The 227742-nt window shown below is 66.4% G+C and carries 195 protein-coding genes, 2 other RNA genes and 4 pseudogenes (1 of these 201 cut by a window edge); 69 read left to right on the top strand and 132 right to left on the bottom strand.

Features of this window, described 5'->3' with window-relative positions; translation table 11 throughout:
- Positions 1–593: the 5' portion of a YgfZ/GcvT domain-containing protein gene (locus C0541_RS05370; protein ID WP_115046448.1), read on the bottom strand. The gene continues 298 nt to the left of window position 1, outside the view; the window shows 593 of its 891 coding nt (coding positions 1–593); it begins with the start codon at positions 591–593; its stop codon lies beyond the left edge, outside the window.
- On the opposite strand from C0541_RS05370, the gene C0541_RS21540 reads away from it, so the two are divergent.
- The 10 genes from C0541_RS21540 (at position 495) to lolD (ending at position 7247) form a co-directional block, all read left to right on the top strand.
- A complete protein-coding gene (locus C0541_RS21540) occupies positions 495–803 on the top strand; it encodes a DUF1674 domain-containing protein (RefSeq protein WP_338016123.1) in 309 nt (102 codons plus the stop codon). The genes C0541_RS05370 and C0541_RS21540 overlap by 99 nt on opposite strands.
- A gap of 55 nt (positions 804–858) precedes the next feature.
- A complete protein-coding gene (gene sdhC, locus C0541_RS05360) occupies positions 859–1251 on the top strand; it encodes a succinate dehydrogenase, cytochrome b556 subunit (RefSeq protein ID WP_115046444.1) in 393 nt (130 codons plus the stop codon).
- Positions 1248–1634 (top strand): succinate dehydrogenase, hydrophobic membrane anchor protein, encoded by a 387-nt coding sequence (sdhD, locus tag C0541_RS05355; RefSeq protein ID WP_115046442.1) that lies wholly within the window; start codon positions 1248–1250, stop codon positions 1632–1634. The genes sdhC and sdhD overlap by 4 nt, the downstream gene beginning before the upstream one ends.
- A gap of 34 nt (positions 1635–1668) precedes the next feature.
- Complete coding sequence (gene sdhA / locus C0541_RS05350; RefSeq protein ID WP_104650447.1) at positions 1669–3459, top strand: succinate dehydrogenase flavoprotein subunit; 1791 nt, start codon at positions 1669–1671, stop codon at positions 3457–3459.
- A 9-nt stretch (positions 3460–3468) separates the two neighbouring features.
- Positions 3469–3672, top strand: coding sequence for a hypothetical protein (locus C0541_RS05345; RefSeq protein WP_429001332.1), 204 nt, complete (start codon positions 3469–3471; stop codon positions 3670–3672).
- 16 nt (positions 3673–3688) lie between these two features.
- Positions 3689–4471 carry a succinate dehydrogenase iron-sulfur subunit gene (locus C0541_RS05340; protein WP_115046436.1) on the top strand — a complete coding sequence of 261 codons (783 nt, stop codon included), beginning with the start codon at positions 3689–3691 and terminating at the stop codon, positions 4469–4471.
- Positions 4472–4582: 111 nt separating this feature from the next.
- Positions 4583–4831, top strand: coding sequence for a succinate dehydrogenase assembly factor 2 (locus C0541_RS05335; protein ID WP_039815824.1), 249 nt, complete (start codon positions 4583–4585; stop codon positions 4829–4831).
- Positions 4782–5234, top strand: coding sequence for a hypothetical protein (locus C0541_RS05330; RefSeq protein ID WP_115046434.1), 453 nt, complete (start codon positions 4782–4784; stop codon positions 5232–5234). Before C0541_RS05335 ends, C0541_RS05330 begins: the two co-directional genes overlap by 50 nt.
- A 23-nt stretch (positions 5235–5257) precedes the next feature.
- On the top strand, positions 5258–6499 hold the full coding sequence (locus tag C0541_RS05325; RefSeq protein ID WP_104596009.1) for a lipoprotein-releasing ABC transporter permease subunit: 1242 nt from the start codon (positions 5258–5260) through the stop codon (positions 6497–6499).
- Positions 6492–7247, top strand: coding sequence for a lipoprotein-releasing ABC transporter ATP-binding protein LolD (gene lolD, locus C0541_RS05320; protein ID WP_161959895.1), 756 nt, complete (start codon positions 6492–6494; stop codon positions 7245–7247). The genes C0541_RS05325 and lolD overlap by 8 nt, the downstream gene beginning before the upstream one ends.
- Positions 7248–7469: 222 nt before the next feature.
- Here lolD and C0541_RS05315 read toward each other — a convergent pair whose 3' ends face one another.
- Positions 7470–8534: an SDR family oxidoreductase gene (locus C0541_RS05315; protein WP_115046430.1), complete on the bottom strand. Its 1065-nt coding sequence runs from the start codon at positions 8532–8534 to the stop codon at positions 7470–7472.
- Between the two features lie 257 nt (positions 8535–8791).
- On the opposite strand from C0541_RS05315, the gene C0541_RS05310 reads away from it, so the two are divergent.
- The 6 genes from C0541_RS05310 (at position 8792) to C0541_RS05280 (ending at position 16742) form a co-directional block, all read left to right on the top strand.
- A complete protein-coding gene (locus tag C0541_RS05310; protein WP_115046428.1) occupies positions 8792–11377 on the top strand; it encodes a DNA internalization-related competence protein ComEC/Rec2 in 2586 nt (861 codons plus the stop codon).
- Positions 11265–11894 carry a MotA/TolQ/ExbB proton channel family protein gene (locus C0541_RS05305; protein ID WP_115046425.1) on the top strand — a complete coding sequence of 210 codons (630 nt, stop codon included), beginning with the start codon at positions 11265–11267 and terminating at the stop codon, positions 11892–11894. The genes C0541_RS05310 and C0541_RS05305 overlap by 113 nt, the downstream gene beginning before the upstream one ends.
- A gap of 3 nt (positions 11895–11897) precedes the next feature.
- Complete coding sequence (locus tag C0541_RS05300) at positions 11898–12362, top strand: ExbD/TolR family protein (RefSeq protein ID WP_115046423.1); 465 nt, start codon at positions 11898–11900, stop codon at positions 12360–12362.
- Positions 12359–14128: a lipid A export permease/ATP-binding protein MsbA gene (gene msbA, locus C0541_RS05295; RefSeq protein ID WP_115046421.1), complete on the top strand. Its 1770-nt coding sequence runs from the start codon at positions 12359–12361 to the stop codon at positions 14126–14128. Before C0541_RS05300 ends, msbA begins: the two co-directional genes overlap by 4 nt.
- Positions 14125–15168 (top strand): tetraacyldisaccharide 4'-kinase, encoded by a 1044-nt coding sequence (gene lpxK, locus C0541_RS05290; protein ID WP_115046419.1) that lies wholly within the window; start codon positions 14125–14127, stop codon positions 15166–15168. The genes msbA and lpxK overlap by 4 nt, the downstream gene beginning before the upstream one ends.
- A gap of 845 nt (positions 15169–16013) precedes the next feature.
- Positions 16014–16742, top strand: coding sequence for a hypothetical protein (locus C0541_RS05280; protein ID WP_238601285.1), 729 nt, complete (start codon positions 16014–16016; stop codon positions 16740–16742).
- A 125-nt stretch (positions 16743–16867) separates the two neighbouring features.
- Here the strand turns inward: C0541_RS05280 and C0541_RS05275 are convergent, their stop codons facing one another.
- Positions 16868–18985 carry a methyl-accepting chemotaxis protein gene (locus C0541_RS05275; RefSeq protein WP_161959894.1) on the bottom strand — a complete coding sequence of 706 codons (2118 nt, stop codon included), beginning with the start codon at positions 18983–18985 and terminating at the stop codon, positions 16868–16870.
- A gap of 183 nt (positions 18986–19168) precedes the next feature.
- Between C0541_RS05275 and hrpB the strand changes: the two genes are divergently transcribed.
- Together hrpB and C0541_RS05265 are read left to right on the top strand one after the other, a co-directional pair.
- Positions 19169–21670 carry an ATP-dependent helicase HrpB gene (hrpB, locus tag C0541_RS05270; protein ID WP_115046416.1) on the top strand — a complete coding sequence of 834 codons (2502 nt, stop codon included), beginning with the start codon at positions 19169–19171 and terminating at the stop codon, positions 21668–21670.
- Positions 21671–21970: 300 nt separating this feature from the next.
- Complete coding sequence (locus C0541_RS05265) at positions 21971–22402, top strand: hypothetical protein (RefSeq protein WP_115046412.1); 432 nt, start codon at positions 21971–21973, stop codon at positions 22400–22402.
- 274 nt (positions 22403–22676) lie between these two features.
- Here C0541_RS05265 and C0541_RS20995 read toward each other — a convergent pair whose 3' ends face one another.
- From C0541_RS20995 to C0541_RS05250, 3 genes are all read right to left on the bottom strand, one after another.
- On the bottom strand, positions 22677–22856 hold the full coding sequence (locus C0541_RS20995; RefSeq protein ID WP_153064959.1) for a hypothetical protein: 180 nt from the start codon (positions 22854–22856) through the stop codon (positions 22677–22679).
- A 109-nt stretch (positions 22857–22965) separates the two neighbouring features.
- The gene (locus tag C0541_RS05255; protein ID WP_115046407.1) at positions 22966–23544 is read right to left on the bottom strand and encodes a pseudouridine synthase; all 579 of its coding nucleotides are present in this window, start codon (positions 23542–23544) and stop codon (positions 22966–22968) included.
- Positions 23545–23902: 358 nt separating this feature from the next.
- On the bottom strand, positions 23903–24757 hold the full coding sequence (locus C0541_RS05250) for a class I SAM-dependent methyltransferase (protein WP_115046405.1): 855 nt from the start codon (positions 24755–24757) through the stop codon (positions 23903–23905).
- A 232-nt stretch (positions 24758–24989) separates the two neighbouring features.
- Here C0541_RS05250 and C0541_RS05245 point away from each other — a divergent pair, with 232 nt between their 5' ends.
- The 4 genes from C0541_RS05245 (at position 24990) to C0541_RS05230 (ending at position 28427) form a co-directional block, all read left to right on the top strand.
- Positions 24990–25961: an aldo/keto reductase gene (locus C0541_RS05245; RefSeq protein WP_115046402.1), complete on the top strand. Its 972-nt coding sequence runs from the start codon at positions 24990–24992 to the stop codon at positions 25959–25961.
- A gap of 117 nt (positions 25962–26078) precedes the next feature.
- Positions 26079–27107, top strand: a complete 1029-nt coding sequence (locus C0541_RS05240; protein WP_115046400.1) for an NADP-dependent oxidoreductase — start codon at positions 26079–26081, stop codon at positions 27105–27107.
- 69 nt (positions 27108–27176) lie between these two features.
- The gene (dkgB, locus tag C0541_RS05235; RefSeq protein ID WP_115046398.1) at positions 27177–27980 is read left to right on the top strand and encodes a 2,5-didehydrogluconate reductase DkgB; all 804 of its coding nucleotides are present in this window, start codon (positions 27177–27179) and stop codon (positions 27978–27980) included.
- Positions 27981–28124: 144 nt separating this feature from the next.
- Complete coding sequence (locus C0541_RS05230) at positions 28125–28427, top strand: hypothetical protein (RefSeq protein WP_115046396.1); 303 nt, start codon at positions 28125–28127, stop codon at positions 28425–28427.
- Positions 28428–28497: 70 nt separating this feature from the next.
- On the opposite strand, the gene C0541_RS05225 is transcribed toward C0541_RS05230, so the two are convergent.
- From C0541_RS05225 to C0541_RS05190, 6 genes are all read right to left on the bottom strand, one after another.
- Complete coding sequence (locus C0541_RS05225) at positions 28498–28908, bottom strand: hypothetical protein (protein ID WP_161959893.1); 411 nt, start codon at positions 28906–28908, stop codon at positions 28498–28500.
- A 551-nt stretch (positions 28909–29459) separates the two neighbouring features.
- Complete coding sequence (locus C0541_RS05215; protein WP_115046390.1) at positions 29460–30161, bottom strand: alpha/beta fold hydrolase; 702 nt, start codon at positions 30159–30161, stop codon at positions 29460–29462.
- Positions 30162–30442: 281 nt separating this feature from the next.
- Positions 30443–30871, bottom strand: coding sequence for an organic hydroperoxide resistance protein (locus tag C0541_RS05205; protein ID WP_115046388.1), 429 nt, complete (start codon positions 30869–30871; stop codon positions 30443–30445).
- A gap of 105 nt (positions 30872–30976) precedes the next feature.
- Positions 30977–31438, bottom strand: a complete 462-nt coding sequence (locus C0541_RS05200; RefSeq protein ID WP_115046385.1) for a MarR family winged helix-turn-helix transcriptional regulator — start codon at positions 31436–31438, stop codon at positions 30977–30979.
- Between the two features lie 232 nt (positions 31439–31670).
- Positions 31671–32765, bottom strand: coding sequence for a cell division protein ZapE (zapE, locus tag C0541_RS05195; protein ID WP_115046383.1), 1095 nt, complete (start codon positions 32763–32765; stop codon positions 31671–31673).
- A 79-nt stretch (positions 32766–32844) separates the two neighbouring features.
- Positions 32845–33507: an alpha/beta hydrolase gene (locus C0541_RS05190; protein ID WP_115047300.1), complete on the bottom strand. Its 663-nt coding sequence runs from the start codon at positions 33505–33507 to the stop codon at positions 32845–32847.
- A 66-nt stretch (positions 33508–33573) separates the two neighbouring features.
- Here C0541_RS05190 and C0541_RS05185 point away from each other — a divergent pair, with 66 nt between their 5' ends.
- Together C0541_RS05185 and xopR are read left to right on the top strand one after the other, a co-directional pair.
- Positions 33574–34449, top strand: coding sequence for an EamA family transporter (locus C0541_RS05185; protein ID WP_161959892.1), 876 nt, complete (start codon positions 33574–33576; stop codon positions 34447–34449).
- A gap of 64 nt (positions 34450–34513) precedes the next feature.
- Positions 34514–35785 carry a type III secretion system effector protein XopR gene (gene xopR / locus C0541_RS21470; RefSeq protein ID WP_338016121.1) on the top strand — a complete coding sequence of 424 codons (1272 nt, stop codon included), beginning with the start codon at positions 34514–34516 and terminating at the stop codon, positions 35783–35785.
- Between the two features lie 171 nt (positions 35786–35956).
- On the opposite strand, the gene C0541_RS05175 is transcribed toward xopR, so the two are convergent.
- Complete coding sequence (locus tag C0541_RS05175) at positions 35957–37282, bottom strand: GTP-binding protein (RefSeq protein ID WP_115046379.1); 1326 nt, start codon at positions 37280–37282, stop codon at positions 35957–35959.
- Positions 37283–37343: 61 nt separating this feature from the next.
- Between C0541_RS05175 and C0541_RS05170 the strand changes: the two genes are divergently transcribed.
- Complete coding sequence (locus C0541_RS05170; protein WP_115046376.1) at positions 37344–37730, top strand: MerC family mercury resistance protein; 387 nt, start codon at positions 37344–37346, stop codon at positions 37728–37730.
- A gap of 115 nt (positions 37731–37845) precedes the next feature.
- Here C0541_RS05170 and C0541_RS05165 read toward each other — a convergent pair whose 3' ends face one another.
- Positions 37846–39564, bottom strand: a complete 1719-nt coding sequence (locus tag C0541_RS05165) for an ExeM/NucH family extracellular endonuclease (RefSeq protein ID WP_115046374.1) — start codon at positions 39562–39564, stop codon at positions 37846–37848.
- 425 nt (positions 39565–39989) lie between these two features.
- Positions 39990–40508 carry a c-type cytochrome gene (locus C0541_RS05160; protein ID WP_115046373.1) on the bottom strand — a complete coding sequence of 173 codons (519 nt, stop codon included), beginning with the start codon at positions 40506–40508 and terminating at the stop codon, positions 39990–39992.
- 348 nt (positions 40509–40856) lie between these two features.
- On the opposite strand from C0541_RS05160, the gene C0541_RS05155 reads away from it, so the two are divergent.
- The 4 genes from C0541_RS05155 to C0541_RS05140 are packed head-to-tail and all read left to right on the top strand — an operon-like array spanning position 40857 to position 43783.
- Positions 40857–41501: a DUF4198 domain-containing protein gene (locus tag C0541_RS05155; RefSeq protein ID WP_115046372.1), complete on the top strand. Its 645-nt coding sequence runs from the start codon at positions 40857–40859 to the stop codon at positions 41499–41501.
- A 25-nt stretch (positions 41502–41526) separates the two neighbouring features.
- Positions 41527–41838 (top strand): DUF3649 domain-containing protein, encoded by a 312-nt coding sequence (locus tag C0541_RS05150; protein ID WP_115046371.1) that lies wholly within the window; start codon positions 41527–41529, stop codon positions 41836–41838.
- On the top strand, positions 41835–43451 hold the full coding sequence (locus C0541_RS05145; protein ID WP_115046370.1) for a PepSY-associated TM helix domain-containing protein: 1617 nt from the start codon (positions 41835–41837) through the stop codon (positions 43449–43451). The genes C0541_RS05150 and C0541_RS05145 overlap by 4 nt, the downstream gene beginning before the upstream one ends.
- Positions 43448–43783 carry a DUF3325 domain-containing protein gene (locus tag C0541_RS05140; RefSeq protein ID WP_115047298.1) on the top strand — a complete coding sequence of 112 codons (336 nt, stop codon included), beginning with the start codon at positions 43448–43450 and terminating at the stop codon, positions 43781–43783. The genes C0541_RS05145 and C0541_RS05140 overlap by 4 nt, the downstream gene beginning before the upstream one ends.
- A 9-nt stretch (positions 43784–43792) precedes the next feature.
- Here C0541_RS05140 and C0541_RS05135 read toward each other — a convergent pair whose 3' ends face one another.
- The 3 genes from C0541_RS05135 to C0541_RS05125 form a co-directional block, all read right to left on the bottom strand.
- Complete coding sequence (locus C0541_RS05135) at positions 43793–44320, bottom strand: RES family NAD+ phosphorylase (protein WP_115046369.1); 528 nt, start codon at positions 44318–44320, stop codon at positions 43793–43795.
- Entirely contained in the window at positions 44317–44691 is a 375-nt protein-coding gene (locus C0541_RS05130; protein ID WP_010370465.1) for a hypothetical protein, read from the bottom strand. Before C0541_RS05130 ends, C0541_RS05135 begins: the two co-directional genes overlap by 4 nt.
- Positions 44692–44777: 86 nt before the next feature.
- Complete coding sequence (locus C0541_RS05125; RefSeq protein ID WP_115046366.1) at positions 44778–45398, bottom strand: TetR/AcrR family transcriptional regulator; 621 nt, start codon at positions 45396–45398, stop codon at positions 44778–44780.
- A gap of 128 nt (positions 45399–45526) precedes the next feature.
- Here C0541_RS05125 and C0541_RS05120 point away from each other — a divergent pair, with 128 nt between their 5' ends.
- The 4 genes from C0541_RS05120 to C0541_RS05105 all read left to right on the top strand — a co-directional run bounded on the left by C0541_RS05120 (position 45527) and on the right by C0541_RS05105 (position 52774).
- Positions 45527–46690 carry an isovaleryl-CoA dehydrogenase gene (locus C0541_RS05120; protein WP_115046353.1) on the top strand — a complete coding sequence of 388 codons (1164 nt, stop codon included), beginning with the start codon at positions 45527–45529 and terminating at the stop codon, positions 46688–46690.
- A gap of 10 nt (positions 46691–46700) precedes the next feature.
- Positions 46701–48311: a carboxyl transferase domain-containing protein gene (locus C0541_RS05115; protein ID WP_115046351.1), complete on the top strand. Its 1611-nt coding sequence runs from the start codon at positions 46701–46703 to the stop codon at positions 48309–48311.
- Positions 48312–48559: 248 nt separating this feature from the next.
- Entirely contained in the window at positions 48560–50587 is a 2028-nt protein-coding gene (locus C0541_RS05110) for an acetyl/propionyl/methylcrotonyl-CoA carboxylase subunit alpha (RefSeq protein ID WP_115046349.1), read from the top strand.
- Positions 50588–50689: 102 nt separating this feature from the next.
- Positions 50690–52774, top strand: coding sequence for a S9 family peptidase (locus tag C0541_RS05105; protein ID WP_115046347.1), 2085 nt, complete (start codon positions 50690–50692; stop codon positions 52772–52774).
- Positions 52775–53015: 241 nt separating this feature from the next.
- Here the strand turns inward: C0541_RS05105 and C0541_RS05100 are convergent, their stop codons facing one another.
- Positions 53016–54194, bottom strand: a complete 1179-nt coding sequence (locus C0541_RS05100) for a putative peptide maturation dehydrogenase (RefSeq protein ID WP_115046345.1) — start codon at positions 54192–54194, stop codon at positions 53016–53018.
- A gap of 52 nt (positions 54195–54246) precedes the next feature.
- On the opposite strand from C0541_RS05100, the gene C0541_RS05095 reads away from it, so the two are divergent.
- Positions 54247–54585, top strand: coding sequence for an NHLP-related RiPP peptide (locus tag C0541_RS05095; RefSeq protein ID WP_153064958.1), 339 nt, complete (start codon positions 54247–54249; stop codon positions 54583–54585).
- A gap of 28 nt (positions 54586–54613) precedes the next feature.
- Here the strand turns inward: C0541_RS05095 and C0541_RS05090 are convergent, their stop codons facing one another.
- The 4 genes from C0541_RS05090 to aceB form a co-directional block, all read right to left on the bottom strand.
- The gene (locus C0541_RS05090) at positions 54614–57106 is read right to left on the bottom strand and encodes a putative peptide modification system cyclase (RefSeq protein WP_115046341.1); all 2493 of its coding nucleotides are present in this window, start codon (positions 57104–57106) and stop codon (positions 54614–54616) included.
- A gap of 3 nt (positions 57107–57109) precedes the next feature.
- A complete protein-coding gene (locus C0541_RS05085) occupies positions 57110–58186 on the bottom strand; it encodes a GGDEF domain-containing protein (protein WP_115046339.1) in 1077 nt (358 codons plus the stop codon).
- Positions 58187–58486: 300 nt separating this feature from the next.
- On the bottom strand, positions 58487–59782 hold the full coding sequence (gene aceA, locus C0541_RS05080) for an isocitrate lyase (RefSeq protein ID WP_115046337.1): 1296 nt from the start codon (positions 59780–59782) through the stop codon (positions 58487–58489).
- Positions 59783–59960: 178 nt separating this feature from the next.
- The gene (gene aceB, locus C0541_RS05075; RefSeq protein WP_115046335.1) at positions 59961–61577 is read right to left on the bottom strand and encodes a malate synthase A; all 1617 of its coding nucleotides are present in this window, start codon (positions 61575–61577) and stop codon (positions 59961–59963) included.
- Positions 61578–61696: 119 nt separating this feature from the next.
- Here aceB and C0541_RS05070 point away from each other — a divergent pair, with 119 nt between their 5' ends.
- Together C0541_RS05070 and C0541_RS05065 are read left to right on the top strand one after the other, a co-directional pair.
- A complete protein-coding gene (locus C0541_RS05070) occupies positions 61697–62653 on the top strand; it encodes a LysR family transcriptional regulator (RefSeq protein WP_115046332.1) in 957 nt (318 codons plus the stop codon).
- A 71-nt stretch (positions 62654–62724) separates the two neighbouring features.
- Positions 62725–62953, top strand: a pseudogene (locus tag C0541_RS05065) (cation:proton antiporter); the annotation flags it as partial.
- Between the two features lie 75 nt (positions 62954–63028).
- Here the strand turns inward: C0541_RS05065 and C0541_RS05060 are convergent.
- A complete protein-coding gene (locus C0541_RS05060) occupies positions 63029–63661 on the bottom strand; it encodes a TetR/AcrR family transcriptional regulator (RefSeq protein WP_115046330.1) in 633 nt (210 codons plus the stop codon).
- Between the two features lie 100 nt (positions 63662–63761).
- On the opposite strand from C0541_RS05060, the gene C0541_RS05055 reads away from it, so the two are divergent.
- Positions 63762–64829, top strand: a complete 1068-nt coding sequence (locus C0541_RS05055) for an MBL fold metallo-hydrolase (protein WP_115046328.1) — start codon at positions 63762–63764, stop codon at positions 64827–64829.
- Between the two features lie 179 nt (positions 64830–65008).
- Here the strand turns inward: C0541_RS05055 and lepB are convergent, their stop codons facing one another.
- The 5 genes from lepB to arfB all read right to left on the bottom strand — a co-directional run bounded on the left by lepB (position 65009) and on the right by arfB (position 70703).
- On the bottom strand, positions 65009–65635 hold the full coding sequence (gene lepB, locus C0541_RS05050; RefSeq protein ID WP_115046327.1) for a signal peptidase I: 627 nt from the start codon (positions 65633–65635) through the stop codon (positions 65009–65011).
- Between the two features lie 336 nt (positions 65636–65971).
- Positions 65972–68140 (bottom strand): peptidyl-dipeptidase Dcp, encoded by a 2169-nt coding sequence (gene dcp, locus C0541_RS05045; protein WP_161959890.1) that lies wholly within the window; start codon positions 68138–68140, stop codon positions 65972–65974.
- A 259-nt stretch (positions 68141–68399) separates the two neighbouring features.
- Positions 68400–69416 (bottom strand): isoaspartyl peptidase/L-asparaginase family protein, encoded by a 1017-nt coding sequence (locus tag C0541_RS05040; protein ID WP_161959889.1) that lies wholly within the window; start codon positions 69414–69416, stop codon positions 68400–68402.
- Between the two features lie 223 nt (positions 69417–69639).
- Positions 69640–70269 (bottom strand): lysophosphatidylcholine acyltransferase, encoded by a 630-nt coding sequence (locus C0541_RS05035; RefSeq protein WP_115046323.1) that lies wholly within the window; start codon positions 70267–70269, stop codon positions 69640–69642.
- Positions 70270–70271: 2 nt separating this feature from the next.
- Positions 70272–70703 (bottom strand): alternative ribosome rescue aminoacyl-tRNA hydrolase ArfB, encoded by a 432-nt coding sequence (gene arfB / locus C0541_RS05030; protein WP_115046321.1) that lies wholly within the window; start codon positions 70701–70703, stop codon positions 70272–70274.
- Between the two features lie 93 nt (positions 70704–70796).
- Between arfB and C0541_RS05025 the strand changes: the two genes are divergently transcribed.
- Positions 70797–71342, top strand: a complete 546-nt coding sequence (locus tag C0541_RS05025) for a DUF2059 domain-containing protein (protein ID WP_115046319.1) — start codon at positions 70797–70799, stop codon at positions 71340–71342.
- Between the two features lie 499 nt (positions 71343–71841).
- Here the strand turns inward: C0541_RS05025 and C0541_RS05020 are convergent, their stop codons facing one another.
- The 4 genes from C0541_RS05020 to C0541_RS05005 all read right to left on the bottom strand — a co-directional run bounded on the left by C0541_RS05020 (position 71842) and on the right by C0541_RS05005 (position 75716).
- Positions 71842–72663 carry a pseudouridine synthase gene (locus C0541_RS05020; RefSeq protein ID WP_238601268.1) on the bottom strand — a complete coding sequence of 274 codons (822 nt, stop codon included), beginning with the start codon at positions 72661–72663 and terminating at the stop codon, positions 71842–71844.
- Between the two features lie 60 nt (positions 72664–72723).
- Entirely contained in the window at positions 72724–73311 is a 588-nt protein-coding gene (locus C0541_RS05015) for an O-methyltransferase (protein ID WP_115046316.1), read from the bottom strand.
- Between the two features lie 90 nt (positions 73312–73401).
- Positions 73402–75075 (bottom strand): ubiquinone biosynthesis regulatory protein kinase UbiB, encoded by a 1674-nt coding sequence (gene ubiB / locus C0541_RS05010; RefSeq protein ID WP_115046314.1) that lies wholly within the window; start codon positions 75073–75075, stop codon positions 73402–73404.
- Positions 75072–75716, bottom strand: coding sequence for a ubiquinone biosynthesis accessory factor UbiJ (locus tag C0541_RS05005; protein ID WP_115046312.1), 645 nt, complete (start codon positions 75714–75716; stop codon positions 75072–75074). The genes ubiB and C0541_RS05005 overlap by 4 nt, the downstream gene beginning before the upstream one ends.
- A gap of 269 nt (positions 75717–75985) precedes the next feature.
- Between C0541_RS05005 and ddlA the strand changes: the two genes are divergently transcribed.
- Both ddlA and C0541_RS04995 read left to right on the top strand, forming a co-directional pair.
- Complete coding sequence (ddlA, locus tag C0541_RS05000; RefSeq protein WP_115046309.1) at positions 75986–77092, top strand: D-alanine--D-alanine ligase; 1107 nt, start codon at positions 75986–75988, stop codon at positions 77090–77092.
- Complete coding sequence (locus C0541_RS04995; protein WP_115046307.1) at positions 77089–77571, top strand: GNAT family N-acetyltransferase; 483 nt, start codon at positions 77089–77091, stop codon at positions 77569–77571. Before ddlA ends, C0541_RS04995 begins: the two co-directional genes overlap by 4 nt.
- 118 nt (positions 77572–77689) lie before the next feature.
- On the opposite strand, the gene C0541_RS04990 is transcribed toward C0541_RS04995, so the two are convergent.
- The 3 genes from C0541_RS04990 to oleC form a co-directional block, all read right to left on the bottom strand.
- A complete protein-coding gene (locus tag C0541_RS04990; RefSeq protein ID WP_003468167.1) occupies positions 77690–77848 on the bottom strand; it encodes a DUF1328 domain-containing protein in 159 nt (52 codons plus the stop codon).
- Between the two features lie 64 nt (positions 77849–77912).
- On the bottom strand, positions 77913–78923 hold the full coding sequence (gene oleD / locus C0541_RS04985; RefSeq protein WP_115046305.1) for a 2-alkyl-3-oxoalkanoate reductase: 1011 nt from the start codon (positions 78921–78923) through the stop codon (positions 77913–77915).
- Between the two features lie 90 nt (positions 78924–79013).
- On the bottom strand, positions 79014–80666 hold the full coding sequence (gene oleC, locus C0541_RS04980) for an olefin beta-lactone synthetase (protein ID WP_115046302.1): 1653 nt from the start codon (positions 80664–80666) through the stop codon (positions 79014–79016).
- A gap of 462 nt (positions 80667–81128) precedes the next feature.
- Between oleC and C0541_RS04975 the strand changes: the two genes are divergently transcribed.
- Positions 81129–81512, top strand: coding sequence for a YkgJ family cysteine cluster protein (locus C0541_RS04975; RefSeq protein WP_024939040.1), 384 nt, complete (start codon positions 81129–81131; stop codon positions 81510–81512).
- Positions 81513–81668: 156 nt separating this feature from the next.
- Here the strand turns inward: C0541_RS04975 and C0541_RS04970 are convergent, their stop codons facing one another.
- The 5 genes from C0541_RS04970 to C0541_RS04955 form a co-directional block, all read right to left on the bottom strand.
- A complete protein-coding gene (locus C0541_RS04970; RefSeq protein WP_115046300.1) occupies positions 81669–82571 on the bottom strand; it encodes an alpha/beta fold hydrolase in 903 nt (300 codons plus the stop codon).
- A gap of 124 nt (positions 82572–82695) precedes the next feature.
- Entirely contained in the window at positions 82696–83130 is a 435-nt protein-coding gene (locus tag C0541_RS21650) for a hypothetical protein (RefSeq protein WP_238601267.1), read from the bottom strand.
- Positions 83051–83449: a Fic/DOC family N-terminal domain-containing protein gene (locus tag C0541_RS21645; RefSeq protein ID WP_238601266.1), complete on the bottom strand. Its 399-nt coding sequence runs from the start codon at positions 83447–83449 to the stop codon at positions 83051–83053. Before C0541_RS21645 ends, C0541_RS21650 begins: the two co-directional genes overlap by 80 nt.
- Before the next feature lie 115 nt (positions 83450–83564).
- Positions 83565–84581, bottom strand: coding sequence for a 3-oxoacyl-ACP synthase III (locus C0541_RS04960; RefSeq protein WP_016903994.1), 1017 nt, complete (start codon positions 84579–84581; stop codon positions 83565–83567).
- A 101-nt stretch (positions 84582–84682) separates the two neighbouring features.
- Positions 84683–85003, bottom strand: a complete 321-nt coding sequence (locus C0541_RS04955) for a DUF4156 domain-containing protein (RefSeq protein WP_104649618.1) — start codon at positions 85001–85003, stop codon at positions 84683–84685.
- Between the two features lie 397 nt (positions 85004–85400).
- On the opposite strand from C0541_RS04955, the gene C0541_RS04950 reads away from it, so the two are divergent.
- On the top strand, positions 85401–85862 hold the full coding sequence (locus C0541_RS04950) for a hypothetical protein (protein WP_115046298.1): 462 nt from the start codon (positions 85401–85403) through the stop codon (positions 85860–85862).
- Between the two features lie 25 nt (positions 85863–85887).
- The gene (locus C0541_RS04945) at positions 85888–86364 is read left to right on the top strand and encodes a tRNA (cytidine(34)-2'-O)-methyltransferase (RefSeq protein WP_115046296.1); all 477 of its coding nucleotides are present in this window, start codon (positions 85888–85890) and stop codon (positions 86362–86364) included.
- Positions 86365–86532: 168 nt separating this feature from the next.
- Here the strand turns inward: C0541_RS04945 and C0541_RS04940 are convergent, their stop codons facing one another.
- The 6 genes from C0541_RS04940 to poxB form a co-directional block, all read right to left on the bottom strand.
- On the bottom strand, positions 86533–87747 hold the full coding sequence (locus C0541_RS04940; protein WP_115046294.1) for an MFS transporter: 1215 nt from the start codon (positions 87745–87747) through the stop codon (positions 86533–86535).
- Positions 87748–87850: 103 nt separating this feature from the next.
- Positions 87851–88465 carry a hypothetical protein gene (locus tag C0541_RS04935; protein ID WP_115046291.1) on the bottom strand — a complete coding sequence of 205 codons (615 nt, stop codon included), beginning with the start codon at positions 88463–88465 and terminating at the stop codon, positions 87851–87853.
- Positions 88466–88601: 136 nt separating this feature from the next.
- Positions 88602–89399, bottom strand: coding sequence for a hypothetical protein (locus tag C0541_RS04930; protein ID WP_115046288.1), 798 nt, complete (start codon positions 89397–89399; stop codon positions 88602–88604).
- A gap of 458 nt (positions 89400–89857) precedes the next feature.
- Entirely contained in the window at positions 89858–91192 is a 1335-nt protein-coding gene (locus tag C0541_RS04925) for a sigma-54-dependent transcriptional regulator (protein WP_115046284.1), read from the bottom strand.
- Complete coding sequence (locus tag C0541_RS04920; RefSeq protein ID WP_115046281.1) at positions 91177–92619, bottom strand: sensor histidine kinase; 1443 nt, start codon at positions 92617–92619, stop codon at positions 91177–91179. Before C0541_RS04920 ends, C0541_RS04925 begins: the two co-directional genes overlap by 16 nt.
- A gap of 46 nt (positions 92620–92665) precedes the next feature.
- Entirely contained in the window at positions 92666–94375 is a 1710-nt protein-coding gene (poxB, locus tag C0541_RS04915) for a ubiquinone-dependent pyruvate dehydrogenase (RefSeq protein WP_193725887.1), read from the bottom strand.
- 363 nt (positions 94376–94738) lie between these two features.
- Between poxB and C0541_RS04910 the strand changes: the two genes are divergently transcribed.
- The gene (locus C0541_RS04910) at positions 94739–95335 is read left to right on the top strand and encodes a diffusible signal factor-reguated Ax21 faimly virulence factor (protein ID WP_016904049.1); all 597 of its coding nucleotides are present in this window, start codon (positions 94739–94741) and stop codon (positions 95333–95335) included.
- Between the two features lie 282 nt (positions 95336–95617).
- On the opposite strand, the gene C0541_RS04905 is transcribed toward C0541_RS04910, so the two are convergent.
- The 6 genes from C0541_RS04905 to C0541_RS04880 form a co-directional block, all read right to left on the bottom strand.
- Positions 95618–96643, bottom strand: coding sequence for an NAD(P)H-dependent glycerol-3-phosphate dehydrogenase (locus C0541_RS04905; protein ID WP_115047296.1), 1026 nt, complete (start codon positions 96641–96643; stop codon positions 95618–95620).
- 15 nt (positions 96644–96658) lie between these two features.
- On the bottom strand, positions 96659–97174 hold the full coding sequence (gene secB / locus C0541_RS04900) for a protein-export chaperone SecB (RefSeq protein ID WP_006451124.1): 516 nt from the start codon (positions 97172–97174) through the stop codon (positions 96659–96661).
- 111 nt (positions 97175–97285) lie between these two features.
- The gene (locus C0541_RS04895) at positions 97286–97723 is read right to left on the bottom strand and encodes a rhodanese-like domain-containing protein (protein ID WP_115046275.1); all 438 of its coding nucleotides are present in this window, start codon (positions 97721–97723) and stop codon (positions 97286–97288) included.
- A 75-nt stretch (positions 97724–97798) separates the two neighbouring features.
- Positions 97799–98221: a hypothetical protein gene (locus C0541_RS04890; RefSeq protein ID WP_115047295.1), complete on the bottom strand. Its 423-nt coding sequence runs from the start codon at positions 98219–98221 to the stop codon at positions 97799–97801.
- A 28-nt stretch (positions 98222–98249) separates the two neighbouring features.
- Positions 98250–98720 (bottom strand): YiiD C-terminal domain-containing protein, encoded by a 471-nt coding sequence (locus tag C0541_RS04885; RefSeq protein ID WP_115047294.1) that lies wholly within the window; start codon positions 98718–98720, stop codon positions 98250–98252.
- A 139-nt stretch (positions 98721–98859) separates the two neighbouring features.
- On the bottom strand, positions 98860–99669 hold the full coding sequence (locus C0541_RS04880) for a glycosyltransferase family 25 protein (protein WP_115046272.1): 810 nt from the start codon (positions 99667–99669) through the stop codon (positions 98860–98862).
- Between the two features lie 156 nt (positions 99670–99825).
- Here C0541_RS04880 and C0541_RS04875 point away from each other — a divergent pair, with 156 nt between their 5' ends.
- From C0541_RS04875 to C0541_RS04865, 3 genes are all read left to right on the top strand, one after another.
- On the top strand, positions 99826–100656 hold the full coding sequence (locus C0541_RS04875; RefSeq protein ID WP_274519093.1) for a uroporphyrinogen-III synthase: 831 nt from the start codon (positions 99826–99828) through the stop codon (positions 100654–100656).
- A gap of 103 nt (positions 100657–100759) precedes the next feature.
- Positions 100760–101737 carry a uroporphyrinogen-III C-methyltransferase gene (locus C0541_RS04870; RefSeq protein WP_115046270.1) on the top strand — a complete coding sequence of 326 codons (978 nt, stop codon included), beginning with the start codon at positions 100760–100762 and terminating at the stop codon, positions 101735–101737.
- Positions 101734–102999 (top strand): heme biosynthesis protein HemY, encoded by a 1266-nt coding sequence (locus tag C0541_RS04865; protein WP_115046268.1) that lies wholly within the window; start codon positions 101734–101736, stop codon positions 102997–102999. The genes C0541_RS04870 and C0541_RS04865 overlap by 4 nt, the downstream gene beginning before the upstream one ends.
- A 186-nt stretch (positions 103000–103185) precedes the next feature.
- On the opposite strand, the pseudogene C0541_RS04860 reads toward C0541_RS04865, so the two are convergent.
- Positions 103186–103727, bottom strand: a pseudogene (locus C0541_RS04860) (hypothetical protein).
- A gap of 123 nt (positions 103728–103850) precedes the next feature.
- Entirely contained in the window at positions 103851–105146 is a 1296-nt protein-coding gene (locus C0541_RS04855; RefSeq protein ID WP_115046266.1) for an acetyl-CoA C-acetyltransferase, read from the bottom strand.
- 88 nt (positions 105147–105234) lie between these two features.
- On the opposite strand from C0541_RS04855, the gene C0541_RS04850 reads away from it, so the two are divergent.
- Positions 105235–106119 carry a hypothetical protein gene (locus C0541_RS04850; protein WP_161959887.1) on the top strand — a complete coding sequence of 295 codons (885 nt, stop codon included), beginning with the start codon at positions 105235–105237 and terminating at the stop codon, positions 106117–106119.
- A 1104-nt stretch (positions 106120–107223) separates the two neighbouring features.
- Here C0541_RS04850 and C0541_RS04845 read toward each other — a convergent pair.
- The 7 genes from C0541_RS04845 to glnA form a co-directional block, all read right to left on the bottom strand.
- Positions 107224–107871, bottom strand: coding sequence for a superoxide dismutase family protein (locus C0541_RS04845; protein WP_115046260.1), 648 nt, complete (start codon positions 107869–107871; stop codon positions 107224–107226).
- 49 nt (positions 107872–107920) lie between these two features.
- Positions 107921–108520, bottom strand: coding sequence for a superoxide dismutase family protein (locus tag C0541_RS04840; protein WP_161959886.1), 600 nt, complete (start codon positions 108518–108520; stop codon positions 107921–107923).
- 468 nt (positions 108521–108988) lie between these two features.
- On the bottom strand, positions 108989–110419 hold the full coding sequence (gene ntrC / locus C0541_RS04835; protein WP_115046254.1) for a nitrogen regulation protein NR(I): 1431 nt from the start codon (positions 110417–110419) through the stop codon (positions 108989–108991).
- Positions 110412–111467, bottom strand: coding sequence for a two-component system sensor histidine kinase NtrB (locus tag C0541_RS04830; RefSeq protein WP_161959885.1), 1056 nt, complete (start codon positions 111465–111467; stop codon positions 110412–110414). The genes ntrC and C0541_RS04830 overlap by 8 nt, the downstream gene beginning before the upstream one ends.
- Before the next feature lie 265 nt (positions 111468–111732).
- Entirely contained in the window at positions 111733–113175 is a 1443-nt protein-coding gene (locus tag C0541_RS04825; protein WP_115046252.1) for an ammonium transporter, read from the bottom strand.
- A 22-nt stretch (positions 113176–113197) separates the two neighbouring features.
- Positions 113198–113536, bottom strand: a complete 339-nt coding sequence (locus tag C0541_RS04820; protein ID WP_002808480.1) for a P-II family nitrogen regulator — start codon at positions 113534–113536, stop codon at positions 113198–113200.
- Positions 113537–113812: 276 nt separating this feature from the next.
- Positions 113813–115222 carry a type I glutamate--ammonia ligase gene (gene glnA / locus C0541_RS04815; protein ID WP_006449210.1) on the bottom strand — a complete coding sequence of 470 codons (1410 nt, stop codon included), beginning with the start codon at positions 115220–115222 and terminating at the stop codon, positions 113813–113815.
- 222 nt (positions 115223–115444) lie between these two features.
- Between glnA and C0541_RS04810 the strand changes: the two genes are divergently transcribed.
- Entirely contained in the window at positions 115445–116239 is a 795-nt protein-coding gene (locus C0541_RS04810) for an undecaprenyl-diphosphate phosphatase (protein WP_115046249.1), read from the top strand.
- 145 nt (positions 116240–116384) lie between these two features.
- Positions 116385–117188, top strand: coding sequence for an META domain-containing protein (locus C0541_RS04805; RefSeq protein WP_115046247.1), 804 nt, complete (start codon positions 116385–116387; stop codon positions 117186–117188).
- Positions 117189–117472: 284 nt separating this feature from the next.
- On the opposite strand, the gene C0541_RS04795 is transcribed toward C0541_RS04805, so the two are convergent.
- The 13 genes from C0541_RS04795 to C0541_RS04730 all read right to left on the bottom strand — a co-directional run bounded on the left by C0541_RS04795 (position 117473) and on the right by C0541_RS04730 (position 131456).
- A complete protein-coding gene (locus C0541_RS04795) occupies positions 117473–118084 on the bottom strand; it encodes a YbhB/YbcL family Raf kinase inhibitor-like protein (RefSeq protein WP_115046244.1) in 612 nt (203 codons plus the stop codon).
- Between the two features lie 976 nt (positions 118085–119060).
- A complete protein-coding gene (locus C0541_RS04785; protein WP_115046240.1) occupies positions 119061–121133 on the bottom strand; it encodes a tetratricopeptide repeat protein in 2073 nt (690 codons plus the stop codon).
- Positions 121134–121332: 199 nt separating this feature from the next.
- Positions 121333–122319, bottom strand: a complete 987-nt coding sequence (locus C0541_RS04780; protein WP_115046238.1) for a YheT family hydrolase — start codon at positions 122317–122319, stop codon at positions 121333–121335.
- Positions 122320–122382: 63 nt separating this feature from the next.
- Positions 122383–123282, bottom strand: a complete 900-nt coding sequence (locus C0541_RS04775) for a lysophospholipid acyltransferase family protein (RefSeq protein ID WP_193725866.1) — start codon at positions 123280–123282, stop codon at positions 122383–122385.
- 21 nt (positions 123283–123303) lie between these two features.
- Positions 123304–123732 (bottom strand): hotdog fold thioesterase, encoded by a 429-nt coding sequence (locus C0541_RS04770; RefSeq protein ID WP_115046233.1) that lies wholly within the window; start codon positions 123730–123732, stop codon positions 123304–123306.
- Between the two features lie 310 nt (positions 123733–124042).
- A complete protein-coding gene (locus tag C0541_RS04760; protein WP_115046231.1) occupies positions 124043–126073 on the bottom strand; it encodes a phospholipase D family protein in 2031 nt (676 codons plus the stop codon).
- Entirely contained in the window at positions 126070–126642 is a 573-nt protein-coding gene (locus C0541_RS04755) for a YceI family protein (protein WP_115046229.1), read from the bottom strand. Before C0541_RS04755 ends, C0541_RS04760 begins: the two co-directional genes overlap by 4 nt.
- Before the next feature lie 3 nt (positions 126643–126645).
- Positions 126646–127122 (bottom strand): SixA phosphatase family protein, encoded by a 477-nt coding sequence (locus C0541_RS04750; protein ID WP_115046227.1) that lies wholly within the window; start codon positions 127120–127122, stop codon positions 126646–126648.
- 14 nt (positions 127123–127136) lie between these two features.
- A complete protein-coding gene (locus C0541_RS04745) occupies positions 127137–127769 on the bottom strand; it encodes a ParA family protein (RefSeq protein ID WP_115046224.1) in 633 nt (210 codons plus the stop codon).
- Between the two features lie 148 nt (positions 127770–127917).
- The gene (locus C0541_RS04740) at positions 127918–128991 is read right to left on the bottom strand and encodes a hypothetical protein (protein ID WP_115046222.1); all 1074 of its coding nucleotides are present in this window, start codon (positions 128989–128991) and stop codon (positions 127918–127920) included.
- Between the two features lie 66 nt (positions 128992–129057).
- Positions 129058–129975, bottom strand: a complete 918-nt coding sequence (locus C0541_RS04735; protein WP_115046219.1) for an AEC family transporter — start codon at positions 129973–129975, stop codon at positions 129058–129060.
- 7 nt (positions 129976–129982) lie between these two features.
- Positions 129983–130129, bottom strand: a complete 147-nt coding sequence (locus C0541_RS20865; RefSeq protein WP_161959884.1) for a hypothetical protein — start codon at positions 130127–130129, stop codon at positions 129983–129985.
- 688 nt (positions 130130–130817) lie between these two features.
- Positions 130818–131456 (bottom strand): tetratricopeptide repeat protein, encoded by a 639-nt coding sequence (locus C0541_RS04730; RefSeq protein WP_115046217.1) that lies wholly within the window; start codon positions 131454–131456, stop codon positions 130818–130820.
- Between the two features lie 195 nt (positions 131457–131651).
- On the opposite strand from C0541_RS04730, the gene C0541_RS04725 reads away from it, so the two are divergent.
- Entirely contained in the window at positions 131652–135359 is a 3708-nt protein-coding gene (locus C0541_RS04725; protein ID WP_115046214.1) for an indolepyruvate ferredoxin oxidoreductase family protein, read from the top strand.
- A 249-nt stretch (positions 135360–135608) separates the two neighbouring features.
- Here the strand turns inward: C0541_RS04725 and C0541_RS04720 are convergent, their stop codons facing one another.
- Genes C0541_RS04720 through egtB form a run of 3 tightly spaced genes read right to left on the bottom strand, consistent with a single transcriptional unit; the run spans position 135609 to position 138166 of the window.
- Positions 135609–135878 carry a DUF3253 domain-containing protein gene (locus C0541_RS04720; protein WP_115046212.1) on the bottom strand — a complete coding sequence of 90 codons (270 nt, stop codon included), beginning with the start codon at positions 135876–135878 and terminating at the stop codon, positions 135609–135611.
- A 15-nt stretch (positions 135879–135893) separates the two neighbouring features.
- Complete coding sequence (gene egtD, locus C0541_RS04715) at positions 135894–136880, bottom strand: L-histidine N(alpha)-methyltransferase (RefSeq protein ID WP_115046209.1); 987 nt, start codon at positions 136878–136880, stop codon at positions 135894–135896.
- Positions 136877–138166: an ergothioneine biosynthesis protein EgtB gene (egtB, locus tag C0541_RS04710; protein ID WP_161959883.1), complete on the bottom strand. Its 1290-nt coding sequence runs from the start codon at positions 138164–138166 to the stop codon at positions 136877–136879. Before egtB ends, egtD begins: the two co-directional genes overlap by 4 nt.
- 65 nt (positions 138167–138231) lie before the next feature.
- On the opposite strand from egtB, the gene C0541_RS04705 reads away from it, so the two are divergent.
- Complete coding sequence (locus C0541_RS04705) at positions 138232–139410, top strand: aminotransferase class V-fold PLP-dependent enzyme (RefSeq protein WP_115046207.1); 1179 nt, start codon at positions 138232–138234, stop codon at positions 139408–139410.
- Positions 139411–139526: 116 nt separating this feature from the next.
- Here the strand turns inward: C0541_RS04705 and C0541_RS04700 are convergent, their stop codons facing one another.
- The 5 genes from C0541_RS04700 to C0541_RS04680 form a co-directional block, all read right to left on the bottom strand.
- A complete protein-coding gene (locus C0541_RS04700) occupies positions 139527–140999 on the bottom strand; it encodes a glycine betaine ABC transporter substrate-binding protein (protein ID WP_161959882.1) in 1473 nt (490 codons plus the stop codon).
- Positions 140996–141733, bottom strand: coding sequence for an ATP-binding cassette domain-containing protein (locus C0541_RS04695; protein WP_115046205.1), 738 nt, complete (start codon positions 141731–141733; stop codon positions 140996–140998). The genes C0541_RS04700 and C0541_RS04695 overlap by 4 nt, the downstream gene beginning before the upstream one ends.
- 48 nt (positions 141734–141781) lie before the next feature.
- On the bottom strand, positions 141782–142099 hold the full coding sequence (locus C0541_RS04690) for an EF-hand domain-containing protein (RefSeq protein ID WP_115047289.1): 318 nt from the start codon (positions 142097–142099) through the stop codon (positions 141782–141784).
- 75 nt (positions 142100–142174) lie between these two features.
- A non-coding RNA gene (locus C0541_RS04685) (sX9 sRNA) lies at positions 142175–142250 on the bottom strand.
- Between the two features lie 63 nt (positions 142251–142313).
- The gene (locus tag C0541_RS04680; protein WP_115047288.1) at positions 142314–143519 is read right to left on the bottom strand and encodes a DesA family fatty acid desaturase; all 1206 of its coding nucleotides are present in this window, start codon (positions 143517–143519) and stop codon (positions 142314–142316) included.
- Positions 143520–143671: 152 nt separating this feature from the next.
- Here C0541_RS04680 and C0541_RS04675 point away from each other — a divergent pair, with 152 nt between their 5' ends.
- The 3 genes from C0541_RS04675 (at position 143672) to C0541_RS04665 (ending at position 147204) form a co-directional block, all read left to right on the top strand.
- A complete protein-coding gene (locus C0541_RS04675; RefSeq protein WP_115046203.1) occupies positions 143672–144517 on the top strand; it encodes an ABC transporter ATP-binding protein in 846 nt (281 codons plus the stop codon).
- Between the two features lie 250 nt (positions 144518–144767).
- Positions 144768–145778, top strand: coding sequence for a TIGR00266 family protein (locus tag C0541_RS04670; RefSeq protein ID WP_104585787.1), 1011 nt, complete (start codon positions 144768–144770; stop codon positions 145776–145778).
- Between the two features lie 388 nt (positions 145779–146166).
- Complete coding sequence (locus C0541_RS04665; RefSeq protein WP_115046201.1) at positions 146167–147204, top strand: patatin-like phospholipase family protein; 1038 nt, start codon at positions 146167–146169, stop codon at positions 147202–147204.
- Between the two features lie 511 nt (positions 147205–147715).
- Here C0541_RS04665 and C0541_RS04660 read toward each other — a convergent pair.
- Both C0541_RS04660 and C0541_RS04655 read right to left on the bottom strand, forming a co-directional pair.
- Positions 147716–149929: a TonB-dependent siderophore receptor gene (locus C0541_RS04660; protein WP_115046199.1), complete on the bottom strand. Its 2214-nt coding sequence runs from the start codon at positions 149927–149929 to the stop codon at positions 147716–147718.
- A 224-nt stretch (positions 149930–150153) separates the two neighbouring features.
- Complete coding sequence (locus C0541_RS04655) at positions 150154–150636, bottom strand: Lrp/AsnC family transcriptional regulator (protein WP_115046197.1); 483 nt, start codon at positions 150634–150636, stop codon at positions 150154–150156.
- A gap of 127 nt (positions 150637–150763) precedes the next feature.
- Between C0541_RS04655 and phhA the strand changes: the two genes are divergently transcribed.
- Together phhA and C0541_RS04645 are read left to right on the top strand one after the other, a co-directional pair.
- Positions 150764–151654 (top strand): phenylalanine 4-monooxygenase, encoded by an 891-nt coding sequence (phhA, locus tag C0541_RS04650; RefSeq protein WP_115047287.1) that lies wholly within the window; start codon positions 150764–150766, stop codon positions 151652–151654.
- 347 nt (positions 151655–152001) lie between these two features.
- Complete coding sequence (locus C0541_RS04645; RefSeq protein ID WP_115046196.1) at positions 152002–152646, top strand: DMP19 family protein; 645 nt, start codon at positions 152002–152004, stop codon at positions 152644–152646.
- Positions 152647–152852: 206 nt separating this feature from the next.
- Here C0541_RS04645 and C0541_RS04640 read toward each other — a convergent pair whose 3' ends face one another.
- The 10 genes from C0541_RS04640 to C0541_RS04590 form a co-directional block, all read right to left on the bottom strand.
- Positions 152853–153971: a GDSL-type esterase/lipase family protein gene (locus C0541_RS04640; RefSeq protein ID WP_161959881.1), complete on the bottom strand. Its 1119-nt coding sequence runs from the start codon at positions 153969–153971 to the stop codon at positions 152853–152855.
- 221 nt (positions 153972–154192) lie between these two features.
- Complete coding sequence (locus tag C0541_RS04635) at positions 154193–154855, bottom strand: RpiB/LacA/LacB family sugar-phosphate isomerase (protein ID WP_115046193.1); 663 nt, start codon at positions 154853–154855, stop codon at positions 154193–154195.
- Positions 154856–155096: 241 nt separating this feature from the next.
- On the bottom strand, positions 155097–155852 hold the full coding sequence (gene kduD / locus C0541_RS04630) for a 2-dehydro-3-deoxy-D-gluconate 5-dehydrogenase KduD (protein ID WP_115046191.1): 756 nt from the start codon (positions 155850–155852) through the stop codon (positions 155097–155099).
- Positions 155853–156033: 181 nt separating this feature from the next.
- Complete coding sequence (gene kduI, locus C0541_RS04625) at positions 156034–156888, bottom strand: 5-dehydro-4-deoxy-D-glucuronate isomerase (RefSeq protein WP_115046189.1); 855 nt, start codon at positions 156886–156888, stop codon at positions 156034–156036.
- Between the two features lie 689 nt (positions 156889–157577).
- Complete coding sequence (locus tag C0541_RS04615) at positions 157578–158636, bottom strand: LacI family DNA-binding transcriptional regulator (protein ID WP_024939515.1); 1059 nt, start codon at positions 158634–158636, stop codon at positions 157578–157580.
- A gap of 142 nt (positions 158637–158778) precedes the next feature.
- Positions 158779–160362: a family 43 glycosylhydrolase gene (locus C0541_RS04610; protein ID WP_115046184.1), complete on the bottom strand. Its 1584-nt coding sequence runs from the start codon at positions 160360–160362 to the stop codon at positions 158779–158781.
- Between the two features lie 216 nt (positions 160363–160578).
- Positions 160579–161970 (bottom strand): TRAP transporter large permease, encoded by a 1392-nt coding sequence (locus C0541_RS04605; RefSeq protein WP_115046181.1) that lies wholly within the window; start codon positions 161968–161970, stop codon positions 160579–160581.
- The gene (locus C0541_RS04600; protein ID WP_161959880.1) at positions 161970–162491 is read right to left on the bottom strand and encodes a TRAP transporter small permease; all 522 of its coding nucleotides are present in this window, start codon (positions 162489–162491) and stop codon (positions 161970–161972) included. The genes C0541_RS04605 and C0541_RS04600 overlap by 1 nt, the downstream gene beginning before the upstream one ends.
- A 10-nt stretch (positions 162492–162501) precedes the next feature.
- Positions 162502–163500 (bottom strand): TRAP transporter substrate-binding protein, encoded by a 999-nt coding sequence (locus C0541_RS04595; protein ID WP_115046179.1) that lies wholly within the window; start codon positions 163498–163500, stop codon positions 162502–162504.
- Between the two features lie 37 nt (positions 163501–163537).
- On the bottom strand, positions 163538–164359 hold the full coding sequence (locus C0541_RS04590) for a 2-keto-4-pentenoate hydratase (protein WP_115046176.1): 822 nt from the start codon (positions 164357–164359) through the stop codon (positions 163538–163540).
- Positions 164360–164498: 139 nt separating this feature from the next.
- Here C0541_RS04590 and C0541_RS04585 point away from each other — a divergent pair, with 139 nt between their 5' ends.
- The 3 genes from C0541_RS04585 to C0541_RS04575 all read left to right on the top strand — a co-directional run bounded on the left by C0541_RS04585 (position 164499) and on the right by C0541_RS04575 (position 168384).
- The gene (locus C0541_RS04585; protein ID WP_115046174.1) at positions 164499–165596 is read left to right on the top strand and encodes an alpha/beta hydrolase; all 1098 of its coding nucleotides are present in this window, start codon (positions 164499–164501) and stop codon (positions 165594–165596) included.
- The gene (locus C0541_RS04580; protein WP_161959879.1) at positions 165593–167191 is read left to right on the top strand and encodes a carboxylesterase/lipase family protein; all 1599 of its coding nucleotides are present in this window, start codon (positions 165593–165595) and stop codon (positions 167189–167191) included. The genes C0541_RS04585 and C0541_RS04580 overlap by 4 nt, the downstream gene beginning before the upstream one ends.
- A gap of 230 nt (positions 167192–167421) precedes the next feature.
- The gene (locus C0541_RS04575) at positions 167422–168384 is read left to right on the top strand and encodes a rhamnogalacturonan acetylesterase (protein ID WP_238601264.1); all 963 of its coding nucleotides are present in this window, start codon (positions 167422–167424) and stop codon (positions 168382–168384) included.
- Between the two features lie 375 nt (positions 168385–168759).
- Here C0541_RS04575 and C0541_RS04570 read toward each other — a convergent pair whose 3' ends face one another.
- From C0541_RS04570 to C0541_RS04525, 12 genes are all read right to left on the bottom strand, one after another.
- Complete coding sequence (locus C0541_RS04570) at positions 168760–169902, bottom strand: aldo/keto reductase (RefSeq protein ID WP_115046172.1); 1143 nt, start codon at positions 169900–169902, stop codon at positions 168760–168762.
- 221 nt (positions 169903–170123) lie between these two features.
- Positions 170124–170198: non-coding RNA, sX9 sRNA (locus C0541_RS04565), on the bottom strand.
- Positions 170199–170303: 105 nt separating this feature from the next.
- Positions 170304–170771, bottom strand: coding sequence for a metallophosphoesterase family protein (locus C0541_RS04560; RefSeq protein WP_115046169.1), 468 nt, complete (start codon positions 170769–170771; stop codon positions 170304–170306).
- Positions 170772–170940: 169 nt separating this feature from the next.
- On the bottom strand, positions 170941–172494 hold the full coding sequence (locus C0541_RS04555) for a PepSY-associated TM helix domain-containing protein (protein ID WP_115046167.1): 1554 nt from the start codon (positions 172492–172494) through the stop codon (positions 170941–170943).
- On the bottom strand, positions 172491–172763 hold the full coding sequence (locus tag C0541_RS04550) for a hypothetical protein (protein WP_115046164.1): 273 nt from the start codon (positions 172761–172763) through the stop codon (positions 172491–172493). Before C0541_RS04550 ends, C0541_RS04555 begins: the two co-directional genes overlap by 4 nt.
- Positions 172753–173052: a hypothetical protein gene (locus C0541_RS04545; RefSeq protein ID WP_115046162.1), complete on the bottom strand. Its 300-nt coding sequence runs from the start codon at positions 173050–173052 to the stop codon at positions 172753–172755. Before C0541_RS04545 ends, C0541_RS04550 begins: the two co-directional genes overlap by 11 nt.
- Positions 173049–173273: a hypothetical protein gene (locus tag C0541_RS20670; RefSeq protein ID WP_153064957.1), complete on the bottom strand. Its 225-nt coding sequence runs from the start codon at positions 173271–173273 to the stop codon at positions 173049–173051. Before C0541_RS20670 ends, C0541_RS04545 begins: the two co-directional genes overlap by 4 nt.
- A 164-nt stretch (positions 173274–173437) precedes the next feature.
- A complete protein-coding gene (gene glgB, locus C0541_RS04540; RefSeq protein ID WP_115047280.1) occupies positions 173438–175621 on the bottom strand; it encodes a 1,4-alpha-glucan branching protein GlgB in 2184 nt (727 codons plus the stop codon).
- 11 nt (positions 175622–175632) lie between these two features.
- Complete coding sequence (treS, locus tag C0541_RS04535) at positions 175633–178932, bottom strand: maltose alpha-D-glucosyltransferase (RefSeq protein WP_115046160.1); 3300 nt, start codon at positions 178930–178932, stop codon at positions 175633–175635.
- Positions 178929–182045, bottom strand: a complete 3117-nt coding sequence (locus C0541_RS04530) for a maltotransferase domain-containing protein (protein ID WP_115046158.1) — start codon at positions 182043–182045, stop codon at positions 178929–178931. Before C0541_RS04530 ends, treS begins: the two co-directional genes overlap by 4 nt.
- 328 nt (positions 182046–182373) lie before the next feature.
- Complete coding sequence (locus tag C0541_RS20665) at positions 182374–182643, bottom strand: hypothetical protein (protein WP_153064956.1); 270 nt, start codon at positions 182641–182643, stop codon at positions 182374–182376.
- Between the two features lie 122 nt (positions 182644–182765).
- A complete protein-coding gene (locus C0541_RS04525; protein ID WP_115046156.1) occupies positions 182766–183086 on the bottom strand; it encodes a hypothetical protein in 321 nt (106 codons plus the stop codon).
- 630 nt (positions 183087–183716) lie between these two features.
- On the opposite strand from C0541_RS04525, the gene C0541_RS04520 reads away from it, so the two are divergent.
- The gene (locus C0541_RS04520; RefSeq protein ID WP_115046154.1) at positions 183717–184016 is read left to right on the top strand and encodes a hypothetical protein; all 300 of its coding nucleotides are present in this window, start codon (positions 183717–183719) and stop codon (positions 184014–184016) included.
- 77 nt (positions 184017–184093) lie between these two features.
- Here the strand turns inward: C0541_RS04520 and C0541_RS04515 are convergent, their stop codons facing one another.
- Positions 184094–184774 (bottom strand): DUF4142 domain-containing protein, encoded by a 681-nt coding sequence (locus C0541_RS04515; RefSeq protein WP_238601263.1) that lies wholly within the window; start codon positions 184772–184774, stop codon positions 184094–184096.
- Positions 184775–184983: 209 nt separating this feature from the next.
- Between C0541_RS04515 and C0541_RS04510 the strand changes: the two genes are divergently transcribed.
- The 3 genes from C0541_RS04510 to C0541_RS04500 all read left to right on the top strand — a co-directional run bounded on the left by C0541_RS04510 (position 184984) and on the right by C0541_RS04500 (position 188215).
- Entirely contained in the window at positions 184984–185652 is a 669-nt protein-coding gene (locus tag C0541_RS04510) for a hypothetical protein (RefSeq protein ID WP_115046149.1), read from the top strand.
- Between the two features lie 335 nt (positions 185653–185987).
- Entirely contained in the window at positions 185988–187247 is a 1260-nt protein-coding gene (locus C0541_RS04505) for a hypothetical protein (protein ID WP_238601262.1), read from the top strand.
- A gap of 236 nt (positions 187248–187483) precedes the next feature.
- Entirely contained in the window at positions 187484–188215 is a 732-nt protein-coding gene (locus C0541_RS04500) for a carbon-nitrogen hydrolase family protein (RefSeq protein WP_193725864.1), read from the top strand.
- A 245-nt stretch (positions 188216–188460) separates the two neighbouring features.
- Here C0541_RS04500 and C0541_RS04495 read toward each other — a convergent pair whose 3' ends face one another.
- From C0541_RS04495 to C0541_RS04475, 6 genes and pseudogenes are all read right to left on the bottom strand, one after another.
- On the bottom strand, positions 188461–188850 hold the full coding sequence (locus C0541_RS04495) for a DUF6869 domain-containing protein (RefSeq protein WP_115046145.1): 390 nt from the start codon (positions 188848–188850) through the stop codon (positions 188461–188463).
- A gap of 433 nt (positions 188851–189283) precedes the next feature.
- Positions 189284–189559, bottom strand: coding sequence for a hypothetical protein (locus tag C0541_RS21260; RefSeq protein WP_153064955.1), 276 nt, complete (start codon positions 189557–189559; stop codon positions 189284–189286).
- A 388-nt stretch (positions 189560–189947) separates the two neighbouring features.
- Positions 189948–190457 (bottom strand): hypothetical protein, encoded by a 510-nt coding sequence (locus tag C0541_RS04485; RefSeq protein WP_115046143.1) that lies wholly within the window; start codon positions 190455–190457, stop codon positions 189948–189950.
- A 529-nt stretch (positions 190458–190986) separates the two neighbouring features.
- Entirely contained in the window at positions 190987–191187 is a 201-nt protein-coding gene (locus C0541_RS04480) for a hypothetical protein (protein WP_238601261.1), read from the bottom strand.
- Positions 191188–191887: 700 nt separating this feature from the next.
- Positions 191888–192238: a hypothetical protein gene (locus C0541_RS20655; protein ID WP_238601260.1), complete on the bottom strand. Its 351-nt coding sequence runs from the start codon at positions 192236–192238 to the stop codon at positions 191888–191890.
- Positions 192238–193779 (bottom strand): annotated as a pseudogene (locus tag C0541_RS04475) (RHS repeat domain-containing protein); the annotation flags it as partial. The pseudogene C0541_RS04475 and the gene C0541_RS20655, both read right to left, overlap by 1 nt.
- Before the next feature lie 808 nt (positions 193780–194587).
- On the opposite strand from C0541_RS04475, the gene C0541_RS20650 reads away from it, so the two are divergent.
- Positions 194588–195139, top strand: a complete 552-nt coding sequence (locus C0541_RS20650; RefSeq protein WP_153064953.1) for a hypothetical protein — start codon at positions 194588–194590, stop codon at positions 195137–195139.
- Between the two features lie 323 nt (positions 195140–195462).
- On the opposite strand, the gene C0541_RS21170 is transcribed toward C0541_RS20650, so the two are convergent.
- The 9 genes from C0541_RS21170 to C0541_RS04435 all read right to left on the bottom strand — a co-directional run bounded on the left by C0541_RS21170 (position 195463) and on the right by C0541_RS04435 (position 211508).
- Positions 195463–196140 carry a hypothetical protein gene (locus C0541_RS21170; RefSeq protein WP_238601259.1) on the bottom strand — a complete coding sequence of 226 codons (678 nt, stop codon included), beginning with the start codon at positions 196138–196140 and terminating at the stop codon, positions 195463–195465.
- A gap of 492 nt (positions 196141–196632) precedes the next feature.
- Positions 196633–196917 (bottom strand): hypothetical protein, encoded by a 285-nt coding sequence (locus C0541_RS04465; RefSeq protein WP_153064952.1) that lies wholly within the window; start codon positions 196915–196917, stop codon positions 196633–196635.
- 655 nt (positions 196918–197572) lie between these two features.
- Positions 197573–198217 (bottom strand): hypothetical protein, encoded by a 645-nt coding sequence (locus tag C0541_RS04460; RefSeq protein ID WP_115046138.1) that lies wholly within the window; start codon positions 198215–198217, stop codon positions 197573–197575.
- 381 nt (positions 198218–198598) lie between these two features.
- The gene (locus C0541_RS20645) at positions 198599–198859 is read right to left on the bottom strand and encodes a hypothetical protein (protein ID WP_153064951.1); all 261 of its coding nucleotides are present in this window, start codon (positions 198857–198859) and stop codon (positions 198599–198601) included.
- Between the two features lie 347 nt (positions 198860–199206).
- Positions 199207–203055, bottom strand: a complete 3849-nt coding sequence (locus C0541_RS04455; RefSeq protein WP_115046136.1) for a LamG-like jellyroll fold domain-containing protein — start codon at positions 203053–203055, stop codon at positions 199207–199209.
- A 200-nt stretch (positions 203056–203255) separates the two neighbouring features.
- Positions 203256–204284: a pectate lyase gene (pelA, locus tag C0541_RS04450; protein WP_115046134.1), complete on the bottom strand. Its 1029-nt coding sequence runs from the start codon at positions 204282–204284 to the stop codon at positions 203256–203258.
- Positions 204284–205261 carry a pectinesterase family protein gene (locus C0541_RS04445; RefSeq protein WP_115046132.1) on the bottom strand — a complete coding sequence of 326 codons (978 nt, stop codon included), beginning with the start codon at positions 205259–205261 and terminating at the stop codon, positions 204284–204286. Before C0541_RS04445 ends, pelA begins: the two co-directional genes overlap by 1 nt.
- A gap of 13 nt (positions 205262–205274) precedes the next feature.
- On the bottom strand, positions 205275–208484 hold the full coding sequence (locus C0541_RS04440) for a TonB-dependent receptor (RefSeq protein WP_115046129.1): 3210 nt from the start codon (positions 208482–208484) through the stop codon (positions 205275–205277).
- Between the two features lie 243 nt (positions 208485–208727).
- Positions 208728–211508: a TonB-dependent receptor gene (locus C0541_RS04435; RefSeq protein ID WP_115046127.1), complete on the bottom strand. Its 2781-nt coding sequence runs from the start codon at positions 211506–211508 to the stop codon at positions 208728–208730.
- Between the two features lie 285 nt (positions 211509–211793).
- Between C0541_RS04435 and C0541_RS04430 the strand changes: the two genes are divergently transcribed.
- Positions 211794–212816, top strand: coding sequence for a sugar kinase (locus C0541_RS04430; protein ID WP_115046125.1), 1023 nt, complete (start codon positions 211794–211796; stop codon positions 212814–212816).
- Between the two features lie 164 nt (positions 212817–212980).
- Here the strand turns inward: C0541_RS04430 and fabV are convergent, their stop codons facing one another.
- On the bottom strand, positions 212981–214189 hold the full coding sequence (gene fabV / locus C0541_RS04425; RefSeq protein ID WP_115046123.1) for an enoyl-ACP reductase FabV: 1209 nt from the start codon (positions 214187–214189) through the stop codon (positions 212981–212983).
- Positions 214190–214809: 620 nt separating this feature from the next.
- Between fabV and lldD the strand changes: the two genes are divergently transcribed.
- Positions 214810–215970, top strand: a complete 1161-nt coding sequence (gene lldD / locus C0541_RS04420) for an FMN-dependent L-lactate dehydrogenase LldD (RefSeq protein ID WP_115046121.1) — start codon at positions 214810–214812, stop codon at positions 215968–215970.
- Positions 215971–216338: 368 nt separating this feature from the next.
- Here lldD and ligD read toward each other — a convergent pair whose 3' ends face one another.
- Together ligD and C0541_RS04410 are read right to left on the bottom strand one after the other, a co-directional pair.
- Positions 216339–219149 (bottom strand): non-homologous end-joining DNA ligase, encoded by a 2811-nt coding sequence (ligD, locus tag C0541_RS04415; RefSeq protein WP_115046119.1) that lies wholly within the window; start codon positions 219147–219149, stop codon positions 216339–216341.
- 9 nt (positions 219150–219158) lie between these two features.
- Complete coding sequence (locus tag C0541_RS04410; RefSeq protein ID WP_115046117.1) at positions 219159–220118, bottom strand: Ku protein; 960 nt, start codon at positions 220116–220118, stop codon at positions 219159–219161.
- A gap of 154 nt (positions 220119–220272) precedes the next feature.
- Between C0541_RS04410 and C0541_RS04405 the strand changes: the two genes are divergently transcribed.
- Positions 220273–220452 (top strand): hypothetical protein, encoded by a 180-nt coding sequence (locus C0541_RS04405; protein ID WP_115046115.1) that lies wholly within the window; start codon positions 220273–220275, stop codon positions 220450–220452.
- A 51-nt stretch (positions 220453–220503) separates the two neighbouring features.
- On the opposite strand, the gene C0541_RS04400 is transcribed toward C0541_RS04405, so the two are convergent.
- The 3 genes from C0541_RS04400 to adh form a co-directional block, all read right to left on the bottom strand.
- Positions 220504–220899 carry a DUF779 domain-containing protein gene (locus C0541_RS04400; protein ID WP_115046113.1) on the bottom strand — a complete coding sequence of 132 codons (396 nt, stop codon included), beginning with the start codon at positions 220897–220899 and terminating at the stop codon, positions 220504–220506.
- Between the two features lie 21 nt (positions 220900–220920).
- Positions 220921–221949, bottom strand: coding sequence for an alcohol dehydrogenase AdhP (gene adhP / locus C0541_RS04395; protein WP_115046110.1), 1029 nt, complete (start codon positions 221947–221949; stop codon positions 220921–220923).
- A 136-nt stretch (positions 221950–222085) separates the two neighbouring features.
- Positions 222086–223615 (bottom strand): aldehyde dehydrogenase, encoded by a 1530-nt coding sequence (gene adh / locus C0541_RS04390; RefSeq protein WP_115046108.1) that lies wholly within the window; start codon positions 223613–223615, stop codon positions 222086–222088.
- Between the two features lie 239 nt (positions 223616–223854).
- On the opposite strand from adh, the gene C0541_RS04385 reads away from it, so the two are divergent.
- Complete coding sequence (locus C0541_RS04385) at positions 223855–225744, top strand: sigma-54-dependent Fis family transcriptional regulator (RefSeq protein WP_115046105.1); 1890 nt, start codon at positions 223855–223857, stop codon at positions 225742–225744.
- A 360-nt stretch (positions 225745–226104) separates the two neighbouring features.
- On the opposite strand, the gene C0541_RS04380 is transcribed toward C0541_RS04385, so the two are convergent.
- The 3 genes and pseudogenes from C0541_RS04380 to C0541_RS21530 all read right to left on the bottom strand — a co-directional run.
- Positions 226105–226596 carry a hypothetical protein gene (locus C0541_RS04380; protein ID WP_238601258.1) on the bottom strand — a complete coding sequence of 164 codons (492 nt, stop codon included), beginning with the start codon at positions 226594–226596 and terminating at the stop codon, positions 226105–226107.
- 187 nt (positions 226597–226783) lie between these two features.
- Positions 226784–227164, bottom strand: a complete 381-nt coding sequence (locus tag C0541_RS04375) for a cupin domain-containing protein (protein WP_115046103.1) — start codon at positions 227162–227164, stop codon at positions 226784–226786.
- A gap of 129 nt (positions 227165–227293) precedes the next feature.
- Positions 227294–227588, bottom strand: a pseudogene (locus C0541_RS21530) (hypothetical protein); the annotation flags it as partial.
- Positions 227589–227742 lie beyond the last annotated feature (154 nt).

Genomic DNA, 227742 nt, shown 5'->3' with positions numbered 1-227742 from the left:
AAGGCCTGCAGGCGATCCAGTGCCAGCTGTTGCGGCGTCCACTGCTCGCGTTGCGCATCGGGCAGGCGTGCCAGCCCCAGTTGCAGGTCGGTACGGCGCCAGTCGGCATCCATGCGTGCAGGTTCGATAGGCGCGGCCAATGCTTCCGCGTCCGCAAGCAACAACAACGTGCGCGGCAGGGCAGGGCTGCCCATATCCAATTCGATACGCTGCGTTCCGATATCGGCCTGCGCGCCCCGTGCGCGCGCAGGCGCGGCAAAGCCGGCATGCGCCGAAAGCGCCGCCACGCCGATGCTGAGCTTGCGTCGAAACACGAAACGCCCGAGTTGCGCTGCGATCTCGGCCGCATTGCCGTCGGGCAGCAGCATCAATACGTCGGTGTCGTTTTCGCGCAGGAGTGCGAAGATGGCGATCACGCGCCCCTTTGCCGTCAGCCACGCATTCCATTGCCACTGCCCGATCGCCAGCGCCTGTACGTCGTTGGCAAATTGCGCATGCGCGAACGCCACTGCATCCGTCCCGAGCAAGCGGACGTATTGCATGTCGTGCAGGGAGCCAAAACCCTGCGGAATAAGATTCAGGTTGTCAGCCACGGAAGGGGAGGACTAAAATCGCAATGTTGTGAGACCACTATGATAGGCCATCCAACCCCCACGCCATCGCAGGATTCCGAGACGCAGCCTTCCTCTCAGGAGCACATTCCCGAGAAGCAGCCCCTGCCCAAGGAGATCGGTGGGCGCGACGGCCCTGAGCCAACGCGCTACGGCGACTGGGAAAAAAATGGACGCTGCATCGATTTTTGAGCAGCTTTTAGCCACAGCGGCCTAGTGCCGCCCAGCCGAGATACGAGCCCAGCGAATGGCGATCCGCGAACGTCCCACTTCCCCACATCTGCAGGTATATCGCTGGCAGATCCAGATGGCGACCTCGATCCTGCATCGAGCCACCGGCGTCATTCTTTCCGGAGGGGCGCTGGTCATTGCCGTCTCCCTGCTGGTGTTGATGCTCGGGCAGGACCACTGGTCGTGCCTCACCCAGCATCTCGGCGCCTGGTACGGCCAGGTGTTCCTGTTTGCATGGTCATGGGCGTTTGCCTATCACCTGTCCAACGGCATCCGCCACATCGTGCAGGACTTCGGCTACGGCTTCAGCATCCCGTCCTTCGTGCGTAGCAGCTGGACGTCGGTGGTTGCCAGCCTGGTGATCACCGCCGCGATCTGGGCCTATGTCCTGACCGGAGTCGCCGCATGAGCCGTTACCGCACCCCGTTGAAGACCGTGCGCGGCCTGGGCGCCGCCAAGACCGGGACCGAGCATTTCGTGCTGCAGCGCCTGACCGCCACGGCGCTGGTGGTGTTGGCGATCTGGTTCTTGGTGTTCGTGCTGAGCCTGCTCGGTTCCGACTACCCGACCGCGGTCGCGGCCGTGTCCAGGCCCTGGAATGCAGTCCTGCTGGTCGGTTTCCTGGTGGCAATGTTCTGGCACGCGCAGCTTGGCCTGCAGGTCGTGCTCGAGGACTACATCCACAATTCGCTGCTGGCACTGGCGTTGCAGACGACGGTGAAGTTCATCGCCGTGCTTGGCGCGATCGTCAGCATTTTCGCAGTGGCGCGCATCGCGCTGGGCGGTGCCTGAGTCATCGGGCACACAGAACAGGAATCCAGATTAGATGTCCGCTTACAAGATTACCGAACACAAGTACGACATGGTCGTGGTGGGAGCCGGCGGCGCCGGCCTGCGCGCGACCTTCGGCCTGGCCCAGAAGGGCCTGCAGACCGTCTGCCTGACCAAGGTGTTCCCGACCCGCTCGCACACCGTGGCAGCGCAGGGCGGCATCTCGGCCGCGCTCGGCAACATGGGCGAAGACGACTGGCGCTACCACTTCTACGACACCATCAAGGGCTCGGACTGGCTGGGCGACCAGGACGCGATCGAGTACATGTGCCGCGAGGCAATCCCGGCGATCATCGAGCTCGAGCATTACGGCGTGCCGTTCTCGCGTACCGAAGATGGCAAGATCTACCAGCGCCCGTTTGGCGGCATGACCACCAAGTACGGCGAAGGTCCGTCCGCGCAGCGCACCTGCGCGGCGGCCGACCGGACCGGCCACGCGATGCTGCACACGCTGTACCAGCAGTCCCTGGCGCACAACGCGCGCTTCATGATCGAGTACTTCGCGCTCGACCTGATCTTCGACGAAGAGGGTGTCTGCCGCGGCGTGCTGGCGCTGGACATGGCCGATGGCAGCCTGCATCTGTTCCGCGCCCATGGCGTGGTGCTGGCCACCGGCGGCTATGGCCGTGCCTACTTCAGCGCCACCTCCGCGCACACCTGTACCGGTGACGGCGGCGGCCTGGTGATGCGTGCCGGCCTGCCGGTGCAGGACATGGAGTTCGTGCAGTTCCATCCCACCGGCATCTACGGTGCGGGCTGCCTGATCACCGAGGGCGTCCGTGGCGAAGGCGGCATCCTGCGCAACAGCAACGGCGAGCGCTTCATGGAGCGCTACGCACCGCATTACAAGGACCTGGCCTCGCGCGACGTGGTCTCGCGCTCGATGACCGTGGAGATCCGCGAAGGCCGCGGCGTCGGCGAGCACAAGGACCACATCCTGCTCGACCTGACCCATCTCGGCCCGGAAGTCATCAACGAAAAGCTGCCCGGCATCGCCGAGAGCGCGCACATCTTTGCCGGTGTGGACGTGACCAAGCAGCCGATCCCGGTGCTGCCGACCGTGCACTACAACATGGGCGGCATTCCGACCAACTTCTACGGCGAAGTCGTGCGCAAGCAGGGCGACAACCCGGATGCGGTGGTGCCGGGCCTGTATGCGATCGGCGAAGCGGCCTGTGTGTCGGTGCATGGCGCCAACCGCCTTGGCTCCAACTCGCTGCTGGATCTGGTGGTGTTCGGCCGTGCGGTGGCCAACCGCTGCGCCGAGACGGTCAAGCCCAACCAGCCGCACAAGACGCTGCCGTCCGATGTCTGCGACAAGGCGCTGGGCCTGCTGGACAAGCTGCGCTACGCCAACGGCTCCACGCCGACCTCGGTGATCCGCGACAACATGCAGCGCACCATGCAGTCCGATGCGGCCGTGTTCCGTACCAGCAAGACGCTGAAGGAAGGCGTCGACAAGATGGCCGAAATCTTCGCCAGCTTCGAGGACGTCAAGGTGTCGGACCGCTCGCTGGTGTGGAACTCGGACCTGATCGAGACCTACGAGTTGAACAACCTGCTGCTCAATGCGGTGGCGACGATCAACTCGGCCGAGCAGCGCCACGAAAGCCGCGGCGCGCACTCGCACGAAGACTTCCCGGACCGCGACGACGTCAACTGGCAGAAGCACACCCTGGTCACCGTCGACGACAAGGGCAAGTGCGAGTTCGAATACCGTCCGGTGCACATGTACACGCTGAGCAAGGACGTGGACGTGGTCCCGCCGAAGCCGCGCGTTTACTGATCGATGCGCATGGTTCGATCCGCTTCCGCGTTGCTCCTGCCAGCCGGCCTGTCCGGGCATGGCAGCTGTGCAACGTCGCAGCCGGATCGCGTCGTGACGCAGGGGCAACGCCGGCACGCCGCCGGACGTTGCGCCACCGCTTCGGTGGTGGCATCCGTCATCTTTACCTTCATGCGCACGGTGCGGTTGTCGTCCGCACCGCGCATCGCCTGAGCCAACGAGAGCAGCTATGGCAGAGTTCACCCTCCCCAAGAATTCAAAGATCGGCAAGGGCAAGCATTACCCTGCACAGGGCGCCAAGAACACGCGCACCTTCAAGGTCTACCGCTGGGATCCGGATGGCGAGGCCAACCCGCGCACCGACAGCTACGAGATCGATCTCGACAAGTGCGGCCCGATGGTGTTGGACGCGCTGATCAAGATCAAGAACGAGATCGACCCGACGCTGGCGTTCCGTCGCTCCTGCCGCGAAGGCATCTGCGGTTCGTGCGCGATGAACATCGACGGCACCAACACGCTGGCCTGCACCAAGGCGATTGCCGCCTGCGGCAAGGCCGAGGTGCCGATCTATCCGCTGCCGCACATGGATGTGATCAAGGACCTGGTGCCGGACCTGACGCATTTTTACGCGCAGTACGCATCGATCAAGCCGTGGATCCGCACCCAGACCCCGCCGCCGCCGGACCGCGAGCGCCTGCAGTCGCCGGAAGACCGCCGCAAGCTCGACGGCCTGTACGAATGCATCCTGTGCGCGTGCTGCTCGACCAGCTGCCCGAGCTACTGGTGGAATGGCGAGCGCTACCTGGGCCCGGCGATCCTGCTGCAGGCGTATCGCTGGATCATCGATTCGCGCGACGAGGATACCGGTGCGCGCCTGGACGACCTGGAAGATCCGTTCAAGCTGTATCGCTGCCACACCATCATGAACTGCGCGCGGACCTGTCCGAAGGGCCTGAATCCGGCGCTGGCGATTGCCGAGATCAAGAAGCTGATGATGGCGCGCCGCGCCTGATCGCAGCGCAATTCGCCCCCGCCCCGGCGGGGAGGTGGTTCACAGCGGCACCGGCCCTTGGTCTGGTGCCGCTGTCGTTTTCGGCGCCGGCAAGGCGAGGTGGAGAGTGAGATGGACGAACAGACCCTGCTGAAGAAACTGCGCTGGCGTTGCCGGCGTGGCATGCGCGAACTCGACCAGTTGTTCGGGCGCTACCTGGATCAACGCTGGGCGCAGGCTTCCGAGTCAGAGCGCGCGGTTTTCCTACAGCTGCTGGATTGCGAAGACGATAAGTTGTGGCGCTGGTTCATGGGATACGAGGCCTGCCCCGATGCCGCCAACGCCGCACTCATCGCCGATATTCGCGCCATGCCGGCTTGAATGGCGGCCCTCGCGCGGGCTGGTCTGCGCACTGGCTGTGCTGAGCGTGCTCGCGTTGTGGGCGCTGTGGCGTAGCGGGGTGCCGCCGTGGCTGGCCGTATTGCTGTCGGTCCATGCGGTGTCTGCAGGTGGCCGCTGCTTGCGCGTGCTGTTGCGTTCGCCGGCACGGGAGGTGATCGTGCCCTGGGGCGATACGCCCGCCAGCGTTGACGGCGCGCAGGTGCACGCCCTGCAGGTGGCATGGCGCGGACCGATCGCGGTGGTGTCGTGGACTGGTCCGGATGCACGTCGCCAACGCCTGCATTTCTGGCCGGATACCTTGCCGGCGGCGCAGCGACGTGAACTGCGTCTGGCCGCTCAGGCACACGCCATTTCGTCCGGGCGGCCGCAAGTGGCACCATAGCGTCCCTTTCCCGGTTGAACCGCATGTTCAAACCTATCCCGGTCGCCATCGGCTTGCGCTACCTGCGTGCCAAGCGGCGCAATGGCTTCATCTCGTTTATCTCGATGGCATCGATCCTGGGCATCGCCCTGGGCGTGACCGTGCTGATCACCACGCTGGCGGTGATGAGCGGTTTCCAGAAGGAGATCCGCGACCGTCTGCTGCAGATGGCCGCGCATGCCACGGTCAGTGCCGACGGCGCGCCGATGCACGATTGGCAGCACGCGGTCGAGGTCGCCATGGCCGATCCGCGCATCGCCGGTGCCGCGCCGTATATCGAAACCGAATCGCTGCTGCAGGGTCCGCGCAAGCAGCCGGCGATCGTGCGTGGCATCGTTCCTGCCGAAGAAGGCAAGGTGTCGGTGCTGGCCAAGAAGATGCAGCAGGGGTCGGTCGACAGCCTCACCCCGGGCTCCTACAACATCGTCATCGGCAAGGAGCTGGCGATCTGGCTGGGCGTGGACGTGGGCGACAGCATCGTCGTGCTGCTCAGCGACACCCAGGCCACGCCGCTGGGTGCGATGCCGCGGCTCAAGCGCTTCACCGTCAGCGGGATCTTCGAGGCGGGCTACAACGAGATCGACCGCGGCCTGGCCGTGGTCAACATGCAGGACCTGGCGCGCGTGCTGCGCATGGACGGCGTCACCGGCGTACGGCTGCGCCTGCACGACATGGACCAGGCCTGGCCGGTCGCGCGCGATCTGGCGGTGAAGTTGCATGGTCCGTACCGGGTCAGCGACTGGACCCAGGAGAACGCCAATCTCTACCACTCGTTGAAGATGGAAAAGACCGTGATGGGCATCCTGCTGTCGCTGATCGTGGCGATGGGCGCGTTCAACCTGGTGTCCTCGCAGGTGATGCTGGTCACCGACAAGCAGGCCGATATTGCCATCCTGCGCACCCTGGGCCTGTCGCCTGCGGGCGTGATGCAGGTGTTCATGGTGCAGGGTTCGTTGATCGGCTTCATGGGCACGATCATGGGGGTGATCGGCGGCATCGTGCTGACGCTCAACCTGGAACGCATCCTCGGGGTGATCGAGACGATCTTCAGCGTCAAGCTGCTGCCCGAAGACGTGTATTACATCACTGGCTTGCCGACCGACATGCAGACCCAGGACGTGGTGGTGATCACCGTCGTCGCGCTGGTGATGAGCTTCCTGGCGACCTTGTATCCGGCATGGCGCGCGTCGCGGACCCAACCGGCGGAGGCGCTGCGTTATGAATGAGATCAGCGAATCGGGAATCGGGAATGGGGAATCGGCCGTGCAGACGTCAAGCCACGCAGAAGCAGTGATTCGGGCCGAGGGTCTGGGCAAGACCTATGCCGAAGGCAAGATGCGTACACCGGTGTTCGATCGACTGGATCTGACCGTGGCGACCGGCGAAACCGTAGCCATTGTCGGCGCCTCCGGTGCGGGCAAGAGCACGCTGCTGCACCTGCTCGGCGGGCTGGATATTCCGACCTCGGGCGAGGTGTATGTGGCCGGCCGGCGCATGTCGGCGTTGTCCGATGGCGAGCGCGGCAAGCTGCGCAATCAGGCCTTGGGCTTCGTGTACCAGTTCCATCACCTGCTGCCGGAATTCACCGCGCTGGAGAACGTGATGATGCCGGTGCTGTTGTCCGGAAAAGAGGTCGCGCTGGCCCGGGCGCAGGCCTTGCAACTGCTGGAATCGGTCGGGCTCGGACATCGCATCGAACACAAGCCCAGCGAGTTGTCCGGTGGCGAGCGCCAGCGCGCGGCCGTGGCGCGTGCGCTGGTGAACAAACCGGGCTGCGTGCTGGGCGACGAGCCGACCGGCAACCTGGACGACAAGACCGCAGAGACCGTGTTCGAGCTGATGCTGGAACTCAATCGTGCACAGCGCACCAGCCTGGTCCTGGTGACCCACGATCGCAGCCTGGCGCGGCGTCTGGACCGCGTGCTCGAACTGCACCAGGGCAAGTTGCGCGAACTGGCGCCGTCTGCGGTGTAGGCAGTACCTTGCCGTCGGAATTCCTGACGGCAAGGCAGTGGTGAACCACGGGTGTCAGAGCGAAGATCCCGTATCCGGTTGCCGATGCATCCGCGTGATGGGCGACCGGATGCTGCGACACCCTGATTGCTGTGCATGCAGCGCCCGCGAGCATCATCGCATCGATGCTCGCGTCGACAGCAACCGGTCGCCGTCACGTCGGTGACGCCGACCGGTGGCGCATCAGGGAATGATGCGCTGCGCGCGCAGGCGCGTGAACAATTCCAGGAACGATGCGCGGCTGTCGTAGAAATCCACAAAGCCCAGCTCGCGGCTCTTGGTCATGTCGTTGACGCACTCGATCTCTCGGCCCAGGTCGGCATCGGTGTGCCACCAGGATGCCAGCCGGTTGACGTCGGCTTCCACCAGGCCATGCTGCCTGGCGATCTCGCTCCATACCGCCGGGGCGGTCTCGCTCAGGCGTGCCTCCAGCGGCTGCGGGGTCTCGGGGCAGGGCGCCGCTTCGAGCCCGAAGAAGTCGGCAATCTGGCCCCACATCCAGCGCCAGCGGAACACATCGCCGTTGACGGTGTTGAAGGCCTGATTGCGCGCGGCCGGGCTCAGGCCGGCCCAGGCCAGCTGCTTGCCGAGCAGGCCGGCATCGGTCAGATCGGTGAGGCTGTTCCACTGCGCCTGCGAGCCGGGAAACACGAACGGCTGGCCGGTGTGCTTGCACAGCGACGCATACACCGCCAGCGTCACGCCCATGTTCATCGCGTTGCTGCCGTTGGCCATGCCGATCATGGTGTGCGAGCGATGCACGCTCCAGCCGAAGCCATGCTGCTCGGCATGCGCGAACAACAGGTCTTCCAGGGTGTAGTAGAAATTGTCGCCGGGCTGGCGCGGTTCGCTTTCGCGGAACGGGGTTTCGGCCTTGCCGCTCCCGTAGTTCTCGAACGCGCCCAGGTAGTGCTTGGTGCCGGTGACCAGCGCCATGTGCTGCAGCGGCGCATCGCTCAGCGCTTCGCACAGATGTCGCATCATCGCGCCGTTGGCTTCGACGTTTTCGCGCTCGGTGTCGCGCCGGGTCCAGGTGCAGAAGAACACGTGGGTGATCGGCAGGCCACGCAACGCCTTGCCGGTGCTTTCGGCATCCAGCAGGTCGGCAGCAAGCGGGATCACGCCATCCTGAGGCAGCGGGCGCCGTGCCAGGCCGTAGACGGTCCAGCCGTCTGCCACCAGGACATTGGCGAGGTTGTAACCGGAAATGCCGGTGACGCCGACAATCAGTGCAGTGCCTTTACGCATGGGGGAAACTCCTCGAAAACAGTGGCGAACATAGCGCGGCGGCCATGAAATCGAGGCGAATGCAGGCCGGTACGGTCGATGTGCGACCCGTACACACTGTCCTGCCCAGCGTGTTGCGCGGCCGATAGGAGGACGTTCCCGCGGCCTGATGCACCACGGCAGGCGCCGCCGTTTTCCTACCAGGCACTGCACCGATCGCCGCTGTGCCGGACGCCGGCGCGGGTCTAACCTGAGTCGGTGGATGGACCACGGCCAGGATGGCGACCGACAGCATGCATGCGTCAGCACAGGCATCGCCTTCGCCGCAGCGCGTATCGACGATGACGATCGCAGCGGCATTGTTGCTGGGCATCGTGGTGTGCGCATGGTCGCCTGCGCTGCTGCCGCGTGCGGTCTATGCGGCCTGCCTTGGTGCAGCGGCGCTGGGCATCGGCGTCAGCACATGGCTGCGTCCGCGGCCAAGCGTGCTGGCGTGGGCACTGGCCACCGCCGTTTTCGGTTTCGGCCTGATGGGCTGGCAGGTCGCCGGTGTCCTGCAGGCACAACTGCGCCCGCAAGATGAAGCGCGAGAACTGACGGTGCGCGGTCAGATCGTCGAATTGCCGGTCGCCGAGCCACGACGCACGCGCTTTCAACTGCGCGTGGACGACGATCCCGCACAGCCTGGCGCACTGCGCGGCAAGCTGCTGCAGCTGGCTTGGTATGACGATTTCGGTGCCGAGCGCGTGGGGCCGCGTGGCGCGCTGCGCGCAGGCGCGGGTTGGCAACTACGGCTCAAGCTGCGTGCGCCGCGTGGTTTGCGCAATCCCGGTGGGTTCGATGCCGAGCGGCAGGCGCTGGCACTTCGGATTGCCGCGACCGGCTATGTACGGGTGCCGGCCGCTGCGCGGCAGGTCGCGGCACCGCGTGGCGTGGATGCCTGGCGCGAAGGGATGTCGCAGCGCATTGCCGAGCGCGTGCCCGGGCCGTCGGCGCCCTACCTGCGCGCGCTTGCGCTGGGCGACACGCGCGGGCTGGACGACGCTGCCTGGGCCACGCTGCGGGCGACCGGGCTCAGCCATCTGATTGCGATCTCGGGATTCCATGTGGGGCTGGTCGCTGCAGTCGTCGCCGTGCTGGTCGCCGGGCTCTGGCGTTGCTGGCCGGCGCTTGCAATGCGGATCCCGCGCGTCCACGCGGCAGCAGTCGCCGCCTTGCTCGGTGCGGCGGGTTATGCGGTGCTGGCGGGTCTGGCGCTGCCCACGGTGCGCACCGTGCTGATGATTGCCGTAATCGCGTTGGCGCGGGTGCTACGGCGCCGTGCCACCACCGCGCAGATCCTCGCGCTGGCGATGTTGGCAGTGCTGCTGTGGGATCCGCTGAGCGTGCTGGTGGCCGGCTTCTGGCTCAGCTTTGCCGGGGTGGCCTGGCTGGTGTGGTGCCTGCCAGCGGACGATCGCGCGATCGTGCGGGGCTTCCTGTCCGCCCAGACCGTGGCCACCGTCGGCCTGCTGCCGTTGACCGTCAGCCTGTTCGGGCAGGCGTCGCTGGTGGGGCCATTGGCCAATCTGGTCGCCATTCCCTGGTGGACCTTCGTGGTGGTGCCACTTGCCTTGCTGGGGACTGCGCTGGAAGCGCTTCATCCGGGCCTGGGCGTGTGGGCATGGCGATGGGCGGGCTGGTGCTTCGAGCTGTCCTGGCCGGGCCTGGTCTGGCTCGGGCAGACATCGGTGGCGTTGTGGTGGGTACCCGAGTCCGATGCGATCGCCTTGCTCATGGCCTTGCTGGGCGCGTTCTGGTTGTTGCTGCCGCGCGGCACGCCCGGCAAAGCCCTGGCGGTGCTGCTCTGGCTGCCACTGCTGTGGCCGGACCGCGAACTGCCTGGCGCCGGCGAGGCGGATGTGCAGGTGCTGGACGTGGGGCAGGGCCTGGCGGTGCTGGTGCGCACGCAACGGCATGCGCTGCTGTTCGACACCGGCCCGGCGGTGCGCGATGGTTTCGATGCCGGCGAGCGGGTGGTGTTGCCGGCATTGCGCGCGCTCGGCCTGCGCCGCCTGGATGCCATCGTGCTCAGTCATGCCGACGCCGACCACGCTGGCGGCTATGCAGCGGTGCGTGCGGAATTGCCCGTTGCAATGACCACTGCGCCGCCACAGGCGCCGCTGGACGTCAGCACGCGCTGTCGTGCCGGACAGCAGTGGGTATGGGACGGTGTGCGCTTTCGCTTCCTGCATCCCGGCGCCGGCTTTCCGTATCTGCGCAATCAATCCAGTTGCGTGCTGCGTGTCGAGACACGCCATGCGAGCGCGCTGTTGCCGGGCGATATCGGCGAGATCGTCGAGCGGCGCCTGTTGCGGGAGCATGCCCCGGAGTTGCGTGCCGACCTGGTGGTGGTCCCGCACCATGGCAGCGCCGACGGATCGCATGCCGGCTTCATTGCCGCCACCGGCGCGCGACTGGCGCTGGTGTCCTCCGGGCACGGCAATCGCTTCGGCCACCCGCGGGCCGCGGTGGTGCAGCGCTGGCAGGGCAGTGGCGCCGAGCTGCTCGACACGGCCCAGGCCGGGGCGATCCGGGTCTGGCTGGGCGTTCACGGCCTGCAAGTACGTGAGCGGCGACGCTGGCAGCCACGGCTGTGGGATGCTGCGGAACGGCGGCGGTCGGCTGCTATCCTATCGACCAGCGAACAGGCGGCCGCGTCGCCGGAGGAATCGAATCGTGTTGGAGCTGGTCAAGGCAGGCGGTTGGCCGATGGTGCCATTGCTGTTGCTGGGCGTGATCGCCCTGGCGATCGTGCTGGAGCGTCTGTGGAGCCTGCGCCGCAACGAGGTGGCCCCTCCAGGTCTGGGCGAAGAGGTCCGTAACTGGGCTGCACGCGGCAGGCTGGATCCAGGCCACATCGAATCGCTGCGGCGCAATTCGCCGCTGGGCGCCTTGCTTGCCGCTGCGCTGGACCTACGTGGTCGTCCGCGTGAGTTGATTCGCGAGCGCGTCGAGGACACCGGCCGGCACGTGGTGCACCGCATGGAGCGCTATCTGAATGCCCTGGGCACGATCGCCTCGGCCGGGCCGTTGCTGGGACTGCTGGGCACCGTGGTCGGCATGATCCAGATGTTCCTGGGCATCCTCGATCACGGGGTGGGCGATGTGAACCAGCTGGCGGGCGGCATCGGCAAGGCGCTGGTGTGCACGGCCACCGGCATGATCATTGCGGTACCGGCATTGATGGCGCATCGCTTCTTCAAGGGCCGCATCGCCGGCTACATCATCGAGATGGAGCAGGAAGCCGGCTTGCTGCTGGACACGATGGACGGCCGCGCTGTGCCAGCCGCTGCGGCAGCGCTCGCGGCAGCTGGCAAACCCGTCATGGCAAAGGGCTGACGGATGCGCATCGGCAGTGACCGAAGCCAGGACGAGCCGCATATCGATCTGGTGCCATTGATTGACGTGATCCTTGTCCTCATCATCTTTTTCGTGGTGACCACGACCTTCGACGCACGCTCCACGCTGCAATTGCAGCTGCCGACCGCCAGCGACCAACACACCAGCGCGCCGCCGCGTTCATTGAGCGTGCTGGTCAATGCCGACGGGCGTTATTTCATCAACGATCAGGAAGTGCTGCGTTCGGATGTGGATTCGCTCAAGCAGACCATTGCCCAGATCGCCGGTGACGACCGCGAGCAGACGGTGTTGATGCGCGCGGACGCACGCACGCCGTATCAGGCGGTGGTGACCGCGCAGGATGCGCTGGGGCAGCTCGGCTTCCGCCGCATCGCAATCGCCACGGCGCCGCAGGCCGGCACCACACCCACACCCGGCCACACACGCAACAACGGAACCCGCCAGTGACCACCTCCAACGACCGCCCGGCGCCAGTCTCGTCCTGGCGCACGTACCGTCGCCTGCTGGCGTTTGCCAAGCCGTACCGCCTGTTGCTGGTCGCCGCGCTGATTGCCGCGCTGGTCGAGGCGGCAGGCACGACCGGCTTCCTGGCGTTGATGAAGCCAATCACCGACGAAACCTTCATCTACAAGAACGCCGAAGTCAGTCGCTGGCTGCCGGTGCAGATCATCCTGTTGTTCGTGGTGCGCGGGGTCGCCGGCTACATCACCGACATGGCGATGGGCAAATCCGCACGCAGCATCGCGCGCGACCTGCGCGTCAAGGTGATGTCCAAATACCTGCGCCTGCCGGGTTCGCGCTTCGATTCCGAGCCGGTGCCGTCGATGCTGATCCGCCTGGGTTCGGACTCGGACCAGGTGGCGCAGGCGGCGGTGGATGCGGTCAAGGTGATGATCCAGCAGTCGCTGCAGGTGATCGGCGCGCTGGCGCTGATGCTCTGGCATAGCTGGCAGGTCACTCTGACCATCCTGGTGCTGGCGCCGGTGCTGGCCTGGGTGATGGACAAGGTGGCGCGGCGCTATCGCCGCATCAGCCACAGCATCCAGGAAAGCGGCGCGCATCTGTTGCAGGCGGCCGACCAGACCTTGTCCAGCCATCAGGAGGTCAAGATCTACGGCGCCCAGCAGACCGAGATGGAGCGCTATGGTGCGCTGGCCGACCGCAACCTGCGGCTGGCGATGAAGGTCGAATCCACCCGCGGCATTTCCACCGCCACGGTGCAGATGATCGGTGCGATCGGCCTGTCGGCGCTGCTGTTCGTCGCTGGTGCGCAGGCATTGGCCGGGCGGCTGACCGCAGGTGATTTCGTGGTGCTGATGACCTCGATGCTGACGATCATTCCGGGCCTCAAGCAGCTCACCAATGTGCAGAACATGGTGCAGCGTGGCCTGGCCTCGGCCGAGCGCCTGTTCTCGGTGCTCGACAGTCCCGATGAGCCGGACCAGGGCACGGTGCCGCTGACGCGTGCCAGGGGCCTGATCGAATTCCGCAATGTCACTGCGCGTTATCCGGGGCAGGTGAATCCGGCCCTGGCCGAGGTCAGTTTCGTGGCGCAGCCGGGCACGGTGACGGCGATCGTCGGGCGTTCCGGCAGCGGCAAGTCCAGCCTGATCAAGTTGATCCCGCGCTTCTACGAGGCAGAGTCCGGGCAGATCCTGCTCGACGGGCACCCGGTGCAGGCGTACGCACTGGCCGATCTGCGTCGACAGATTGCCCTGGTCGGCCAGCAGGTGATGCTGTTCGACGGCAGCATCGCCGACAACGTCGCCTATGGCGAAATGCGCAGTGCCGACGCCGGCCAGCTGGAACGCGCCATCCTGGGCGCCAATGCGATGGAGTTCGTCGCGCAACTGCCCGAAGGCCTGCAGTCGCATGTGGGCACCAAGGGCGGACGCCTGTCCGGCGGCCAGCGCCAGCGTCTGGCGATTGCGCGCGCGATGCTCAAGGACGCGCCGATCCTGATCCTGGACGAAGCCACCGCAGCGCTGGACAACGAATCCGAACGCCTGGTGCAGGACGCCCTGCATAAATTGATGCCGGACCGTACCACCCTGGTGATCGCTCACCGCCTGTCCACGATCGAACATGCCGACCAGGTACTGGTGATGGACCAGGGCCGCATCGTCGAGCGCGGCACCCATCATCAATTGCTGGAGCAGGGTGGCTTGTACTCGCACCTGCACGGCATGCAGTTTCGCGAACGTCAGGCATGAGCAAGCGCGGCACCCGCACGCCGGGCTACTGGTACGACAATGCGCCGATCCCGCTGCCGGCGCGCCTGCTGGCGCCGGTCTATGGTGCTGCCATCGCGCTGCGTCGCGCCCTGTATCGTCGCGGCTGGCGCAAGCGCCATGGGGTGCCGGTGCCGGTGATCGTGGTGGGCAACGTGACCGCTGGCGGCACCGGCAAGACCCCGTTGACGATTGCCCTGGTCACCAGGTTGCAGGAAGCCGGCTGGACGCCCGGTGTCGCCAGCCGCGGTTATGGCCGCGAGGCGTCGGAGACCGCACGCTGGGTCGAAGCGGACACGCCGGTGGCGCTCGGCGGCGACGAGCCGGTACTGATCGCCTGGAAAACCGGCGCCCGCGTGCGCGTGGACCGCGATCGCCTGGCCGCGGCGCGCGCCCTGGTCGAAGCCGGCTGCGACATCGTCGTCTGCGATGACGGGCTGCAGCACTACCGGCTCGCCCGCGATGTGGAGATCGAAGTGGTCGATGGCCAGCGCCGCTACGGTAACGGGCGCCTGTTGCCGGCCGGGCCGTTGCGCGAACCGGCGGCGCGTGCGCGCGACTGCGATTTCCGCGTGGTCAACCTGGGCCAGGCCAGCGCAGCGACGACGACACCCACGCCCGCGCCCGATGACGCCGGATTCGGCGAGTGGCAGATGCGCCTGAGCATCGACAGCGTGCAACCGATGGATGGCAAGCGCACCCAGCCATTGAGCAGGCTGGCCGGCCAGCGCGTGCATGCAGTGGCCGGGATCGCGCATCCGGAACGCTTCTTTGCGATGCTGCGCGCGCGCGGCATTGGCGTGGTCCCGCATGCCTTTCCCGATCACCACGTCTATCGCGCCGCCGACTTCAGTTTCGGCAGCCGCCTGCCGGTGCTGATGACGGAAAAAGACGCGGTCAAATGCCGGCCGTTCGCCGATGAGTGGCTGTACAGCGTGCCGCTCAAGGCGGAGTTGCCGGCAGCGTTCTGGGTGAGTCTGCTGGATCGGCTGGACAAGTTGGCAAGTCGGCAGGGCGTTTGATCGCTGCGCCGCTAGTGGTGATCCGCGGCTTGGTTGCAGGGCCCTTGCCCACCCACCATCGCGGGACACGCGGTGAATCCATCATCGTCGGGACCGTGCCTGGCCGTTATGTCTTCACCACGCCGACCAGCGACATCCGCAGACCGGCGACCGACCACCATCTCGTAGGAGCGCACCCGGGCGCGACCGGGCTGCCCCGGGAACGCCCCATCGCGCCCAGGTGCGCTCCTACGACACGCCGCGCCGCCCCTGTAGGAGCGCCCTCGGCGCGACAGGCTTTACCGAGACGCCCCATCGCGCCCAAGGGCGCTCCTACGGAATCGTCGGGGCCCTGCCTGGCCGTTATGTCTCCACCACGCCGACCGGCGACACCCGCAGACAGGAAGGCTCTGACGCGGCATCCATGCCGCGTCAGGTCCCGCGACGGCGGGCGGGCAAGGACCTGTCGAGATGGTCGGTGTGCACGGTGCAAGCACTGCACGAGGTACCGTTAATGCGCTTGACTGTCCTGCAGTTGCGGCCCGCATCAGCAAGCCACTGCAACCAGCGAGATAGCCCACTTTTGAAAAAACCATCGACCCACTCTCTGGTGCGGTGTCCTCGCCGCTTGCGGGACCGTGTGGCGGCATGGATGCCGCCACCGAGCCTTCAGGGACGGGTTCACGGCATGTCCCGCGAGCGGTGAGGGCACCGCGCACTCGACCGACCCGGCTCCTGACCGAAGCCAAACGCCGCTGCGAGACCAGTCGATCGCAGGTAACGCATGTCTGCTAGCAACTAGCGCCAAACGCAAATCCAACGCCACTGCCGATATGCTCGCGTCCTGCACACACGGACGTGATCGGATGGACCCTGCGACACAGCGCCGTGCTGACGACCGGCAACTCGAGCGCGTCTTGGCCATCGTGGCGGTGCTTGCCCTGCATGGCCTGTTCGCGCTGTGGCTAGTCCGCACACTGCCGATCGTCGCAACGGATCGGGAACGCGCCAATACGCCGCGAATGAGGTTGATAGTTGTGCCGCGCCCGCTGCAGACAACCAGTCCGCAGACACCACCGTCCAGCATGCTCCCCCGGTCAACCTCGCCGCTACGCGCGGCAAGCGCTGGGATAAACGCGGCGATGACTCGCAGCACGCAAGCAATGCCAGAGGCAGACATGCAGCAGCCATCAGCACGCCCATCCGACAGCACCGCTGCCACCTCCGGCACTCACTCGCAGTCGTTGAATCTTTCACTGCCGGCCACTGTCGTCGGCACGGCAGCTTCCGCACGCAATCCCATGCAACACACAGCACCGGTGGATTATCAGACAACGCGCTTTGCCAACGCCTGGACCCCGGATGGCGGCGAGATCCAGCAGACCTGGGCATTTCGTTCCAAGCTTGCTGGCGCGGCACTGTCGATGACCGGCGCACTGCGCCAACCGTGTACGCAACGCGAGCGCGATCAGCGTTTGCAGAAGTGCTTCGGCAAGCAGTATCAGGGCGACGTCGATCCGCCGGCCGCACCAACCGGACCTACCGGACCAACCGGACCAACCGGGCCAACCGGGCCAACCGGGCCAACCGATTGAAGCTGCACCAGCGTGTGCGGCTTGCGCATCTGGCTATTGGTGGCTTTTCGCGTAGACCAGCAGCAGGCGCGTTGCGCCCGCATCAGAAATACCGCGCCTGGCCACCACTACAACGACCGACCAAATCAAGCCGCAGCCGCCAACCGCGGCCGGCGTGCATCCAGGCGGAATACCGATACCGCTTCGCTCAGGTCCACCGCCTGCTCTTCCATCGCCCGTGCCGCGGCCGAGGCTTCTTCCACCAGTGCGGCGTTGCGCTGGGTGGTTTCGTCCATGTCGTTGACGGTGCGGGCGACCTGCTCGATGCCGGACGACTGTTCGCGCGATGCGGCGGAAATTTCCGCGATCAAGGTGGTGACCTGCTGCACCGACTGCACGATCTGCTGCATCGTCTGCCCGGCCTGATCCACGCGCGCGCTGCCACGCTCCACGCTGTCCACCGAAGCATCGATCAGCTGCTTGATCTCCTTGGCCGCGCCGGCCGAACGCTGCGCCAGTGCACGTACCTCCGTGGCGACCACGGCGAAACCACGGCCCTGTTCGCCCGCCCGTGCGGCTTCCACAGCCGCGTTCAAGGCCAGGATATTGGTCTGGAACGCGATGCCGTCGATGACGCTGATGATCTCGGCGATCTTCTTCGACGAGACCTCGATCTCGCCCATGGTGTCGACCACGCTGGCCACCATCTCGCCACCGCGGCCGGCGATCTCCGCGGCCGCCTGCGCGCCGCGGCTGGCCTGCTGCGCGGTGTCGGCGTTCTGGCGCACGGTGGAGGTGAGCTCTTCCATCGAGGCGGCGGTTTCTTCCAGGTTGGCGGCCTGCTGTTCGGTGCGCTGCGCCAGGTCGTTGTTGCCGGCGGCAATTTCCGCCGAGGCGGTGCGGATGGTCTGCGCGGCCAGGGTGATGTCGCCGACGATATCGGTCAGGCGCTGCACGGTGGCGTTGGCATCGTCGCGCATGCGCGCAAACACGCCTTGCTGGTTGCCGTGCATGCGCGCGGTCAGGTCGCCATCGGCGATCGCCTTGAGCAGCTGCGACAGCTCGGCCAGGTTCTGGTCCACGTTCTGCATCAGGCCGTTGACGCCGCTGACCATGGCGCGGAATTCGAACTGGTAGGCCTCTGCATTGCCGCGCGTGGCGAAGTCGCCGGCCGCAGCCGCGTCGACCAGGCCACGGATTTCGCCGTTGATCGCCGCCAGGTTGCGCTTGGTGGTGTCCATCGCCTCGGTGATCTGCGCCTTCTCGCCCGGCAGGCGCGGCATGTCCACCGACATGTCGCCGACCGCGTAATGCTGCATCACCTGCAGCATGTCGCCGATCAGACCGACCTGCGCGCCGATCAGGCCATTGGTGTCGTCGACCATGCGGCCGTACGCGCCCGGGAAGGCCTGCGCGTCCATGCGGAAACTCATCTGCCCGGCTTCGTGGCGCTGTGCCATGTCGGCCTGCGCGGTGGAGACATCCGTGAGCGTGTTGACCACCTGGCCCATGGCCTGGCCGAGCAGGCCGATTTCATCGCGATTGCTGACCGCTGCGCGCGCCGACAGATCGCCGGCCGCCACCTGGCGTGCCGCACGTGCGACGTGTTCGATCGGGCGCACGATCGAGCGACGGATCCACCAGCCCAGCACCGCCACCAGGCACAGCGCCGCCACGATGGTGGCCACCGCCGACAGCACCAGCTTGTGCTGCGCCGATTGCGAACCGGCCAGCACCGCGGCATCGGCCAGGGTCTTGCTGCGCGTCACCAGCGCGTCCAGCGTCTGGCTGGGCGCGCGGTCCTGGCCCTTGACCAGTTGGTCGCCCAGCTGGGTGTCGTAACCGGACTCGGCGAACTGGCCCAGTGCCGCTTCGTAACTGCTCTGCAAACCCAGATGCGCCCTGGCAAAGTCCTGTGCCAGCTTGCGCGCCTGCGGGTCCCGGGTGGCCTTGGCCAGCGCGGCGGTGCCTGCCTGCACCTTCCGGCCCTGCTCGCGGAAGGCGCCCAGGTGCCTGTCCAGCTGCGCCGGATCGCGCCCGCGGATCAGGACATTTTTCCATTCCTGCACCTGCAGGCGGAAATCGCGGGTGATCTCCTCGCTGCTGGAGGCCTGCGCCACCTCCGGCGGCACCTTGCCCGACAGGCTCAGCCACGCCGTACCCAACCCACCAAGGGCACACAGCAGGATGATCGACAGGCCCAGCGCGAGTGCGCCGAGCAGCTTGCTTTGCAAGCTGACGAATTTCGGGGTGGCAGCAGACATGGTGCATCCAAAGTGGGGATTGCACTGGTTATCGACTTGCGTCTGACCGATCTGAAGCGGCGCTGGCCGGCAGAATCATCGCTTGCGTGCCAGAAAGGCGGAGCACTTCCGGATTCCCTGACAGGCTTCACCCAACCGCCTGACCATCGCGCCATCCGTGGCAGCCCCGTATCCTCCCCGCGCATGACCGAGCCTGCCTTTCCGATCTCCCCCCTGCTGCCGCAGCTGCGCGACAGCCTGGCCGCCCACCCGCGGCTGGTGCTGGAAGCCCCGCCCGGCGCCGGCAAGACCAGCCAGGTGCCGCTGGCCTTGCTGGACGCGCCGTGGCTGGCCGGGCGCAGCATCGTGATGCTCGAACCGCGGCGCGTGGCTGCCCGCAGCGCCGCGGTGTTCATGGCACGCCAGCTGGGCGAGCCGGTCGGCGAGACCGTGGGCTACCGCATCCGCTTCGAGAACAAGACCTCCGCGCGCACCCGCATCGAGGTCGTCACCGAGGGCATCCTGACCCGCTTGATCCAGGACGACCCGATGCTGGAGCAGGTCGGCGCGCTGCTGTTCGACGAATTCCACGAACGCCATCTGGCCGGCGACCTCGGCCTGGCGCTGGCGCTGGACGTGCAGGCGCAGGTGCGCGAAGACCTGCGCATCGTGGCGATGTCGGCCACGCTCGATGGCGAGCGCCTGGCCGGCTTTCTCGACGCGCCGCGCCTGAGCAGCGCCGGGCGCAGCTTCCCGGTGGAGATCGCGCACTTTCCCGCGCGCCGCGACGAAGCACTGGAGCCGCAGACCCGGCGTGCGGTGGAACACGCCCTGGCCACCCATCCGGGCGATGTGCTGGTGTTCCTGCCTGGCCAACGCGAGATCGCACGTGTGCACGGTGCCCTGCAGGATGTGCTGGACCCGGCCGTGCAGGTGCTCCCGCTGCATGGCGAGCTGTCGGTGGAAGCGCAAAGCCAGGTGCTGCAGCCGGACCGGTCGGGGCGCCGCCGCGTGGTGCTGGCGACCAATGTGGCCGAGTCCTCGGTGACCCTGCCCGGCGTGCGCGTGGTCATCGACAGCGGGCTGGCGCGCGAGCCGCACTACGACCCCAACAGCGGTTTCTCGCGGCTGGACGTCACCACCATTGCGCAGGCCTCGGCCGACCAGCGTGCCGGCCGCGCCGGACGCGTGGCCAGCGGCTGGGCGTACCGGCTGTGGCCGCAATCGCAACGGCTGGAACCGCAGCGGCGCGCCGAGATCACCCAGGTGGAGCTGGCCGGCCTGGCGCTGGAGCTCGCCGCCTGGGGCAGCGCCGCGCTGCGCTTCGTCGATGCACCGCCGGCCGGCGCGCTGGCCGCCGCACACGAATTGCTGCAGCGGCTGGGCGCGCTCACCGGCAGCGGCGGCATCACCGCGCTGGGCCGGCGCATGCTCGCGCTGGGCACCCATCCGCGCCTGGCCGCGATGCTGGCGCAGGCCGGCGATGCGACCCGCGTGGCGCTGGCCTGCGACCTGGCGGCCTTGCTGGAAGCACGCGACCCGCTGCGTCAGGGCGGTGATGGGCTGGCTGCGCGCTGGCGCGCACTGGCCGCCTTCCGGCAGGGTCGCAGCGCGCACGATGCCAACCGCGGCGGCCTGGCCGCGATCGACAGCGCCGCCAGGCAATGGCGACGCCGGCTGCGCTGCGACAGCGCCCCGCCGGCCAGCGTGGAAGCGCATGCACTGGGCGACCTGCTCTCGCACGCCTTCCCCGACCGCATTGCCACACGCCACCCCAACGACCCGCTGCGCTACCTGCTCGCCAACGGCCGCAGCGCGCGCCTGTTCGACCACAGCGACCTGCGCGGCGAGCCGTGGCTGGTCGCCAGCGAACTGCGTTACGAAGCCAAGGACGCGCTGCTGCTACGCGCCGCGCCGGTGGACGAAGGCTATCTGCGCCGCAGCGTGCCGGAGCGCTTCGTGCAGCAGGACCTGGTGCAATGGGATGCGGACAAGCGCGCCCTGGTCGCACGCCGGCAATCCAGCTTCGACCGCATCGTGCTCGACAGCCGCCCGGCCGGCCGCGTCGATCCGGCGCAAGCGGCCGGCGCGCTGACCGAGGCTGTGCGTCAACTGGGCCTGGATGCCTTGCCCTGGACCGACGGCCTGCGCCAATGGCGGGCACGCCTGCAGTCGTTGCGCGCCTGGATGCCCGAGCTGGCGCTGCCCGATCTGTCCGATACGGCGCTGCTGGACACGCTGGACACCTGGCTGCGCCCGGCCTTCGCCGGCAAGACCCGCCTGGATGCGCTGGAGGAGGCCACGCTGGGCGAAGCGCTCAAGGCCGCCCTGCCGTGGGACCGCCGCCAGCTGCTCGACCGCCACGCGCCCAACCGCATCAGCGTGCCCTCGGGCATGGAGCGGCAGATCGTCTACGCCCTCGACCACGCCGGGCAGCCGTTGCCGCCGGTGCTGGCGGTCAAGTTGCAGGAACTGTTCGGCCTGGCCGAAACCCCGCGCATTGCCGACGGCCGCATCCCGCTGACCCTGCATCTGCTCTCGCCCGGCGGGCGGCCGTTGCAGGTCACCCAGGATCTGAAGAGCTTCTGGGTCACGACCTATCCGGATGTCAGGAAGGAGATGAAGGGGCGGTATCCGCGCCATCCGTGGCCCGACGATCCTTGGACTGCGACTGCAACGCACAGGGCGAAACCGCGTGGCACTTAAGGCCCTCTCACCGCGGGAGAGGGGTCGGGGCGAGGGTAAGAGCGAAGCCACGTGCGGTTGAACAACGCGAGGGCTTCGCACGTACCCGCATCCGCCCTTCGGGTCCCTTCTCCCGGTGGGAGAAGGGAAGCGACGCGCATGCGCATCGATGTGTCGTTTACCGCTGCTCAGACTCCCGCGCCCAACGCGCACCGCAGCGTTACTTAACCGCAAGCCAAACAAGCTCCACCACCGCTAACACGGTCTATACGCATCAGCCCACACACTGCGGCCCACGTACTCAGAAAGGAAACGCCTCCAATGAGCAAGCTGACTGTGATCACCGAACGCGCCCTGGAGCGTGCCCTGGAACTGGCTGGCAATGCTGGCGACCACCTGCGTCACGCCGCCTCCAATGCCGGCGACCAGGCCCGTCATGCAGGCAGCAGCCTGCGTCATTTCGGCCCGGGCGCCAGCGAATGGTTGAAGACCGGCGCAGCGCTGGGTGCCGTACGCACCGGCGGCAAGGTTGTCGGCAAAGTGGTCAAGCGCAACCCGGCCGTGACCGTGGCTGCTGCCGTCGCCGGCCTGGGCCTGATCGGCTACGCCGTGTATCGCAAGCGCCAGCGCGACCAGCAGCTCCCCGGCGGTAACGTGCACCGCCTGGATCGCGAAAACGCCGGCAATGCCAGCGCACGTCGCGCGGCCTACCAGCGTCGCGGCGCAGTGACGCCGAGCGACGGGATCGAATAAGCCCTCACGTCCAGGCAAGAATCGACAACGCCATGGCCCCGCGCCATGGCGTTGTCGTTTGTGGACGACGATGCGATCGGTGCCGGCATGCAATCAGCCAGGCATCGGCGCGAACATGCCTGAGGTCCAGGCAGAAACCGACAACACCATCGCCCCGCGCCGTGGCGTTGTCGTTTGTGGACGACGATGCGATCGGTGCCGGCACGCAATCAGCCAGGCATCGGCGCGTACGCGCGTGGTGGAGGGATGCGACGGTGCATGGACGCGTCCGTGGTCATTGCCGGCCATCCGTGATCGCTTGCCTGTCCCCGCTCGCGCCGCTGCGATCGTCATGCCTGGCGTGACGCACGACGGATCGGTGCAGCGCCGGCGTGTCGAGCGGCTCGATACGGCCATGGTCGAGGGTGGCGACCCGAACGGCCAGCTTCAGCGTCTCCTCCCGGTCATGGAACACCCGGCGGATCGTCCATCCCGGGCATGCCACCCTGCATCGCTCCGCGTTATCGATGCTGCCGAAGATGGTGCACGCGCCGTGCGCCAGGGCGACCGCTGCAGCGCCTGCATCAGGCGCCGCGCCGCGTCCTGCCCGGCCGCACGGCATGCGTCTGTTCGACGCGCCACTGTCCGGGTGCAAGCGCATCCAGCGTCCAGTCGCCGATCGCCACGCGGATCAGACGCAGGGTCGGAAGGCCCACCGAGGCGGTCATGCGCCGCACCTGGCGATTGCGGCCTTCGGTGATCTGCAGCTCCAGCCAGGCATCGGGCACGGTCTTGCGCACTCGCACCGGCGGATCGCGCGGCCACAGGTCCGGTGCCGGCTCGAGCCTGCGCACCTTGGCCGGACGGGTCGGGCCGTCGTTGAGCAGCACGCCATCGCGCAAGGCCTGCAGGTGTGCCGGCGCCGGGTCGCCTTCCACCTGCACCCAGTACGTCTTGGGCTGCTTGTGGCGCGGGTCGGTCAGGCGATGCGCCAAGGCACCATCGTCGGTCAGCAACAACAGGCCTTCGCTGTCGTGATCCAGACGGCCCGCCGCGTACACATCGGCCGGCAGGCCGAACTCGGCCAGCGTGCGTTTGGGCGGCTGCGAGCGGTCGCTGAATTGCGACAGCACGCCATAGGGTTTGTTCAACAACACCAACATGCCAATCCTGTTGCGCAAGGTCGTTGCAGGACACACGCGTGGCGTGTGAGGTCGTGCATCAAGTTGACGAGGTCGCGCCACGCACGACAGGTGGTGCACGGCACCTGCCGGCAACGGCATTGAACGCTGCTGCAGCGAGCGGCGCGACGCGGGCGGTTCTACGTCATTGGCCGATTGCGTGCGAACCCCGCAGCGTCGGCCTGGCTGGCCATCATTACGTTGCCCGCGCCATCCATGCGGTCGTGCGCCTGGCCGTGCCGTCATCGGATGCCGTGCGTCATCCCGGCAGCGACGCGCCGCAGCGGAAAGCCAAAGACCTGCAGGCCGACGCGCGATGCGTCGGCCTGCAGGCGGTGCCTCACTGCTTGACGAACTTCAAGGTCATGCGGTCGCTCTCGCCGATTGCCTTGTACTTGGCAGCGTCGGCCTTGTCGTGGCTGTTGCTCGGCGGCAACGTCCACACGCCACCGGGATAGTCCTTGGTGTCGCGCGGATTGGCGTTGACCTCGCTCTTGCCGGCCAGCTTGAACCCGGCTGCCTCGGCCATCGCGATCAACTGCGCCTGGCCGACATAGCCGCTCTTGTCGTCGGCCGGCACGTCGGCCTTGGCACGGTGCTCGACCACGCCGAGCACGCCGCCGGGCTTGAGCACCTTGTAGAAGCCGGCAAACATCGCCTCGGCATTGCCGCCCATGCGCCAGTTGTGCACGTTGCGGAAGGTCAGCACCAGATCGGCCGAATTGTCCACGCCGAACGAGGGCGTCTTGGGCACATAGGAGACGAACGACGGCTTGCCGTACACCTCCGGCCTGGCGGCGAATTTCTTCTCCAGCTCGTCGCGTCCGCGCTGCGCCGAATCACGCCCGCGGCCCTCCGGCACGGCGGCCGGGTCCACCACCGCGGCAACATACTTGCCCTTGTCGCGCAGGTACGGCGCCAGGATCTCGGAGTACCAGCCGCCGCCCGGGGTGATTTCGATGACGGTCTGGGTCGGCTTGATGCCGAAGAATGCCAGCGTCTGGCCCGGATGACGATAGACATCGCGCTGCACGTAGACGCGATCGCGCCAGTTGCCGTCGATGGCTTTCTGCAGCGCCGCATCGGGCGCCGGCAGGCTGGCGCTATCGGCCGGTTTCATTGCCATTGCCAGTGGCGCGCTCATCGCCACTGCCATCCCCACCACACATGCACACACCAGCTTGTTGCGGATCATCGCAGCGCCCTTTACGGGAAAAAGTAGCGCGAGCCTAGCACGCGGCCCGACGCCTGCCATGTACAGGGAGACGTACGCTGCGCCACGCTTCGCATCGGGCGCAGCGGGCGACATGTTCAAACGACGTGAGCCGATGAGCGCGATCTGCGGAACGCTGAATCCACGCAGGTGTCACACGCAACTTCGACACGCATGACTATGCTGTCGGCAGTTCGAAACAGGAGCCTTCGTGATGACCCACTCCCGCGCGCTGGGCCGCTCCGGCCTGCAGGTTCAACCGATCGTGTTCGGTGGCAATGTGTTTGGCTGGAGCGCCGACGAGGCGACCTCGTTTGCGTTGCTCGATGCCTTCGTCGATGCCGGTTTCAATCTGGTCGACACCGCCGATGCCTACTCCGGCTGGGTGCCGGGCAATCGCGGTGGCGAGTCGGAAACCATCATCGGGCGCTGGCTCGCGCGCAGCGGCAAACGCGACAAGGTGTTGATCGCCACCAAGGTGGGCAAATGGAGCGAGCATCCGGGCCTGTCGCCTGAGAACATCGCCGCTGCGGTGGACGACTCGCTGCGCCGTCTGCAGACCGATGTGATCGATCTGTACCAGGCGCACGAAGATGACGCATCGATTCCGCTGGAAGCCACGCTGGCCGCATTCGGCCGCTTGATCGAGCAGGGCAAGGTGCGCGCAATCGGCGCCTCCAACTACAGCGCCGCCCGCCTGCGCGATGCGCTGGATGTTTCCGAGCAGTACGCCCTGCCGCGTTACGAAAGCCTGCAGCCGGAATACAACCTCTACGACCGCGCCGGCTACGAGGCAGAGCTGGAGCCGCTGGTGCGCGAACACGCGCTCGGCGTGATCAGCTACTACTCGCTGGCCAGCGGCTTTCTGACCGGCAAGTACCGCAGCGCCGACGACGCCGGCAAGAGCAGCGCGCGCGGTGCCTCGGTGGTCAAGCAATACGTCAATCCGCGCGGCCTGCGCATCCTGCAGGCGCTGGACGACCTGGCTGCCACGCACAGCGCCACGCCGGCCCAGATCGCGCTGGCCTGGCTGATCGCGCGCCCGGGCCTGACCGCACCGATCGTCAGCGCCACCAGCGTGACCCAGTTGCACGATGTGCTGGCCGCTGCGCGGCTGTCGCTGAGCGCCGATCAGATTGCGCAGCTCGATGCCGCGAGCGCTGCCGAGCCGGCCGACGCCGCCTGACGCATCCGGTCGCACCTCGCACGCACCGCAAGGACGGACAAACGTCTTCCCACGCGCAGCCGCCAGCGTGGCTGTGCCCCCGGCCGCCTGTGCGCGGCCCTTTCCGCAAGGACTCCCATGACATCGATCACCAACCGCCGCATCGTGCTGGCCTCACGCCCGCACGGCGAGCCGAGCGCCGACAATTTCCGCAGCGAAGAGGTCGCCCTGCCACCCACCGGGCACGACCAGATCCTGGTGCGCAACCGCTTCCTGTCGCTGGACCCGTACATGCGCGGACGCATGGACGACGGCCCGTCCTACGCCGCACCGGTGGAGATCGACGCGGTGATGGAAGGCGGCACCGTCGGCGAAGTACTGGAATCGCACCATGCCGACTACCAGCCCGGCGACCTGCTGGTGCTGCCCGGCGGTTGGCAGAGCCACAGTCTGCTCACGCCCACCACGCCGCTGCGCAAGCTGCCCAAGGACGATGCCCTGCCGCTCAGTACCGCGCTCGGCGTGTACGGCATGCCGGGCTTCACCGCCTATGCCGGCCTGCACGAAATCGGCAAGCCGCAGGCCGGCGAAACCCTGGTGGTGGCGGCGGCCAGCGGCCCGGTCGGTGCCACCGTGGCCCAGCTGGCGCGTCTGCAGGGCTTGCGCGTGGTGGCCATCGCCGGTGGCGAGGAAAAGGTGCGGTATCTGCGCGAGGTATTGCGCGTGGATGTGGCGCTGGACCATCGCGCCGACGACTTTGCCGAGCAACTGCGCGCAGCCACCCCGGACGGCATCGACATCTACTTCGAGAACGTCGGCGGCAAGGTCTTCGACGCGGTACTGCCGCAATTGAACGACTTCGCACGCATCCCGGTCTGCGGCGTGATCGCCACCTACAACAGCCGCGGCCAGGCCTCGCCGGGGCCGGATCGGCTGCCGGAGTTCATGGGCCAGGTACTGCGCAAGCGGCTGACCGTGCGCGGCTTCATCCAGCATGACTTCATCCGCCTGATGCCGGCCTTCCTGCGTGAGATGGGCCAGTGGCTGCGCGATGGCCAGATCCACTATCGCGAGCACGTCCTGCACGGCCTGGACAGCGCCCCGCAGGGCCTGATCAGCCTGCTGCGCGGCGAAAACTTCGGCAAGGCCGTCGTCGCCCTCGACTAGCTCGACTCGCAGCGCCGGAGACGCTCCCCGCTTTTACGATTCCCCATTCCCGATGACCCAAGGAACACAATGACAGTCCCCGCATTCGGCCTCGGCACCTTTCGCCTCAAGGACCAGGTCGTCATCGACTCGGTGCGCAACGCACTGGCGTTGGGCTACCGCGCCATCGATACCGCGCAGATCTACGACAACGAAGAACAGGTCGGCCAGGCCATCGCCGCCTCCGGGTTGCCGCGCGACCAGCTGTACCTGACCACCAAGATCTGGGTCGACAAGTTCGAACGCAGCGCCTTGCTGCCCAGCCTGCAGGACAGCCTGCGCAAACTGGGCACCGACCATGTCGACCTGACCCTGATCCACTGGCCTTCGCCAAGGGATCAGGTACCGATGCGCGAGTACCTGGAAGCCTTGAACGAGGCTCGGCAGCAGGGCCTGAGCCGTGTGATCGGTGTGTCCAACTTCACCATCGCGCTGATCAGGCAGGCCATCGAGATCCTGGGGGCCGATGCCATCGCCACCAACCAGATCGAAGTGCATCCCTACCTGCAGAACCGCGCCCTGATCGCGTTCTTGCGCGAGCAGGGCATCCATGTCACCTCCTACATGACACTGGCCGTGGGCGAGGTGCTGAAGGATCCGGTAATCCAGGCAATCGCTGCGCGCCACGACGCCACGCCGGCGCAGGTCACCCTGGCCTGGGCCTTGCAGCAGGGGTATTCGGTGATTCCGTCCTCGACCAAACGCGACAATCTCGAAAGCAACCTCAAGGCGCAGGCACTGCGGTTGAGCGAGCAGGACATGGCCGAGATCGCCGCACTGGACCGCGGCCAGCGCCTGGCCAATCCGAAGGCGATCGCTCCCGACTGGGATTGAAGTCCCGGTGTTGCCGCGGATCGGCGTTGCCCGGTCCGTGGCGCCGCCCGCGGCGACCGCTCGTCGTCGCGTGCTGGTTGCCGGCGGCAGGCGCTGCTACGGTGCCAGGCACAGGGGGGTAGCCTCGGCAACGGAGTCCTACCCATGCACAGCGCATCCGTCTTGACCCGCCGCACCGTCAACCTCGACACGGAAATCGCCTACTGGCGCGATGTCCACGCCGAAGGCCATCTGGGCGGTTACGCCTTTGCCGATTACGCCCGGCTACTGACGCTCGGCTACGACATCTATCTGGCCTATCCGCGCGCGACCGAGGCGCAGCTGTACCGGGTGCTGCAGGATGGCTACTACCACTATCGACCGATGCTGTCGGTGCCCTGGGACCAGGCACGCTGGATCGTACGGCATGCCTGGCGGCATCTGGAAGAAGCCGCCATCCGGCATTGAAACGCGCGTTCTGGCCTGATGCGACCACTGCGACGGCTGCGCAGCCGGTGCGGCCGCGCCGCGCTTCGGCTTACTGCCCCAGCGCCATCGCCTGGCGATCGATGCGGTGCTTGTCGGCCAATGCCTGCATGCCCTGCAGCGTGGCGGCGATCAGGCTGGCGTAACGCAGCCGCCACAGCGTGGCGCGGTCGTTGTCGTCGTGGGCACTACCCAGGCCATCGAGCACCTGCGGCAGACGGCGGTCGGCCAGTGCGGAGGCGGCCAGGTACGGCTTCTCCGGGGCAATCACATCCACCGGTGCGCGCCAGTCGTTGGCCACCTGCTGGGAAATGCCGGCCAGGTGCGAGAGCTGGTGCATGCCGATCAGCGTCTCGTGCAGCATCTCGCGGCACGCCCACTGCCACAGCGCCACCTTCTCCGATGGGTCCTTGGCAATCTCGGTGAGTGCCAGATCAACCTTGTCGATGCGTGAGTCGCGCATTGCTGAGCTCCGATGCTGCTGTGCAACATAATTCACACCATACACCGTGAGCATCAAGTGAGCCAAACGTTTGCACGATGTCGGCGCGCCGATGCTCGACCCCGCTCACGCTTTGCGCTGCCGGAGCCGGGCGCCGCCGCGGCCCCTGACTTCCTGCCCATGGCCAGGCGCACCGCGGCGCGCCATGCTGGCGCATCCCCGCTCCCAGGCACCCGTCATGCGCTTGCACCTCGTCCTGGGCTCGTTGCTGCTGGCGGCCTGCAACGCACAGGCCAGCGCCAGGCCGCAGGTAGCGGCATGGGCGGATCTGCAAATCGGTTCGCGCAGCACACTGGCTCGCGTCGGCTGCATGGCTGCATGGCTGCATGGCTGCGCTGACTGCGCACGACATGGTGCGTGCATGCATTGATCACGTATCAGCCAATGGCACGGCGATCGTCTTGCCAGTCCCGCTGGCCTGGAAATCGCTCACTCCGCGCTGATTGATGCCCTCTGCCGCATGGCGATCGCACCGCGACTGGCGCGGTTGCGTGAGTTCGGCTGTCGCAGCGTCAGGCGAGCAACCATTGCCGCAGCGCATCCGATACCGCCTGCGGCTGCTCCAGTGGCGACAGATGCCCGCAGGCAGGCACTGTTACCAGCCGCGCCTGCGCTGCCAGCGCGGCCATTTCCTCGTGCAATGCAGGCGGAGTGATCGCATCGTCCTCACCGCACAGCACCAGCAGCGGGCCGGCATAGGCGCGCAGCAGTGCGCGGCCGTCCTCCCGCTCCAGCCGGTTCTGACGCAGGAACACCTCCACGCCCAGACGCTGGGTCATGCCGCGCACCCGTTCCAGCAAGGCCTCGTCCTGCCAGCGCGCGGGATGCACATAGTGCCGCAGCAGCCGTTCGCCGAATCCGTGGAAGGCACTGGCGCCACGCACGCTCGCCTCCTGCGCGCGCCGTTGCGCCGCACGCTCGGGCGAATCGGCACGTGCGGAGGTATCCAGCAAGGCCAGCCGCTCGACGCGCTCGGGAGCAACACGCAGGAGTTCCTGCGCGACGTAGCCACCCAGCGAAAATCCTGCCAGCGCAAAACGTGGCGGCATCTGCGCCAGCAGCTGTGTCGCCAGCGCACGCATGCTCTCGCCCCGGGTGAGGTCGCCGACCACGCAGTGGGCAACGTCGGCCAGTGCCACGCGCTGGGCGTGCCACAGCTGCGCATCGTTGAGCAGACCGGGGAGCAGCAACAAGGTGGGACGCGTTGCGCTCATGCGCGGGAGTGTCCGATCGGGGGCGCAGAAGCAGGCACTGTCATCGCAACAGTGTGCCGCGCGGTGACGCCCATCGCCAGCGCGCGCATGCGCACCCGGGGGTGACTTGCATCGGCCCGCCTGCGCGCCCAGCAGCCGTGCCGGATGCGCAAGCAGCGCAGTGCCGCTCGGGCATGTTTCTCAGGGCAGCGCGCCTGCCTCCTGCAGCAGAACGGCCCGACGCATGCGCCGGGCCGTTCTGCTGACTCACCACGGATTGCCCGTGGCGATGCTGGCGTGGATCAGGCCAGGGTCAGGGTGACGTCGATGTTGCCGCGGGTCGCGTTGGAGTACGGGCAGACCTGATGGGCCTTGTCCACCAGCGCCTGCAGTTCGGCCTGGTCCATGCCCGGTACCGCGATGCGCAGTTCCACGGCGATGCCGAAGCCGCCCGGAATCTGGCCGATGCCGACACTGCTGTCGATGCTCACTTCGCCCGGCAGCTTGAGCTTGTCTTGCGCTGCGACAGCCTTCATCGCGCCGATGAAGCAGGCAGCGTAGCCGGCAGCGAACAGCTGTTCCGGGTTGGTGCCGTCGCCGCCGGCGCCGCCCAGCTCGCGTGGAGTGGACAGCTTGACGTCCAGCGCCTTGTCGGACGACACGGCGCGGCCTTCGCGGCCACCGGTGGCAGTGGCGTGGCCGGTGTAGAGGACTTTTTCGGGTGAGGCCATGGTGGTTCTCCAGGTAAGCGCTGTCAGCGCGTGATGTAAAAAGATTAGTTGGCGATTAAATAGCGCGCGATACGTTGCGTGTGGCGCGGGCGATGCTGGATTGCCTCACCCGGCGCCGAGGTTGGTGCGCAGTGTCTCCAGCTGCTGCTTGAGGCGACGCAATTCGTCCAGGGAGCATGCCGAGGCACACAGGACCTGTTCGGGTACCGCGCCGGCCTTGGCGCGCAGCGCACGGCCGCTATCGGTCAGCGCAATGATCACCTGGCGCTCGTCGCTGGCAGCGCGCGTGCGGGTGACCAGTCCGGCGGCCTGCAGCCGCTTGAGCAGCGGGGTCAGCGTGGCCGAGTCCAGGAACAGGCGCTCGCCGATCTCCGACACGCTGCGGCCGTCGGTTTCCCACAGCACCAGCAGCACCAGATATTGCGGATAGGTCAGGTCCAGCGTCTTCAGCAGCCCGCGGTAGAGCTTGTGCATCGCCAGGTTGGCCGAATACAGCGCAAAGCACAGCTGGTTGTCGAGCTGCAGCAGCGCGTCGGTCCGGGCGGTGGGGGCTGTGGCGGTGTCCATGTCCGCAATTTACATCGCACGCTATTTAATAGCAAGCGATATTTTCGTTGCATTTTTGCATGGCACGACGCGGTGGGCATGACGATGGGCAGCATCGGCTGACCGGTCGCTGGATCCGTTGGCCATTGCGCTGCATCGTGCAACCAGGCACCGCCACCGAATTGGCCCAGGCCGCGGTTTTCGTCGGCAACGACGGTCTTGTGCAGTCCGGGACCGGGATGCGCCTGCATGTCTATGCGCGATGCGCGGTGGCCAGATAGTCGGCGCTCTGCATCTCGATCAGGCGCGAGGCGGTGCGCTCGAAGGCGCCGGCCAGACGCTGGCCGCTGTACAACGCCGGCGGGGCGTCCTGCGCGGTGCAGACCAGGTTGACATGGCGGTCGTACAGCTCGTCGATCAGGTTGACAAAGCGACGCGCGGCGTCCTCGTTCATGCGGTCGAAGTGCGGAATGCCGCCCAGCAACACCGTGGTGAACTCCCGCGCGATCTCGATGTAGTCGCCGGGCCCGCGCGGGCCCTCGCACAGCGCGGCAAAGTCGAACCAGGCGATGCTCTTGCCGCGCGCACGCACGGCGATCTTGCGCGCCTCGATTTCGATGTTGCCGCTGCGCGCCTCGGAATTTCCGCTCAGTTCGCCCCAGCGTTGCGTCAGCCATGCATCGGCCTGCGCATCCAGCGGCGCGCGATACACCGGCGAGCGCGTCAGCGCGCGCATGCGGTAATCCTCGGTGCCTTCGGCATACAGTTCCACGCAGAACTTCTGCAGCAGGCCGATCGCCGGCATGAAGCTGTCGCGTTGCAGGCCGTTGGCGTAGAGGTTTTCCGGCGCGGTGTTGGAGGTGGTCACCAGGGTCACGCCTTCGGCGAACAGGCGTTCCAGCAGGCGCGCCAGCAGCATCGCATCGCCGATGTCGGTGACGAAGAATTCGTCCAGCACCAGCACGCGCAGATTCTCGCGCCACTGCTGCGCGATCTTGGCCAGCGGATCGCTCTGCCCGGCGTGCTCGCGCAGTTGCTCGTGCACCCCGCGCATGAAGCGATGGAAATGCGTGCGGTACTTCTGCTTGATCGGCAGGCCGTCGTAGAACAGGTCGACCAGGAAGGTCTTGCCGCGCCCTACCCCACCCCAGAAATACAGGCCGCGCACCGGCTCGGGCTTCTTCCAGAACGCCGACAGCCGGTCCAGCCAGCCATCCTGCGCGCTATCCACCAGTGCCTCGTGGATGCGGTCCAGTTCCGCCAGGGCCGCCTGCTGCGCGGGGTCGGCGCGCCAGTCGCCGCGTTGTACGCCGGCGGCGTAGCGCTGCGACGGGGTCATCTCACTCATCGTGCTTCTCCGCGGGCCGGCTGCTGCCTTGCCCGCTCAACGGCGCATCGCCGGGCGATACGCATGGGTCCTGCCGCAGTCAGACGGCGGCCGGCAACCAGCGCCGGACACCATGCTGGATCGCACCGCGCAGGTCGATCAACTTGCGGTGGAAAAAATGGCTGGTGTCGGGCATGCGGACCAGTTCGGGCTGCTGCTCCAGGGTTTCCAGCCAGTCGTACACCGCCTGCGGGTCGACGATTTCATCGGCATCGCCCTGGATCACCAGCCATTGCGCCGGCGGCTGCAGGTCGCTGAAATCCCAGCGCCCGGCCGGCGGCGCGATCGAGATCAGCACCTGCGGCTCGAGCGAGCCGGCAGCCCGCAACGACACATACGCACCGAAGCTGAAACCGGCCAGCCACAGCGTGTCGCCCGGGCGCTGGCTGCGCACCCATGCAGCCACCGCACGCAGGTCGTCCTGCTCGCCATCGCCATGATCAAATGCACCGGCCGAGTTGCCGACACTGCGGAAATTGAAGCGCACCACGGTGATGCCCAGCTCGCGCAGCGCGCGCGCAGCCATGGTGACGACCTTGTTGTGCATGCTGCCGCCCTCGGTGGAGAGCGGGTGGCAGACGATGGCGATGACCGGTTGCACGGCGACATCCGGCTCGGGCAGATCGACCGCGACATCCAGCGGGCCGACCGGCCCATCCAGCGTCAATGCAGCCGATTCGGTGGGGAATAAGGGATTGGACATACCGTCATAATAGCCGCCCCGCCGGCCGCGTTCATCGCCCTGCCTGCACACTTCGTTGCGTTGCCCATGCATTTTCTGTTGTTTGCCGTCGTTTGCAGTGTCCTGGTGTCGGTGGTCCTCAAGCTGCTGCCGCGCCATCGCCTGGACGCTGCGCAGGCGATCACCTGGAACTACGCCACTGCCGCGCTGCTGGCGTGGCTGACCCTGCATCCGTCACTGGACACGCTGCGCGCGCCGGCCACGCCCTGGCTGGCACTGTTCGCATTGGCGGTGGCGCTGCCTGCGATCTTCATGCTGCTGGCACGTGCGGTCGCCACCGCCGGCATCGTACGCACCGACATTGCCCAACGGCTCTCGCTCCTGCTCTCGCTGGCGGCGGCCTTCACGCTCTTCGGTGAACCGGTCAATGCCTGGAAACTGGCGGGACTGGGTCTGGGCCTGCTGGCCATGGTCTGCATCCTGCACCGGCCACGTCACCGCGCCGGAGCGGATGCAACGTCGGCCTCCGTCGGCTGGCCATGGCTGGCAGGCGTGTGGATGGGCTTTGCCTCGATCGACCTGTTGCTCAAGCACATCGCACAGGCCGGTACGCCCTCGTTGACGTCATTGACGCTGTGCTTTGCCCTGGCGTGGGTACTGATGCTTGGCGTGCTAGGCATCCGTCCGGGCGGTGTTGCAGGTCTGAGCGTTCGCAACCTGCTCGCCGGCGTACTGCTCGGTGCGCTCAACTTCGGCAACATCCTGTGTTACGTGCGTGCCCATCAGCTGCTGCCGCATAGCCCGGCCACCGTCTTCGCCAGCATGAACCTGGGCGTGGTCGTCCTGGGAGCGCTGGTCGGCAAACTGGGATTCGGCGAACACATCGGCCGCCGTGGATGGGTGGGGCTGTTGCTGGCGGCACCGGCAATTGCGGCGATCGCCTGGGGGATGCGGTTGGGCTGAGGCAGGCATTCGGCTGGCGCGACTGCGGTTCGCACCTCGCATCGAGAGCGCGGCAGCGCTGGCTATGATGCAGGCAAATGACCCGAAGGAGTGTGTGATGCGCCTGAGTCAGTTATTTAGCAGCCGTTCTCATGTCGCGCCGGAACCGCACAGCCCAAACTCGACCGAAACGAGGTCGGTGACTGCAGGCGCCTCGCCCCAGCACCCGCTGTCTCAGGCCCCCAAGTCCGCAGCAGCACAGGGCACACCGAACTCTCATCGCCGCATGTTCGCCTCCGCGCGTCAATCGCTGGAAACGTTGCGCAAGAAGCTGCCTTTGACGTGCATGGGCTCCCCGACGTTTGAAGCAGTGACCAGAAATAGCCCAGCTGCACGCACGCCACCGGTGACGCCCGGTCGCACGCAGCAGATGCACGGGAAGCAAACCCGCGTCGATGAGCGTCGGCAGCCACCCACGCCCAATAGAACCGATCATCAGCGGGTGCAGCGACCGCAACCGCAACAGGCACCGCCCACCAGGCCGTCCGTTTCGATTCCGTCTAAGCCATCGCGTGCGCAGCAGCTGCACGGGCAGCAACGTCCCATCGATCCGAGAATGCAGGCGCCTGTCCCCCAAAGAATGCGCCGTGACGAGCGGCCATCGCCGCAGCACGGCATCTCCGCGTCGGATTCGGTGCCGATCACGCCCAAGCCCTCGCGATCGTCGGTGCCCTCTCCACGCCCCCAGCCCGGGCGGCACCCGTCCTTGCGCAGCCTGGATCGGGAATTGGCCGAGATAACCAAGCGGTGCAGCGACATTCAAAAACAGCTGTTCATCGAGGACCGCGAGGCCACTCCGGAGGAGCAACAACTGCTCGAGACGCGTGCGGTGCTGATCGCCCAGCGCAATGAGGTCCGCGATAGTCAGCTCGATGCACTATTGGTCGCGCTTGCACCGATGGAAGACATCCGTGCACCACGGACCACGGCCAGCGGCCTGGCCATGGTCCAGACGGACGTCATGCAGCACAATCGCCGCGAACTCCTCAAGGCACGGCGCAAATCCGTCGACAGAACTGCCCTGGCCAAAAACTACGCCCGCGCGGAACGACGCCTGGAGTCCCTGAAGAAAGGCGACGCACCCGACGACCAGATACAGCGCCTGCAACGCATGATGCAGGGCTACCGAAACATGCTCGCGTTGGAACAGATCGTCAAAGACACCGACGACCAGTTGGAAAGGCTGGGAGCGCCACGCCTGATGGCCGGCATCCCCACCACCGCCGAAGAGCGCCAGCAGTCCGTCAGGAAAGAAAGAGATGCCCATCAGGAGGGCATCGACAACGGCTACTACTGAGGATCCGGACAGCGCTGCTTGCACGTGCGCGCTGCCTGGCTGCCACCGGTGAGGCATGCGACGCGTCGCCACGTCGCGGCGCATCTGCACGCCGCAGCGGAGATGCAAGCCCGCAGCCGTTCGCATCCAGACAACGAACGACGGATGTCGACAGCGTAATCCAGCCCGCCATTAACGCTCCCAGTGCGGAAACGGATCGTCCAGCAGTTGCCACTGCGCCGGGCCCTGCCGCAGTTCATGGTCGCTGAGCAGGCAGGCATCCAGCGCAGCGCGCGTGCGCGGTGCATCCATGTCCACGCCGATCACCGCCAGCTCCTGGCGGCGGTCGCCCCATAGCGGGTGCCAGAGCCGCTGCATCGCGGCATATTCGCCGGCATCGCCGACCTCATGCAGTTGCGGCAGCGGCGCGGTCCAGCATTGCGTCTGCTGACGCTGCCAGCCGATATCGGTATACGGCAGTGGCGTGATGCTGGTCTGTAGCGGCTCGCCGATCGCATGCGCATCCACGCGATGGCGTGCGGCAAACCAGAAGCCCGCCGCACTGGTCTGGGTCGCGCCGCCGACGCTGGACAATTCGCCGACCCAATCCATGCGGCTGGCCAGCCAGAAAAAACCCTTGCTGCGAATCACCTGCGGCAGACCGCCTTGCACCATGCGCGCAAAGCGCTGCGGATGGAACGGCCGGCGTGCCCGATAGACGAAACTGCTGATGCCGTATTCCTCGGTCTCCGGCGCGTGCTGGCCGCGCAGTTCCTGCATCCAGCCCGGCGCCAGCTGCGCACGGGTGAAATCGAAGCGGCCGGTGTCGAGCAACTGATCCAGCGGCACCTCGCCATGCGCCGCATCCACGATCGCCGCCTCGCGATTGAGCGCACGCAATACCGCGCGCAGGCGTTGCAGCTGCTGCGCGTCGATCTGGTCGCACTTGCTGATCACCAGCACGTCGGCGAATTCCACCTGTTCGCCCAGCAACTGCACCAGCCCGCGGGTATCGTCCGGGCCGGCCTGCTGGCCGAGCTCGGCCAGCGTGGCGGCCGAGCCGAAGTCGTGCAGGAAGCGGCTGCCGTCCACCACCGTCACCATGGTGTCGAGCCGGGCAATGTCGGCCAGGCTGAAGCCGTCGGCATCGCGCACCGCGAAGGTGGCCGCCACCGGCATCGGTTCGGCGATGCCGGTCGATTCGATCAGCAGATAGTCATAGCGCTTCTGCTCGGCCAGCCGCCGCACTTCCTGCAGCAGATCGTCGCGCAACGTGCAGCAGATGCAGCCATTGCTGAACTCCACCAGCGTCTCTTCGGTGCGTCGCAAGGCCGCACCGCCATCGCGCAGCAGCTGCGCGTCGATATTGATCTCGCTCATGTCGTTGACGATCACCGCCACGCGCAGGCCGTCGCGGTTGTGCAGGATGCGGTTGAGCAAGGTGGTCTTGCCCGCGCCGAGGAAGCCGGACAACACGGTGACGGGGAGGCGTGGATCGCGCTTGGGGGACAGGGACATCCTGGGAGCCTGGCTGGAATGAAGTGTTACTATATAACACTTATTCGACAGGACCCGCCCCATGCGCGTGACCGCTTCTGTGCTGGACAACTCGGCCATCGCTCTCTCCAGCCTGTGCCTGCTGCACTGCCTTGCCTTGCCACTGCTGGCTGCCGCGCTGCCGCTGCTGGGCGCCTGGAGCCGGGCCGAATGGGTGCATATGGTGTTCGCCGCAGCAGCCGTGCCGCTGAGCGGCTATGCGCTGTGGAGCAGCCATCGGCGACGCGCATTGCCCGCACCGGTGTGGGCATTGGCGGTCTGCGGACTGGCCGGCCTGGTGCTGGGCGCAAGCGGCGTGGCCGGCGGCGCGCTGGAGACCCCGGTCACGGTGATGGGCAGCCTGCTGCTGGCCAGCACGCACCTGATCAATCTGCGGCTACGTCGCCGCGAGGGGCGTTGCAGGAGCTAGGTGGGGAGTTACCACGCGGGCGGAGTGCCGTTTTCCGGGCAGCACGTCAGCGCGCGCAAGCGATGCAGGCAGCACGCATGGCGCGTGTGCATCGGCATTCGGCTACCGGTCTGCGCTACAGCGAAAAGCCCAGCAACACCGGGTCGTGGTCGGAACTGCGCCACGGGCCAGGCAGGTTGCGCTTGGCATAGCCGGCGTCGTCGCTGGCATCGGCGTTGATATGCCATTCCACCGCGCCGCGTAGCTGCTTGGCCATCGCCGGGCTCAACAACGCATGATCCAGCCGTCCGCTCATGCCGTCGTAGACGTAGCTGTAGGGCTGCTTCACGCCAGCCACCGCAAAGGCGTCCTGCCAGCCACTGGCGCGCAGGCTGCGCATCGGGGTTTCCATGGCGTAGGCGTTGAAGTCGCCCAGCAGCACGGCCAGTCTGGTCTGCGCGCCGGTGGGGTCGGTCTGCAGCCACTGGTGCAGGCGCTTGGCCGCTTCGGTGCGGGTGGCGTTCCAGCAGGCCTGGCCATCGCCCTGGTCGGCATCGGCGCCGCTGGCGCTGCCGCAGCCCTTGGACTTGAAGTGGTTGGCGACCACCACGAAGGTCGCCCCGCGCGTGCTGCGAAAGGCTTGCGCCAGCGGCACCCGGCTATGGCCGTCGAACGGGCCGCCGGTCAGCGTGGCCGGCTTGCCGACCGGGGTGACCTGCGAACTGCGGTACACGATGCCGACCCGGATCGCATCGTCGCCCGGGCCGCTGCCGGTGTCGACGAACTGCCAGTCCTTGTCGGTGCCGGCCGCATTGAGCGCGGCCACCAGTTGCGCCACGGCCGCATCGGCGCCGTTGCCATCGTTTTCCAGCTCCATCAACGCGGCCACATCGGCGCGCAACGGCACGATGGTGGACACCAGCTTGCTCAGCTGTGCCTGGAACTGCTCATGCGTACGCGCACCGCGCTTGGTCGGAAAGCCGCCGCCGCGGCCATTGCCGTTGAAGAAGTTCTCCAGGTTGAACGAGGCGATGCGCAGATCGCCACCCACCTGCGGCGCCACCGCGGTCGGCATGGCCGGCAGCGTCAACGGGGTCAGCACCTGGATGCGGTAGTTGCCGTCGTAGCGCTGGTCGACGATGCCATCGACCGACCTGAGCAGGCTGCCGGTGCGCAGCGCCGGATCGGCCGGCAGATAGGCCACCGTCTTGGGGCTGCGGCCATTGCGTGCATCGTCCAGCAACACCCGGCGGCGGGTATTGTCGGCCTCCACCTGCGCGAAGGCCGGGGTGCCGGCGGCGGCCACTTCGCTGGGCTGCCACAGGCGTCCGCCGAACGCGGCGACCAGCTCGCCGTCGGCGTCCAGGCGATCGCTGCCGTTGAGGGTGAGCGCGGCGATGCGCACGTGCTCGCCTTCCAGTGCTTCCCAGCTGGCCGGCGGTCCGCTGAGCATGCGCACCGGTACCGGCTGGCCGCTGGCGAGTCGCTTGATGCTGCTGGCCTCCAGCGTGGTCAGACTCGCCTCGCCACCTGCCGATACCTCGCGCACCGTGCCGGCGATGCGCACGCGGTCGCCCACCGCCACCTCGGCATTGCCGGCGCCGGTGACGAACAGGCCATGCGAGCGCCGCGGCTCGAAGCCGGGCTGCTGCACGAACAGCCCGGCCAGGCCGGCACGCGTATCGGCAGTGACGATGCCCTCCACCTCGACCACACGGCCGTCGTGGGGGCTACGGCTGTCTTCGCCCTGGACGTCGGCGATGGACAGGCGTTGCGGCGCGCCCTCGGCGGCACTGCCCAGCAGTGGCGCCAACAGACCGATCACAGCGAGCACAACCAGCGAGCAACGCGACATCGACACACTCCGGAAAGATCTGGACCACCTGCAGGCGCCGCACCGACGGCAGCGCGCGAACCGCGACAGGCTAGCAAACCACTGCGAGCGGCGACCAGCTGCTGCGTGGATGAGGTGGCCGATCGGCAAGCGTCGGGGTAATTGCGGGCACTCCCCCAGAGAATGGCGCTGACCCAGTTGGCCACGGCGGACGGTGTCCGGGACGCGGCCGTGCAGCGGCACCGCGAACGCGCGCGACGCCTGCCACCTGATGACACCCGACGCATGCGCAGCGTGCGCCGGACTCAGGCTCGACCAGATCAACGCAGCCAGGCATGCCGGACGTCGCCGCCCGGCAGCACGCACGCAGATCACTTGTGTCAGCTACTTGTGTCAGGTGCTTGTGTCAGGCGCTTTTTTCAGGGGCGTGCTGCTGCTTCGGGCACTTACTTCAGATTGCTCAACATCCAGTCCACCGTGGCCCGCACCTGTTCTTCGGTCAGCGCCGGGTTGCCGCCCTTGGGCGGCATGATGCCGCCATCCGGGCCGGTGTAGCCCTCGATCGCATGCTTGTACAAGGTGTCCTTGCCCTGGGCGATGCGTGCGTCCCAGTGCGCATGGTCCAGCGTCGGCGCCTTGCCCACGCCGGTGGTGTGGCAGGCGGTGCACAGGCTGTCGAAGATGGTCTTGCCGTCGGTGCTGCCGCCGTAGGCGGACTGCGAGGCGGCCTTGGCCAGCGCTGCGGCCTGGGCCGCGGCCTGTGCGGACGCACCGGTGGTGCCGGCATAGACCGCGCCGGCCGGAGCGATGCGTTGCTGCACGCGTTTGGCCGCGGTGGGCGAGACTTCGTCGGGAATGGCGCGTTGCAAATAGGCTGCCAGGGCAATCAGGCCCAGGGTGATCACCACCAGTAGTCCGATCACCATCGAGAATTTCTTCAGGAACTCGAGGTCGTAATTCCGCACGCGCTCACCCCTGGCTGTTGGTCGAAGACCTCTGCTAGCGCCGGAGTATAGAGCACAGTTCGCGCCAGTCTGGCCACTGTGCATGACAGTGATTGAAGCGATGCGTCCTGCGGCTTGGCGGGCTGCAGGTCTTGCGCGCACGCACCGCGCGTGCCGCTGGCAAATTGCCGCGATGCCGCATGACCGGCGCCGAACCTGCCTGCTCGAGGGCACGGCCGGGCGCGACTCCACCCCCCGAAAGTCCCGGATGACGCGTTGGTCTCGTTTCGTGGAATTGCGTATCATTCCCATCAATCCACGGTGACGCGGTTCTCGCCTCGCCCGGTCCGCTTACGAGGAGTCGCCGCGATGAAGTCCTTCCTGCTGTCCTGCCTGGCCTTGGCCAGCATCAGCCTGTCTGCCCAGGCCCACGAGATCTGGATCGAGCGCGACGGCAGCGGCCCGGTGCGCATCTACTTCGGCGAGCCGGCGCAGGAAACCCTCGACCACGGCGAAGACGAGATCAAGCGCGTGGTCAAGCCGACCGTGTTCGGCACGGCCGGCAAGGCCGGCGCCCTGCAGCGCGGCAGCGAGTTCCTCACCGCGCCGCTGTCCGGCAGCGGCGATGCCTGGCTGAGCGACGACAGCGTGTTCGAGCCGTGGAAGGGCGAAGCCGGCGGCTTCGAGACGGTGAGCTACTACGCACGCGCCGGTCGCGCCACGCCGTCGGCCAAGCTCGATTTCGAGCTGGTGCCCACCGCCGCCAACGGCAATACGCTGACCGTGCTCTATCGCAACAAGCCGCTGCCCAAGGTCGAGGTGACGGTGATCGACCCGCAGAAGTGGCAGAAGACGCTGACCTCCGATGCCAAGGGCCAGGTGACCCTGCCCAAGTTGCGCGCCGGCCGGCACATCCTGGTCGCCACCAACAAGGAGCCGGTGAAGCGCGAGATCGCCGGCAAGCAGGTGGCGATGATCCACCACATCAGCACGCTGACCTTCCTGGCCGAGTAAGCCGGCCACACGCGCCGCCGATCCGATGTCCAGCGTACCGTCCCTGCCGCTTCCCTGGTTCAGGCGTCCCTGGCTGGGCGTGCTTGCACGCACGCTCGCGGCGATGTTGGGCGGCTATGCGCTCGCCAGCGCCACCAACCTGCTGCTGGCGCTGGTCTTGCCGATGCCACGCAGCGAAGCGGTGCTGACCAGCATGCTGGTCGGCATCGTGGTATGCGCCTGCGCCCCGCTGTGGGCCTTTGCCACGGCCAGCGTATGGCGGGCGTGGGCAGGCATCGCGCTTCCGGCGGCGCTGATGTTCGCGCTGGCCGCATGGCTGCAACGGGGCGTGGCATGAAGCAGGGATTCCGCCAGTCGATGGCGTGGCTGCACACCTGGACCGGGCTGCTGGTCGGCTGGGTGTTGCTGCTGATCTTCATGGGCGGCACGGCGAGTTATTACCGCGACGAAATCAGCCGCTGGATGCGCCCGGAACTGCCTACCACCCCGGTGAGCAACGCAACCGCGCTGCGCAGTGCCGAGCAGTATCTGCAGACACATGCCGCCGATGCGCAGAGCTGGAACATCACCTTGCCGGACACGCGCAATCCGGTGGTCAGCATGTACTGGCAAACCCCTGCGCCAGCCGACGGCAAACCGGCCAGCCGCGGTCAGATGTACGGCAACGCCATCATCGACCCGGCCACCGGCAAGGAGATCGCCGCACGCGACACCCTGGGCGGCGAATTCTTCTACCGGCTGCACTTCGACCTGCATTATCTGCCGGTGATGTGGTCGCGCTATATCGTCGGTTTCTGCGCGATGTTCATGCTGGTGGCGATCATCAGCGGCGTGATCACGCACAAGAAGATCTTCAAGGATTTCTTCACCTTCCGCCCGGGCAAGGGCCTGCGCTCGTGGCTGGATTTCCACAACGTCAGCGCGGTGACCGCGTTGCCGTACCACGCGATGATCACCTATACCGGCATCGTGACCTTGATGTTCATGTACCTGCCGTGGGGCATCAAGGCGCAATACCCCGATAACGAAATGCGGTTCTACGAGGAGTCCGCCAACCGGGTTGCCGATACGCGACAAGCATCCGGTACCCCGGCACGCATGCTGCCGCTGGAGCAATTGGTGGCGCGTGCGCGCAGCGACTGGCGCGGCGGCGAGGTCGGCAACGTGGCGGTGTCGCTACCCAACGATGCGCACGCTGCGGTCGGCGTGACCCAGGTGTCCGGTCGTCTGTCCACCGATGCGCCGTCCATCCTGTTCGATGCGGTCAGCGGCCGGCGCCTGCAGCGCAGCGGGCCGCCGGGCGGTGCCAGCCAGACGCGCGGGGTGATGGTGGGCCTGCATATCGCCCACTTCGCCGGGCCATGGATGCGTGCGCTGTTCTTCGGCTCCGGCTTGCTCGGTTGCCTGATGGTGGCCAGCGGCGTGGTGATGTGGGCGGTGAAAGAACGCCCCAAACACCTGAAGGCCGGACGCATCGGCTTCGGGCTGCGGCTGGTGGATGCACTCAACATCGGCACGGTCGCCGGCTTGCCGATCGCCTTTGCCAGTTTCTTCTGGGCCAACCGGGTAGTACCGGTGGGCCTGGAGGGGCGCGCGGCGATGGAGGCCAACCTGTTCTTTGCCGCCTGGGCCACTGCATTGCTGGCCGCATTCGTGTGGCCACGGCGCGCGATGTGGAGCTGGCAGCTGTATCTGGGCGCGGCCCTGTTCGCCTTGGTGCCGGTGGTCAATGCGGTCACCACCGATGTGCATCTGGGCGTGACCTTGCCGGCCGCGCAATGGACGCTGGCGGGGGTCGATCTGGTCTGCCTGGTGCTGGGGGTGTCCCTGGGGATCGCGGGATGGCGCCTGCAACAGTGGAAGGCACCGCAGCCGGCATCGGCGCGCCGCGCGCGCGCCACGGCCGCCGCACCTGCGCCCGGCAGCGTGCCGATGCAGGAAAGCGCATGAGCGTGTGGCTGCTGCTGGCGCTGAACTTTTCCGGATTCGCCGCGTTGTGCCTGGCGGTGGACAAGCATCAGCAGGAAGTTCGGGGCCGCACGCTGGGCGCGGCGCGTTCGCGGCAACTGCGCGTGCTGGGCTGGCTGCTGTTGCTACTCACCTTCGGCCTGGCGGTACACGCACAGGGCTGGGGCATCGGCCCGGTGCTGTGGCTGGGCACATTGACCGGCGCAGCCGCAGTGCTGTCGCTGTGGTTGCTGCCGTACCGGCGTGGACTGATCCTGCCGACGGCCGTGGCCGCGCCGGTGCTGGCGGGTGCGCTGCAGCTGTTGGCGGGGTGAAGGACGGCGCTACGCCACGACCGGCGGGTCGCCCCAACTGCGCCCGTCGCGCGGCAGGCGGCCATCGTCGAGCACGCGCAGCACGTGGTCGGGCTGCAGCATGTCCAGAAACACCACCACGTTGGTGCCGTCGGGCAGCGCCATGCTGGGAAAGATCACGCCGGGGATCTGCGCCTCGCGCAGCAGGTCGCCGAGCACCCAGCTCACCGGTTCGATCTTGTTGACCAGGGCCTTGCGCCAGTCCTCGGTCCAGTCGGCCCAGAGCGGATCCCAGCTCGCATCGAGCAGGCGCAGATCGGCCAGCGCCGGCAGGTCGGCGGCATAACTGACCAGGGTCAATGGCGGCAGGAACAACGCCGCCTGCGCGTATTCGGCCGCAGCGGTCTCCAGTTGCAGCGAGAGATACAGGGCTGGCTGGCCGAAACGATTGAAGCGCCCGCCCGAGCGCGCCGCACCGGCGCCGCTCAGTGGTTCGGCAGCCCAGCGCGGGGTGAAGGCGCGATACAGCGTGCAGTGCGCCGGGGCGCTCAGCTTCAACCGGCTGCCCCCGCAGCGACGGTGCGCAGGTAAGTCAACGCATCGTCGGTGCGGCCCTGTTTGACCACTTCCAGCAAGGTGGCGAATTCAAACGCCGGAATCGGGGTGTTCTTGAGATGGAACACCACCTGGCGTTCGTCCGGCTGGACTTGCGTCATCGCCACCAGCAGGCGCGACAGGTTGCGCAGCAGGTCCTGCACGCGCGGGCTTTCCGGATGCACGCGCAGGCTGTTGCGGTGCACGCCGGCCAGCTCGGCAAGCTCCTGTTGCGACAGGTCCAGCAGGCCGGCCATGGCCGAGGGCGACAGGATGGTGCGATCCGGCACGCGCAGGCGTTCGGTCAGGGCCAGGGGGTTGAGAACGGCGACCATCGCACGACTCCAGCAGGACGAGTGCACAGTATATGCACAGCAAGGCGCATTGCGACAGCCCAGCTGGACGCCCGGTCAGTGCATCGTCAGCCCGCGGGCTGGCGCGCACCGACCGCGCGCAGGCAGAACCCGCAGATTGCCTCGGCCAGCTGCTCGCCCTGCTGCGGGTCGCTGCGACTGGGGGCGATCGGTCCCACCAGGGCCTCGGTGAAGGCGCCGACGATGCAGGCGGCCGCTGCATCCAGCGGCTGCTCGGGGAACTCGCCGGCCGCCACGCCTTCGGCGAGCAATTGGCGGAACACCTCGCCAAACAGGCGTCGGCCGCGGATGCGCTCGGCATCCACCTCGCTCTCCACCGGTTCGGCGATGAAGGCGTATGCCAGTGCGGGGCCAGCCAGTGCACGCCGCACGAAGGTGGCGATCGCGTTGCGCAGGCGCTCGGCAGCGCTGGCCTGGGTGGTGGCGATGGCGCGCAGGATGGTCATCTCGCGCTGCACGGCCTCGTTGAGAACTTCCACGAAAAGCTCGGCCTTGGACGGGAAATGTCGGTAAATCTGCCCGGTCGATACGCCGGCGGCAGCAGCGACGGCGGTCACCGGGGCGTTGCGGTAGCCGCCTTCGGCAATCAGCGCGCGCGCGGCGTGCAGGATGCGTTCGCGGTTGCCGGCCAGGCGTTCTTCCATCAGGGCGGAGCGTCGATAAGCCATGGTGTGATTCTTGGTTCAATAGTTGAATTTTAGTTCACTTTTTTACTGCGGACCGCTAGGCTGCGCACAAGCGCCGTGCGGCCAGCCCGCTCCCACCCGGCACATCCCGATCCCTGCGGAGTCGCTCCATGCACGTGCCGTCCCTGAATTTCGCGCTTGGCGAAGAGATCGATCTGCTGCGCGAGAGCGTGGCGGCCTTTGCCAGCCACCATATTGCCCCGCTCGCGGCCGCAGCCGACCAGGACAATGTCTTTCCCGCGCAACTGTGGCGCCTGTTCGGCGAACAAGGCCTGCTCGGGCTGACCGTGGAAGAAGACTACGGCGGCAGCGGCATGGGCTACCTGGCGCATGTGGTGGCGATGGAGGAAATCTCGCGGGCCGGCGGGGCCATCGGCCTGTCGTACGGCGCGCATTCCAACCTGTGCCTCAACCAGCTGCGCAAGAACGCCACGCCCGAGCAGAAGCAGCGCTACCTGCCCAGGCTGTGCACTGGCGAGCACGTCGGCGCGCTGGCGATGAGCGAGGCCGGCGCCGGCTCGGATGTGGTGTCGATGACGCTGCGCGCCGATGCGCGCGGCGACGGCTACGTGCTCAACGGCAGCAAGATGTGGATCACCAACGGCCCGGACGCCGATGTGCTGGTGGTGTACGCCAAGACCGACCCGGCCGCCGGCGCACGCGGCATCACCGCCTTCATCGTCGAGAAGGGCATGAAGGGATTTTCCACCGCGCAGAAACTCGACAAGCTGGGCATGCGCGGCTCCAACACCTGCGAGCTGGTATTCAACGATTGCGAAGTGCCGGCCGAGAACGTGCTGGGCACACTCAACGGCGGCGTGCGCGTGCTGATGTCGGGCCTGGACTTCGAGCGTGTGGTGCTGGCCGGCGGCCCGCTGGGCCTGATGGCCGCCGCGATGGATGTGGTGCTGCCGTATGTGCACGAGCGCAAGCAGTTCGGCGCGCCGATCGGCACCTTCCAGTTGATGCAGGCGAAGCTGGCCGACATGTACGTCGGGCTCAATGCCTGCCGCGCCTATGTGTATGCGGTGGCGCGTGCCTGCGATGCGGGGCTGACCACGCGCCAGGATGCGGCCGGGGCGATTCTCTACGCCGCCGAAAAGGCCACCTGGCTCACCGGCCAGGCGATCCAGGTGCTGGGCGGCAACGGCTACATCAACGACTACCCCACCGGGCGCCTGTGGCGCGATGCCAAGCTGTACGAGATCGGTGCGGGCACCTCGGAGATCCGACGCATGCTGATCGGCCGCGAGCTGTTCGAACGCACCGCCTGACGGAGCCACCATGAGCGTGATCACCAGCCAGCTGCAGGTCAGCGGCGAAAGCTTCCAACACAACGCTGCGGCCATGCGCACGGTGATCGAGGATCTGCGCCGCACGCTGGCGCACACCGCGCTGGGCGGCAGCGATGCCGCGCGTGCCAAGCACACCGCACGCGGCAAGCTGCTGGTGCGCGAGCGCATCGATGCCTTGCTGGATCCGGGCAGCGCCTTGCTGGAAATCGCGCCACTGGCCGCGCACGGCATGTACGACGACCAGGTGCCCTGCGCCGGCGTGGTGGCCGGCATCGGACGGGTGTCCGGGGTGGAATGCGTGATCGTGGCCAACGATGCCACCGTCAAGGGCGGCACTTATTACCCGATGACGGTGAAGAAGCATCTGCGCGCGCAGGAGATCGCGCAGCAGAACCGATTGCCGTGCATCTACCTGGTCGATTCCGGCGGCGCGTTCCTGCCGTTGCAGGATGAAGTGTTTCCCGACCGCGACCACTTCGGGCGCATCTTCTACAACCAGGCCAACCTCTCGGCCAGCGGCATTCCGCAGATTGCCTGCGTGATGGGCTCGTGCACCGCTGGCGGTGCGTACGTGCCGGCGATGAGCGATGAAACGGTGATCGTGCGCGAGCAAGGCACCATCTTCCTCGGCGGTCCGCCACTGGTCAAGGCGGCCACCGGCGAAGAAGTCAGTGCCGAAGAACTCGGCGGTGCGGATGTGCATACGCGCATCTCCGGCGTGGCCGATCATTTTGCCGACAACGACCTGCAGGCGCTGGCACGCGTGCGCGCCATCATCGCCCAACTCAACTGGCGCAAGCCGGCAGCATCGCTGGCCCTGCAGGCACCGCTGCCGCCGCGCTATGCCGCCGACGAACTGTATGGCGTGATTCCCGCCGATACGCGCAAGCCCTTCGATGTGCGCGAGGTGATCGCCCGTATCGTCGACGACTCGCAGCTGGACGAATTCAAGCCGCGTTATGGCAGCACCCTGGTCACCGGCTTTGCGCATCTGCATGGCTACCCGGTGGGCATCATCGCCAACAACGGCATCCTGTTTTCCGAGTCCGCACTCAAGGGGGCGCACTTCATCGAGCTGTGCACGCAGCGCGGCATTCCGCTGGTGTTCCTGCAGAACATCACCGGCTTCATGGTCGGGCGCAAATACGAACATGGCGGCATCGCCAAGGACGGCGCCAAGCTGGTGATGGCGGTGGCCTGTGCCAAGGTGCCCAAGTTCACCGTGGTGATCGGCGGCTCGTTCGGTGCCGGCAATTACGGCATGTGCGGCCGCGCGTACTCGCCGAACTTCCTGTGGATGTGGCCGAATGCGCGCATCGGCGTGATGGGCGGGGAACAGGCCGCCAGCGTATTGGCCACGGTGCGCCGCGACGGCATCGAAGCCAAGGGTGGCGCCTGGTCGGGCGAAGAGGAAGATGCGTTCAAGGCACCGATCCGTGCGCAGTTCGAGCAGCAGGGACATCCGTATTACGCCAGCGCACGCCTGTGGGACGACGGCATCATCGACCCGGCCGATACCCGTCGCGTGCTGGGGCTGGGGCTGTCGGCCGCGTTGAATGCGCCGATCGAGCCGACACGCTTCGGCGTGTTCCGGATGTGAGCTGATGATGCCCGCTTGCACGTGCGCCTCTTCACTGCCCGGCACTGCCCATGCAGGTGCACGTGCACACGCCGTGCCGCGTATTGCCTGGAGCATTCCATGAGTGCGCGCACGTTGCCTGCTTCAAGCAGCGAGTTGCGTTGGGGCACCGCGGCGGCGTCGGCCATCGCACCATGCCCTGCGCACTCCATGCAACCGTCTTTCCATCGCAGTGCACTCCGCCATGGCGGAGTGCAGAGAATCTTGCCATGACCCAGCGCGACTCCACCGCCGCAGCGAGACAGCCCTCTTTCGACAAGATCCTGATCGCCAATCGCGGCGAGATCGCCTGCCGGGTCATCGCTACCTGTCGCAAGCTCGGCATCGCGACGGTGGCCGTGTACTCGGACGCCGACCGCGACGCACGGCATGTGCGGCTGGCCGATGAAGCGATCCATATCGGCGCCGCACCGGCGCAGCAGAGTTATCTGCGTGGCGATGCGATCCTGGATGCCGCGCGCAGGAGTGGCGCGCAGGCGATCCATCCCGGCTATGGCTTTCTGTCGGAAAACGCGGCGTTTGCCGATGCCTGTGCGCAGGCCGGCATCGTGTTTATCGGCCCGCCGGCGGCAGCCATCCGCGCAATGGGCGACAAGAGCGCGGCCAAGGCGCTGATGCAACGCGCCGGCGTGCCGTTGACGCCGGGCTACCACGGCGACGAACAGGCGCCGGCCTTCCTGCGTGCGCAGGCCGATGCGATCGGCTATCCGGTACTGATCAAGGCCAGCGCCGGCGGCGGCGGCAAGGGCATGCGCCGGGTGGATGCCAGCGCGGCATTCGAAGAGGCCCTGGCCAGCTGCCAGCGCGAGGCGCAGTCGGCATTCGGCAATGCGCAGGTGCTGGTGGAGAAGTACGTCGAGCGGCCGCGCCATATCGAGATTCAGGTCTTTGGCGACACCCGGGGCGAGGTCGTCTATCTGTTCGAACGCGATTGCTCGGTGCAACGCCGGCACCAGAAAGTGCTGGAAGAAGCGCCCGCTCCCGGCATGAGCGAACAACGCCGCGCTGCCATGGGCCAGGCCGCGGTGGATGCCGCGCGCGCCGTGGGCTATGTCGGCGCCGGCACGGTGGAGTTCATTGCCGGCCCGGATGGCGATTTCTATTTCATGGAAATGAATACCCGGCTGCAGGTCGAGCACCCGGTGACCGAGTTGATCACCGGCACCGATCTGGTCGAGTGGCAATTGCGTGTTGCCGCGGGCGAACCGCTGCCGCTGCGTCAACAGGAACTGCATATCCATGGACATGCGCTGGAAGCGCGCCTGTATGCCGAAGATGCCGACCGCGGCTTCCTGCCCTCCACCGGCACGCTGCGCCAGCTGCAGTTTCCCGCAGCGAGCGCGCATGTACGTATCGATGCCGGGGTGGAGCAAGGTGACAGCATCGGCCCGTATTACGACCCGATGATTGCCAAGCTGATCGTGTGGGATGTGGACCGCCCCGCCGCGTTGTCGCGCATGCGCCAGGCGCTGGCGCAGTTCCATGCGGTGGGCGTCACCACCAACAGCGCGTTTCTTGCGCGCCTGATCGACACGGCGTCGTTTGCGTCGGCCGATCTGGATACCGCGCTGATCGAACGCGAGCAGGCAGCGCTGTTTGCCGATGCGGCCAGTCCGGTCGACGCCTGGTGGTGCCTGGCGGCAGCATTGATCGCAGACGCGTTGCCGAAAGCCGCTGCCGACCCAGCCGACCCGTTCTCGCCCTGGCAGCACACCGACGGCTGGCGCGTCGGCGCGCATGCGGCACACACCGTGACGCTGGAAGCCGCAGGCGAGCGCCGCCAGCTCGGCGTGCGCCCGCTCGGCGATGGTTGGCAGGTCACCTGCGCGGGCGACATCCGCACGCTGCGCTACCACCTGCAGGGCGATGCACTGCGCGTGGACATGGATGGCCGGCAATGGCGCATGCAGGCGCTGCGCGACGGCAACGCACTGACATTACGCGATGCCACGCAGCGGGCGAGCTTCCGCCACCATGACGCGCTGCTCGAGGCCGATCAGCCCGCGCACGACGCCGGCGGCCTGACCGCACCGATGCCGGGCCGCATCGTGTCGCTGGTCGCCCCGGCAGGGCAGCCGGTCACCCGCGGACAGGCCCTGGTGGTGCTCGAAGCGATGAAGATGGAGCACACCTTGCACGCGCCCAGCGACGGCACCGTGGCGGCGTATCTGGTGGCGGAAGGCGAACTGGTCGCCGAGGGTGTCGCGCTGGTGGAATTCGTGTCCGCGTCTGCGTAGCGGCGCAGCGCGGCGTGACCAACGGCACGTTCGCAGGGACGGACCTTGGCCCTAGCGTGGACCAAGCGGCTGGACTGGCCGCACCCCAGACCGGAGACCTCCATGAAACGCCTGCTTGTTGTTTCCAGCATGCTGCTCGCGCTGTCCGCCTGCAGCGACAAAGCCGCGCCTGCCAGCGACAAGGCCGCCGCACCGGCCCCGGCTGCTGCGGCACCCGCGGCGCCACCCGGACTGATCACCCGCGATGCGCTGTTCGGCAACCCGGAGCGGGCGAACGTGAGCATCAGCCCGGGCGGCAAGTACCTCAGCTGGGTCGCGCCGCTGGACGGTGTGCTCAATGTCTGGGTCGCCCCGGTGGATGCGCCGGACCAGGCACGCGCGATCACCAAGGACACCGCACGCGGCATCCGCACTTATTTCTGGACCTATCAACCCAACACGCTGCTGTACCTGCGCGACAACGGGGGCGATGAAGACTTCCATCTGTTCTCGGTGAATCTGGGCGATGGCAGCAGCAAGGACCTCACCCCGTTCAAGAAGACCAACGCCGAGGTGTATCGCGTCAGCGCGCAGCACCCCGACTCGATCATGGTCGGCATGAACGACCGCGACCCCAAATGGCATGACCTGTATCGGGTGGACCTGGCCTCGGGCAAGCGCAGCCTGGTGCAGCAGAACACCGACAGCCTGGATTCCTACCTGCTCGATGGCAACTACCAGCTGCGCTATGCCACGCGCGCCACCGACGATGCGGGCAGGGAGCTGCTGGTGCCGGACGGCAAGCGCTGGAAGAGCGTGGACCGCATCCCGTTCGAGGATGTCAGCAACACCTCGCCCGACGGCCTGACCGACGACGGCAAGACGCTCTACATGCAGGATTCGCGCAATCGCGACACCGCAGCGCTGTATGCCATCGACACTGCCAGCAACGCCCGCACGCTGCTGTTCGAAAACCCGCGCACCGATGTCGGCGCCACCTTGAACGACCCCAGGACCGGCGTGGTGCAGGCGGTGTCCAGCGACTACCTGCGCGAGGAGTGGACGGCGCTGGACACCGGCATTGCCGGCGACCTGCACAAGCTCAGGTCGCTCGGCAGCGGCGATGCCAGCGTTGCCGCACGCACGCTCGACGATCGCATCTGGATCGTGGGGTATTCGGCGGCGGAAACACCGCTGACCTACTACCGCTACGACCGTGCAGACGGCGGCAAGCTGACCAAGTTGTTCTCCGCCCGCCCCGCGCTCGACGGCAAGCCGCTGGTGCCGATGTGGCCGCAGGAACTGACCGCCCGCGACGGCCTCAAGCTGGTCAGCTATCTCACCCTGCCCGCCGAGGCCGATGCCAATCACGACGGCAAGGCCGACAAGCCGGTGCCGCTGGTGCTGTTCGTGCATGGCGGCCCGTGGGCGCGCGACAGCTACGGCTACGGGCCGTATGAGCAATGGCTGGCCAATCGCGGCTATGCGGTGCTGGCGGTGAACTTCCGCGGCTCCACCGGCTTCGGCAAGGCCTTCACCAATGCCGGCAACGGCGAGTGGGCCGCCAAGATGCACGACGACCTGCTCGACGCGGTGCAATGGGCGGTCAAGCAGGGAGTGACCAGGCCCGAGGACGTGGCGATCATGGGCGGCAGCTACGGCGGCTACGCCACGCTGGTCGGCCTGACCTTTACCCCCGACGCGTTCAAGTGCGGCGTGGACATCGTCGGCCCGGCCAACCTCAATACCCTGCTCGGCACCGTGCCGCCCTACTGGGCCAGCTTCTACAAGCAGCTGACCAAGCGCATGGGCGACCCGGCCACCGAGGCCGGCAAGCAGTGGCTGGCCGAACGCTCACCGCTCACCCATGTCGACAAGATCAGCAAGCCGCTGCTGATCGGCCAGGGCGCCAACGACCCACGCGTCAAACAGGCCGAGAGCGACCAGATCGTCAACGCGATGAAGGCCAAGAACATTCCAGTCACCTACGTGCTGTTCCCGGACGAAGGCCACGGCTTCCGGCGCCCGGAAAACAGCAAGGCCTTCAACGCCGTGACCGAGGGGTTCCTGGGCCAGTGCCTGGGCGGCCGCGTGCAACCGATCGGCAACGACCTGGCCGGCTCCAGCATCACCGTGCCGGAAGGCGCCGACAAGGTGAACGGCCTGAGCGAAGCGTTGAAGACGCATACGCAGGCGATTCGGCGGTAGGTCTGCGGACGTAGCGCCACCCACCAAGGATGCGTTGGCGTCGCATTGGCATCTGCAGGTATTGTCGGGGGGACCGGCGGCTTGGCCGCCGGTCCTGCCTAGACAGGTATTGCCTCCTCGCCATCTGTCAATGCGTGCTGAGCATTGATCGATACAGAACGATCAGATCTACCAGTCCTGTTTGAGTCCGGAGTACTAGCGCGATGCCGACGACCTTGTGCGGCCGCCACCACACTGCATTTCAATTATCTGCGAAAAACTGGTTGCAGGCCCACACCTCGTTGTTTGGATCCAGTTCCATCGTCTCCATGACGTCACCGCGCATACCGAACCCACAAATTGCCAGGACACCTTCCATGATCGGTTCAAGTCCAAGCAGTGCTTCGACCTGGATTTCGTTGATCGCACAGGTGACGAAAGCCCCCAATCCCAGATCTGTCGCTGCGATGTAAAGCGTTTGGGAAAAATGGCCCGCTTCCAAGGCAAGTGCCCGGTACGCTTTAGCATGCATGCGGTACTTCCAGAAGTTGCGGTAGTAGCGCGGGCATAGCGCAACGATCACGTGCGCGTTGGCGAACCAATCCTGCCCAGCCAGAATGCCTAGCGCCACACCCTGCAGATCCGGCACATCGACGTTCAGCGGCTCAAGGGCGTGATTGATCGGGAGATAGTGATAGATCCCGTCTGCAAGGCCCGACACATTTCTGATGAAGAGATACGCATCCAACGGATGCAGCCCGCCTCCCGATGGACTTGAGCGCTTCAGGAAAACGGTCTCTGCATCTGCTTCAAGCAGAGCATTTGCCGCAAAGGTCCGCTCCATGATTTTTGCGAAAACTGCATGCTCCATGCGTGCGTCGGCATCAAAGTTCCTGCACGTCGTCCGCCGACGTAACACGGTATCCAGATAGCCGTCGACGGCACGCGGAAGGCAGATCTGCTCGGCCGTACCACGCAGGATCTGCTCGGGAGGTGGTGGTCCGAAGGTCTTGAGCAATGCGGCTGCTGTTTCGGCTCCAGCATCCTTTGCGGCCTGCGCAGAGTCAACATCGTTCCAGCGCGTGAACGCATGATAGGTGGCTGCAAGCGGATGCCACTGGCTCTTGCGCTGCACGGCATCACGCTGCTGTGCCAGATGAGCGCTCGAATCATCCGTCAACAGCAAACCCTTTTCCGCCAGTGCTTTGACAGTCGCAACCTCTCCGGCCGTGTCCCCCTCCTGCCATTGGCTCGGACTGAGGCGGCCCAGTACCAGTATCTCTGCCTCGGTCACCACACATTCCGAGTCCAGATGCGGAGCGAGCGCAACCCAACGCTGCATTCGCGAAGCGCCCGAGCCTCCGGCACAAAGATCGGCAAGGTCAATCTCTATGGATTCTCTCGGCTCAAGATAGACAACCGCACAGCGCCTCACCCGCATGCTTCAACACTCATCTTTAGATTGATCTTCTAACGGTCAGGAATTAGATTTCTTGAAGACTTCCTCACCGTTGACGAGCATGACCGAGACAGACAAGCGCCCTACCCCACTGAAGCCGGAGGTTGCGCATAGGCTATTGGATCTACTGGCAACTGATGATCAGTTCCGCGAGCTATTCAAAAACGATCCCAAAGCCGCCCTCTTACAGGTAGGCCACTTAGCAGAAGACATCGACCAGCTTGCGTCGCAGCTCAAAGTAGAAAAGCTGGCAGACAAGGCCACCATTGCGCAGGCACGTGATGACATCTACGCCAGCCTGACCTCCGCGGCCAACATGCAACCAATTCGGCTGAATGTTCCATCGGGATCCTCCCCACAACTCAAGAAATGATGGCGCGTGGTGGCAGGTAAGCATTGTTTTACTTGCCGCCAGCCATTGCTGCGTCAAATACGTTCATTGGCTGTTGACACCATCCGCACCCACCAAACTCCGCATACGCTCTGCCATGGGCATTTTTTAGCCATCTAGTTTCGGTGGATGCGGCGTTCTTGTCATCCAGGGCCAGATAAGCTTCCTTTAGAACGACGTGGTACTGGTAGGCTTCGGTTCCATCAAGATGAGGCATCAGCAGCTGCACGGCCTCATTGGCATGACCTTCGAGAAGAGCCGCCCGTGCGCGCAGTAACAGTATCTGTTCGGCCACCGAGGGCATCTTCGCCAGCTCCGGCCTGGCCGTTAGGGCCTGGAGGACTGTGTTGGCTGCAACGGTATGTCCCAATCGCTGGCTCAGCAGCGCTAGAGATGCCGCAACCACTGCATCGGAGCGCTGTGTGACACCAGCTCCGCTCGTTGCAATACTCGACAAGGCTGCAGGAAATGTTTCATTGATGGTCGCCAGCGCCGCTGCGTGGTCTCCCTGTGCATACTGCGTAGCAGCTTTTGCAACCAGTGATTGCCGGTATCGCGTCGATGTATGATCAATCGCACCGGAAAGGCGCTCTATCTCTGAAAGTGCTTTTCCGCTGCGTTTTTCGTCAAGATAAATTGAAACCTGATCGAAATACGCCACATCCAGGCGATCTTCTGCAGGCCAGATGGCATGCGCGCCCTGGAAGTCACCCATCACCGCCAGGGTGACTGCTTCCCATACCGCTGCTGAAGCTAGACCTGAGGATCTGGCGGAGCGGAACGTCGCCAATGCTTCTCTGGTTTTCCCCAAAGCCAACTGCATCCGACCGACAAGTTCCAGGGAAAGCGGATCAAAATCGTAGCGTGACGATGCCGCGCGCTTGGCATACACAAGCGCCTCGTTGTAGCGATTGCGTACCTCCAACGCGTATGCCGTGTTTTCGGCTGCGGCAAAATCGTCGGGATACAGATTGGCCATCTGCATCCATTTCTCGTAGGCGTTTGCCGGGTCCTTGATCTGCGCATACCACGCGTCGAGGTACACCTGCTCGCGCGGTGGAAGTTTGGCGCGAAAGCTGATGGCCCGTTCGAGATACGGCAACCCGACCGGGGTGTCCTCCAGATAGAAGTAACAACGCGCAACGCCTACATTGGCCAATGCAAACGTCGGGTCAAGTTCCACGGCCCGCAGGTAGTAGTCGCGTGCGCGCAGATAATGCCCGACACCAAACTCGCGCTGTCCAAGCGCATATGCGTTCAACGCATTCATATTTGCGGTTGATACGCTTGGAAGAGGGGCGGAGTTTGCCTTGATGGAAGCGAGTGTTTCGCCGAGTCCCTCACGTAGATTGGAACTGACGATGTCGATGGATGAAAGCAGCGTGCGCTGGCCGCGCCCTTCGGATTTGTACATGTATACCGTTGCCTGTGTCGCCGGATCGATCACCTCCACCGTGAATCGGAGGTTTCCGCCAACATCGGCCACGCTTGGCAGTATCAATGCCTTTGCTCCCGAGCGCATTGCTATCTGTGCACCGAGTGCACGATCGACCTTGGCGAGGTCACTCTGCCTCATCAGTTCCAGCATGTCGTGCGCGCGTTTCTCCGAGATCAGATTGACGTGCTTGGATTGCTGGAGACTGAGCCGCAATGCTTGCTGCAACGGCTCATCCAGCATCGGGGTATCGGTAAGATTATGTAGATCGCCAACCACCACCCAGTCGCGCTCGGCAAATGCGATTGCAGGTTCCGGACGTCCGAAGAACCAGAGCACGCCGGCCGTGACCAGAATCAATACGACCTCTGTCGCCAACGCCGCAGGCCGCCGCCACAGCGGAACATCGCGCCAGGCCTTCGCCGAATTCTTCGGCGTGCGCAATGGCGTCAGGCCGACTTCGCCGACTTCATAAATCTCCATTGGCGTGGGGACGCCCTTGAAGCGCCAGCGGCCGTGGGATTTCCACAGGATGCGTTCGCCGCGGTCGCCCAGTTCGCGTGCGGCGCGGTGGGTCAATGACTCGGCCACCGCCGACAACAGGATCTGCCCGGGCCGCGCCATCGACATCAGGCGTGCGGCGGTGGGCTTGGCCAGGCCTTCGACTTCCAGCGGTTTGGCACCGATGCTCACCGCTTCGTCGCTGTTGCGCCAGGTCAGCACTTCGCCGACGTGCAGGCCCTGGCGGGCGCACAGCGTCAGCGCGCGGGCATCGCCCATCGCCTTGAGGCCGCGTGCGTAGTCCAGCGCAAAGCCCAGGCCGTCGATGGGGCGATCAAACAGCAACAGCAATCCGTCCGAACGGTCGATCAGCCGGCCGCGCCACTGCTGCTGCAGTTTGACCACCAGCCGATCGTGCTCGCGAAACAACGCGGCCGCAGCGTTGTCACCGATGCGTTCGACCAGCGCGGTCGAGTCGCACAGGTCGGTCAGCAACAAGGTGCGCAAGCGCGGCGCCTGGATCGCTTCCGACGACGCATCCTTGCGTGCGTGGGTGCGGGGGCTCATTGCTCAGCGATTGTCCGACGTGGTGGCGTTGCCGGATGGCGGCATGAGGCCCGACGCCAGCGCTTCATGCATGCACAGCACGTTGCCGCCCTGTCGCTTGGCCTCGTACAACGCGCTGTCGGCCAGCGTGTACCAGTCGTTCCATGCCGCGTCGGGGTCGATCATGCACAAACCCAGGCTGACCGAGCAGCCCTGCTCGCTCTGGCCGTTGCACAGGCGCGCTTCCACCGCGCGCACGATGCATTCGCCGATGTGGTGCAGCAGCTCCCGGGTGCCTTGCGCGACCAGCACGCAGAATTCGTCGCCACCCAGTCTGCAGGCGAGGTCGCCATCGGCGATCACCGAGCGCAGCGCGTGGGCGATGTTCTGCAGCACGCGGTCGCCAGCCAGATGGCCGAATTCGTCGTTGATGCGCTTGAAACGGTCGCAGTCGATCAGGATCAGGCCCACGCCGGGCACGCGGCCGACGCGTCGGCATTCCTGCAGATGCAGGGCGAGCCCGCGGCGGTTATGCAGGCCGGTGAGCTCGTCGGTACGGCTGAGTTCTTCGGTATGGTTAAGCTGGTGCGAAGTGACGTAGAGGTTGTCCAGCGCCGCTTCCAGATCGTGGTTGCGGCGGCGTAACTGGCGGATCAGCAACTGCTCGTTGTTGACCACACGCACGATGGAGCGGCGCAGGAAATGCGCCACCATCGCTGGGTCGTGATCGACCAGGCGCTGGAAGTCCTCGTGCGCCAGCTCGATCAGGCGGGTATCGGTGGATGCACTGGCGCCCGCGCTGCGCGCGTGGTCGCCGATCAGCAGGCCAAGTTCGCCGAAGAATTCGCCCGGCCCCAGGTGCTTGAGCATCAGGTCTTCGCCGAAATCCAGATCGATCTGGCCGCTGACCACGATGAACATCTGCGTGCCCACCGCACCGCGCTCGAACAACGCCTGACCGGCAGTCAACTCGCGGGCGCGGCCAAAGCGGGCGAAAAACGCCAGTTCTTCGGCAGTCATCAGCGCATGCAGACCGTCCGACAGCGTCTTTGCAACGCTCCCCGTCGGCTCCACTGCGCCGGCAGTGTTATGGCACGTCATCCAAATCCCTAAGACCGACCTGCAGCGCCGGCCTGCCTTGGCATCGTACAGCAGGGCTTTGTTCAGCACCAGGTCACACTCATTCTCATTCCCTAAGAGACATCGCAGCGGAGCCAGAAAAATGGGCCCGGTTGCCCGGGCCCATCTCCCTCACCAGCAGTGGCGTGCCGGCAGCCTGCACGGAGCACCAGCGCTGCGAACGCCTTCTACGCTGCGCGCATCGTTGCTACGGGCTGGCCAGGAGCAAGGGCCGCGCACTCCGACCGATGCCGCAGCCAGCCGGCAAGCGCCTGCGCCGCGTCACGCTGCCTTTTCGCCGTGGAACTGCGCTTCCTCGGTCGAGCCACGCAGCGCGGTGGTGGACGACTGGCCCTGCTGGATCGCCTGCGTGACCGCGTCGAAATAGCCGGTGCCCACCTCGCGCTGATGCTTGACCGCAGTGAAGCCCATCTCGGCCGCCGCGAACTCGGCCTGCTGCAACTCGACGAAGGCGCTCATCTGGCGGCGTGCGTAGCCATGCGCCAGGTTGAACATGCCGTAGTTCAGCGCATGGAAACCGGCCAGGGTGATGAACTGGAATTTGTAGCCATAGCTCGCCAGCTCGGTCTGGAATTTGGCGATGGTGGCGTCATCCAGGTTCTTCTTCCAGTTGAAGCTCGGCGAGCAGTTGTAGGCCAGCAACTTGCCGGGGAACCTGGCGTGGATGGCTTGCGCAAAGGCGCGCGCAAATTCCAGGTCCGGCTTGCCGGTCTCGCACCAGATCAGGTCCGCGTACGGCGCATAGGCCAGCCCGCGGCTGATCGCCTGATCCAGCCCGTTGCGGGTCTTGAAGAAGCCTTCCACGGTGCGCTGGCCGGTGGTGAAGGGCTGGTCGTTGGCATCCACGTCGCTGGTGATCAGATCGGCGGCTTCGGCATCGGTGCGCGCGATCAGCAGCGTGGGCACGCCCAGCACATCGGCCGCCAGACGCGCGGCATTCAACTTTTCGATCGCCTCGCGGGTGGGCACCAGCACCTTGCCGCCCATGTGGCCGCACTTCTTCACCGATGCCAGCTGATCTTCGAAGTGCACGCCGGCCGCGCCGGCTTCGATCATCGCCTTCATCAGCTCGAAGGCGTTGAGCACGCCGCCGAAGCCGGCTTCGGCATCGGCCACGATCGGCTGCAGGAAGTCGATGGCGTCGTTGCCTTCGGCGTGATGCAGTTGATCGGCCCGCAACAAGGTGTTGTTGATGCGCTTGACCACCGCCGGCACCGAGTCGGCCGGATACAGCGACTGGTCCGGGTACATCTGCCCGGCCAGGTTCGCATCGGCGGCGACCTGCCAGCCCGACAGGTAGATCGCCTTCAAACCGGCCTTGACCTGCTGCATCGCCTGGTTGCCGGTCAATGCGCCCAGTGCATTGACGAACGGCGTGGCGTGCAAGGCGTTCCACAACTTGTCCGCGCCCAGCCGCGCCAGCGAATGCTCGACATGCACGGTGCCGCGCAAACGCACTACATCGGCGGCGGTGTAGTTGCGGGTGATGCCGGCCCAGCGCGGATTGCTGTCCCAGTCGTGCTGGATCTGTTCGGCGGTCTGCAGTGTGCTGCTCATGATGCGTTCTCCTGGCAGGGATACGACGGATGCAACGAGGAAGGATGGCGCGTCACGGCGTGCGTGACGCATGGCAAGGCCGTCGTTGCGCGCATCGGCGCAACGGGCGGTGTGGTGCATGACCTTGATGGATTGCAGCGACAGCGCGCGGACGCCGGCGGGTCGCTGCAGCGTTGGCTCAGTCGATCAGGCGATATGCCGGCACGGTGAGGAAATCGGCCAGCGCATCGGCGCGGCTGAGGGTGTCCAGCAATGCAATGGCCTCGTCGATGCGCGCGGCGCCCGGCAGTGCATCGGTCGCGCCCAGGCGTGCCGGCAACGTACGCAAGGTGGCCTGCAACAAGGGCTGATCGATCGCGGTGCCATCGTCCAGGTGCTGGCCGTGATGCAACCATTGCCACAGCTGCGCGCGGCTGATCTCGGCAGTGGCGGCGTCTTCCATCAGGTTGTGGATCGGCACGCACCCATTGCCGTCCAGCCAGGCGGCCAGGTAACGCACGCAGACTTCGACATTGCCTTCGAAACCGGCGCGGGTGACGGTGCCCGGCGACGGCGCGATCAGCATGTCGCGCGTCACCTGCACGTCGTTGCGCAGGACATGCTGCTGATGCGCGGTGGGCATGTGCTCGTCGAAGATCTTCATCGCCACCGGAATCAAGGCCGGATGCGCCACCCAGGTGCCGTCGTGCCCGGCGCTGACCTCGCGCAGCTTGTCGGCACGCACCCGCGCCATTGCCTGCTCGTTGGCGGCCTCGTCGTGATTGATCGGAATCTGCGCGGCCATGCCGCCCATCGCATGCGCGCCGCGGCGATGGCAGGTCTTGATCAACAGTTCCGAATACGCCTTCAGGAACGGCTGGGTCATGGTGACCTGGCCACGTTCGGGCAGCACGCGATCGCGATGCGCACGAAAGGTTTTCAGGTACGAAAAGATGTAGTCCCAGCGGCCGCAATTGAGCCCGACGATACGCTCGCGCAATGCGTGCAGGATCTCGTCCATCTCGAACACCGCCGGCAGCGTCTCGATCAGCACGGTCACCTTGATCTGGCCATGCGGCAGGCCGAGCATCGCTTCGATATGCGCCAGCGCGGTCTCCCACAGCGCGGCTTCTTCCATGCTCTGCAACTTGGGCAGATACAGGTACGGGCCACGGTCCTTGGCCAGCAGCGCGCGGCCGTTATGGAAGGCGAACACCGCCGCGTCGAACAGTCCCCCGGCCAGCGGCTGGCCGTCGATGAGCACGTGCTTCTCATCCAGATGCCAGCCACGTGGACGCACGATCAGCACTGCGCGCTCGGCTTCCGGGCGCAACGCGTAATGCTTGCCGTTGGGCGCATCGAAGCTGAGATCGCCGCGCACCGCGGCAGCCAGCGTGCGCTGGCCGGCCAGCAGGTTGCGCCAGGTCGGCGCGGTGGAATCCTCGAAGTCGGCCATGAACACCTTGGCGCCGGAATTGAGCGCGTTGATGACCATCTTCGGATCGGTGGGGCCGGTGATCTCCACCCGGCGGTCCTGCAGCGCCGCCGGCAATGCGGCCACGCGCCAGTCGCCAGCGCGGATGGCCTGGGTGTCGGGGCGGAAGTCCGGCAGCTGGCCGGCGTCGAATTCGGCCTGGCGGGCGCGCCGCCGGGCCAGGCGCTGCTGGCGGCCGGGCTCGATCGCGCGGTGCAGCGAGACCAGCAAGGCCAGCAAGGCGGCCGGCAGCAGTTCCGCCTGGCCTGCGACCTGGGTGGTCAGCGCCAGGCCGGGCGTGGCGCGTTCGGTGGGACGTGGGGCAAATGCGGTGGCAGACATGTCGATGAGTCCTTGTGCGTCCGGACCTGCACCGTGCGCCGCATATAACTATTTGACAAAGCAGTTTTATCAATGCAGTAAATAAGCAGTGCTTATACAGTTCGATCGAACTCCCGAAAATGGCGCCAACCCCTCGATTTTCCTACAAATCCGATCGCCTCAAGCCCTTGCGCGCGTTCTGCCAGACCGTGCGACTGGGCTCTGTCTCACGGGCGGCTGAGGCGCTGTATGTCAGCCAGCCGGCCGTGACCCTGCAGTTGCAGGCGTTGGAACGCGACCTGGGCGTGGCGCTGTTCGAGCGCTCGGGGCGGCGCATGGCGCCCAGCCGCGAGGGCCAGCTGCTCTACGACATGGCATTGCCGCTGGTGGAAAGCCTGGACGGGCTGGAGGCCAGCTTTCGCGAAAAGGTACGCGGCCTGGATGCCGGCGAGCTCAATATCGCCGCCAATAGCTCCACCATCCTGTACCTGCTGCCGCGCATCGTGGCGAACTTCCGCGCGCGCCACCCGGACGTGCGCCTGACCCTGCACAACGCCATCAGCGCCGACGGCACCGACCTGCTGCGCGAGGATGCGGTGGACCTGGCGGTCGGCTCGATGCTGGACGTGCCGGCCGACCTCAACTACGCGCCGGTGTATCGCTTCGAACAACTGCTGATCACCCCACCCGACCATCCATTGGCCAGCAAGTCCACGGTCACGCTGCAGGACCTGTCGCCGTATCCGCTGATCCTGCCGCCACGCCGGCAGGTGACCTATCGGCTGGTGGACCTGATCTTCCAGCAGGCGCGCGTGCCCTACACCGTGGCGCTGGAAGTGGGCGGCTGGGAAGTGATCAAGCAATACGTGGCGATGGGCATGGGCATCTCCATCGTCACCGCAATCTGCGTCACCGAGGCCGACCGCGACACACTCGCCACCCGCTCGCTGAAGGACTATTTTCCCACCCGCAGTTATGGCGTGGTGGTGCGCAAGGGCAAGTATCTCTCGCCACAGGCGCGCGCATTTATCGAGCTGATCCAGCCGGACCTGTTCAGCCCGCGCGGGTATGACGAGAGTGGCGATTCGGAGCGATGAGCCCTTCGCCTGCGGTGTGCGCGTGAGTGCGCGTCGCGGCTGAGCTTGCGTTTCCGCTGCTTGCGCGCATCCGCGACAGCCTGAGCGTGGGTTCGCTGATGAACGCACGCGGGCTGATGGGAACTGGTGGTGATCACGATCGGCCTGGACAGCGGCGCGATCGGCCCGGACCTGTTCACGTTGCTGTTCGGCGTGACGCTGGTGACCACGGTGATGGCCTCGCCGATGGTGGCCTGGTGCCAACGCGGCCAGCCGGCCGCCACTGCCGCCGGGCTGGGTGCGGGCCCGTCGCCGCAGTGACAAGGCAGCGCTGAAACACGGCGCGGCGTCGTTGCGCGAGGTGGCGCGTCACGTCTGCACGCGCCTTGCAGGCAATCACGCGCGCCCGTACAGGCCCAGGAACATCGCCACCGTCGATTCGGCCACCTGCGTGCGTTGCTGTGGCGACAGCGGCGGCTGGCCCATGGCGATCTGCGGCCAGAACGCGAAGCCCTTGATCAATGCCTGCAGTTGCTGCGCGCCGACCTCCGGCTCCACGCCTGCCAGCCGGCCGTCGGCCAGTGCGGCACGCACCCAGGTGGTGGTGCCTTCTTCCTTGCTGCCCAACTGCGCGATCAGTTCGCGCGCACGCTCGGGCGAGTGGATGCCTTCGGCAATGGCGACACGCGACAGGTCGATGAACGCCGGGTCGTCGAGCAGGTGCAGTTTCTGCTGCAGCAGCTGGATCAGCTGCGCACGCAACGGCTGGTCGGGCCGGTAGACCAGGTTCACTGCATCGGCGCTGCGCCGCCACAGCCCGCGCAGGATCTCGCCAAACAACGCGTCCTTGCTGGGGAAGTGGTTGTAGACAGTGCGCTTGGATACGCCCGCGGTGGCTGCCACGCGGTCCATGCTGGTGGCCTCGAAACCATGCTGGCGGAACTCGGCAATGGCCGCCTCGACGATGGCGAGGCGCTTGCGGTCGGTCAGCCGCCGCGGCGCGGTCGAGGGAGAAGATGCGGTGGACATCGGATCATTTTACACCGGACAGTTTACTTTCAGCCCGACGAAACTACACTGGCCAGTGTAACTTCGCCACTGTCATTTCCCTGCCCGGTCGGACTCCCCCATGGCTTCTCCTCGCCCTTCCCGCTATGCCGCTTCGCCGCAGTTCCGCGATGGCCGGTTCCGCAATGCAGTGCCGCTGCCGACCACCGTGCTCAGCCTGCGCGAGCAGATCGGCCTGATGTGGAGGTTCTTCTTCGACAAGCCCGGCACCACGGTGCCGTCGGCGCCGCTGCCGGTGCAGCCGCTGAGCCGCGCGCAGCTGCTTGCCGCGCCCGACCGCAGCCTGTATCGCCTGGGCCATTCCACCGTGCTGATGAAGCTGGCCGGCGGCTTGTGGCTGACCGACCCGGTGTTCTCCTTGCGCGCCTCGCCGGTGCCGTTCGCCGGGCCGAAGCGCTTTCATGCGCCGCCGATTGCGCTGGACGCGCTGCCGCCGCTGGCCGGGGTGATCCTGTCGCACAACCATTACGACCACCTCGACCGCGCCAGCATCCGTGCCCTGGCCGACCGCGTCGGCGTGTTCGTCGCGCCCCTGGGCGTGGGCGATCTGCTGGTGCGCTGGGGCGTGGACCCGGCCAAGGTGCGCCAGCTGGATTGGTGGGACACGATCAACATCGATGGCCTGCAACTCACCGCCACCCCGTCGCAGCATTTTTCCGGGCGCGGCGTGTTCGACAGCGGGCGTTCGCTGTGGTGTTCCTGGGCGATCCAGGAGCGCGAGCTGCGCCTGTTCTTCAGCGGCGACGGCGGCTATGGCCCGCACTTCAAGACCATCGGCCAACAGCTCGGTCCGTTCGACGTGGCGCTGATCGAAAACGGCGCCTACGATCCGCAGTGGCCGCACGTGCACATGCAACCGGAGCAGAGCCTGCAGGCGTACCTGGACGTGGGCGGGCAAACCCTGCTGCCGATCCACAACGGCACTTTCGACCTGGCGATGCACGCGTGGCAGGAGCCGCTGGACCGGATCGTGGCATTGGCAGACGGCGCCGGCGTTGTGCTGGCGACGCCGCGCATGGGCGAGCGGGTGGATCTGGAAGCGCCCGGCAATCGCCTGCGCTGGTGGCGCCAGGATGCGGCGACGCAGGCCTCGGATGGCCCGGTGGCGACCCGGTCATTGGCCGACTGACGGCGGCAGCGTATGCGCGTGCAGCGTGCGCGACCGATGCATGCGCCAACGACGCCATCGGCGCCTGCATCGCGGCATCGCGTGCCGGGGTGAGCTGCAGAATCAGCTGCGCGGTGCGCATCCAACGCAGCTGGGAATCCAGACGCGCATGGTCGACGTGAAGCAGGCAGCGTCGCCGATCACAGACGCTGCCATTCCAGGCCTTGGCCACGCCGGTAATACACCGCCACCGCCTTGCCATAGACGGCCACTGCATCGACCAGTCCGAAGTAACGCCCGTCCAGGCTGTTGCCGCGGTGATCGCCCAGCATCAGCAGCTTGCCGGGCGGCACCGTCAGCCCGGCGATGTTCGGCCCGCCGCCATTGCCGAGATTCAACTGCGCCAGGTGCGCGCCGAAGCGTTCGGCATCGCCACCCGCAACTCCCAGCGGCTTGCCGTTGATCTGCAGATGGCCGTCGATCAAATCGACCCGGTCGCCTGCCACCGCCACCACACGCTTGATCAGGCGCGTGCCATCGCGCGGCGAATCGAACACCACCACCGCGCCACGTTGTGGCCGATCGCCATCGACGAGGATGCGGTTGCTCAACGGCAATCGCCAGCCGTAGGCATGCATGTCCACCACCACGCGATCGCCCGGCTCCAGGGTGGGCTGCATCGAGCCGCTCGGCACCTGGTAGTGGTTGGCAAACGAGGAACGTGCTGCGGTCATCAGCACCAGCAGCACCAACAAGGGCAGCAACTCCTTGCGCGACCAGTGCGCAGCGCGTTGCAGACGTGAGGCGGTCGGAGTGGCTTGGCTCATGAGGCACCTATTGGTCTGAATGGGGGGGGGCGGGCGATGGCCTGATGAAGATGCGCCTGCGTGCCGGGCCGGTGGAAGTGACGAAAGGCATGGCACCCGCCGGGTCGTTACGTCGCATGCTGCTTCGGCGACTGCTCCGCCATCGCCAGTCGTGCTGCGGGAGTAGCAACCAAAACGGCGAACGACCCAGCACCACAGGCAGTGGCAGCGCGCCGCGATCACCTGATGCACCATCCACAAACAAAAACGGGATGGCGCGTGGCCATCCCGTTGCGATTGCTGGCTGCAGCGACTACACACGCATGCGCCAACGACGCATGCACATTCCCCGGTCACTCACTCCGTCAGACCGCGATTTTCCAGCAGCGCCTTGACGGTGGGGTCCTTGCCGCGGAAATCGCGATACAACGTGGCCAGGTCGACCGTGTTGCCGCGCGAAAGGATCTTGGCGCGGAAGATGTCGCCGTTCTTGCGGGTCAGGCCACCGTGTTCCTTGAACCATTCGAACGCGTCGTCGTCGAGCACTTCCGACCAGAAATACGCGTAATACCCGGCCGAATAACCGCCGCCCCAGATGTGGTCGAAATAGCTGCTGCGGTAGCGCGGCGGCACTTCGGCCAGGTCCACCTTGAAGCGCTTCAACGCGTCGGCTTCAAACTTGCTCACGTCCTGCAACGGCGCGTCGGCCGGCTGGGTGTGCCAGGCCAGGTCGAGCAGCGCGGCCGACAGGTACTCGGTGGTGGCATAGCCGCTGTTGAAGGTTTCGGCCTTCTTGATCTTTTCCACCAGCGCGGCCGGCATCGCTGCGCCGGTCTGGTAGTGCTTGGCGTAGTTGGCGAAGACCTTGGGATCGGAGGCCCAGTGCTCGTTGAACTGCGAGGGAAACTCGACGAAGTCGCGCGAGGTGCTGGTGCCGGCGATCGAGGGGTAGGTCACCTTGGAGAACATGCCGTGCAGGGCGTGGCCGAACTCATGGAATAGCGTGGTGACGTCGTCGAAGCTCAGCAGTGCCGGCTGCCCGGCAGCGGGCTTGGTGAAGTTGCAGACGTTGTAGACCACCGGCTTGGTGCCGGCAAGACCGTCCTGCTCGACGAACACGTCCATCCACGCACCGCCGGACTTGCTGTCGCGCTTGAAGTAGTCGGTGTAGAACAGCGCCATCGAGGTGCCGTCCGCATCGAACACCTCATACACCTTCATGTCGGCGTGGTAGGTCGGGATGTCGGTGCGCTGCTTGAAGGTGATGCCGTACAGCTGCGTGGCGGCGTAGAAGACGCCGTTCTGCAGCACGTTGTCCAGCTCGAAATACGGCTTGATCTGCGCCTCGTCCAGGTCGTACTTGGCCTTGCGCACCTGCTCGGCATAGAAATCCCAATCGGACGCGGCGAGCTTGAAGTCCCCCTTCTGTGCGTCGATCACCTTCTGCATTTCGGCCACTTCGCGGCGTGCCTTGGCGGTGGCGGCCGGCACGGTGTCGGTCAGCAGCTTGAGCGCGGCGTCCGGGGTCTTGGCCATCTGGTCGCCCAGGCTGTAGGCGGCGTAGTTGTCGAAGCCGAGCAGCTTGGCCTTTTGTGCGCGCAGCTGCGCCAGGCGTTGGATGGTTTGGCGGGTGTCGTTGGCATCGCCCTTTTCCGCACGCGTTTCCGACGCCTTGAGCACCTCGGCGCGTAGCTCGCGATTCTTCAGCGAGGCCAGCACCGGCTGCTGGGTGGTGTTCTGCAGGGTCAGCAGGTACTTGCCATCGAGCTTGCGCGCCTTGGCCGCATCGGCGGCGGCGGCGATATCGCCCTCGCTCAGGCCATCGAGCCTGGCCTTGTCGTCCACCACCACCGCGCCGGCGGCCGAGGCGGCAACCAGACGGGTATGGAACTGCGTGGACAACGTGGTTTCTTCCACGTTGAGCTTGCGCAGGCTGGCCTTGTCGGCGTCGGAGAGCTGCGCGCCGGAGCGCACCAGTTCTTCGTAGTCGCGCTCGACCAGACGCTTCTGCTCCGGCTCCAGGCTCAGCGTGTCGCGCTGGTCGTAAATGGTCTTGACCCGCGCAAAGAGCTTCGGGTCGAGATTGATCTCGTCCTGGTGCGCGGCCAGCTTGGGCGCGATCTCTTGCTGGATCTTCTGGCGTGCGTCGCTGGTGTCGGCCTGCACCAGCCCGAAGAAGATGCGCGACACGCGCGTGAGCGTTTCGCCACTGCGCTCCAGCGCTTCGATGGTATTGGCGAAGCTGGGCGGCTCGGGGTTGTCGGCGATCTTGCGGATGTCGGCCAGGTGCAGGCGCATGCCTTCCTCGAAGGCCGGCAGGTAATCGGCGTCCTTGATCTTGTCGAACGGCGGCGCCTGGAACGGCAGCGTGCTGGCGGTCAGCAGCGGGTTCGGCGCGGCATCCGCGGCCGGGGTGGTGGCGGTCTTTTCGGGCACGGTGGTGGATTCCTTACCGGACGGCTCTTTTCCGGAACAAGCGGCCAGTGCCAGGGTGATGGCAGCGGCCAGAACGACGGTACGCGACATGGCGTGTGATTCCTGAGTGGGTAGTGCAGCCGGCCACGCTAGCGGGTTTGCGCAACGCCGGCATGTGCCGTTGGATTGGGAGGATGAATCCGGTCGGGCATGCCGTCGACGCGACCGCATGCCTGGTCGGCGCGCCCGGCACGTCGTGGGCGATGCGGCAAGGCGCCGGGGGTGCAAGGCTCCCCACGGTCAACTGCGCAGGCCGCAATCGGTCGACAGGCGTCGGATAGTGGCCCCGGCACACCGGCAAGCCCACGCGTCAGAGCGTCTCGTCCTTGAAGATGGCAACGTGCGGGGTGCCGTCGGCACCGATCCAGCCGCGGTACATGCCCTCGGTATTGAACGGGAATGCGGCATTGCCCTGCGCATCCAGCGCGATGGCGCCGCCGTCGCCGCCGGCCTCGGGAATCTGCTGGTCGATCACCGCCTCGGCCGCCTGTTGCAGGGACTGCCCGGCGTATTTCATGCGTGCGCAGATGTCGTAGGCCGCCACCGCGCGGATGTAGAACTCGCCCCAGCCGGTGCCGGACACCGCGCACTGGCCGTTGGCGTAGGTGCCGGCACCGATGATCGGCGCATCGCCGACACGGCCGTAGCGCTTGTTGGTCATGCCGCCGGTGGAGGTGCCGGCGGCCAGGTGGCCGTCGCGATCCAGTGCCAGCGCACCCACGGTGCCGAAGTGCTTGGCGGTTTCCAGATCCAGTTCGGCCTGTGCCTGGCGGTCGCCGGCCTCGGCCTTGCGCGCTTTCTGCAGTTGCTGCCAGCGCTTGTCGGTGCGGAAGTAACTCGGGTCGACCAGCGTGACGCCCTGCTCGCGCGCAAACTGTTCGGCGCCATCACCGATCAGCATCACGTGCCTGGAATGGTGCATGACGCTGCGCGCCAGCTGGATCGGGTTCCTGACCGTGTGCACGCCGGCGATTGCGCCGGCCTTGCCGGTGGCGCCATCCATGATCGCGGCATCCAGCTCGTTCTTGCCGTCATGGGTGAACACCGCGCCGCGCCCGGCGTTGAACTGCGGCGCATCCTCCAGCACGGTGATGGTGGCTGCTACCGCGTCCACCGCGGTGCCGCCTCGTTGCAGCACCGCATGCCCGGCGCGCAGCGCGCGTTGCATCGCCTCGCGCGCCTGCGCCTGTTCCTCGCTGGAAAGGCTGGATCTCTCCACCCCGGCGCCGCCGTGGATCACCAGCATCGGCGTGGCTGCCAGTACAGGGCCGGCAGCAAGCAGGAGGGAGAGCGACAGACACACTGCACGTGCGGACAGGCCAATCATGGTGTTCCCTCGATGGAGGTCGTACCGTGCCTGGCGACGCCAGGCATGGATGCAGGCGACCGGGAGCGACAAAAACCCGCGCGGCGGCAGACGGAGGTGGTCCTGGCGATCGGTCATCGGCACTCGGGATCGGCACGCAAGGTCGCGCCTGCCAGCACCTGCACGCGCACGCCCCGCCCTTCGACACCGATGCGTAAGCGACCTGCCGACCGCAGCGGCCTGCTCACAACGTATCGCGATGCTTGCCGCGCCACGGCCGGTACCAGGTGCGGATGGCGGCGATATCGGCGGCCATGTCGGCGCCGGTCCAGAACGGCTCGCCGATGCCCACGGTCTTGCTGGGGTAGTCGAAATACACCGGCAGGATCGGCACCTTGGCATCGGCGGCGATCTTCCAGAAGCCGGCCTTCCAGTGCTCCACCCGCTTGCGGGTACCTTCGGGGGTGATCACGTACCACATCTGCTCGGAATTGCGGATCAGCCGCACCGCCTGGCCGATGGTGCCCTGGGGCGAGCTGCGGTCCAGCGGGATGCCGCCGAGTTTGCGCAGCAGCGGGCCCAGCGGCCACCAGAACAGCTGCGCCTTGCCCAGCACGCGCACATCGAAGCCCAGCGCGAACTTGGCCGCAAAGCCCAGGAAGCCGTCCCAGTTGGACGAATGCGGGGCGACGATCATCACCAGCTTGGGTTCGTCGGGCAGACGTCCGAGCAGGCGCCAGCCGGTCAGGCGCAGTGCCGTGCGCCCCAGCCAGCGGCCGAAGCGGCCGTGGGCACGGGGCATTCTGGGTGGAGAGGGCTGCAGCAGGATGTTGGCCTGTGTTACCGGTGGCAACGACGGGTCGGTGTGACTCACGCTTACTCCCAGTGGGACGCAGAGCGTCCACGCTTGATATGACTGCGCTCACGCTTGGCATCCAGCCGCCGTAGCTTGGCACCATGACTCGGTTTGGTGGCGACCCGGCGCTTGGGCACCGACAGGCAGGCACTGATGATCTCGGCCAGCCGCTCGCGCGCATCCTGGCGGTTGCGGTCCTGGGTGCGGAAGCGCTGCGCGTCGATCACCAGCACGCCCTCGGCGGTCATGCGCCGGTCGCGCCGCGACAGCAGGCGCGCACGCAACGGTTCGGGCAGCGACGGCGACCCGGCCACGTCGAAACGCAGCTCCACCGCGGTGGAGACCTTGTTGACGTTCTGCCCGCCCGCGCCGCTGGCGCGCACGAAGCGCTCGACGATCTCGCTGGGCGGGATCGTCAGGCTGGGGGTGATCTGGATCGGGTCGCTGGCCATTCGGACCGATTGTATCGGCACCGGCATGGACGCGCGCGCGAACGCCGGCTTCCCGTATGCTGCGGCCGGTTCTCCAACCTGCAGGATGCTCCGATGACCCCACCCCGTTCCGTTGCCGCCACCCGCGCCCTGGCGCGCCGCCTGATCGTGCTGGCCGCGCTGGCACTGGCCACGCCCGCCGCGTTTGCGCAGGCGCCCAGCGATGCCGACATCAACCGTCTGCTGGCCGCCTCGCGCGCGCAGACCATGCTGGACACGATGCTGCCGCAGATCGAAGCGATGCAGCAGCAGCAATTCGCCCAGCTCACCGCCCAGCGCCAGCTCGACGCCGACCAGCAGGCCCAGCTGCAGCGCATCCAGGAGCGTACCCGCCAGACCGTGCGCAAGGCGCTGTCGTGGTCGGAGCTGCGCCCGATGTACGTGGACATCTACAAGCGCTCGTTCTCGCGCGAGGACGTGCTGGCCATGGCCGAGTTCTACGAGAGCTCGGCCGGCCAGAGCCTGCTGGACAAGACCCCGGCGCTGACCCAGAACCTGATGGGCGCGATCCAGCAGAAGATGCTGCCGCTGTTTGCCGATTTGCAGAAGGATCTGGAGAAGATCGTCAACGAGCCGGCGGCGGCGGCGCAGAAGCGTTGAAGGGCAGGGAGTCGGGAGTCTGGATTGGGGAAGCGCAACGGCATGTTTGCTGCAGCGGTTGCGGATCCGGGGTGAGTGCGTTGCCGATTGACGCAGTGCCCCCGCTTTTGCGCTGACCAAAGCTGCCCCGCTTCCGTCGGGAGCGCTGTTGGCCTGAGGGCACAGTGGCGGGCCTGCCCCCATCCGCCCTTCGGGCACCTTCCCCCGCAAGCGGGGGAAGGAAGCAACTAGGGAGCAACTAGGGAGCAACTAGGGAGCAACTAGGAAGCGAGCGGGGAACGCGGGAGCGCAGGGAACGCAGGAAAGCTAAGGAAGGTAAGGAAGGTAAAAAAGGAAGGTAAGGAAGGCCAGGAAGGCCAGGAAGCCAGGAAGGCAAGCAGCGAGCGTCGCACCTGAGCCCCTCTCCCGCCTGCGGGAGAGGGGTTGGGGTGAGGGGACGCTTGCACAGCGTTCTTGCAGGCCGAGTGGACGTCCCGATCGCTGCACCAGGCACGCCCCATCACGCCGTCGGCGTGACTCCCAACCCCGCCATCTCCCACCCGAACAATGCGCAGGCTTTCGCAAACTCCACATCCAGCGGCGCAGTGACGCTGATGCGCCGCCCATCGGCCGGATGCGGAAAGCCCAGGCGCTCGGCGTGCAGCAGCATGCGGTGGATGCCGAGCATGCGGAAGCTGCGGTTGTGGCGGCCGTCGCCATGGCTGGTGTCGCCGATCATGTGGTGCGACAGATGCTTCATGTGTCGACGGATCTGCCGGAACCGCCCGGTCTGCGGCTGGCAGCGCAGCAATGCATAGCGCGAGGTGGCAAAGCCGGTGGACGGGATCTCCAGCTCGCCGGTGGCCAGGCGCTGGAAGTGGGTCACCGCCGGCTTCTTGACCGGCTTGCCGGGGCCGCCGTCCAGGTCGTGGTCGACGCTGAAGCGCTCCTCGGCCGGCCAGCCGCGGCACACCGTCAGATAGTCCTTCTCCACTTCACCGGCCATCAAGGCCTTGCCCAGCGCGCTGGCGGCGTCGCGATCGAACGCCAGCAGCAGGCAGCCGCTGGTGGCGCGGTCGAGCCGGTGCACCAGGAAGATCGGCCGGCCCAGCTGTTCGCGCAGGCGGTCGGCCAGGAAGTCGTCCTCCCCACGCGCCAGCTTGCTGTCGTGGACCATCAGGCCGGCGGGTTTGTCGACGACGGCCAGGACCGCGTCCTGGTGGAGAATCTGCAAGTGCTTGGGGGATGTGCTCACCGGCGGATTATCCGCGCCGTGGGCAGCGCATGCCACTGCGCCGCCGCGCCCCTGCGCGATTGACCGCCCCCGGCGCCGGCAGCGCATCTGGCGCGCGCCGGTCCCGCACCTTGAAGACGTGCGTCGTGGCAGGCCAGCGCTGCACGCTCAGGCACCGCCGCACACCGCCAGCAACTCGCCCTTGCCCACCGGCACCACGCTGCAGGTGACTGCCGGATCGTCCGCCAGCAGCGCGCTGAACGGTGCCAGTTCGTCGGCATGCGACAGCGCATTGTCGACCACCAGCAGGCCACCGCTGCGCAGCACGCGGCGCAGTGCCGGCCACCAGCGTACATACTCGCCGCGCGCCGAATCCAGGAAGACCAGATCGATGCTGGCGCTGGCGGCCTGGGCCAGCCACGCGCCGCCATCGCCGTGCACCAGCTCCACCGATGCCGCCAGGCCGCTGCGCGCCAGCGTGGCCTGCGCCAGGGCCACCTTGTCGGCCGCATGTTCCACCGTGGTGACATGCCCACCGATTGCGGCGACCGCTTCGGCCAGCCACAGCGTCGAATACCCGTTGGAGGTGCCGATCTCCAGAACGCGCCGCGCAGCGCTGGCACGCACCAGCACGGCCAGCAACTGCCCGGTGTCGGGCGTGATGTTGAGCATGCGCCGGTCGCGCGCCAGCTGCTGCGCATCGTTGTCGCTACCGAACCGTGCCAGCTCGTCCTTCAACGCCTGCAGATCGATCATCACCACCTCGCCGGGAACGGCTTCGTCATCGTGCTGCTGCAGGCACCGCCGCTACCCCGCCGGATGCAGCAGGCCACCTGCGGCGGTGCTTCAGCGCCGCAGCCAGGCGACCAGCAGGGCCACCGAGCCGGCCGCACCGCTGACCCAGCTCCACACCGGCACCGTGCCCAGGTACCAGCCATTCGGGTGCAGGCCGTACAGCACGGCGGCCACCACCAGCAGGCCGCTGCCGGTGATGGCAGTGACCACGCGCGTCTGCAGCTTGCGCAGGCTCAGGTCCAGCGCGCGCAACTCGGCCGAGCGGATGTCGAGCTGATGGCGGCCTTCCACCTGCTGCTTCAACCAGCTGTGCACCAGGCGCGGCATGTCCGGCGCATGCGTCATGATTTCCGGCAGCCGCTTGCGCAGCTCGCCGAGCACGCGGCGCGGGCTGTAGCGCTCGCGCAGGATGCGTTCGAGCACCGGCCGTGCCACGGCCCAGATATCCAGCCTGGGGTCGAGCTGGCGGCCCACGCCTTCGATGTTGAGCAAGGTTTTCTGCAGCAGGATCAGCTGCGGCTGCAGCGTCAGTTCGTAGCGCTGCGCGACGCGGAACAGCTTGATCAGCACCTGCGCCAGCGAAATCTCCGACAGCGGCCGGGTGAAGTAGGGCTCGCACACCGAGCGCGCGGCCGCTTCCAGTTCGTCGATGCGCACGTTGTCGGGCATCCAGCCCGCTTCCACGTGCAGCTCGGCCATGCGGCGGTAATCCTTGTGGAAGATCGCCATGAAGTTCTCGGCCAGGTAGTACTGATCTTCCTGCGAGAGCTGGCCCATGATGCCGAAATCCAGCGCGATGAAACGCGGATTGAGCCGGCGCTCCGGATCCGAATCGACCCAGATGTTGCCGGCGTGCGCATCGGCGTGGAAGAAGTTGTCGCGGAATACCTGCGTATAGAACACCCGCACGCCCTTGGCCGCCAGCGCCTTGCGGTCGATACCGGCCGCATCGAGCCTGGCGATGTCGTCGGACGGAATGCCGTACACGCGCTCCAGCGTGAGCGCACGCTCGGCGGTGTGCGACCAGATCACCTCCGGCACGTACAGATCGTCCGAGCCTTCCCAGAACCGGCGCAGCACGCTGGCGTTGGCGCCTTCGCGCTGCAGGTCCAGTTCGGCCGACAAGGTACCTTCGATCTCGGCCACCACCTCGCGCGGCCGGATCTTGTCCGCACGCGGGTGGGTGCGCTCGACCAGCGTGGCCAGCGACTGCAGCAAGGCGATATCGGCATCGATCTGGCGCTCGATGTCCGGGCGCAACACCTTGACCACCACTTCGCGGCGCACGCCATTGGCATCCGGCGGCAAGGTCGCCGCGTGCACCTGCGCGATCGAGGCCGAGGCCAGCGGCACGGTGTCGAAGGCGGCAAACGCAACGCTCACCGGCAGGCCCAGCGCGCGCTCGACGATCAGCCGCGCCGCTTCGCCATCGAAGGGCTTGACGCGGTCCTGCAGCAGGGTCAGTTCATCGGCCACGTCGGCCGGAATCAGGTCGCGCCGGGTCGACAGGATCTGCCCGAACTTGACGAAGATCGGCCCCAGTTCCTGCAATGCCAGCCGCAGCCGCGCGCCGCGCGATTGCGCGGCGATCTCGGCACTGGCGCGTGGCACGAACGGCTTGGCCAGGCGCAGCCAGCGCTCGGCCGGGGTGTCCTGCAGCAGGTCGTCCAGGCGATAGCGCAGGATCACCCGGCCGATGCGGCTGGCCCGCAGCAGCGCCTTCATGCCGCACCTCCGGCCGCGCGCAGGCGCGCCACGCGGACGGCCAGGCGTTCGACGTCGTCGCGCAGTTCGTCGACATCGTCGTGGAAGGCCTCCAGCTCGGCGCGCGGTACCACGTCGCGCGATTCCTCGGTCACGAATTCGGCCGCGCTCTGGGCCAGGTCCACCGCGCTTCGGCGCGCCTGCTGCAGCGCTGCACGCAGCGCATTGGCGATCTGCACGCCGAGGATCTGCCCGAACACCGCCACGAACGGCAACTGCCAATCCGGATCGAAGCGCCCGGCCAGTTGCTGCAGCTGGCGCGCCAGTTCGGCATCGCCGGAGACCTTGAGCCGCCCGGCCGGTGCGCCGCTGCGGCGCGCATTGGCCAGGAACGGCAGTTGGCCGAGCAAGCCGGCCAGGCTGCTGCGCACGGCCAGGTCCGGCTCCTGCGCCTGGTCCACCGGGCCGACCAGCAAGCGGCGCTCGTGCACGCGGATCTGCAGGGCCAGCGCGGGCGCCTCCAGCGTCAGTGCGATGCGTTGGCCTTCCAGCGGCAACAGGGCGTCGCGGGTATCGGGGTCCAGCGCCAGCGCGCGGTTGAGCGCAGCTTGCAGGGCCTGGCCGGCGAGCGGCTTGAGTGAGTTGAACAGGGATCCGGGCATGGGCGCATTCTACCGTCCCTGCATGTCGCTACTGCTTGATGGTGTGTGGCAGCTGCAGGCCGCAGACCAGGGTGACGTGCATGGCAGGGCGCCTCGGCGGCCAGGCCGCCGCACTTCCAGCCGCATCCCCACAATAGACAGACCTGGCGGTTGACCGTGCACCTGGCCCGGATCGCCGTACCGCATACGGCGGCGATGCAGGACTTCCGTCGGCGCGCCTGCCGCGGGCATGCTGGCGACCTCATCACACCAGGTGGCAGGAGCAGGCAATGCGCAAGATCCGGGTCGGTCTCATCTTCGGCGGCAAGTCGGCCGAGCACGAGGTCTCGCTGCAGTCGGCGCGCAACATCCTCGATGCGCTGGACCCGCAGCGCTTCGAGCCGGTGCTGATCGGCATCGACAAGCAGGGCCAGTGGCACGTCAACGACCCCGACAGTTTCCTGCTCGATGCCGACGACCCGGCGCGCATCGCCCTGCATCGCAGCGGTCGCGGCGTGGCGGTGCTGCCGGGCGCGCAGCAACAGCAATTGCGCCCGACCCAGCCGGAGCAGGCGCTGGCGCAGATCGATGTGGTGTTTCCGATCGTGCACGGCACGCTCGGCGAGGACGGCTCGTTGCAAGGGCTGCTGCGCATGGCCAACCTGGCCTTCGTCGGCTCCGGCGTACTCGGCTCGGCGCTGGCGATGGACAAGGACCTGGCCAAGCGCGTGCTGCGCGATGCCGGGCTTGAAGTGGCGCCGTTCGCCTGCTTCAACCGCCACACCGCCGCGCATGCCGACGTGGATGCATTGGTCGCGCAGTTGGGTTTGCCGTTGTTCGTCAAGCCGGCCAACCAGGGGTCGTCGGTCGGTGTCAGCCAGGTGCGCAGTGCCGACGCATTTGCCGACGCGCTCGCATTGGCGCTGGCATACGATCACAAGGTATTGGTGGAAGCGGCGATCGCCGGGCGCGAGATCGAATGCGCCGTGCTGGGCAACGCCAGCCCGCAGGCCAGCGTCTGCGGCGAAGTGGTGGTGCACGACGCGTTTTATTCCTACGAGACCAAGTACATCAGCGAACACGGTGCCGACATCGTGATCCCGGCCGACATCGATGCACAGACGCAGCAGCGCATCCAGCACATGGCGCTGCGGGCCTACCAGGCGCTGGACTGCGCCGGCATGGCGCGCGTGGACGTGTTCCTGTGCGCCGATGGCCGCATCGTGATCAACGAGGTCAACACATTGCCGGGCTTCACGCGGATCAGCATGTATCCCAAGCTCTGGCAGGCAAGCGGGCTGGACTACCGCAGCTTGATCACGCAGTTGATCGAGCTGGCGTTGCAGCGGCATGCAGACGATCAACTGCTGCGCAGCGCGCTCGGGCCACGCGCGTGAGCCGGGCCCATCTGCGCGCGGTGCAACCACACGACCACCGCGCACTGCTCGCGCTCAACAACGCGCATGCCACCGAGTTGTCGTTGCTGGATGCGAACGGACTGGCCGCATTGCTGCAACTTGCCTGGCACGCACGCATGGTCGCGCCGGCGGATGGCCTGCTGATCGCGCTGGATCAGAACGCCGCGTACGCCAATCCGAACTTCGCCTGGATGGCGCAACGCTTCGCACGCTTCGTCTACGTCGACCGCATCGTGATCGCCGCGCATGCGCAGGGCCGCGGGCTTGCCAGGCAGTTGTATGACGAACTCATCCATGCCGCACGTGCAGCGGCGCAGCCGCGGCTGGTTTGCGAGGTCAACCTGCTCCCACCCAATCCGGCATCGCTGGCACTGCATCTGCAGCTGGGCTTCCGGCCGATCGGCGATGCGTTGCTGGGCAACGGCAAGCACGTGCAGTATCTGGAAAAACCGCTTTGAAACAGATGCCGCTCGGCTGCGGGGCGTCCATAACGCACATGGCCCGCCTCCTTGCGGAAGCGGGCCATGTGAGCGTCAGCCGGCAGCGCCGCTGCCGTGACGTTTCGCAGCGCAGGCGTTATACCTTGCCGCGGCGGAACATCGAGATCACTGCCAGGATCAGGAACACCACGAACAGGATCCAGGCAATGTTGGTCGCCGCACCGGCGATACCGCTGAAGCCCAGCACGGCGGCGATGATGGCGATGACGAAGAAGATGATGGCGTAATGCAGCATGGCAAGGATTCCAGAAGTTGTCGTGCCGAATCGGCGCAGACGTATCCTGAACGCACGACGGTCTTTATCGAGTGATGGCAATGTCGTTGCAAGATGAGGATCGCAACCGTTGCAGCCCTTCTTCGATGCTGACCTGCGGCACATAGCCGAAATCACGACGTGCCGGTTCCATGCTGTACCAGTGCGGCGTACACAGCTGTTCCACCAGAAAACGCGTCAACGGCACTTCGCCAGGCAGACGCAACAGTGGCCACATGGTCTCGCAGATTGCACCGATCCTGTAGGCGGTCTTGAACGACAGCGAACGCGTCACTGCTGGTGCATCCACCGCGGCCAGCAGGCGATTGAGCAATTCGCGCATCGGCAAGGGCTCGCCGTTGGAGATGAAGTACGCCTTGCCCGCGCATGCGGCGCCGGCAGCGAGATGCGCGAACGCATCGAAATGCGCCTGCGCGGCGTTGTCGATGTAGGTGCTGTCCACCAGGTTGCTGCCGTCGCCGACCATGCGCAAGCGGCCGGCGCGCGCACGCGCGGCCAGGCGCGGCAACAGATGATTGTCGCCCGGCCCCCAGATCAGGCGCGGACGCAAGGCCACCGTCGCCAGTTGCGCATCGTTGGCCGCCAGCACTGCGCGCTCGGCGATCGCCTTGGTCGCCGCATACGCCGCGCGCAGATCCTCGCCATACGGCACTTCGTCGGCGCCCAGGCCTTCCACCGGATTGGTGGCGCGATGGGTCACGCTCGGTGTGGAGGTATAGATCAGGCGCGGCACACCGTTGGCCCGACACGCGTCGAGCACGTTCTGCGTGCCCACCACATTGGCCTGGTGATAGCTGTCGTAGCTGCCCCATGCACCGGCCTTGGCGGCGTTGTGGAAGACCGCATCGATACCGGCGAAGGCGTGCCGCACCGCTTGCGGGTCGGCCAGGTCGCCACGGATCTGGCCCACGCCCAGGGTCTGCAGCACCGGATAATCGCCGCGCTGGAAACTCACCACCTCATGCCCGCGCGCGCGCAGGCCGCGGCACAACGCCTGGCCAAGAAAGCCACCACCACCGGTTACCAGAATCCGCACGCATCACCTCCATTGCAAGGACGCACACGATAGCGGGCGCAGCCGCGATTGGCGATGCGGCGAGGTGCGGGCGCGAGACGCATCGACAGCTCAGTCACGTTGCTGCGCGGCCCAGATCGCCAGCGTTTCGCGGCCGATCTTGGCGTTGTGGCGGATGTCCACCGGAAATCCGGAATGGCGCAGGAAACGCGTGATTCCGGCCGTGTGCGGATGTGCAGCACCTAATGCGCGCAGTGCGGTTTCCACTTGCGCAAATGCCGATGCCGCCACGCCAGGCTGCAATTCCACGCACAGCACCGGCTGCTGCTGTCCGGGTGCGCCGACGCCGACCAGGGCAGTGCGCCGCACCTGCGGATGCACGTTGAAGACCGGCTCCACCTGCTCGGTGTAGAGCGGGCCGCTGGCGGTTTCCACGCGGTGGGTCTTGCGCCCGCAGAACCACAGGCGCCCTTCGGCATCGAAGTAGCCCACATCACCCATGCGATGCACGATGCGTTCGCTGCCGTCCGCAGTGCGCTCGCGGATCTTGGCAATCCGCGTGGCCGCGTCGCGGTTGAAGTAGGTGTCGGTGGTGGTGGGGCCGGCGACGGTGATCTCGCCCACCTCGCCCACCGCCAGCACGCGCGCGCCGCTCCATTCGGGAATGGCCGCATCGTCGATGGCGATGATGCGCACCTCGTTCGGCGGCACCACCTGCCCTACGCAGGTGCCGGCTCCGGCCTCGGTGGCCGCGCGGGTGGCGTCCAGCGTACGCCCTTCGATGGCTGCCACCGGCAGGCATTCGGTGGCGCCATACGGCGTCCAGAATTGCGCATCTGCCGGCAACAGCGCGCGGATCCTGGCCACCACATCCGGCGGCACCGGCGCGCCGGCCGAGGTGGCCAGGCGCACGTTGGGCAGGGGCTGTCCATGATCAGCCAATACGCGCATCAACGCCGGCGAACCGAACAACTGCGTCACGCCGAAGCGGTCGATCGCATCGTGCAGCTTGCGCGGATCGGCAGTGGCCGGACGGGTCGGGTCCATGTCCGGGATCACCGAGGTCAGCCCCAGTGCCGGATCGAACAGGGCAAATGGCGGGAACGTCGGCAGATCCACGCCGCCGGGCTGCATGCCGAAGGCATTGCGCAGCAACTCGATCTGTCCGACGAAATGCCGGTGTCGGTACACCACACCCTTGGGCACGCCGGTCGAGCCGCTGGTGAACAGGATGGCGGCCACATCGTCCGGCCCGGTATTGGCCAGCTGGCTGCCGGCGCCGGCACCATCGCGCTCCACGCGCGCCAGTGTCACCCCGCCCCAGCCGTAACGACCACCGACGCTGACGATCTGTTTGGCAGAGCGCGCCCACCGCAGCAGACGACGCGCCAGCTGCGCAAGCGGAATGCCGATAAATGCCTGCGGCTGCGCTTCGTCCAGGCACTGCTTGAGCGCGCGCTTGTCGATGCCCGGATCCACCAGCACCGGCACCGCGCCGGCCTTGAACAAGGCGAACATCAGCAGGAAGAACTCCGGCGACGGGCGCACCATCACCACCGCGCGCGCACCGCGTGCGATGCCGTGCAGCGCCAGGCCGGCAGCGATCGCATCGCTGCGCGCGTCCAGCTCGGCATAGCTCAAGGTCACATCGTAGGCGGCAAACCCATTGGCACCGCGGCGGCCCGGGCAACGGATGGCGATCTGCTCGGGGCGCGCGCGCGCGAGTTCCGGCAGGGTGGCGGCGATATTGCAAAGGATAGTCATTGCCGCATTATCACCCATCCGCCGACGGCACCGGCCGCGTGCATCCGGCGCACCATCGCAGATGCGCGCGACGCTCGGCGACGGCGCAACGATCGGCTTCCCTGCAAGGCAACCAGGCCTTGGCAACGCACGTGCGCGGTGATCACTGCCACCTCCCGCGCCTGCGGCCTTTTATTTTCAGGCGCATTGCGACGTGGTCGCGTGCCTGCGAAAAGCGCGCGTCGGCGATTCCCTCCTGTCTCTGGTGATCGTTCTACACGCGAACATTCTGGCAATGCCGACGCGACAGGCGGTCGTCAGCACCCGACAGGCCACCTGCTCGCCTCCAGCGCGCGCCGCTCTCCGGCGCGCACGCGCATGAATCACTAACCTGCTGCCGCGATGCGCCACTTGTATCGTGCCGTGGTTCGGTCAGAATGCCGCGCTCTCCACGTTGTTTTGCCGCGCAAGGCCCGGCATTCCATGGCACATCCCTGCCTTACCTGCGGCGCCTGCTGCGCCTACTTCCGCGTCAGTTTCCACTGGAGCGAAGCCGACCCCGCATTGGGCGGCAGGGTGCCGATCGAGCTGACCGATGCGCTGCGCACGCACGAGCGGGTCATGCGCGGCACGTCGCAATCGCAGCCGCGCTGCATCGCACTGGACGCGGACATCGGCCGCTACAGCCGCTGCAGCATCCATGATCGACGCCCCTCCTCCTGCGCCGCCGTGCCGGCCTCGCTGGAATTCGGCCAGCGCAGCGCGCAGTGCGACAAGTCGCGCCTGGCGCACGGCCTGCATGCGCTGACCGAGGCCGATTGGCTGGGCGTGGACGAGGCCCAACGCAATCCGTTGCCGCCGCTGTAACGGCCATCGCCGCGGGTGCGTGCACTTCTGTCTACGGCGCGCGGCACCGCACGCGACGCGGCCGATGCCCGGCATCGGCCTGGCCACTGACCCGCTCCAGCTCCCGCGCGTGCCCGCACCTACCTGCCGGGCGCCCGCGGCATCCTGGTAACCGGGTCAGAGCGGATTGCGCTCCAGGAATGCACGGATCGCCGGCACCAGCACCGCGTGCTTGTCTTCCAGCACGTAGTGATTGGCATCGTCGAACGCGGTGACTTCGGCGTTCGGCAATGCCTTGCGGAAGCCGGCCAGGAAGTGCTTGTCGAAACAGATATCGCGCAGGCCCCAGGCGATGAACGCCGGCCGGTCGGCGAACGTGGGCAAGGCCTGCGCCGAGCGCTCCAGCAGCGACCAGGCCTGGTCGGCCGGCGACAGCGGAATATCCTGCATGAAGCGAATGGTGGAGATGCGGTTGCGCCAATTGTCGTAGGGCGCCACATACGCACGGCGTACATCGGCCGGCATCCGCCGCGACACCCCGAACCAGGACGCACCGGAGGAAAACGCATTGAACGTGCGGATGAACCACTCGCCCGGGCCCCAATGCCGGCCCATCGCGATCTGCCACGGCATCGGCTTTTCCGGCGGCAACGGGAACGCAGCGGTATTGGTGATCACCAGCCGCTTGACCTGCGCATGATGCGACAACGCCCAGCCGAACCCGATCATGCCGCCCCAGTCGTGCACCGCCAGCGTGACCGGACCGGTGATGCCCAGATGCCGCAGCAGCATGTCCAGGTCGTCCACGCGCGACTGCAACGTGTAGTCGTAACGTGGCTGCGCGTCGGGCGCATCGTCCGGCTTGTCGGACAGCCCCATGCCGATATGGTCCGGCACGATGCAGCGGTAACGGTCCGACAGGCCGCTGACCAGATTCCGCCACAGGTAGCTCCACGACGGATTGCCGTGCAGCATCACGACCACCTCGCCATCGCGCGGACCTTCGTCCAGATACGACATCGCAATGCCGGGACGCACCTCAAGGCGCTGGGGAGTGAAGGGATAGCCGGGGTAGTTCATGGATCTCTCTATTTGCTTTGGACTGGGTGTGGCTGGCAAGTCGCCAGCGACATCGCCACGACAGTATCGAAAATACGCCAGGTGTCTCCGCATCGTCGGCAACGGACGTGCGCAAACGCATCGCTCACAGCGGCTGCGCTCCTTCGCTGAGGATGTCGAGATAGGCGTGATAGGCAAAAACACGGTGCCGCTGCTGGCCGGTGAGTTCGTTGACGATTTCCAGCTCCTGCAGAGTGCGTACCGCAGCACGGATGGTGGGCGCACTCAACGACAGGGCGGGCGCCACTTGCGGCACCGCCAACACCACGCGCCGCGCGAACTGCTCAAACACCAGGCCGACGTTACCTGCTCGCTGGCCCAAAGCGGCAATGCGGGCCCGATCACGTGCCAACAGTGCCAGCAGGCGCTGCGCGGTGTCGACGGCTTGTTGCGCGGTCTCTGCCACACCCTCCAGAAAGAAGCCCAGCCATCCTTCCCAGTCACCGTTGAGTCGCACCGCATTGAGGCGGTCGTAGTAATCGGCGCGACGGCGCTTGAAATACAGGCTCAGATTCGACATCGTCGACAGGCACGCCCGGTGCCGCATCCATCTCAAACAACAGCAGATCCGAGAGCGATGACTGGGTTCCTTCGATCTGGGACGACAGCAAGGCTTCCTTGCGGATGTACTGATAAAGAAACAGTTCCGGGTCGGGCAGCATCAGCGTGATGCCGTCCAGTCGCCCTAGTGCCTGGTCGGCGCGCTCTTTGCGCGCCACCAGTTCCGCCTGTGCGAAATCCAGCGCCGGCACTGGCGGCAACGGATCAGGGACGAACGCCTGGTAACGGCTCCCTGCGAGAGCGCCAGCAACATAGTGTCCGGTGATGCGCGGAGCCATCGTCTTTCCTTACAGACCGCTTTTGTTCCTGCAAGGAAACTTAGATACCACTTTTTTACTTAAGCAGCGATATTGCCCGGCGTGCAAGCGCATCGGCCGGGCACTATCACACGCATTACCAGACCACTTCCGCCATCGAGCAGTTCAGGCCGGAACCAATCCCCATCAGCGCGATGCGGTCGCCCTTCTTCAGGCGGCCGAGCTCCTTGAGCTTGCTCAGCACGATCGGCACCGAAGCCGGGCCAATGTTGCCGTGTTCGCCGAAAATGGTCATGACCTTGGCCGGGTCGATGCCGAACGACTTCACGAACGACGCGGTATGCGGGCGGCTGACCTGGTGGATGACGAACTGGTCCAGCTCGTCCACCGCCCAGCCCATCGCCTGCTTGGCGGCCAGGAAGGTCTTCTGCGCCAGCTTGATGCCTTCGATCAGCAGCAGGCGGGTGTCGGTGACCATGCGGTCCAGGTTGCCGCGGCACAGCTTGTTCCACTCGGTGGCCGAACGGGTCACGCCACCCTTGTAGCGCGGCGCGTCGGGCACCAGCTCGGTGCGCGCCATCACCATGGCGGCGGCACCGCAACCCAGGGTCAGCGCAGCGAGTTCATTGCGGAACTCTTCTTCGGTGACGTCGGGCGAGGTCATGCGCTCGAGGGTCTTCTCGTACACCAGGTTGGCGGTTTCGCCATCGACGACCAGCGCATAGTCGATCTCGCCGCGCTCGAGCATGCGGGCGGCGATGTCCATGCCGTTGATGAAGGCGAGGCAGGCGTTGGCCACGTCAAAGGTGACGCAGTGGTCGCCAACCCCGAGGTTGCCGGACACGATGGACGCCGTGGACGGCTCCAGGTAGTCGCGGCTGACCGAGGTGTTGACCAGCAGGCCGATCTTCTCGATGCCGATGCCGGCGTCGAGCAGGGCCTTGCGCGCAGCCTGGGTGGCGGCGTCCGAGGCCTGGACATCCTGGTCCCACAAGCGCCGTGCGTGGATACCGGCAACGTCGCCCAACACGTCGGTCCGGATCCCGAGACGGTCGTAGGTCGGTTGCAGGCGCTCGTTGATTTCCTTGGAAGTCAGCGTGTGCGGCGCATCAATATGCGCCAGTCCCGCGATGGAGACATTCTGGAAGAGCATCGAAGTAGCGCCATGGCGTCAGGCGAGGGGGCGCTAGTCTATCCGCTGGCTGGTTTTACCGCATCTTTACAATTGCGACGGCCGCCTCCCAGCCCAACGGTTCAGCGCGGCGGGCAGCGGAACGCGTTGAAACGCTGGCTGCCGTCGGCCGGCTGACCCTGCGCCTGGACCGTGTTGGCATTGGCGCCCGGCGCCTCGTTGCGTGCCAGCGTTTCCAGCTCTTCCTGCACCCGCAACGGGTTGCGGTTGTAGAAGCCGACCTTGCTCTTGACCGACACCACCACCTCGCCCTGCTGCTGACAGCCAGCGGGCACAGGGCCTGCGGGCAGCACCTGCACGTTTTTGCCGCTTTGTTCGATGGGCACCCAGGTGCAGGCCGCGGTGGTGGCGGCAACCAGAACAGACAGCATCAGCACGCGCATAAGTCTTGGACCCCTGTGGACGAAGCCGGATTGTGCCGCAGTTGCCGGCCGGCGATCGGGCTGCGCCGCATGGCCGCACGCCGCTCGTTCAGCGCACTGAACGTCGCCCCGATCGTCGGGTTTTCTCGATTCCAGCGATGTCCGGCACCCGCACACACGTCCGGGTGTCCGGACGCGGACACCGCCTGGTCGCATAAATCCCTTGCAAAACAATCATCTGCCATTGGCACATTGCTTGCTCCATGTCATGGGCAAGCAACGGACCCAGGTGTCTCGATGACTGAAAATGACTGCAAGCTGAATGAATAAAGCCGCACCACGAAAGTCGTTGCACTTGCCTAACTGGTGTACTACATTACTACCACACCACTGATCACCCACACCAAGAGACCTCGCCATGAACACCCAGACCCTGCGCATCGCCCTCTCCGCCGCCCTGTTTGCCGGCACTTCCCTGGCCGGTTTCGCCCAGGCCGCCAGCCTGACCACGCTGGACACCGTGCAAGTGCGTCCGTCTGCCGACCAGATCGCCCGGCAGACGCTGGAGCGCAACAGCGCCATCCGCACCCTGGCCGCGGTCCAGGTGCGTCCGTCCGCCGATCAGCTGGCCGCCTTGGCCGCCGAACTGGCCGGCCCGCGCGTCGTCACCCTCGCTGCGGTGCAGGTACGTCCGTCGGCCGACCAGCGCGCCGAGCGGGTGACCCGCAGCACCGCTGCCACCGCGCAGGGCACCTCCGGCCAGGCTGCCGCTGCCATCGGCGCGCTGATGGGCCAGGTCATCGTCAACCTGCCGGTGCCGCAGCTGCAGCCGGCGCCGGTCGAACTGGAAGCGCTGGTCAACGCCGCCATCAGCCTTTGAGCACCCGCGCAGCTACACTGCGCGCATGTCAGCCCCCGTCCTCGATGTCATCCTGTTCCAGCCGGAAATTCCGCCCAACACGGGCAATGTGATTCGCCTGTGCGCCAACACCGGCGCGCGCCTGCACCTGATCGAGCCGCTCGGCTTCGACCTCAGCGACAAGCAGCTCAAACGCGCCGGCCTGGACTATCACGAATACGCCACCCTGCAGGTGCATGCCGACCTGCCCACCGCCCTGGCCGCGATCGCGCCCAAGCGCGTGTTTGCACTGAGTACGCGCAGCACCGTGCGTTACGACACACCGCAGTTTGCCGATGGCGATGCCTTCCTGTTCGGCACGGAAACCCGCGGCCTGCCCGCCGACGTGCTGGAGTCGATCCCGCCGCAGCACCGGCTGCGCCTGCCGATGCGCCCGGACAACCGCAGCCTCAATCTGTCCAACACCGTTGCGGTGATGGTGTTCGAAGCCTGGCGCCAGTGGGACTTCAGCGGCGGCCGATAGCCGCGGCGATGCCGACGCCAGGCAGACGGGGAAATCCGTCCGCCCGCTGCCGACGCGCTGCATGCCGCATACGTCGGTCCAGCGTCCAGCGCATGCTCCACGCGCATGACCGCCCCGGGCGTTGCGGTTTGCTTGCCGCTGCGGTGCCCGTGCCAACGCCTCACTGCATCACCCGGCATCGGTTGCTGCCTGCAGCATGCCGCGGCAGCCCGCCCACAACGCCACCGCCAGCACGGCGATGCCGCCCAGCGCCAGAAACGCGATGCGATAGCCGAAGGCATGCGCCAGCCAGCCACCCAAGGCCGGGCTCAGCGCCGCACCCACGCCCTGCACCGTCATCACCGCGCCCTGGCCGACATTGACGCGCCCGGTGCCCTGCAGCAATCGCGCCACCAGCGCAGGCACCACCACGGCCTGCAGGCCGGCGCCGAGTCCGTCGAGGATCTGCACCGGAAACACGCCCCAGCCCTGGATCAGCGACGCCGCCACCAGCGCACGCAGCGGCAAGGCCATGAAGGCCACCAGCAGCACCCACCAATGCCCATGCACGCGGATCCAGCGCATCGCCAGCAACGCCACCACCACCATCGTGGCCTGCGCGACCACGATGGTGGTGGCCGTCAGCGCATTCGCATCGCCCGCATGCGCAGCTACGACGGCCATGCCGTAGAGCGGCAACATCGCCGCATTGCCCAGGTGGAACAACCCCAGGGTAATGGCCAGCAGCGCCAATGGCCGGCAGGTCAACAACACCCGCCAGCCGCTGAGGCTGTCCGCGCCATCGGCGTGGCCCAGGCCGCGCGCGGCGCGGTGGTCGATGGCCGCAGACGGAATCAGCAGCACCGCCGCGATCGCCAGCACGCCGAAGGCGGCGGTGAGCACGAACACCGCCGCAAATCCGAACCGCCACCCCAGCCAGCCGGCCAGCACTGCGGCCAGCATGTTGCCGGCGTGGTTGGCGACCTGATTGCGCGCCAGTTGATGATCGAACCCGCGCGCGTGCACCAGGCCCAGGGTGATGCCGGTGAGCGCCGGGCCAATACCGGCTGCCGCCAACGCCGAGACGATCTGCGCGGTGACCACGCCGGAGGACGTCGGGTGCAGCCAGATCAGCGCCGTGGCCAGCAGGATCGCCACGCAGCCGACCACCACCACCGCGCGCTTGCGCCGGGTGCTATCGACCAGTGCACCGGCCGGGGTGGTGGCAAGCATGCCGGCGATGCCGCCCACGCTCATCACCGTGCCGATCGCCGCCACCGACCAGCCCCTGGATTGCAGGAACACGCTGAGAAACGGCCCCAGCCCGTCCTGCACATCGGCTACGCTGAAATGCAGCGCCTCCAGAGCGCGGCTGCCACGGGGACGCGGTGTGCTCATGCGCATCGGCGCTCTCCATGAAACGATGAAAGGCGACTGCGCGCGCCGGGCAGCTTCGGCAACCGATGCCGATCGCATCGCGCCAACGCGGCAGTCGCATTGGATGCTGCTAGTGCTTCGGCTTCGGCTTGTGCGCACCCGGGCCATGCGGATGCTCGATCTGCTTCAGCGACGCAGCCTTGCTGCCCAGCGCATGGGCGTGGACAAGCACGCCGTGCGGGGTCGTCCTGGTATCGCCTTCGGCCACCAGTGTCTTGCCGACCACCAGCTGCTTGGCGAAGTCCGCACCGGCGTGCGGCGGAAACCGCACCGTGACTTCGTCGTCGAGCAACACGCCATGCACCTGGCCGTGCGGGCCGTGCAGCAGGCGCGCGATGGTGCCGCTGTGCTGGCCGAGTTGCGGCTTGGGCGGCTTGCCGGCAGGCGGTTTGGGCTTGGGCTTGGCGTGCGGCCCGTGCGGGCCGTCATCGACGATGCGCTTGCCGCCGTCCGGATCGATCGCCAGGGCCACCAGCATGTCCACATCGCGCGGCTTGAGGCCACGCACGCTCAAGGTGCTGCCGGGCTTGAGCGCCTTGAGCAAGGCGGCGGACAGATGCGGCGGCGTGTGTACTTCAGTGCCGTCGGTCAGCAGCAGGCCGTCGATGTCGGCCTTGGGGTTGAGCAGAAAGCGCGCCAGCGTGCCGCGGGTTTCGGGGAGGAAATCAGGATCGACCCAATGCATGAAAGAACTCCAGAGAAGGAAGGACCGGCCACTGCCGGCAAGCCGCGCCCGCCGCCACGCATGACACGTGGCGGAACGCGCATAAAGGGAAGTGCAACGCAGATGCGTGCCACCGCGTGGGCGGCGACGCGCTGGATCAACGCGGCGCCGGAGCCGGCGCTGGCGGTGCGGCCGGCGGGACAGGCGGTGCCGGGGGTGCGGGCGGCACCGGGCCATCCGGGCGCGGCGGGCTGAACAACGCGCGCTGCGAGGCGCGATCGCGGCCCAGTTGGGTGGCTTCGATGGCGCGGCCGTTGGCGGTGGCCACCCCGAATCCGCTCACGCTCAAGGGCGCACCGGCCCGCAGCAGATCGCCGAACTGCAGTGCCAGATGCGGCGGCATCCGCACCAGCGTGCCATCGCTGAGCAATGCGCCATTGGTCTCGCCACCCGGGCCGTAAACCAGCCGCTCGATGCGGCCTTCCGCCTGCAACGGCGTCAACGCAGCAGGTGCCGGCGGCGGCGGCGGCATGGCGGCGGTTGGCGGGCGATCGACCACCTCACGCCCACCGCGATTGGAACGGATGCTGCTGGCGCGCAGCACCGGCAGGCTGCCCAGGCGATAGCCCTGCACGCTCACCGTATCGCCACGGCGCACCGCGGCCTGCAACTGTGCGGACAGATGCGGCGCAAACGCCACCTGGGTGCCATCGCGCAACCACAGGCCATCGACCTCGCCGTTGGGATTGAGCATGAAACGCTCGACCGTGCCGGTGATGCGCACCGGCGTAGCAGCCAACGGCGCAGGCGGTGCGGGCGGCAGCGGCGGAGCCGGCGGTGGCGTGCCGACCGGCGCACGCGGTGCCGCCGCTGCCGCAGGCGGTGTCGGGGTCTGGGCAGCGGCGGTCGCCACGCTGCAGGCCAGTGCGAAAGCAAGTGCGGTCTGACGAATCATGCGATGTCTCCAACGCGGCAGGGATGCCGCTCGCCCTGGAGATAAAGCAGCAATCGTGCCAACGTCGAGCCCGTTGTTTTACAAGGGGTTAGCAAGTGCACGTGCGCGGGCAGGCGTCCGTGTTTCATACACCGCTGTCCGCTTTGCAGACACATTGTGGCCTGTGGTGTGTGTCGACCTGCACGGCGAGAACATGCGGACACGCCCAACGGCGGCGTGCGCGTGCGGATGTCCGGGCTGGACTCCGACCGTGCGGTGCTGCGCTTTCGGCGGCACCGTTTGCTGGCGGAGTGCCGTTGGCCAATGCCGTGAGCGGCAGCGGCGGCGGCATGCAGTCAGCCAAAGGTGCGTGCGACACAAGTGCGCGTGCTGCTGTAAGTGCGCGTGCTGCTGTGCGCTTCCTGCGTCATGCCTGAAGCGTCAGCCTGCACGCATCGGGTTCGCTCCGATCGCCACCATTACTGCAGGCCGTACTCATCGAGCTTGCGGTACAGCAGCTGGCGATGGATGCCGAGCCGGCGCGCGGCTTCGGCGCGGTTGCCGCTGCTGTGCGCCAGTGCGTCCTGGATCATCTGCTTCTCCAGCCGCGCCACTGCCTCTGGCAAGGTGCCTTCCGGTGGCACTGCAGTCGTGGGCTGCTCGGCATCGTACGCGAGCGCGTCGTCCAGATCCGCGGCAACGATGCTGTGGCCGCGCACCAGCAGCTGGCTGCGTTGCATGACGTTACGCAGCTCGCGCACGTTACCGGGCCACGGGTAGGCCAGCAGCCGCGCTTGCGCATCCGCCGACAACGCACGCGCCGCACCTTCGCCGCTGCGCAGAAAATACTGCGCAAGCAGCACGATGTCCTGCCCGCGTTCGCGCAGCGGCGGTAGTTCGATCGGCACCACATTCAGGCGATAACGCAGGTCGCTGCGGAACTGCCCTGCCGCCACCCATGCGGCCAGATCGCGGTGCGTGGCCGCCAGCACGCGCACATCCACCTTCTGCGCGCCGCGCCCGCCCAGCGGCGTCACCTCGCCTTCCTGCAGGAAGCGCAACAACTTGGCCTGCATCGGCAACGGCATGTCGCCGATCTCGTCCAGAAACAAGGTGCCGCCATCGGCTTCGCGAATCAGGCCGATGCGGTCGCTGGTCGCCCCGGAAAACGCGCCCTTGCGATGGCCGAACAATTCGCTCTCCATCAACTCCAACGGAATCGCCGCGCAATTGACCGCAACGAATGCCGCCGCCGCGCGCGCACTGGCGCGATGCAGGGCGCGCGCGACCAGTTCCTTGCCGGTACCGGTTTCGCCGGTGATCAACACCGGCAGATCAGAAGCCGCCGCCAGCCCGATGCGTTTGTGCACGTTGCGCATGGCCGGGCTGTGGCCGACCAGGCCATCGTCGTCGTCGCTTGGTGGGATCGCCTCGGCATCGGCATCGGCGCGACCTGCCAATGCACGCTCCACCACCTCGACGATATCGGCACGCCCCACCGGCTTGACCAGATGATCGAATGCACCCAGCGTCATCGCCTCGATGGTGTTGCCGCTGGACGCGTACGCGGTGAGCATCACCAGCGGCACCTGGCGCGCGCGCGGATCGTCCGCACGCGCACGCAGCACCTGGATCCCGTCCATCCCGGGCATGCGGAAGTCCACGAACGCCAGCGCGATGCCGCCCTCGCGCAGGCGCATCAATCCATCGGCGCCGTTATCGACCGCGATCACCGTATGGCCGAGCGAGCGCAGCGTTGCCTGCAAGGTGGCCAGAAACGCCGCGTCGTCGTCGATGATCAGGATGCGCGCCATGGCAGCTCCAGGATGAAATGGGTCATGCCGTCGGCATGTGCATAACGCACCTGCCCGCCATGTGCGCGGGCGATCTCGCGCACCAGCGCAAGCCCCAGGCCATTGCCGTCGCTGCGGCCGCTGACGAACGGCTCGAACAGCTGCGCCGCGATGGTCTCGGCGATGGCCTCGCCACGATTGCTCACCTGCAGCTGCAGCAACCTATCGCTGGCGCTGGCCTCCAGTGTCACCGTGCTGCCGGCATCGGCGTGCTGCAGCGCGTTGCGCAGCAGGTTGAGCACGGCGCGCCCGAGCTGCTGTGGGTCGAACGTCCACTGCAGCGGCGTGTCCGGGGCACGCAACCGGGGCGCAGGCGCGCCTGGTGGGCGCAAGGCCGGATCGAGCAAGGTCGCCAGCCAGTCCTGCACGACCACCGTTTCCAGCTGCAGGCGGATCGGCTGCACCATGCCGAGCAGGCTTTCGACCACCCCGTCCAGGCGACGGATCTGCCCCAGCATCAGCTCGCCGTGTGCGGCATCGTCCGGCGTGCCCTGGCGCATGGCGATGGCGTTCTCCACCGCCAGGCGCATCGTGGCGATGGGGTTGCGAATCTCGTGTGCCACCGTGGCAGTCAGGCGCCCGAGCGCGGCCAGCCGCTCGTGCCGTGCCAGCTCCTCGGCCAGCCGCCGCGCCTGCGCCAGGGCCTGCGCATTGCGCTGTGCGTAATCGCTCACCGCAGCGCCCAGCCGGTCCAGTTCGGGGGCACCGGTGACCGGAATCTGCGGAAGTTCGGTATCGGCGGCCAGCGCCTGCTGGATGCGCTGCAGGCGCTGGCTCCAGCGCCGCACCACCACGCCCAGCGCGATCGCCGACACCGCCACCATGGCGAAGATCAGCAGCATGCCGATCACCAATGGCCGCCAGGCATCGGAGGTGCTCGCCGGCACCCGCGACATGGTCCATGCCGCCGTGCCGGCGGCCAGCGGGCAGGCACTGATCAACACCACTTCGCGGCTGCCATCGCGACGGAACTCCACGGCCTTGTTGCCCACCGCACTCTGCCGTGCAGTACTGACGATCGTGGTCCACTCGGCAGCCGGGATATCGGTCTTGTGATCGCTGCCGTCGTAGGTGGGATAGGCGTAGGCAACGAATCCCTTGTCGAGATTCCACACCCCGCCCTCCACGCCGGGTGCGTCGGCCAGCACCAGCTGCACCACCACCGCAGCCAGCCCGGCGCCGTTGTCGCCGCTGCGCGCCGCCTCGCTGGCGCCGGCGTAACGCTGCACGATGCGCGTGCACTGCGCCGCCAGCTGCTGGCGCGCCTCGTCCAGGCGCACGCCTTCGGTCTGTCGGTACAGGCCATACAGCATCGTGGCCACGCCCACGCAGGCAGCCAGGATCACCACCCAGATCAGCAGCAACTGGCGCAACAACGAACGAGGCATGCGAGGGTCCGGTAAAGACGTGCAGTTTTACAGCGCGGCCACTGTGTCAGCGCATGTTGGTCTTGACCAGGTCGATCACCTCATCGCCGCGCCCGCTCATCACTGCCTTGAGCAGATACAGGCCCATGCCCTTGGCCTGTTCCAGCTTGATGGCCGGCGGCACTGCCAGCTCCTGCGTGGCGATGCGCACATCCACCAGCGCCGGGCCGGAATGCGCGAAGGCCTGCCGCAATGCGCGCTCCAGTTGCGCGGACTCATCGACCCGGACGCCCAGGATGCCCATCGCATTGCTCATCGCAGCGAAGTCCGGATTACGCAGCTCGGTGCCGGTATCCAGATAGCCGGCAGCCTTCATCTCCATCGCCACGAAGCCGAGCGAGGCATTGTTGAACACCACGATCTTCACCGGCAGGCGCAGCTGCGCCAGCGAGATGAAATCGCCCATCAACATCGCAAAGCCGCCATCGCCGGACAGCGCAATCACCTGGCGGCCCGGATATGCCGACTGTGCCCCCAGCGCCTGCGGCATCGCATTGGCCATCGAACCGTGGTTGAACGAACCCAGCAAGCGGCGTTGTCCATTCATGCGCAGATAGCGTGCGGCCCACACCGTCGGCGTGCCGACATCGCAGGTGAACACCGCATCCTGGTCGGCGATCTGGCTGATCATGCGCGCCACGAATTGCGGATGCAGCGGCTCGCCCGGATCGGCCGGTACCGCCAGATCGTCCAGCCCTTCGCGCGCCTTGCGGTAGTGCGCCAGCGACTTGTCCAGGAAGTCGCGTTTTTCGCGCCGCTGCAAGTGCGGCAGCAACGCGGCGATGGTTTCGCCCACATCTGCTGCAATGCCCAGCTGCAATGGGGTGCGCCGTCCCAGTGCGCTTGGGTCGCGGTCCACCTGCACGATGGTCGCGTCCTTCGGATAGAACTGCCGATACGGGAAATCCGTGCCCAGCATGATCAAGGTGTCGCAGTTGAGCATCGCGTGGTAGCCGGAGCTGAAACCGATCAGGCCGGTCATGCCGACATCGAACGGGTTGTCCCACTCCACGTGTTCCTTGCCGCGCAAGGCATGCACGATCGGCGCGCCCAGGGTGTCGGCCAATGCCACCACCGCATCGTGTGCGCCCGCGCAACCGCTGCCGCACAACAGCGTGATCGCTTCGCTCTGTTGCAGCAGCGCGGCCAGTTGCTGCACATCTTCGGGAGCCGGCAGCACGCGCGGCTGGCGCAGTGGCGGCCAGGCCGTCGGGAGGTGCTTGTCCACTTCCAGCAATGCGATATCGCCGGGGATCACCACCACCGCCACGCCTTGCTGCAGGATGGCCGCACGCATCGCGCGGTGCAGCACTTCCGGCAGCTGCGCCGGATTGGTCACCAACTCCACGAAGTGACTGCACTCGCGGAACAGTTCCTGCGGATGCGTCTCCTGAAAATAGTTCAATCCGATCTCGGACGAGGGAATATGCGCGGCGATCGCCAGCACCGGCTGGCGGCTACGATGGCAATCGAACAGCCCGTTGATCAGGTGCAGGTTGCCCGGCCCGCAGCTCCCCGCACAGACCGCCAGCTTGCCGGTCACCGCCGCCTCGGCGCCGGCGGCAAACGCGGCCACCTCTTCGTGGCGCACATGCATCCATTCGATCGTCTGCATCTCGCGCAAGGCATCGGTCAGGCCGTTGAGGCTGTCGCCGGTCAACCCCCAGATCCGCTCCACCCCCGCGCTCTGCAGCGTCTCGGCCAGAAACCGCGCCAACGTCTTTTTCTTCGCCACGATGCAGCTCCACGCTTGTTCAACAAGCCTGGCATGCTCCCAGTCACGGTGTCAGCGCAATGTGCTTGCACATGTCAACGGCGACAAAAATTGCTGAAAACAGCTGGTTCTCTACACGCGCGTCACATCGGCACGGGGTAATCGCTAGTGCATCACGCTTTGCGCGTGCGCTACGCGCGTTGCGCCTTGATGACAAGGAAGCGGAGCTGAACTGGGCGCGATGATTTACGCCCAGGTCAGTTCAAAATTCAGGCCGCGTTCCATCGAATAACGGAGAATTTACATCTCGGCAGCGAACGGCATCCGCCTCAGCGCCGGCCCAAACCATAAGTACAGGTATCGATCATGAAGAATTCACTGCTGGCCCTCGGCCTTCTCGCAGCCCTGCCGTTTGCGGCCTCCGCTGCTGAAAACCTCTCCTACAACTTCGTCGAAGGCGACTACGTGCGCACCCCGACCGAAGGCCGCGATGCGGATGGTTGGGGCGTGAAGGCGTCCTACGCCGTCGCTCCGAACTTCCACGTGTTCGGCGATTACAGCAAGCAGAACGCTGACGACAACGACAACGTGTTCGAAAGCTCCAACTCCGACTTCCAGCAGTGGGGCGTCGGTGTGGGTTACAACCAGGAAATCGCCACCAGCACCGACTTCGTTGCTCGCGTTGCCTACCGCAAGCTGGACCTGGACACCCCGAACATCAGCTTCGACGGTTACAGCGTTGAAGCCGGCCTGCGTAATGCCTTCGGCGAGCACTTCGAAGTCTACGCCCTGGCTGGCTACGAAGACTTCTCCAAGAAGCGCGGCATCGACATCGGCGACAACTTCTACGGCCGCCTCGGCGCCCAGGTCAAGTTGAACCAGAACTGGGGCATCAACGGCGACATCCGTATGGATGGCGACGGCAACAAGGAATGGTCGGTCGGCCCGCGCTTCAGCTGGTAAGCCGCACGTTTGACTGCAACGCGACTCTCTCTCCCGCGTTGCATTGGAAGCCCGGTCCCCCGACCGGGCTTCTTTCTTTTGGGCGATCGGCTGGCGATACGATGCGCACATCGCCGCATGGCGGCATTGTGTGCAATGCGGCTCCTGCAGACGCATGGGGGCCTCGCGCTCAAGCTGCTGCGTCTTCCTGCCGGTCGTTGCGATCCGCAGCAACAAAAAGCCCGGCATTGCCGGGCTTTTTGTCGGTGTCCGTGCAATGCGCGCCAACGCGCCATGCCGCAATCAGGTGAACAAGGTCTGCGGATATTCGGGCTTGCGCTCGCGTGCCAGCAATTCCTTCAAGCCTGCTTCCGGGGTGATCTCGCCATGCAGCACCGCACGCACGGCATTGGAGATCGGCAGCTCGATGCCGTGCTGCTCGGCCTGGCGCATGACTTCGTCGGCGGTCTGTACCGATTCCACCACCTGGCCGATCTCGCGGATCGCATCGCTCAGGCTCTGTCCGCGCCCCAGTGCCAATCCCAGCCGTCGGTTACGCGACAGATCGCCGGTGCAGGTCAGCACCAGGTCGCCCAGGCCAGCCAGACCCATCAAGGTTTCCGGCCGCGCACCGATCGCCGCCGCCAGGCGCAGCATCTCGTTCAAGCCGCGCGTGATCAGGCCGGCACGTGCGTTGAGGCCCAGCTGCATGCCATCGGCCACACCGGTGGCCACGGCCAGCACGTTCTTCATCGCGCCACCAAGCTCGGCGCCCACCATGTCATCGCCGGTGTAGGCGCGGAAGGTGGGGCCATGCATGGCATCGGCCACGACCTGCGCAAACGCCGCATCGTCGCCGTGCACGGTGATGGCGGTCGGCAGGCCGAGCGTGACTTCCTTGGCGAAGGACGGCCCGGTCACCACGGCCAGCGGAACGCCGGGGCCGAGGATGTCGCGTGCCACTTCGTGCAGGAATCGCCCGGAGCCGGGTTCGAAGCCCTTGGTCGCCCATGCCACGCCGGCAGCGGCCGGACGTAGCGGTGCGATCAACCGGATCGTCTCGGTGAATGCGTGCGAAGGCACCACGACCAGGATCCAGCTTGCATCGGCAATGGCCAGTTGCAGGTCGGTGGTCGCGCGCAGGCTGTCGGGCAAGGCAATGCCCGGCAGATAGCGTAGGTTTTCATGACGGCGGTCGATGGTCTCCACCATCGCCGCATCGCGTCCCCAGAGCACGGTCGGATGACCGTGTCTGGCGAGCAGCGCGGCCAGGGCCGTGCCCCAGGAGCCGGCGCCGAGAACGGCGATCTTCTGTGTCGAATCGCTCATCGGCGCACGCAAGGCTCAGGCGTTGCCAGCCGGCTCGGAATCGGCCAGCGAGGTGCCTTCGCCCTGCGAACGCTGGCGCAGGGTTTCTGCATACAGCGCTTCGAAGTTGATCGGCTGCAGGTAGAACGGCGGGAAGCCGCCGGCCTGGATCAGGTCGCTGACCAGCGTGCGCACGTACGGGAACAGGATGTTCGGGCACTGGGTGCCGAGCAGCACGTCGATCGCCTGCGGCTCCAGGCCGACCAGGCCGAACACGCCGGCCTGCTGCACTTCGGCCACGTAGGCGGTCTTGCCACCGGCGGTGCAGGTCAGGGTCACGGCCAGCACGACTTCGAAGGCGTTGTCGTTGAGGCGCTGCACCTTCTGGTTGAGGTTCAGCTGCAGCTCGGGCTGGTTGGCGTCATTGAAGACGGCCGGCGCGTTCGGCGATTCGAAGGACACGTCCTTGACGTAAATCTTCTCGATGGTGAAAGCGGGGCCAGCAGCGGCGTCGGCCGGCGCAACCGCGCCGTTGATGATTTCGTCGGACATTCCTAACTCCAAAAAACGGTTCGGTGGATGCAGCGTTGAATGATGCAGACGTGAAAGTGCGAGTCTCTCATGCCAGCAATGGGGACTTGCCCGGCGCCTCACAAGGTGCGGTCAGGCGCGGCCCTTGACCAGCGGCAGCTCGGCCATCTGCCAGGCGGCCACGCCGCCCTCGAGCCAGTAGACCTGCTCGAAACCGGCTTTCTTCAGCGTCTTGGCCGCGCCTGCGGAGGCGGTGCCGTTGCGGCACACCACCACCACCGGCGATGCCTTGGCGTTGGCGAGCAGCTTGCCGGCCGGGTCGAACTTGGCCAGCGCCACGTTGCGGCTGCCGGCGATATGGCCTTTTTCGAAGTCGGCAGTCGGCGACAGGTCAATCACCAGCGCGTTCTCGCTGTTGATCAGGCGGGTCAGCTCGGCCGGCTTGAGTGCGCGGTACCCACGGAACAGGCGCGCGACCTCGGTGACGATCAGGGCGATGGTCAGGCCCACCAGGGCCAGCGACAACATGGGGTTGCGGCCGACAAAGGCCTGCAGCTCTTCGAAATTCACGGGGTCAGGGTCAGTCAAGCGGGCGGGAATTGTCGCACAGCTGGTGCGCGCGACGGCCAGCACCCTTGGCGCGGGCTATTGGCCGTGCCACAGATCGGGCAGGCCGCTGGCCAGCCACCAGCGTTTGTGCTCGGCGTCCCAGCGCCACAGCTCGATGCTGCGCACCAGCCGTTCGGCCTGGGTATTGCGGTTGATCACCCGCAGCTCGACCTCGCGGCGCCGGTCGCCATTGCCGTCTTCGCCCACCCGCAGCTCGCGGTAGCCGGAGATCTGCACCTGTTCGTAGCGCGAGCGTTCCAGGTCGCTGAGCGGATGCGCCTGGGCGTAGGTCGGCTCGACAAAGCCCTGCGCGGCATCGAAATCGCTCCAGCGCACCGCGGCCGTGTAGGCGGCCTGGGTGGTTTCCAGCGCGCGCGCCTGGGCACGGCTGCCGGCAGACACCCCCCCGCTGACCATCGTCAGCACGAGCAACAGCATTGCCCCGATCACTGCACGCATGCGCATTCCCCCAAGTCCAGCACGCATCCTACCGTTTTGGAAACGCCACGAAGCGCCCGCTCAGGGTGGCCGCCGCCGCGCCGGAGCCCAGCGCGATCTGCGCGCGCATGCCGATGCGCGCCTTGCCGCGCTGCCGGAAGGTCGCCAGGAATCCCTCCCAGCTACCGAGTTCGGACGGTTCGGCATTGGCCACCAGGTCTTCATAGACCGGGGCGACGTAGCGCAGCTGGCTGTCGGCCACGTAGACATCGGCGCTGTGCCCGGCCAGTTGCAGCTGCAGCGTCAGCCAGCCCCAGCTGGCCAGCGTCATCAACGACGCCAGGCTGCCGCCGAACGCATTGGCCTTGTCGTTGACGTTGGCCTGCAGCGGCGCACGCAAGCGCAATGCGCCGTCATGCAGGCCGTCGACGGCAATGCCCATCGACAGGACCGGCGGCATGGCGATGAACTGCTGCTGCAGCGACTGCAGGGCGGATGCGAGCGTGCACGAAGGAGTCATCGGCGAAGGCTGGAAGACGGCGAAGGGCGGCATCATGCCGCAATGTTCCGCGAGCGTCTTGTGCACTGAAATACATGCGGTACCGCATGGTGAAACACGTTCAGCGCCGTCTCGTCGTACGCCTTCGCCCTCGCGCCGCTCAAGGCGCAAACACGACCTTGCGATAGCCCTGCGCCACCCGCAGCAACGCGGTGTCCTTGGCCCTCCACTGCGCGCTGCGCTGCCTCTGCGCCTGCGTCAGCGGCGCATCGATGGTGCTGGTGAACACGATCTGCTCCGGAGCGGCGTGGAAGAACTTGTCCTGGATGCAGGCGGCCGGCGACAGCTGATAGGTGGACAGTTGCCGTGCGACCGGTGATTCGTTCCAGCCGAACAGGAAAATGTCGGCCATGGTGTGCCAGCGCACTTCGGCTGCCAGCAGCAGGCGCGCGGCCTCGCGACTGAGGAGCAGCGCCCCGGCGCAGACCGGCCAGCAGTGTTGATGGGTCGAGGGACGTACCAGGCGCAGCTGCCGCCCGGCGACCTCGGCGACCTTGGCGTCGAGCCTGATGCGGTTGTAGGACGGTTCCAGCCGCACGATGCTGTTGCCGCCCGGCAGCCACTCGCTGCTGCGCAGCAGCGCCGGCAGCGCATCGGACAGATGCATGTCGTCTTCGAAGATCGCGGTATAGGCGTCGTCGGAGTCGGCTGCGATGCGCCACGCGGCCTGATGGCTCAGGAAGCAGCCGATGTTGGAGGCGGTCCACTTGCGCGGGCCGCTGCTGAATGTATCGCCGGAGCCCTCCAGCGGCCGCTCGCGTACGAAGTCGGCGATCTGCGCGGGCGTCAGGGTGGCGCCATCGACCGCGGCAATCCGCTCGAACGGCAGGCCCAGCGCCTGGAACCGCGCCGTCATCGCCTGCAGGCGGTCGCCGCTGCGCTGCATGTTGATGAGGTAGGACTTGATCACGGCGCCACTCCGGCTCGATTGTCGTGGCGGAGCGTGGGCGGAAGCCCTCGATGGCAGGGCCCCGGGGACGAGGTTCTGGCCGCAGAAACGCAGGCAGCGCACCAAGCCGCCGCGCAAGGCGCGACCAGAAGCGAGGATCCTGTCGCCGTCAGCGCCATCGCAGCGCGCGACAGCCGCCCCGATGCGTCACGGCTCTCGCATAATCACCGGATGACACCTCCCACCCCGGTTGCCGACGCCTGGACCCTGATCTCGCTGCGGCCCAGCGGTGCACACGCGCCGCTGCGGCGGGCCGCCGCGCGGCACGGCGGACGGTTGCTGGCGCTGTCGCCGTGGCGGCTGCAGACCGACCACACCCCGCAGGTATTGGCCGCACTGCACCAGGCCTTGCACGCGCCGATCGCGGTGTTCACCAGCCCGGCCGCGGTGCATGCGGCGCATCGCCTGGTGCAGCTGCAGCAGCCGGCGCAGGCGCAGTGGGTGAGCGTGGGCGACGGCACCGCGCGCGCGCTGCAGGCCTGCGGCATCGACACGGTGATACGCCCGGCACGCATGGACAGCGAGGGCCTGCTCGCGCTGCCGCTGTTCCACCAACCGCTGCAGGCGGTCGGGCTGATCACCGCCCCCGGCGGGCGCGGCATGCTGGTGCCGGCCCTGGAGCAGCGTGGCGCCCGCATCCTGCGCGCCGATGTCTATCAGCGCGTGGCGCTGCGCCTGCGCGCCTCGTCAGTGCAGGCGCTGGCCGATGCGCTGCCGGGATGTGTCCTGGCGCTGAGCAGCGCCGAGGCGCTGACGCTGGTGCTGCAGCAGTTGCCCGGATCGCTGACCGAGGCATTGCGGCAACGCCCGGTGGTGGCCTCCAGCGAACGCATGCTGGAATCGGCCCACGCTGCCGGCTTCACGCATGCGGTGCGCGCCGCAGGCCCATTGCCCGAGCAACTGGCCGCTGCCGCCGCCGCAATCGTGACACCATCGCGACCTTGCTGAACTTGGAACTCAAGCATGGCTTGCGGCTGTCTGCCGCTGCACGCCATGCTGTGCCGGATGACTGCGGCACCTGCACCCGTCATGACCGCGCGAGGATGGACGAATGACCGAACTGCCCGCTTCCACGCGACGCTTTCCCCTGGCATGGCTGCTGCTCGTGGTCGCGCTGGCTGCCGTGGGCGTGGCGCTGTTCCTCGGTTGGCGCGCATGGCAGGGCTATCAGAGCGCGCAGTTGCAGGCCGCCGAGGCGCAGCAGCAGCGCTGGGATGGCACCCAGCAGATGCTGGAGACGCTGCGCCGCGACCAACGCCTGGCCAATGAACGCCTGGCGGATGCGGCAGCCACCAACCGCGTGCTGCGCGACGAGATGCTCGGCCTGGGCCAGCGCAGCGCCCTGCTCGAGGAAACCGTGCAAAAGCTTGCCGATCCCAACCGCCACGGTGCGCAGGCGCTGCGGCTGGATGAGGTGGAACTGCTGCTGCGGCTTGGCCAGCAGCGGCTGAGCATCGCCGGCGACGCCGACGGCGCCCGCCGTGCCTACGCGCTGGCCAATGCCGCACTCAACGGCATCGACGACCCCGGCTATCTCAATCTGCGCCAGGCGCTGGTGCAGGAACGCGATGCACTGGATCGCCTCGGCGCCGGTCCGCAGGCGCAGGCTGGTCAAACCCTGGATCAGCTGGCCGGCGACCTGCAGCGCCTGCCCGAACAGACAGTCAAGGACAACGACGCGGCCCAGCCGTGGTGGCAGCAAGCGCTGGCACCGCTGGTGGATATCCGTCCCAGCCGTGGCGATGCGCTGCTGACCGGCGGCGACCGCCACGCCGCGCGCGATGCGCTGCAGATCGAAGTCAGCCTGGCGCGCGCCGCAGCCGAGCGCGGCGATGTCGCCGGCTTTGCGCAATCGCTGCGCCGCGTGGACACCTGGACCACCCGGCTATGGCCGGATTCGCCACAACGTCGCCAGGCGCGTACGCGCCTGCGCGCGCTGCAACAAGCGCCACTGCGTCCGAGCCTGCCGGAACTGGGCACCACCCTGCTGCAACTGCAGGCCATGCGTGAAGGGAGATCCACCCAATGAAAGTGTTGCGTACCGTCTTGATCCTGTTGGTTGCCGTGGCGTTGGGCGTGCTCGGTGCGCAATGGCTGTCGCATCAGACCAGTTACGACCTGGGCAATGTGGTGGTCAGCGTCGGCGGCAACGACTATCGCGCCGCCATGCCACAGGCGCTGCTGATCCTGGTCATCGCGCTGCTGGTGCTGTGGCTGGTGTGGACGCTGGTCAGCCTGCCGTTCCGGGTCTGGGGCAAGTACCGCCGCAAGAAGGGCCGCGCCCGCCTGATCGAAGGCCTGCGCGCAGCCGATCATGGCCAGTGGCAGCGTGCCGAGCGCCTGTTGGTCAACGCCAGCGAGGATGCCGACGTCAGCGGCATCGCCCTGGCCAGTGCGGTGCGGGTTGCCGATGCACGCGGCGATGCGGTGGCGGCCAACGCGCTGGCCCAGCAATTGGCCGAACGCGATCCCACCGCGCATGCGTTGCTGCAGGGCGAACGACATCTGGCGCGGGAACGCCCGGTCGAAGCGATCAACGCCCTCGATGCTGCCAACGCGCAGCCGCTGCCGGCACGCGGGCTGCTGCTGCGCACGCATGCCCTGGCGCAGATCGGGCGTGCCGACGAGGCCTATGGCCAGCTCGGCGCATTGCGTCAGCAGGCGGTGCTGGCACCGGAGGCCTACGCCACACTGGAAGCCACACTGGCCGAGCAGACGCTGTTGCAGGCCGGCGATGCCAATGCCCTGGCCGAACGCTGGGAAGCACTGCCCAAACCACTGCGTACCTATCCCGCGGTGGTGGGCGCCTACGCACAGCGCGCGGCGGTGCTGCACTGGGACGACGCGGCGGTGCACAGCCTGGAACAGGCGCTGGACGCGCAGTGGGACGAATCGCTGGTGCGTCTGTACGGCGTGCTGCCATTGGAAAAATACGATTCACGCCGCGCCAGTGCGCAGCGTTGGCTGACCCAGTACCCGGACAGCCCGGGCCTGCTGCTGACCCTTGCACGCCTGGCACGGCACCAGCAGCAGTGGTCGCAGGCCGAAGAGTTCCTGCATCGCGCGGTGGCCAATGGCGCAGGCAGCGAGGCTTGGGAAGAGCTTGGCCACGGCTTTGCCGCCGCGGGTGATCTGCTGTCCGCGCAGCACTGCTACGCCAATGCCCTGCGCGCCGCACGCGGCGAGCCGGTGCACGAGGGCCTGCCGCAGCAGTCGCTGCGCGGGCCGATCGTATCGGCATACCCAACGCCGCCGGCCGACCCGCTCGCACCGGACGATCGCCTGCCTTGATCGCTGGGGTCTGATCGGTAAGGCAATGCTGCGCGGACAAAGCAAAAGCCCCGGCCTGTCCGGGGCTTTTGCTTTGTCCGCGTCTGCACGCGAGAACCGCTACACAGGTTTACCGGTTTGCCGGGAGATCTGCAGGAGCGAGACGCACAACCGCTCTGAAGGCGTGTGCAGGCGCACCGCCACAAATTACCAATCGCGTGCGCGCCGGGGTGGCGCCGGCAACTCGTGCAAGAACGCATCGCAGGCGCCCAGGAAACGCGACTGCGCATCGTCGACCGAGTGCGGCGACAAGACACGCGAACCCAGTCTGCCGATCAACAGCATGACTGCCATCACGCCCGCGCCGGCCAGCCAGCCGATCGCGCCATCCAGCGCCAGGCCACCTGCCAGCAATGGCAACACCGACGCTCTGGCGATGACCGCACAGCGCACCCGGCGCCGCTCGTGCTGCAGGCATAAGGTCACCACATGCGCGGCGCGCTTGCGCAGCACGATGGCCAGGATCAGGTACGGCAATACGCCCATCAGCAGCGCCAGGTAGATCGCCGGGTGGTGCCAATGGAAGATGTAGCGGCGCGGCGAAGTGTCGGCCGGCGCATTGCACTTGATGCACCGCGGCGGCAGATCGGCGCCCGGCGTGCACACCAGCACATCGCCCTCGCACCACACGGCAGCGTGCGCCGGAGGCAGATAGGGGTAGCGGGTTCGCGCGAATCAATGTTCGGCATCCATGCATCCTTGCAGGTTGGGGATTGGGGATTAGAAATTCGGGATTTGTAAAAACCAGGTTTCCGCTTCTGCTTTTGCGAATCCCCAATCCCGAATGCCCAATCCCTCGCTGCGCAGCAGCGTCAGCGCTCGACGATGGCCACCACGCCCATGCCGCCGGCGGTGCAGATCGAAATCAGCGCGCGGCCGCCGCCGCGCTCCTCCAGCTGCTTGGCGGCGGTGGCCACCACGCGCGCGCCGGTGGCGGCGAACGGGTGGCCGGTGGCCAGCGACGAGCCCAGCGGGTTGATCTTGTCCGGGTCGATACGGCCCAGCGGCGCCTCCAGCCCCAGGCGATTGCGGCAGTAATCCTCGCTTTCCCAGGCGCGCAGCGTGCACAGCACCTGGGCGGCGAACGCCTCGTGGATTTCGTAGATGTCGAAGTCCTGCAGGGTCAGGCCCTGGCGCGCCAGCATCTGCGGCACCGCAATGGTCGGCGCCATCAGCAGGCCTTCGCCATGCACGAAATCCACCGCCGACACCTGCGCATCGCGCAGGTAGGCCATCGGGGTGTGGCCGTGCGCCAGCGCCCAGGCTTCGCTGGACAGCAGCACTGCCGCAGCGCCGTCGGTCAGCGGGGTGGAATTGGCTGCGGTCAGCGTGCCACGGCCGGAACTCTTGTCGAACGCCGGGCGCAGCGTGGCCAGCTTTTCCAGCGAGGTGTCGGCGCGCAGGATGTTGTCGCGCGAGACGCCGCGGAACGGCGCGACCAGCGAGTCGAAGAAGCCGCGCTCATAGGCGGCAGCCAGCTTGTGGTGCGAGGACACCGCCCATTCGTCCTGCGAATCGCGCGAGATGTTCCATTGCTTGGCCATGTCCTCGCAGTGGTCGCCCATGCTCTTGCCGGTGCGCGGCTCGGCCACGCCCGGAAATTCGGGCTTGAGTTCGCTCAGCTTGAAGCCGCGCAGCAGGGCCTTGAGCTTGTCGCCGGTGGCCTTTGCGCGGTTGGCGGCCATCAGCCGCGCGCGCAGCTTCTTGCCATAGACGATCGGCACCTCCGAGGTCGTGTCCGAGCCGCCGCCGATGCCCGAATCGATCTGGCCCAGCGCGATCTTGTTGGCGATGGTGATTACCGAATCCAGGCTGGTGCCGCAGGCGCGCTGCAGGGTGATGCCCGGCGTCAGCGGCGACAGCCCGGACGACAGCGCCGCCTCGCGGGCCAGGTTCCAGTCCGAGGAGTGCTTGATCACCGCCCCCATCGCCACTTCGCCCAGTTGCTGGCCATGCAGCCCGAAGCGCTCGACCAGCGCGCCCAGCGTGCGCACCGACATGCCCAGGTTGCCTACGTCCGCATAAGCGGTGTTCTGACGACAGAACGGGATACGAACGCCACCCAGGATGGCGACGGGACGGGCTGCGGGCATCGGTTGACCTGGCATGGAGGACTCGGGGACATGGCCTGCACAGGGCCGGCAGGCATAATGGCCGCAGTGTAGCTTCGACCCCGTGATGGGCCAACCGCGAATCATGAGCAAGACCGAACACCGCGTGACCGCCATGGGTGTGATGGCGCTGGAACTGACGGGCGGCACCGCCCCCGAGCGCGGCGCCCTGGCGCCGGAACAGGCCGGCATGCTGGCCGAACGCATCGGCCGCGACCTGGCGCAATGGGTCCCCGACATCCGCGAGCTTGAGCTCAGCGTGGCAATGGCGCATTTCGACCCGGCCGAAGTGCTGCGGCCGGGCTGGCCGCTGCATCGCCGGCTGGAGGAGCTGCAGGCACGTGCGCCCGGGCGCGACCAGGGTCCGCGCGTGCTGGCGTTTGGCGCCGATGCCCAGGGCGAGATTCCCCTGCCCTTCCAGGCCGACGCCCAGCTGACCGGCGGCGGCCTGCGCGTGCTGCCGTTCCTGCTCTCCGGCGATCCGCAGACCGTGGCGAAGGTGGCCGATGCGATGGAAGAGGTGCTGCTGGCCCAGGGCATGGCGCAAGCCGATACCGCGCTGCTGGCGCAGGAAAGCTTCGGCGCACGCATCGAGCATGCGCGTTATCTCACCGCGCACGATCTGGCGGCGATGATCTCGATGCAGTACGACAACCAGGGCCTGGCGCCGTTATGGCCACTGATCGAAGCCGCCCTGCTTGCGCCGCACACCGACGAGTGGCTGGAACAGCCGCCCGAGCCGGTGCTGCGCTATATCGAGGGCGAAGTGCGCATCGCGCTGTTCGACCCGGCCGGCTGGTGTGATTACTACGCGCACGACCGCGAGGATTGCGAGCGCCTGCGCGGGGTGTACGAACAATTCCTCTCGCGCCAGCGGCAAATGGCCGCGGTGCTGGAAGCGCACGGGCTGCCGGTGCTGTACGTGCATGTGGAGCCGGGCCAGGATCCGCGCCAGGCCTTGTCCGCATGAGCAACCTGCAGGTGTCCGCGACGCCTGCGTGACCGTGCGGGTCGGGGATCTCGGTATCCGCGTCGGGGCTCCAGCCTGGCTGTGCTTTATGGCGGGCGGTCGTGCCTGCAGTTGCGCGCTTGCGCGCGATAGGGTGCTACGCGCTGGGGCATTGTCGGTGAGGATCCTTTCCCGGTAACGCCCCATCGCGCGCAAGCGCGCTCCTACGGTGCTACGTCTTTACGGTGCTACGTCTTCTGAAGGCAGCGGGCTACATGCANTTCCCGGTAACGCCCCATCGCGCGCAAGCGCGCTCCTACGGTGCTACGTCTTTACGGTGCTACGTCTTCTGAAGGCAGCGGGCTACATGCACGCCGTGCAGTGGCGGGCGATGGTCACGATGGCACGCCGGTTGTTCGACCGCATTGCCGTCGGTGCGCTGGCCGCTTGAACGCATCGCCGCCCTCCACGCGCACCACCATGGCCTGGTAGGAGCGCGCTTGCGCGCGATGGAGCGTTATCGATAAGGCTCTGTTCCCGGTAACGCCCCATCGCGCGCAAGCGCGCTCCTACGGTGCTACGTCTTTACGGTGCTACGTCTTCTGAAGGCAGCGGGNGCGCGCGATGGAGCGTTATCGATAAGGCTCTGTTCCCGGTAACGCCCCATCGCGCGCAAGCGCGCTCCTACGGTGCTACGTCTTTACGGTGCTACGTCTTCTGAAGGCAGCGGGTTACATGCATGCCGTGCAGTGGCGCGCGATCGTCACGATGGCACGCCGGTTGTTCGACCGCATTGCCCTCGGTGCGCTGGCCCTTGAACGCATCGCAGCCCTCCACGCGCACCACCATGGCCCGGTAGGAGCGCGCTTGCGCGCGATGGAGCGTTATCGATAAGGCTCTGTTCCCGGTAACGCTTCTTCGCACGCAAGCCCGCTCCTATTGATAAGGCTCCGTTCCCGGTAACGCCTCATCGCGCGCAAGCGCGCTCCTACGTGTGCTTTGGCATTGCGGCGTGACCATCACGTTTACTTCGTCGGTGCGGGCGCGTTGTCGGTGGTGATCANGCCTCATCGCGCGCAAGCGCGCTCCTACGTGTGCTTTGGCATTGCGGCGTGACCATCACGTTTACTTCGTCGGTGCGGGCGCGTTGTCGGTGGTGATCACGCCGCAGGCCAGGCGACCGCCGGCGTTACCGGTGGGCTGGGTCTTGTAGTCGTCGGCATCGGCATGCACGATCACCGCGTGGCCGGCGATATCGAACTGGTCGGCCTTGCCCAGATTGACATTGCTCGACACCGGGCCGTCGATGCTGGCATTGCCCTGTGCATCGGCCTTGATGTTGGGCATGTCGCCGCCGTGGTGCGGGTCGGCACTGACGGCGCCGTGATTGGATTGGGCCGGGTTGAAGTGGCCACCGGCACTGCTGCCGTCCGGTGCGCTGCAATCGCCCTTTTCGTGGATATGGAAACCGTGTTCGCTGTCGGGCTTGAGGCCACTGAGCTGGCCGGTGACGCGCAGCGCGCCATCGACGATCTTGAAGCTCACCGTGCCCTTGACCTCGCTGCCCTTGGTCGGCTTGAGCTCGGCGGTTGCGGTGGTGGTGGCCGCCGCTTCGGTGACCATCGACGCGGCGTGTTCGCCACCATGCGCTGCCTCGGCCGGTGCGCCGGCCTGCGGTGCGGGTGCAGGATCGGCCGGTGCAGGTTCGTCGCGCTTGCATGCGGTCAGCACCAGCGCGGTGGCCAGGAACAACGTGGTTGGAAGAATGCGCATGAAGAAACTCCTGTAGAAAGGCCGCAGCTGCAGCCAGGGGTGCCCCGACTCAGGGCTGCGAAGGGGGTGTGCGCCACTGGGTGACGCGGATGACGCCGCAGGCCAGCCGCGCGCCGGCATTGCCGCTGGGTTGGCTGCGATAGTCGTCGGCATCGGCATGCACGACCAGCGACTTGCCAACCACGTCGGTGGGCGCGGCATCGCCCAGGGTGATGCCGGCGACGATCATGTCCAGATGCGCGACACCTTCGGCATCGGCACGCAGGTTGTCCATGTCGCCGGCGTGGTGGGGAGTGCTGCCGGCACGCCCGTGCGGCGCACCGGCGGGATTGAAGTGCGCACCGGCGCTGCTGGCGTCGGCGGCGCTGCAGTCGCCGCGTTCGTGCACATGGAAACCGGCCACGCCGCCGGGGCGCAGTCCACCGACCGTGCCGGTGATACGGATACCCTGCAACGCAGGCACCAGCACCACCCGGCCGCTGACCAGGCTGCCCGATGCCGAGGCCAACACCGCTTCGGCCTGCTGGACCGGACGGACGGGTACGACCCGCGCCACCGGGGGTGGAGGCGGCGGAGGCGGTGGCGTGCTGCTGCAGGCGGCAAGCGCCAGCGCAGTAAGGGCAACGATCGTGGGCGACCGGTAACGCATGGAGCTGTTCTCCTGATCAGGCTGAAAACCTATGCGGGCGCATGTTCACGTGTCATGAAATGCGCCTGGGCAACCCGGGAGTTTACGGGGCTGGTGTCGCGAGCCGGGAGGTGTGTAAAAGCGCCCTCACCCCAACCCCTCTCCCGCAGGCGGGAGAGGGGCTCGACTGCGAAGATTTATGCCNAGATGTGTATAAGAGACAGCGCGCCCTTGCCTTCTCCCGCGTGCGGGGGAAGGTACCCGAAGGGCGGATGGGGGCCTCGTGCGTCGCCAGATAATCGGGACCGGGGCACGTGCTAGCAAAAAACGGCCGGCGCATACGCGCTTGCCGGCGTGATGCGCGTCAATCCTGCCTGGTTCGCTGCTTGGCCTGACCACCTGCGCGCGCAGTACGGCTCTTCGCAGGCCCCCTCACCCCAACCCTGCTCCCGCAGGCGGTAGAGGGGATCGACTGCGGGTGTGGGCTAATCAGCGGCGCTTGCGTCCCGGGCCAAGCTTGCGGGTGACGGTGTTGCGGCCCAGGCCCAGGCGTGCGGCGGCTTCGGCGCGGCGGCCCTGGGTCAGTTGCAGGGCGGCTTCGAGCAGGGTCTTGTCCAGGCGTTCGCGCGCTTCGGCATGCAGGCCCTGGGCACCTTCGCTCAGCCGTTGCGCGGCCCAGCTGGAGAGCATCTCGTCCCATTGCCCGTCGCCCCGGCCGGCGCGCTGGCGGCGGCCACCGCGTGCCAGTGCCGATTCCACGTCGACCACGTCGATGATGTCGGCAGTGGCCAGGGCCGCCAGGCGCCAGCACACGTTTTCCAGTTCGCGCACGTTGCCCGGCCAATCGTAGTGGCGCAGTTGTTCCAGTGCGGCCGAGGACAGCCGCTTGGGCAGCATGTCGAGCTTGCGCCCGGCCATGGCCAGGAAATTTTCGGCCAGTTGCGCGATGTCGCCGCGGCGCTCGCGCAACGGCGGCAATTGCAGACGTACCACGTCCAGGCGATGCAGCAGGTCGGCACGGAAGCGGCCTTGTTCGACCAGCGCCTCCAGGTCCTGGTGGGTGGCGGCGATCACGCGCACATCGACGCGGATCAACTCGCGCCCGCCGACACGGAAGAATTCGTTCTCGGCCAGGACGCGCAGCAAACGGGTCTGCAACGGCAGCGGCATGTCGCCGATCTCGTCCAGGAACAGCGTGCCGCCATCGGCCTGTTCGAAGCGGCCGATGTGGCGTTTGGTGGCGCCGGTGAAGGCGCCGGTTTCGTGGCCGAACAACTCGCTTTCCAGCAGCTCCGCCGGAATGGCAGCGGTATTGAGCGCGACGAAGGGTTTGCGCGCGCGCGGCGACTCGTTGTGCAGCGCGCGCGCGACCAGTTCCTTGCCGGTGCCGGTTTCGCCGTTGATCAGCACCGACAGCGGCGCCTGTGCGAGACGTCCGATCGCGCGGAACAGCGCCTGCATCGCCGGGGTGTCGCCGATCAGCGCCGCCGAGCCTTCCGCCAACGGTGCGCCGATGATCTCTTCGACACCGGCATCGGCATCGGGTAGCGCGCGTGCGGCCAGGGCCACCGCATCGTCCAGATCGAAGGGCTTGGACAGGAACTCGTGTGCGCCGCCGCGGAAGGCGCCGGCGGTGCTGGCGACGTCGGTGTAGGCCGACATCACGATCACCGGCAGTTGCGGGTGCCTGGACTTGAGCTTGTCGAGCAGGCTCAGGCCGTCTTCGCCGGGCATGCGCACGTCGGTGAACAGCAGATCCGGAGTGGGCCGCATCGCCAGTGCCTGCAACGCGGCGGCGGCGCTCTCGAAACCATCCACCGCGTAGCCGGCATCGCGCAAGGCGGTGGACAGCACGAAGCGGACCGAACGGTCGTCGTCGACCACCCAGATATGGTGGGATGCGGCGGCGGCCTCAGCCATGCAGATGCTCCTTGTCGTGATCGCCGGCCAGCTCGGGCAACAGCAGGGTGAAGACGGTATGCCCCGGCCGCGAGCGGTAGGTCAGCGTGCCGTGGTGTTCGCGCGAGACCTGCTGGGCCAGCGCCAGGCCCAGGCCGCTGCCTTCGGCGCGCCCGCTGACCAGCGGCAGGAACAGGTGCTCGGCCAGTTCCTCGGGCACGCCGCCGCCGTCGTCGATGATTTCCAGCCGCAGCGACATCGCATGCACGCGGTCGCGGATGCGCTGGCCGTGCTCGACGCGGGTGCGCAGGGTCACGCGGGTGGCGCCGGCCTGGAACGCGTTGCGCACCAGGTTCCACACCGCCTGGGTCAGGCGGTCGCCGTCGCCGAGGATGTCGGGAATGCTGGGGTCGTAGTCGCGCTGCACCTGCACCGACCAGCCGCCCTCGGCTTCGGCCAGGCGCAATACGCGCTCGAGCACGACATGGATGTTGAGGCGGTCGTGCGGGCGCGCCGGCGTGGGCGAGAGCAGGCGTTCGAGCAGGGTATTGAGGCGTTCGATTTCGGTGCCGATCAACTCGATCAGCTCGCGCTCGTCCTCGTCGCGCCCGGCCGAGCGCCGCGCCAGCAACTGCGCCGCGCCCTTGAGCCCGGCCAGCGGATTGCGCAGTTCGTGCGCCAGGCCCTTGAGCGCGGCGCTCAAGGCATTGGGCAGCGCATGGGTGGGGTCCAGCGCGGGGAATTCGTCGACCGGGTGGGTTTCCAGCAGCCAGCCGCCATCGTCCAGCCGCGACAGCCAGCCTTCGGCAAAACGCGGGGCGTCATTGGGCAGGCCCAAAGCCAGCCGGTGCAGGCGCAGCACGTCGCGCTCGTCGTTGAGCAGGAAGCGGGCCAGCGCATCGCCCTGTACCTCCAGCGCGGCCAGCGGTTGATCGACCAGGCGCCGCACACTGACCCCGAGCCAGCGTGCGAAGGCGGGATTGACCCCCAGCACGCGACCCTCGCGATCGGCCCAGGCCACCGGTGTGCCCAGGCTGTCGAGCGATGGAAGGGACGAGGACATCAGCATTGCACCAATTTAGTGCAAGCACGCTCGACCTGCGCGGGTGGCGCGCAAAGCGAAGCATGCATGCGGGGAATCGGGGCCGGACGGCAGCAGGTCGCACCGATCCAGCGGGCGTCCGCGCCGACCGTCACGGGCGTGGGGCTGGTCATGCAGGCACCTCGGCAGTTGGTCCGCAGCCGGCGCGGCGGCGGGGGAAAACGGACCCGGCGAGGCTTTCCCGGCCGGGTCGTTGCGCCACCCGCGGCAGTGTGGCCGCGGGTGTGCATGCTCAGGACTCGTATGCCGCTTCGCCGTGCGAGGTGATATCCAGGCCCTCGCGTTCGGCTTCCTCGCTGACGCGCAGGCCGAACACCAGCTTGGCGACCAAAAAGCCCACCACCGACACCACGCCGATCCACACCAGGGTGATGCCCACGCCCAGCGCCTGGATGCCGACCTGGTGCACGATGTCGTAGTCGCCGCCCTTCTGGCCGCCCAGCGAAGCGGCCGAGAACACACCGGTCAGGATCGCGCCGATGATGCCGCCCAGGCCATGCACGCCGAACACGTCCAGGCTGTCGTCCGCACCCAGCAGGCGCTTCAGGCCGGTGACGCCCCAGACGCACAGCACGCCGGCGGCCAGGCCGATGACGATCGCACCGAACGGACCCACCGTGCCGCAGGCCGGAGTGATGCCGACCAGGCCGGCGACCATGCCCGAGGCCACACCCAGCGCGGACGACTTGCCCTTGATGATCTTCTCGGTCAGCGACCAGCCCAGGATCGCGGCCGCGGTCGCCAGCAAGGTGTTGAGGAAGGCCAGCGCCGCACCGGCATTGGCTTCCAGGTTGGAGCCGGCGTTGAAGCCGAACCAGCCCACCCACAGCAGCGAGGCACCGACGAAGGTCAGGGTCACGTTGTGCGGCTTGATCGCCTCGCGGCCCAGGCCGGCCCGCTTGCCGACGAAGTAGGCGCCGACCAGGCCGGCGATACCGGCGTTGATGTGCACCACGGTGCCGCCGGCAAAATCCAGCGCGCCCAGGCCGAACAGGTAGCCGCCGGTGGCCCAGACCATGTGCGCCAGCGGCAGGTAGCCGAAGGTGAACCAGATCACCGAGAACAGCAGCACCGCGGCGAACTTGGCGCGTTCGGCAAAGGCGCCGACGATCAGCGCACCGGTGATGCCGGCAAAGGTCGCCTGGAACGCCACGAACACGTATTCCGGCAGGCTGACACCCTTGGTGAAGGTGGCCGCCAACGTCTCGATCGTCACGCCCTTGAGCAGCGCCTTGTCCAGGTTGCCGATCCACGGGCCTTCGCCGGAGAACGCCAGGCTGTAGCCGTACACCACCCACAGGATGGTCAGCAGCGAAAACACCACCGCGACCTGGATCAGCACCGACAACACGTTCTTGGCGCGCACCATGCCGCCATAGAACAACGCCAGGCCCGGCACCACCATCAGCAGCACCAGCAGCGTGGAGGTCAGCATCCAGGCGACATCGCCCTTCTCCACCACCGGCGCGGCCTCGGCGGCGGCCACCGGGGCGGCGGGCGGCTGCGCCGACGGCAGCGGTTCGGTGGTGACCGGCTCGGTCGGCAGCGGGGTGACCTGCGGGGTGGACTGCGCATGCGCGCTGCCCATGCCGCCCACCACCAGCGCGCTGAACAGCATCAGCATGCACACGCTATAGAACCGGGCTTTCCACCCGGCAAACAGAGCTGTCTTCATACGACCTCCGGAGGTGGGGAACTCAGAGCGCATCGGCGCCGATCTCGCCGGTGCGGATGCGCACCACTTGCTCGATCGCGGTCACGAAGATCTTGCCGTCGCCGATCTTGCCGGTGCCGGCGGCGTTCTGGATCGCCTCGACCACGGCGTCCAGGCGGTCGTCGGTCACCACCGTCTCGATCTTGATCTTGGGCAGGAAATCGACGACGTACTCGGCGCCGCGGTACAGCTCGGTGTGGCCTTTCTGGCGCCCGAAGCCCTTGACCTCGGTCACGGTGATGCCCGACACGCCTGCTGCGGACAAGGCCTCGCGGACCTCGTCGAGCTTGAACGGCCGGATGATGGCGGTGATCAATTTCATGCGCATACCCCGAATGGTGGAAAAAACCGGCCGGCATTGCGCCGCCCGGCGGTGTCATTCACCCGGATGCCAACCCCGGCATCCGCTCGTTCGCAATTGCGCAGACCTCAGCCGATGCCGATGCATCCGCCTCGTGGGAGAGGTCAGGCCCGCGCGTCGCGAACTGTGTGCTCTCTCGAAACCCCTTCGGTCCACGGCCGATGCCGTGGACCGATCGAACATGTGCGGCGATGGCGAAGGTGGGAGGGGGGGCCTCCGCCATCGCCGCGGTGGAACTCAGTTGCCGTAGTACAGCTGGTACTCCAACGGGTGGGTCGCAGCACGGAACTTGGTGACTTCCTGCATCTTCAGCGCGATGTAGCCGTCGATGAAGTCGTCGCTCATCACCCCGCCGGCCTTGAGGAACTCGCGGTCCTTGTCCAGCGCCTCCAGTGCCTGGTCCAGGCTGGAGCAGACCTGCGGGATCAGCTTCTCTTCTTCCGGCGGCAGGTCGTACAGGTCCTTGTCGCTCGGGGCGCCCGGGTCGATCTGGTTCTTGATGCCGTCCAGGCCGGCCATCATCAGCGCGGTGAAGGTCAGGTAGCCGGACTGCAACGGATCGGGGAAGCGCATCTCGATCCGGCGCGCCTTCGGGTTGGTGACCCACGGAATGCGGCACGAAGCCGAGCGGTTGCGGGCCGAATAGGCCAGCATCACCGGTGCCTCATAACCCGGGACCAGACGCTTGTAGCTGTTGGTGCCGGAGTTGGAGAAGGCGTTGATCGCACGCGCATGCTTGAAGATGCCGCCGATGTACCACAGCGCCATCTGCGACAGGCCGCCGTAGCCGTCGCCGGAGAACAGGTTGACGCCGCCCTTGGTCAGCGACTGGTGCACGTGCATGCCCGAGCCGTTGTCGCCCACGATGGGCTTGGGCATGAAGGTCGCGGTCTTGCCGTTGCGGTAGGCGACGTTCTTGATGATGTACTTCATCGTCAGCAGTTCGTCGGCCTTCTGCACCAGCGAGCTGAACTTGGTGCCGATCTCGCACTGGCCGGCGGTGGCCACTTCGTGGTGGTGCACCTCGGTCTCGATCCCGACCTGCTCCAGCGTCTTGATCATTTCCGCGCGCAGGTCGTGCAGCGTGTCGGTCGGCGGGACCGGGAAGTAGCCACCCTTCACGCCCGGACGGTAGCCGCTGTTGCCGCCGTCGTACTTGGCGCCGGTGTTCCAGGCAGCCTCTTCCGAACCGACCTGGAAGAAGGTGTGGCCCATGTCGTTGGCAAAGCGCACCGAATCGAAGATGAAGAATTCCGGCTCCGGGCCGAAGAACGCCTGGTCGGCGGTGCCCGAGGACTTCAGGTAGGCCTCGGCGCGCTTGGCGATGCCGCGCGGGTCGCGCTCATAGCTCTGCATGGTGGCCGGATCGAGGATGTCGCAGGTCAGCACGATGGTCGGATCGGCGAAGAACGGATCCAGGTACGCAGTGCCGGCGTCCGGGAGCAGGACCATGTCCGACTCGTTGATGCCCTTCCAACCCGCGATCGAGCTGCCGTCGAACATCTTGCCTTCTTCGAACAGCGCCGGCTCGATGATGTTGGCCGGAAAGGTGATGTGCTGCTGTACACCACGCATATCGACGAAGCGCAGGTCGACAAACTCGACCTTGTTGTCCTTGATCAGCTTTTCAACATTTTCCACGGACATCGGAAGAAACCTCTGCAGGAGTTAAGTGGCTCGTGGGCGGAACTACAGCAGGGACCATGCCAAGCGATGCATCTTCACAAGTCGTTGATTTTGCTTGCATCGCTTGAGGTCGCTCGCGCCTGGATAGCACCTTAAAGGTGCTAATCGGTCGCATACTGCACCGATATGGTGCATGCCGCAATGCACTATCCTGACGCCTCCCCCCTCCCCCTCTCCAGTCCGATGTCCGATCTGATTTCCGCCCTGCTGTTGGGCATTCTCGAAGGCCTCACCGAATTCCTGCCGATCTCCAGCACCGGCCACCTGCTGATCGCCGAACAATGGCTCGGACGCCGTTCTGACTTCTTCAACATCGTCATCCAGGCCGGCGCGATCCTGGCGATCTGCCTGGCGCTGCGGCAGAAGCTGTGGACCCTGGCCACCGGCCTGGGCGAGCGCGCCAACCGCGACTACGTGCTCAAGATCGGCGTGGCCTTTCTGGTCACTGCAGTGGTGGGCCTGGTCGTGCGCAAGGCCGGCTGGCAGCTGCCGGAGACCGTGCATCCGGTGGCCTGGGCGCTGCTGATCGGCGGGCTGTGGATGCTGGTGGCCGAGCACTTTGCCGGCAAACTGCCCGAGCGCGACGTGGTGACCTGGAAGGTGGCCATCGCGGTGGGGCTGGCGCAGGTGGTGGCCGGTGTGTTTCCCGGCACCTCGCGCTCGGCCTCGGCGATCTTCCTGGCGATGCTGCTGGGCCTGAGCAAGCGCTCGGCGGCGGCGGATTTCGTGTTCATGGTGGGTATCCCGACCATGTTCGCGGCCAGCGGTTATGCGCTGCTGGAGATGTACAAGGAAGGCGGCTTCGGCAGCGAGAACTGGGCCGATGTGGCGGTGGCCTTCGTGGCGGCGACCATCACCGGTTTTGTGGTGGTGAAGTGGCTGCTGGGCTACATCAAGAAGCACCGTTTCACGGTGTTTGCGGTCTACCGCATCGTGCTGGGCGCGGCCCTGCTGTTGTGGTTGCCGGCGCTGGCCTGACACCGCTGGCGGCCGCGTGCCGTGCCGGTTGTGCCGGTTGTGCCGGGCGCGACACGCAGGCCGGATGGCCAGGCAGTGACTTGCGTCATTGCCCTGGCCGCGCGGTGGCGGTATCACTGACGCATCGATCACCGGGAGCCGCCGCATGCGTGCCGTGTTGTTTGCCCCTGCATTGCTGGCAGCGGGCGTGACGGCCTGCGGGTCGGGCGCAGCGCCGGAAGCGCCCGGATCCGACGCCGCTGCCGAGCCGGCCGCGATCGCCGCAGCGGCGGCCGGCAACGCTCCGCTGCAGGCCACCCTGCGGGCGCAGCACTGGCAGCTGCAGCAAGCCAGCGATGCGCACGGCAGTGCCTTGCGCAGCCTGTTCGTCGCCGGCACCGCGCCCTTGCAGCTGGACTTCAGCGATCAACGCATCCAGGTCAGCCAGACCTGCAACGCATTGGGCGCCGATTACAGCGTGGCGCAGGCGCAGCTGCAGATCGGCCGGGTGGTGTCGAGCAAGCGCCTGTGTGCGCAACCGCGGCGGATGGCCCAGGAACGCGCCGCCAGCGAACTGCTGTCCGGTCGCTTCGCGGTGGCGCTGGATACCGCGCAGCCCGTGCCGCAGCTGACCCTGACCCGCAGCGACGGCACCCGGCTGGTGTTCGCCGGTGTCGCCACCGCCGACACCCGCTATGGCGGCCACGGTCAGACGCTGCTGATCGAAGTGGCGGCCGACACCGTGCCATGCGGGACCGACCCGGCACGCCGCTGCCTGCAGCTGCGCGAACAAGGCGCCGATGGACAGCCCGCGACCGGTGACTGGCAACCTTTCGACGGCAGCATCGAAGGCTTCGAGCACGAGGCGGGCATCCGCACCCTGTTGCGCGTCACCCGCTACCCGGCCGCGTCGGGCACGGACGGTGCGCCGGTGTATGTGCTGGATCAGATGATCGAGGCGAGTGGGTAGTTTGGGATTTGGGATTTGGGATTTGGGATTTGGGATTTGGGATTTGGGATTTGGGAAGCGGGAAGCGGGAAGCGGGAAGCGGGAAGCGGGAAGCGGGAAGCGGGAAGCGTTGCATGCCCGTTATGCGATTGGCGCTTCGGAAAAACGACAGGCTGCTCTGCTTGAGGCGGCCCGAGTGACGCGCCTGCTGGTCGCCCTGACAGACATCCCGGTTGCGGCGCCTGAGCGTCCCTCCCTCCCCCCACCGCGCGGCCTGGCGGCCGTGCGGTGGGAGTGATCTGCGCTTAGCGCAGCGCCGGATTCAGCGTGTAGGTGCCATGCAGGGCTGCCTCGGCCAGCACGTGGCCCTGGATCGCCGACAGCACATCGGCGGCGGTGAAGGTTTCGGGCAGGCTGAGCTGGGCCACGTCCAGCGCAAACACGCGGAAGAAGTAGCGGTGCACCCGCAGGTCGTTGAACGGCGGGTACGGGCCGTCGTAGCCCAGGTAGTTGCCGGCCATGTCGGCATTGCCGGCAAACCACTCGGTGTACGAATTCAGGCCCTGGCGCGCACCGGCCGGGCCGGCCGGCTGCTGCTTGCCCTTGGGCACGAAGCCGTCGCTGCAGCTGCCCGCGTCGATCGTATGCACGTCGGCGGGGATGTCGGCCATCGCCCAATGCACAAAATCGGTGCGTGGCTGATCGACCGGAACCTGCACATCATGGCGGCCCACGGTTTCCGGCACGGTCGGTACGTCCGGGTCCAGGCACAGCAGCGCAAACGAGCGCGTACCGGCCGGCACCTCGCTCCAGGCCAGATGCGGATTGCGGTTGGGCGCGAAGCCCTCGGGCGTTCCGGCGGCAAATTCCGCCGCGATGGGCTTGCCGTTTTCGATGCTGTTGCTGGTCAGGCGCATGCAGTGTCTCCGTGGGAATCGATGCAGCTCAGGGTGCCCGCATCCACGCTGCAGAGGAAGCCGTTGCAATGGAACCCTCTGGTGCGCTCGGTCGGGTTATCGCTGCGGTGCATCACGCCAGCGACGACTACGGCCGCGTGCGCCACGCTCGATCGATGCCCATCCGTACCGACCTGCACCATCCGTAGGAGCGGACCTGGCCGCGACGGGGCTTTTTACCGGCAATGCGTCAGCGGTGCGCGGCGTTATCGGTAAGGCCTGTCGCGGCCGGGTCCGCTCCTACGGGGGTTGTGCGCGTTGTCGCTGGGGCGTCCCGGTCGGGGTTATCGCTGCGGTGCATCGCGCCAGCGAAGACTACGGCCGCGTGCGCAACGCTCGATCGATGCCCAACTGCACCATCCCGTAGGAGCGGACCTGGCCGCGACGGGGCTTTCTCGGCAATGCCTCAGCGGTGCGCGGCGTTATCGGTAACGCCCGGTCGCGGCCGGGTCCGCTCCTACGGGGTTGCGCGTTGTCGCTGGGGCGTCCCGGTCGGGGTTATCGCTGCGGTGCATCGCGCCAGCAACGACAGCGGCCGCGTGCGCCACGCTCGATCGATGCCCATCCGTACCGACCTGCACCATCCGTAGGAGCGGACCTGGCCGCGACGGGGCATTCTCGGCAATGCCTCAGCGGTGCACGGCGTTGTCGGTAACGCCCGGTCGCGGCCGGGTCCGCTCCTACGGGGGGTGCGCGTTGTCGCTGGGGCGTCCCGGTCGGGGTTATCGCTGCGGTGCATCGCGCCAGCGAAGACTGCGGCCGCGTGCGCCACGCTCGCTCGATGCCCATCCGTACCGACCTGCATCATCCGTAGGAGCGGACCTGGCCGCGACGGGGCTTTTTACCGGCAATGCGTCAGCGGTGCGCGGCGTTGTCGGTAACGCCCGGTCGCGGCCGGGTCCGCTCCTACGGGGTTGCGCGTTGTCGCGGGCGCCGCTCAGGCCTGCGGGTAGCCGAGGCGCACCGCGATCGGCGTCAGCTGATCGAATTGCGCGCCCAGCACGCTGCAGTAGCTGCGCCAGCGCCCCGCGGCCAGGCGCGCCGGGCCACGCGGTTCGACCAGCGGGAAGCGCAGGCCGAACGCCTGTTCCAGCGCGGTGGAGATGCCTTGCGGGTCGCTCTCGATGCCGTCCAGGCGGATGATCCGGTGCGGATACAGGTCGTGCTCGTGCAACACGGCAAGCTGTTCCAGCGCAGCCAGCAACCAGTCGGCGGCCTGCTGCGGCGACTGCACGGCCAGCGGTGCCGGCGCGCCGGCCGATAGCCAGTCCAGCAGCATGTCGCGCGGGTCGCGCAGCGCGATCGCCAGCCGGCCTTCGGGCAGATGCGGGCGCAGCGCGGTCAGCAGGGTGTTGTCCCACCACAGCAGCCAGTCGATGACGTTGCCGTCGTCGATGCCGCGCCGCGGCAGCTGCGCCTTCCAGCCTTCCACCAATGCCATCGGCGCCAGCTCGCCGGAGGCCAGCTGCTCGACGGTACGGTAGCTCTGCAGCGCATCGGACGGCGGCGTGGTGCCATACCGGTCGTCGCGCACCAGCGGGGTGGCCGCGCCCATCACCGCGATCAGGCGTTCGACATGCGAGCCGGGCGTGCCCCAGACCAACAGCGGCCGCGCGGTCACGGTCTCGGGGATGGTCCCGACTTCCGGCCACTGCAGCGGCTGCTGGGCGGCCTGCGGCGGCAGTGGCAGGCGGTGCTGGGCCTGCTCGCGCTGGAACTGCATCCAGGTGGCCACGGCGGCGTCGGGCTGGCCGGCGCGGTCCTGCACATTGCCCAGCCACGGCCGCAGCACGGTCTGCTGCGGTTCGGGCAACGACTCGATCAAGGATTGCACGCAGGCGATCGCCGCCGGCGGGTCGCGCTCCAGCAAGGCTTCGACGATGCGCTGCTCGCCGCTGATGCGGCCCGGTTCCACCGCCACGATCTGGCGGGCCACCATCTCGGCCTGGTCGGCATGGCCCTGCATGTCGTGCACGCGCATCAGCGCTTCCAGCGCCGGCAGATGCTCGGGCATGGCCAGCAGCCAGCGCTCGATCACCGCCTGCGCCTGCGGCCCGCCGACCGGCTCCACCGCCAGCCGCGCCAGCCACAGGTCGTGCGCACTGGCCGAGGTGGCCAGTGCCGCGTCCAGGGTGTCGCGTGCATCGTCCACCGCGCCCAGCCGCTCCCAGGCGGTCAGCAAGGCGTGCAAGGTGCGGCGGTCGGCCGGCCAATGGGCCAGCGCCAGGCGCAGGTGCGCGGCGGCCTGGTCGGGGCGGCCGGCCTGCAATTCCATCTCGCCGGCGAGCCGGCGCATGGCCGGGATGTCGCCGCCGGGCTGGGCGAACACGCCCTGCATCGCGGCCAGCGCATCGTCCAGGCGGCCCTGGCGCTGGGCCAGCTGGGCGATGAAGGCGCGCAGCGCGGTGCCCGGAGGATTGAGCTCGACCACGCGCTCGAAGGCGCGCTCGGCAAACGCGAAGTGCTCTTTCTGCAGATATGCAAAGCCCAGCGCGAACATCACCCGCGGGTCATCCGGCAGTTGCTCGGCGGCGCGGGTCAGCAGCGACAGCGCGCGGTCGCCCTGGCCGCGGCGCAGCTCCACCACGCCATCGACGGCCAGCAGCTGCGGGTGGTCAGGCGACAGCCGTGCAGCGGTGCGGCTCAGCCGCTGCGCCTCGTCCAGATCGCCGCGTGCCACCGCCAGATGCGCCTGCATCACGTAGGCGTTGAACTGGTTGGGATCCAGCGCGGTACTGCGCGACAACGCGGCATCGGCCGCGCTCAGATCGCGCGTGGCCAGCAGCAGGCCGGCGCGCAGCAGATGCAGGTCGGCATCTTCCGGCGTCAGCGTCAGTGCGGTTTCGATGCTGGCCAGTGCCAGCGCCGGCTGCCCCTGCTGCTGCAGGGCCAGGCCGAGCCAGCGATGCGCAGCGGCGGCCTCGGGCGCACCCAGGACCCACTCGCGGGCCAGCGCCACCGCATCGTCGGCCGCATTGCGGCGCAGGGCTTGAAGAATGGCGTCTTGCATGGCGGCGGCGTGTCCAGGACAAACGCCTATTGTAACGATCCGTGGCAGGGCGCCGACCTGGAGCGGCGTTCAATACCGCTGCGCAACCGCCAGGCGAGCGTGGCCGATGCGCGCAGCGACCCGACTCACTCGTACGCTGCGGTGCCGGGGACACCCTGCGCACCCACCCGGCAGGCGCGTGCCTTGTCTGCAGCCGCGCTCAGGCCTGCGCGGCCAGCCGCTCGGCCACCCAGCGTTCGGCGAATCCGTCGCCGCGGGCGTTTTCCAGAAAGCCGCAGTGGCCGCCCCAGCGGGCGATTTCCAGCTGTGCGTGCGCCGGCAGCTGCCAGCCGGCGAAATCCTCGAACGGAATCACCGGGTCGTCCTCGGCCATCAGGATGTCCACCGGCACCTGCAGGCCGGCCAGGCGCTCGCCGGCGATCGAATAACTGTCGAAATACGCTTCCAGCGAGCCATGCCCGGTGTGCTGTTCGGCCAGCCAGGCCATCAGCCCGCGCATGTCCAGCGCCAGGGTGGCGTCGTCGTAGCCGTGCTGGTCGGGGAACAGCTTGCGCTTGCGCAGCAGCGACTCGCGCCACTTGCGGCGGAAATACCAGTCGTAGAACTGCGGGCCCTTTTCCAGCTGCAGCATCGTCGCTGCCGGGTCCAGCAGCGGGCATACCGCCGCCACGCGCGCCAGCGGCAGGCCGGCCGCCGGTGCACGCAGCGCCAGCCGCAACGCGAAATTGCCGCCCAGCGAATAGCCCGCCGCCAGCAACTGCGGCGCGGGAAACCGCCGCCACAGATCGCCCGCGGCATTGACCACTTCCTCGATGCGATCGGAGTGGAACAGGTCCACGTTGAGGTGGTGGGTGCCGCCATGGTCGCGGAAGTTCAGCCGGAACACCTGGTAGCCCAGCCCAAGCAGGCGCGCGGCGCTCAATCGCATGTAGTTGGAATCGGCGCTGCCTTCCCAGCCGTGCAGCAGCAGCACCGTGCCGCGTACCGGGGCATCGCCGGGCGGGATGCTCATCCAGCCCTGCAGGCGCACGCCGTCGCCGCCGTCGAGAATGTGTTCGCTGGTGACCGCCCCGCTGGCGGCCAGCAACTGGCGGCTGCGGATCCGGCGCAGTGCACTGCTGCCCAGCACCGACTGCACATGCGGATTGCGCAACCAGCGCGGCGGCAGATAGTCGGAGGCGTTCATGCGCTCATCGGGCCGGATCAGGGGGTGCCGGCCGCAGGGAAGATGCGCGCTTGCATCGTCGGCTCAGGACTCCATCGCCGCGATGATGCGTTGCCGCGAGGTATCGGCCAGGCGGCGACGCCCTTCGATATCCAGCGCGCGGATCGGTTCGAGAAAATGCACCTCGGCCAGCCGTGGCGGCTCGCCGAGCAGGCGCACGATATTGGCGAAGAAACTCTCGCGCTCGCCGAACGCCACCACCGCCTGCGCATTGCCACGCTCGCCGTAGCGCAGCGCCACCGGCTGCACCGGCACGCCGGCCTCGACCGCGGCCTGGAAGATGCGCGCATGGAACGGGCCAACCTCGGTGCCGCCACGGGTGCGCCCTTCCGGGAACACGCCCACCGGCTTGCCGCTGCGCAGGCGCTGCAGCATTTCCTGCAGCACGCCGCCCAGCGATTCGGTATTGCCGCGCTGGTGGAAGATGGTCTGGCCCTTGGCCGCCAGCCAGCCCACCAGCGGCCAGCCGGCGATCTCGCGCTTGGCCACGAAGCCCATCACGCGCTGGCTGTGCAGCATCGAGATATCGACCCAGCTGACGTGGTTGGCCACGAACAGCGTCGCGCCCGGCAGCGGGGTACCGAAGCGCCGCAGGCGGAAGCCGAAGACGCGCATCAGGTTGCCCTGCCACCAGCGGATCATCACCTCGTCCAGGGTGTCGTCGGGGCCGGTGCGGATGCGCGCCAGCGGCGGCGCCACCACGCACAGCATGGTGATCGGCAGGCAGATGCTCAGATGCAGCAGCAACAACGGCACCCGATACAGGTACCGGAACCAACGCAGCACGCCGCCAGCGTCGCGCGTGGCGTCCAGGGATGACTCGCTCATTGACGGAACGGGACCGGTACCAGGGGAAGGAAGCGCAACTATTGTGACAGCAGCGTGGCCTGCGCGCAGTGCCCGCGACGGGTGGCGCTGTTCCACCCATGCACTTGCGCGGCGTGCTCAGCCATTGCTGCGCGCCACCACGGCCAGGGTCAGCCGCGACACGCACACGCGCTTGCCGGCCGGATTGTCGATGCTGATGTCCCACACCTGGGTGCTGCGCCCCACATGTACCGCGCGCGCGGTGCCGGTGACCAGGCCATCGGTGGCGGCGCGCAGGTGATTGGCATTGATCTCCAGCCCGACGCACATCTGGGTGGTCATGTCCACGCACAGGTTGCCGGCGCTGCTGCCCAGGGTTTCGGCCAGCACCACCGACGCGCCGCCGTGCAGCAGGCCGTACGGCTGCCGGGTGCGCGCATCCACCGGCATGGTGGCGCGCAGCCAGTCGTCGCCGGCATCGGTGAACACGATGCCCAGATGTTCGATCAGGGTGTCGCGGCTGGAGGCGTTGAGGGCGGCCAGGTCGACGGGTTCGCGGAAGGTCATAGGCTGGGGATTGGGGATTGGGGATTGGGGATTGGGGATTGGGAATCGGGAATCGGGAATCGGGAATCGGGAATCGGGAATCGGGAATCGGGAATCGGGAAAGCATCCGCGCCGCGGGGGTGTGATGCAACCGCCGTTGACTGCCGTTGCAGGTGGATCCGCCACGGCCGCTTTCGGTGGGTTGGCGGTGTGCGAGGTTCGGCCTACCGCACCTTGCGGCGGTGCATCTGGACGGTGCGCCAGGCGCCACGATGCACCGATCGCCCCACGCAGTCTCGATGCCGGGGCCGGGGCCGGCACGCCGGGCCGATCAGAGGATCGGTACCAGTCCCGCGCCGAAGGCGGTCAGCATCCGTACCAGCAGCCACTTCGGGCCGACGTTGACCTCGGGAAAGTCGCCCACCGCCACATAGCACTGCCGGAACTGCGGGTCCTGGCGCTTGAGCGGAAACGGGCAACCCGGCCCCGGCTGGAACTCGTAGTTGGTGGCGTAGCGCCAGGGCCAGAAATCCAGCACCGGCAAGGCTTCGGACACCTTGCCCACGCTGTAGTTCAGCCCGCTCAACACCGGCGGCTTTTCGCGCGGGGCCACGGTCCAGGCGTTTTCCGGCGCCATGTCGCGCTCGATGCTGGCCGCCAGCGCCTGCGCAAAGCGCGCATCGTCGATCACCACCGCCGCTTCGGTGTTGTAGTTCTCGCTGCGCGGATCGAAGTTGTGCGTGCCGATCACGCCGATGCGGCGGTCCACCACCAACGACTTGGCATGCAGGCCCATGCGCGCACCGGCACGGGTCACCGGCAGCGGCTTGTTGACCGCGCGCGTGCCCAGGAACGACGGCCGTGTCTCGGTGCGCAGCACGCGCCGATCGACCTCGCTGCCACCTGGCGCGCGGCCTGCGCCGCTGCCGCGGACCGCGCTGCCTGCCGTGCCGCCACCGCCATTACCGTTCCCGCCACCGCCACTGCCCCGCATCGCATTGCCGGCCGCACTGCCGCCGATCACCCGATTGACGCGACGGTCGTCATCGGCCGGCTCGGTGGCCTCGGGGTTGAACGGATCGGGCACCAGGTTGGCGTAGTCCACCGGCGCGTTCAGCGGGAACGGCTTGAACTCGTAGACGTTGAAGCCCAGCTCGCGCATGTTGCGGCGTTTGAACTTGTACGACAGCGCATACACGATCGGGTTGTCGGTGGCGGCCAGGCTGTTGGTGGACACCACGATGCGCGGCGGCTGCGGGCGCTGGCGCAATGCGCGGAAGATCGCCTGGGCCTCGTCGGACAGCACCAGGTACGGCGTCTGCAGCAGCACTTCCTGCTGCGCGCCGGCGATCAGGCCGTCCAGCTCGGGCGCGGTGGAGACCGCCCTGGCGGCGTGGTCCTTGCGGTGCTTCTGCGGCAGATCGGCCACATACAGCACGCGCTGCACCGGCATGGCCGGCGTCACGAACGCCTCGCGCACGAACTGCGGATCGCGCGCCTCCTGATCGACCCGCGCCACCCGTTCCGGGCGCCGGAACTGCGCCGGCGGCATCTGCGGTACGCCCTGTTCGAGCAGCACACGGCCGACATCGTTCAGCCGCTCGGCCGGCACGCTGCGGCGCGCGTGCCAGAACGCATCGAAATTGACCGCCATCGCACGCACCTCCGGCCCGGCCAGGATCACGTCGCGGTCGCGGAAGTTGTACTCGCTGTCCCAGTCGTAATAGTCGTCCTGGTAATTGCGCCCGCCGACCACGCCGAGCACGTCGTCCACCACCAGCAGCTTGTTGTGCATGCGCTGGTTGAAGCGACGGAAGCAGCACAGCACGCTGCCGGCATAGTCGAAGTAATTGAGCTTGACCTTGCCGAAGGTCGGGTTATAGATGCGCAGCTGCAGGTTGTTATGGGTGCTGGCCAGCGCACCGAGAATCTGCAGATCGGCGATCGCCGAGAGCTGATCGATCAGGATGCGCACCTTGACCCCCCGCTGCGCCGCGTCGATCAGCGCATCCAGCACCATGCGCGCGCTGTCGTCCTTGTCGAAGATGTAGGTCTGCAGGTCGATGCTGCGGGTGGCGCTGCGGATCAGGTTGAGCCGCGCAACCAGCGATTCTTCGCCATGGTCGACGATGGTGGCGTAGTGCCGCGGCGCCGCCGGCGTGGAGGCGGCGATCGCCTCGCCCCCCAGCGCGCGCAGCGGCGAGGGCTGGGCGCAACGATTGGCCTGGGTGCAGCCGACAACGGTGCTGCGGGCGGCCGCGGCCACCCCGGCGGCACGGTTGCGCTCCACTTGCGACAGCCCGGCGCATCCGGTGCCGAGCAACAGCGTTGCCAGCACCAGCACCCGCAACAAACACCTCACGGGCGCCGCGCCTCCTGCAGCCGACCACGCAGAATGAATGTCACCCTGTCGCCCAGGGCCATCTGCCACGCATTCATTCCGTAACGTCCACGCAGGACCGTACCTCGACTGATCACATCGCAATCATAGCCCGGCCGCGCGCATTCAGCTGGCACCACATGCAGGGTCTCGACATGGGTGATTCCGCGAATGGTCAGGTTGCCGGTGATGTCACCGCCCTTCTTCACCACCTCCTCGGCGTAGGGCAGCGACTCGAATTCCACCACCGGATAGCGCGCGACGTCGAAAAAATCCTCGCCGCGCATCCACGCCGTGTAGCGATCCTTGCCAGGAATTTCCACCTGCGTGGCATCCAGACGGAAACGCACCTGCTGGCGCCCATCCGGCAGCTCCGCCAATTCACCACGGAAGCGCGGGAAAAACCCCTCGATCTTCATGCCGAAGCGCGTCCTGATCTCGAACCCGAAGCGCGATTGCACCGGATCGATGGCATGCAGCTTCTGCTGCGCGATGCAAGGAAGAGCGACCCAGAGCGCGAGCCAGGCAAACCAGCGCAGCGACGATGGCACGGATCAAGGCCACCAGAAGGCGGTCAGGCGGGCGATGCCCGGTTCGATGGCCGCGTCCAGCGGCAACGCCAGCAGGGCGATCGCGGCAGTCGGCATGCCGCGGTAGTCGCCGGTCTGGCCGCTGTGCATCAGCGCCGCCAGCCGTTCCAGGCCCGGGTTGTGGCCGACCAGCAGCAGCCGCTCGGCATCGCGGTGTTCGTCCACCAGGCTGGCCAGGGTGCCCGGCGTGGCGTCGTAGATCCGCTCGTCCAGGCGTTGTTCGATATAACCGGTCAGCGCCAGCACCGCTTCCAGCGTCTCGCGCGCACGCCGCGCCGGCGAGCACAGCACGCGGTCGGGCACCAGGCGCTGCTCGCGCAGCCAGCGGCCGGCCGATTCGGCCTCGGCGATGCCGTGCGGGGACAGCGGGCGGTCCAGATCGGCCTGGCCGGTGTCGGCCGGTTCGGCGTGGGCGTGTCGCAGCAGTATCAGTTCGCGCATGAAAACACTCCGGTCTAGGATTTCTTGAGCCACTTGAACAGCGGCTCCCAATCCTGTTGATGGTCGCGCACCTGCGCCGAGCGGTAATCGAACAGGCTGCGTCCCAGCCCGGCCATGACCACATAGGCCTGGGTGTCACGCAACTGGGCCACCAGGGGATAGGGCCAGGCGCCGATCATCTCGGCAGCTTGCTGCGAGGTCTGGGTCCAGGGGCGGGCGCGGTTGAGCACCAGGCCCACCGGCAGCTTGCGCTGATGCACGCGCGGCACCTTGGCCAGCGTGTTGAGGAAGCCGACCACCGCTTCGATATCCAGCGCCGAGGACAGTACCGGCACCACGATGGCGTCGACGTGGTCGAGGAAGCCGCCCAGGTCATCGGCCATTGCACCGGCCGGGGCATCGATGATCAGCTGGTCGGTGCCGTCGGGCACTGCGGCCTGCCAGTTGCGACGGCGGGTGGCATCGATCGGCAGCACCGCACTTTCCAGGCTGGCGCGACGCTGCGCCCAACGCGTGGACGAGCCTTGCGGATCGGCGTCGGCCAGCACGGTGCGCTGGCCCTGCAGGGCCGCATGTGCGGCCAGATTGGTGGCGATCGTGGTCTTGCCGACGCCGCCTTTGGAGGCGGCCACCAGGACTGTCTTCATGCACGCCTCGCTTCCGGGAGCAAGCCGGCAGCGTACACCGCGACGAAGTGAGGAAGTAGTCGAAAGGCGTTAAACGTCCCTCGGCAGGCGCCATCGCGCTGCAACATTGGCCGGTACATGGCCGCTGCCCGTGCAACGACCACGCGGATCAGCGGGTCTGGCTGCTCGCGGCGCCCGGCTGCCAGTCCGCCGGCGGTTGCGCGGCAAGGCCTTGACGCTGCAGGCGCGCGCGCAACGCCGGCACTTCGCCCTGCGTCAGGATCGCATCCAGTGCGGCGACCTGCGCATCGACCGAGGGTGCGCTGCGCTGCAGTTGCTGCTGCAGCCACTGCAGCTCCCGCATCCGCGCCTGCCAGCGGGTGGCGTCGGCGCCGCTGCTCAGTGCGGCCATGCCCTTGGTGCCGATCACGGCCGTGGTCAGGGTGGACTCGTCGTTGGCCACGTTGTTCAGCACGACCATGCACTCGTCGCGTAACGCGGGCGTGGTGGCACCGGGGTTGCAGCGCTGCATCAGATCGCCGAGCGCGGGGAGTGCATGTGCAGACCAGGTACTGATCACGAACATCGCCGCCATGCCGGCGCCCGTGGACGGAAACCCTTGGGCGTCGAGTCGCTCGCGCAAGCTGACCGAGGCCAGCGATGGCCATTGCACGCCGTCGTAGACGGCATGCAGGGCCTGGCCCAGCTCCAGCACACCGCTGTCGAAGTGATCGGACTGCACGGCCGCCTGCCAGGCGCGTTCGGCGGCCGCCTGGTCGCCGCGGCGCTGTGCAGCCGCATGGGCGCGCAGATGCACGGCGGCATTGCCGGCATCGGTCTGCTCCAGGAACGCCTGCGCGGCGCCTGGGTCGCAGCGCAATCCGGGGGCACAACCGACCGCTTCCATCCGCGCCACCAACCGGTCGCGCGGCCGCGCGTCCAGGGCACGCTGCAGCCAGGCGCGCTGCATGGGTGCATAGCCTCCGTCTGCGGCCGACACTGCCTCGTCCTCGGCATCGATCCACAGCAGACCAGCCAGATACAGCTGCCTGGGCTCACCGCTGGCCGCCATGCTGCGCAGGCGTGCCTGCATGGTCTGGCCGACCTGGCTTACCCAGTGCGTCATCAGCGGATCATCCGCCGGAACCGGTGGGGTGGCGGGCGATGCCGCCAGGGCGGACTGCGCCGCGAAGACGCCGCCAAGCCATAGCAGCGCCGTGGTGATCAAGCGATATCCGTGCATGTGTTGCTCCTGTCCGTGTGGGGCGCGCAATGGTGCGCGCCAGCATTTCACACGGGGTACGCCGCATCAAGCGGCCAGGCGCGCCAACAGCCAGGCCCATGCCGGCAGGGTCAGCAGCGACAGCAGGATGCTGTAGCCGACCATCGCCGCGGCCAGGCGCGGCGCCAGCCGGTGCGAGATGGCCAGCGCGGCGGCGGTGATCATGGTGGGCATGGCCGATTCGAGCACGTTGGTCTGCAGCATCGCGCCATGCAGGCCAAGCGCCCAGGACAGCGGCAATGCCAGCACCGGCATCACGGCCAGCTTGAAGACCAGGCCGACGGCCAAGGGTTTGAGTTCGTCTGCAGGCAGGCGCAACTGCAGCGAGAAGCCCACTGCCAGCATCACCAGCGGCAGCATCGCGTCGGCCAGGCTCTTCAAGCCCGAGCCGATCCAGGCCGGCGGCTGTTCCGGCATCACCGTCAGCGCGAACAGCAACGCCCACAGCGGCGGAAACCGCAGCACGCGCACCAGGATCAGCCTTGCAGTCGGCGGCGTGTCGCCGCTGTAGCGGGCCAGCACGTACAGCCCGAACGTGGACAGCAGCACGAAGGTGCCGAACTGGTCGTAGACCACCGCATACGGCAGGGCGTGATCGCCGATCAACGCGCGCACCATCGGAAAGCCGATGAAGCTGGAGTTGGTGAACACCACGCACATCAGCAGCGCGGCATATTCCTCGCGCTTGAACCGCAACAGCCGGCTGCAGCCCCACAGCAGCGGCACGATGAGTGCGGTCAGCAGCCACGGCGTGGCGATCACGCCACCGAGCGAGGCGTCCAGGTGCAGGCGCGGCACATAGGTCAACACCGAGGCCGGCAGGCAGATGTACAACACGATGCGATTGAGCACGTCGGCGCTGTTGTCCGGCAGCACCCGCAGGCGTGCGAACAGCAGGCCGAGCCCCAGCATCGCCAGAATCAACGCAAATGCATCCACCGCCATGGCGTGGTCAGGTCCGTGGGAAAGCGACGCGCAGGATCGCATAGTGGGCGTGTTGCGCCAGGTTCGGTGCCGGGCTGGATTGGCGACCAGCCAAGTCGGCAAGCACGCCGACGCGTCGCGCGGATCGCTCGATCAACTCCTTGGTGACGGACATGCCGCGTCTTGCCGTTGTCCGGGTGCCGCCAAACGCCGGGCGTTCGAGAAGCGCGCTGCCTCATCGCTCGCGGGGCACGCCGTAGAGCCATCCGGGGAGGCTCGGTGACGGCATCCTTGCCGCCACACGGTCCCGCAACCGGCGAGGGCACCGCACCAGGAAAGTTGGTCGGCGCTCGCTGTCTGTCGTGCGGCGTGCACCAGACGTGGAGCAGATGCATGCTGATCGAACAGGCATATCGAGCACCGCTCTTAACCTTGCGCACCGACCATCCCGACTGGTCCTTGCCCGCTCACCGTCGCGGGACCTTACGCGGCATGGATGCCGCGTAAGAGCCTACAAGGACGTACTTGCGGCGTGTCCCGCGATGGTGGGCGGGCAAGGGCCCCTGCAGCCAGGCCGCAGATCATCCGCTCTACAGCTGACCTACACAGGCCAGTCGCAAGTCGCGTTGGCCTGCTGTTGAAAGCCGCAAAGCCACGTAAGCGCTACAAGGACGTACTTGCAGCGTGTCCCGCGATGGTGGGCGGACAAGGGCCCTGCAGCCAGGCCGCAGCCCATCCGCTCTACAGCTGACCTACACAGGCCAGTCGCAAGTCGCGTTGGCCTGCTGTTGACGGCCGCAAAGCCACGTAGGCGCTGATGCACCGCGGCGCGCTGCAAGGGCTTTCCGCAGCACCCCGCCGAGTTACGGAAATGCCGGCGGATTCGCCTGCCATGCGGCAAAGACCTCGGCCAGCGTGGCACGTTCGGCCTCGCGCCAGTCCGGCAGCAGGGTGGGGTAGCCGGCGGTGCTGCTCCAGCGATCCGGCCAGGTGCGCACGGCGGCGGCATACCACTCGACCGCTTCCTGCTTGCGTCCGGTGCGCCATAGCGCCAGCGCCGCGGTGGTCGGCAGCCACGCCGGTGCGGCCGGGCGGCCGTTGGCCAGGGTGGCCCACTGCTGCAAGGCCTTGTCGGCCTGGTCGGCGCGCAACAGGTCCCAGCCGTAGTTCCAGGTGATGGCGCGGTATTGCTGGCTGCCGCTGGAGACCAGCCCCAGGGCACCCTGGTAGAGCTCGTCGCCCAACTGGGTGCGTCCCCCGGCGTAGGCCAGCGAAGCCAGCTGCGCACGTGGTTCTGCGGCGCGGGCGTCACGCTGCACCATCGACGCCAGGCGGTCGACCACCGCATCGCCCTGCCCCTGTACCGCGACCACCGCCTTGGTGGTGCCGCGATCTTCGTCGAAATAGAACTCCCTGGGCTTGGGCAGGCTCTGCGCCTGCGCCATCGACCACGCGCCCCCGAGCAAGGCCAACATCGCGGCCCATGCGTATTTCCTTTTCACTGGCTTTATCCCCTGACAGCAAACGACCCTTCCCCTCCCAATCGTAACCGCAGCGCGACAGCTGCGCATCCGTATGCAACGGCCGCGTGAAAGGCGACTGTTACACTTTGTACCGCCGTTTTTGGAATCCGTCGGGCGGGTCATCTGGTTTCAGATGACCCGCACCGGGTCCCAGCCACCCTTTCCGGGCACGCCATGACCAGTACCGCTGCACTCGCTTCCCCCGACTCTGCCAACACGCCGGAGCTCGGCCGGGTGGATGCGGATTACACGCTGGAGCACAAGTACACGCGCGCCGATGGGCGCATCTACTTGTCCGGCGTGCAGGCACTGGTACGGCTGCCGTTGATGCAACGCCTGCGCGACGATGCCGCCGGCCTTGCCACTGCCGGCTTCATCAGCGGCTATCGCGGCAGCCCGCTGGGCGGCTTCGACCTGGAGCTGTGGCGCGCGCGCAAGCATCTGGACGCGGCCAGGGTGACCTTCACCCCCGGCCTCAACGAAGACCTGGCCGCCACCATGGTCTGGGGCACCCAGCAGACCAACCTGTTCCCCGGTGCCAAGGTGCAGGGCGTGTACGGCATGTGGTACGGCAAGGGCCCGGGCGTGGACCGCAGCGGCGATGTGTTCAAGCATGGCAACGCTGCCGGTACCTCGCCGCATGGCGGCGTGCTGGCACTGGCCGCCGACGACCATGCCTGCCGCAGCTCCACCCTGCCGCACGGCTCGGAAGAGGAATTCGTCAGTGCGATGATGCCGATCCTCAACCCGGCCGGGGTGCAGGACATCCTGGACATGGGCCTGCTCGGTTGGGCGATGAGCCGCTATACCGGGCGCTGGGTCGGCTTCAAGACCATTGCCGAAACGGTGGAATCGTCCGCCTCGGTGGACGTGGATCCGTTTGCGCGCAGCATCGTGCTGCCGGAAGACTTCGCGCTGCCGCCGGGTGGCCTGAGCATTCGCTGGCCGGACCCGCCGGTGGACCAGGAAATGCGCCTGCACCGCTATGCGATCGCGGCCGCACAGGCCTTTGCGCGCGCCAACCAGATCGACAAGGTGGTGCTGGATTCGCCGCATGCGCGGCTGGGCATCGTCACCACCGGCAAGAGCTACCTGGACGTGTTGCAGGCGCTGGAATACCTGGGCCTGGATGCGCAGGCCTGCGCGCAGATCGGCATCCGCGTGTACAAGGTCGGCATGACCTGGCCGCTGGAGCCGGTGGGCATCAGCGCGTTCGCGCGTGGGCTCGACGACATCGTGGTGGTGGAAGAGAAGAAGGCCTTCATCGAGCGCCAGATGAAGGAGCTGTTCTACAACTGGCCGGCCAGCGCCGGGGCGCGGCCGAGCATCGTCGGCAAGTACGATGAGCAGGGCGCGTGGATCCTGCCATCCACCGGCGAGCTGACCCCGGCCACGATCGCGGCGGTGATCGGCAAGCGTATCCAGCGCTTTGCGCTTCCATCCAGCGCGATGACCGAGTCGATCGAGCAGCGACTGCGCTGGATGGAGACCAAGGAAGCCGAAATGGCCTTGCCGCGCGCGCTGTTCCCGCGCGTGCCGCATTACTGCTCCGGTTGCCCGCACAACACCTCCACGGTGGTGCCGGAAGGCGCGCGTGCGCTGGGCGGCATCGGGTGCCATTACATGGTGACCTGGATGAACCGCTCCACCGACACCTTCACCCATATGGGCGGCGAAGGCGTGACCTGGTCGGGGCAGGCGCCGTTCACCGAGACGCCGCACGTGTTCCAGAACCTGGGCGATGGCACCTATTTCCACAGCGGCTCGCTGGCGATCCGGCAGTCGGTGGCCACCGGCGTCAACATCACCTACAAGATCCTCTACAACGATGCGGTGGCGATGACCGGCGGCCAGCCGGTGGACGGCACGCTCACCGTGCCGGACATTGCGCAGCAGCTGCGCGCCGAAGGCATCCACGACATCGTGGTGGTCAGCGACGAGATCGGCAAATGGACGCGCCGGCGCGAGCGCTTCCCCAGCGAGGTGGCGTTTCACGACCGCAGCGAGCTGGATGCGGTGCAGCAGCATCTGCGCACGATCAAGGGCGTGTCGATCCTGATCTACGACCAGACCTGCGCCACCGAAAAGCGCCGCCGCCGCAAGCGCGGCAAGCTGGTCGACCCGCCCAAGCGCGTCATGATCAATTCGCTGGTGTGCGAGGGCTGCGGCGATTGCGGCGAAAAGAGTTTCTGCGTGTCGGTGTTGCCCAAGGACACCGAATTCGGCCGCAAGCGGCAGATCGACCAATCCAACTGCAACAAGGATTATTCCTGCGTGTCGGGCTTTTGCCCGAGCTTTGTCACCGTGCATGGCGGGGCGCCGCGCAAGGGCAAGCAGCGCGATGCCAGCGCATTGCTGGACAACCTGCCCGCGCCGCCGCAACGCACCACGCTGGAACAGCCCTGGAACATCCTGATCACCGGCGTCGGCGGCACCGGCGTGGTGACCATCGGTGCGCTGCTCGGCATGGCCGGGCATCTGGAAGGCAAGGGTGCCACGGTGCTGGACCAGACCGGGCTGGCGCAGAAGGGCGGCGCGGTGACCACGCATATCCGCATCGCGCGCCGGCCGGCCGATATCCACGCGGTGCGCATCGCTGCCGGCGAAGCGGACCTGGTGCTGGGCTGCGACATGGTGGTGGTCAACGATTACTGGGCCCTGTCCAAGGTGCGCGACGGCCGCACCCAGGTGGTGCTCAACACCTACGAAGCGATGCCGGGCAGCTTCACCACCCAGCCGGATCTGCAGTTCCCCGCCGCCGAGATCATCGCCGGCGTGCGCACCGCCCTGGGCGGCCAGGAACCGCTGTTGCTGGATGCCACGCAACTGGCGACCGCGCTGCTGGGCGATGCGATCGCCAGCAACCTGTTCGTGCTCGGCTATGCCTGGCAACACGGGCTGGTGCCGTTGTCGCATGCGGCCTTGATGCGCGCGATCGAGCTCAATGGCGCAGCGGTGGCGATGAACCAGCAGGCGTTTGCGTGGGGGCGACTGGCGGCGGTGGATCTGCCGGCAGTGCAACGCGCTGCCGGTCTGACCACGGCTGACACGTCTGTGCACCTGCACGGCGACACGCCGGCCGCGCGTGCGCCCGGCAGCTGGGAAGACCACGATCTCGGCGGGCAGAGCGCGCCGCGTGCATTGGCGCGGACCGATGGCAGCACGCTGCATGGCGATGTCGATGCGCCCACGCATCCGCTCGACGACGAGCAGCTGGCGCAGTCGCTGGACGAGGCCGTCGCGCGACGCGTGGCGTTTCTGACCGACTATCAGGATGCCGCCTACGCACAGCGCTATCGCAGCCTGGTCGAGCGCGTACGCAGGCACGAAGCGCAACATGCGCCAGGCAGCAGCGCATTGAGCGAGGCGGTGGCGCGGTATTTCTTCAAGCTGATGGCCTACAAGGACGAATACGAGGTGGCGCGGCTGTATACGCGTGGCGACTTCCAGCGCCGGCTGCAGCAGCAGTTCGAAGGCGACTACACCTTGCGCTTCCATCTGGCACCGCCGCTGTTGGCCAGGAAGGATGCGCACGGCCATGCGATCAAGCGCGAATACGGGCCGTGGATGTTCACTGCGTTCAAGCTGCTGGCGCGTTTGAAGTTCCTGCGCGGCGGCAAGCTGGATGTGTTCGGCTACAGCGCCGAACGGCGCGGCGAGCGTCAGCTGATTGCCGATTACGTGGCAACAGTCGACACGCTGCTGCAACGGCTGGATGCCGACAACGTCGGCCTGGCCGCGCAGATCGCCAGCATTCCCGAACATATCCGCGGCTATGGGCATATCAAGCACGCGCATCTGGAGGAAGCCAAGGCACGCCAAGCCGTGCTGCTGGCGCAGTGGCGCAATCCCAAGGCCTTGCATGTGGTGCAGGCGGCCTAGACGGCACAGGGCGGCCAGGTCAGTGCTGCAGCGCTAAAACGTTGCGCATTGATCGGCTGACCTTTGCCGGCAGCGCGGTAGCGACAGGCTCCTGTGGTGGGCCGGGAGATCGCGCCGGCGCCGCTGCGGCACAGCATCGCATTTACGCACGACAGCTCAGCGCCTACCGGGTCGATGCGCTGTCAGCGCCGGGCTCGGCAGCGTCTTCTGCCGGGCGCCAGCGCTGATGCGCACGCCGGGCAGCGCCCGTCATTCGAAATGCCGCCCACGCATCAGACGGACCGGGCCACGCACCGTGCCCAGGTCGACCAGGTCGCCGCGCTGGGTGATCTGCACCACGTCCTTGCGGGCCAGATCAGCGGCAACGCTGCGTACCTGCGGCATCAGCGCACGCCAGCGGGTCTCGTCCGCGCTGAGCGCGCGGGCGACTTCGGACGGGCAGATGGACTGCTGCGGCAGCCGGCGCGCCAGCAGCGCGCGCATGGTCGCGGCGATCTGTCCGTCATCGATCCGGTGCACGCCAGGCGCGCGAGATCAGAGCGGACGCAACACGCGCAGGCCGAACCAGTCCTTGGCGTCGTTCCAGCCGTGGGTGACCTTCAACCCTGCAGCGGCGGCGAGTTCGGCAAAGCGCGCGTCGGTGTACTTGTAGCTGTATTCGACCTGCATCGCTTCGCCTTCGGCAAATTCGAATGCCTTGCCGCCCACCTGCACGCGCTGGGCGCGCTGGCTGATCAGGAAGGTTTCGATACGGCCACGTTCGCGCGCATACACCGCGTGGTGGCGGAAGCCGTCCAGATCGAAGTCGCTGCCGATCTCGCGGTTGAGCCGCGCCAGCAGGTTCAAGGTGAACTCGGCCGTGACGCCGGCCGCATCGTTGTAGGCGGCCTCGATCAGGCCGGCGTCCTTGTCCAGGTCGATGCCGATCAGCGCGCAGCCATCGCTGCCCATGGTCTGGCGCATCGCATCCATCAACTCGACGGCCGCAGCATCGGTGAAATTGCCCAACGTGGAGCCGGGGAAGAACACCAGATGCCGGCGCGCCGGGCGCTGCGCATCGGGCAGGCGCAGCGGCTTGGTGAAGTCGGTGCACACCGGCAGCATCTGGATCTGCGGGAACTGCTGCGCCAGTCGCGCGGTGCTGTCGAGCAGGGCGGTGCGCGAGATTTCCAGCGGCGTGTAGGCCACCACATCGCGCAGGCCCTGCAGCAGCAACTCGGTCTTGCGACCGCTGCCGCTGCCGTATTCGACCACGTGCACACCGGCGCCGATGGCCTGGGCGATCGCCGGCATGCTCGCTTCCAGCAACGCCAGTTCGGTGCCGGTGAGGTAGTACTCCGGCTGCCGGGTGATCGCCTCGAACAACTGCGAGCCGCGTGCATCGTAGAAATACTTCGACGGCAGCGTCTTGGGCGTTTGCGACAGGCCGGCCAGTGCGTCGGCGGTGATGTCGTCCGGTTGCGGGCGCAGGTCGGTCAGCGCGGCGTGCGCGCGTTGCATGGCGTGGGCGGCGGCGTTCAAGGCAGATCCTTGGCAAGGCGCACGCCGGCAAACTGCCAACGCGCATCGGAGGGAAAGAAGTTGCGGTAACTGGCGCGGACATGGCTGGCCGGGGTGGCACAGCTGCCACCGCGCAGTACCCATTGCGCATTCATGAATTTGCCGTTGTATTCGCCCAGCGACCCGGGCCACGGCGCAAAGCCGGGATACGGCAGGTAGGCGCTGCCGGTCCATTCCCAGACATCGCCGAACAACTGCTGCAGGCCGGTATCCACCGCGTCGGCACCCCGCGGATGCAGGGCGTCGCTATCGACGAAATTGCCCTGCACCGCCACACCGGTGGCGGCCTGTTCCCACTCGGCCTCGGTGGGCAGGCGCGCGCCGGCCCAGCGCGCGAAGGCGTCAGCCTCGAACAGGCTCAGATGGCATACCGGCGCGTGCGCATCGCGCGGGCGCCAGCCATCCAGGGTGAACTCGCGTCCGTCCGCGTCCCAATACAGCGGGTGCTGCCAGCCTTGCGCCTGCACCATCGCCCAGCCATCGCTGAGCCAGGCGCCGGCATTGCGGTAGCCACCGGCGTCGATGAACGCCTGGAACTCGGCGTTGCTGACCACGCGGTGCGACAGCGCATGCGCGCCGACCAGTACGCGGTGACGCGGCGACTCGTTGTCGTAGGCAAAGGTATCGGCCTGCGGCCATGCGGCCGCACCGATCTCCACGATCTGCTCGTCGCGCGCCTGCCAGCGCAGCGGGCTGGCGACGGCAGCAGGCGGTGCCGGTGCGTCGCGATACGCCGGCTGCAGCGGATTGCTCCACAGCGCGTGCTTGATATCGGTCAACAGCAATTCCTGGTGCTGCTGCTCGTGCTGGATGCCGAGCTGCACGATGGTGCAGGCCTGCGCGTCCAGCACCCCATCGCGCAGGCGCTGCTGCATCTGCGTGTCGACCGCGGCCCGGTAGTCGCGCACCTGCTGCAACGACGGCCGCGACAACACCCCGCGCCGCGCGCGCGCATGCATCGGGCCCACGCTCTGGTAATAGCTGTTGAACAGGAAATCCCAGGCCGGGTCGAACACGCGGTAGGCCGGATCGGCCTGCAGCACGAAGCGTTCGAAAAACCAGGTGGTATGCGCCAGATGCCATTTGCTGGGGCTGGCGTCGGGCATGCTCTGCACCATTGCGTCTTCGGCGCTCAAGGGTGCGGCGAGGCGATCGCTCAGCGCGCGGGTCTGCGCGTAGCGTTCCAGCAGCGTCAACTGCCGTTGCTGGTGGTGGCCCAGCAGAGGGGAGAGTGCAGACATCGCCATATGCTTGGGGAGCGCACGTGAACGCGCCGTGTCGGCAGCGTGGCAGCCGGCGGTAAGCTGTTGCCATGTCTTCTTCCTTGTCCAGCCTGCTCCCCTCGCCGATCGCATGGGACCAACGCCAGCAGGCCTTTGCGTTGCCTGGCGACATCCTCTATCTGGATGCCGCCTCGCGCGGCCCGCTGCTGCGCGCGGTGCACACCGTTGCGCATCAGGCGGTGGATGCACTGGCCACGCCGTGGCGGCTGCCGTTCGATGCCTGGCTGCAGGACATCGAGCGTTTGCGTGCGCTCGCTGCCCGCCTGTTCGACGCCGATGCCGACGGCGTGGCGATGCTGCCCTCGGCCGCACACGGCCTGGCGACCGCCGCGCGCAACCTGCCGTTGCAGCGCGGCGAGGCGGTGTTGCTGCTGGACGGCCAGTTCCCTTCCAACCTGCTGATCTGGCAACGCCGCTGTGCCGAGGTCGGAGCGCATGTCGTGGCGGTGTCCACGGCCGGTGGCGATGGCCTGACCGAGGCGGTGCTGCAGGCCATTGCCGACACCGCGGCACTGCGCATCGTGACCTTGCCGCATGCGTACTGGCTGGATGGACGACAGCTCGATCTGGACCGCATCTGCGCCGCGGTGCACGCACGCGGTGCAGCGCTGGTGCTGGACCTGAGCCAGAGCCTGGGCGTGCTGCCGACCGAGCTGCCGCGCTGGCGGCCGGATTTTGTGGTCAGCGTCGGCCACAAGTGGCTGCTCGGACCGATGGGGCTGGCCTGGCTGTGGGTGGCCCCGCAATGGCGGGCGCAGGGCGTGCCGATCGAGGAGCACTGGATCGGCCGCGATGCCGGCAGCAGTTGGGAATTTCCGGTCGCCCGGGCGCCGTCCTATCGCAGCGGCGCGCGGCGCTTCGATGCCGGCGGCGTTGCCGATCCGTTGCGGATTGCGATGGCGACGGCGGCATTGCAGCAGGTCGCCGCCTGGCGCCCGGCGCGCATCGGGCAGGCGTTGGGCGCGCTCACCGCGCGGTGGGATGCGGCCCTGCAGGCGCGCGGCCTGGGCAGCTGGTGCACGCCCGCGCACGCGCCACACCTGACCGCCCTGCAGCCGCCCGCAGACCGGCTGGAGGCCGTGGCAACGGCATTCGGCGAACGCGGGGCGATCTGCACGCGGCGGCACGGACGCCTACGCATCGCACCACACCTGAGTGTCACCGATGGTGCGCTCTCAGGCCTGATCGCAGTCCTGCCAGAAGCATGACGCCGCACGTAGGAGCGGACCCGGCCGCGACGGGGCGTGACCGAGACACGGCGCTATCCCGGTAACGCCTGAGAACGCCCGGTAACGCCCTGTCGCGGCCGAGTCCGCTCCTACGGTCAGGCGCGTTGGCTCAGGCGCAGGCCACGCGGGGTGACCCAGCGTTCCAGGCCTTCGAACACCGCCTGCACGATCAGCGCGAGCACCGCCGCGGGAATCGCGCCTTCCAGGATCAGGCCGATGTCGTCCAGGCGGATGCCGGTGAGGATCGGTTGGCCGTAGCCGCCTGCGCCGATCAAGGCGCCCAGCGTGGCGGTGCCCACGTTGATCACCGCCGCGGTCTGGATGCCGGCCACGATGGTGCGACGCGCCAGCGGCAGCTCCACCCGCCACAGGCGCGTCCACGCCGGCAGCCCGATCGCCTGGGCGGTCTGGCGCAACTCGCGCGGGATCGCGGTCAGCCCGGCATGCGTGTTGCGCACGATCGGCAGCAGGCTATAGAGGAACAATGCGGCAATCGCCGGTTTGGCGCCGATGCCGAACAGCGGAATCATGAAGACGAACACCGCCAGCGATGGCAGCGTCTGCAATACGCCGGTCAGGGAGAGCACCACCTGCCCGAGCCGTGGCCGCCGCGCCGCCAGCACGCCCAGCGGTAATGCGATCAGCAAGGCAAACCCCAACGAGATGCCGACCAGGGCCAGATGCTCGCGCGTATGTCGCAGCAGGCGGCTGATGCGCGAATCGGCTGCAGATGCGGGCGCCACGCCCAGCCATTGCGCCGCTACGGCCGCCTCGGACTGACGCTCCAGCTTCACCTGCGCGTTGAGCCGCTGCATGGTCGCCTCGTCGATGCGGCCTTGCAGCCCCTGCAATGCGGTGAGCATCGCCGGTGAGCGCTGCGCCAGGTCCTTGCGATACAGGAACACCGCCTGGTAATCGGGAAAGTAATGGCGGTCGTCGCGCAGCACCTGCAGCCGGTAGTACGGAATTTCCGCATCGGTGCTGTACAGATCGGTGACTTCGATCGCCCCGCTCTGCAGCGCGCGATAGGCCAGATCGTGATCCAGCCCGGTCGCGGTCTGCGGCAGTGCGTACGCGGCGCGCACGCCCGGCCAGCCATCGGCGCGCTGCATGAACTCGTTGCTCAGGCCGATCGTGAGTGCTGGATGCCGCGCCAGGTCCGACATCGCGGCGATGCCGAGCGCCTGCGCCCGATCGGCACGCATGCCGAAGGCATAGGTGTTCTGGAAGCCGAGCGAATCGGTCATCGCCAGCCCGCGCGCGTCCAGTGCGGCGCGCAGTTCGGCCTGGCTGGCCTTGGGCAGCTGCAGCAGTTCCTGCGCCAGCGTGCCGGTGTATTCGGCGTAGGCGTCGATCTGCCCGGTCTCCAGCGCGCGCCACAGGATGCGCGTGCCACCGAGTTGCGCGCGGTGTTGCACGTCCACCCCGTCGCGCTGCCCGGCGGCGGTGGCGATCTCGCCCAGCAGCACGGCCTCGGTGAAGTTCTTCGAGCCGATCGTCACCTGCGCGGCCTGCGCACCGACGCTTGCGACCAGCAATGCAATGGCGAGCAGCATGCGCGCGCTCACGCGGCGTCGCCGATGCTGCGCTGCGCAGTGAGGAAGCGCTGCACGAACGGATCGGCCGGTTGTTCCAGCAGGCTGCGCGCACTGCCCTGCTGCACCACCTGGCCGGCGCGCATCAGTACCAGGGTGTCGGCCAGGTAGGCCGCTTCGGCAACATCGTGCGTCACCAGCACCACGGTCTTGCCGAGCTGGGCGAACAGCGCGCGCATCTGCGCCTGCAGGTCGTAACGCACGATCGGGTCGAGCGCGCCCAACGGCTCGTCCAGCAGCAAGGCCGGTGGGTCCAGCATCAGCGCGCGGATCAGTCCCACGCGCTGGCGCTGACCACCGGACAACTCGGCCGGATAGCGCGCCAGCAGCTCCGGCGGCAACTGGCACAGCGCGCACAGGGTCTGCAGGCGTTGATCGATGCGTTGCCGGGTCCAGCCCAGCGTCTGCGCCAGCAACACCACGTTGCTGCGTGCATCCAGATGCGGAAACAACCCGCCTTCCTGGATCACATAGCCGATGCGCTGGCGCTGCGCCTGCAGGCTGACGCGTTGCAGCGGCGCGCCATCGAAGGCGACCGTGCCGCTGTCCGGCCATTCCAGCCCCACCAGCATCCGCAGCACGGTCGACTTGCCGGCGCCGCTGGGGCCGATCAAGGCGGTGGTGACGCCGCTGGCGAACTGCAGGGAGACGGTGTCGAGGGCAATGGCCTGGCCGTAGCGCCGGCTGACCTGGTCGAGAGTGAACATGCACTCGAGCTTGCCGAACGCAGCGTCAGACGCGCGCGAAGGTACGCATCATCGCGGCGGCGCCAGCAACTCGCGCGCGCTCAGGTAGCCGTCGCCGTTGGCATCCTGCCGCGCGAAGCGCTCGATCAGCGTGGCACGATGCGCGGCACGGGTGATCGGCTTGCCGCGCCGGCCAGGCAGCTCGTCGCCCTGCAGCACGCCGTCATGGTCCAGGTCGCGCTGCTCGAAGGCATAGCTCATCCAGGCCAGATATTCATCGCGGCTGACCCGGCCATCGCCATCGGTATCCATGCGTTGCAGATACTGCTGGCTGTCCTGCACCTGGGCCTGCGCGAACACCGCCGGCCCGCACACACCACAGGCCATCAGCAGACCGCGCACGACCGAGCCACGCACTTCGCGTGCACGCAGCAGCGCACGCGTGCCGCCGCGCCCAGGAGCGGCCGGCAAGCCGTCGCGAGCAGTCGACAGCAGGGTGCGGACGGTGCGCAGGAACCGTGGTGTACGAGCGGCACATGCCGATTCCGGGCACCGGCCGCGCCCGCCTGACGGCAGCGCAGGCATCTTGTTGTTGGCCGCGCTAAGACCCACTCAGCGCATAACCCTTCAGCCGCGCCGCATAGGCCTGCAACGCGGCATTGCCGCTGGCTTCGGCTTCGTGGCACCACTGTTGCAGGTGCCTGAGGCGTTCGGATGCGTCGTGGCTGCGGGCTTCCAGCACGGCGGTCAAACGTGCGCGGTACTCCACCAGCGTGCGCATGCGCGGGCGCTCGGCCACCCAACGCTGCAGCTGTTCGCGTGCGTCGGGCTTGAGCCAGCGCCCGTCATCGACCAGGCCCTTGCGCAGGCGCCGCGGCAGCAACTGCCGCAGCTTGGCACCGGTGGCCGCGGCTTCTTCGCGCAGCGCCGGGGTGAATACATTGCGCTGGTAGTCGGTCATGGCCTGGAAGCGATGCGAGAGCAGGGCCTTGAGGGTGTCGGCATCGGGCACGGCGATGTTGGGGCGGATGTCCAGCGACGGCGCCACGCGCAGCACCTTGGCCAGGCCGATCGCCTGCAGCCCGCGAATGGCGACCCAGCCGATATCCAGCTCCCAGCGCCGCATCGAGAACCGCGCCGAACTCGGGAACGCATGGTGGTTGTTGTGCAGCTCTTCGCCACCGATCCACAGCGCCCACGGCGTCAGGTTGGTGGAGGTGTCGGCCGATTCGAAATTGCGATAGCCCCACCAGTGGCCCAGGCCGTTGACCACGCCGGCGGCCCAGAACGGAATCCACGCCATCTGGATCGCCCACAGCGCGATGCCGGGCAAGCCGAACAGCACCGCGTTGATCACCAGCAGCGTGATCGGGCCGGCATTGGCATGCGGGGTGTACAGATGCCGTTCGATCCAGTCGGTGGGCGCGCCCTTGCCGTACTGCTCGATGTCGGCACGCTGCGCACGCGCTTGGCGGTACAGCTCCACGCCACGCCAGAACACCTGGCCGATGCCCTTGGTCTGCGGGCTGTGCGGGTCTTCCTCGGTCTCGACCTTGGCGTGATGCTTGCGATGGATCGCCACCCATTCGCGGGTGATCATCGAGGTGGTCAGCCAGGTCCAGAAGCGGAAGAAGTGCGCCACCACCGGATGGAAGTCCACACCGCGATGGGCCTGGCTGCGATGCAGGTACAGGGTCACTGCGAAGATGGTGAGCTGGGTGAACACCAACAGCACTGCCAGCATGCCCCACACGCCCAGCCCGGTCACGCCGGAGGTCAGCACGTCGATGATCGGATCGGACAATATCGGCAGTTCCACAGCGGCGCCATCGTTTGGGTTGATGCAGACATGATGGGGGCGATGGCGGCAAACTTCACCCTTCGGATGCGTAGGGTTGGCCCTACATTTCTAAAGCGGTTCACACGCATCCTTTCCCTACTCCGCCTGATGTCACCCGTATGACGGTTACTGCCCAGATGTCCACCGATCCTGCTGCTGTTGCCAACGCCATCCCGTTGATCGAGCTCGACCAGGCCAGCGTGATGCGCGGCCAGGTACGCGTGCTGCATGCGCTCAGCCTGCGCATTGCGCTGGGGCAGCACACCGCCATCCTCGGCCCCAATGGCTGCGGCAAATCCTCCTTCATCAAGCTGATCACCCGCGAGCTGTATCCGCTGGTGCGCGCCGACGGCCAGGCGGCGGTGAAAGTGCTCGGGCAGGTGCGCTGGCAGGTGGACCGCCTGCGCTCGCAGCTGGGCATCGTCACCGGTGACCTCAGCGTCAACCTGGCCGACATGCCGGGGCTGGATGTGGAGAGCGCGGTGCTGTCCGGTTTCTTTGCCAGCTATGTGGTGCCGCCGCATCGCGAGATCAGCGACGCCATGCGCGCACGGGCACGGGAGGCCTTGGCGCTGGCGCGCGCGCTGCCGTTGCTGGACCGGCAGTTTGCCGAACTGTCGGCCGGCGAGACCCGCCGCGTGCTGATCGCGCGTGCACTGGTCAACCGCCCGCAGGCGCTGCTGCTGGACGAGCCGTCCACCGGCCTGGACCTGGTGGCGCGCCAGCACCTGCTCGACACCATGCGTCACCTGGCCCGGCAAGGCATCACGCTGATCCTGGTGACCCATCACATCGAGGAGATCGTGCCGGAGATCGCGCGGGTGATCCTGCTGCGGGCCGGCACCGTGGTGGCCGACGGTCCGCGCGATGTGCTGCTCAGCGATGCCAGCCTGTCGGCTGCGTTCGACGGCCCGGTGCGCGTGCACCGCGATGGCGAGCGCTACTGGGCGACGGTCGGGGAATAAGCGCGAGGCCAATGCGGCGGTCAGCGTGACCGCGTTGTCGGAGGCAGGCGCCAGCCACGCTCCGGCCCACGTCAACGCGATTGCCTGCTCACGACCGCCCTGGCGGCATGCAGGCCTGAGCGGCACGCGTGGGATATCTGCCCGGTGGCAACCACGCCTGACCGCCCTGCCCGGCATGACCTTGGACACGGGACGCGGTCGCGGCGGCTGCGCTTAGACTCGGCGCACGCACAGATCAGGAGTCGCTCCGATGGCCCAGTGGTATTTCCATGTTCCCGGACAGGCCGATCGCATCGGCCCACTCGACGACGCCAGCGCCCGCGCACATGCCCAGCGCCAGCCCGACGCGCTGGCCTGGCGCGACGGACTCGATGGCTGGACCCCGGCCCGCCAGCTGGCCGAGCTGCAGGGCGGCGGCAGCCTGCCGCCGCCGCTGACCGGCGCGGCCGGGCGCGCCGACGAGATCGACTACCGCATCGTCGGCAACGACATGCAGTTCGTCGAGGTCGAGCTGGACCCGGGCGAAAGCGCCATCGCCGAGGCCGGCGCGCTGATGTACAAGGACGCCGCGGTGCAGATGGACACCGTGTTCGGCGACGGCTCGCATGCCGGCCAGAGCGGCGGCGGCGGGCTGATGGGCAAGCTGCTGTCGGCCGGCAAGCGCGTGGTCACCGGCGAGAGCATGTTCACCACCGTGTTCACCCATGCCGGCAGCGGCAAGGCCAGGGTCGCATTCGCCGCGCCCTATCCGGGCACGGTGCTGGCGCTGCGCCTGTCCGAGCATGGCGGGCAACTGATCTGCCAGAAGGACAGCTTCCTGGCCGGCGCGCGCGGGGTGTCGTTGGGCATCGCGTTTCAACGCAAGATCCTCACCGGCCTGTTCGGCGGCGAGGGCTTCATCATGCAGAAGCTCGAAGGCGATGGCTGGGTGTTCGTGCATGCCGGCGGCACCGTGGTCGAACGCGAACTCGGCCCCGGCGAACGCATCGATGTGGATACCGGCTGCGTGGTCGCCTACCACGCCGGCGTGGACATGGACGTGCGCCGCGTCGCCGGGCTGAAGAGCATGTTCTTCGGTGGCGAAGGCGTGTTCCTGGCCACCCTCACCGGACCCGGCAAGGTCTGGCTGCAATCGCTGCCGTTCTCGCGCATGGCCGGGCGCATGCTGCAGGCCGCCCCGCAGGCCGGCGGCCAGCAACGCGGCGAAGGCTCGGTGCTGGGCGGACTGGGCCGGTTGCTGGATGGGGACAACCGGTTCTGATGGGGTGAAACGGCAGCCGGGTGTACTGGCACCTTCTCCCGCCGGGAGAAGGTGGCGCGTAGCGCCGGATGAGGGGACGGACGACGCTGCTGCGGTCGCATTCCCATGCGGCTTCGCTCCGCACCCTCACCCCACCCTCCTCTGCGCGCCCCGGCGCGTACGCAGTGCCTTCTCGCCCCACGGGAAGAGGGGTTGGGGTTCCGTGCTGCATGCAGGTGGCTGCCGTCATCGCACGAATGAACCGGCTCGGTTCTCTCCCGCCGGAACCAGGGAGTGCAACGCCTGCAAACGGTGCCGTTCTGAATGAGCTCCACGCACGCCAGCCACCAGCGCCACAGTGACGGCACGCGTGTATTCTCCCTCGCCTTCCATCCAACAGTCCGTCGCCATGACCGCGCTCCGCCGCCCCCGCCTTCTCGCCCTGATGTCCTTGCTCGGCCTGCTTTGCGCCTGCGGCGGTGAGCCGCGTCCGGCGGCACCGGCGCCGGTCGTGCAGGCGCCGTCTGCCGGCGCGCCCAAGCCGGTGAAGATCGGCATTGCGCTCGGTGGTGGTGCGGCCAAGGGCTTTGCGCACATCGGCGTGATCAAGATGCTCGAAGCCAACGGCTTTGCGCCGGTAGTGGTGTCGGGCACCAGCGCCGGCAGCGTGGTCGGAGCGCTGTATGCCAGCGGCATGGATGCGTTCCAGATGCAGGAAAAGGCCGTCGCCCTCGACCAGACCAGCATCCGCGACGTGCGGATCTTTTCCGGCGGGCTGGTGCAGGGCCAGAAGCTGCAGGACTACGTCAACGCGCAGCTGGGCGGCAAGCCGATCGACAAGTTGCGCAAGCCGTTCGCGGCGGTCGCCACCCGGCTGGAAGACGGCGAGCGCACCGTGTTCGTGCGCGGCAACGCCGGCCAGGCGGTGCGCGCGTCCAGCAGCATTCCCGGCGTGTTCGAGCCGGTGACCATCGGCCAATACCACTATGTGGACGGCGGCGTGGTCAGCCCGGTGCCGGTGGATGCCGCGCGCCAGCTCGGCGCCGACTTCGTGGTGGCGGTGGACATCTCCAGCAAGGCCAGCGGCAAGAATCCCGGCGACCTGCTCGGCACCGTCAACCAGTCGATCTCGATCATGGGCCAGCGCCTGGGCGAGGCCGAACTCAAGCGTGCCGACGTGGTGATCCGCCCGAAGGTCAGCGACATCGGCTCGGCCGATTTCAACCAGCGTGGCGCGGCCATCCTGGAAGGCGAACGGGCCGCGATGGCGGCGATGCCGCAGATCCGCGCCGGGATCGCGCAGTTGCAGGCGCAGCGCAGCAGCGCCACGCGTACTGCCGCCGAGCAGGCGGCCGCCGCCAAGGCGGACGCGTACCGGCGCTGCCTGGAACAGCGCTCGCGCTGGCAGAAACTGCGCGGCAAGGACGAGGCCTGCGTCGCGCCGTGAGGTAGGTGCGGGTGCGGGGGAATGCGGAAGTGATGCGGGGACCGCGCGCGGCCATGCGGAGCGATGCGAAGCGGACGCGGCGTGCCTGTTTCGACATGCGCGCTCCAACGCCGATGCGTGGAGCCACTGCGGTGTTGCTGCCGTGTGTCGATGCGCCGAGCGAGTGCCGGACGGGGTCGCGGCCGGGGCCGCTCCTACGGGGGCGGCGTTTTGGGGGTGCTGGCGGTGTGTCGGCGGGTCGCGGCCGGGGCCGCTCCTACGGAGGGGCGGCGTTTTGGGGTGCTGGTGGCGGGGCGGCGGGTCGCGGCCGGGTCCGCTCCTACGGCGACGGGTGTTTCGGGTGCAGTGGTCAACGGCATGGCCAGGGCCGCTCTCGTAGGAGCGGCCCTGGCCGCGATGCCTTACACGTATCGCGATGCCTTACACGTATCGCGATGCCTTACACGTATCGCGATGCCTTACACGTGCCGCGATGCCTTACCGATAACGCATCCGCTTCATCGGCAACGCCTCAATAGCGCCAACGCAACGACACGCTGACAAACCGCGGCTCGCCGTAATTCTGGTAATCCAGGTTGGCCCAGTAGGTCTTGTCGAAGGCATTGCGTACCGCCAGCGTGGCGGTCCATTGATCGCTGATGCGGTAGTTGGCGTTGAAGTGCACCAGTGCGTACGCGTTCTGCACCACGGTCACCGGGGTGGTGGTACCGGTGCCGTCGCCGGTGGGGCGCTCGATGTTGAAACCGCGCACCGCGCTCTGCCAGCTGACGCCGCCGCCGATGCTCAGGCGCTCCCAGGCGCCGGGCAGGCGCAGCTGCGTGGACAGCTGCAGATAATCCTCGGGCAGGTTGGCGTAGATCGCATCGGTGGGCGGACGCGTCACCTTGACGTGGGTGAAGCCGGCATTGACGGTCCAGCCGGGAAGAATCTCGCCGTTGACATCCATTTCCCAGCCACGGCTCTTGGTGCCGTTGATGCCGACATAGGCCGAATTGCCGTCCGGCAGCGAGGACTCCGGCTGGGTCATGTCGCGCACGGCGAAGTTGTCCTGCTTGGCCTCGAACACGGCGGCAGTGGCCATCGCATGGCCATCGAACAGCTGCGCCTTGATGCCGGCCTCCAGGTTGGAGCCTTCCACCGGGGCGAGCAGGTTGTTGTCCTTGTCGCGGTAGTTCTGCGGATTGAAGATCTCGGTGTAGCTGGCGTAGAGCGACACGTCCGGCACGATGTCGTAGACCAGTCCCACATACGGGGTGACTTCGTCGCTCACCTCGTAGCGGCCGCTGGTGCCGGTATAGGCGCCGCTGGCGTTGAAGGCCTGGGTGCGGGTTTCCCAGGAGCTCAGGCGTGCGCCGGCGATCAGCGACAGCGGGTTGGCCAGACGCAACCGGGTGGAGGCATACACGCCGCGCTGGGTGGTGCGCGCTTCGCTGCGGCGGCCGGTGCGCGCATAGGTCACTTCGGAAATATCGCCATCCCAGTTGCGGATATTGGGGATGAAATAACAGCGCTCGGGCGGGCCAAAGTCGCTGGGGCAGCTCGCCCAGTCGTCGGGATAGGTCTGCGCGACACCGTAGGAGGTCGACTGCAGATCCTGCCAGCTGCCGCCGACCACCACATCGTGCTGGCGGCCGAACAACGAGAAACCGCCGGACAGGTACACGTCCACGCCGTCGCGCGCATCGCTGGTTTCGCCGGCGGCAGTGCGCAGGAAGATGCCGCTGCCCTCGGCGGCCGGATAGCCGGTGCCATAGGCGCGCAGACTCTGCACATCGCCCTTGGTGTGCGCGTAGTTGACGCGCAGCAGCCAGTCCTCGCCAAAGCGCTGCTCGAGGTTGGCGAAGGCGGTGCTGGTTTCGCGCTGCCAGCGGCTCCACTTGGGCGCCATGTTGGTCGAACGCGGCAGGTTGGCCGGCGAGCCATCGGCAGCGAAGAACGGCACCGTGCCCCAGGTCGAGCCGATCGGGCTGTTGTCCTGGCGCTGGTAGCCGACGGTGAGCGTGGTGCTGTCAGTCAGGTCGCCTTCCAGCACCGCCATGCCCGACATCTTGTTGTCGTGGTAACGGTCGTAGTAATAGTCGCGGTCCTGCCAGGCCGCCACCACGCGGCTGCGCCAGCGTCCGTCGTCGGTCAGTGGCGCATTGACGTCGGCCTGCATGCGGCGGAAATCCCAGGTGCCGGCGCTCACCGCGAACGAGGCATCGAAGTCCTTGCCCGGGCGCTTGCGCAGCAGGTTGACCGTGGCCGAGGGAATGCCGGCGCCGGTGAGCAGGCCATTGGCGCCGCGGATCACCTCGATGCGGTCGTAGAAGACCGTGTCATATTCCTGGTTGGTCGCGCCGCTGTAGGTGGGCAGGCCATCGACCTGGAAGTCGGTGATCTGGAAGCCACGTGCGTAATACAACGGGCGCTGGGTGTCGTAGAACGACACGTTGACGCCGGTGACGTTGCGCATCACATCGTCGATGCTGAACAACGATTGCTCTTCCAGCCGCTGCAGCCCGATCACGCTCACCGATTGCGGGGTTTCCTGCAGGGTCAGCGGCAGGCGCGTGGTGGTGGCCGGCTGCGCGCGGCTCACCGCGCCGTTGACGTTGACCTGGTCCAGCGTCTTGGCGTTGCTTGCATCGGCGGCATCGTCGGCGCGGGCCACGCAGGGCGTCAGCGCCAGCGCGCACAGCAAGGCAGCGGACAACGTGGCCAGGGGGGCGGACATCGGGGGCATTGGTGGGGTTCTCATCGATTGGTGCAGGACGCGGGGCGTCACGGGGCAGGAAGGCGCAGGCGTGCGCGGCGCGTCCCACTCGGGCGGCGAGCTGGCTGGCCCTGCCGGGCTGGCGGATCGACGGGACCCCATGCCGGACGCCGCCGGAAGTTACGTAAATGTAAATCGTTATCGTTTGTGGGGCAAGTCACGGTAGCTGCATGCCGCGGCTGCGGCCCGCACGATCACCCCAGATGGGACAGCGGCAGGCCTTCCGGCGCTTTCACCGTGCGCAGCACGAAGCTGGAATTGACGTCGGACACGCCGGTCGCATTGAGCAGGCGGTCGAGCAGGAAGCGCGAGAAATGCTCCAGGTCGCGCACCTGGATCTGCAGCAGGTAATCCATGTCGCCGGTGAGCGCCCAGCAGGCCACCACCTCGTCCCAGCCGCGCACGCCCGCGGCGAAGTGTTCGATATCGGCCTGGCCGTGCTGCTCCAGCTGTACCCGCACGAAGGCCTGCAGGCCCAGCCCCAGCGCCTTGGCGTCCAGGCGCGCGCCGTAGCCGGCGATGATGCCGGCCGCCTCCAGCCGCTGGGTGCGGCGCAGGCAGGCCGAGGCCGACAGGTTGACCTGCACCGCCAGCTCCGCATTGCTGCTGCGGCCCTGCGTCTGCAGCAGCGCGAGCAGGCGCAGATCGGTGCGGTCCAGGGCAATTGGCTGTTCCATATGTTGCGCAGCAGCAGTGGATGACGCACGAATATTGCGCCTGGAGAGGTTGGGCACGCAAGATTCGCAATCCCGTTGCGCGACCATCGGGCTAAGGTTGGCGCTGATCCCCGGGAACCGCCGCCGCATGAACACCGCACCGCAACGGGTCGAAAACCAGCTCACCGACAAGGGCTATGTGCCGGTCTACACCACCGCCGTGGTCGAGCAGCCATGGGAGGGCTACAGCGCCGACGACCACGCCACCTGGGGCACCCTGTATCGCCGCCAGCGTGCATTGCTGGTGGACCGCGCCTGCGACGAGTTCCTGCAGGCGCAGGATGCGATGGGCATGGACGACACCCATATTCCGCGTTTCGATGCGCTCAATGCGGTGCTGCAGGCGGCCACCGGCTGGACCCTGGTCGGCGTGCAAGGCCTGCTGCCGGAGCTGGATTTCTTCGAGCATCTGGCCAACCGGCGCTTCCCGGTGACCTGGTGGATCCGCCGCCCCGAGCAGATCGACTACATCGCCGAACCGGACCTGTTCCACGACCTGTTCGGGCACGTGCCGCTGCTGATGAACCCGCTCTTTGCCGACTTCATGCAGGCCTACGGACGCGGCGGGGTCAAGGCGCACGGCATCGGCGCGGATGCACTGCAGAACCTCACCCGCCTGTACTGGTACACGGTGGAATTCGGCCTGATCGCCACGCCGCAGGGGCTGCGCATCTTTGGTGCCGGCATCGTGTCGTCCAAGGGCGAATCGCTGCATTCGCTGGAATCGCCGGCGCCCAACCGGATCGGCTTCGACCTGCAACGGATCATGCGCACGCGCTACCGCATCGACAGCTTCCAGAAGACCTACTTCGTCATCGACAGCTTTGCGCAATTGATGGACGCCACCGCACCGGACTTCACCCCGATCTATGCCGATCTCGCACAGCAGGCGCAGGTGCCGGCCGGCGGCGTGCTGGAGACCGACCGGGTCCTGCAGCGCGGCAGCGGCGAAGGCTGGAGCCACGACGGCGACGTGTGAGGGTGCGTGCATCTGAGGGTGCATGCATCGGTGCGTGCCTGCGCGTCGGTACATGCGGTGCTGGAGCGCGCGCATCGGCCTTCGCCCGGCCAGCGGCCGCCCACCGGGCGTGCATGACGCCTTGCCCGCGGCATCGCCCGGCACGTCGCGCGTCGTGCGTCCGGGCGGGCCATTGGCGACGTGCTTGCCGTGGGCGTGCAAGCGCTGCTGCGCCATGTGGTTTGGCCGCCTCGCAGACCCATACCCGGCCGTATTCCGCGCTGCTGGAGCAGCGCATGCATGCGCAGCGGCTCGACAGCACCGCCACTGCGCACTAAGGTCGGGGTTCCCCACCTCGCCTTCGCTCAATGGACCTGACGCATCTGCGGATCCGGCGCTTGGAGCTGGACGACACCCGCCTGCTGTTCACCCTGGCCAACGGCATCCGCATCGATGAGCCCATCCAGGCCCATCGCCTGTTGCACCGCGCCGCGCCGCAGCAGCGCGCGCAATGGCAGCTCACCGAAGACGGCTTCGGTGTGAACTGGCCGGCGATCGCGCCGCCCACGGCCGAGGGCCTGCTCAACATGCCCGAGTTGCTGTGGCGCCGCCGCGCGGCCCGCGCGCAGGCCAGGCTCAGCGGCTTGCGCGGACGCATGGATGCGCTCACGCCCGGCGAGCGCGAACTGATCGCGCTGGCACGGCTGGATGCGGACATGAGCGAGAGTGGCTACGCACGCTATTTCGACCGCTGGGACGCCGCCACCCGGCGCGACGCCTTGCAGGGGCTGGGCGCGATAGGCGCGACACAGGCGCGCCAGGCGATCGAAGGCCTGGGCATGGTGTTCGAGCGCCTGGAAGAAGACCCCAACCTGCTCAGCATCGAAGACATTCTCGATGCCATGAGCGAGACCGACCGCCAGCGCGTGGATGGCTGGGAAGAGGTCTACTACCGCCGCTGCGGCGAACTGGCCCGGCTGGGGCTGACCCACTATGGGGTCGACAAGGCGTAACACGCGCACGCTTGCCGCTGGACAGGTGCAGGCGGCGGGCAGCGATCGCGCGCAGCGACGATGCACGCGTTGTCGGGCACCTGCTGCCGACGGTGGTCGGCTTGCGAACAGGACCGCGGCCGGGACCGCGCGACAGCGCCGGGGGCAGGTAACGGTTGGGCAGCGCATCCGCGGTGCCGCCACATGCGCTGCATCGGAATGACGGCTCACCCTTCCGGCTCGGGAAGATAGGCCAACAGCAGCACGAGTGGTTCCTCGCCGGCCTGCTGCAGGGCATGCGTACTTCCCGGCCGCGTCAGCAGCGCATCGCCTGCAGTGACTGCGTAGTGCCTGCCATCCAGCGCATACAAGCCGCGCCCGCTGACGATGTAATAGATCTCGTCCTTGTCGTGCAGGTGCAGGCCGATGCCGGCACCCTTGTGCAGCACGCGCTTGCGCAGCACGAATTTCAGGCCGGGCGCATCGGCGAAGAACGGATACGCCGTGGTGGGGCCGGCGCCGCCGTGTGGGCCGGGTTGTGGGCGTGCCAGATCGCGTTCGTGCACCACCAGCGAGGGATGCGCCTGCGCCGCGCGTTGGGCGGCGGTGTCGGCGGCGGCGCCGCAGTCGGCATCGCGGCGCAGCTGTGGCTTGAGAGCAGGCTGTAGCTGCACCCAACCCTGCACGACCAGGCACGCCACGGCGGTGGCGCCGGCACGGCTGAAGTGGGTGCCATCGGCGATGTTGCTGTCCGGTACGAACAGGAAATACGGTTTGGCCGCCTGTTCGCCGAGGGCGCGGATCCAGTCGCTGGAACTGGCATTGAGATCGATCAGGCCGACGTGTTCCTGCGCGGCGAGTTGCTGCATGGCCAGGGTGTAGCGGCCATGGGTGTCGAGCAGCGCGCCGAAGTCGTACAGCAGGCGCGCGGCGGGCGTGATCAGGATCGGGGTGGCGCCCTTGTCGCGCGCGGTAGCGATATAGCGGCGCAGGAACTGCGCGTAGTCGGTGGCCGGATCGGTGTAGCGCGTGGGGTCTTCGCGCTTGGCGTCGTTGTGGCCGAACTGGATCAGCAGGATGTCGCCGCGTTGCAGCTCGCTTGCGATCGCATCCAGGCGCCCTTCGGCGATGAAACTGCGGGTGCTGCGGCCACCCTTGGCATGGTTGCGCACCTGCCACTGCGCCGGGTCGAACCACTCCTGCAGCACCTGGCCCCAGCCGGCTTGCGGCGCGCGCGCTGCACCGTATTCGGCAGCGGTGGAATCACCGGCGATGAAGATGCGATGCGGGTCGGCGCGTGCGATGTCTGCGCAGAGCAGCAGCAATGCGAGGAGCAACAGACGCATGGTGGGCTCCGGTAAAAATGCCAAGTGCGCGACGCTGTTCCTTCTCCCATCGGGAGACGGTGCCCGAAGGGCGGATGAGGCTGCGGCGGCACAGGAAATGTTGGACGGCCGTACTGTCGTCTCAAGCCTTTCAAGCCTCCCCGTTCAGGGCAGCTGTCTGCCGCCTTACCCTCACCCCAACCCCTCTCCCGGCGGGAGAGGGGCTAAAACGCAGTGGCTAATTACGCAGCTGCTGCCGTGGCCTCGGGCTTGCCCAGCACGCCGGCGACGAAGGCGCGGATCTCGGCGTCCTGCGCGTTGTCGAAGAAGCACTGCTGGAAGCGCTCGCCGCCCACGGCCTGCTTGATCAGCTCCGGGTCGATCGCGCGCAGGCCGTCCAGGTAGGACTTGGCGGTGGCCTGCTTGAGCTGGGTCAGGATGCCGGCGTTGGCGGCCTGCGACTCGCGACGCTCGGCCGGGTAGCCCAGGCCGCGTTCGCCGCTGAAGGCCTTTTCGAAGATGTAGCGCACGTTGATTTCCGCGCCCCAGCCGTAGCCCTTGGCGAACGCCAGCGACAGCGCGTTGCCGTTGTTGACCTGCGCGAACAGGTAGGCGTCGGTCGGCTCGATGCAGTAGCCGCAGAACACGCCCGGATGCGCGTTGAGCGACATCATCGCGCCCTGGCCGGTGCCGCAGCCGGCGACGACGAAGTCCACCGCCTTGGAGTTCAGCAGCAGGCTGGCGACGATGCCCAGGTGGATGTAGGTCAGGCGGTGGTCGTTGTCGCCGTCCATGCCGACATTGAAGACGCTGTGGCCCTGCTCGCCGGCGACCTCGGTGAGCTGCTGCAGGATCACCGGGTTCTTGCCGGCCTGGCTGAACTCATTCATGAGTGCAATTTTCATGGAAATGCTCCGATTGGTTGGGGAAGTTGTTTCGACTGTGGGATGTGGATGGTGTGTGCGCTTGGGCGCTGTCTTGATCCGCGTTTCCGGTGCCTTGTCCGAGAGGGATCAAGACGCTGAGCGACAACGGAAGAAAGGTTGCAGGGCCTGCGGCGCGCGTCTGGTCGATGTACGTGCCTGCCGACCCTCATCCGCCCTTCGGGCACCTTCTCCCGGAGGGAGAAGGGAACAGCGCTTTTCCTCAGCGTGCCAGCCAGCCGCCGTCGACCGGGATGATGGCGCCGTTGACGTAGTCCGAGGCGCTGCTGGCCAGGAACACCGCGGTGCCGCCGAGGTCGGCCGGCACGCCCCAGCGCGCGGCCGGGATGCGGTCCAGGATGGACTTGTTGCGATCGGCATCCGCACGCAGCTGCGCGGTGTTGTCGGTGGCCATGTAGCCGGGTGCGATGGCATTGGTGGTCACGCCCTTGCTGCCCCATTCGTTGGCCAGCAGGCGGGTGATGCCGGCGATGCCGGACTTGCTGGCGGTGTAGGACGGCACGCGGATGCCGCCCTGGAACGACAGCATCGAGGCGATGTTGATGATCTTGCCGCTGCCCTGGGCAATGAAATGGCGGCCGGCGGCCTGCGCCATGAAGAAGGCCGACTTGAGATTGACGTTCATCACGTCGTCCCAGTCCTGCTCGCTGAAATCCACCGCGTCGGTGCGGCGGATCAGGCCGGCGTTGTTGACCAGGATGTCCAGGCGACCCAGGCCATCCAGCGTTTCCTTGAGGATGCGCTCGACCGGCTCGACGCTGATCAGGTTGGCCTGGATGGCGATGAAGCGGCGGCCCAGGCCCTTGACCAGTTCCTCGGTCTCGGTCGGCGCCTGGATGCCGGCGGCGGCGATGTCGGCGCCTGCCTGCGCCAGTGCCAGCGCGATGCCCTGGCCCAAGCCCGTGTTGGCACCGGTGACCAGTGCGACCTTGCCTTCGAGACTGAACGGATTGCTCATTACCTTATCGCTCCTGCTGGATGTGCCACGTTGTGATGAGTGAGCCGCGCAGCGCGCGGCAGAATGCGTTGATGTCGTCTGGACTGCTGCGCCGCCGACGCCTGAGGTGGAACGCGCTGGCGTTGCAGGTGCCGGCCCGGATCGCAGGCCTTGCCAAGGCAAACGATGGCCAGAACCAGGTCTACTTGAGCTGGCAGATGTCCAGCACGTGCATGTCGGTGTAATCCAGGTTCTCGCCGCCCATCGCCCAGATGAAGGCGTAATTGCTGGTGCCGGCGCCCATGTGGATGGACCACGGCGGCGACACCACCGCCTCGTTGTTCTGGATCACGATGTGGCGCTGCGCCTCGGGCTCGCCCATGAAGTGGTAGACGCGGTCGTTGGCGCCGAGATCGAAGTAGAAATACACCTCGCTGCGGCGGTCGTGCAGGTGCGGCGGCATGGTGTTCCAGACGCTGCCCGGCTTGAGCACGGTCAGGCCCAGCAGCAGCTGCGAGGACTGGCAGGTGGCCGGCACGATGTACTGGTAGATGGTGCGCTCGTTGCTGGTTTCCAGCGCGCCGCGGTCCAGCGCCACCGCGTCCTTGATCGACAGCTGCCTGGTCTCGAAGCGCGCGTGCGCCGGCGTCGAGGCCAGATAGAACCTGGCCGGGTTGGCGGCATCGTCCGAGGCGAAGCTGACATCGGTGCTGCCCATCGCCACGTACAGCCCGTCCTTGGGGCCAAGCGTGTAGGCGGTGCCGTCCACGGTCACGCTGCCGCTGCCGGCGCCGACGTTGATCACGCCCAGCTCGCGGCGCTCCAGGAAGGCATGGCCGGCGGCGGAAGCCGGCTCGGTCTGCCTGGGCAGCTCCAATGCGGTGCCCAGCGGCGCCGCGCCACCGAGCACGAAGCGCTCGTAGTGGGTGTACTTGAGCGTCACCGCACCGTCGACGAACAGGCCATCGAGCAGATAGAGCTCGCGCAGGTCGTCGTTGCTGGCGCCCTTGATGGCGTCGGGATGGGTGGCGTAGTGGGTCTTGCAGTACAGGGACATGCGCGATCTCCGGTGCCACGCGCGGGGGGATTGGCTGGCACCGGGCCATTCTACCGACTCTGGTTAACCGGTGTCATTGCGCAGTGCACGATGGGGAGCTGGCCTTGCGGCGGCTTGTCGCTTTTCCCTGAGGCAGAAGGTGGCGCGCAGCGCCGGATGAAGGTGCCAGGCCGCGCATCGTGTTGAAGAGCGCGGCCTGGCGGTCGGTGTGCGTTTGCGCGCTTGGCTCATCCCGCGCTTGTTTCGGATGGCTGTCTGCTGCCGTTTCAGATGGCTGTCTGCCGCCTTGCCCTCACCCCAACCCCTCTCCCGCAGGCGGGAGAGGGGCTTCACGGCTGCGACCGGCGGACTGCCTTCCCCTGCCTGCGGGGGGTGCCGGAATGACGGACTGCCTTCTCCCGCCTGCGGGAAGGTGCCGGAATGACGGACTGCCTTCTCCCGCCTGCGGGNGGTGCCGGAATGACGGACTGCCTTCTCCCGCCTGCGGGAAGGTGCCGGAATGACGGACTGCCTTCTCCCGCCTGCGGGGGAAGGTGCCCGAAGGGCGGATGGGGGCAAGCCGTTGGCCGAACGAGCCAGCTGTTCTCACCTCGACGGGCGCACTGTCCTGCAAGGTGGAGCGGAAGGCCGGCACCGCGTAGGGCCGCGGCGCGCGGCCCTCAATCTTCCGGCGCGGCGCGGCAAGGCGCTCAATCTTCCGGCGGTTGGCAGGAGTCGCGCACGATCAGGTGCGGGCGCACGCTGGCGGTGGGCAGCTGGGGGGCGTTGTCGGGCTGGATCAGCATCGCCGCGGCAGTGCGGCCGGTGTCGCGGGTGTGGCGGCGCACCGAGGTCAGCGGCGGCCACAGGCGCGAGGCCAGCGAGCTGTCGTCGTAGCCGATCACCGACAGCTGGCGCGGGATGCTGATGCCGGCGCGCAGCGCCACCTTGTAGATACCGGCGGCCATTTCGTCGTTACCGGTGAAGATGGCGGTGGGGCGCTTCTTGCCCAGCAGCAGCTTTTCGGCCGCGGCCACGCCCGACTCGAAGGTGTAGCCGGCTTCGACGATGCGCTCGGGCGGCAACTCGATGCCGCGCCGGGTCAGCGCGTCGGCAAAGCCGGAGGTGCGCTCGATCGAGGAGCGGTAGGCGCTGGGGCCGGTGACCAGGGCGATGTCGCGGTGGCCGAGCGAGAGCAGGTAATCGGCCGCCTCGGCGGCGCCGTCGCGGTCGTGGGTGATCACCGTCTGCGAGGTGGTGTCCAGCGCGACCGAGGCGATGCGGGTGTAGCGGCAGCCGATCTCGGCCAGCATGTCGGCCAGCGCCTGGTCCTCGGAGGCGCGCGGCACCAGGATCACCCCGTGCAGCTTCTGCGCCTGGGCAAAGCGGCGCACGCCTTCGATGTAGCCGGGGCTGCGGCTGTCGCAGGGATGCACCACCAGCTCGAAGCTGGAGCCGCGCAGCGCGTCCAGCGCGCCGTACTGCATGTCCACGATGTATTGCGCGGTGGGGTTGTCGTAGACCATGCCGATCAGGAACGAGCGCCGGAACGCCAGCCCGCGCGCCAGCGGGTCCGGCGCGTAGCCGACCTCGCGCATCAGCGCCTCGACCTTCTCGCGGGTGTCCTGCCGCACCAGCGGCGAGTTGTTGATGATCCGCGACACGGTCTTCTTCGACACGCCCGACATCCGCGCGATGTCGTTGATCGTGGCTACCTTGCCCTTCGGCAGGCCGGGCATTCCCTCTTCAGGCATCTTGCGGGCGGGCATAGCGGTCAACCAGTGAAGTTGATTGGATTCTACCGGCCCTGGGGCCGGCAGACCTGAGCGACGCCTGCCGCTGCACCGGACCTGCCAGGCCGGGCCTGCCGCAGCGGGTTGCGCCATGGCATGCCCGGCAGTGCAGGTCCGGTCAGTCCAGGGCGCGGTAGCGGAAGTTGCGGAACTCCACCTGGCCCTGCCCGGACGCATACAACGCCGGTTTCAGCGCCAGGAACTTGCCGGCCACGTTGTGGTGGTAGCCGGACACTTCCATCTGCACCGGGTACTTGGTCCAGGTGGTGCCGTCTGTGCTGCTGTGGATGGTGACGATGTGGCGGTTGTTGGTGACGCGCAGCCACAGGCTGCCACCGGTCGCACTGGGCGCCAGCGTGCCGGGGCGTTCCTCGCCGTAGCGGTGCATGACGAAGTTCTCGCCATTGCTGCCCACGCCGGCGTAGAGCTTGTCGCTGTAGAACAGCAGTGCCCCGCCCTGCCCGCCCGGCGCGACGGTCATCTGCACCTCGAACTGGTAGGCCTGGTCGGTGGCGATCACCGTCAGCGGCGAGGCGTTGCGCGGGGCGGTGCCCTTGCCCTGCAGCCGCAACACGCCATCGCCGACCTGCAGGCGCTTGGCCTCGTCGGCGGCCGGGTTGAAGAAGGACCACTGCGGCCCCAGCGTGCTGGCGCGGAAGTCGTCGGACAACGCCAGGCCGTGCGACAAGGCTTGCCCGCTGGGCTTTTTCAGCGGCGTGCCCAGGTCACCGCCCTTGGCGACGAACCAGCCGTCCGGGGTCCACTCGATCGGGTCCAGCAGCGCCTGGCGGCCCAGCGTCCAGTAGCCGTGTTCGTAGCCGTGGTACAGCATCCACCAGCGTTTGTCGGTGCCTTCCACCAGGGTGGCGTGGCCGCGCGACCACCACGGCTCGTCGGCGCTTTTGGTGCGGGTGATCGGGTTGTTGGGCGCGTTCTGCCAGGGGCCGTGGATCGAGCGCGAACGCGCGGTGATCACCATGTGCCCGGTCGGCGGGCCGGCAGTGCCGCCCACGGCGGTGGTCATGTAGTACCAGCCGTTGTGGCGGGTGATCTTGGGGCCTTCCTGCGCGTAGCCTTCCACGTCCCAGCTTTCCGGGTACTTCCAGCCGTCGTAGACGTGCTTCGGGGTGCCGATCACCTTGAGCCCGTCGTCGGACAGCTGCACATAGTCGCCACCGCTCAGGAACAGGTAGCGCTTGCCGTCCTCGCCCACTGCATGGCCGGGGTCGATGTACTTGCCCAGGCCGATGTCGATCGGCTTGCTCCACGGGCCGGTGATGTCGTCGGCCCAGACCACGAAGTTGCTGCGTTCGCCCTGGTCGCCGCGCCGCGCGGGAAAGTAGATGTAGTAACGCTTGCCGTGCTTGATCAGGTCCGGCGCCCAGATCGCGCCGACGTTCTGGGTGATGGCATGGCCCAGCGGCTGCCAGTTGACCAGGTCGCGCGAATGCCAGATCGGCAGGCCCGGATAGGCGTCGAACGAGGACAGCGTGAGGTAGTAATCCTCGCCATCCTTGAGCACCGACGGATCGGGGTGGTCGCCGGCCAGCACCGGGTTGAGGAAGGTGCCGTTGCCCTGGTCGGCGACGCGCTGGTGCTCGAGGCCGCGCTTCCAGTCGGCCGCGCCGCCCAGGCCGGCACACAGCAGCAGGCCGCTGGCCAGCAGCCAACGCCATCGGGATGAAGTGATACCTGTACGCATGCTCTCTCCTGGTCCCCGGATCCCGGGGCTTGGCGGCAACCGGTGGGCAATGCCACCGGTTAACCGGATGAGGCGGAACCCTCCCGCCGGCAGCGACGTCCTGCACGCTCGGCAAGGCGTCGCACGCGCCCGGCAGGTGGGGTATCGATGCGACATCACCTGCCGCATCGATCACGCCCATCCACCAGGCACCCGATCGCTCAGTACGTCATGGCCTTACGCGCGCAATGCGCGTGGCAACCACAGCGACAGTTCGGGGAAGAACGCCACGATCAACAGCACGCACAAGGCCGCCAGCCAGAACGGCCAGATGGTGCGCATGCTCTGGGCGATGGTGATCTGCCCGATCGAGGTGCCGATGAACAACACCGAGCCGATCGGCGGGGNCACGCACAAGGCCGCCAGCCAGAACGGCCAGATGGTGCGCATGCTCTGGGCGATGGTGATCTGCCCGATCGAGGTGCCGATGAACAACACCGAGCCGATCGGCGGGGTGATCAGGCCGATACCGCCAGCCAGCACCATCACCAGACCGAAGTGGATCGGGTCGATGCCATAGGCCTTGACCACCGGCAGGAAGATCGGCGTGCAGATCAGGATCTTCGGTGCGAGGTCCATGAACATGCCCAGCAGCAGCAGCATCACCACGATCATCAGCAGCACGGTGTTCTTGCTGTCGGCGATGGCCTGCAGGAACTTCACCGCCGCCGCCGGCACCTGCAGGTAGGCCAGCAACCAGCCGAACACCGCGGCGGTGGCGATCACGAACAGGATCACACCGGTGGTGCGCGCCGCATGCGTCACGGCCGCAAAGAACTCGGCCCAGCGCAACTGGCGATACAGCAGCGCAGTGACGATCAAGGCGTACACCACCGCGATCGCCGCACTCTCCACCGCAGTGAAGATGCCGGCGCGGATGCCGATGAAGATCAACGCCACCAGGCCCAGGCCCGGCAGTGCACCGAACAGGCGCAATGCCACCGCGCGCCAGCCGGGGAACGGCTCGGTGCCGTAGCCGCGATGGCGCGCCACCGCATAGCCGGTGACCATCATCGCTGCGGTCATCAACAGCGCCGGCACGATGCCGGCGGCGAACAGGTCGGCGATCGACAGCCCGCCACCGGCCGCGGCCGAGAACAGGATCAGGTTGTGCGAAGGCGGCACCAGCAAGGCCACCAGCGCGGCGGTCATGCTCACATTCACCGCGTAGTCGCGGTCGTAGCCGCGCTTGATCATCTGCGGGATCATGGTGCCGCCGACCGCCGACACATCGGCAATCGCCGAGCCGGACACGCCGCCGAAGAACAGCGACGACAGCACGCTGACCTGCCCCAGGCCACCACGCACGCGCCCCACCAAGGAGGAGGCCAGCGCGATCAGGCGCTCGGAAATGCCACCACGCAACATCAACTCGCCGGCGAAGATAAACAGCGGAATGGCGATCAACGAGGCCGAGCCGCTACCGGCGGAAATCTGCTGCACCAGCACCACCGTGGGCAGGTCCAGATACAGCAACGTGGCCAGTGCGGCCGCGCCCAGCGCATACGCTACCGGCACGCCGATCAGCAGCAGCACCACGAAGGTTCCCAACAACATCGCGATGCCCATCAGCGCACTCCTCCGGTGTGGATCGGGCGCAGCACACGCCACAGCTTGTACAAGGCAAACACCACCATCAGCGCGCCGCCGATCGACAGCGGCAGGTAGTTGATGCTCTGCGGCATCTGCGCGCCGGCCATCTTGATATCCAGCCCATCGAGCAGCAGCGCGGCGCTCCACCATGCCAGCACCGCACCGATGGCGAGGATCATCAGCGGGCGAATCACCTCGAATATCTTGCGCACCAGCGGCGGCACGTGTTCGCCGAGCAGGTAGAAGCCGAAGTGGCGGTTGGTATGCACACCGGCGGCGGCGCCCAGGCTCAGCGCGGTGCTCAGCAACAGCAGCGTCACCGGCTCGGTCCAGCTGGGCGAGTCGTTGAGCACGTAGCGGGTGAACACCTGCCAGCCCTGCACGACCACCAGGCCCAGCAGCGCGATGGAGGCCACGCCAACGGCGGTATCGGAAACGCGGTCCAGCGCGCGCTGCAACGGCGCGACCGGGACGGCGACGGTCTCGGGTTCGGTCATCGGGTCACCTCTATGCAAAATCGCGGATGCGGCGGTACAGCGCTTCGATCTCCGGCTGCTTGCGGTATTCGGCCAGCAGCGGCGCGGCGGCGGCGCGGAACGCCGGCATGTCGACCTGGTTGAGCTTGACGCCGTAATCGATCACCTGCTTGCGTGCGACCGTTTCCGAGGCATCCCACAACTGGCGCATCACCGGCACCGAGGCGCGCGCCAGCTCCACCACCAGGCCGCGGTCGGCCGCGCTCAGCGATTCGAAGCTCTGCCGCGACATCACCAGGATGTCCGGCGCGTAGGAATGCTCGCTCTGCGACCAGTAATGCGCGGCTTCGAAATGCCGGCTGGACTGGAAGCTGCGCATGTTGTTTTCCGCACCGTCGATCATGTGCGTTTCCATCGCCGAGAACGTCTCGCCCAGCGACATCGGGGTGGGATTGGCGCCCAGCATGCGCATCAGCTTGAGGAAGATGTCCGAGGAGGCCACGCGCAATTTCAGGCCCTTGAGATCTTCCGGGCGGTGCAGCGGATGCTTGGTGTTGTAGAAGCAACGCGCGCCCGAATCGTAGATCGCCAGGCCCACCAGGTCGCGCTGCTCGAAGCTGCGCAGCACGCTGTCGCCGACATGGCCGTCGATGGCGCGGCGCAGATGCGGCACCGAGTCGAACACATACGGCAGGCACAGCGCCTGGGTCAGCGGAAAGGTGTTGTTCAACGCACCCGAGTACACGCGGGTGATGTCGATGGCGCCGAAGCGCGCCATGTCGATCGCCTCCGACTCGCGGCCAAGCTGGCCGGAGTGGTACTGGCGCAGCTTGAGCCGGCCGTTGGTGCGCGCTTCGAGCTGCTTGCCGAACCAGCGCACCGCTTCCACCGTGGGGTAGTCGCCGACGTGCACGTCGGTGGCGGTCAGCAGCTGCCCGCCGGGAATCGGCGTGGTGGCGCCAGCGCCCAGCCAGGGGCCGGCCGCGGCGGCGCCAAGCCCGGCACCGAGGAAATGTCTGCGTGTGATCATTGGCGCCCTCCCAAGCGTCTGGTCACGGGGTCCGCGCTCAGCTGGCGGACACGGCCGTACAGGAAATGTCGCCGATGCCGGCGAAGCGAATCAGGGCATGCTGTCCCACTTCGATGTCGTGGATACCGGTGGCATTGCCCGTGGCAATGAGATCACCACGCTTGAGCGGACGCCCGCGCCGGGCCGAACGGCTGAGCGCAAACGCGTAGGCGGCGCGCAGCCCGCCCGGCAACGTGGTGGCCCCGCCGGTGCCGACCAGCTGGTCGTCGATCAGGGTTTCGGCGGTCAGCGTGGACTCCGCGCGCGCCAGCCAGTCGGTCACTTCCGGGCCCAGGATCAGGCCGTTGTTGTTGCCGAAGTCGGAAATCACCACGCGCGGACCCAGCTTGTTGATGGTCGCCAGCGGGCTGCTGGCGATCTCCACGCCGATGAACAAGGTGGCCGGCAACTGCGCCGCCTCTTCCGGGCTGAAGTGGGTCTGCTCGGCCGGCGCGTCCGCGTCCAGGCGCAAGACGTACTCGGCCTCGACCGCGCCAAAGCCGCCTGCGTAGATCGGGAACTCGGTTGTTCCACCGGTAGCATTCCAGAGCTTGCCCGCGAAGATCGGGCCAAGCAGGCGCTCGTCGCCCGATGCGTCGCGGCGCTCGGCGGCGATGTAGCCCACCTTCCAGCCGACCACACGGTCGTCCCACTGGCTGATGGCGATGTCCTGCACCTGGTAGGCGGTGAGCAGATCGTCCGGGATTTGCCCGGGAAAGTCGGGCAGCGACGCCCCTGCACGGCGTGCCTCCACAAAGCGCTGCGCGATCTGCGACAGCGCGGATGTGGAGGATGGTGGGGTGGCGGCGTCGTTGCTCAAGGGTGTCTCCCTGATAGGTGTTTTTGTTGCACTGCCAATCGACAGTGGCACGGTGTGCTGTATATGGTAAACCGGTGTCATTGGCAATGTGCAGTGCGGCAAAGTGGCCGCAGGAACGAAGCAACCCTGGGAGGGGTGGATGGAACAGACAAGCCAGACGCGCGTGTTTGCCGGGTTTTCGAGCCTCATGCGCCGGTGCATGACCGTGGTGGTGCTGGGTTCGCTGCTGGCAGGGCCGGTGCTGGCCGCCGAGGCGCCCGGCGCCGATACCGCAGCCGAGCAGGCCAGCCGGATCCCGCTGTGGCCCAAGGGGCTGGCACCGGGGGACACGGCGCTGCAGCAGCCGCAGCGCATCGTCCAGCGCAGCAGCGACCCCGCCCTGCCCGATCGCTACATCCAGCAGGTCAGCACGCCGTACCTGGTGGTCTACCGGCCCAGGCAGCCGAACGGCACTGCCCTGCTGGTCACCCCCGGCGGCGGCTACCAGCGCATCGTGCTCGACAACGAAGGCAGCGCCTTGGTGCCCAGCTTCGTCGACCAGGCCGGCATCACCCTGTTCGTGCTGCGCTACCGGCTGCCCGGCGAAGGCCACCGGAACGGCGCCGACGTGCCGCTGGCCGATGCACAGCGTGCGCTACGGCTGATCCGTGCCAATGCCGCCCGCTACGGCATCGACGCGCAACGGGTCGGGGTGATGGGCTTTTCGGCCGGCGGCCATGTCGCCGCCAGCCTGGGCACGCGCTACGCCGCGCAGGTGTACCCGGCCCAGGACGCAGCCGATGCGCTGAGCGCGCGGCCGGATTTTGAACTGCTGATCTACCCGGTCATCGACATGGACAGCGCCAATGCGCACCCGGGCTCGCGCGAGCGCCTGCTCGGCAGCAATCCAGGCGCGGCGCAGGTGCGCGCGTATTCGCCGCACCTGCATGTGGATGCCCGCACGCCGCCCAGTTTCCTGCTGCATGCACAGGACGACACCGTGGTGCCGGTGCGCAACAGCCTGCTGATGCACGACGCGCTGCTGCACGCCGGCGTGGCGAGCGAGCTGCATGTGTTCCCGCAGGGCGGCCACGGCTTCGGCACCGCCAGCGGCACCGGCCTCACCGTGGCCGCATGGCCGCAGCTGGCGCAGGCCTGGATCGCGTATGTCACCAGGGGGCAGACGCCTGCGCCTGCGTCTGCATCTTCACCGGCACCGGCACCGGCAGTGATCCCTGCGCAGGACGCGGCGCGATGACAGCGCCGTCCATGCCCGACACGCGCCGACGCACGCTGCTGCGTGGCGGGCTGCTTGCCACGGCCGCAGCAGCGCTGCCCGGCGGCGGCGGCGCGGCCGCAGCGCCGCTGGCACGCGTGCGTGGCGGCGCGCTGCGCGGTTACCGCGACCAGGGCATCTGCGTGTTCAAGGGCATCCCGTACGGCAGCGACACCGCCGCGCGGCGCTTTCAGGCAGCTGTGCTGGAAACCCCTTGGCAGAACGTGCGCGATGCCAGCACGTTCGGTGCGGCCGCACCGCAACTCAAGGCCAGCGAACCCACCAGCGAGGACTGCCTGTTTCTCAACGTGTGGACGCCGGGCCTGCGCGATGGCGGCAAGCGGCCGATCCTGTTCTATATCCACGGCGGCGGCTACACCACCGGCTCCGGCAGCGACCCGCTGTACGACGGGGTGCGCCTGTGCAAGCGCGGCGACGTGGTGGTGGTCACCGTCAATCACCGGCTCAACCTGTTCGGCTACCTGTCGCTGGCGCAGCTGGGCGATGCCGGCTTTGCCGACTCCGGCAATGCCGGGCAGCTGGACCTGATCCAGGCGCTGCAGTGGGTGCGCCAGCACGCGGGCGAATTCGGCGGCGATGCCGGCAACGTCACCGTGTTCGGCCAGTCCGGTGGCGGCGCCAAGATCGCCACGCTGATGGCCATGCCCGCTGCGCGCGGCCTGTTCCATCGCGCCTGGACCATGAGCGGGCAACAGGTCACCGTGGCAGGGCCACGCGCGGCCACCCAGCGTGCGCAGCTGCTGCTGGATGCACTGAAACTTGCGCCGGGCGAGCTTGCGCGGATCCGCACGCTACCGGTGGCGCAGCTGCTGGCTGCCGCGCAGCTGCGCGACCCCTCGCGGGTGGAAAACAGCGCGTTGTATTTCGGCCCGGTGCTGGATGCGCGCAATGTGCCGGTGCACCCGTTCTGGCCGACCGCGCCACTGCAATCGGCCCGCATTCCCATGGTGATCGGCAATACCCGCGACGAGACACGCGCGTTTCTGGGCAACGACGCGAAGAACTTCGCGTTGAGCTGGGACGAGCTGCCGGCCAGGCTGGAAAGCCAGCAATACGTCGACCTGTTGCCGCAGGTGGTGATCGCCGAATATCGCCGGCTGTATCCGCAGTACTCGCCCTCGGAGGTGTTCTTTGCGGCGACCACCGCCGGCCGCTCGTGGCGCGGCGCGGTCGAAGAGGCCGAAGCGCGCGCACGCCAGGGCGCGCCGACCTGGGTGTATCAGCTGGACTGGGGCTCGCCGCTGGAGGGCGGCAAGTTGGGCGCCTTCCACACGCTGGATATTCCGCTGGTGTTCGACACCGTTGCGCAGCCCGGCGCGCGCACCGGCGACGGTGTCGATGCGCAGCGCATGGCCGCGCAGATGAGCCAGGCACTGCTGGCGTTCGCGCGCAGCGGCAACCCGAATCATCGCAGCCTGCCGCATTGGACGCCGTATTCGCTGCAGCGGCGCGAGACGCTGCTGTTCGATACACCGAGCCGGCTGGAACACGACCCGCGCGGTGGCGAGCGCAGGCTGTACCAGCAAGCGCCTTTCATTCAACGCGGCACGTTCTGAGCGCTTGCGTGGTGGAGCGCGACCTCGCGCCGGCTGATGGCTGTCTGCGGCGGCAGGGTTTTTGCCGATACGTGGTGGCGCCAATCAAGGCCTGGCCCCGGTGATCGTCTTGGGGCTTTCTGACTGGCTTTGGTCTTCCAACTCGATTTCGTCTTTCGCCTGCCTTTCGTCTTCCGTTCGTCTTCCGACTGACATCCGTTTCTTGATCGCTTCTTCGTCCCTGGTGACTCATGCGCTTCCTGTCTCTCGTACCGCTGGTCCTGCTGGCAGCAACCGCTATACCTGCCGCACATGCGGTTGAGGCGCCTCCGGCCGAGGCCTCGTCTGCACCCGTGCCGGCTTCTGGCGTGCCGGCTTCTGGCGTGCCCGCGACCGGCACGCCGCTTGCCGCCAGCAAGATCGTGCTGGTCGGCGATTCCACCACCGCCGTGCAAGGTGGCTGGGGGCCGAGTTTCTGCGCGCAGCATGTGACCTCGTTCCTGAGCTGCCTCAACCTGGCGCGCGGCGGCCGCAGCACCTCCAACTACCGTGCCGAAGGGTCGTGGGAGATCGCGCTGCACGAGCTGCGCAGCGGCGGTTACCGACAGGTCTATGTGCTGATCCAGTTCGGTCACAACGACCAACCCGGCAAGCCGGGGCGTTCCACCGACCTGACGACCGAATTCCCCGCCAACCTGCGCCGGTACGTGGCCGAGGCGCGCGCCGCCGGTGCGATTCCGGTGCTGGTCACGCCATTGACGCGGCGGCAATTCGCGCGCGGCCAGTTGCTGGACGATCTGGCGCCCTGGGCGCAGGCCACCCGTCAGGTTGCGCAGGAACTCCAGGTGCCGCTGATCGACCTGCATGCGCGCAGCCGCGCCCTGGTGCAGGGCATGGGCCCGGTGTTGGCGATGCGGCTGGCACAGCGGCCTGCCGATCCCGGGCAAGTGCTTGCAGCGCAATCGGGCACCACGATTGGCAAGACGCCGGTGCAGGCATTGCACGCGTCGCCGCCGTCGTCATCAAGGATCGCGGCAGCGGGCAGCGTCTCCGCCAGCGCGCAGGACAATGCCAGCGCCGAGCCGATGGGCCAGGCCAAGCTCGCGTTCGACTACACCCATCTTGGTGCGGACGGCGCCGACCTGTTCGCGGCGATTGTTGCTGATGAATTGGCCAAGCACGTGCCCGCGTTGCGGCCGCTGTTGATTCCGTAATGTGTAACTTGTCTGGTTTGTGATCTTTCTGGTTAACGAGCGCTGAGAATGTTCGCGCTGGATGTTGTCTTACTGGTGGCGTGGCACGATGCGCTTCGCCTGCAAGGGCGTTGTCCGCCTTTGGCCTTGGCTTTTCGCTTGGCCCGTACCCGCACCCCAGCCCCTCTCCCGCAGGGAGAGGGACCTTGTTCCCTTCTCCCGTCGGGAGAAGGTGGCGCGCAGCGCCGGATGAGGGTGCGGGCGGAGCCTGGTGTCTTCCATCACTCGGGACTAGTTCGTCCCGCAGTGCGACACACGTCGTCGCCCACGCTTGCTGCCTTCCATCGCACGCGCCCGTGTTCGCACCGGCATCCTGACCACGCATCCCTCCATAGCTCAAGCAGGCACCGGCGCATCCGCTTCGATCACCTGCTCGCGCTTGAGCTCTTCCCACACCGCTGCCGGAATCGCCACGCGCATCGAGGCCGCATTCGCATGCGCCTGCTCGGCCGTGCGCGCACCCGGAATCACCGCGGACACCACCGTCGGCGCGGCGGCAAACTGCAGCGACACCGTGCGCAGGTCCACGCCGTGGCGCTCACAGATGGCGAGTGCTTTCTGGCGCTTGGCTGGCGCCCACTCCGGCACGGTGCCGTCGTAGAGATAACGCTCGCGCCCGGCCAGATAGCCCGCCAGCAGCGGCGCACCGACCACCACCGACGCGCCGTGCCTTGCGATCTTCGGGAAGGTATCGTGCAGCGCCTGCGCGTGGTCGAGCAACGCATACTGGCAGGCCAGCAGGAAGATATCCGGATCGGCCTCCTCGATCGCACGCAGGGCCGGTTCGGGGCGATTGACGCCAAAGCCCCAGGCCTTGATCAGGCCCTCCTTGCGCATCTTGGTCAGCTCGGGCATCGCGCCTTTCACCGCCTCGGCAAAGCGCTGTTCCCACGGCATGCCGAGGTCTTTCTCGTTCTCCGGAGACAGGTCGTGGATGTAGGCGATGTCGATCTGCGACACGCCCAGCCGCTGCAGGCTGTCTTCGATCGAGCGACGCACCCCGGAGGCACTGTAGTCGTAGCGATAATCGAAGGGCGAGGGCTGCTGCCACATCGTCTTCGGCGGCTTGTCGGTGGCGCTGAGCAGACGCCCGACCTTGGTCGACAGCACGTAGTCGTCTGCGGCGTGATTGTGCAGATGGTGGCCGGTACGACGCTCGGACAGGCCCAGGCCGTACCACGGCGAGGTATCGAAATACCGCACGCCCGAGGCCCATGCCGCGGCCAGGGTGGCCTCGCTTTGCGCATCGCTGGTGGGCGCAAACCCGTTGCCGATCGCCACGCCGCCAAAGCCCAGGCGACCCGACGGCCGATAGCGCGTGCCCTTGGCTGCAGGATTGGTCGGCAACGCAGAAGCGGCAGCCTTGCCGCGCGTGGGCATCACGCTGCCGGGCGCGGAGGTCTGCGCCAACAACGGGGCGGCAGCCAATGCGGCGGTGCCGGCAGCGGCGGCGGAAAGGAACTGGCGACGGGTATTCATGGGGAAAATCCTTGCGGCGACTCGATGCACCAGCATGGTCCCGCCTGCGTGCAGGCCAGGTCAGCGCGAGGCGCGCGTGCAGGTCTAGACAAGCAGCCACGTCAGCACAGGTTGTCAGCGGTCGCTGCTGCTGGTCATTGCATGCACCGCATGCTCGGGACATGCGGAAGTGGCCTGTGTGCCGGGCCGCCCCACTTCATCGCGTGGCGTTGCCTAAGAGCGGCTGACACAGCGTCGCGAGCGGTAGTCGACTGTGTGCGGACGGCACACCCAGAATCGCAGTGCATGCGTGGCATATGTTGCTTCCGAGCACCGGCCGCGCCTGCCGGAGGGCTGTGCAGTCGTTTTGCTAGCCGCTCCAGATCCCTGCACAAGTCCTTATTGCATGGATCCCACGTCCATCAGTGTATTTCCAGCACTTGCAGCTGCGCACGCGGCGGGCCATCGCCCAGCCACAGCGTGCCCACGCTGATCGGCAGGCTGAAGCGGCGCGGGCCGGCGCTGCCCGGATTGACGTACAGCACCCCGTCGCGTGTCTGGACCGCTGGCTTGTGCGAATGTCCGCTGATGATCACATCTGCGGCGACATCTGCCGCCAGCGTTTTCAGATCGTGCAGCACATGGACGCGCACGCCCGCGATCAGCAGGTCCAGCGTTTGCGGAAGCTGCGCTGCCCACGGCGTGTTGTCGATATTGCCGGCGATTGCATGCAACGGTGCCAGCGCGCCCAGCGCGGTGAGGATCTCCGGCTTGCCCACATCGCCGGCGTGGATGATCGCCGCGCAGCCCTGCAACGCAGCCACGGCCTCGGGCCGCAGCAGGCCGTGCGTGTCGGAGATCAGGCCAATGCGTAAGGCGGCAGCCGTCATCGGGTGTGGGTGAAGGTGGCGGGCGATGAGGATGCACTGCCGGGTGATGCGGTTGCGTCAACGTGGCGCCTTTTCGCGCCGGCAGCATGTTCAGCAGCCAACCTCGCCACGGCAGCTGTTGCCCGGCGCATCGTGGCGTGCCGGGTATCAATCCACTCGGTGCATCGACTCACTGTGTTGTACGCGCTTTCCAGGCCCAGACGCTGTTGGGATCGCCCTGCAGTCCGCGCCGTTTGCTCGCATGCGCCAGTTGCCAGTATGCCCATGCCAACACCAGCGCGATCAGGTCCACGCCGAGTACCGTGGCGTCCTGCCATGGCAGCACCAGGCCGCGCGCGGAAACACAGCTGGCCAGCGGAATCAGCGCCGTCAGACCTGCGCAGGCCAGCAGCACCTCGTACGCCCCGCGTGCGGTGGGGCGGATCAGCGCCCACGCCAGCACGGCCGCGAAGACCGCGTAATACACATACCGCTCCTGGCCCTGCGGCAGCAGGCGTGCGGCGATGAACAACGCCGAGACGCCGGCCACGCAGCCCAGGCACACGCCGACGGTGAGGCGCGCCATTGCGTGGGTGCGCCGCGGCTGATCGACCAGCCGGCGCTTGCGGCGTGTTTCGATCCACAACAGGTTGCCGCTGTAGAACAGGAACGCGCCACCCAGCCCGAGCAGGAAGTACAGCCACTGCACCGGCGCCTGCCCGAAGTTGCCGAAGTGCAGCCCTTGCAGCCCGCGCAAGGCAGCGGTGCCTGTCGACATCGTCCTTGGTTCGAGTACGCGCAGGACCTGGCCGGTTGCTGCGTCCAATGCCACGCCACCGAGGGTGTTGAGCCGGCGCTGATCGTGATGGCCATACACCTCCGCACGCGCATTGGCATCGCCGGCGTCATGAAACCCGATGCTCTCCGGCACGAAGCCCGGGCTGGCCGCGCGCGCCTTGTCCAGCAGCACCGCCAGTGGCAGCACCGGCGCCGCACGCCTGGCCGGTAGTACATGCGCGGTGAGCTGGAACTCCGGCTCCAGGATCTGCATCAGCTTGCCGTCGAACACCAGGAACTGGAACGGCGCCAGCAGCAGCACGCCCAGGCACAACACCGCGCCGGACCAGGCAAAGATCACATGGAACGGCAGCGACAACATGCCGACCACGTTGTGCGCGTCCTGCCACAGGCGCTTGACGTTGGCGCCGATGCGCAACGCGAACAGGTCCTTGAAGAACACCGGCGCATACAGCACCACGCCGCTGACCAGGGCCAGCCCGTACAGCACGCTCACCACCCCGAACAGATAGGTGCCGAACACGCGCGGCAGCCCGGCGGTGAAGTGCAGGTCGTAGAGAAAGTCGGCAAAGCCCACCCGCTGCGGCAGCTCCAGCAGGCTGCCATCGGCGGCCTGTTGATACTGCCGCATGCCACCACTGGCCTCGGCCTGCGGCCCGTACCAGTACAGCCGCGCCAGTGGCCCGTGCTCGCCGGGCAGCAGCACCAGGAAGGAGTCGGCCACCTGCGGGTGCCGGGCGATCACCGCGTCCAGCAGGCGCTGCGCGGCGGCGACAGGATCTGCCGGCGCCGGCTGCGTGGCAGGCGGGGTGGTCTGCCAGCCGCTCAATTGGTGGGTAAACACGGTGATGGCACCGGCATAGAAGGCGATGAACAAGGCCATGCCGGCCAACAGGCCCATCCAGCTATGGACCGACAGAAACGCGCGCAAGGTCGCTGCTTTCATGCACCCAGCTCCGTCCAGCCCACGGCCTTGATGCCTGCAAGCGCGAGGTAGCACAGCAGCGTCAGCCCGCCGAGTACGACCCAGGCACGCGATGCGCTACGAAACACGAACGGCAAGGCCATCGCACCGATCCATGCCGGAAACATCAGCAGCAACCACGCCAGCGTGTAGCTCCGCTGCGGCCCCGGCAGCAACAAGGCGCACAGGCCGACCACGCCCACCGCAAGCGGCAGGCCAAGCACCACGGCGGCCAGCCATCTAGCCCACATGGCGCACCTGCCTGCGTTGCACGCGCGCCTGCTGCCAGGCATCCAGGTACGGCAGCGCCACCGCCACCAGCATCAACACCGTCACTGCGGAAAAGAGGCCGGCCCAGGTCCCCAATGCAGCGATGGCGCAGCCCAGCGACAGCAGCAGCAACGCACTGGCGCCGAGGCGTAGCGCACGCGCGGACAGCCGGCGCTGCGGCCACAGGCGTTGATGCCTGGTTGCCAGGTAGAACGCCAGCGCCGAGACCGCAGCGGCGAGCAGGTAGCACGCCGTCAGCAGGCCGCTCATGCCTGCACCTGCGCAGAAGCGGAGAACGGCAACACACCGAGCTGCATGAGCCGCGCGCCACGATCTTGCGCGCCGACACACGGCGAACGTGCAACCCACACCAGTGCATGCGCGCATCCAGCGATGCGCACAACATGGATAAAGGACTCAACCATCGAAGAAGCAACAGCACCCAAAACACCCACGCACAACGCTCCCGTAAAGAGATCGACGGAAGGCATGGCGGCGGCTGTGCCCGGCAGCCCTCCCCGGGCTGCCTAAGTAGCGGCTAACACCCCTGTTGCGAAGCCCGGTGGGCGCACAGCGAGGTGTTGGCCGCTCTACGGCGCGCAATCTAACAGGTGCCACAGCGCCGGGCCAGCGGTCCGGCGCCGTGGGTGCTGCATCAGCCCTGCGGCGTCAGCACGATGACGCCCAGCGGCGGCAACTGCAGCGGCAGGGATTGCGCATGGCCATGCATCGACTGCTGCTCGGCGCCCACCACGCCGCCATTGCCCAGGTTCGCGCCGCCGTAGATGCCGGCATCGCTGTTGAACACCTCGCGCCACTGGCCGCCCTGCGGCACGCCGATGCGGTAGCCGTGCTGCACGATCGGGGTGAAGTTGATCACCACCAGCACCGGGGCGTCGCCACGCTTGCCCTTGCGCAGGAACGCGACCACGCTGTTGGCCGCATCATCGCCCACCACCCACGCAAACCCGGCCGGGTCGTCATCCTGCGCGTGCAGCGCGGGGTACTCGACATACAGCCGGTTCAAGTCACGCACCAGGGTCTGCACGCCGCGATGGCGCGGGTCGTCGAGCAGGTGCCAGGGGATGCCGCCGTCGTGGTTCCACTCGGTGGGCTGGCCGAACTCGCAGCCCATGAACAGCAACTTGCGCCCCGGGTGGGTGAACATGTAGCCCAGGTAGGCGCGCAGGTTGGCGAAGCGCTGCCAGTCGTCGCCCGGCATGCGGCCCAGCAGCGAACCCTTGCCGTGCACCACTTCGTCGTGCGAGATCGGCAACACGAAACGCTCCGAATACGCATAGACCATGCTGAAGGTCAGCTCGCCATGGTGGTAACGGCGGTAAATCGGATCCAGCGCGGCGTAATGCAGGGTGTCGTGCATCCAGCCCATGTTCCACTTGTAGTGGAAGCCCAGGCCGCCATGTGCCACATCGGCGGTGACGCCGGGGAAGGCGGTGGATTCCTCGGCAATCATCACCGCGCCCGGGGTGTGCTCGCGCACCACTTCGTTGAGCCGGCGCAGGAAGGCGATGGTTTCGTAATTCTCGCGCCCGCCATGGATGTTGGGCACCCACTCGCCGGCATTGCGGCTGTAGTCGCGGTACAGCATCGAGGCCACCGCATCCACGCGCAGGCCGTCGACGTGGAAGCGCTGCAGGAACTCCAGCGCACTGGCGATCAGGAACCCGGACACCTCGCGCCGCCCGTGGTTGTAGATCAGCGTATTCCAGTCGCGGTGGAAGCCTTCGCGCGGGTCGGCATGTTCGTACAGCGCGGTGCCGTCGAAGTGCGCCAGGCCGTGGGCGTCGGTGGGGAAATGCGCCGGTACCCAGTCGACGATCACGCCGATGCCTTCGCGATGGCAGCGATCGACGAAGCGGGCGAAGCCATCCGGCGAACCGAAGCGCGCAGTCGGCGCGAACAGGCCCAACGGCTGGTAGCCCCACGAGCCGCCGAACGGATGCTCGGTCACCGGCATCAGCTCGACATGGGTGAAGCCCATGTCCGCCACGTACGGAATCAGGCGGTCGGCCAGGCCATCCCAGTCCAGGTCCACGCCTTCCTCGCGCAACCAGGAACCGGCATGGATCTCGTAGATGCTCATCGGTGCGTCGTGTGCCTGACGGCGCGCGCGCGTGGCCATCCAGCCGTCATCGCTCCACTGGTGCGGGGTGGGGTCGGCCACGATGGAGGCGGTGCCCGGCGCCAGCTCGGCACGCCGCGCCACCGGGTCGGCCTTGGCCGGCAACTCGTTCCCGTGCGGGCCGCGTAGCTGGTACTTGTAATGCGCGCCCGGGCCGACGTCGGGCACGAACAGCTCCCACACGCCGGACTGGTGCCGCAGCCGCATCGGATGCCGGCGTGCGTCCCAGCTGTTGAAATCGCCCACCACCGCCACGCGCGTGGCGTTGGGCGCCCATACCGCAAAGCGCGTGCCGCGTACGCCATCGACCTCGATCACGTTGGCACCGAGCGCATCGGCCAGCTGCAGGTGATGGCCTTCGCTGATCAGGTGCAGGTCGAAGTCGCTGAGCTGCGGGCCGAACGCATACGGGTCGGCGGTGTCCTGTTCGCCGCCGGGCCAGCCGATGCGCAGGCGATACCCGCCCTGCGCCGGCAACGCGCCGGCAAACAGGCCCGGCTCCGGGCCTGCCTCCAGCGCGATGACCTGGCCATCGTCCAGCACGGCATTGACGTAGTCGGCACCCGGTTGATAGGTGCGCAGCACCCGACCGCTGTCGGTCGGGTGCGCGCCAAGAAGGGCGAATGCATCGCCATGGCGTGCCTCGGCCAGGGCGCGGGTCGCGCCGGGATCCCATCGATTGGTCACTGCTGTCATCACTCCACTCATCATGTGTCTCCCGCACCAGCGCGCGCGCGGTGCAGGATGCGTCGCAAGCCCTCGATCGGCACCATCAGCCAGCCGGGGCGGTTGGCAGCCTCGTAGCGCACCTCGTAACAGGCCTTCTCCACCAGAAATAGCAAGGTGGCCGCATTGAACGCTGCCGGTGCGATCCACGGGTGCGTGCTGGCATCGAGCACGGCATGGTACGCATCCAGGAACGCCTGTGTGGAACGGCGGCGGAACTGCACCAGGAACTCGTCCAGATGCGTGTCCACGCCCACGCCTGCGCGTGCGGCGGTGCCTTCCTCGCCACGTGCCGACACTTCGCTGGCGTAGTCGAGCGAGCGCAGGAAGCCGGCCACATCGCGCAGCGGGCTGGCCTTGGCGCGCCGTTCGGACAGCGGCTTGGCCGGCTCGCCTTCGAAGTCGATCAGCACCACATCGTCGAAGGCCACCAGGATCTGGCCCAGGTGGAAGTCGCCGTGCACGCGGGTCAGCAGGGAATCGGCCAGCACGGCCTGCAGCGCTTCGCGTTCGGTCGCATCGTCGCTGCCGGCCAGGCGTGCATTGACGGTGTCCCACATCTCCTCGACCTGGCGGGCGACGCCAGCCACCACATCGTTGGCGGTGGGCAGGTCGATGCGCTGCGGGGCGAAGTCGGCATCGTCGGTGTCACGCGACAAGGCCTCGTGCAACTCGGCCAGGCGCTTGCCGACCACCGCGGCGAAGGCGTCGTACCCGGCGATGGCTTCGGCACGCGACTCGTCGGTCTGCGCGGTGGCGTACTCGTCGAAGCTGCGCGCCAGATGGTCCAGCGTCCAGCGCCAGGCATCGCCCTGGTTGCGGATGAAGCCCTGCAGCAGCGCGATCGTGGTGATGGTGCCCTGCGTGTCGATGCGGCTGACGCTGCCCAGCAAGGGTGCGGCGTTGGCATAGCCCATCTCGGTCAGGCGGCGGCCGATCTCGATCTCCGGGTTGGCACCGTTGGCCACGTGCCGCAGCAGCTTGAACACCGCCTTGTCGGCAACCACCAGCGAGCTGTTGCTTTGCTCGGCCGACAGCCAGCGGATTTCCGGATCCTGCGGAATCTCCAACGCAGCCAGCGCCGGGGTCGCTTCGAAGCGCACCTGGCCCTGCTGCGAGGCATCGTCGCCATCGCAGAACTCCAGCGCGGCGTTGTCGCGCAAGGCATCGATCACCCCGCGCACCATCGGCTTGAGCGCGAAGGCATCGGTGAGATACCCCACCTCGCGACCCTGGCGCACCCGCGCCAGCGCCAGCTGCTCGGCCAGCGTACTGGGGTGGTCGCGCTCCCACACGATGCCGATCGGCAGCATGTAGCTCTCGTGGCGGCCGTCTTCCAGTTCCGCGTCCAGCTCCAGCAGGCTCATCGGCTCATCGCCGGGCAATGGCGTACGGCGCGAGATGCGCACGTGCTTCAGTGCCTGGTCCTTGGCCGAGAACCAGCGCCGTGCCGACAACCAGGCCGGCAGGATCTCGCTTTCCAGCGTGGACAGATGCGGCAGCAAGGCATTGCTCTCGTCGGTATCGCTGCGCAGCACCAGCGTGCGGTAATCCGGCAACGGCACCGGGCTGGGCACATGCCAATCCGGCAAGGTGCCTTCGCTGACCAGCTGGAACGCGTAGAAGCCGAACGGCGGCACCGTGAGCAGGTAGGTCAGCCGGCCGACCGGCGGGAAGCTGCCGCCGCCGATGATGTCCACCGGCACGCGGCCCTCGAACTCGGACAGGTCCAGCTCCACCGCCTGCAGCGTATGCGACAGGTTGGCCACGCACAGCACCGTCTCGTCCTGGTAGCACCGCAGGTAGGCCAGCATGCGGCGGTTGCCCGGGTACAAAAAGCGCAGGGTGCCGCGGCCGAAGGCCTGGTAACGCTTGCGCACGCTGAGCACGCGGCGGGTCCAGGTCAGCAGCGAATGCTGGTCGCGGATCTGCGCTTCCACGTTCACGGCCTGGAAGCCGTACAGCGGGTCCATCACCGGCGGCAGCACCAGCTGCGCCGGGTCGGCGCGCGAGAAGCCGCCATTGCGGTCGATCGACCACTGCATCGGCGTGCGCACGCCATCGCGGTCGCCCAGATGGATGTTGTCGCCCATGCCGATCTCGTCGCCGTAGTACAGCACTGGCGTGCCGGGCATGGTCAGCAACAGGGAGGTCATCAATTCGATGCGGCGGCGGTCGCGCTCCAGCAGTGGCGCCAGCCGGCGCCGGATGCCCAGGTTGATGCGTGCGCGGCGGTCGGCGGCATAGGTCTGCCACAAATAATCGCGCTCCGAATCGGTGACCATTTCCAGCGTCAGCTCATCGTGGTTGCGCAGGAAGATCGCCCATTGGCAGCTCTCCGGAATCTCCGGGGTCTGGCGCATGATGTCGGTGATCGGGAAGCGGTCTTCGCGCGCGATCGCCATGTACATGCGCGGCATCAGCGGGAAGTGGAACGCCATATGGCATTCGTCGGCGTTCTGGCCGAAGTATTGCTGGGTGTCTTCCGGCCACATGTTGGCCTCGGCCAGCAGCATGCGGTCCGGGTACTCGGCATCCAGCGTGGCGCGGATCTTGCGCAGGATCGCGTGGGTTTCCGGCAGGTTCTCGTTGGAGGTGCCGGAGCGCTCGATCAGGTAGGGCACCGCATCCAGGCGCAGGCCGTCCACGCCGCGATCCAGCCAGAAGCGCATCACCTCCAGCACCGCCTCCAGCACCGCGGGGTTGTCGAAGTTCAGGTCCGGCTGGTGCGAATAGAACCGGTGCCAGAAGTACTGCCCGGCCACCGGGTCCCAGGTCCAGTTGGACTTTTCGGTGTCGCAGAAGATGATCCGCGTGCCTTCGTATTCCTGGTCGGTGTCCGACCACACGTAGAAGTCGCGCTCCGGCGAGCCGGCCGGCGCATTGCGTGCGCGCTGGAACCACGGGTGCTGGTCGGAGGTGTGGTTGATCACCAGCTCGGTGACGATGCGGATGCCGCGTGCGTGCGCCTGCGCCACCAGTTGCTCGAAATCGGCGATGCTGCCGTAGTCCGGATGCACCGCCATGTATTCGGCAATGTCGTAGCCGTCGTCGCGGCGCGGGCTGGGATAGAACGGCAGCAGCCAGATGGTGTCCACGCCGAGTTCGGCAATGTAGTCCAGTTTGGAAATCAGGCCCGGGAAATCGCCGATGCCATCGTCGTTGGAGTCGAAGAACGACTTGACGTGCACTTGGTAAATGATCGCGTCTTTGTACCAAAGCTGATCTGCCACCACCGCGGACTGTTCCGCGTCGGCTTGTAACGATGGGACTGCATTCATGCAACCTCTCCTGCGCGGATGCGCCATAACGCGAACGGCCGCGTCGCCTCTAAGCGGATGTGCTGATACTTGCCTTGCCACGTGAAGCGGTGGCCGTCCCACAGATCGTCCACCGCCACGCTGGCGTGATCGAGCAGGCCCAACTCCCACAAGGGAATTTCGATGTCCGCGTCCTGGCCCGCCTGCGGATCCAGGTTGATCGCCACCAGCACCATGCTGCGGCTGCGCGACAGGTAGCCGGCGTCCAGGAACTTGCCGAAGTACAGCACCTGGTCGTTGTGCGCCTGGTAGAAGCGCGTGCCAAGGTGCGACTGCAGTTCCGGATGCATGCGGCGCAGCTGGTTGAAGCGGGTGATCTCATCGACGATGTCGCCGGGCGCACGCTCGGGCCAGGCACGCAGCTGGAACTTCTCCGAGTCCAGATACTCTTCCTTGCCCGGCGCCAGCGGCGTGGCCTCGCATAGCTCGAAGCCCTGGTACATGCCCCATAGCCCCGACAGCGTGGTCGCCAGCGCGGCGCGGATCAGATGCCCGTTACGCCCGCTGGTCTGCAGGAACAGCGGATTGATATCCGGCGTGTTGACGAAGAAATGCGGGCGGAAGCATTCGCGCGGCACGCCCTGGTTCAACTCTTCCACGTACTCCTGCAGCTCGTGCTTGTGGTTGCGCCAGGTGAAGTAGGTATAGGACTGCGAGAAGCCGCACTTGGCCAGCCGGTACATCATCTTCGGCCGGGTGAAGGCCTCCGACAGGAACACCACATCCGGCCGGCGCCCGCGGATGTCGGCAATCAACCACTCCCAGAACGGGAACGGCTTGGTATGCGGGTTGTCGACGCGGAACAGCGTCACCCCCTCGTTGACCCAGAACAGCACCGCATCGCGCAGCGTGTTCCACAGGTCCGGCACCGCACCGCTGGCGTAGAAATCGACGTTGACGATGTCCTGGTATTTCTTCGGCGGGTTTTCCGCGTACGGAATCGAGCCATCCGCGCGCCAGGTGAACCAGTCCTTGTGCTCCTTCAACCACGGGTGATCCGGCGCGCACTGGATGGCGAAATCCAGCGCCACTTCCAGCCCATGTGCACGCGCGGCCTGGATCAGGCGGCGGAAACCATCCAGCCCGCCGAGCTCGGCATGCACCTCGGTATGCCCGCCATCGCTGGCACCGATCGCATACGGGCTGCCCGGCTCGCCGTCGACCGCAGTGACCGAGTTGTTGCGGCCCTTGCGGTTATTCAACCCAATCGGATGGATCGGCGGCATGTACAGCACGTCGAAGTGCATCGCGCGGATATGCGCCAGCCGCTTGATCACATCGTCGAAGGTGCCGTGCCGCTGCGGATCGCCGCTTTGCGAGCGCGGGAACAATTCGTACCAGCTGGCGAAATGCGCCGCGCGCCGCTCGGACTCCACCCGGAAGGTCACCGGCGTCTCGGAGCGGAACGGCTTGTCGTCGGCTGCTGCCATCGCCTGCGCGGTGTCCGGCTCCAGCACGATCGCCAGCTGCTGCAGCGGCTCGCTCTGCGCACCGATGCGGGTGAGGACGGCCTGCAGGCGCTCGGCCAGCGCACCGTTACTGCGTGCGTGCGCGGCCTGCACCACGGCCACTGCTTCCTGCACATCCACCGGCAGCACCGTGTTGGCGGCGCGCTTCTTTTCCAGATCCGCATGCAAGGTGGCGAACACATCGCGCCAGCCTTCGACGCGGAACTCATAGGTGCCGATGCGCTCGAGCGGGAACTCCGCGCGCCAGCGATCGTTGCCCAGCGCACGCATCGGCGCACTGGCCCAGGTCTTGGCATCGGCCGGGCGCCACAGCACCGCCACCGCGATACGGTCGTGCCCATCGCAGAACGCATCGGCCTCCACGCAGATGCGGTCGCCCACGGTGCGCTTGACCGGGAAGCGGCCGTTATCGACCGACGGCGTCACCGACTCGATGCACACACGTGGCCAGGCGGCCGCGGTCTGCGCACGCGGGCGCATGCGCGGCACCGCCAGCACATGCCGCGCCGGCACGCTGCGGTACACCCGCACCTCGCCCGGCTCCAGCGCTTCCAGCGTCGCACCGGAAAGCGTGCTGCCGTCTTCGCCCACCAGCGCTTCGGCATCGCCGAGCAGGCGCAACAGGTCCGGCGCCGGGACCGGCACCACATGGTCGGCATCGCCGTTGATCAGCAGTAGCGACGGCAAGCCCCCCAATGGCTCGATGGCCACCGCCGTCAGACCGGTGCCCTCGCGCAGCAGCGGGCGCAAGCGCAGGCCGGCAGTGCTGGGCGGCACGCCATCGCGCGCCCTGATCGACAACGGCAACGTCTCCAGCTGCGCCTCGTCCAGCAACCATGCCCCGCCCAGGGCCTGGGCCAGCTGCCAGTGCTGCCCGGCAGCGGCCGCAGGTTTGCCCTCGGGCGCACCCACCACCGCAACGATCTGCGACGCCAACGCGCGCAGCGCCGTGTCTTCGTCGAAGAACCAGCTGCCGCGGCCGTCCCACCATGTGAGCGAGGAGAACGCCACATCGAACCCGGCACCGGCCAGCTGCTGCAAGGCCTCGATGCCCAGGCCCGGCGTCCACGCCGCAAACACCACCTCCGGTGCCTGCGCATGCACGCGGGCGATCAACTCGCGCCAGCGTTGCGCCGGCACCTGCTGCGGCTGCAACAGGCGGAAGCCGGCCACGCCCTGCGAGGCCCAGTCCAGCAAGCTCGCGCTCCACCACTCCACCAGCGCCGCACCTTCCTGCGCATAGGTGAAGCGTGCCTCGGCCACTTCGGGCGTGGCGCGCGGCTGGCGCGGGTCCGGCACCGCCGTGCTGCGCGCACGGAACCACTGCGGGTTGTCGCGTACCACCGCGCTGTCGCCACCCACTTCATCCAGGCGCACGTCGAGCAGCAGCTTCACGCCGGCGCGGTGCGCGGCCTGCACCACCTCGCGCAGGCGCTGCGCGTCGGCCTCGCTGGCACCGGCCACCTCACTCAGCCGGCCCTGGGCGTCGCGCGCAAACGGCGGCGCGAGCACCACATGATCAAAGCCCGCCTCGCGCGCCGACCTGCAGCGCTGCTCCAGCCCGGCTTGGTCCCCGGTTGCCTCGTTGAGAACACAGATCCGCATGGCGCCCCCTCAGCCGACCACGGCGCAGACGCGCGCCGTGACAAAGAACGCGATACGGGCCGACCCGCCCCGCAGACCCGCCGGTGCTCGGTCACGACGCACCAGTCCAACTCCCGTCCGGATCGACCCATCTCTACCCGATCCCTGGTCGACCCTTCCCACCGTGACTGCACTCATGCGCAACTCCGCAACGATTCTTGACCGATGCAGTCAAGCACCCCGGCTGCGAATTTCATGTGTCGGTGGAATTGACGAAAATCAAACAAGCGCGGCTGTGGTGAAGGCTCAGGCAGCACTGGCCAACGCCCAAGGCTTGTAGGCTAGGGCCTCAACCTGCAGGGAGAGCAAGGATGCGGAGCGACGTCATGGCGGCACTGCTGGCCATCGCCACGGTTGCAACGGCAAAGGAGACGCCAGTGATGTCGGACACCGGGATCTGGTTTTTTACTAAACCAGACCACGTTTTTTTGCTTGGTGGGAAATCGCGCAGTGCATCTGCAGAGACCACCGTGAGCGCCGCCAACTGAGCAAACAAGAACGGGGCCAGACTGCGCTTTCCTGCGGACGGATCTACAAAGGCAGCGGGTTCGCTTGCCATTGACCGATGTTTAGCAACCCAATGGCACAAAAAGGCATTGCGCCATCCACGTGGCGGACAGGGGCATGGTGGTACTCCCGCACGTCTCAGAAGCAGGTTTCTCAGTTAGCGGGTGATATGCATCAAAGCTTATAACCCCATTTCCCGATAATGGCTTCCAAGATGGCCTGATTCGGGACGCTCGCGCCGGGACAAGTCATCAGATATGCCCGGCGTGCCGCCGCCGTGGCTGGCGAGTCGAAGTGCGGGTCCCACACCTGGATGGCGTGGAAGACGCCAATTGGTGCTGCACATTCGGCAGTCGGAGCGCCGAAGCCGGTCTTGCTGGCCATGCAAAGAAAGACCGAGCAAGGATCTGGCGCCTGGGCGCGAGCCGGGGCGCTCAGGCCGAGGCCTAAAGCCGCAGCCAGCGCGAAAGTGGCAGCAGTGGTGCGTGGCTTCATGATGAATACCTCCCTGGTAGTAGTTGAAATGACGTGCTTGTCTCTGGGCGACTTGCGTTAAGCATGGCTCTGCGAGACAGCTCCGGCACCGCTTGCGACGGTGTCGGCTGGGCCACATGATGTTCCGTCTTCGCCAGAATGGCGGTGGTCAGGTTATCACGCGGACCGCCAGCGGCGTAGGCTTAGGCGTGGCCAGCTGGCCGCCGTAGGTACGCTGGTAGTCAGTCCAGTCCCATGGCGCAACGGATAAACGCCTGCATCATCCAGTGCACATCCTGTGGCTACGCCTTCAGCGAAGCCTAGTCGCTTAAGGCAGCGCCCGCGGAGGGACAGCGCGGGGAGGCACGGTTGCTTGCGGGTACTGGCCGTCGCCGATTTTGCTGGTTGATAGCACCGCAACGTATTTGACGTCATTGCAAAGCTGCGATGACGCTGGGTGCTGAAGCAAACACGTTCAGTGGATGCGTGAGAGCAGATCACGTTGATGGGATTCATGGTCGCCGCAGGTGAGCACATCGGCAACCCTGGGGCCAGGTGGCAAGGCGCAACAAACAGGCCAGTACATCGTCGTTTGCATTTAGCCTGCACAGGCCTCCCGGCTGGGGCAATTTTCAAGATCGATGTGACTATATGAGCATTCAAACAAGAACCACCAATGCATTTGCGATCCGCTCTTTCCTGTCGCTTGTCGGTGGAGTGGTCTTGTTTCAAGTCGGAAACACGCTGGGCAAGGGCTCCTCCTATCAGATCAACTGGTACTTCATTGCCCTTTGTGCGGTCTATGCATTAATTCCGATCGCCATTCTCCGGGCCATCTGGCGCCGCCCCAATTTTTCCAGGCGTCTGTATTCGATAATTCTTGGCGTGCTGGCGCTGTTGGCAGTTGTGGGAGGAATCGCTTTTTCCCTGATTCCCTTTTCGGGCCCCTGAAACTCGAAAACGGCGAAGTCTCTCCCTCGCCGCTTGCAAACCAGGCGTGGCAGACCAGCGATCTGCCACGCCCGCGCTTACATTGCCTTCTTGATGGCTTCCGCCTTCGCCAGGTGCTGCTCGACGTGCGTCTTGGTCTCGGTCAGGTGCTGCTTGACCGGCTCGGTCGACGCTACCGTCATCATCTGCGTCTGGATCAGCTGCAGCGCCTCCTTGTGCCCGGCGATCATTGCATCGATGTAGGCCGCCGCGTAGTCCTTGCCGGACGTCTGGCCCAGCGTGGACAGGTCCTGCTCGCCCTTGCTCTCCAGCTTCTTGACGTCCGGGGTTTCGGCCAGTGTTCCCAGCGCCTTGGTCTTTTCCAGGTTCTCGGTGTGCTCTTTTTCCATCATCTTCGCGTACTCGAGCACCGCGCCGGTGACCTTCTTGTCCTGCGCCTGCTTCGCTGCGGCGATCTCGTGGTTGTTCACCGCCCCGAGCAAGCCAAGGGCGATGTCGTCTCCGGAACTCGCGCGCGCCGCGCCTTCCGGCGCCGGGCTGGCTTCGCCGACGGGCGGCGTGGTCGGGGTTGCCGCGCCACCGGTCGGCGTCGGCTCGGTGGACGCGGCAGGCGCTGCGGCCTCCTTGTCGGCATCAGGCTTGCAGCCAGCGAGCGCCAGCGCTGCGACCATGGACAGGACCAACAGTGATTGTTTCATGCTCCACTCCCTCTCGATTGAAGACAGCAGCATCTGCCTGCCCAGGTGAAGAAGCCCCATGCACGCCCACCAGGTGAATCAGACGCAAGCATGGGCTGCGGGGCGTAGAAACGCTCCGCACTGCACGCGGCGGCACGCGCCTGCGCGCTGAGCGTGAAACTGCACGTAGGTCGGCGCGGCTGGGGCATGCGTGGCGTGTGGTGGCACTTTCCTGCTGAAAGACGGCCCGGTTTGCCGCACACTACCGCGCCACATCTGGAGTGATTGCGATGCGTAAGGCCTGGATGCTTACCCTGTTGGGCGTTTCGCCGTTGGTCCACGCCGCACCTGCCGCCGACGATGCCACCTGCCGCAATGGGTTGTTCACCAGCGCGCCGGTGGCGTTCTCCCTCGGCAAGGTCATCCCGCCGCGCCTGTACCTGCTCAAGGACACCGATGGCTGCCCGGACACGGGCGGGGCCGCGTGCCAGGGGCGCGCCTACGTGGTCAAGAACGATGTCGTCCTGACGGCGCAGCGCCGCAATGCCTATGTCTGCGTGCTCTATCCCAACAAGGGCGGCGGCACCGCAGGTTGGGTCGCACAGTCCAGCCTGCAGATGCAACCAAGCGCGGCCACGCCCACACCGCAAGCATGGAACGGCCACTGGCACTATGGCGACAACACGCTGCAATTGACCACCAACGCAGACGGCAGCATCACCGTCAACGGCGATGCGTACTGGCCCAGCGCCTATCCCGATCCGGAACAGACGCCGGGCGGTCCGCACACCGGATCGGTCACCGCGCGCGGCTATCCCGAAGGCAACCGCGTCGAGGTCAACGAGAACACCTGCAAGGTACGCCTGCAATTGCTGGGCGACATGCTGCTGGCCGACGACAACCTGGAATGCGGCGGAATGAACGTGTCCTTCGGTGGGGTGTATCGAAAGAAGCCATAGCAAGCGCGGGCACCCTGTGCGCCACTCCCGCAGAGGAAGGCGCACACGTGGGTGTGCGACCTCCGAGCACCGGCCCCTCCCAACGCAACCCCCACACGCCCCAGCCAACGGAAGCAGGCACGCCATCACTATCACCACGGCATAAAAGCCGATGCAAGGTGGCGCAGTGCGGTTTCCGTTGGCCTGCACCGGCCAGAACGGATGCGGCTCGCTCGACCCCGCAATCGGCCAATGCACGGAAGCAGCAGGAAGCACCAGATCACCTGGCCAGCGGTGGCGCACCACGTGGACCGGCGTCATCTATCATTGCCGATTGCTGTTCTGAGGGAATTGCGTTGAGACGTTCCGCCACGCGTTTGATGCGCGCGCCGCTGCTTGCTGCCATGGCGTTGCTTGCCGCTTGCAGCACAACCAACACCACCAACAAATCGTTGCCGCCGTCGGCGGACAATCCCGTCAACACCAGTTACTGCATCGGGCGTCTTGCCGTGACGGCTGATGTTCCCCTGCATTTCCTGGGGAGTTCCGCGCAGTTTTACTGGGGCGACATCGACAGCTACCGCGAGGACGCGACTAGCTATGCGCAGCGCCTGCTGGCCGCGCAAGCACCGGCCAGCAATGGCCGGGTGCGCCAACTGATCAAGCCCGTGGAAACGCTGGCGCAGGACGATGGCAGGGTCATCGTCGTACACGCCGAAGACGCGCTGCCGCTCGACCCGAATGTGGTGCAGGTCACCGGCTTCATTCATCGCGATGGCACGACCTTTCGCTTCCAGAAAACGGCCATCAGCCGCCTGCAGGACATCACCGAACGGCGCACCAAGGACATCCTGGCATCGATCACCAGCAGTGCAGCGCCCTTCCCGCCAGCGGCGCAATCCCGGCAGGGGTTTTGCGTCATGCACGGCGCTGTCAATCTGGCACCTGGGCACGACTGGCACGAAGCCTCCAGGGTCGAGGGAGAATTCACCCTGCAGGAAACGCGCTACCGTTTCAGCCTGCGTTCGCGCTACTTGCGCTCGCTGTCGTTGAACGAACAGGAAGTGACAAACCAGCGCGATCTGCTACTGGCACTGGCGGGCGCCGTCCCGAACTCCAGCCTCGTCCCGATCAGTGAACTGCCGGTCGCCACCAGCAACCTATCGCAAGCCAGTGCCCGCCTGCTCGAGATGACGACAGCCGATGGTAGGCACCAGGTCTATGAGTGGCACATGCCGGCGGCCAGTACGGCACCCGGCACGCCCGCAACGTTTCTCTACATCTGGCCAGCGTCCGGGCAGGCGCCAGCGCAGGACCAGGCCAGGTTCAGAAGCTGGGTGGTGGCCCATCCGCAGCAGACGACACCGCTGTTGCAGATACAGCAACTAGCCGGCAGCGTTGAACAGCAGCAGGCGACGCCAGCAGGAGAAGAGAGCAGGCTGGTGTACCGGATGCAGCTGCATTACCACGGCGACCAGGTTGCCGGCGGGCGCCATTACGTGATCCATAAGGATGGCCAGAAGGTCGATGATGGATTCAGCGATGCCCATGGTTTTACCAAGGCGCACAACGCGGATTACGATCAGATATGGACAACCGAGGTGCTCAATAAGTGAGTACATCCCTCAGCGCGTTGTGCCATTTTTTCCAAAGAAGCAAGTCGGAGAAGATTGGTAAAAACCCACGCTATACATCTGCTCTATGCCGTTGATGAAGACAAGGACGGGCCAAGACGCTCCGCTTTTGAGGGCACGAGCGTGCGAGCAGCATATGCGTAATTCGAGAGCATGCTGGTTACCAGTCTGTTGGAATCCGCTACGCTCAACCCCAATACGTGGACACGAGACAGGCAATGAAGCTGACAGCCGCGCAAATCCTTTCGACGCCTGGCGAAATCGAAGGGAATATCAGCAAGCACCTCGATGTCATTCGCCTGGCTGCGAGCAAGGGTGCCGATGTGCTGGTCTTTCCCGAGCTGTCCCTCACCGGTTACGAACCCGGATTGGCGCAGGCCCTGGCGGTGCAGCCGGCTGATCAGCGCTTTGATCAATTTCAGCTGGCAAGTGACCGGTACGGCATGCTCATCGCCGTTGGCGCGCCCACGAAGGGGGCAAAGGGCACCGAAATCAGCATGCTCTGCTTCCAACCGGGGCTGGAGCGCACAAGCTACTCCAAACAGCAGTTACACCCCGACGAGTTCCCGTTCTTCACCGCCGGTAGCGAGCAGCTTGTTCTCAGACACGCAGATCAGGCGTTGGCGCCTGCCATTTGCTACGAGTCACTGCAGGCAAGCCATGCAGAACAGGCTGCGGACTCAGGTGTGGGCGTGTATCTGGCAAGCGTGGCCAAGTCGGAGAGGGGGGTGGCATCGGCCTACAGTCACTATCCGACGATTGCAAAAACGCATTCCATGACTGTCTTGATGGCGAACTGTGTAGGCCCCGCCGATACTTTCATAGGAGCGGGTCGGTCTGCCATCTGGAGCAGTGACGGTGACCTCGTTGGCAGCGCTGATGCCTTCCAGGAGGCATTGGTGGCGTACGACACGGGGACCGGAAAAGCGAGCGTCTTCAGCTTAGCTTGAGATCAGGCCAAGGCCAGTAACAGGCAGCCCTGTCTGTGCGGTGACACTCGGCAATCCCACTTGCCCGCAACGTCAGCAGCTGCGCGAGGACATCCGCGGCGGCAGGTTTGGCTTGAACGTATTGTCAGGAAGCAACCACCTGGGGGTACAGGTCAACACGGACTCAGCGCCACTGCGAAACAAGGTCAGCTTGGCCTTATAAGTGAAGCTGACACCGTTCTTGGTCGCCCGGTATCGATGAAGTGTCAGCCAGCATCTGCGAACTCCCCACGAGCTGCCACGAACCGCGACCAGACCTCTGGCGTGCCGCTTTCCCAGGCGCCATGGAGCATCTTGCGAAAGACGGGATCGGTGCCTGCCTGCGCCTCGATGCGCTCAATGAATACCGCACCGGAGCCATCGAGCAAGTCTTCGACCAGCCCGGCGGCGACCATACCAAGCACACGCTCTGTTGGCCGGCGCCGAACTACCTCAAGAATGCCGGCCCAACATTGCTCTGCATCTTCACCGACCAGCTCCACCATGAACTCATAGGCAGCCAGATAGTCCGGGTGCGAATCATCCAGTGAAGCCTCGGCCTCATGAACGCGGATGTACGCATGCGCCCACTCTTCAATGCTGGACCATGCATGCATTCTGACCACACCATGTTTCGAAGTGCGCCGTGCACCGAAATGGTGCCGACTTGAATGAATTGCTGTACGCCGCCGGATTGCGGGACACAGACTAGCCGCTAGGCAGCATGCTCAGGCTCCCAACGACGGTAGGCAATATGGGCCAACGCCGAAAGCTTGTGTGGATATGCCACGGAAACATGCTGATCATCTAAATTCCACGGCGCCGGGAAGTCAGCAATCACTTCCGTTGCAGCGCATGAGCCGCTGTCGAGCGCAGCCTTGGAAGGCTCTCCATCGTACTCAAATCGCAAACGAACAACGCTTGTCCCGGGATCAGCCTCAATAGACGCTTGTCTAAGCTGTGGATGGGTCTCACCAAGCAAAGCACGCTGGAGAGACAACAGAAGAGCAGCGCCGCAAGGCGGCGTCGACACGGATGAATTATTGAGCCTCACAACGCAGGCCCGCGAGACTCCACGGCTGCTAGTAATTGCTGCATTCGGTGCGTGGCCTGATCCAAAGGGCCGCCGCCGTAGCCCAGCTTCCGTGCTTGGCACAATAGCGAGTGCCCCTCATCGGAAGCGCCACGGGCGGCAGCTGCGGCAGCCAAGTTGGCATACGGAACCGGGTACAGATGATCTAGCGCCAATGCATGTTTCCAGGCAGCTTGTGCCTGCTCAAGCTCACCCCGCGCCGCATAAGCGACTCCGAGGTTGTTGGTCACCATGGCAGCGAGGCTTGGAGTATAAGTAGACCAGCCTAGCCAGAGTGCGAGACGCCGCCATGGCTGTGCTTGGAGCTGAGTGAGCTGGTGATGGAACTGGACGGCCGCCTCCTCAGGCTTGCCTTCAGCAAGTGCGCGCTGTCCTCGAAACAGAGGCCGCAGCAGCAAGCCCTGAAGTCTGCCAGGCACGAGGAGCAGGAAGCCGACCGTAAGTAATGCAGCGCTGGAGCCGCCTGCAGCGCGGACCACGGTATACGTCAGCGCGCTTAGCGCGCCAAGTACAAGCAAATAACCCGTTCTGTATCTAGCGATGCGAGACATGCTGGTGAGCCTAACGCCTAAGTTGAGCTGCGCCGTGGATCGGCTTCGGCTTGAATGATTGGACTAAGCTTCAAGAACCTTGGCCGCATTCTTTCACTACGATTGGCTCAAGGTACTCCGGCAATGTTCCTGCAGCATTCATCTGAGTTAGCTCGTCTAGTCTCGGGATCCGGGCCGCCGGATTCGCCACAAGAAACGCTCTATAAGCCTTGAGCATGCCGCGCATCCCAGCGAGTTGTCCGGGCACGACCTTCCCCTTGTCGCTTGGGTTGCCAATTTGATGCGCGGCGCTTCCAAAAATGAACTGTACCAATAGCTCTGCAGAGTTGGGAACATCGGTCGCTAGAATTGGTGTAAGTACGCCTGGGCAAACGTAATCGACTACATCCTTGCTCTTCTTTTCCCAATCTATGAGGAGCGAGCGAATGGCCGGCGCGCTTTCGTCAAGCGGCTTCTCCTCAAGGAATCGTGTCAGGTCTACGACTTGATCTGTCTTAACCCTGAGCTTGCCGCCATGCGCTAGCGGAGCCGCAAGCAAGGTGCTCGCTAAAGCAATGGCCAAGAGTGCTGCAAGTTTCATCGGAGTGCCCCGCTTAGGCCTAACGTTTGATCAAGCCTTCCCGTGAAGCGGGTACAGCTTGAGTGGATTGATAGGCTCCACTCTACAACGCCTCTGGATGCAGAGGGCGAAGATGTGGAATGGGAAACAGGGCTAGGTTGACTTTTAAGTAAATCTCACCCCTTCTGCACTAAATCTATGAAATCCCCAGCCTCAGCATCGTAGAACCGCGCACCAAGCAGGTTGCACAGCCTCTGCAACATTGCAGCCTCTCTTTAACCCCAGGCGCCTGATACGGATATGGTCCGCGGCTCCTCGCTATCCTCAGGTTCCTCGACTCGGAAATCTAGTGCCAAACTGGCATCCTTAGCGGGCACGCAACTTCCGATTGCAGCCAGGACATCTGCCCTTGGACCAAGTGGCTCTGGAGCCCAGTCCTCAGGTAACTCACCCAGATCATCATTTGCGCGCAAGATAACTCCGGTGTTTGCCCTGCAACTTCATGGGCAAAGCCCTTGATGGCTGCGCCAGCCTGATACCCTTGCATAGATCAGCAAGAAGCCTCGTAGATTGCTGTACTTACGATCATCCCGGTGATGCCGGCGGCCGCCATGAAAAATCCCCTCCGGTCCCAAGTCGAACGAAACGGCCGCTTCTCGGGCGCGACAAGAAACGCGCCCCAGCGTATCAATCCACCGGCGCCGAGCAAGAAACCGGCAATCAGCATGCAAAAAATGTAGACGAATTTCATGGCGAGCAGGCCGAGTGGAGTAATGGATCAGGTTTATAAGCCTGACCCCATTCTTACATGAGCAACGAGCGGGCGTAGCAGGCGGTCGAGGTGGTCTGGCGTGAGATGCGAAACGACAGCTGGTTACCCCATCTGTGTGCTCCTCTGCGCGGCGATCGGCGCGTTGGGCTCGGCTGCAGGTTTGTCGGGATATCGACTGCTGGGAAGAGCAGAGCGCTGATATGGATGTGAGAGTGCCGCCGTACCGATGCGTCCCGCGGAAGATACCCTTGAGCCCTTATCTCGAGAAGTAAACCTGACCCCGTTTCCCCGTTTCCCCGTTTCCACATAAAATTGAAACAGTGTGAGCTCTCAAGTCGAACAGGCCGTAGGACGTGGAACCCAAGAAAATTTTAATCAAATTCCCAGTTTTTTCTAACACCAAAGTTAAGGCGCATTGGATCAGCGTGTGGCGCAAATGGCGAGTTCTTTCCGCCATTTGAACCGTGCGCCGATGTAATGTAGGCAGCGAAAAACGGAGTCAGATTGAACTTTCAAGCGAACCTGACTCCGTTCTTAAAGCATCCCTCATGGGCGCACTTCTTCCAAATCGTGGCGCACCAGTGTGATCTCGCAGGGAGCCACATGGGGAAACCTTAGGCCCAGCTTGGATTTTTGATGATTAGCACAGCTAATGGCAAACCTGGGTGGTGACCTCTGATCAGTAGCTACCCGTGCAATTCCAGACGTTTTGGGCGTCTGTAGATCGATGGACGCATAAGTTACTGCCTAGGCCAAAATACTTGATTATCAACTCGTAATTATCAGGCGAATTTGAGACAAAAAATAACTTTATATTTGCGGAATCAACATCCGTCATGATTTCCTTATAATTGTCAAGCTCATCAATCGAATTGGGATAAGCAGCCCTTTCAATACGATAAGCTTCGATTGAACGAACTATAGCATTACCGACCTCCTTCGTCTTCTTGGCTTTCATACCTTGGCCAGGAGCAGCACAAGCAGACAAGGAGATCATAAGAATAATTGCCAGCCTTAAGTTATTAGCCATCATTGCCCCATGCACCCATTTTGCACCTCGTTTTGCAAAGCATTCCAAATTTCCCCGGCTAAGCTACTTGAGTCGCTAGCAAGGTACGAATCTTCCCATAACTGAGCCTGTGCTTCGTACTTGCCATCTCCAAAAAGCGCATTAAAGTATTGAGATGCTTGTTCAGCGCTAGAGGGACTCGCGTAATCATAGGGACTTCCAAAGCCAAGTGTATATCCAACCTGAGGAAGTATGAGGCGTGAGGTGACCTTTGCACCTCTACGACGTTGCCACACATGAAAAACCTCGTGAGCAAGAGTTGAGCGCGCTTCAACTTTATTGAGGTCGATGCCTTTACCTATATCGCCATCAATAAAAAGGCTTCGTGGCAGCTTAACATTGCTGCCACGCAGAGACGAGCCGCGGCTTCCCGATGCTTGCTGGATATCTAGTGATGCAGTATCGAAGCTGCTACCGAACAGAGTGCCAATAAAAGCAGATTCTTGAGCAAATGGCGCACGAAGGCCAAATGGATCAGAGGAGAAAAACGGGCGATTGTTAGCATATGAGTAGCTATTCAGCCCCCCTCTTAATCCAATCGGATCACTCTGCCCGTACCGACCAGTGGCCGCATCGTAATCGCGAAAGTAGTTCTGATTGAACCCGCTCGCTGTATCAAACCGCTGGCCTGGGAAGCGCATGTCGAACACCATCGCGGCGCCATCGCCATCCGGATCCTGGTTGGGCGCGGTGTTGCCGAAGGCTTCGCCCTTCAGGCTCCAGTTCCACACGGCAATGTCGCGGGCGGCATCCACGACTACACGCGGGCTGCCTAGGTGGTCGGGTTCGATATAGTGCAGTTGACCACCGTTGGCCAACAGGCCCACCGGCAGGTCATCCAGCCAGATCGCTTGTTGCTTGGGTGCACCGTTAGTGTCGTAGTCGCCGAGCCAATGGCCCGCCTCGTCGTAGAGCGTATAGGTGTTGGTGGTGCCCAGGTAGCGACGGACTTGCTCACCCCGGCCGTTATAGCGGTAGTTCATGACCGCGACACCTGCGCGCTTGACCTGGGTCATGCGCGCGGTGGTGTCGTACAGGTACTCGCGTGCCTTGCCGCCGATGGTGAGGGTATTGCCCATCTTGTCGTAGGTGCGCGCCACGCCTGCGACTGCGCTCAGGCGGTGGTTGGTGGTCGGGTAGGTGTAGGCTTGGGTAGCACCGCCAACTTTGGCGCTTAGGCGATTGCCGGTGGCATCGTAGCTGTAGCCGTCGATCACGGTATTGGCGGCGCCGTCTTTCAACGCTGTCAGCCGGCCCAGCGCGTCGTAGTCCAGACGAAGTTCTGGTGTTGGGTTGCCGGCCGGCGTCAGCGCAGTGAGGTCGCCAACGGCGTCGAAGCCGAAGCCGATTTCCAGCCCGCCAGCGCGGGTGTCCTGGATGCTCTGTGGCCGGTAATCCTGATCGTACCTGCGCGCCAACTTGCGGCCGTTGCCGTAGGTCCAGCCGGAGGATGGGCCGAACGGATAGTAGGTCGCTCCGCTCAGCAGACGTTGGCGGCTGCCGCTGTCAGCTCCCCGTAAAATTGGTCCATCCATAGTTAGAGGTCTCCGGGCACACTAGCCACCAAGGAGACCAGCGATGCGCAAGAGCAAGTTCACCGANGCACGACAGCCTGGGCGGGCTAACACCCGCCGAGTTCCGTGATCAACATCAACCGCAGACCTCTAGTTTTGGCTGGCATTGAATTAAGGGGAGTCGACAGGATCGGGGCGGGGCTCGGGGATGGCGGGGCGGTCGAGGTAGGGCCGCGGCGTGATCGTTGGGTCGAGCGAGCGCCAGACGACCTCGGTGGGCGGCGGCACCGTGGCGCGCTTGCGCGCTGGCTTGGGACGGGACGTGGATCGACGCATGGCAAAGCCCTCCTTGACGAGCAGGCCCCGCCGCCGGGTGGCGACGGGATGTCGGGAGGTTAGAAACCGCTAAGAGTCGGCGGGCGTATTTCCCCGAAGGGTCTTGTATTAGCCGCCCTCCCGACGCAGGCATCGCGTCGGTTGCGCCCGCAAGAATCTACAGGCACAAAAAACCCACCGGTTTGACGGAGGTGGGTACCGCTCTTAGAGGAGTTTCTACGCTCCTTGAGGTAGAGATTGCTGCGGGTTTGTTGGGATGTCAACTGCTTTGGGTGGCAAAGCGCTGATAAGAATCGAGAGCGCCTCCCTGCCGACACGCGCGGAAGATATCCCTGAGCCCCTATCTAGCCGATTTTCTTAAAGAAGTGAACCTGACCCGTTTGTCATGTAAGGATATTCCTGACATTACAATGCGGGTTAATCTATGCAGACTCAGAGCGGACTATAAAGCTAACCGCCCATGACTAGCACAGACCTATTAAATCTCGCCGATTACCACCCATTCTTTAATTTCATTAATCAGGTGGCCCTACTCTCTGAAGAGAGTGACTTGTATCTCGTTTCACTGATGACCACTCTAACGGTGCCTGACATTTGCGGGGCCCTCGAAAGCGACGATGGCCACGCGACTGGCAAGAAATATATGGAGTGGTTTAAAAAATGGATGGCTTTTAAATATCAAGCAAATGGCCGCCCCACGCTTGACGGAAAGAACTGTTACAGCCTAAGGTGCGCTGCACTCCATCAAGGCAGGTTGAACCACAAAAATCTAAATTTCAACGGAGTGATATTCTTCAAACCTGGAGTGACCGACGGGTCTTTTCATAATCACATCTTAAATAGTTATTTGCATATTGATGTTCAGAAATTTGCTCACGACATGGTTAATAGTGCGACAGATTGGTTCGAAATTGTAAAAGGTACCGAGCCCTTTGAGTCTAACTTTGAAGAATCGATGCAAATCCGCAAGAACGGTTTTGGCGGAATTTACGGCGCATCTGTTATTGCTTAAATCAATAAATTATCGCAATTTCACAAATTTAATTGCTTTATAGAAGCGCATTCAGGTTATCCTTATCTGAAACTCACCTGGCTCTCCACCACGCACAGCAACACGATTTCTACTTGAACTCATGACGAGGTTGCAGGAACGCGGAATGGCTCCAATACTCGATATCCGTAGCTATGCCAGATACATTCAATAAGCTCTATGCCTACAGATGAGTGAAGGAAAAAATTCGGGCTTACTTCTTAAGTGAATCCGCCCCGTTCTTTCGACCACGTTTTTCGCTTATTTAAGCCAAGCCGCGAAGCGACGTCGGCTTGGACGAATTGTTAGGTCTCTTCTGGGCCGTGCCCAAGATGACTATCCCAATCGCAGCTGCCACAGCTAGAGAAGTAATGACCATCTGGCAGAATCTCAATATCAAAGTGTGTCCGGATGTTTCGAGAAGAGCATATGGGACAGCGATCTAATTGATTTGTGCTGATCCGCTGCACCAGCTGGATAAAGTGGCCGACAATCGTCTGACAAGAATGTAGAGCAACTGATGCTGCTATTTCAGTGGCGTTGCGGTGGTGCGTGAGCCAATTCGCCAACTGCCAAGTCTCTTTGGCTAAAGTCTTCAGATACTGCCGCAACTCCCGATTGCTTCCTCCACCGCAGAGGGTGTTCATGAGAAGATCAGACCACGCGATAAAATTTGCTGCTTGTGGTACTTCGGAATCCTCCGGGATCTTAACTCTGCGGCGAACTGCTGCTATAAGCGATAGAAGAGCTTCTCGAAGCTGCATGCCAACTGCTTGATAATCTTCGGCTTCGACAGCATGGCCTAGGTGGCGCTCGGCCTGATCCATTCGGCGAATTACCTCATCGAATGGCGAGGGGTCTTCAGCGTCTGCTCTTCCCGATCTGTCCCGGAGCCTGGCCATAAGGCCGATGCGGAAGGAGAGGGTGTAATCCAAGCTAGGGAAGTGGCGCTGCGAATAAAGGTTAGTCAGGTTCGTGAGCACCCACCACCTGTCCTTATCTGTAGTCACATCCCAGATCTAGTACATTTGGCCAAACACCGCCTCGCGCTTAACGCGCTCTACGTGCTGTACGACCTCGTCCCGTGCTTGGCCCTGTACGTAATTGCGAATGTCCTGTTCGGCATGCGCACCGCCTTCGACGCTGTATCGGCTCAGCTCACCAGCTGGTACCGGATGCGTGTGCACGGTGCAGTCAGATGGTTCGTCACTGGCTTTACCCTGATCCGTTGCCACGAAAGTCTCCTGTGAGGTCTAGCGCCTGAATTAGTCAGCTCCCAAGCGAAGCGATTTATCCATTCTAGCGTAGAGCAGGTAAGTCCTCATCTTGGGCGTCAACCAAAAGATCGTCGTCATATGCCCAGACTAGGATCGCGCGCCCGTCAATTGGGCCGTCGTGGATACGCTCGGTCATTGCCTAACGCCTGAGTTAAGCCGAGCCGCGAAGCAGCTTCGGCTTGAACGAATTGTTTGGCGTCACTTGCCTCCTCTCAGAACGCGGTCAATCTCAATGAGCATCTCGCTATTGCGTTTGAGCTGCCGATACAGCTCATTAAGCAGATCTTGCGCCTCCTCTGCGGTTTTCTCGCGTTGCTCCGTCGTCTTTTCTTTGACCAGACGCTTTAGGCGATTGGTGATCGTTCGCTTCTTGCCAAGGAAGCTGTAGTCATTGACCGCCCAATATATTTCCCAGTAGTCGTACTGGGGGTACTTCTTCGCCAAGTCCGTCACCTTCTTGCCCTTGCCAAGAAGATCATTCATTGCCTCGAGCTCTTGCTTAGAAATTGCCATTGACTCCCCTTGTTGGTTGGTATGACGCCTAACGCTGGAGTCAAGCCGACCCGCGAAGCGGACTCGGCTTGAATGAATCGTTATGCCCTACAGGCGACCTTCACTTGCGGATGCTCAAGTCGTAAGCAGCTCAAGTAGACAATAAGTATTTGTTTCTTCTCTCTGATGGATCGAATTTCAATTTTGCAGCCCGAGTGCCTATCCTCAACCATTCTTATGGCTGTCGCCTCACTTCCTGCTTCCACAGTGTAATTGCTCGCCGTTCTGCTCTCGTTTCCACTTGAATTTTTTCTTATATAAACGTAGCTGATCGTGTACTTAGCCATATGATGCTCTCGTTTTGAATTGGGAATAAAGCGGTCTTAGGTTGGGCCTAATGTCTCACATGAGAGGCGCGGCCCGGTTGCCTGGACACATCCTCTCGATGGAAGAGTTAGGCGTCTGCGTTCTCAAAGTGACTTACTTCGGTCTGAACAGTTTTTTTTGCAAACGCGGTATTCAAGGTGCTGGACCAGTCAATTGGTTTCAGTTGGATCCAATTTAAGGTTTGCAGGAGGGTAACTAACCCTAGACCAAATGCATTCCCAGTAGCCGATTCGACTCTAAGGTTCGTCTGAATGAATTGTTAGCTTGCAACCGATTCGCTGTCGCCAAGCAGGGAGCGCAGATCGCTTTCTAGAGCTTCCTTAGCTACCGGGACTTGATCTTTGAAACACTTCCAAGACTTCAACCACACCTCCATTTTCGCAATCCGGCCCTCTCGACCCAAATGCTCGTCCGGGCGAGACATGTAGACATTCATCTCTATCGCAGCGCCTTTTATCTGATCGACAAGCTCATCGATCTTGGCGCATGTTGCCTTTGGAACGTAGATTTTAGTCTTTCCAAAGTATCCGACCAGATCATTGTATGAAACGACGAAGTCCGAGTATTTATCTTGCTTGGTCGGCTCACCGCCGTACTCGATGGGTGAAGCATAGCTCGCCCCCCGGCGTGACGTCTCAACAATACGCTCGTAGATGCCCGCGATCGCATCTGCGCGCCTTTGGTGGAGACTTGAGAATACGATGTTGCGTTCTTGAGCAACGAGACTGAGCTCATGGCGAAGCCGCTCAGTTGCCGTTTGATTTGCGGCGGTTAGCTCCGCCCGATGCCGCTCAAGGTCTTTCGATAGGAAACTACCAATAAGTGATTTTGCTAGCCAGCCTAGAACGGCAAGCGCTAAAGCGTTACCAGTTACCGCAAGAGTGATGGTCTGCCAATCTGTCATTGCAAGCTAACACCTGAAGTAAGTCGAGCCGCAAAGCGGTTTCTGCTTGAATGAATTGTTAGCCAAACAGCGTGGACGTGAGTGCCAATAGCTTCTGCGAGTCGAGTGACCCACTACGCTCGGTTTCTCGTAGCAACTTGTCACGGATGCAGTCAGCTCCCGACACAAGACCGCTGCCGTAAGCAGAGTGAAGGATATCCGCAAGAGCAGCGACGGCGCCTGTGCGGTCGGGTGCATTGGGCGCGTCTATGTATGTAGCGACGAAGCCTGATGCAACTTGTTCCAGAATTTGGGGTGCCATTATCTCTCCGTTGTTTGGCTAACATTGAGTTAAGCCGCGCCGCGGAGTCGGCTTGGACGAATTGTTGTTAGGCGGGTGCCCTAAAGCCTTGCAGGCAACAGCTGCCAGCGCGAGGAATCGACACCGATGCGGGCGGAGGCCTCGCGTATTGCCTCTCGGGCTCCGGCGAGGTTGCCATCGGGGAGGTTGCACTCAACTAAATGCGTATTTGCCTCGTCAAATTCGTGGCGCATATGCCACTTACAGTTGTAAAGGCTATGACCACAAGCCTTAAGGAATGCTAGACACTCGTCAGCAGTCATGCTCTGCAGGGTCAGACGAAAGCTTTCTTCACGTTCCATGTTGCTCTCCTTGAAGTAGTGCTACAGAAATTTTGAAGGCTGTTTGCTGCCGCCCGGGTCGGGCCTTCCGCTAACGGCGTTTGACTATGCTACTAGTGTCCGTGATGTACAGTGCGCGGTCTAACTTATACTGGAGCGCTTTAAGCGCGGAGTTCCATGATCCTCGCCGACTCCCTAACCGCGGTCAATCACCACAAGCATTTGAAGCTCATCTCTTTTCAGCCGTGTTCCTGCCTCTAATGCCTGGTGTTAGGCCGCGTCTTTGCGGACTCATTCTTTTACGCCGAGTTTCTTGCGGCCTAATGCCGGGATCTATGAAGCCCGCCACTCGAGCTCGTTTCCTGCTTTCACGGTACAGCTAGCGTGTTATTGCGCTGAGTCACCTCAGCAACCTCGCCTTCCGTTACCAGACGCAAACGCGCGTCCTTGCCAGTACTGGCAGACGGCACCGCCAACCGCACAACCGCCGTCCTAGGCGTCAGATCGCGTGGTGCCGCGAGTGCCGGAAACGCCACTGTGGCCAGCTCCTTCCCACGCACATCCTCCAACACCACAAACCCGGCCGGCGCATCGGCATGGCCGAGGCTGTGCACGGTGACCTCGATGGCATCGGCAGTCACGCGCACATCGCTGTGGCCGATGCCCAGGTCCGGGCGTAGTTCGACCGGGGTGGTGGCTGCGATGCGTTCGAGCTGCAGGACGGTGGTGCGGCCTGCGGGGAAGTCGATGTCGATGGACGCGCTTTTTTCGAAAGCGACCTCTTGCGTCTTGGCGTTGCTGTCGAGCTTGCCGTCATTGGCTTTGCTTACGCCTTGGGTGATGCGCCATTGGCCCGGGGCGACGTTCCAGCCGGTCATGCTGGCGCGCTGGTTTTTGTTGGAGGTGTTGTAGGCGATGACGGTGAAGCGGTCTTGCCGGGGTGCGGGGATGGCGATGGCCACTTGGGTGGCGGCCTCTGGATCGGTGAAGCGCCAGCTCACGGTGTGGCCGGGGTAGGTTTGATTGCGCTTGAGGGCCACGCCGCCCAGGCGTGCGCGTTGCAGGTTGACTGTGGGCGATTCCACGCGGTCGCTCCACCAGTGGCCTTGGGTGTTCATGTAGAAGTTCTGCAGCTTCTCTCTTGCCTCGCTGCGGTAAATGGCGGCGAGATACTTGAGGTTGCCGGTCTGCTCCCAGGCCACGTGGTGCGGGAAGTCCGGGGCGCTGCCGTCGTCCTTGTTGGCTGCATCGATGAGCTTGCCGCTCCAGTCGTTGCGCTTGCCCATGACGTCGAGGAAGTTTTCGTTGAGCAGGGACAGGCCGTTGGGGCCGCTGTTGGCGACGCGGTAGTTAATCGGCTTGAGATAGCGCTGCTCGCCGGTGAAGCGGTAGGCGGCCCAGAAGGTGTGCAAGGTGTCGGCGCCGCCGCTGCCTTCGAACAGTTCGCCGCCGCGGGTTTTGCCGGTTTGCCAGTTGATCTCGTTGGGTAGCGCCCAGTTGCCCTTGGCGTTTGTGTAGGCGTGGGCGAGATAGCCGTCTGCCAGGCCGGTGACGACGCGGCGGCTGTTGGGGTCGGCGTTATAGCCGCCCAGCAGGATGGCCGGGTGCACGATGGGGAAGGAATACGGCTTTTGCCATTGCCAGTTGGGCTCGCGGTAGACGGTGCGGCCGCCGAACCAGTTGCTGGCAAACAGCAGGTGGCCTTGCGGGTTGACCTGGATGACGCTGTCGAAGGCCTTGACGGTTTCCATCAGGCGCTCGACGGTGCGCGGGTCGCCCCAGTTGAGGTACAGCAGGGCGCTGTTGAGGTTGATGCCCTCCTCGTAGGAATGCAGCTCGTCGGTTTCGATGGTGGACAGGCCGTTGGTGAACATGCCGTTGCGGTAGTTGGCATCGGACAGCGCCAGCATGGAGGCGTTGAGCATGTCCGGGTCCACGCCCATCAGGGCGACGCCGGGCCATTGCTGCACCAGGTCCGAATCATCCGAGATGCCGCCGCCGAAATCGCCATAGGCCACCTGGCGCTGCTCGATCCACCAGCGGATGTAGCGGCGGGTGGCGCTGAGGTCTTGCAGCTGCCAGAACGCCCAGGCGGGCACGCCCTTGGGTACGGTGGGCATCTCGACCGGCAACGCGCCCTGGTTGGCGTAGCTGATGTCGTTCCAGTATTCGCGCCCAAGCGCGTGGTCGGGGTCTACGCGCAGCAGGTCGGTGATGTCGGCGTCCAGGCGCTTGTAGAGCAGCTGGCGCTTGGAGGTGGTGTGCTCTTCCACCAGAAAGCCCCAGTTGTCCTTGACCTGGTTGAAGCGGTCGGCCACGTGCTCCTTGATGACCTCATTGCGCGGCTTGAACACCAGTTGCAGCTGGGTGCCGTCGAGCGCGTTGGCATCAAAGCCGGGCGCGGCGGCGGCGATGCTGAGCATCAGGCTGTCGTTGCTGAGGATCCTGTCGCGCAGGTCCAGCCACAGCGTGCGGGCCTGGCCGGGAGCGACGGCGACCGAGACATCGAGCATGTCGCGCGCGGGCCAGATGGGGTCCTTGATGCGGATGTTGAGCGGGATGCTGCCGTTGTGGGTGGCCGGCAGGGTGAGCGCCGGCAAGGTGATGGCGATGCCGTCCAGGCCGTCGTGCATGTTCTCCCAGCCGTAGGACCAGCTGCGCATCAGCGCCTGGTCCGGCGGCGGGTTACCCAGGCTGGACGGCACCAGGATGTGCACGATGGGCTGCTGCGCGCTTGCTGCAGCCTTGTCGCTGGGGCGCTTGCGCGCCGGCGCCTTGGTGGGCAGCGCGATCACGGTCTGGCGCTCACCCGGCGGGTAGCGGCCGGCGATGACATCGCGCAGCGGGGCGAGGTTGTCGTAGTCGGGCTGGATGTCGCTTCGCACGGTGTAGCTGAGTTGCGCGCTGCCTTTGGGCACCTCGCCCGGCTGCACGTTGTAGGCCCAGATTTCCTGGATGGGGGTTTCCTGCGCGGTATTGGCAAAGCGCAGGGTGCCGCCACGGCGCTCGGGGAACTGGTCCACGCTGCGCACCACGCCCTGGCTGCGCGCGAACAGCGGCTGCGGCTGTGCGTTGGGCGCGGCGTAAGTGGCCTGGCCGTAAGCGGCGCCGCGCAGCTCGATGCGGTTGACCGGCTCGTCCGGCAGGGTGAGATCCAGCGCCTTGCCGCCTTCGACATAGGTGTTCCAGTCCGGCAGCTGGAAGTAGTCGTTACGCCCGGGCAGGCGCGAGCGGTTGTAGACGCCGGGCCAGGTGGTCTCGGCGATGCCGTCGGTGGCCTTCCACATCCATTGCTTGAGGTCGCGCGCGTCGGTGAATTCCACCTTGCGGATGCGGGTGACCGGTGCGTCCAGCAACGGCGGTGCGTGGCCGTTGTCCCAGCCAAAGCGGTGCAGGAAGGCGGCGTGTTGCGCGTCGCCGGTGGGTGCTTCCGCGGTGGTGGGCTCCTGCAGGCGGGCGAGCGCGGCGGCGCCGCTGGCGTCGAGCATGCGGTCGTAGATACGGAGTTCGTCGAAGTCGCTGCCACGCAGGAAGTTGTAGCGGCTCTGCACCTGGTGCGGCGACATCACGCGGCCGGCCAGGCCGAACTGGTCGAGCGCGGCGTCGAAGTCGAGCGCGGCGTCGAAGTCGAGCGCGCCGCCGTCGGCGCAGGGGGCGCCGCAGTCCACGCGGGCGGCTTCCTTGCCGTCGACATACAGGCGCACGCCGCGGGTTTCGTCCCAGGCAAACGCAATGTGGGTCCACGCGTTGGCAGTGGGGTTCTTGTCGAGCTTGAACGAGACGCGGGTGCGCGCGAGGTTGGCGTCGGTGACGAAAGCATCGAAGCCGTGGCCGTTCCAGTCGATGCGCAGCCAGGCCATGTCCCAGCTGGTGTGGTCGGCATAGCCGACCCGGAAAATCACGAACGGCGCTTCACCCACCGGATAGCGTGCGCGCCAGAAGAAGCCCAGCGTGCCGCGCTGGGTGTAGAGGTTGCCGGGTGCATTCCACGACAGCACGCCGTCGTCGGCCCATTCGATGGCGTTGCCGCGCTTGCCGGTGGGCACCAGCGTGATCTTGTCGCGGAAGTTGGGCACGCCGTCGCCGCGGGCGACATCGGCCTGCAGGTCGCGGTCGGCCGAGACCCGGAACAGCAACTCCGGGGCCGTGGGGGTGGCCGCACTTGCCGGCAGCGCGATCAGACACAACAAACCCATCCAAACCTTCAGCACACGCACCTCGTCGGGTTCAAAACCACTGCTTCAAAACCACTGCCGCACCGCACGGGCGACAGCCACCGCAACCTGCCACCGCAACGCCGCACGCGGCGCACGCTGAGCGGCGAGCGCGCGGGCCGGCACGTACGAGCGTACATGCCGTGCCTGCGTGCTGCGCGCGCCAGCATGCGCCGCGTACTCTGGTGCGATGGCTGCGTCCACTACAGCCCGTTTGCGGCCTTCCACTTGGGAATGTCGTCCTTCAACAGCTTGTCCGGCCAGGTGCCATGCCAGGCATAGCCGACGCGGCGTTCGTTGGGCACCTGCATGTAGTCGGTCAGGGCCTTGCCGTCGCGGTTGGCATACAAGGGGCGTTGATTCTGCAGGTCGTAGAAGCGTGCCCACAGCGAGGCGCCCGGTTGCGCGACGAGGATCACGTCCTTGCCGGTTTCCTGGGTGGGGTCGTCGATCTTCTTGGTGGCCAGGTCGCGCATGCGGTGGGTGTCGAACCAGACAGCGGCCGCCTGCACGGCAGTCTTGATCTTGGCCGAGGGGTTGGGCTGGCGCATCAAAAAGCGCACGATGCTGACCGACTCGCTGGAGGCCAGCGACGCGAGTTCGTACGCGCGCGCCTTGGCCGGCTTGAGCGTGACCTCGTCGTACTGCGCACCCCAGATGGTGAGCGTGCCGCCGATCTTGACCTGGGTGGCGAGCACGCATTCCAGCCCCTTGGCCACCGCCTGGGTGGACTTGGCGCCGTGGCTGCCACGCAGCTGCGCGCCGGCATCGCCCTTGCCCTCGCCGATGTCCTGCAGCAGGTTGAGCACGCGCACCATGGCGTCGTCGTTGTAGGTGATCTGGTGGTGGTAGGACGACAGGTCCGGGTAGAACTGCGGCCAGCCGCCGTTGGCGTATTGCGCCTTGAGCAGGTAGTCCACGCCGCGGCGGGCGGCGGCGATGTACTTGGCGTTCTTCTCGTTCTTGAAGGCGGTGGACAGGTACGTGATTTCGTACGTGGTGGCCTTGTTGTCGATGGTGGCGTCGTCCTTGCGCCCGGGTTGCTGCAGCTCGGCGATTTCCGCAGCGGTGAAGGTGCGGGTGTAGTCGACGGCCACGCCCTTGTACTGCTTGGACCAGCCGCCGGAGGCGGTCTGCAGCAGCAGCATGTTGTCGGCGATCTTGTCGGCCATGGCCGAAAGCGGGGTCAGCAGCAAGGCACCGGTGAACGCCAAGGTAGAGAACTTGATCATCAGAACGGCCTCCAGTTGCCGAGGATGGTGTTGCGATCCAGCGCGGCGGCTTGTGCGGCGCTGAGCTGACGCGACCACTTCACGCGGCGCGAGGGGTTGGCGCCGGCGCCGCTGCTCTGGTATTCGCTGTAGCGGGCGGTGGCCTCGTTGGCGGTGTTGCCCCAGTTGTTCCAGCCTTCCGGCGGCACATGCGCGCCGAGCTGGCTGCTGATGAAGCTCACGCTGGCGTACGGGCGCCATGGCCGGCCCAGGAACACGCGCGACACGCCGCTGGCAGCGGTGACGCGCGCATTGCGGAACACGAAGCCGCGCGCGCTTTCCTGCGGGGTGGAGGCGGCAGTGAGGTAGCCGTCGCCCAGCGAGTGCAGTTGCACGTTTTCGAACAAGGCCGTGCCGGCGCCGAACACGAAGTCCACGGTGCCTTCGACATAGCAGTCGAGGAAATACGAGAGCTTGGCGCCGCGCAGGTACAGCGTGTCCTGGTAGCCGAGAAAACGCACATTGCGGAACGCGGCGCGATCGCCATCCACGCGCACCGCCACCGCCTGCCCCACCGGGCCGGCGTGATTGCCGAAGGCGAGCTTTTCCGCAGTGAAGTCGTTGCCGGCGATGATGACGCTGGACGAGCCGGAGGTGCCGTATTCGGTACCGGTGGCCGGATTGATGCGCGAGGCGTAGTTGTCGTAGGTGATGACGGTCTGGGTGGGGCCGGCGCCGGTGAGCCTGAGCGCCGGGGCGTTGGACGGCACCACGATCAGTTCCTGGTAGGTGCCGGCGCCGATGTTGATCTGCGCGCGCTTGCCGCCCTGCACGGCGGCGTCGATGGCGGCCTGCACGGTGCGGTAGCCGGCGCTGCCCTGCTTGGCCACGGTGTAGACCGGGTCGGCGGCGATGGCGGCGGTGCTGCCGAGCGACAGCCCGGCCAGCAGGGCGGTGGCGGCGAGCGTGCGTAACACGATCCTGCGATGCGGTTGCATTGCTGTTCTCCTGTCAGAACTTGTAGCGCGCGCCGATGTAGTACTGGCGCCCGGTGACGGTGTACTTGTCGGGCAGTTCCAGCGTTGAATCGACGTAGCGGCGGTCGGGGGTGTCGAGCAGGTTGATGGCCTCGAACGTCAGCGACAGCTGGTCGTTGAGCTTGTAGGACATGTTGAAATCCACGTTTTCCACGCTGTATTTGCCGGTCACGTCGGCGGTGACCAGGCGCTTGCCATCCAGGTCGTAGACGTCTTCCTGGGCCAGGATGTTGTTGATGTAGCCATCGCGATAACTTGTGGACACGCGCGCACTGAAGCGGCCGTCGTCGTAGTAGACGGTGGCGTTGTAGGACTGCGGCGAGAGGTTGAGCAGGTCGCGCTCGGTGGCGGTGGTGGTGATGCTGGTGTTAGCGCTGCCGGCGGTACTGAACAGGTAATTGATCTTGGAATCGACCTGGGTGTAGTTGAGCTGCACGCCGAAGTTGCGCCAGAAGCCGGGCAAGAAGTCGAAGGCCTGCTGGTAGGTCAGCTCGAAGCCCTTGAGCGGGCCGCCGGGCGTGTTGAAGTAGCTCTGTACGTTGAAGATGGTGTCCGGCGTGAAGCCTGCGGGCAGCAGGTCCAGCGAGTAGCCCATCGCTTCCCAGGTGCTGAGCACGCGGGTGCGCTGCACATAGCTGTCGATGTCCTTGTAGAACACCGCCGCCGACAGCAGCGAGCCTTCGCGGAAATACCACTCGGCGCTGAGGTCGTAGTTGGTGGAGCGGAACGGGTCGAGCTTGGGGTTGCCCAGGTTGATCGAGAAGAAGCGCCCGTCGTCGAAGAACTGCGTGGGCCCGCCGCTGACGCTGGGCGACAGATACGCCAGCGTGGGGCGCGCCATGGTCTTGGCCGCACCGAAGCGCAGCACCACCTCGTCGCTGACATCCCACGACAGATTCAACGAGGGCAGGATGTCGCGGTAATTGTGGTTGACCGTGGTGGGCACCAGCAGGCGCTCGCCGGCCGCGGCGGTGGCGCTGGCCACGCCGAAGAACGATTCGCAGTTGGGCGAGATGGCCCCGGCCGCGGTGGCCGTGCACGGCGCATAGCCGCTGGCGGCGATCTGCGTCTGCACATAACGCACGCCCAGGTTGCCGCGCAGCGCGCGCCCCCACAGGTCGGTGTTGAAGTCCAGCTGCAGGTAGGTGCCCAGGCTCTTTTCGTTGACGGCGAAATTGTTGTTGGACGAGCCGAAGTGGCCGACATCGGCCAGGCGGTAGTCGCCACCGGGCACGCCGGTGTCGCAGTCGCAATTGATGTTGAGCAGGTCGGCGACCTTCTGGAAATCCGGAATCACCCAGGTGGTGGGGAAGCTGCCGTTCAAGCTGCGGCCAAAGCCGTCCAGGTTGGTGCTCAGATCGCCCACGCCCACGCCGGCCGGCAGTGCCTGCGCCAGGCGCCCGTAGGAGATGTTGCGCGACTCCGACGTGTCCATGTCGTAGTTCTTGTAGGCCAGCCCGGTGCGGAAGGTGAAGGTAGGGCTGATGTTGAATTCCAGATCCACCTTGGCGGTGTCGAAGGTGTTGCCCACCGACTGCGGGTTGAGCCGCACCTCGCTGATGTTGGTGCCGCGCGCGGTGCCGTTGCTGTTGACCGGCACTGCGCCGTAGCCCAGCCATTGCCAGTTATTCGGATTACCCGCATCGAACGGGAAACTCATGCTGGGGTAATCGCCACCATTGCGGCGGTCGAGCACAAAGCCATCCAGATTGGTGTTGTCGAAACTCACCATCGAGAACTCGGGGCGTTCGTAGTCCGAGGTCGAGTGGCCGACCAATGCATTCACGCGCACCTGGTCGTTGAAGCGGTGCTGCAGGTCCAGGCTGAACTGCTTGAATTCGGTGGATTCTTCGATGTTGCTGGATTCGGTGCGGAAGTCGACGTTGTCGAACACCCCATAAGTGAGGCGGTTCTGGTCGTCCACCTGCGCTTCGCGCACGGCGATCTGGGTCTTGCCGCCGAAGTTGGCGGTGCGGTGCAGGTTGGCGCCGACCGAGTCTTCGCGCTGGTCCTTGTCCAGCTTGGAATACAGCATGTCGAAGTTCAGCAAGGTGTCGTCGCTGACCTTGAATTGCAGCGCGCCGGTGACGCCCAGGCGCTTGATCTCGTGGTCGGTGCGGATGTAGCGCGGGTAGCGCGGAATCCAGGCGTTGGTGGCGGTTTCGTAGGCCTGGATGTTCTCCGGCGTGTTGGCCGGGCGCGGGATGCCGGTGCCGCAGTTGGCGGCGCTGATGCCGTAGCTGCCCCAGCCGTTGTTGCGGTCCTGGTTGGCCTGCGAGCCGACGCCGGCGGGGGTTTCGTTGGCCAGCGGGTTGCGCGGGGTCTGCGGGTTGTAGCCCACCGGCGAACAGAAACCGTAGGTGCCGTTGTTGGTGGCGGTGCTCTGGTTGGAGTTGCGGTAGTTGCCGTGCTCCCAGCGCACCGGGTTGTAGCCTTCCTCGCGCAGGTGGCGCTCGCTGTAGGACACCGACATCAGTGCGCCGACGCGGCCATCGGCCCAGATGTTGCTGATCAGTCCGGAAAAGCGCGGGTCCTTTTCACGCGAGAGATCGTTGTAGCCGTATTGCGTGGAGGCGGCCGCTTCGAAGCCGTCGAAGTCGAACGGGCGCGAGCCGCGCAGGTCGACGGTGGCACCCAATGAGCCTTCGTCCATCTGCGCCGACTGGGTCTTGCTGATGGTGACGCGGCTGAAGAGTTCGGAGGCGAAGGTATTGAAGTCGAAACCGCGGCTGCGGTTGACGCCATCGCTGCCGCTGCCTGCAGTGGCCAGTGCTTCCAGCCCGTTGATGCGCACGCGGGTGAAGTCCGAGCCCAGGCCGCGCACCGAGATCTGCTTGCCCTCGCCGCCCTCGCGGTCGATGGACACGCCGGCGATGCGCTGCATCGATTCGGCCAGGTTCAGATCGGGAAACTTGCCGATGTCTTCGGCATAGATCGCATCCACCTGCTCCACGCTGTAGCGCTTGGCATCGAGCGATTGCTGCAGGCTTTCGCGGTAGGTGGCCTTGACCTGCACGCGGTCCAGGTCCACCGCGTCGGTGGGCGTGGTGGGCGTGGTGGGCGGGCCGGCGGTTTGCGCGGCAGCGCTCACACCGTGCAAGGCCAGGACGATGGCCACCGACAGACGCGCGGCGGACAGGCGGGCGCCTGCCTCGACGGCAGGACGACACGAACGGGCTTGCATGATGCGGCTCTCTCCATGGCACAGGCTGCAATGACGCGCTCAGCCTCCTAAGGCCACCGGCGTCGACTCGATACGCAAACCGGCCACCGTGCTGCGCGGCTTTCATATGGCGCGCGATGCGGTGTCAGCGGCTTGAAGTGCGCCCACCGCGTTGCATGCGCGCACGAATATCGGGCGCAGGCTGCAGTGCGATCAGGCGTTGATTGGGGCCCGCTGCGCGTGCGCGCAGCGGGCGGACAACGGTCAATACTTGTAGCGTAGACCCAGCATGTACTGGCGGCCGGTTTCGGTGTATTGCAGCGGCAACTGGCCGGTGCGCGGCGACGATACCCACTCGTCGGAGGCTTCGTTGGTGAGGTTGATGCCTTCCAGGCTCAGCTCCAGCTGCTTGCTGATCTTGTAGCGCAGCGAGGCGTCGAGGATGGTGGTGCCCGTCATACCGTGCACGCCGTCCAGGTTGAATCCCTGCTCCTGGCCCGGTGCTGCGGTGAGATAGTCGTCGCGGTTGGTGGCGGACACGCGGCCGGCAAACGACTCGCCCTCGTAGAACAGCGTGGCATTCCACGACGTCCGCGACAGCCCGAGCAGATCGTTCTTCATCACCGGCGCGCCGCTGCTGGCCAGGTACTGGATCTGCGAATCGACCCAGGTGTAGTTGAGCTGCACGCCCAGGTTGGCCCACTTGCCCGGCAGGAAGGTAAACGGCTGCACGTAATTGGCTTCCACGCCCTTCAATTCGCCACCCGGGGTGTTGAGCGGGATGCTGAAGGTGAAGTCGTCATTGACACTGGCACCCGTACCGGCCAGCAGCTCGGCAGGCAGGCCGCTGGTGGAATACGGACGCACCTCGCGTGCGGGCTGGACGAAGCCTTCGATGTCCTTGTAGAACAGGCCGACACCGAGCATCGCGCCTTCGTTGAAGTACCACTCCAGGCCGAGGTCCACATTGGTGGCCTCGATCGGGTCCAGGTCCGGATTACCGCCCGCCACGGTGCGCGCGCCGCCAGCCACCGCCACGGTCACGCCAGGAGTCAGGCTGCCCAGGCCGGGACGGCTCATGACCTTGGCCGCGCCCAGACGCAGCAGCAGGTCCGGGGACAGCTCGGCGACCAGGTTGAACGAGGGCAGCGTGTTGTTGTACTTGCGGCTGACGGTCACCTGCGTGGGTACGCCATTGATGACAGGTGACCCGTTGGACTCCTGCTCGGTCCGGACATAGCGGACGCCGAAGTTGCCCGACAGCGGGATGGAGCCCAGGTCGGTGGAGAACTCGCCCATCAACCACACGCCGCGATCCTTTTCTTCGACGCTCCGCGTGTTGTTGACACGCGGAGCCACGGCAAATGTGCCGCTGTTGCTGTAGATGCCGAAAAGATCCGCCACCGCATCCAGATTCGGGACGACCCATGCACCGGGGCTGCCGTTGATGCCCTTCAGACCGGCCTGTTCGGTCAGACCCACCGGCACGATGCGTGTGCCGTCGGCGAAGGTCGGCACCGCCACTTCACTTGCGCGACGCAGTTCCACCGTATCGAACGTGTAATCCTTGGCCAGCACGCCGCCCTTGAGGCGGAAGCCGGGGCTGATGTTCCAGTTGAAGTCGATCTGTGCCGTATCGAAATCGTTGTCCACCGTCTGCGGACGCAGGCGAAGCTCGGCCAGTTCCCATCCGGCGGCATTGGTGGGGTCGATGCCGTAGTTCAGCACTGGCGCGCGGCTGTTGCCGCGATAGTCGTAGCTGTACCCGTCGACGTCGTACTTGTCCATGATGATGGTGGTCTGCACCGGGTTCTCGTGCGCAGAGCGCGAGGTGCCGACCCGGGCATTGACGCTGAAGTCGTCGTTGAAGCGATGCTCCACGTCGAAGCTGATCTGCTTGAACTCGGTATTCCACTCGTCGTGGCGGTTTTCCGAGCGGATGTCGACGTTGTCGAACTCGCCATAGACAAGCGCGTTGTTGCGGATCTCCCCGTTGCGCACGATGGTGACCGGCTTGCCGTCGCGATCGGCACGGCGCGGAAAGCCGCTGTCGCGACCGCGGCTGAAGGAGATCGCTTCGATGTAGTGCTCGTCGCGCTTGGCATCGATCTTGGAGTACAGCATGTCCAGCGACACCGTGGTGCGATCGGATGGCTTCCACTGCAAGGAACCAGTGAGGCCCAAACGCTCTTGCTTGTGTTCCAGCTGGATATAGCGCGGGAATCGCGGGTGGTACACGTCAGCCGAACGCGCGGCGGCAAACGGCGAGGCCGCACTGAAGCCACCGTTGCTGGGACCATTGGCCCAACGGCCGGTGTTGGAACCCTCTTCAAGCACTTCTCGCTCGGTGTATGCCGCCGAGAAAAGCGCGCCGAACGTGTTGTCGGCCCAGGTATTGGAAATCAGTGCGGCGATACGCGGATTGGCTTTTTCGGCCATGGCGTTGTAACCGGCCTGGCCATTCGCAGCGAAGGTGAAGCCCTCGTAGTCGAACGGACGTGCGGTGCGCAGGTCGACGGTGGCGCCGAGCGAGCCTTCTTCCACATCGGCCGAGGCGGTCTTGCGCGCGATCAGCTGCGAGAACAGGTCCGAGGCGAACACGTTGAAGTCGAAGCCGCGGCCGCGGTTGGTGCCGCCACTCTGGTCGCCGGCACCCACGGTGGTGAGCGCTTCCATGCCGTTGATGCGCACGCGGGTGAACTCCGGGCCCAGCCCACGCACCGTGATGGCGCGGCCCTCGCCGGCGTCACGGGTGATCACCACGCCGGGGATGCGCTGCAGCGATTCGGCCAGGTTGAGGTCGGGGAACTTGCCGATGTCCTCGGCGACAATCGCATCGACCACGCCGGCTTCGCCGCGCTTGATGTCCAGGGCCTTTTCCACCGAGGCGCGATAACCGGTCACCGTGACGGTGTCCAGGTCGACGGCCGGTTCTGCGGGCGCTTGGGTGGTGTCTTGTGCTGCCAGGTGGCCGCTCAGCGCAAGGCCGATCGACAACGCCAGCAAGGTAACCGGTGTCTTCCGGCTGGTGGTCCGAAATTGCATGTCCTCCCCTCCCAAGGGTCCATGAACAACATGAAAGTCTGGTTGTGAGCGGTAATGACACCGCTGGTCAAAACGACGTTACCAGCTGAATCGTCGTTCAACATCTTGCAGCGCAGCAGAAAACGTCAGCGAATCTGCCCAAAAGGGGTGCAAGCGGTCACTCCCGGTCGCATCATGACCCTGGCCGGCCAGCTTTCACGCCGGCTAGAATGACACCGATGGTCATCCTGACGCGCAGCGGGTCCCCCACACCGTGACGCACCACACAGCCGAGGTAATTGCCGCATGAGTCGTGCCCGCATCCTGTGTTTTGGAGAGTTGTTGTTGCGCCTGGGGGCGCCTGGCCATGAACTGCTGTTGCAGCAGCCGCGGCTGGACGTGCACTGCGGCGGGGCCGAGGCCAACGTCGGCGTGTCGCTGGCGCATTTCGGCCATGCCGTGGCGATGGTCAGCACGGTGGCGGACAACCCGCTGGGCGCGGCGGTGCTGGGCGAGCTACGCCGCCACGACGTGGACACGCGGCATGTGCGGCGGGTGGATGGGCGCATGGGGCTGTACTTCCTGACTACCGGCGCGATCCACCGGCCCAGCGAGGTGGTCTACGACCGCGCCGATTCGGCGTTTGCACTGGCCCCGGCCGATGCCTACGACTGGCCGGCCCTGCTGGAGGGCGTGCAGTGGCTGCACCTGTCCGGGGTCAGCCCGGCGCTGGGCGCGGACGTGGCGCTGGCCACGCTGGCGGCGGCACGCGCGGCGCGTGCGGCCGGGGTCAGGGTCTCGTTCGACGGCAACTACCGGCCCAAGCTATGGCAACGCTGGCAGGGCGATGCGCGCGGCATCCTGCACCAGCTGTTCGACTGCGCCGATGTGGTGTTTGCCGACTACCGCGACATTGGCGTGGTGCTCGGTGGCGAATTCCCGCAGGACACGCTGGAAGCGCGCGTGGAAGCGGCCGCGCAGCAGGCGTTTGCGGCGTTCCCGCAGCTGCAGTTGATGGCCTGCACGCAGCGCGTGACGCACAACGTGGACCACCACAGCCTGGGCGCGATGCTGGTGCCGCGCAGTGGCGCGGTGGCGCGCGCGCCCAGCGAGGAACTCACGCCGATCATCGACCGCATCGGCGGTGGCGACGCCTTCGCCGCCGGCGTGCTGCACGGCCTGATCGCAGGCTGGTCACTGGACGATACGGTGCGCTTCGGCCTGGCAGCGGGCTGCCTGAAGCATTCGATTCCCGGCGATTTCAATCCGCTGTCGGTGGCCGAGGTGCAGGCGTGCGTGGGGGATGCGCGGTTTGATGTGAGGCGGTGACGCGCCGGGATTGGGGAGTCGGGAGTGGGGATTCGTAACAGCAAGGACGACCGGCATTACATGTCGGTCGTCCGTGATACACCCCGTTCGGGTCCGGCAAGGATCAGCGATGCGTAGCGCACCGCTCTTGCGAATCCCCAATCCCTAATCCCCAATCCCGGCAATCAAGCCAACTCGATGCAGTCGAAGGTCACGTCCGTCTCCACATCGGCGTCGTAATCCACATCGTCGCGCTCGAAGCCGAACAGCTTGAGGAACTCGTGCTTGTAGCCGGCGTAGTCAGTGAGCTGGAACAGGTTCTCGGTGGTGACCTGCGGCCATAGCGCCTTGCAGGCGTCCTGCACGTCGTCGCGCAGTTCCCAGTCGTCCAGGCGCAGGCGGTTTTCGTCGTCCACCTCGGCGGGCTGGCCGTCCTCGCGATACAGGCGCTCGCGGAACAGGCGGTCGAGCTGGGCGATGGTGCCTTCGTGCAGGCCCTTTTCCTTCATGATCTTGTAGACCATGGAGATGTACAGCGGCATCACCGGGATCGCCGCGCTGGCTTGGGTCACCACCGACTTGAGCACCGCCACGTTGGCGCTGCCGCCGCGCTTGGCCAGGCGCGCGTTCAGGCGCTGCGCGGTGTGGTCCAGGTCCACTTTCGCCTTGCCGAGGGCGCCGTGCCAGTAGATCGGCCAGGTGATCTCGGTGCCGATATAGCTGAAGGCCACGCTGCGCGCGCCGTCGGCAAGCACGCCGGCGCCGTCCAGCGCGTCGATCCACAGCTCCCAGTCCTGCCCGCCCATCACGGTGATGGTGTCGTCGATCTCCTGCGCGCTGGCCGGCTCGATCGAGGCCTGGATGATGGTGTCCTTGTTGGTGTCGATGGCGGTGGCGGTATAGGTCTGGCCGATCGGCTTGAGCGCCGAGCGCTTCACTTCGCCGCTGCCGGGCAGCTTGCGCACCGGCGAGGCCAGCGAGTACACCACCAGGTCGACCTGGCCGCCCATCTCGGTCTTGATCAGTTCGATGACCTTTTCGCGCGCGGCATCGGAAAACGCATCGCCGTTGATCGACTTGCTGTACAGGCCCGCGGCCTTGGCATGCTTGTCGAACGCAGCGGAGTTGTACCAGCCGGCGGTGCCGGCCTTGCTGGCGCTGCCGGGTTTTTCGAAGAACACGCCCAGCGTGTCGGCGCCGAAGCCGAACGCAGCGGTGATGCGCGAGGCCAGGCCGTAACCGCTGGATGCGCCGATCACCAGCACCTTCTTCGGGCCGTCATTGCGCACGCCGCGCGCACGCGTGGCGGCGATCTGCTCGAGCACATTGCGCTCGCAGCCAAGCGGATGCGTGGTGGTGCAGATGAAGCCGCGCACTTTGGGATGGATGATCAACGTGGACTCCTGGTCAGCAAGATGCTGGCGGCATTTTAGAGCGTGTGACCCACTTTGGGGCGGGCGGCGTTGGCCACCGGCAGTGCGGAGCAGCTGCCAAGTGCCGCCGGCCCGAGGATGCCAGCACGCCGGACGCACACCCATCGCGGCCTGCCGACCAAACAACCCGAGCGCACCACACGCTGCTGTATGGCGACGCGAGCAGATGCGCGCCACCGCCCGCCACACGGTGCGACCACGCAGGCATCTCCCGAACACGGGCGCAAACGAACAGCGATCGCCACCGATTTCCCGCCAGCGCGCCTGAAGACGATCGCATGCCCTGCAGCGATTACCGCGATACGGCAATGCGCCCGCCCCCGCTCTTACGAATCCTGATTCCCGAATCCCCGCCCTCAAACCACCCGCAAGGCGATCGCCTTCAACACGCGCGCGTGCACGACGGCAGGGGGGATTGCGGACCTGTTGCCGCTGTGGCGCGGCCACACACTGGCACGACCAAACCCCGGCCCATGGCCACGCAGTCGCCCGCTTCCCGCCGGCCCGGCGCGCCGCGGTCCACCCGCCGCACCGATGGTCTTACACTCAGCAGCTACCCCCGCAGCTGCCATGCGTTTTCGATGATCATTTCCGCCGCTTCCGACTACCGTGCCGCTGCGCAGGCACGCCTGCCGCCGTTCCTGTTCCACTACATCGATGGCGGCGCGTACGCCGAGCACACCTTGCGGCGCAATGTCGCGGATCTGGCAGATATCGCGCTGCGTCAGCGGGTGCTGCGCAACATGTCGGACCTGAGCCTGGGCACCGAGTTGTTCGGCGAGACGCTGGCGATGCCGGTGGCGTTGGCACCGGTCGGACTGACCGGCATGTACGCGCGCCGTGGCGAAGTCCAGGCCGCACGCGCGGCGGCCGCGCGCGGGATCCCGTTCACGCTGTCCACGGTGTCGGTGTGCCCGATCGAGGAAGTGGCACCGGCCATCAGCCGGCCGATGTGGTTCCAGCTGTACGTGCTCAAGGACCGCGGCTTCATGCGCAACGCGCTGGAGCGCGCCAAGGCCGCCGGCGTCACCACGCTGGTGTTCACCGTGGACATGCCCACGCCGGGCGCGCGCTACCGCGATGCGCACTCGGGCATGAGCGGGCCCAACGCGGGGCTGCGGCGCATGCTGCAGGCGGTGACCCATCCGCGCTGGGCCTGGGACGTGGGCCTGCTCGGCAAGCCGCACGATCTGGGCAACATCTCGACCTACCGCGGCAGCCCCACCGGCCTGCAGGACTACATCGGCTGGCTGGGCGCCAATTTCGATCCCTCCATCGCGTGGAAGGACCTGGAGTGGATCCGCGAGTTCTGGACCGGGCCGATGGTGATCAAGGGCATCCTGGACCCGGACGATGCGCGCGATGCGGTGCGCTTCGGCGCCGACGGCATCGTGGTGTCCAATCACGGCGGGCGCCAGCTCGACGGCGTGCTGTCCAGCGCGCGCGCGTTGCCGGCCATTGCCGATGCGGTGAAGGGGCAGCTGAAGATCCTGGCCGATTCGGGCATCCGCAGCGGGCTGGACGTGGTGCGCATGCTGGCGCTGGGCGCCGATGCGGTGCTGCTGGGGCGTGCGTTCGTCTACGCGCTGGCCGCTGGCGGGCAGGCCGGCGTGGAGAACCTGCTGAGCCTGATCGAAAAGGAAATGCGCGTGGCGATGACCTTGACCGGCACCCATTCGATTGCCGAGATCAGCAGCGATGCGTTGAGCCGGGTGACGCGGGAGACTGCGGTTTCGCCTTGACGGGAATCGGGAATCGGGAATCGGGATGCGTAGCAGAGCGGATGATCTGCGGCTTGGCTGCAGGGCCCTTGCCCGCCCACCATCGCGGGACACGCCGTGAATCCGTCCATGGAGGCTCTTACGCGGCATCCATGCCGCGTAAGGTCCCGCGACGGTGGGCGGGCAAGGACCTGTCGAGAGGGTCGGTACGCATGGTCAAGCTGGGGGTGATGCGCACCTATTGGATAAGTCGAATAACGACGCGTTGCAAGCGGTCGTCATGCACGCGTGGACGCCGCACTCAGAATCTGAGGCTGAAATAGTCCATGCCGATTCCGGGCACAGGCCGCGCCCGCCTCGCGGCTAGGCAGCAGGTTTGTTAGACACGCTTAGTTCTCATCGCCGCCGGTGGGCAAGGATTGCTGCAACGCCAGCACCGAGGCCCATGGATCTGCACGCTGACGCTTGGCACGCTGCAGGGCCTTGTCCATCGGGAAGGCGTCCGGGCCGCTGATCTTGCCGAGTTCTTCCCAGCGTAGCGGGACGGCGACGGTGGCTTTTTCGCGCGCGCGCAGCGACCACGAACAGACGCTGGTGTTGCCGCGCCCGTTGCGCAGCCAGTCGACGAAGATCACGCCGTGGCGCTTGGCCTTGCTCATGGTGGCCACGTAGCGGTCCGGCGCATGCGTGGCCAGCGCCTGGGCAAAGGCCTCGCAGAAATCGCGCGCCTGCTCCCAGCCCGCTTCCGGCACGATCGGCACCACCACGTGCAGGCCCTTGCCGCCGGACAGGCGCACCGCGCTCTCCAGGCCTGCACTGCGCAGCTTGGCGCGGATATCGCGCGCGGCAGCCACCACGTCGGCCCAGGACACCGCCTCGCCGGGGTCCAGGTCGAACACCAGCCGATCCGGATGCTCCGCATCGTCGACCTGCGCGCCCCAGGGATGCAGCTCCAGCGTGTTCATCTGCACCAGCTCCAGCAGGCCGGCGGCATCTTCGATGTAGATGTAATCCTCGGTGCCGCTTTTTTGCTGCAGCGGAATCGCCTTGATGTGCGTGCCCAGGTGGCGGCCTTCGTGCTTCTGGAAGAAGCAATCGCCACCGGCGCCATCAGGGCAGCGCAGCAGCGACAGGGGCCGGTGTGCGATCTCCGCCAGCACCAGCGGCGCCACTGCCCGGTAATAGTCGGCCACCTCGCCCTTGCTGATGCCCGCTGCGGGGAACACCACCCGCTCGGGATGGGTGATGGTGATGCCGTCTGTCGATGTGGACGTGGATTTGGATTTGGATCTGGATCTGGATCTGGACGTTGTGGACTTGGACGCGGTGGATCTGGAAGCCGTGGATGCCGATGTGCTGGACGTGGTCGCTGCAGCCTTTCTGGATGTCGTGGCCGCGGTCGTCTGCGATGCCGTCGAACGCACGCGCTTGCTGGTGGTGCTGGTGGATGCGTCGCCTGTCGTTCTGGCCGTTTTCCTGGTCGCCGTCTTGCGCGCCGGCGCAGCATCCGTTGCCGCAGCACGCGCCTTGCCCGGCGCGGCGCGGTCGCCGCCCAGCTCGCTCATGGGCTTGTCCTCGCGCAGACGCTTGAATGCGGCCTGCCGCAGCAGGCCTTCCTTGGCCCAGCCGCGGAAGGCGACCTCGGCGATCAGCACCGGCCGGACCCAATGCACGTCGCGCGGCCGCCCCGGGATGTGCGTCGGCAATTCCAGCGTGGCGGTGTCGCTGTGCAGCGCCTGCAGCAGCGCGGTGATCTTTGCCAGCAAGGCATCGTCGAAGCCGGTGCCCACACGCCCGACATAACGCAGCGTCCTGCCGTCGCGCTGCGCCATCAGCAAGGCGCCAAAGCCGCTGCGTGCGCCCTTGGGATCGGTGTAGCCCACCACCACGAACTCGTCGCTGTCCTCGTGCTTGGTCTTGACCCAATCGGCGCTGCGTCCTGCGCGATACGGCGCATCGGCGAGCTTGCTGACGATGCCTTCCCAGCCGGTGCCGGCGCTGGCCGCGAACACCTGCGGGCCGTGACCGAGCACATGGTCGCTGAATGCCAGCGTGCCCGGCTTATCGCCCAGCAACTCGCGCAGCAACTGCTTGCGTTGCAGCAAGGGGGTATCGCGCAGGTCCACCCCGGCCACGCCGAGCAGGTCGAACACGATGTAGCGCAGCGGCTGCACGGCGCTGCCATCGAGCGCACGTTGCAGCGCCGAGAAGTCGGTGCGTCCGTTGGCATCCAGCACCACCAGCTCGCCATCCAGGCGCGCATCGCGCACCGGCAAGGCCTGCACTGCGCGCACCACCTCCGGGAAGCGCTGCGTCCAGGCCTGGTCGTTGCGCGAGCGCAGCTGCACATCGCCATCGACCAGATCGGCCAGCAGGCGGTAGCCGTCCCACTTGATCTCGTGCATCCAGCGCTCGCCATCCGGTGCCTGCTCGCGCAGCAAGGTCAGTTGCGCGCGCAGCTCGGTGGGGCATGGTGCATCGCGGGCGCCATCCAGCGCCAGGGCGCGGGTCTGCCACTGCCTGGCGTCTGCGCGCCGTGGACGGGCGCGTTTGCTGGCCGCCGGCGAAGTCTCCGCCCTCGCTGAGGTCCCGGCACTCGCTTTTGCCGCCGGCACACGCCGCACCCGGCTGGCCTTGGCCCGCGTCGCCGGGGCGGCCGCGGCCGCGGCCGATGCGCCGGCCGCCTGCTGCGCTACCAGCGCGTCGGCATCCAGATCGGCCGCATGCGCATCGCTGCGCTTGAACAGCAGCCACTGCGGTTTGCCGCCACGCATCTGCGTCCGCACCAGGGCGAAGCCGCCACGCAGCAGCCTGCCCTGCAGTTCGAATTCCAGCTTGCCCGCGTCCAACGCCGCCAACGCATCGCCTTCGCACTGCCAATGCCCGTGGTCGAACACCTCCACATGCCCGGCGCCGTAATGGCCTTGCGGGATGTCGCCGGCGAAGCTGGCATACGACAACGGGTGGTCTTCCACCTCCACCGCCAGCCGTTTTTCGCCCACGCGCAACGAGGGCCCCTTGGGCACGGCCCAGCTCTTGAGCACGCCGTCGAGTTCCAGACGGAAGTCGTAATGGCGCGAGCTGGCGTGATGCAGCTGCACCACGAAGATCGGCTGCTTGCTGGCGCGTGCGGGCGTATCGCCGGCCGGCTCCGGGGTCTGGTCGAAGCGGCGTTTGGCGTTGTAGTCGCGCAGTGACATGGACTGGGCCTACCCGGCCTTGCGGCGCGGCGCTGCCTTGCTGGCCGTGGCCTTGGTGGCCTTGCCCGCAGTCTTCTTGGTGGCCTTCTTGGCCACTTTCCTGGTGGCGGTCTTGGCGGTCTTCCTGGCTGGCGCGGTTGCCGCGGCGCTGCTCTTGCTGGCCGGCGTGCGCGTGTTGGCCTGCAGGCTCTTTTGCAGCAGCGACATGAAATCGACCACGTTGGTGGTGGCGTCCTCGTGCTGCGGTGGCTCGACATCCACGGTGGTGGTGCCACCCTTGGCCTGGATGCGCTTGCGCAGGATCTGCTCGAGCTTGCCGCGGAATTCGTCGTGGTAATCCTCCGGCTGCCAGGTGCCGGACATCGACTCGATCAGCTGTTTGGCCATCTCCTGTTCCTTGGGCGTGATGCGGTACTCGCCCACCGCGCCGGCCGGCAACTTGAAGTCCTGCGGGTCCACCACTTCCTGCTGGTAACGCAGCAGCAGCAGGATCAAGGCATCGCCCTGCGGCATCACCGCGGCCAGGTATTCGCGCGTGCGGATCACCACCTTGGCGATGCCCACCTTGCCGGTGTCGCGCAGCGTCTCGCGCAGCAGCACGTAGCCTTTCTCGGCCTTCTTGCCGGGCACCAGGATGTAGGGCTTCTCGAAATAGCGCGGGTCGATGTCGGCGGCATCGACAAAGGTTTCCACTTCCACTGTCTCGTGGCTTTCCGGCGAGGCCGAGCGGATGTCCTGCTCCTCGACGATGACATAGCTGCCCTTGTCGTACTCGAACGCCTTGACGATCTCCTTCCACGGCACCTCGTCGCCGGTGTCGGCGTTGACGCGCTCGAAGCGGATCGGCTTCTTGTCGCGCGAATCGAGCATGCGGAAATGCAGGTCCACCTTGCGCTCGCCCGACATCAACGCCACCGGCACGTTGAGCAAGCCGAACGACAGGGTTCCGGTCCAGATCGGTCGTGCCATCGGCGTGTGACTCCGGGTGCTGTTTGGGGTAGTCCATAGCTGTAGCGCGGCCACCGTGATCCATGCGTGAGCCATGTGCCTGCAGCGGCCACTGCGCCCCCTTCACCCGGCACGCGGTGAACTGCGCATCCCTCTCGACTTCCAGGAGAACCGCATGTCCCGTGACCCACTGCGCGAGCAACCGCCCCAGCCGGGCGAACAGCGCGGCAAGCGCGATGCCGAGCACTACGAAGACCGCGGTGCCGGCGACGCACCCGACAAGCTGATCCCCGCCGACAGCGAAACCCCCGCCACGAAGCCCGGCACCGCGCCGTCGACCGTGGCAGACCGTTGACGACAACCGGCTGAAACACCCGCCCGGCCACAGCAGCCGGGCGGGTGCGGCTTACGCCCGCCCTGCCTGCTGCAGCCGGGCAAATTCCTCATCGGCAAACAGGCGCGAGCGCACCAGAAAGCGCACGCCTTCGCCGTTTTCCAGCGAGAACATGCCGCCGCGCCCCGGCACCACGTCGATGATCAGCTGGGTGTGCTTCCAGTATTCGAACTGCGAGGGGCTGATGTAGAACGGCGCGCCGCCGATCTCGCCCAGCAGCACGTCGCGGTCGCCGACGATGAAATCGCCCACCGGGAAACACATCGGCGAGGAGCCATCGCAGCAACCGCCGGATTGATGGAACAGCACATCGCCGTGGCGCGCGCGCAGCGTGTCGATCAGCTGCAACGCCGCCAGCGTGGCCATTACCTGCAACGGCGGGTCTGTCTGCGTGGTGGTGCCCTGCATCGTCTGCCTCCTGCGGCGCGGTCAGGCCGCCATGTCGAGCACGATACGCCCCTCGATCGTTCCGGCGTGCATGCGCGCGAACACGTCGTTGATGTTGTCCAGGGTGTCGGTGGCCACGGTCGCCGCGACCTTGCCCTGCTCGGCAAAGGCAAGTGACTCCTGCAGGTCCAGCCGGGTTCCGACGATCGAGCCGCGCACGGTCACGCCATTGAGCACCATGCCGAAGATGTCCAGCGGGAACTGGCCCGGTGGCAGGCCGTTGAGCGACACCGTGCCGCCACGCCGCACCATGCCGATCGCCTGCTCGAACGCCTTGGGCGATACCGCGGTGACCAATGCACCGTGTGCGCCGCCGATTTCCTTCTTGAGGTACGCCACCGGATCGGTGGTGCGCGCATTGACCGTCACCGTTGCGCCCAGGCGCCTGGCCAGTGCCAGCTTGGTGTCGTCCACATCCACTGCGGCCACGTTCATTCCCATCGCCCTGGCATATTGCACTGCCATGTGGCCGAGCCCGCCGATGCCGGAAATCACGACCCACTGACCCGGCTTGGTCTCGGTGACCTTCAGGCCCTTGTAGACGGTGACGCCCGCGCACAGGATCGGTGCGACCTCGACGAAGCCGATGCCCTTGGGCAGGTGGCCGACGTAATCGGCATTGGCCAGCGCGTACTGCGCGAAGCCGCCGTTGACCGAGTAGCCGCTGTTCTGCTGCGCCTCGCACAGGGTTTCCCAGCCACCCAGGCAGTGCTCGCAATGCCCGCAAGCCGAGTACAGCCACGGGATGCCGACGCGGTCGCCTTCCTTGATGTGCTTGACGCCTTCGCCGACCGCCACCACGTTGCCAACACCTTCGTGGCCGGGAATGAATGGCGGGCTCGGCTTGACCGGCCAGTCGCCTTCGGCGGCGTGCAGGTCGGTGTGGCAGACGCCACAGGCTTCGATCTTGACCAGGATGTCGCCGGCGGCCGGACGCGGCACCTGCACCTCCTCGATCACCAGAGGCTTGCCGAACTCGCGTACTACTGCAGCTTTCATCGTCTTGTCCACATTGCACTCCTGTCGCTGTCGTTGGGGAACCTTTGCCCCGGGGTCGCAACCGGGGCCTTGATCGAAGTCAACGCCGCGGTGCGCACGCGCGGCGCCAGCCGATCGTCGCCGCGCACGCGCGCGACCGGCATGGGTGTCAGAAGAAGCCCAGCGCCTTGGGCGAATAGCTCACCAGCAGGTTCTTGGTCTGCTGGTAATGGTCGAGCATCATCTTGTGGTTCTCGCGGCCGATGCCCGACTGCTTGTAGCCACCGAACGCGGCATGCGCCGGATAGGCGTGATAGCAGTTGGTCCACACGCGCCCGGCCTGGATCGCGCGGCCCATGCGGTACAGCCGCGACGCATCGCGGCTCCACACGCCGGCGCCCAGGCCATACAGCGTGTCGTTGGCGATCGCCAGCGCCTCGGCCTCGTCCTTGAAGGTGGTCACCGACACCACCGGCCCGAAGATCTCTTCCTGGAACACGCGCATCTTGTTGTGGCCCTTGAACACCGTCGGCTTGACGTAGAAGCCCCCGGACAGCTCGCCGTCGAGCGTGCTGCGCTCGCCACCGATCAACACTTCGGCACCTTCCTGCTTGCCGATATCGATGTAGGACAGGATCTTTTCCAGCTGCTCGCTGGAGGCCTGCGCGCCGACCATGGTGTTGGGATCGAGCGGGTTGCCCTGCTTGATCGCCGCCACGCGCTTGAGCGCCTTTTCCATGAATCTGTCGTAGATCGATTCCTGGATCAGCGCGCGCGAGGGGCAGGTGCACACCTCGCCCTGGTTGAAGGCGAACAGCACGAAGCCTTCCACCGCCTTGTCGAGGAAGTCGTCGTCTTCGGCCATGACATCGGCAAAGAAGATGTTCGGCGACTTGCCGCCCAGCTCCAGCGTCACCGGGATCAGGTTCTGGCTGGCGTACTGCATGATCAGCCGGCCGGTGGTGGTTTCGCCGGTGAAGGCGATCTTGGCGATGCGCGGGTTGCTGGCCAGCGGCTTGCCCGCTTCCAGGCCAAAACCGTTGACCACGTTGAGCACGCCGGGCGGCAACAGGTCGCCGATGACCTCCATCAACACCAGGATCGAGGCCGGGGTCTGCTCGGCCGGCTTCATCACCACGCAGTTGCCGGCGGCCAGCGCCGGTGCCAGTTTCCAGCACGCCATCAGCAGCGGAAAATTCCACGGGATGATCTGCCCGACCACGCCGAGCGGTTCGTGGAAGTGATAGGCGATGGTGTCGCTGTCGATCTCGGAGATGCCGCCTTCCTGCGCGCGGATGGCGCCGGCGAAATAGCGGAAGTGGTCCACGCATAGCGGCACGTCGGCATTGAGTGTCTCGCGCACCGGCTTGCCGTTGTCCCAGGTCTCGGCATGGGCGAGCAGTTCCAGGTTCTGCTCGATGCGGTCGGCAATCCTGAGCAGCACGTTGGCGCGGTCGGTGGTGGAGGTCTTGCCCCAGGCGTCCTTTGCGGCATGCGCCGCATCCAGCGCCGCTTCGATGTCCGGCGCGGTGGAGCGCGCGATCGAGGTGAACACCTTGCCGTTGATCGGCGTGGTGTTGTCGAAGTACTGGCCACTGTGCGGCGCCACCCACTTGCCGCCGATGAAGTTGTCGTAGCGCGGCTTGAAGATGGACTGCGGGTCGGTGTTCAGCGGCTTGGCGGATGTGACGGCGTTCATCGGTGTCTCCTGCGGTACATGGGAAGAAGCCCTTAACGGGCGTCTCCGCTGTCACGCAAGGGTGATGCCAGGTTTTTCCTGCTGCATTGCGTCACGCCCGATCGCGCCGCAGGTGCGGCCGATCGTCGAGGTCTTCGCTGCGGCGCATCACGCGCGGCGCTTGCGCTGTGTCCGCAAACATGGTGTTTATCGGGACAGTGATCTTCTGGACTGTCGCAGATTGCGACACGAGGTGGCGGATGGCGATGTCGACGGAGCAGCAGCTGGGCCGCGCGCGGCGCTCGTTTTTCGAGCACGGCGCGATGCCGGCCGGGCAGGTACCGGACGCGATCCTGCAGTCGTGGCGACGCTGCCAGCGTCAGGGCCTGGCCGCCGAGGCGACACCGGCGATCGAACCGGTCAGCGCCGCACGCCTGCGCGAGATGCGCGAACGCCACGAGACCCTGTGGCGGCGCGCGCGCGCCGAGCTGGAAGGGCTGTCGGCCGACGCAGCGGCCACCGGCAGCGTCGTGCTGCTCACCGACGAGGCGGGCTGGATCCTCGATGCCGAGGGCAGCACCGGCTTCCTTGAGCGCGCCGGGCGGGTGGCGCTGATGCCCGGCGCCTGTTGGAGCGAGAGCGTGCTCGGCACCAATGCCATCGGCACCGCGATCGTGGAGAGCCGCTCGATCGAGGTCCGCGGCGGCGAGCACTACCTCGCCCCGCACGGCATCCTCAGCTGTGCCGCCGCGCCGATCTTCGACCCTTACGGGCAGTTGGTCGGCGTGCTCGACATCTCCGGCGATGCGCGTCTGCAGCACATCCACGCGCTGGGACTGGCGCGGCGCGCGGTCGCCAGCATCGAGCACCGCTACTTCGACGACGGCATCGCCGATTGCGAACTGCTGCGCGTTCACCACGACCCGGCCCTGCTCGGCACCGCGCACGAGGGCCTGCTGGCATTCCGCGGCGGGCGCCTGGTGGCAGCCAACCGCGCCGGCCTGCAGCTGTTCGGGCTGGAGCGCCACGAACTGGGGCGCGCGCGCTACGACGCGCTGTTCGAGGAGCCGCTGACCCGGCTGCGCCACGACGGCGCCCTGTTCGATCGCCAGGGCCGCGCCCTGTACGGGCGCGTGGACGAGCGCGGCGACGCGCGGCCGCGCCGGCGCGCCACGCAGCCACCGATCACGGTCTCGGCCGCCCGCCAGGACGGTGACCGCGACGCGCCGCTGTTCGAGGCCGGGATCGAGCGCCTGCTCGGGCGCGCCTGCCGGGTGCTGGATGCCGAGCTCCCGGTGCTGGTGCAGGGCGAGACCGGCACCGGCAAGGAGGTGTTCGCGCGCGAGCTGCACCGCCGCTGCACGCGCGCCGCCCGCCCGTTCGTCGCGGTGAACTGCGCCGCGCTGCCCGAGGGTCTGATCGAGGCCGAGCTGTTCGGCTACGAGGACGGCGCCTTCACCGGAGCGCGCAAGCACGGCAGCCCGGGGCTGCTGCGCCAGGCCGAGGGCGGGGTGCTGTTTCTCGACGAAATCGGCGACATGCCGCTGGCGCTGCAACCGCGGCTGCTGCGCGTGCTGCAGGAACGCGAACTGTCGCCGCTGGGTGGCGGCAAGCCGGTGCGGCTGGACGTCGCGCTGGTCTGCGCCACCCACCAGGATCTGCAGGCGGCAATCGCCGACGGCCGCTTCCGCGCCGACCTGTACTACCGCATCGCCCATCATGTGGTGGCGCTGCCGGCGCTGCGCGCGCACGCCGACCGCCCGCTGCTGGTGCAAGAGCTGTGGCAGCGCCTTGGCCAGGGCCGCCGGCTCAGCAGCGACGCGCTGCGGGTCCTGGCCGACTACGACTGGCCGGGCAACCTGCGCCAGCTCTCGGCCTGCCTGCGCACGCTGGTGGCGCTGAGCGAACCCGGCGAGCGCATCGACCGCGACGCGCTGCCGGGCTACCTCGCCACCCGGACTGCAGTATCGGCAGTCGCCTCTGCCGCTGCCGCACCGGCACCGGCACCGGCCGATAGCCTGGAGCAGCTGGCACAGGCGGCGATGCGGCAGGCGCTGGACGCCTGCGGCGGCAACGTCACGCAGGCGGCACGCCGGCTCGGCATCAGCCGCAGCACGCTGTATCGCCGGCTCGGCCCGCAACGGGCCTGACACCGGGCGCGCAAACACAGCGCCCGCCGACGCGGCCCGGGAGCGCGCGGATGCGCATGCACACCGCCAGGCCCCCCCTCGCGGCCGCCATCACTGCCGGCGTGCGTCATGCTGTATTCCTCGACGCAAACGGCGGCGCGTGGGCAACGGGAAACGCCGACGCGAGCCAGCTCGGCGCATTACCGCCGCTGACGCCATCTCACCTTGCGCATCAAGTGGGGAGTCTGCAGGTACAGAGCCTTGCTCCGCCATGCCTCTCAAAGTGCCTGGACTTCCGCCCGCCATCGCGATCGCTGCAGGCCGCGACCGCAGTGCTGCCGTGGATCGCCACGGGTGACTTGCACGCCGTGCGCACGCACCTCAGCCGCGCGGTGCAGTCGGCTTGAAGATGTCGGGATCGGCCATGGCAGCAGCGCAGTCCTGCACGTTTCTCAGGTGATAGGACTGCAACTTCCAACCCGCGGTGCCCGATGCCGTAGTCCACCGATACGTCCAGTGATAGCGCATCCCCGCGCCACATGCGTCGATGGCGACCACATCCCCAGGCTGACCATGCTCCGGGAAGGCCACCTCGGGACTGGTCAGGTCTGCACGCCCGCCGGCAGCTGGCGCGTGCGTGCGGTAACTGGTGCGTAGCTGGCCTAGCTCGGCGACGCTGGCCGGCCGCTGTTGCCTGGACGGCTGCGCCAGCAACCAGCGATGCACCTGTGCCGCGGCCGGGCTATCGGCCGGATAGGTGCGCGTCACCTGCAGCGTGCCTGGTTCCGAGGGTGCAGCGGCACTGGCGATGGTGCCGCTCAACAGACTGGTCGCGCCGAGCGCTGCAATCGCTACCGCTTTCAGGACTGTCATCCCATGCTCCATGCATTGTGTGCGGAACACCGAGCCTAGCACGCACCCCACGACCGGCTGGCCGCGGGGGCTGCAGCGATGCTGTGCAGGACCAGGTGCACCATATGCAGTCCAGCGACTGAAATAACCTGCCACGCAGGGATGGCTGCGTGGATGCAAACCGATGCCGCCGGCACCCGCGCACCGATCAGATCCAGACGTCGTTGTCTGCGGTATAGGCGCCACCCGCATCGCCGGTATTGACCACGCCGCGCGGCTCGACCAGCAACACGCTGCATTCGTGCTCCGCCGCCGGCCGGTGTTCGACCCCCTTGGGCACCACGTGCATCTGCCCGGCCGACAGCGCCACCACGCCGTCGCGAAACTCGATGCTCATGCTGCCGTCCAGCACGATGAACACCTCGTCGGTGTCCGCATGTTGATGCCATACGAACGCACCTTGCAGCTTCACCAGCTTGAACTGGTAGTCGTTCATTTCCGCGACGACACGCGGGGACCAGTGCTGCGACAGCAGGGCGAGCTTGTCGCTGAAATCGATCGGGGCGTAGCGCGTGTTCAACGGAAACATCCTTGTCGGGAAAATGCGCATGCAAGCTTAGTGCACGGCATTGCGTGCAGTCACTGCTGCGGAGTGCGCCGTCATGCGGCGATGCCCAATGAACAACGCGACCGGTTTGCCCGGCGCGATGCATGCGCATGCACCCACGGTGCGGGTACCTGCCGCACGCCACGCCTGCACCGCTGCGCTGGCCTGCGCGCCGTGGCTGGCGCTGACATCGCGCACGGCGAAGGCGTGCGGCCGCCATTGCTCCTGCGCAGCCAGCCGTGCGCAGGCAGCATGCCCGTCTGCCAGCACGTCGGCCTGCTCGGTTGCGTCCAACGCCAGCAGGAGCGGGAAGCCGGTGGCCGAGAGCGTGCAGTTGATGTCGAGCCAGTAGTGGTTGCCTTCAGAGAAGGAACCAGTCGGCGGGGGCGTGGTCGATGACGGTCATGGGGGGCGGGTGGGGTTATCGGGACGGCTTCGTCGCGCCCGGGTGCGCTCCTACGAGAGGGCGGGTTGCGGCGGCGGTGAGGGTGGTGCGTGATGGGGTGGAGCTGCGGGTTTTGGCGGGATGGCTTTGTCGCGCCCGGGTGCGCTCCTACGAG

Origin of the sequence: Xanthomonas arboricola (assembly GCF_003353015.1) — a bacterium.
GTDB classification, from domain to species: Bacteria; Pseudomonadota; Gammaproteobacteria; order Xanthomonadales; family Xanthomonadaceae; genus Xanthomonas; species Xanthomonas arboricola_E.
Note: the sequence above shows the minus strand (reverse complement) of the source record. Positions and strands in the feature narration are given on the sequence as shown.

What these genes read in the sequence shown, in the direction of transcription:
- C0541_RS04890 (WP_115047295.1), bottom strand. Translation starts at nt 98,221, where the DNA reads ATGCGTGCAGTGATCGGGGCAATGCTGTTGCTCGTGCTGACGATGGTC.
- C0541_RS04785 (WP_115046240.1), bottom strand. Translation starts at nt 121,133, where the DNA reads ATGCAAGACGCCATTCTTCAAGCCCTGCGCCGCAATGCGGCCGACGAT.
- C0541_RS04440 (WP_115046129.1), bottom strand. Translation starts at nt 208,484, where the DNA reads ATGCAAGCCCGTTCGTGTCGTCCTGCCGTCGAGGCAGGCGCCCGCCTG.
- C0541_RS04950 (WP_115046298.1), top strand. Translation starts at nt 85,401, where the DNA reads ATGAACACCCAGACCCTGCGCATCGCCCTCTCCGCCGCCCTGTTTGCC.
- C0541_RS04780 (WP_115046238.1), bottom strand. Translation starts at nt 122,319, where the DNA reads ATGAACGCCTCCGACTATCTGCCGCCGCGCTGGTTGCGCAATCCGCAT.
- C0541_RS04640 (WP_161959881.1), bottom strand. Translation starts at nt 153,971, where the DNA reads ATGCGTCTGTTGCTCCTCGCATTGCTGCTGCTCTGCGCAGACATCGCA.
- C0541_RS05190 (WP_115047300.1), bottom strand. Translation starts at nt 33,507, where the DNA reads ATGTCCAATCCCTTATTCCCCACCGAATCGGCTGCATTGACGCTGGAT.
- C0541_RS04725 (WP_115046214.1), top strand. Translation starts at nt 131,652, where the DNA reads ATGACCAGTACCGCTGCACTCGCTTCCCCCGACTCTGCCAACACGCCG.
- C0541_RS05330 (WP_115046434.1), top strand. Translation starts at nt 4,782, where the DNA reads ATGCCGCCAACGCCGCACTCATCGCCGATATTCGCGCCATGCCGGCTT.
- C0541_RS04825 (WP_115046252.1), bottom strand. Translation starts at nt 113,175, where the DNA reads ATGAAGACAGCTCTGTTTGCCGGGTGGAAAGCCCGGTTCTATAGCGTG.
- C0541_RS04385 (WP_115046105.1), top strand. Translation starts at nt 223,855, where the DNA reads ATGGCGATGTCGACGGAGCAGCAGCTGGGCCGCGCGCGGCGCTCGTTT.
- C0541_RS05145 (WP_115046370.1), top strand. Translation starts at nt 41,835, where the DNA reads ATGAAGCAGGGATTCCGCCAGTCGATGGCGTGGCTGCACACCTGGACC.
- sdhA (WP_104650447.1), top strand. Translation starts at nt 1,669, where the DNA reads ATGTCCGCTTACAAGATTACCGAACACAAGTACGACATGGTCGTGGTG.
- ubiB (WP_115046314.1), bottom strand. Translation starts at nt 75,075, where the DNA reads ATGAAGGCGCTGCTGCGGGCCAGCCGCATCGGCCGGGTGATCCTGCGC.
- C0541_RS04645 (WP_115046196.1), top strand. Translation starts at nt 152,002, where the DNA reads ATGGACCTGACGCATCTGCGGATCCGGCGCTTGGAGCTGGACGACACC.
- C0541_RS05040 (WP_161959889.1), bottom strand. Translation starts at nt 69,416, where the DNA reads ATGATTGGCCTGTCCGCACGTGCAGTGTGTCTGTCGCTCTCCCTCCTG.
- C0541_RS05140 (WP_115047298.1), top strand. Translation starts at nt 43,448, where the DNA reads ATGAGCGTGTGGCTGCTGCTGGCGCTGAACTTTTCCGGATTCGCCGCG.
- C0541_RS04910 (WP_016904049.1), top strand. Translation starts at nt 94,739, where the DNA reads ATGAAGAATTCACTGCTGGCCCTCGGCCTTCTCGCAGCCCTGCCGTTT.
- aceB (WP_115046335.1), bottom strand. Translation starts at nt 61,577, where the DNA reads ATGTCTGCCACCGCATTTGCCCCACGTCCCACCGAACGCGCCACGCCC.
- C0541_RS04935 (WP_115046291.1), bottom strand. Translation starts at nt 88,465, where the DNA reads ATGCATTGGGTCGATCCTGATTTCCTCCCCGAAACCCGCGGCACGCTG.
- C0541_RS04675 (WP_115046203.1), top strand. Translation starts at nt 143,672, where the DNA reads ATGACGGTTACTGCCCAGATGTCCACCGATCCTGCTGCTGTTGCCAAC.
- C0541_RS04970 (WP_115046300.1), bottom strand. Translation starts at nt 82,571, where the DNA reads ATGAACTACCCCGGCTATCCCTTCACTCCCCAGCGCCTTGAGGTGCGT.
- C0541_RS21650 (WP_238601267.1), bottom strand. Translation starts at nt 83,130, where the DNA reads ATGTCGAATCTGAGCCTGTATTTCAAGCGCCGTCGCGCCGATTACTAC.
- C0541_RS21540 (WP_338016123.1), top strand. Translation starts at nt 495, where the DNA reads ATGCGCGAACGCCACTGCATCCGTCCCGAGCAAGCGGACGTATTGCAT.
- C0541_RS20650 (WP_153064953.1), top strand. Translation starts at nt 194,588, where the DNA reads ATGACTAGCACAGACCTATTAAATCTCGCCGATTACCACCCATTCTTT.
- C0541_RS05125 (WP_115046366.1), bottom strand. Translation starts at nt 45,398, where the DNA reads ATGGCTTATCGACGCTCCGCCCTGATGGAAGAACGCCTGGCCGGCAAC.
- ntrC (WP_115046254.1), bottom strand. Translation starts at nt 110,419, where the DNA reads ATGGCTGAGGCCGCCGCCGCATCCCACCATATCTGGGTGGTCGACGAC.
- C0541_RS04430 (WP_115046125.1), top strand. Translation starts at nt 211,794, where the DNA reads ATGAGTCGTGCCCGCATCCTGTGTTTTGGAGAGTTGTTGTTGCGCCTG.
- ddlA (WP_115046309.1), top strand. Translation starts at nt 75,986, where the DNA reads ATGCGCAAGATCCGGGTCGGTCTCATCTTCGGCGGCAAGTCGGCCGAG.
- C0541_RS21260 (WP_153064955.1), bottom strand. Translation starts at nt 189,559, where the DNA reads ATGGTGACCAACAACCTCGGAGTCGCTTATGCGGCGCGGGGTGAGCTT.
- C0541_RS04850 (WP_161959887.1), top strand. Translation starts at nt 105,235, where the DNA reads ATGAGCAAGACCGAACACCGCGTGACCGCCATGGGTGTGATGGCGCTG.
- C0541_RS04805 (WP_115046247.1), top strand. Translation starts at nt 116,385, where the DNA reads ATGCGTGCCGTGTTGTTTGCCCCTGCATTGCTGGCAGCGGGCGTGACG.
- zapE (WP_115046383.1), bottom strand. Translation starts at nt 32,765, where the DNA reads ATGAGTGAGATGACCCCGTCGCAGCGCTACGCCGCCGGCGTACAACGC.
- C0541_RS20865 (WP_161959884.1), bottom strand. Translation starts at nt 130,129, where the DNA reads ATGTCCGTCACCAAGGAGTTGATCGAGCGATCCGCGCGACGCGTCGGC.
- C0541_RS04485 (WP_115046143.1), bottom strand. Translation starts at nt 190,457, where the DNA reads ATGAAACTTGCAGCACTCTTGGCCATTGCTTTAGCGAGCACCTTGCTT.
- C0541_RS04435 (WP_115046127.1), bottom strand. Translation starts at nt 211,508, where the DNA reads ATGCAATTTCGGACCACCAGCCGGAAGACACCGGTTACCTTGCTGGCG.
- lpxK (WP_115046419.1), top strand. Translation starts at nt 14,125, where the DNA reads ATGAGCAAGCGCGGCACCCGCACGCCGGGCTACTGGTACGACAATGCG.
- kduI (WP_115046189.1), bottom strand. Translation starts at nt 156,888, where the DNA reads ATGTCCCTGTACTGCAAGACCCACTACGCCACCCATCCCGACGCCATC.
- C0541_RS04635 (WP_115046193.1), bottom strand. Translation starts at nt 154,855, where the DNA reads ATGAAAATTGCACTCATGAATGAGTTCAGCCAGGCCGGCAAGAACCCG.
- C0541_RS04940 (WP_115046294.1), bottom strand. Translation starts at nt 87,747, where the DNA reads ATGCGCATGAGCACACCGCGTCCCCGTGGCAGCCGCGCTCTGGAGGCG.
- C0541_RS04955 (WP_104649618.1), bottom strand. Translation starts at nt 85,003, where the DNA reads ATGCGCGTGCTGATGCTGTCTGTTCTGGTTGCCGCCACCACCGCGGCC.
- C0541_RS05255 (WP_115046407.1), bottom strand. Translation starts at nt 23,544, where the DNA reads ATGTTGGTGTTGTTGAACAAACCCTATGGCGTGCTGTCGCAATTCAGC.
- C0541_RS05170 (WP_115046376.1), top strand. Translation starts at nt 37,344, where the DNA reads ATGCGCGTGACCGCTTCTGTGCTGGACAACTCGGCCATCGCTCTCTCC.
- C0541_RS04610 (WP_115046184.1), bottom strand. Translation starts at nt 160,362, where the DNA reads ATGCGTACAGGTATCACTTCATCCCGATGGCGTTGGCTGCTGGCCAGC.
- C0541_RS04830 (WP_161959885.1), bottom strand. Translation starts at nt 111,467, where the DNA reads ATGCTGATGTCCTCGTCCCTTCCATCGCTCGACAGCCTGGGCACACCG.
- C0541_RS04810 (WP_115046249.1), top strand. Translation starts at nt 115,445, where the DNA reads ATGTCCGATCTGATTTCCGCCCTGCTGTTGGGCATTCTCGAAGGCCTC.
- phhA (WP_115047287.1), top strand. Translation starts at nt 150,764, where the DNA reads ATGAACACCGCACCGCAACGGGTCGAAAACCAGCTCACCGACAAGGGC.
- C0541_RS04770 (WP_115046233.1), bottom strand. Translation starts at nt 123,732, where the DNA reads ATGACCTTCCGCGAACCCGTCGACCTGGCCGCCCTCAACGCCTCCAGC.
- C0541_RS04670 (WP_104585787.1), top strand. Translation starts at nt 144,768, where the DNA reads ATGGCCCAGTGGTATTTCCATGTTCCCGGACAGGCCGATCGCATCGGC.
- C0541_RS20665 (WP_153064956.1), bottom strand. Translation starts at nt 182,643, where the DNA reads ATGGCAAGCGAACCCGCTGCCTTTGTAGATCCGTCCGCAGGAAAGCGC.
- secB (WP_006451124.1), bottom strand. Translation starts at nt 97,174, where the DNA reads ATGTCCGACGAAATCATCAACGGCGCGGTTGCGCCGGCCGACGCCGCT.
- C0541_RS05300 (WP_115046423.1), top strand. Translation starts at nt 11,898, where the DNA reads ATGCGCATCGGCAGTGACCGAAGCCAGGACGAGCCGCATATCGATCTG.
- C0541_RS04960 (WP_016903994.1), bottom strand. Translation starts at nt 84,581, where the DNA reads ATGCTCTTCCAGAATGTCTCCATCGCGGGACTGGCGCATATTGATGCG.
- ligD (WP_115046119.1), bottom strand. Translation starts at nt 219,149, where the DNA reads ATGTCACTGCGCGACTACAACGCCAAACGCCGCTTCGACCAGACCCCG.
- C0541_RS05070 (WP_115046332.1), top strand. Translation starts at nt 61,697, where the DNA reads ATGGCGCCAACCCCTCGATTTTCCTACAAATCCGATCGCCTCAAGCCC.
- C0541_RS04870 (WP_115046270.1), top strand. Translation starts at nt 100,760, where the DNA reads ATGACCGAACTGCCCGCTTCCACGCGACGCTTTCCCCTGGCATGGCTG.
- C0541_RS04925 (WP_115046284.1), bottom strand. Translation starts at nt 91,192, where the DNA reads ATGGCGCGCATCCTGATCATCGACGACGACGCGGCGTTTCTGGCCACC.
- C0541_RS05240 (WP_115046400.1), top strand. Translation starts at nt 26,079, where the DNA reads ATGACATCGATCACCAACCGCCGCATCGTGCTGGCCTCACGCCCGCAC.
- C0541_RS05100 (WP_115046345.1), bottom strand. Translation starts at nt 54,194, where the DNA reads ATGCGGGTGAGGCGCTGTGCGGTTGTCTATCTTGAGCCGAGAGAATCC.
- xopR (WP_338016121.1), top strand. Translation starts at nt 34,514, where the DNA reads ATGATGCAGGCAAATGACCCGAAGGAGTGTGTGATGCGCCTGAGTCAG.
- hrpB (WP_115046416.1), top strand. Translation starts at nt 19,169, where the DNA reads ATGACCGAGCCTGCCTTTCCGATCTCCCCCCTGCTGCCGCAGCTGCGC.
- dcp (WP_161959890.1), bottom strand. Translation starts at nt 68,140, where the DNA reads ATGTCGCGTACCGTCGTTCTGGCCGCTGCCATCACCCTGGCACTGGCC.
- C0541_RS05250 (WP_115046405.1), bottom strand. Translation starts at nt 24,757, where the DNA reads ATGATCCGCAACAAGCTGGTGTGTGCATGTGTGGTGGGGATGGCAGTG.
- C0541_RS05115 (WP_115046351.1), top strand. Translation starts at nt 46,701, where the DNA reads ATGAGCGTGATCACCAGCCAGCTGCAGGTCAGCGGCGAAAGCTTCCAA.
- C0541_RS20645 (WP_153064951.1), bottom strand. Translation starts at nt 198,859, where the DNA reads ATGGAACGTGAAGAAAGCTTTCGTCTGACCCTGCAGAGCATGACTGCT.
- C0541_RS04560 (WP_115046169.1), bottom strand. Translation starts at nt 170,771, where the DNA reads ATGACGGCTGCCGCCTTACGCATTGGCCTGATCTCCGACACGCACGGC.
- C0541_RS04735 (WP_115046219.1), bottom strand. Translation starts at nt 129,975, where the DNA reads ATGGCGGTGGATGCATTTGCGTTGATTCTGGCGATGCTGGGGCTCGGC.
- C0541_RS04445 (WP_115046132.1), bottom strand. Translation starts at nt 205,261, where the DNA reads ATGCAACCGCATCGCAGGATCGTGTTACGCACGCTCGCCGCCACCGCC.
- C0541_RS05175 (WP_115046379.1), bottom strand. Translation starts at nt 37,282, where the DNA reads ATGTCCCTGTCCCCCAAGCGCGATCCACGCCTCCCCGTCACCGTGTTG.
- C0541_RS04855 (WP_115046266.1), bottom strand. Translation starts at nt 105,146, where the DNA reads ATGCCAGGTCAACCGATGCCCGCAGCCCGTCCCGTCGCCATCCTGGGT.
- C0541_RS04840 (WP_161959886.1), bottom strand. Translation starts at nt 108,520, where the DNA reads ATGCGTTACCGGTCGCCCACGATCGTTGCCCTTACTGCGCTGGCGCTT.
- C0541_RS04865 (WP_115046268.1), top strand. Translation starts at nt 101,734, where the DNA reads ATGAAAGTGTTGCGTACCGTCTTGATCCTGTTGGTTGCCGTGGCGTTG.
- dkgB (WP_115046398.1), top strand. Translation starts at nt 27,177, where the DNA reads ATGACAGTCCCCGCATTCGGCCTCGGCACCTTTCGCCTCAAGGACCAG.
- C0541_RS05165 (WP_115046374.1), bottom strand. Translation starts at nt 39,564, where the DNA reads ATGTCGCGTTGCTCGCTGGTTGTGCTCGCTGTGATCGGTCTGTTGGCG.
- adh (WP_115046108.1), bottom strand. Translation starts at nt 223,615, where the DNA reads ATGAACGCCGTCACATCCGCCAAGCCGCTGAACACCGACCCGCAGTCC.
- C0541_RS05055 (WP_115046328.1), top strand. Translation starts at nt 63,762, where the DNA reads ATGGCTTCTCCTCGCCCTTCCCGCTATGCCGCTTCGCCGCAGTTCCGC.
- C0541_RS04690 (WP_115047289.1), bottom strand. Translation starts at nt 142,099, where the DNA reads ATGGCCTGTGGTGTGTGCGGGCCGGCGGTGTTCGCGCAGGCCCAGGTG.
- C0541_RS04525 (WP_115046156.1), bottom strand. Translation starts at nt 183,086, where the DNA reads ATGAAGCCACGCACCACTGCTGCCACTTTCGCGCTGGCTGCGGCTTTA.
- C0541_RS05315 (WP_115046430.1), bottom strand. Translation starts at nt 8,534, where the DNA reads ATGCGTAAAGGCACTGCACTGATTGTCGGCGTCACCGGCATTTCCGGT.
- C0541_RS05310 (WP_115046428.1), top strand. Translation starts at nt 8,792, where the DNA reads ATGGCGACCGACAGCATGCATGCGTCAGCACAGGCATCGCCTTCGCCG.
- C0541_RS04480 (WP_238601261.1), bottom strand. Translation starts at nt 191,187, where the DNA reads ATGAAATTCGTCTACATTTTTTGCATGCTGATTGCCGGTTTCTTGCTC.
- C0541_RS05215 (WP_115046390.1), bottom strand. Translation starts at nt 30,161, where the DNA reads ATGAGCGCAACGCGTCCCACCTTGTTGCTGCTCCCCGGTCTGCTCAAC.
- C0541_RS04510 (WP_115046149.1), top strand. Translation starts at nt 184,984, where the DNA reads ATGCGTAAGGCCTGGATGCTTACCCTGTTGGGCGTTTCGCCGTTGGTC.
- C0541_RS05110 (WP_115046349.1), top strand. Translation starts at nt 48,560, where the DNA reads ATGACCCAGCGCGACTCCACCGCCGCAGCGAGACAGCCCTCTTTCGAC.
- sdhD (WP_115046442.1), top strand. Translation starts at nt 1,248, where the DNA reads ATGAGCCGTTACCGCACCCCGTTGAAGACCGTGCGCGGCCTGGGCGCC.
- C0541_RS04465 (WP_153064952.1), bottom strand. Translation starts at nt 196,917, where the DNA reads ATGAATGATCTTCTTGGCAAGGGCAAGAAGGTGACGGACTTGGCGAAG.
- C0541_RS04795 (WP_115046244.1), bottom strand. Translation starts at nt 118,084, where the DNA reads ATGCGCCTGACCAGCAACAGCATCGAAAACGGCAAGCCCATCGCGGCG.
- C0541_RS04750 (WP_115046227.1), bottom strand. Translation starts at nt 127,122, where the DNA reads ATGCGCGAACTGATACTGCTGCGACACGCCCACGCCGAACCGGCCGAC.
- C0541_RS04885 (WP_115047294.1), bottom strand. Translation starts at nt 98,720, where the DNA reads ATGACTCCTTCGTGCACGCTCGCATCCGCCCTGCAGTCGCTGCAGCAG.
- pelA (WP_115046134.1), bottom strand. Translation starts at nt 204,284, where the DNA reads ATGATCAAGTTCTCTACCTTGGCGTTCACCGGTGCCTTGCTGCTGACC.
- C0541_RS04570 (WP_115046172.1), bottom strand. Translation starts at nt 169,902, where the DNA reads ATGAATACCCGTCGCCAGTTCCTTTCCGCCGCCGCTGCCGGCACCGCC.
- C0541_RS04555 (WP_115046167.1), bottom strand. Translation starts at nt 172,494, where the DNA reads ATGAAAGCAGCGACCTTGCGCGCGTTTCTGTCGGTCCATAGCTGGATG.
- C0541_RS04375 (WP_115046103.1), bottom strand. Translation starts at nt 227,164, where the DNA reads ATGTTTCCGTTGAACACGCGCTACGCCCCGATCGATTTCAGCGACAAG.
- C0541_RS04400 (WP_115046113.1), bottom strand. Translation starts at nt 220,899, where the DNA reads ATGCAGGGCACCACCACGCAGACAGACCCGCCGTTGCAGGTAATGGCC.
- C0541_RS05120 (WP_115046353.1), top strand. Translation starts at nt 45,527, where the DNA reads ATGCACGTGCCGTCCCTGAATTTCGCGCTTGGCGAAGAGATCGATCTG.
- C0541_RS04655 (WP_115046197.1), bottom strand. Translation starts at nt 150,636, where the DNA reads ATGGAACAGCCAATTGCCCTGGACCGCACCGATCTGCGCCTGCTCGCG.
- C0541_RS05200 (WP_115046385.1), bottom strand. Translation starts at nt 31,438, where the DNA reads ATGGACACCGCCACAGCCCCCACCGCCCGGACCGACGCGCTGCTGCAG.
- aceA (WP_115046337.1), bottom strand. Translation starts at nt 59,782, where the DNA reads ATGAGCAGCACACTGCAGACCGCCGAACAGATCCAGCACGACTGGGAC.
- C0541_RS05275 (WP_161959894.1), bottom strand. Translation starts at nt 18,985, where the DNA reads ATGTCTGCTGCCACCCCGAAATTCGTCAGCTTGCAAAGCAAGCTGCTC.
- C0541_RS04660 (WP_115046199.1), bottom strand. Translation starts at nt 149,929, where the DNA reads ATGCCCCCGATGTCCGCCCCCCTGGCCACGTTGTCCGCTGCCTTGCTG.
- C0541_RS04495 (WP_115046145.1), bottom strand. Translation starts at nt 188,850, where the DNA reads ATGCATGCATGGTCCAGCATTGAAGAGTGGGCGCATGCGTACATCCGC.
- C0541_RS05150 (WP_115046371.1), top strand. Translation starts at nt 41,527, where the DNA reads ATGTCCAGCGTACCGTCCCTGCCGCTTCCCTGGTTCAGGCGTCCCTGG.
- C0541_RS04585 (WP_115046174.1), top strand. Translation starts at nt 164,499, where the DNA reads ATGGAACAGACAAGCCAGACGCGCGTGTTTGCCGGGTTTTCGAGCCTC.
- C0541_RS04550 (WP_115046164.1), bottom strand. Translation starts at nt 172,763, where the DNA reads ATGTGGGCTAGATGGCTGGCCGCCGTGGTGCTTGGCCTGCCGCTTGCG.
- C0541_RS04615 (WP_024939515.1), bottom strand. Translation starts at nt 158,636, where the DNA reads ATGCCCGCCCGCAAGATGCCTGAAGAGGGAATGCCCGGCCTGCCGAAG.
- C0541_RS04665 (WP_115046201.1), top strand. Translation starts at nt 146,167, where the DNA reads ATGACCGCGCTCCGCCGCCCCCGCCTTCTCGCCCTGATGTCCTTGCTC.
- C0541_RS05020 (WP_238601268.1), bottom strand. Translation starts at nt 72,663, where the DNA reads ATGCGCTGCCGGCGCCGGGGGCGGTCAATCGCGCAGGGGCGCGGCGGC.
- C0541_RS04905 (WP_115047296.1), bottom strand. Translation starts at nt 96,643, where the DNA reads ATGAGCGATTCGACACAGAAGATCGCCGTTCTCGGCGCCGGCTCCTGG.
- treS (WP_115046160.1), bottom strand. Translation starts at nt 178,932, where the DNA reads ATGAATGCAGTCCCATCGTTACAAGCCGACGCGGAACAGTCCGCGGTG.
- C0541_RS05205 (WP_115046388.1), bottom strand. Translation starts at nt 30,871, where the DNA reads ATGGCCTCACCCGAAAAAGTCCTCTACACCGGCCACGCCACTGCCACC.
- C0541_RS05325 (WP_104596009.1), top strand. Translation starts at nt 5,258, where the DNA reads ATGTTCAAACCTATCCCGGTCGCCATCGGCTTGCGCTACCTGCGTGCC.
- C0541_RS20655 (WP_238601260.1), bottom strand. Translation starts at nt 192,238, where the DNA reads ATGGCTAATAACTTAAGGCTGGCAATTATTCTTATGATCTCCTTGTCT.
- kduD (WP_115046191.1), bottom strand. Translation starts at nt 155,852, where the DNA reads ATGAGCAATCCGTTCAGTCTCGAAGGCAAGGTCGCACTGGTCACCGGT.
- C0541_RS04705 (WP_115046207.1), top strand. Translation starts at nt 138,232, where the DNA reads ATGTCTTCTTCCTTGTCCAGCCTGCTCCCCTCGCCGATCGCATGGGAC.
- C0541_RS05015 (WP_115046316.1), bottom strand. Translation starts at nt 73,311, where the DNA reads ATGATCGATCTGCAGGCGTTGAAGGACGAGCTGGCACGGTTCGGTAGC.
- C0541_RS05280 (WP_238601285.1), top strand. Translation starts at nt 16,014, where the DNA reads ATGGACCCTGCGACACAGCGCCGTGCTGACGACCGGCAACTCGAGCGC.
- C0541_RS04930 (WP_115046288.1), bottom strand. Translation starts at nt 89,399, where the DNA reads ATGATTCGTCAGACCGCACTTGCTTTCGCACTGGCCTGCAGCGTGGCG.
- C0541_RS04515 (WP_238601263.1), bottom strand. Translation starts at nt 184,774, where the DNA reads ATGGGGCTTCTTCACCTGGGCAGGCAGATGCTGCTGTCTTCAATCGAG.
- C0541_RS04410 (WP_115046117.1), bottom strand. Translation starts at nt 220,118, where the DNA reads ATGGCACGACCGATCTGGACCGGAACCCTGTCGTTCGGCTTGCTCAAC.
- C0541_RS04530 (WP_115046158.1), bottom strand. Translation starts at nt 182,045, where the DNA reads ATGCGGATCTGTGTTCTCAACGAGGCAACCGGGGACCAAGCCGGGCTG.
- C0541_RS05335 (WP_039815824.1), top strand. Translation starts at nt 4,583, where the DNA reads ATGGACGAACAGACCCTGCTGAAGAAACTGCGCTGGCGTTGCCGGCGT.
- glgB (WP_115047280.1), bottom strand. Translation starts at nt 175,621, where the DNA reads ATGACAGCAGTGACCAATCGATGGGATCCCGGCGCGACCCGCGCCCTG.
- oleC (WP_115046302.1), bottom strand. Translation starts at nt 80,666, where the DNA reads ATGACTATCCTTTGCAATATCGCCGCCACCCTGCCGGAACTCGCGCGC.
- C0541_RS04405 (WP_115046115.1), top strand. Translation starts at nt 220,273, where the DNA reads ATGTCCCGTGACCCACTGCGCGAGCAACCGCCCCAGCCGGGCGAACAG.
- C0541_RS05265 (WP_115046412.1), top strand. Translation starts at nt 21,971, where the DNA reads ATGAGCAAGCTGACTGTGATCACCGAACGCGCCCTGGAGCGTGCCCTG.
- C0541_RS04380 (WP_238601258.1), bottom strand. Translation starts at nt 226,596, where the DNA reads ATGACAGTCCTGAAAGCGGTAGCGATTGCAGCGCTCGGCGCGACCAGT.
- C0541_RS05245 (WP_115046402.1), top strand. Translation starts at nt 24,990, where the DNA reads ATGACCCACTCCCGCGCGCTGGGCCGCTCCGGCCTGCAGGTTCAACCG.
- glnA (WP_006449210.1), bottom strand. Translation starts at nt 115,222, where the DNA reads ATGTCCGTGGAAAATGTTGAAAAGCTGATCAAGGACAACAAGGTCGAG.
- C0541_RS04520 (WP_115046154.1), top strand. Translation starts at nt 183,717, where the DNA reads ATGAGCATTCAAACAAGAACCACCAATGCATTTGCGATCCGCTCTTTC.
- C0541_RS21645 (WP_238601266.1), bottom strand. Translation starts at nt 83,449, where the DNA reads ATGGCTCCGCGCATCACCGGACACTATGTTGCTGGCGCTCTCGCAGGG.
- lolD (WP_161959895.1), top strand. Translation starts at nt 6,492, where the DNA reads ATGAATGAGATCAGCGAATCGGGAATCGGGAATGGGGAATCGGCCGTG.
- C0541_RS04745 (WP_115046224.1), bottom strand. Translation starts at nt 127,769, where the DNA reads ATGAAGACAGTCCTGGTGGCCGCCTCCAAAGGCGGCGTCGGCAAGACC.
- C0541_RS04845 (WP_115046260.1), bottom strand. Translation starts at nt 107,871, where the DNA reads ATGCGCATTCTTCCAACCACGTTGTTCCTGGCCACCGCGCTGGTGCTG.
- C0541_RS04460 (WP_115046138.1), bottom strand. Translation starts at nt 198,217, where the DNA reads ATGACAGATTGGCAGACCATCACTCTTGCGGTAACTGGTAACGCTTTA.
- C0541_RS04580 (WP_161959879.1), top strand. Translation starts at nt 165,593, where the DNA reads ATGACAGCGCCGTCCATGCCCGACACGCGCCGACGCACGCTGCTGCGT.
- C0541_RS04820 (WP_002808480.1), bottom strand. Translation starts at nt 113,536, where the DNA reads ATGAAATTGATCACCGCCATCATCCGGCCGTTCAAGCTCGACGAGGTC.
- C0541_RS05090 (WP_115046341.1), bottom strand. Translation starts at nt 57,106, where the DNA reads ATGAGCCCCCGCACCCACGCACGCAAGGATGCGTCGTCGGAAGCGATC.
- C0541_RS05345 (WP_429001332.1), top strand. Translation starts at nt 3,469, where the DNA reads ATGGTTCGATCCGCTTCCGCGTTGCTCCTGCCAGCCGGCCTGTCCGGG.
- C0541_RS04595 (WP_115046179.1), bottom strand. Translation starts at nt 163,500, where the DNA reads ATGATCACACGCAGACATTTCCTCGGTGCCGGGCTTGGCGCCGCCGCG.
- C0541_RS05130 (WP_010370465.1), bottom strand. Translation starts at nt 44,691, where the DNA reads ATGGTCGCCGTTCTCAACCCCCTGGCCCTGACCGAACGCCTGCGCGTG.
- egtB (WP_161959883.1), bottom strand. Translation starts at nt 138,166, where the DNA reads ATGGCGATGTCTGCACTCTCCCCTCTGCTGGGCCACCACCAGCAACGG.
- C0541_RS05305 (WP_115046425.1), top strand. Translation starts at nt 11,265, where the DNA reads ATGGTGCCATTGCTGTTGCTGGGCGTGATCGCCCTGGCGATCGTGCTG.
- C0541_RS04575 (WP_238601264.1), top strand. Translation starts at nt 167,422, where the DNA reads ATGCGCTTCCTGTCTCTCGTACCGCTGGTCCTGCTGGCAGCAACCGCT.
- sdhC (WP_115046444.1), top strand. Translation starts at nt 859, where the DNA reads ATGGCGATCCGCGAACGTCCCACTTCCCCACATCTGCAGGTATATCGC.
- C0541_RS04600 (WP_161959880.1), bottom strand. Translation starts at nt 162,491, where the DNA reads ATGACCGAACCCGAGACCGTCGCCGTCCCGGTCGCGCCGTTGCAGCGC.
- C0541_RS05105 (WP_115046347.1), top strand. Translation starts at nt 50,690, where the DNA reads ATGAAACGCCTGCTTGTTGTTTCCAGCATGCTGCTCGCGCTGTCCGCC.
- C0541_RS04500 (WP_193725864.1), top strand. Translation starts at nt 187,484, where the DNA reads ATGAAGCTGACAGCCGCGCAAATCCTTTCGACGCCTGGCGAAATCGAA.
- C0541_RS05225 (WP_161959893.1), bottom strand. Translation starts at nt 28,908, where the DNA reads ATGCGCGACTCACGCATCGACAAGGTTGATCTGGCACTCACCGAGATT.
- C0541_RS05060 (WP_115046330.1), bottom strand. Translation starts at nt 63,661, where the DNA reads ATGTCCACCGCATCTTCTCCCTCGACCGCGCCGCGGCGGCTGACCGAC.
- lldD (WP_115046121.1), top strand. Translation starts at nt 214,810, where the DNA reads ATGATCATTTCCGCCGCTTCCGACTACCGTGCCGCTGCGCAGGCACGC.
- C0541_RS05185 (WP_161959892.1), top strand. Translation starts at nt 33,574, where the DNA reads ATGCATTTTCTGTTGTTTGCCGTCGTTTGCAGTGTCCTGGTGTCGGTG.
- lepB (WP_115046327.1), bottom strand. Translation starts at nt 65,635, where the DNA reads ATGAGCCAAGCCACTCCGACCGCCTCACGTCTGCAACGCGCTGCGCAC.
- arfB (WP_115046321.1), bottom strand. Translation starts at nt 70,703, where the DNA reads ATGGCCAGCGACCCGATCCAGATCACCCCCAGCCTGACGATCCCGCCC.
- C0541_RS04990 (WP_003468167.1), bottom strand. Translation starts at nt 77,848, where the DNA reads ATGCTGCATTACGCCATCATCTTCTTCGTCATCGCCATCATCGCCGCC.
- C0541_RS05085 (WP_115046339.1), bottom strand. Translation starts at nt 58,186, where the DNA reads ATGACGTGCCATAACACTGCCGGCGCAGTGGAGCCGACGGGGAGCGTT.
- C0541_RS05025 (WP_115046319.1), top strand. Translation starts at nt 70,797, where the DNA reads ATGACCCCACCCCGTTCCGTTGCCGCCACCCGCGCCCTGGCGCGCCGC.
- C0541_RS04975 (WP_024939040.1), top strand. Translation starts at nt 81,129, where the DNA reads ATGGCACATCCCTGCCTTACCTGCGGCGCCTGCTGCGCCTACTTCCGC.
- C0541_RS04945 (WP_115046296.1), top strand. Translation starts at nt 85,888, where the DNA reads ATGTCAGCCCCCGTCCTCGATGTCATCCTGTTCCAGCCGGAAATTCCG.
- C0541_RS05155 (WP_115046372.1), top strand. Translation starts at nt 40,857, where the DNA reads ATGAAGTCCTTCCTGCTGTCCTGCCTGGCCTTGGCCAGCATCAGCCTG.
- C0541_RS20670 (WP_153064957.1), bottom strand. Translation starts at nt 173,273, where the DNA reads ATGCCTTCCGTCGATCTCTTTACGGGAGCGTTGTGCGTGGGTGTTTTG.
- C0541_RS04920 (WP_115046281.1), bottom strand. Translation starts at nt 92,619, where the DNA reads ATGCCTCGTTCGTTGTTGCGCCAGTTGCTGCTGATCTGGGTGGTGATC.
- C0541_RS05340 (WP_115046436.1), top strand. Translation starts at nt 3,689, where the DNA reads ATGGCAGAGTTCACCCTCCCCAAGAATTCAAAGATCGGCAAGGGCAAG.
- C0541_RS04740 (WP_115046222.1), bottom strand. Translation starts at nt 128,991, where the DNA reads ATGCACGGATATCGCTTGATCACCACGGCGCTGCTATGGCTTGGCGGC.
- C0541_RS04545 (WP_115046162.1), bottom strand. Translation starts at nt 173,052, where the DNA reads ATGAGCGGCCTGCTGACGGCGTGCTACCTGCTCGCCGCTGCGGTCTCG.
- C0541_RS05005 (WP_115046312.1), bottom strand. Translation starts at nt 75,716, where the DNA reads ATGCCCGGATCCCTGTTCAACTCACTCAAGCCGCTCGCCGGCCAGGCC.
- C0541_RS04695 (WP_115046205.1), bottom strand. Translation starts at nt 141,733, where the DNA reads ATGTTCACTCTCGACCAGGTCAGCCGGCGCTACGGCCAGGCCATTGCC.
- C0541_RS05230 (WP_115046396.1), top strand. Translation starts at nt 28,125, where the DNA reads ATGCACAGCGCATCCGTCTTGACCCGCCGCACCGTCAACCTCGACACG.